Source organism: Dyadobacter sp. 22481 (assembly GCF_052044875.1).
Taxonomy (GTDB): domain Bacteria; phylum Bacteroidota; class Bacteroidia; order Cytophagales; family Spirosomataceae; genus Dyadobacter; species Dyadobacter endophyticus.
Genome location: NZ_JBQENV010000003.1, coordinates 1 through 230,686 on the forward strand (window position 1 = coordinate 1; position 230,686 = coordinate 230,686).

The 230,686-nt window shown below is 50.2% G+C and carries 194 protein-coding genes, 1 tRNA gene and 1 riboswitch (1 of these 196 cut by a window edge); of the genes, 74 read left to right on the top strand and 121 right to left on the bottom strand.

What is annotated here, in order from left to right:
• Positions 1–644 (top strand): T9SS type A sorting domain-containing protein (locus ACTJJJ_RS18970; RefSeq protein WP_440702656.1); only part of this gene is annotated, 644 nt, incomplete at its 5' end.
• 191 nt (positions 645–835) lie between these two features.
• On the opposite strand, the gene ACTJJJ_RS18975 is transcribed toward ACTJJJ_RS18970, so the two are convergent.
• Positions 836–1,450 carry a response regulator transcription factor gene (locus tag ACTJJJ_RS18975; protein ID WP_440702657.1) on the bottom strand — a complete coding sequence of 205 codons (615 nt, stop codon included), beginning with the start codon at positions 1,448–1,450 and terminating at the stop codon, positions 836–838.
• Between the two features lie 277 nt (positions 1,451–1,727).
• Between ACTJJJ_RS18975 and ACTJJJ_RS18980 the strand changes: the two genes are divergently transcribed.
• The gene (locus tag ACTJJJ_RS18980) at positions 1,728–2,414 is read left to right on the top strand and encodes a response regulator (protein WP_440702658.1); all 687 of its coding nucleotides are present in this window, start codon (positions 1,728–1,730) and stop codon (positions 2,412–2,414) included.
• A gap of 75 nt (positions 2,415–2,489) precedes the next feature.
• On the opposite strand, the gene ACTJJJ_RS18985 is transcribed toward ACTJJJ_RS18980, so the two are convergent.
• The gene (locus ACTJJJ_RS18985) at positions 2,490–3,047 is read right to left on the bottom strand and encodes a hypothetical protein (RefSeq protein WP_440702659.1); all 558 of its coding nucleotides are present in this window, start codon (positions 3,045–3,047) and stop codon (positions 2,490–2,492) included.
• A 197-nt stretch (positions 3,048–3,244) separates the two neighbouring features.
• Between ACTJJJ_RS18985 and ACTJJJ_RS18990 the strand changes: the two genes are divergently transcribed.
• Together ACTJJJ_RS18990 and ACTJJJ_RS18995 are read left to right on the top strand one after the other, a co-directional pair.
• Positions 3,245–3,520, top strand: coding sequence for a hypothetical protein (locus tag ACTJJJ_RS18990; protein ID WP_440702660.1), 276 nt, complete (start codon positions 3,245–3,247; stop codon positions 3,518–3,520).
• A 112-nt stretch (positions 3,521–3,632) separates the two neighbouring features.
• A complete protein-coding gene (locus ACTJJJ_RS18995; RefSeq protein WP_440702661.1) occupies positions 3,633–6,818 on the top strand; it encodes a sensor histidine kinase in 3,186 nt (1,061 codons plus the stop codon).
• 63 nt (positions 6,819–6,881) lie between these two features.
• Here ACTJJJ_RS18995 and ACTJJJ_RS19000 read toward each other — a convergent pair whose 3' ends face one another.
• Positions 6,882–8,303: a sialate O-acetylesterase gene (locus ACTJJJ_RS19000; protein ID WP_188938328.1), complete on the bottom strand. Its 1,422-nt coding sequence runs from the start codon at positions 8,301–8,303 to the stop codon at positions 6,882–6,884.
• Between the two features lie 260 nt (positions 8,304–8,563).
• Here ACTJJJ_RS19000 and ACTJJJ_RS19005 point away from each other — a divergent pair, with 260 nt between their 5' ends.
• Together ACTJJJ_RS19005 and ACTJJJ_RS19010 are read left to right on the top strand one after the other, a co-directional pair.
• Positions 8,564–8,689 (top strand): hypothetical protein, encoded by a 126-nt coding sequence (locus tag ACTJJJ_RS19005; RefSeq protein ID WP_342089377.1) that lies wholly within the window; start codon positions 8,564–8,566, stop codon positions 8,687–8,689.
• 246 nt (positions 8,690–8,935) lie between these two features.
• Positions 8,936–9,322 (top strand): AAA family ATPase, encoded by a 387-nt coding sequence (locus tag ACTJJJ_RS19010; protein WP_440702662.1) that lies wholly within the window; start codon positions 8,936–8,938, stop codon positions 9,320–9,322.
• Between the two features lie 826 nt (positions 9,323–10,148).
• Here the strand turns inward: ACTJJJ_RS19010 and ACTJJJ_RS19015 are convergent.
• From ACTJJJ_RS19015 to ACTJJJ_RS19025, 3 genes are all read right to left on the bottom strand, one after another.
• Positions 10,149–10,733: a LuxR C-terminal-related transcriptional regulator gene (locus tag ACTJJJ_RS19015; RefSeq protein ID WP_440702663.1), complete on the bottom strand. Its 585-nt coding sequence runs from the start codon at positions 10,731–10,733 to the stop codon at positions 10,149–10,151.
• A 61-nt stretch (positions 10,734–10,794) separates the two neighbouring features.
• A complete protein-coding gene (locus ACTJJJ_RS19020) occupies positions 10,795–14,946 on the bottom strand; it encodes a two-component regulator propeller domain-containing protein (RefSeq protein ID WP_440702664.1) in 4,152 nt (1,383 codons plus the stop codon).
• 469 nt (positions 14,947–15,415) lie between these two features.
• On the bottom strand, positions 15,416–16,162 hold the full coding sequence (locus tag ACTJJJ_RS19025) for an NUDIX hydrolase (protein WP_188938309.1): 747 nt from the start codon (positions 16,160–16,162) through the stop codon (positions 15,416–15,418).
• Between the two features lie 140 nt (positions 16,163–16,302).
• Here ACTJJJ_RS19025 and ACTJJJ_RS19030 point away from each other — a divergent pair, with 140 nt between their 5' ends.
• Positions 16,303–17,940: a carboxylesterase/lipase family protein gene (locus ACTJJJ_RS19030; protein WP_440702665.1), complete on the top strand. Its 1,638-nt coding sequence runs from the start codon at positions 16,303–16,305 to the stop codon at positions 17,938–17,940.
• A gap of 127 nt (positions 17,941–18,067) precedes the next feature.
• Positions 18,068–18,376 carry a hypothetical protein gene (locus ACTJJJ_RS19035; protein WP_440702666.1) on the top strand — a complete coding sequence of 103 codons (309 nt, stop codon included), beginning with the start codon at positions 18,068–18,070 and terminating at the stop codon, positions 18,374–18,376.
• 8 nt (positions 18,377–18,384) lie between these two features.
• Here the strand turns inward: ACTJJJ_RS19035 and ACTJJJ_RS19040 are convergent, their stop codons facing one another.
• From ACTJJJ_RS19040 to ACTJJJ_RS19065, 6 genes are all read right to left on the bottom strand, one after another.
• On the bottom strand, positions 18,385–19,764 hold the full coding sequence (locus tag ACTJJJ_RS19040; RefSeq protein ID WP_440702667.1) for a serine hydrolase domain-containing protein: 1,380 nt from the start codon (positions 19,762–19,764) through the stop codon (positions 18,385–18,387).
• A gap of 590 nt (positions 19,765–20,354) precedes the next feature.
• A tRNA-Arg gene (locus tag ACTJJJ_RS19045) sits at positions 20,355–20,426 on the bottom strand.
• Between the two features lie 97 nt (positions 20,427–20,523).
• Positions 20,524–21,195, bottom strand: a complete 672-nt coding sequence (locus ACTJJJ_RS19050; RefSeq protein WP_188938302.1) for an NUDIX hydrolase — start codon at positions 21,193–21,195, stop codon at positions 20,524–20,526.
• Positions 21,196–21,215: 20 nt separating this feature from the next.
• A complete protein-coding gene (locus tag ACTJJJ_RS19055) occupies positions 21,216–21,830 on the bottom strand; it encodes a hypothetical protein (protein ID WP_440702668.1) in 615 nt (204 codons plus the stop codon).
• Between the two features lie 198 nt (positions 21,831–22,028).
• The gene (glgB, locus tag ACTJJJ_RS19060) at positions 22,029–24,035 is read right to left on the bottom strand and encodes a 1,4-alpha-glucan branching protein GlgB (protein ID WP_188938300.1); all 2,007 of its coding nucleotides are present in this window, start codon (positions 24,033–24,035) and stop codon (positions 22,029–22,031) included.
• Positions 24,036–24,174: 139 nt separating this feature from the next.
• Complete coding sequence (locus ACTJJJ_RS19065; protein ID WP_188938297.1) at positions 24,175–25,383, bottom strand: dipeptidase; 1,209 nt, start codon at positions 25,381–25,383, stop codon at positions 24,175–24,177.
• Between the two features lie 214 nt (positions 25,384–25,597).
• Between ACTJJJ_RS19065 and budA the strand changes: the two genes are divergently transcribed.
• The 8 genes from budA to ACTJJJ_RS19105 all read left to right on the top strand — a co-directional run bounded on the left by budA (position 25,598) and on the right by ACTJJJ_RS19105 (position 34,108).
• Entirely contained in the window at positions 25,598–26,425 is an 828-nt protein-coding gene (gene budA / locus ACTJJJ_RS19070; protein ID WP_440702669.1) for an acetolactate decarboxylase, read from the top strand.
• A 92-nt stretch (positions 26,426–26,517) separates the two neighbouring features.
• The gene (locus ACTJJJ_RS19075; protein WP_426295370.1) at positions 26,518–27,525 is read left to right on the top strand and encodes an alpha/beta hydrolase; all 1,008 of its coding nucleotides are present in this window, start codon (positions 26,518–26,520) and stop codon (positions 27,523–27,525) included.
• 65 nt (positions 27,526–27,590) lie between these two features.
• A complete protein-coding gene (locus ACTJJJ_RS19080; RefSeq protein ID WP_188938288.1) occupies positions 27,591–28,268 on the top strand; it encodes a response regulator transcription factor in 678 nt (225 codons plus the stop codon).
• On the top strand, positions 28,265–29,518 hold the full coding sequence (locus tag ACTJJJ_RS19085; protein WP_440702670.1) for a sensor histidine kinase: 1,254 nt from the start codon (positions 28,265–28,267) through the stop codon (positions 29,516–29,518). The genes ACTJJJ_RS19080 and ACTJJJ_RS19085 overlap by 4 nt, the downstream gene beginning before the upstream one ends.
• A 168-nt stretch (positions 29,519–29,686) precedes the next feature.
• Positions 29,687–31,210 (top strand): Do family serine endopeptidase, encoded by a 1,524-nt coding sequence (locus ACTJJJ_RS19090; protein ID WP_440702671.1) that lies wholly within the window; start codon positions 29,687–29,689, stop codon positions 31,208–31,210.
• Positions 31,211–31,266: 56 nt separating this feature from the next.
• Complete coding sequence (locus ACTJJJ_RS19095) at positions 31,267–31,845, top strand: DUF4136 domain-containing protein (protein ID WP_426295372.1); 579 nt, start codon at positions 31,267–31,269, stop codon at positions 31,843–31,845.
• 103 nt (positions 31,846–31,948) lie between these two features.
• On the top strand, positions 31,949–33,277 hold the full coding sequence (locus ACTJJJ_RS19100; RefSeq protein WP_440702672.1) for a hypothetical protein: 1,329 nt from the start codon (positions 31,949–31,951) through the stop codon (positions 33,275–33,277).
• Positions 33,278–33,466: 189 nt separating this feature from the next.
• Positions 33,467–34,108 carry an HAD family hydrolase gene (locus ACTJJJ_RS19105; RefSeq protein WP_440702673.1) on the top strand — a complete coding sequence of 214 codons (642 nt, stop codon included), beginning with the start codon at positions 33,467–33,469 and terminating at the stop codon, positions 34,106–34,108.
• Here ACTJJJ_RS19105 and ACTJJJ_RS19110 read toward each other — a convergent pair whose 3' ends face one another.
• Both ACTJJJ_RS19110 and ACTJJJ_RS19115 read right to left on the bottom strand, forming a co-directional pair.
• Positions 34,109–34,609: a DinB family protein gene (locus tag ACTJJJ_RS19110; protein ID WP_440702674.1), complete on the bottom strand. Its 501-nt coding sequence runs from the start codon at positions 34,607–34,609 to the stop codon at positions 34,109–34,111.
• Positions 34,610–34,733: 124 nt separating this feature from the next.
• Complete coding sequence (locus tag ACTJJJ_RS19115; RefSeq protein WP_426295374.1) at positions 34,734–35,528, bottom strand: class I SAM-dependent methyltransferase; 795 nt, start codon at positions 35,526–35,528, stop codon at positions 34,734–34,736.
• 199 nt (positions 35,529–35,727) lie between these two features.
• On the opposite strand from ACTJJJ_RS19115, the gene ACTJJJ_RS19120 reads away from it, so the two are divergent.
• The 4 genes from ACTJJJ_RS19120 to map all read left to right on the top strand — a co-directional run bounded on the left by ACTJJJ_RS19120 (position 35,728) and on the right by map (position 38,807).
• Complete coding sequence (locus tag ACTJJJ_RS19120) at positions 35,728–36,543, top strand: AraC family transcriptional regulator (protein ID WP_440702675.1); 816 nt, start codon at positions 35,728–35,730, stop codon at positions 36,541–36,543.
• Positions 36,544–36,713: 170 nt separating this feature from the next.
• Positions 36,714–37,097, top strand: a complete 384-nt coding sequence (locus ACTJJJ_RS19125) for a VOC family protein (RefSeq protein ID WP_440702676.1) — start codon at positions 36,714–36,716, stop codon at positions 37,095–37,097.
• A 144-nt stretch (positions 37,098–37,241) separates the two neighbouring features.
• Entirely contained in the window at positions 37,242–38,021 is a 780-nt protein-coding gene (locus ACTJJJ_RS19130) for a DUF3050 domain-containing protein (RefSeq protein ID WP_188938259.1), read from the top strand.
• A 21-nt stretch (positions 38,022–38,042) separates the two neighbouring features.
• Positions 38,043–38,807 carry a type I methionyl aminopeptidase gene (gene map, locus ACTJJJ_RS19135; protein ID WP_440702677.1) on the top strand — a complete coding sequence of 255 codons (765 nt, stop codon included), beginning with the start codon at positions 38,043–38,045 and terminating at the stop codon, positions 38,805–38,807.
• Here map and ACTJJJ_RS19140 read toward each other — a convergent pair whose 3' ends face one another.
• From ACTJJJ_RS19140 to ACTJJJ_RS19150, 3 genes are all read right to left on the bottom strand, one after another.
• On the bottom strand, positions 38,808–39,497 hold the full coding sequence (locus tag ACTJJJ_RS19140) for a hypothetical protein (RefSeq protein WP_426295378.1): 690 nt from the start codon (positions 39,495–39,497) through the stop codon (positions 38,808–38,810).
• A gap of 135 nt (positions 39,498–39,632) precedes the next feature.
• Positions 39,633–40,481 (bottom strand): helix-turn-helix domain-containing protein, encoded by an 849-nt coding sequence (locus ACTJJJ_RS19145; protein WP_426295379.1) that lies wholly within the window; start codon positions 40,479–40,481, stop codon positions 39,633–39,635.
• Entirely contained in the window at positions 40,441–42,975 is a 2,535-nt protein-coding gene (locus ACTJJJ_RS19150) for a M1 family metallopeptidase (protein WP_440702678.1), read from the bottom strand. Before ACTJJJ_RS19150 ends, ACTJJJ_RS19145 begins: the two co-directional genes overlap by 41 nt.
• A gap of 159 nt (positions 42,976–43,134) precedes the next feature.
• On the opposite strand from ACTJJJ_RS19150, the gene ACTJJJ_RS19155 reads away from it, so the two are divergent.
• From ACTJJJ_RS19155 to ACTJJJ_RS19170, 4 genes are read left to right on the top strand one after another with little or no spacing between them, the layout of a single operon-like run.
• Positions 43,135–43,437: a hypothetical protein gene (locus tag ACTJJJ_RS19155; RefSeq protein ID WP_188938247.1), complete on the top strand. Its 303-nt coding sequence runs from the start codon at positions 43,135–43,137 to the stop codon at positions 43,435–43,437.
• A gap of 27 nt (positions 43,438–43,464) precedes the next feature.
• Positions 43,465–45,831 (top strand): prolyl oligopeptidase family serine peptidase, encoded by a 2,367-nt coding sequence (locus tag ACTJJJ_RS19160; protein ID WP_440702679.1) that lies wholly within the window; start codon positions 43,465–43,467, stop codon positions 45,829–45,831.
• Positions 45,832–45,890: 59 nt separating this feature from the next.
• Positions 45,891–46,673 (top strand): 3-keto-disaccharide hydrolase, encoded by a 783-nt coding sequence (locus ACTJJJ_RS19165; RefSeq protein WP_188938243.1) that lies wholly within the window; start codon positions 45,891–45,893, stop codon positions 46,671–46,673.
• Between the two features lie 18 nt (positions 46,674–46,691).
• Positions 46,692–47,576: a cyclase family protein gene (locus ACTJJJ_RS19170; RefSeq protein ID WP_440702680.1), complete on the top strand. Its 885-nt coding sequence runs from the start codon at positions 46,692–46,694 to the stop codon at positions 47,574–47,576.
• Positions 47,577–47,675: 99 nt separating this feature from the next.
• On the opposite strand, the gene ACTJJJ_RS19175 is transcribed toward ACTJJJ_RS19170, so the two are convergent.
• Positions 47,676–48,953 (bottom strand): PQQ-dependent sugar dehydrogenase, encoded by a 1,278-nt coding sequence (locus ACTJJJ_RS19175; protein WP_440702681.1) that lies wholly within the window; start codon positions 48,951–48,953, stop codon positions 47,676–47,678.
• 122 nt (positions 48,954–49,075) lie between these two features.
• Here ACTJJJ_RS19175 and ACTJJJ_RS19180 point away from each other — a divergent pair, with 122 nt between their 5' ends.
• From ACTJJJ_RS19180 to ACTJJJ_RS19195, 4 genes are all read left to right on the top strand, one after another.
• Positions 49,076–49,402, top strand: a complete 327-nt coding sequence (locus tag ACTJJJ_RS19180) for a hypothetical protein (RefSeq protein WP_188938237.1) — start codon at positions 49,076–49,078, stop codon at positions 49,400–49,402.
• Positions 49,403–49,493: 91 nt separating this feature from the next.
• Entirely contained in the window at positions 49,494–49,733 is a 240-nt protein-coding gene (locus ACTJJJ_RS19185; RefSeq protein ID WP_426295385.1) for a hypothetical protein, read from the top strand.
• Positions 49,733–50,164 carry a type II toxin-antitoxin system VapC family toxin gene (locus tag ACTJJJ_RS19190; protein WP_426295386.1) on the top strand — a complete coding sequence of 144 codons (432 nt, stop codon included), beginning with the start codon at positions 49,733–49,735 and terminating at the stop codon, positions 50,162–50,164. Before ACTJJJ_RS19185 ends, ACTJJJ_RS19190 begins: the two co-directional genes overlap by 1 nt.
• Before the next feature lie 20 nt (positions 50,165–50,184).
• Positions 50,185–51,408, top strand: coding sequence for an AGE family epimerase/isomerase (locus tag ACTJJJ_RS19195; protein WP_440702682.1), 1,224 nt, complete (start codon positions 50,185–50,187; stop codon positions 51,406–51,408).
• Here the strand turns inward: ACTJJJ_RS19195 and ACTJJJ_RS19200 are convergent, their stop codons facing one another.
• The 3 genes from ACTJJJ_RS19200 to ACTJJJ_RS19210 are packed head-to-tail and all read right to left on the bottom strand — an operon-like array spanning position 51,409 to position 57,439.
• Positions 51,409–53,583: a c-type cytochrome domain-containing protein gene (locus ACTJJJ_RS19200; protein ID WP_440702683.1), complete on the bottom strand. Its 2,175-nt coding sequence runs from the start codon at positions 53,581–53,583 to the stop codon at positions 51,409–51,411.
• A gap of 47 nt (positions 53,584–53,630) precedes the next feature.
• The gene (locus tag ACTJJJ_RS19205; RefSeq protein ID WP_188938235.1) at positions 53,631–55,085 is read right to left on the bottom strand and encodes a DUF1501 domain-containing protein; all 1,455 of its coding nucleotides are present in this window, start codon (positions 55,083–55,085) and stop codon (positions 53,631–53,633) included.
• A gap of 32 nt (positions 55,086–55,117) precedes the next feature.
• The gene (locus tag ACTJJJ_RS19210; RefSeq protein WP_188938234.1) at positions 55,118–57,439 is read right to left on the bottom strand and encodes a PSD1 and planctomycete cytochrome C domain-containing protein; all 2,322 of its coding nucleotides are present in this window, start codon (positions 57,437–57,439) and stop codon (positions 55,118–55,120) included.
• A gap of 142 nt (positions 57,440–57,581) precedes the next feature.
• On the opposite strand from ACTJJJ_RS19210, the gene ACTJJJ_RS19215 reads away from it, so the two are divergent.
• Positions 57,582–58,229 carry a hypothetical protein gene (locus ACTJJJ_RS19215; RefSeq protein ID WP_440702684.1) on the top strand — a complete coding sequence of 216 codons (648 nt, stop codon included), beginning with the start codon at positions 57,582–57,584 and terminating at the stop codon, positions 58,227–58,229.
• A gap of 51 nt (positions 58,230–58,280) precedes the next feature.
• On the opposite strand, the gene ACTJJJ_RS19220 is transcribed toward ACTJJJ_RS19215, so the two are convergent.
• Positions 58,281–60,059, bottom strand: coding sequence for a DUF885 domain-containing protein (locus ACTJJJ_RS19220; protein WP_440702685.1), 1,779 nt, complete (start codon positions 60,057–60,059; stop codon positions 58,281–58,283).
• Between the two features lie 168 nt (positions 60,060–60,227).
• Here ACTJJJ_RS19220 and rbsK point away from each other — a divergent pair, with 168 nt between their 5' ends.
• Together rbsK and ACTJJJ_RS19230 are read left to right on the top strand one after the other, a co-directional pair.
• Complete coding sequence (rbsK, locus tag ACTJJJ_RS19225; protein WP_440702686.1) at positions 60,228–61,130, top strand: ribokinase; 903 nt, start codon at positions 60,228–60,230, stop codon at positions 61,128–61,130.
• Between the two features lie 4 nt (positions 61,131–61,134).
• Complete coding sequence (locus ACTJJJ_RS19230; protein WP_440702687.1) at positions 61,135–62,076, top strand: nucleoside hydrolase; 942 nt, start codon at positions 61,135–61,137, stop codon at positions 62,074–62,076.
• Here the strand turns inward: ACTJJJ_RS19230 and ACTJJJ_RS19235 are convergent.
• The gene (locus tag ACTJJJ_RS19235; RefSeq protein WP_426295394.1) at positions 62,073–63,305 is read right to left on the bottom strand and encodes a multidrug effflux MFS transporter; all 1,233 of its coding nucleotides are present in this window, start codon (positions 63,303–63,305) and stop codon (positions 62,073–62,075) included. The genes ACTJJJ_RS19230 and ACTJJJ_RS19235 overlap by 4 nt on opposite strands.
• Positions 63,306–63,489: 184 nt before the next feature.
• Here ACTJJJ_RS19235 and ACTJJJ_RS19240 point away from each other — a divergent pair, with 184 nt between their 5' ends.
• Positions 63,490–64,338: a dienelactone hydrolase family protein gene (locus tag ACTJJJ_RS19240; protein WP_440702688.1), complete on the top strand. Its 849-nt coding sequence runs from the start codon at positions 63,490–63,492 to the stop codon at positions 64,336–64,338.
• Positions 64,339–64,388: 50 nt separating this feature from the next.
• Here ACTJJJ_RS19240 and ACTJJJ_RS19245 read toward each other — a convergent pair whose 3' ends face one another.
• From ACTJJJ_RS19245 to ACTJJJ_RS19325, 17 genes are all read right to left on the bottom strand, one after another.
• Positions 64,389–66,623: a sodium-translocating pyrophosphatase gene (locus ACTJJJ_RS19245; RefSeq protein WP_440702689.1), complete on the bottom strand. Its 2,235-nt coding sequence runs from the start codon at positions 66,621–66,623 to the stop codon at positions 64,389–64,391.
• A 282-nt stretch (positions 66,624–66,905) separates the two neighbouring features.
• On the bottom strand, positions 66,906–68,066 hold the full coding sequence (locus ACTJJJ_RS19250) for a DUF2062 domain-containing protein (protein ID WP_188938212.1): 1,161 nt from the start codon (positions 68,064–68,066) through the stop codon (positions 66,906–66,908).
• 21 nt (positions 68,067–68,087) lie between these two features.
• The gene (locus tag ACTJJJ_RS19255) at positions 68,088–68,453 is read right to left on the bottom strand and encodes a 3-hydroxyacyl-ACP dehydratase (RefSeq protein WP_440702690.1); all 366 of its coding nucleotides are present in this window, start codon (positions 68,451–68,453) and stop codon (positions 68,088–68,090) included.
• A 5-nt stretch (positions 68,454–68,458) separates the two neighbouring features.
• A complete protein-coding gene (locus ACTJJJ_RS19260) occupies positions 68,459–69,091 on the bottom strand; it encodes a LolA family protein (RefSeq protein ID WP_440702691.1) in 633 nt (210 codons plus the stop codon).
• A complete protein-coding gene (locus tag ACTJJJ_RS19265; protein WP_188938205.1) occupies positions 69,078–69,848 on the bottom strand; it encodes a polysaccharide deacetylase family protein in 771 nt (256 codons plus the stop codon). The genes ACTJJJ_RS19260 and ACTJJJ_RS19265 overlap by 14 nt, the downstream gene beginning before the upstream one ends.
• Positions 69,838–70,773 (bottom strand): beta-ketoacyl synthase chain length factor, encoded by a 936-nt coding sequence (locus tag ACTJJJ_RS19270; protein ID WP_440702692.1) that lies wholly within the window; start codon positions 70,771–70,773, stop codon positions 69,838–69,840. Before ACTJJJ_RS19270 ends, ACTJJJ_RS19265 begins: the two co-directional genes overlap by 11 nt.
• Entirely contained in the window at positions 70,766–71,950 is a 1,185-nt protein-coding gene (locus ACTJJJ_RS19275) for a beta-ketoacyl-[acyl-carrier-protein] synthase family protein (protein ID WP_440702693.1), read from the bottom strand. Before ACTJJJ_RS19275 ends, ACTJJJ_RS19270 begins: the two co-directional genes overlap by 8 nt.
• 12 nt (positions 71,951–71,962) lie before the next feature.
• Positions 71,963–72,223: a phosphopantetheine-binding protein gene (locus ACTJJJ_RS19280; protein WP_188938199.1), complete on the bottom strand. Its 261-nt coding sequence runs from the start codon at positions 72,221–72,223 to the stop codon at positions 71,963–71,965.
• 23 nt (positions 72,224–72,246) lie between these two features.
• Entirely contained in the window at positions 72,247–72,873 is a 627-nt protein-coding gene (locus ACTJJJ_RS19285) for a hypothetical protein (RefSeq protein ID WP_440702694.1), read from the bottom strand.
• Entirely contained in the window at positions 72,870–73,952 is a 1,083-nt protein-coding gene (locus ACTJJJ_RS19290) for a beta-ketoacyl synthase N-terminal-like domain-containing protein (protein WP_440702695.1), read from the bottom strand. The genes ACTJJJ_RS19285 and ACTJJJ_RS19290 overlap by 4 nt, the downstream gene beginning before the upstream one ends.
• Complete coding sequence (locus ACTJJJ_RS19295) at positions 73,949–74,362, bottom strand: acyl-CoA thioesterase (protein WP_188938196.1); 414 nt, start codon at positions 74,360–74,362, stop codon at positions 73,949–73,951. The genes ACTJJJ_RS19290 and ACTJJJ_RS19295 overlap by 4 nt, the downstream gene beginning before the upstream one ends.
• An 18-nt stretch (positions 74,363–74,380) precedes the next feature.
• Complete coding sequence (locus ACTJJJ_RS19300; RefSeq protein ID WP_426295403.1) at positions 74,381–74,800, bottom strand: hypothetical protein; 420 nt, start codon at positions 74,798–74,800, stop codon at positions 74,381–74,383.
• A complete protein-coding gene (locus tag ACTJJJ_RS19305) occupies positions 74,800–75,666 on the bottom strand; it encodes an LpxL/LpxP family acyltransferase (RefSeq protein WP_440702696.1) in 867 nt (288 codons plus the stop codon). Before ACTJJJ_RS19305 ends, ACTJJJ_RS19300 begins: the two co-directional genes overlap by 1 nt.
• A gap of 2 nt (positions 75,667–75,668) precedes the next feature.
• Positions 75,669–75,935, bottom strand: a complete 267-nt coding sequence (locus ACTJJJ_RS19310) for a phosphopantetheine-binding protein (protein WP_015811471.1) — start codon at positions 75,933–75,935, stop codon at positions 75,669–75,671.
• A gap of 248 nt (positions 75,936–76,183) precedes the next feature.
• Entirely contained in the window at positions 76,184–77,401 is a 1,218-nt protein-coding gene (locus tag ACTJJJ_RS19315; protein WP_188938191.1) for a beta-ketoacyl-[acyl-carrier-protein] synthase family protein, read from the bottom strand.
• Positions 77,402–77,404: 3 nt separating this feature from the next.
• Entirely contained in the window at positions 77,405–78,136 is a 732-nt protein-coding gene (gene fabG / locus ACTJJJ_RS19320) for a 3-oxoacyl-ACP reductase FabG (protein ID WP_440702697.1), read from the bottom strand.
• Complete coding sequence (locus ACTJJJ_RS19325; protein WP_188938187.1) at positions 78,133–79,662, bottom strand: HAL/PAL/TAL family ammonia-lyase; 1,530 nt, start codon at positions 79,660–79,662, stop codon at positions 78,133–78,135. Before ACTJJJ_RS19325 ends, fabG begins: the two co-directional genes overlap by 4 nt.
• Before the next feature lie 146 nt (positions 79,663–79,808).
• On the opposite strand from ACTJJJ_RS19325, the gene ACTJJJ_RS19330 reads away from it, so the two are divergent.
• From ACTJJJ_RS19330 to ACTJJJ_RS19340, 3 genes are read left to right on the top strand one after another with little or no spacing between them, the layout of a single operon-like run.
• Positions 79,809–83,678, top strand: a complete 3,870-nt coding sequence (locus ACTJJJ_RS19330) for a 1-acyl-sn-glycerol-3-phosphate acyltransferase (protein WP_440702698.1) — start codon at positions 79,809–79,811, stop codon at positions 83,676–83,678.
• A 22-nt stretch (positions 83,679–83,700) separates the two neighbouring features.
• Positions 83,701–85,233, top strand: a complete 1,533-nt coding sequence (locus ACTJJJ_RS19335; RefSeq protein WP_440702699.1) for a phytoene desaturase family protein — start codon at positions 83,701–83,703, stop codon at positions 85,231–85,233.
• 2 nt (positions 85,234–85,235) lie between these two features.
• Complete coding sequence (locus ACTJJJ_RS19340) at positions 85,236–86,480, top strand: NAD(P)/FAD-dependent oxidoreductase (protein ID WP_440702700.1); 1,245 nt, start codon at positions 85,236–85,238, stop codon at positions 86,478–86,480.
• Between the two features lie 6 nt (positions 86,481–86,486).
• Here ACTJJJ_RS19340 and ACTJJJ_RS19345 read toward each other — a convergent pair whose 3' ends face one another.
• Together ACTJJJ_RS19345 and ACTJJJ_RS19350 are read right to left on the bottom strand one after the other, a co-directional pair.
• A complete protein-coding gene (locus ACTJJJ_RS19345; RefSeq protein ID WP_440702701.1) occupies positions 86,487–87,530 on the bottom strand; it encodes a beta-ketoacyl synthase chain length factor in 1,044 nt (347 codons plus the stop codon).
• 57 nt (positions 87,531–87,587) lie between these two features.
• Positions 87,588–89,219: a glycerol-3-phosphate dehydrogenase/oxidase gene (locus ACTJJJ_RS19350; RefSeq protein WP_440702702.1), complete on the bottom strand. Its 1,632-nt coding sequence runs from the start codon at positions 89,217–89,219 to the stop codon at positions 87,588–87,590.
• Positions 89,220–89,418: 199 nt separating this feature from the next.
• Here ACTJJJ_RS19350 and lysM point away from each other — a divergent pair, with 199 nt between their 5' ends.
• Positions 89,419–89,886, top strand: a complete 468-nt coding sequence (gene lysM, locus ACTJJJ_RS19355; protein WP_188938163.1) for a peptidoglycan-binding protein LysM — start codon at positions 89,419–89,421, stop codon at positions 89,884–89,886.
• A gap of 100 nt (positions 89,887–89,986) precedes the next feature.
• Here the strand turns inward: lysM and rplI are convergent, their stop codons facing one another.
• The 4 genes from rplI to ACTJJJ_RS19375 form a co-directional block, all read right to left on the bottom strand.
• The gene (rplI, locus tag ACTJJJ_RS19360) at positions 89,987–90,433 is read right to left on the bottom strand and encodes a 50S ribosomal protein L9 (RefSeq protein ID WP_188938160.1); all 447 of its coding nucleotides are present in this window, start codon (positions 90,431–90,433) and stop codon (positions 89,987–89,989) included.
• A gap of 20 nt (positions 90,434–90,453) precedes the next feature.
• Complete coding sequence (gene rpsR, locus ACTJJJ_RS19365; RefSeq protein ID WP_015811483.1) at positions 90,454–90,705, bottom strand: 30S ribosomal protein S18; 252 nt, start codon at positions 90,703–90,705, stop codon at positions 90,454–90,456.
• Positions 90,706–90,708: 3 nt separating this feature from the next.
• On the bottom strand, positions 90,709–91,089 hold the full coding sequence (gene rpsF / locus ACTJJJ_RS19370; protein WP_188938157.1) for a 30S ribosomal protein S6: 381 nt from the start codon (positions 91,087–91,089) through the stop codon (positions 90,709–90,711).
• A gap of 131 nt (positions 91,090–91,220) precedes the next feature.
• Positions 91,221–92,162: a hypothetical protein gene (locus ACTJJJ_RS19375; RefSeq protein ID WP_188938154.1), complete on the bottom strand. Its 942-nt coding sequence runs from the start codon at positions 92,160–92,162 to the stop codon at positions 91,221–91,223.
• Between the two features lie 140 nt (positions 92,163–92,302).
• On the opposite strand from ACTJJJ_RS19375, the gene ACTJJJ_RS19380 reads away from it, so the two are divergent.
• Positions 92,303–92,965, top strand: coding sequence for a YggS family pyridoxal phosphate-dependent enzyme (locus ACTJJJ_RS19380; RefSeq protein WP_440702703.1), 663 nt, complete (start codon positions 92,303–92,305; stop codon positions 92,963–92,965).
• Here ACTJJJ_RS19380 and ACTJJJ_RS19385 read toward each other — a convergent pair.
• Entirely contained in the window at positions 92,957–94,072 is a 1,116-nt protein-coding gene (locus tag ACTJJJ_RS19385) for a glycosyltransferase family 9 protein (protein WP_440702704.1), read from the bottom strand. The two genes, ACTJJJ_RS19380 and ACTJJJ_RS19385, sit on opposite strands and share 9 nt — an antisense overlap.
• A gap of 149 nt (positions 94,073–94,221) precedes the next feature.
• Here ACTJJJ_RS19385 and ACTJJJ_RS19390 point away from each other — a divergent pair, with 149 nt between their 5' ends.
• Positions 94,222–94,599 carry a DUF423 domain-containing protein gene (locus ACTJJJ_RS19390; RefSeq protein WP_440702705.1) on the top strand — a complete coding sequence of 126 codons (378 nt, stop codon included), beginning with the start codon at positions 94,222–94,224 and terminating at the stop codon, positions 94,597–94,599.
• A gap of 53 nt (positions 94,600–94,652) precedes the next feature.
• Here the strand turns inward: ACTJJJ_RS19390 and rodA are convergent, their stop codons facing one another.
• The 3 genes from rodA to ACTJJJ_RS19405 all read right to left on the bottom strand — a co-directional run bounded on the left by rodA (position 94,653) and on the right by ACTJJJ_RS19405 (position 99,645).
• On the bottom strand, positions 94,653–95,936 hold the full coding sequence (rodA, locus tag ACTJJJ_RS19395) for a rod shape-determining protein RodA (RefSeq protein WP_188938135.1): 1,284 nt from the start codon (positions 95,934–95,936) through the stop codon (positions 94,653–94,655).
• A 22-nt stretch (positions 95,937–95,958) separates the two neighbouring features.
• Complete coding sequence (locus ACTJJJ_RS19400; protein WP_188938133.1) at positions 95,959–97,956, bottom strand: penicillin-binding transpeptidase domain-containing protein; 1,998 nt, start codon at positions 97,954–97,956, stop codon at positions 95,959–95,961.
• A gap of 120 nt (positions 97,957–98,076) precedes the next feature.
• Positions 98,077–99,645, bottom strand: a complete 1,569-nt coding sequence (locus ACTJJJ_RS19405; protein ID WP_440702706.1) for an NFACT RNA binding domain-containing protein — start codon at positions 99,643–99,645, stop codon at positions 98,077–98,079.
• 220 nt (positions 99,646–99,865) lie between these two features.
• On the opposite strand from ACTJJJ_RS19405, the gene ACTJJJ_RS19410 reads away from it, so the two are divergent.
• Together ACTJJJ_RS19410 and ACTJJJ_RS19415 are read left to right on the top strand one after the other, a co-directional pair.
• Positions 99,866–100,045: a hypothetical protein gene (locus ACTJJJ_RS19410; protein WP_188938129.1), complete on the top strand. Its 180-nt coding sequence runs from the start codon at positions 99,866–99,868 to the stop codon at positions 100,043–100,045.
• Positions 100,046–100,093: 48 nt separating this feature from the next.
• Complete coding sequence (locus tag ACTJJJ_RS19415; protein ID WP_440703470.1) at positions 100,094–100,348, top strand: PIN domain-containing protein; 255 nt, start codon at positions 100,094–100,096, stop codon at positions 100,346–100,348.
• A 310-nt stretch (positions 100,349–100,658) separates the two neighbouring features.
• Here ACTJJJ_RS19415 and ACTJJJ_RS19420 read toward each other — a convergent pair whose 3' ends face one another.
• From ACTJJJ_RS19420 to ruvC, 5 genes are all read right to left on the bottom strand, one after another.
• Positions 100,659–102,233: a DHA2 family efflux MFS transporter permease subunit gene (locus ACTJJJ_RS19420; RefSeq protein WP_188938126.1), complete on the bottom strand. Its 1,575-nt coding sequence runs from the start codon at positions 102,231–102,233 to the stop codon at positions 100,659–100,661.
• 41 nt (positions 102,234–102,274) lie between these two features.
• A complete protein-coding gene (locus ACTJJJ_RS19425; protein ID WP_188938124.1) occupies positions 102,275–103,375 on the bottom strand; it encodes an HlyD family secretion protein in 1,101 nt (366 codons plus the stop codon).
• Positions 103,376–103,498: 123 nt separating this feature from the next.
• Complete coding sequence (locus ACTJJJ_RS19430) at positions 103,499–104,839, bottom strand: TolC family protein (RefSeq protein WP_229223191.1); 1,341 nt, start codon at positions 104,837–104,839, stop codon at positions 103,499–103,501.
• A complete protein-coding gene (locus tag ACTJJJ_RS19435; RefSeq protein ID WP_188938122.1) occupies positions 104,817–105,461 on the bottom strand; it encodes a TetR/AcrR family transcriptional regulator in 645 nt (214 codons plus the stop codon). The genes ACTJJJ_RS19430 and ACTJJJ_RS19435 overlap by 23 nt, the downstream gene beginning before the upstream one ends.
• Before the next feature lie 272 nt (positions 105,462–105,733).
• A complete protein-coding gene (gene ruvC, locus ACTJJJ_RS19440) occupies positions 105,734–106,327 on the bottom strand; it encodes a crossover junction endodeoxyribonuclease RuvC (RefSeq protein WP_188938120.1) in 594 nt (197 codons plus the stop codon).
• On the opposite strand from ruvC, the gene ACTJJJ_RS19445 reads away from it, so the two are divergent.
• Together ACTJJJ_RS19445 and ACTJJJ_RS19450 are read left to right on the top strand one after the other, a co-directional pair.
• Positions 106,326–107,327 (top strand): lysylphosphatidylglycerol synthase transmembrane domain-containing protein, encoded by a 1,002-nt coding sequence (locus ACTJJJ_RS19445; RefSeq protein WP_440702707.1) that lies wholly within the window; start codon positions 106,326–106,328, stop codon positions 107,325–107,327. The genes ruvC and ACTJJJ_RS19445 overlap by 2 nt on opposite strands.
• On the top strand, positions 107,324–108,478 hold the full coding sequence (locus ACTJJJ_RS19450; RefSeq protein WP_440703471.1) for a glycosyltransferase: 1,155 nt from the start codon (positions 107,324–107,326) through the stop codon (positions 108,476–108,478). The genes ACTJJJ_RS19445 and ACTJJJ_RS19450 overlap by 4 nt, the downstream gene beginning before the upstream one ends.
• Positions 108,479–108,553: 75 nt before the next feature.
• On the opposite strand, the gene ACTJJJ_RS19455 is transcribed toward ACTJJJ_RS19450, so the two are convergent.
• Together ACTJJJ_RS19455 and ACTJJJ_RS19460 are read right to left on the bottom strand one after the other, a co-directional pair.
• On the bottom strand, positions 108,554–110,638 hold the full coding sequence (locus ACTJJJ_RS19455; protein ID WP_440702708.1) for a choice-of-anchor A family protein: 2,085 nt from the start codon (positions 110,636–110,638) through the stop codon (positions 108,554–108,556).
• Positions 110,639–111,050: 412 nt separating this feature from the next.
• Entirely contained in the window at positions 111,051–111,872 is an 822-nt protein-coding gene (locus tag ACTJJJ_RS19460; protein ID WP_188938112.1) for an XRE family transcriptional regulator, read from the bottom strand.
• Between the two features lie 130 nt (positions 111,873–112,002).
• Here ACTJJJ_RS19460 and ACTJJJ_RS19465 point away from each other — a divergent pair, with 130 nt between their 5' ends.
• The 6 genes from ACTJJJ_RS19465 to ACTJJJ_RS19490 are packed head-to-tail and all read left to right on the top strand — an operon-like array spanning position 112,003 to position 117,022.
• A complete protein-coding gene (locus ACTJJJ_RS19465) occupies positions 112,003–112,902 on the top strand; it encodes a MerR family transcriptional regulator (RefSeq protein WP_426295419.1) in 900 nt (299 codons plus the stop codon).
• Positions 112,880–114,385 (top strand): phytoene desaturase family protein, encoded by a 1,506-nt coding sequence (locus ACTJJJ_RS19470; RefSeq protein ID WP_440702709.1) that lies wholly within the window; start codon positions 112,880–112,882, stop codon positions 114,383–114,385. Before ACTJJJ_RS19465 ends, ACTJJJ_RS19470 begins: the two co-directional genes overlap by 23 nt.
• A gap of 3 nt (positions 114,386–114,388) precedes the next feature.
• The gene (locus tag ACTJJJ_RS19475) at positions 114,389–115,225 is read left to right on the top strand and encodes a phytoene/squalene synthase family protein (RefSeq protein WP_188938105.1); all 837 of its coding nucleotides are present in this window, start codon (positions 114,389–114,391) and stop codon (positions 115,223–115,225) included.
• 60 nt (positions 115,226–115,285) lie between these two features.
• On the top strand, positions 115,286–115,801 hold the full coding sequence (gene idi, locus ACTJJJ_RS19480; protein ID WP_440702710.1) for an isopentenyl-diphosphate Delta-isomerase: 516 nt from the start codon (positions 115,286–115,288) through the stop codon (positions 115,799–115,801).
• Between the two features lie 28 nt (positions 115,802–115,829).
• Positions 115,830–116,303 (top strand): sterol desaturase family protein, encoded by a 474-nt coding sequence (locus tag ACTJJJ_RS19485; RefSeq protein WP_188938099.1) that lies wholly within the window; start codon positions 115,830–115,832, stop codon positions 116,301–116,303.
• A complete protein-coding gene (locus ACTJJJ_RS19490; protein WP_440702711.1) occupies positions 116,300–117,022 on the top strand; it encodes a lycopene cyclase domain-containing protein in 723 nt (240 codons plus the stop codon). The genes ACTJJJ_RS19485 and ACTJJJ_RS19490 overlap by 4 nt, the downstream gene beginning before the upstream one ends.
• On the opposite strand, the gene ACTJJJ_RS19495 is transcribed toward ACTJJJ_RS19490, so the two are convergent.
• Genes ACTJJJ_RS19495 through ACTJJJ_RS19520 form a run of 6 tightly spaced genes read right to left on the bottom strand, consistent with a single transcriptional unit; the run spans position 116,996 to position 124,434 of the window.
• Positions 116,996–118,135: an NAD(P)/FAD-dependent oxidoreductase gene (locus ACTJJJ_RS19495; protein WP_440702712.1), complete on the bottom strand. Its 1,140-nt coding sequence runs from the start codon at positions 118,133–118,135 to the stop codon at positions 116,996–116,998. The genes ACTJJJ_RS19490 and ACTJJJ_RS19495 overlap by 27 nt on opposite strands.
• A complete protein-coding gene (locus ACTJJJ_RS19500) occupies positions 118,119–118,814 on the bottom strand; it encodes a methyltransferase domain-containing protein (RefSeq protein WP_440702713.1) in 696 nt (231 codons plus the stop codon). The genes ACTJJJ_RS19495 and ACTJJJ_RS19500 overlap by 17 nt, the downstream gene beginning before the upstream one ends.
• Complete coding sequence (locus tag ACTJJJ_RS19505; RefSeq protein ID WP_440702714.1) at positions 118,801–120,765, bottom strand: UbiA family prenyltransferase; 1,965 nt, start codon at positions 120,763–120,765, stop codon at positions 118,801–118,803. Before ACTJJJ_RS19505 ends, ACTJJJ_RS19500 begins: the two co-directional genes overlap by 14 nt.
• 38 nt (positions 120,766–120,803) lie before the next feature.
• Entirely contained in the window at positions 120,804–121,604 is an 801-nt protein-coding gene (locus tag ACTJJJ_RS19510; protein ID WP_426295425.1) for a serine O-acetyltransferase, read from the bottom strand.
• Between the two features lie 15 nt (positions 121,605–121,619).
• The gene (locus ACTJJJ_RS19515; protein ID WP_440702715.1) at positions 121,620–123,530 is read right to left on the bottom strand and encodes a family 2A encapsulin nanocompartment cargo protein cysteine desulfurase; all 1,911 of its coding nucleotides are present in this window, start codon (positions 123,528–123,530) and stop codon (positions 121,620–121,622) included.
• Positions 123,514–124,434: a family 2A encapsulin nanocompartment shell protein gene (locus ACTJJJ_RS19520; protein WP_188938078.1), complete on the bottom strand. Its 921-nt coding sequence runs from the start codon at positions 124,432–124,434 to the stop codon at positions 123,514–123,516. The genes ACTJJJ_RS19515 and ACTJJJ_RS19520 overlap by 17 nt, the downstream gene beginning before the upstream one ends.
• Positions 124,435–124,834: 400 nt before the next feature.
• Here ACTJJJ_RS19520 and ACTJJJ_RS19525 point away from each other — a divergent pair, with 400 nt between their 5' ends.
• Positions 124,835–125,284, top strand: coding sequence for a transposase (locus ACTJJJ_RS19525; protein WP_426295427.1), 450 nt, complete (start codon positions 124,835–124,837; stop codon positions 125,282–125,284).
• A 6-nt stretch (positions 125,285–125,290) separates the two neighbouring features.
• Here ACTJJJ_RS19525 and ACTJJJ_RS19530 read toward each other — a convergent pair whose 3' ends face one another.
• From ACTJJJ_RS19530 to ACTJJJ_RS19540, 3 genes are all read right to left on the bottom strand, one after another.
• Positions 125,291–125,725 carry a hypothetical protein gene (locus ACTJJJ_RS19530; RefSeq protein WP_440702716.1) on the bottom strand — a complete coding sequence of 145 codons (435 nt, stop codon included), beginning with the start codon at positions 125,723–125,725 and terminating at the stop codon, positions 125,291–125,293.
• Between the two features lie 112 nt (positions 125,726–125,837).
• Positions 125,838–126,290 (bottom strand): hypothetical protein, encoded by a 453-nt coding sequence (locus ACTJJJ_RS19535; protein WP_440702717.1) that lies wholly within the window; start codon positions 126,288–126,290, stop codon positions 125,838–125,840.
• Positions 126,291–126,399: 109 nt separating this feature from the next.
• Positions 126,400–127,509: a glycoside hydrolase family 26 protein gene (locus ACTJJJ_RS19540; protein ID WP_440702718.1), complete on the bottom strand. Its 1,110-nt coding sequence runs from the start codon at positions 127,507–127,509 to the stop codon at positions 126,400–126,402.
• 205 nt (positions 127,510–127,714) lie between these two features.
• On the opposite strand from ACTJJJ_RS19540, the gene ACTJJJ_RS19545 reads away from it, so the two are divergent.
• The 4 genes from ACTJJJ_RS19545 (at position 127,715) to ACTJJJ_RS19560 (ending at position 130,627) form a co-directional block, all read left to right on the top strand.
• Positions 127,715–128,191 carry an Lrp/AsnC family transcriptional regulator gene (locus tag ACTJJJ_RS19545; RefSeq protein WP_188938071.1) on the top strand — a complete coding sequence of 159 codons (477 nt, stop codon included), beginning with the start codon at positions 127,715–127,717 and terminating at the stop codon, positions 128,189–128,191.
• A 7-nt stretch (positions 128,192–128,198) separates the two neighbouring features.
• The gene (locus ACTJJJ_RS19550; RefSeq protein ID WP_188938068.1) at positions 128,199–129,146 is read left to right on the top strand and encodes an EamA family transporter; all 948 of its coding nucleotides are present in this window, start codon (positions 128,199–128,201) and stop codon (positions 129,144–129,146) included.
• Between the two features lies 1 nt (position 129,147).
• On the top strand, positions 129,148–130,011 hold the full coding sequence (locus ACTJJJ_RS19555) for a chromate resistance protein ChrB domain-containing protein (RefSeq protein ID WP_440702719.1): 864 nt from the start codon (positions 129,148–129,150) through the stop codon (positions 130,009–130,011).
• A gap of 76 nt (positions 130,012–130,087) precedes the next feature.
• On the top strand, positions 130,088–130,627 hold the full coding sequence (locus ACTJJJ_RS19560; protein ID WP_440702720.1) for a hypothetical protein: 540 nt from the start codon (positions 130,088–130,090) through the stop codon (positions 130,625–130,627).
• Positions 130,628–130,633: 6 nt separating this feature from the next.
• Here ACTJJJ_RS19560 and ACTJJJ_RS19565 read toward each other — a convergent pair whose 3' ends face one another.
• The 21 genes from ACTJJJ_RS19565 to nirB all read right to left on the bottom strand — a co-directional run bounded on the left by ACTJJJ_RS19565 (position 130,634) and on the right by nirB (position 159,541).
• Entirely contained in the window at positions 130,634–130,888 is a 255-nt protein-coding gene (locus tag ACTJJJ_RS19565; RefSeq protein WP_426295432.1) for a hypothetical protein, read from the bottom strand.
• A 129-nt stretch (positions 130,889–131,017) separates the two neighbouring features.
• On the bottom strand, positions 131,018–132,463 hold the full coding sequence (locus ACTJJJ_RS19570) for a SusD/RagB family nutrient-binding outer membrane lipoprotein (RefSeq protein WP_188938058.1): 1,446 nt from the start codon (positions 132,461–132,463) through the stop codon (positions 131,018–131,020).
• Positions 132,464–132,477: 14 nt separating this feature from the next.
• Positions 132,478–135,672, bottom strand: coding sequence for a SusC/RagA family TonB-linked outer membrane protein (locus tag ACTJJJ_RS19575; protein ID WP_426295434.1), 3,195 nt, complete (start codon positions 135,670–135,672; stop codon positions 132,478–132,480).
• A 100-nt stretch (positions 135,673–135,772) separates the two neighbouring features.
• A complete protein-coding gene (locus ACTJJJ_RS19580) occupies positions 135,773–136,951 on the bottom strand; it encodes a cysteine desulfurase family protein (protein WP_440702721.1) in 1,179 nt (392 codons plus the stop codon).
• 116 nt (positions 136,952–137,067) lie between these two features.
• Positions 137,068–137,161: riboswitch (SAM riboswitch) on the bottom strand.
• Positions 137,162–137,273: 112 nt separating this feature from the next.
• On the bottom strand, positions 137,274–138,641 hold the full coding sequence (locus ACTJJJ_RS19585; protein ID WP_440702722.1) for a sulfatase family protein: 1,368 nt from the start codon (positions 138,639–138,641) through the stop codon (positions 137,274–137,276).
• 54 nt (positions 138,642–138,695) lie between these two features.
• A complete protein-coding gene (locus ACTJJJ_RS19590) occupies positions 138,696–140,126 on the bottom strand; it encodes a sulfatase (RefSeq protein ID WP_440702723.1) in 1,431 nt (476 codons plus the stop codon).
• Positions 140,127–140,141: 15 nt separating this feature from the next.
• A complete protein-coding gene (locus tag ACTJJJ_RS19595; RefSeq protein ID WP_440702724.1) occupies positions 140,142–141,521 on the bottom strand; it encodes a sulfatase in 1,380 nt (459 codons plus the stop codon).
• Between the two features lie 19 nt (positions 141,522–141,540).
• Positions 141,541–142,899 (bottom strand): sulfatase-like hydrolase/transferase, encoded by a 1,359-nt coding sequence (locus ACTJJJ_RS19600; protein WP_440702725.1) that lies wholly within the window; start codon positions 142,897–142,899, stop codon positions 141,541–141,543.
• Positions 142,896–144,506 carry an arylsulfatase gene (locus ACTJJJ_RS19605; RefSeq protein WP_440702726.1) on the bottom strand — a complete coding sequence of 537 codons (1,611 nt, stop codon included), beginning with the start codon at positions 144,504–144,506 and terminating at the stop codon, positions 142,896–142,898. Before ACTJJJ_RS19605 ends, ACTJJJ_RS19600 begins: the two co-directional genes overlap by 4 nt.
• A 24-nt stretch (positions 144,507–144,530) precedes the next feature.
• Positions 144,531–144,695: a hypothetical protein gene (locus ACTJJJ_RS19610; RefSeq protein WP_426295441.1), complete on the bottom strand. Its 165-nt coding sequence runs from the start codon at positions 144,693–144,695 to the stop codon at positions 144,531–144,533.
• Positions 144,696–144,720: 25 nt separating this feature from the next.
• Entirely contained in the window at positions 144,721–146,223 is a 1,503-nt protein-coding gene (locus tag ACTJJJ_RS19615) for a sulfatase (RefSeq protein WP_440702727.1), read from the bottom strand.
• Between the two features lie 280 nt (positions 146,224–146,503).
• Positions 146,504–147,184, bottom strand: coding sequence for a hypothetical protein (locus tag ACTJJJ_RS19620; protein ID WP_188938036.1), 681 nt, complete (start codon positions 147,182–147,184; stop codon positions 146,504–146,506).
• Positions 147,185–147,242: 58 nt separating this feature from the next.
• The gene (locus tag ACTJJJ_RS19625) at positions 147,243–148,634 is read right to left on the bottom strand and encodes a sulfatase family protein (protein WP_440702728.1); all 1,392 of its coding nucleotides are present in this window, start codon (positions 148,632–148,634) and stop codon (positions 147,243–147,245) included.
• Positions 148,635–148,651: 17 nt separating this feature from the next.
• Entirely contained in the window at positions 148,652–150,976 is a 2,325-nt protein-coding gene (locus ACTJJJ_RS19630) for an arylsulfatase (protein ID WP_440702729.1), read from the bottom strand.
• Between the two features lie 72 nt (positions 150,977–151,048).
• The gene (locus tag ACTJJJ_RS19635; RefSeq protein ID WP_440702730.1) at positions 151,049–151,981 is read right to left on the bottom strand and encodes a hypothetical protein; all 933 of its coding nucleotides are present in this window, start codon (positions 151,979–151,981) and stop codon (positions 151,049–151,051) included.
• 424 nt (positions 151,982–152,405) lie between these two features.
• Positions 152,406–153,200: a hypothetical protein gene (locus tag ACTJJJ_RS19640; protein WP_440702731.1), complete on the bottom strand. Its 795-nt coding sequence runs from the start codon at positions 153,198–153,200 to the stop codon at positions 152,406–152,408.
• Positions 153,201–153,332: 132 nt separating this feature from the next.
• The gene (locus ACTJJJ_RS19645) at positions 153,333–154,247 is read right to left on the bottom strand and encodes a ThuA domain-containing protein (protein ID WP_440702732.1); all 915 of its coding nucleotides are present in this window, start codon (positions 154,245–154,247) and stop codon (positions 153,333–153,335) included.
• A gap of 98 nt (positions 154,248–154,345) precedes the next feature.
• The gene (locus tag ACTJJJ_RS19650) at positions 154,346–155,008 is read right to left on the bottom strand and encodes a response regulator (protein ID WP_188938024.1); all 663 of its coding nucleotides are present in this window, start codon (positions 155,006–155,008) and stop codon (positions 154,346–154,348) included.
• A 28-nt stretch (positions 155,009–155,036) separates the two neighbouring features.
• Positions 155,037–156,464: an ATP-binding protein gene (locus tag ACTJJJ_RS19655; protein ID WP_188938022.1), complete on the bottom strand. Its 1,428-nt coding sequence runs from the start codon at positions 156,462–156,464 to the stop codon at positions 155,037–155,039.
• Positions 156,465–156,556: 92 nt separating this feature from the next.
• Positions 156,557–156,910 (bottom strand): nitrite reductase small subunit NirD, encoded by a 354-nt coding sequence (gene nirD, locus ACTJJJ_RS19660; RefSeq protein ID WP_188938020.1) that lies wholly within the window; start codon positions 156,908–156,910, stop codon positions 156,557–156,559.
• A gap of 114 nt (positions 156,911–157,024) precedes the next feature.
• A complete protein-coding gene (gene nirB / locus ACTJJJ_RS19665; RefSeq protein ID WP_440702733.1) occupies positions 157,025–159,541 on the bottom strand; it encodes a nitrite reductase large subunit NirB in 2,517 nt (838 codons plus the stop codon).
• Between the two features lie 275 nt (positions 159,542–159,816).
• Between nirB and cobA the strand changes: the two genes are divergently transcribed.
• The 6 genes from cobA (at position 159,817) to ACTJJJ_RS19695 (ending at position 168,966) form a co-directional block, all read left to right on the top strand.
• A complete protein-coding gene (gene cobA, locus ACTJJJ_RS19670) occupies positions 159,817–160,575 on the top strand; it encodes a uroporphyrinogen-III C-methyltransferase (RefSeq protein ID WP_440702734.1) in 759 nt (252 codons plus the stop codon).
• A 38-nt stretch (positions 160,576–160,613) separates the two neighbouring features.
• On the top strand, positions 160,614–161,972 hold the full coding sequence (locus ACTJJJ_RS19675; protein ID WP_440702735.1) for an alginate export family protein: 1,359 nt from the start codon (positions 160,614–160,616) through the stop codon (positions 161,970–161,972).
• Between the two features lie 38 nt (positions 161,973–162,010).
• The gene (locus tag ACTJJJ_RS19680) at positions 162,011–163,321 is read left to right on the top strand and encodes a NarK family nitrate/nitrite MFS transporter (RefSeq protein ID WP_188938011.1); all 1,311 of its coding nucleotides are present in this window, start codon (positions 162,011–162,013) and stop codon (positions 163,319–163,321) included.
• Positions 163,322–163,430: 109 nt separating this feature from the next.
• The gene (locus ACTJJJ_RS19685; RefSeq protein WP_440702736.1) at positions 163,431–166,973 is read left to right on the top strand and encodes a molybdopterin-dependent oxidoreductase; all 3,543 of its coding nucleotides are present in this window, start codon (positions 163,431–163,433) and stop codon (positions 166,971–166,973) included.
• 14 nt (positions 166,974–166,987) lie between these two features.
• Positions 166,988–168,484, top strand: coding sequence for a rubredoxin (locus ACTJJJ_RS19690; protein ID WP_440702737.1), 1,497 nt, complete (start codon positions 166,988–166,990; stop codon positions 168,482–168,484).
• Positions 168,485–168,486: 2 nt separating this feature from the next.
• Positions 168,487–168,966, top strand: coding sequence for a nitrate reductase associated protein (locus tag ACTJJJ_RS19695; protein WP_440702738.1), 480 nt, complete (start codon positions 168,487–168,489; stop codon positions 168,964–168,966).
• Between the two features lie 21 nt (positions 168,967–168,987).
• Here the strand turns inward: ACTJJJ_RS19695 and ACTJJJ_RS19700 are convergent, their stop codons facing one another.
• The 4 genes from ACTJJJ_RS19700 to ACTJJJ_RS19715 form a co-directional block, all read right to left on the bottom strand.
• Complete coding sequence (locus ACTJJJ_RS19700) at positions 168,988–170,295, bottom strand: TlpA family protein disulfide reductase (protein WP_440702739.1); 1,308 nt, start codon at positions 170,293–170,295, stop codon at positions 168,988–168,990.
• Positions 170,296–170,534: 239 nt separating this feature from the next.
• Positions 170,535–172,589 (bottom strand): metallophosphoesterase, encoded by a 2,055-nt coding sequence (locus tag ACTJJJ_RS19705; protein ID WP_440702740.1) that lies wholly within the window; start codon positions 172,587–172,589, stop codon positions 170,535–170,537.
• 31 nt (positions 172,590–172,620) lie between these two features.
• Positions 172,621–174,843, bottom strand: a complete 2,223-nt coding sequence (locus ACTJJJ_RS19710) for a M1 family aminopeptidase (RefSeq protein WP_440702741.1) — start codon at positions 174,841–174,843, stop codon at positions 172,621–172,623.
• 105 nt (positions 174,844–174,948) lie between these two features.
• Positions 174,949–175,662: a hypothetical protein gene (locus ACTJJJ_RS19715; protein ID WP_440702742.1), complete on the bottom strand. Its 714-nt coding sequence runs from the start codon at positions 175,660–175,662 to the stop codon at positions 174,949–174,951.
• 326 nt (positions 175,663–175,988) lie between these two features.
• Between ACTJJJ_RS19715 and ACTJJJ_RS19720 the strand changes: the two genes are divergently transcribed.
• Complete coding sequence (locus tag ACTJJJ_RS19720) at positions 175,989–176,366, top strand: hypothetical protein (RefSeq protein WP_440702743.1); 378 nt, start codon at positions 175,989–175,991, stop codon at positions 176,364–176,366.
• Between the two features lie 10 nt (positions 176,367–176,376).
• Here the strand turns inward: ACTJJJ_RS19720 and ACTJJJ_RS19725 are convergent, their stop codons facing one another.
• Both ACTJJJ_RS19725 and ACTJJJ_RS19730 read right to left on the bottom strand, forming a co-directional pair.
• A complete protein-coding gene (locus ACTJJJ_RS19725; RefSeq protein ID WP_426295459.1) occupies positions 176,377–176,571 on the bottom strand; it encodes a hypothetical protein in 195 nt (64 codons plus the stop codon).
• A gap of 108 nt (positions 176,572–176,679) precedes the next feature.
• Entirely contained in the window at positions 176,680–177,249 is a 570-nt protein-coding gene (locus ACTJJJ_RS19730) for a hypothetical protein (protein WP_440702744.1), read from the bottom strand.
• A gap of 251 nt (positions 177,250–177,500) precedes the next feature.
• Between ACTJJJ_RS19730 and ACTJJJ_RS19735 the strand changes: the two genes are divergently transcribed.
• From ACTJJJ_RS19735 to ACTJJJ_RS19745, 3 genes are all read left to right on the top strand, one after another.
• Positions 177,501–178,277, top strand: a complete 777-nt coding sequence (locus ACTJJJ_RS19735) for a DUF899 domain-containing protein (protein WP_188937977.1) — start codon at positions 177,501–177,503, stop codon at positions 178,275–178,277.
• 189 nt (positions 178,278–178,466) lie between these two features.
• The gene (locus ACTJJJ_RS19740; RefSeq protein WP_440702745.1) at positions 178,467–180,644 is read left to right on the top strand and encodes an outer membrane protein assembly factor BamB family protein; all 2,178 of its coding nucleotides are present in this window, start codon (positions 178,467–178,469) and stop codon (positions 180,642–180,644) included.
• 214 nt (positions 180,645–180,858) lie between these two features.
• The gene (locus ACTJJJ_RS19745) at positions 180,859–181,269 is read left to right on the top strand and encodes a winged helix-turn-helix transcriptional regulator (RefSeq protein ID WP_440702746.1); all 411 of its coding nucleotides are present in this window, start codon (positions 180,859–180,861) and stop codon (positions 181,267–181,269) included.
• On the opposite strand, the gene ACTJJJ_RS19750 is transcribed toward ACTJJJ_RS19745, so the two are convergent.
• From ACTJJJ_RS19750 to ACTJJJ_RS19805, 12 genes are all read right to left on the bottom strand, one after another.
• Positions 181,244–182,188: a hypothetical protein gene (locus tag ACTJJJ_RS19750; protein WP_440702747.1), complete on the bottom strand. Its 945-nt coding sequence runs from the start codon at positions 182,186–182,188 to the stop codon at positions 181,244–181,246. The genes ACTJJJ_RS19745 and ACTJJJ_RS19750 overlap by 26 nt on opposite strands.
• A gap of 286 nt (positions 182,189–182,474) precedes the next feature.
• Positions 182,475–183,731: an ankyrin repeat domain-containing protein gene (locus ACTJJJ_RS19755; RefSeq protein WP_440702748.1), complete on the bottom strand. Its 1,257-nt coding sequence runs from the start codon at positions 183,729–183,731 to the stop codon at positions 182,475–182,477.
• Between the two features lie 407 nt (positions 183,732–184,138).
• Positions 184,139–186,112 carry a CotH kinase family protein gene (locus ACTJJJ_RS19760; RefSeq protein ID WP_440702749.1) on the bottom strand — a complete coding sequence of 658 codons (1,974 nt, stop codon included), beginning with the start codon at positions 186,110–186,112 and terminating at the stop codon, positions 184,139–184,141.
• Between the two features lie 114 nt (positions 186,113–186,226).
• Positions 186,227–186,406: a hypothetical protein gene (locus ACTJJJ_RS19765; RefSeq protein WP_188937957.1), complete on the bottom strand. Its 180-nt coding sequence runs from the start codon at positions 186,404–186,406 to the stop codon at positions 186,227–186,229.
• A 56-nt stretch (positions 186,407–186,462) separates the two neighbouring features.
• Positions 186,463–189,432, bottom strand: a complete 2,970-nt coding sequence (locus ACTJJJ_RS19770; RefSeq protein ID WP_440702750.1) for a glycosyltransferase family 117 protein — start codon at positions 189,430–189,432, stop codon at positions 186,463–186,465.
• Positions 189,433–189,897: 465 nt separating this feature from the next.
• Positions 189,898–190,548, bottom strand: coding sequence for a response regulator (locus ACTJJJ_RS19775; protein ID WP_188937954.1), 651 nt, complete (start codon positions 190,546–190,548; stop codon positions 189,898–189,900).
• A gap of 83 nt (positions 190,549–190,631) precedes the next feature.
• Positions 190,632–191,945, bottom strand: a complete 1,314-nt coding sequence (locus tag ACTJJJ_RS19780; protein ID WP_188937952.1) for a sensor histidine kinase — start codon at positions 191,943–191,945, stop codon at positions 190,632–190,634.
• Between the two features lie 376 nt (positions 191,946–192,321).
• Positions 192,322–192,528: a hypothetical protein gene (locus ACTJJJ_RS19785; RefSeq protein WP_188937949.1), complete on the bottom strand. Its 207-nt coding sequence runs from the start codon at positions 192,526–192,528 to the stop codon at positions 192,322–192,324.
• Between the two features lie 418 nt (positions 192,529–192,946).
• Positions 192,947–193,645 (bottom strand): hypothetical protein, encoded by a 699-nt coding sequence (locus tag ACTJJJ_RS19790; RefSeq protein WP_426295469.1) that lies wholly within the window; start codon positions 193,643–193,645, stop codon positions 192,947–192,949.
• A 23-nt stretch (positions 193,646–193,668) separates the two neighbouring features.
• A complete protein-coding gene (locus tag ACTJJJ_RS19795) occupies positions 193,669–194,457 on the bottom strand; it encodes a DUF4097 family beta strand repeat-containing protein (protein ID WP_188937945.1) in 789 nt (262 codons plus the stop codon).
• A 90-nt stretch (positions 194,458–194,547) separates the two neighbouring features.
• On the bottom strand, positions 194,548–195,324 hold the full coding sequence (locus ACTJJJ_RS19800; protein WP_440702751.1) for a HEAT repeat domain-containing protein: 777 nt from the start codon (positions 195,322–195,324) through the stop codon (positions 194,548–194,550).
• The gene (locus ACTJJJ_RS19805; protein WP_188937941.1) at positions 195,308–195,826 is read right to left on the bottom strand and encodes an RNA polymerase sigma factor; all 519 of its coding nucleotides are present in this window, start codon (positions 195,824–195,826) and stop codon (positions 195,308–195,310) included. Before ACTJJJ_RS19805 ends, ACTJJJ_RS19800 begins: the two co-directional genes overlap by 17 nt.
• A gap of 203 nt (positions 195,827–196,029) precedes the next feature.
• On the opposite strand from ACTJJJ_RS19805, the gene ACTJJJ_RS19810 reads away from it, so the two are divergent.
• The 4 genes from ACTJJJ_RS19810 to ACTJJJ_RS19825 are packed head-to-tail and all read left to right on the top strand — an operon-like array spanning position 196,030 to position 202,528.
• Positions 196,030–196,374, top strand: a complete 345-nt coding sequence (locus ACTJJJ_RS19810) for a PadR family transcriptional regulator (RefSeq protein ID WP_188937938.1) — start codon at positions 196,030–196,032, stop codon at positions 196,372–196,374.
• Between the two features lies 1 nt (position 196,375).
• Positions 196,376–199,009: an ABC transporter permease gene (locus tag ACTJJJ_RS19815; protein ID WP_440702752.1), complete on the top strand. Its 2,634-nt coding sequence runs from the start codon at positions 196,376–196,378 to the stop codon at positions 199,007–199,009.
• A gap of 48 nt (positions 199,010–199,057) precedes the next feature.
• Entirely contained in the window at positions 199,058–201,688 is a 2,631-nt protein-coding gene (locus tag ACTJJJ_RS19820) for an FtsX-like permease family protein (RefSeq protein WP_440702753.1), read from the top strand.
• Between the two features lie 30 nt (positions 201,689–201,718).
• Positions 201,719–202,528, top strand: coding sequence for a tetratricopeptide repeat protein (locus ACTJJJ_RS19825; protein ID WP_440702754.1), 810 nt, complete (start codon positions 201,719–201,721; stop codon positions 202,526–202,528).
• A gap of 2 nt (positions 202,529–202,530) precedes the next feature.
• Here the strand turns inward: ACTJJJ_RS19825 and ACTJJJ_RS19830 are convergent, their stop codons facing one another.
• From ACTJJJ_RS19830 to ACTJJJ_RS19895, 14 genes are all read right to left on the bottom strand, one after another.
• The gene (locus ACTJJJ_RS19830; RefSeq protein WP_440702755.1) at positions 202,531–204,165 is read right to left on the bottom strand and encodes a hypothetical protein; all 1,635 of its coding nucleotides are present in this window, start codon (positions 204,163–204,165) and stop codon (positions 202,531–202,533) included.
• A 37-nt stretch (positions 204,166–204,202) separates the two neighbouring features.
• The gene (locus ACTJJJ_RS19835; protein WP_440702756.1) at positions 204,203–206,428 is read right to left on the bottom strand and encodes a hypothetical protein; all 2,226 of its coding nucleotides are present in this window, start codon (positions 206,426–206,428) and stop codon (positions 204,203–204,205) included.
• Positions 206,421–207,545: a BatA domain-containing protein gene (locus ACTJJJ_RS19840; protein ID WP_440702757.1), complete on the bottom strand. Its 1,125-nt coding sequence runs from the start codon at positions 207,543–207,545 to the stop codon at positions 206,421–206,423. The genes ACTJJJ_RS19835 and ACTJJJ_RS19840 overlap by 8 nt, the downstream gene beginning before the upstream one ends.
• Positions 207,545–208,438: a DUF58 domain-containing protein gene (locus ACTJJJ_RS19845; protein ID WP_188937927.1), complete on the bottom strand. Its 894-nt coding sequence runs from the start codon at positions 208,436–208,438 to the stop codon at positions 207,545–207,547. Before ACTJJJ_RS19845 ends, ACTJJJ_RS19840 begins: the two co-directional genes overlap by 1 nt.
• 71 nt (positions 208,439–208,509) lie before the next feature.
• A complete protein-coding gene (locus tag ACTJJJ_RS19850; protein WP_440702758.1) occupies positions 208,510–209,493 on the bottom strand; it encodes an AAA family ATPase in 984 nt (327 codons plus the stop codon).
• Positions 209,494–209,628: 135 nt separating this feature from the next.
• The gene (locus tag ACTJJJ_RS19855) at positions 209,629–210,246 is read right to left on the bottom strand and encodes a DUF4159 domain-containing protein (protein ID WP_188937922.1); all 618 of its coding nucleotides are present in this window, start codon (positions 210,244–210,246) and stop codon (positions 209,629–209,631) included.
• 2 nt (positions 210,247–210,248) lie between these two features.
• The gene (locus ACTJJJ_RS19860; protein ID WP_440702759.1) at positions 210,249–211,586 is read right to left on the bottom strand and encodes a TldD/PmbA family protein; all 1,338 of its coding nucleotides are present in this window, start codon (positions 211,584–211,586) and stop codon (positions 210,249–210,251) included.
• A gap of 124 nt (positions 211,587–211,710) precedes the next feature.
• Positions 211,711–213,348, bottom strand: coding sequence for a TldD/PmbA family protein (locus ACTJJJ_RS19865; protein WP_440702760.1), 1,638 nt, complete (start codon positions 213,346–213,348; stop codon positions 211,711–211,713).
• A gap of 136 nt (positions 213,349–213,484) precedes the next feature.
• Positions 213,485–214,801, bottom strand: coding sequence for a TldD/PmbA family protein (locus tag ACTJJJ_RS19870; protein ID WP_188937915.1), 1,317 nt, complete (start codon positions 214,799–214,801; stop codon positions 213,485–213,487).
• Positions 214,802–214,924: 123 nt separating this feature from the next.
• Positions 214,925–216,568 (bottom strand): TldD/PmbA family protein, encoded by a 1,644-nt coding sequence (locus ACTJJJ_RS19875; protein WP_188937913.1) that lies wholly within the window; start codon positions 216,566–216,568, stop codon positions 214,925–214,927.
• Positions 216,569–216,794: 226 nt separating this feature from the next.
• Positions 216,795–217,148: a response regulator gene (locus tag ACTJJJ_RS19880; protein WP_188937911.1), complete on the bottom strand. Its 354-nt coding sequence runs from the start codon at positions 217,146–217,148 to the stop codon at positions 216,795–216,797.
• A 238-nt stretch (positions 217,149–217,386) separates the two neighbouring features.
• Complete coding sequence (locus ACTJJJ_RS19885; protein WP_440702761.1) at positions 217,387–218,199, bottom strand: sugar phosphate isomerase/epimerase family protein; 813 nt, start codon at positions 218,197–218,199, stop codon at positions 217,387–217,389.
• An 11-nt stretch (positions 218,200–218,210) separates the two neighbouring features.
• Complete coding sequence (locus ACTJJJ_RS19890; protein WP_440702762.1) at positions 218,211–219,599, bottom strand: sugar porter family MFS transporter; 1,389 nt, start codon at positions 219,597–219,599, stop codon at positions 218,211–218,213.
• Between the two features lie 10 nt (positions 219,600–219,609).
• Positions 219,610–220,461: a phytanoyl-CoA dioxygenase family protein gene (locus tag ACTJJJ_RS19895; protein WP_440702763.1), complete on the bottom strand. Its 852-nt coding sequence runs from the start codon at positions 220,459–220,461 to the stop codon at positions 219,610–219,612.
• Positions 220,462–220,598: 137 nt separating this feature from the next.
• Between ACTJJJ_RS19895 and ACTJJJ_RS19900 the strand changes: the two genes are divergently transcribed.
• The gene (locus ACTJJJ_RS19900) at positions 220,599–221,495 is read left to right on the top strand and encodes an AraC family transcriptional regulator (RefSeq protein WP_188937902.1); all 897 of its coding nucleotides are present in this window, start codon (positions 220,599–220,601) and stop codon (positions 221,493–221,495) included.
• A gap of 58 nt (positions 221,496–221,553) precedes the next feature.
• Positions 221,554–222,066, top strand: coding sequence for a heme-binding domain-containing protein (locus ACTJJJ_RS19905; protein ID WP_440702764.1), 513 nt, complete (start codon positions 221,554–221,556; stop codon positions 222,064–222,066).
• Positions 222,067–222,119: 53 nt separating this feature from the next.
• Here the strand turns inward: ACTJJJ_RS19905 and ACTJJJ_RS19910 are convergent, their stop codons facing one another.
• Complete coding sequence (locus ACTJJJ_RS19910; protein ID WP_440702765.1) at positions 222,120–224,531, bottom strand: glycoside hydrolase family 9 protein; 2,412 nt, start codon at positions 224,529–224,531, stop codon at positions 222,120–222,122.
• A 293-nt stretch (positions 224,532–224,824) separates the two neighbouring features.
• Between ACTJJJ_RS19910 and ACTJJJ_RS19915 the strand changes: the two genes are divergently transcribed.
• From ACTJJJ_RS19915 to ACTJJJ_RS19935, 5 genes are all read left to right on the top strand, one after another.
• Positions 224,825–225,985 carry a homogentisate 1,2-dioxygenase gene (locus ACTJJJ_RS19915; protein WP_440702766.1) on the top strand — a complete coding sequence of 387 codons (1,161 nt, stop codon included), beginning with the start codon at positions 224,825–224,827 and terminating at the stop codon, positions 225,983–225,985.
• A 100-nt stretch (positions 225,986–226,085) separates the two neighbouring features.
• Positions 226,086–227,213: a 4-hydroxyphenylpyruvate dioxygenase gene (hppD, locus tag ACTJJJ_RS19920; protein WP_440702767.1), complete on the top strand. Its 1,128-nt coding sequence runs from the start codon at positions 226,086–226,088 to the stop codon at positions 227,211–227,213.
• A gap of 18 nt (positions 227,214–227,231) precedes the next feature.
• The gene (locus tag ACTJJJ_RS19925) at positions 227,232–227,960 is read left to right on the top strand and encodes a phenylalanine 4-monooxygenase (protein WP_440702768.1); all 729 of its coding nucleotides are present in this window, start codon (positions 227,232–227,234) and stop codon (positions 227,958–227,960) included.
• A gap of 15 nt (positions 227,961–227,975) precedes the next feature.
• Complete coding sequence (gene fahA / locus ACTJJJ_RS19930; RefSeq protein ID WP_440702769.1) at positions 227,976–229,211, top strand: fumarylacetoacetase; 1,236 nt, start codon at positions 227,976–227,978, stop codon at positions 229,209–229,211.
• Positions 229,212–229,294: 83 nt separating this feature from the next.
• On the top strand, positions 229,295–229,897 hold the full coding sequence (locus tag ACTJJJ_RS19935) for a TetR/AcrR family transcriptional regulator (RefSeq protein ID WP_188937890.1): 603 nt from the start codon (positions 229,295–229,297) through the stop codon (positions 229,895–229,897).
• Between the two features lie 19 nt (positions 229,898–229,916).
• Here ACTJJJ_RS19935 and ACTJJJ_RS19940 read toward each other — a convergent pair whose 3' ends face one another.
• Positions 229,917–230,686: the 3' portion of an efflux RND transporter periplasmic adaptor subunit gene (locus tag ACTJJJ_RS19940; RefSeq protein WP_440702770.1), read on the bottom strand. 388 nt of this gene lie beyond the right edge of the window; only the last 770 of its 1,158 coding nucleotides appear in the window; the start codon falls outside the window, past its right edge; it ends in the stop codon at positions 229,917–229,919.

The window sequence follows — 230,686 nt, forward strand, 5'->3', positions numbered from 1 at the left end:
GGTCTGATCCTGCCGCATCGGTCGGCACCCAGGTGTTTAACATCGGAGGAGACTGGACAGATGACGGACTATTCAATACAACAGTATCTTCTGTCAATGTCACTGACATCAACCTGCCCGTCACACTGATCTCATTCTCGGCAGCAAAAGAGGGCAAAACCGCACTGCTTTCCTGGTCGACCAGTGAAGAAATCAACAGCGACCGATTCGAGATAGAACGCAGTCCCAATGGCAAACAGTGGAATAAAATAGGATCGGTAGAGTCCGGTAAGGAAAGCACAACAATCAGAAAGTACTCCTTCACCGACGAGAGCCCTCTGACAGGAAGAAGTCTTTACCGCTTGAAGATGGTGGACCAGGATAACACGTTCGCGTATAGCGTCATCCGTCGGGTCAACACGGAGGGCAGGGGAATTGCCCTTTACCCCAACCCGGCAGCGGATTTTGTCAAACTCGACGGCATTGCACCAGCTTCGGTCAAAAACGTCGAAATCCTTAGTCACAACGGGATCTCTGTTTATCAATCCGCCGCTGTTTCTACCGAGGGTATCGATGTCAAAAAGCTGGCACCAGGTGCTTATCTTTTGAAAATCACCGACCTGAACGGGGCACTAAACACACAAAAGCTGCTTATTGCAAGATAAGTTTTAGTTGATAATCAATGCCTTTTCTAGTATTACAAAAACCGACAGCCCGGCAGATTCCTGCCGGACTGTTTTGTGCTGATGGCTCGAATAACCAATAGTTGGCGAAGCTCAAATAAAAAAGTCGCCCGCGAAGATTTTCGCGGGCGTGCCTGAATTCACATCACTAAGTAAACTATCCTCTCAATTATTCAATCGACGCTAACCTTCTTGGCCAGGTCCAAAACGTTGTTAACTCGCATCTTGCGAAATATGTTTGCTTTATAAGTGCTCACTGTATTGCCCTGGATCTGCAATATCCCGGCAATTTCCTTGGTTAATTTACCTTGAAGTATCAACTGCATCACTTCTCTTTCACGGTCTGAGAGTCGGGGTTCACGCACATTGTAGATAGGGCGCCCATTAAGCAGTAGCTTGTGTACATTATTGCTCACGTAGTGTCTGCCATTTAATACAGCGGACATCGCCCCGACCACCTCTTCCCGTTTCGCCGACTTTTGAATAAAGCCCTTGGCTCCCACGAGCACATAGCGTTCGGCGTGCACATGTTCGTGCGCCGAGGTGAATATGATGACGCTGGTCAATATAGAGATGCGACTAACAAACTCTATCATTCTTATACCCGTGTGATTTTCGATCTCGATATCCAGTATAACCAAGTCAAAAATCTCCGCTCTGAGCAGCTCTAACGCTGAGCCGATACTTTCTGCCTCGACGATTTCACAATCCGTGTACAGCTCTCTGAGGACCGTTTGCAAGCTAAGTCGGAACAAATACTGCCCATCGATGATTAGAATTCTTTTCATATCTGGAAATTCATCTCTTATGGTGTAAAAAAGAATAATCGACCCGGTCTTTCGCCAGCCGAACGATAAACAGTATACGCTAATATTAAGCGCTCCTGTTCAAGCAAGATATTTCCTCATTTATAACAAAAGTAACTGGTTGCCAGCATACTGGTGCCGCTCGAATGCCAAGCGAAGAGATAAATGAATTCTATCGAAATCTCGAATTATTGCCAGCATGGTTTTTCATCAAGTATTTTTATTTTTGTAGCTACTTCGCCACAAAAATATCCTTATCATGCAGGAAGACGAGCAGACAAAAATTCTGTTGATCGATGACCACGAAATTGTTTTGTGGGCCCTCACAGCTATTGTTAGAGAAAGCATCCCCGAGGCCTCGCTATTTTCGGCTTCATCATTTGACCAGGGGCTCGGTATAGTTGCTAAAAGCCCGATAGACTTAGTTGTATTGGACATCGACGTTCCGGGAGGGAATAGCCCCAAGATGATTGAAAGCCTAAGAAATGTCTACGCCCCTGTTCGAATTCTAGTGCATAGCGCAATGAACGAAGAAGATTTTTCTGTCAAATACTTAAGCGCGGGTGCTGACGGCTTTCTTTCAAAGTCAGCCCCCTTCACCGCGATCGCAAGAGCAATGCGGATGGTTTTGAACGGAGAAAAGTACATGAGCTCACAAACGCAAAGCTACCTGGCGCATAACTACCTCAAGTCTATCAGTAACCCTAACAAACACAAGGAGGCGGCGGTGATTACACCACGGGAGGCTGAAATCATAAGATTACTTCTGCAAGGCAAGTGGACAAAAGAAATAGCGGGGCACCTGGGCATCAAATGGAGCACAGTCAGCACACATAAACTTAGCATATTCGAGAAGTTTGGTGTGACCAACGTGATCCAGCTCTACAAGAAAATCGAAAAAGAAAATCCCGAACTACTCAATATTGAAGCTCCAAAAAAAGCATAAACAACTCATAGAACATAAATTTTTACAGCCCGGTGCAAGTTTGTGCCGGGCTGTTTTCATATACCAATGCAAAACTCAATAGATACTCATCTGCTTTCTGACTGTCAGCATCGCGCCAAACGTCTGAGGAAACAACTTCCCGGTATCCAGACCAAAACTGGCCCCGATATCTGTCGGACCGGCAATGCTGACACGCGTCTGCAAGTTCAGGACCGCTGAAAATTGCCTCACAGAAGACTTGAAAGGCGCATTGTAAGTTCCCCAATTACTCGAATACGAACATTTGCCTGCCCATTCCACTCTTCGAAAGAGCTTCCCTCGCACTCCCAGGTGATAGACCGACACCCGGTTATTGCTCGTAAAGAAATCCGCATACTGAGGCTGTGCCCAAATGGTTTCTGTGGTTGGCGTCCCCAAATGATTTCCAACCCGATTTCCATCATCGAACGAATTAGGTGTGCTACTAGCATCCCCGGGCTTCCCTGAAACAATCCTGAAATAGTTCTTTATCCCATTGGGCATTCTGCCGTCTATTGTCTCATGGGAACTTCTGCCTCCCCACTGTACCTGATGATTGAAGCCTGCCAGCAGTTTAACCCTGGAATGATCCCGGCCGATCCGGAAGTAGGCCATTTTTTGATGGAGTTTAAGCCGGCACATTATTAATTACAAGTAGTCCGGACCACGAAAAAGGGCTTTATCAAACCAGGAACTGTGAACTGTATCTGTATCGGGGACGCTACAATGATCTTCGAAGAGCTTACAACCTTTGCATCGGCTCACAGTACACCACCCCGGAGCAAAAATTTCTTGCTACACTATACTACTTTATGGGACTGGTTATAACCAATAAAAACGCCACCGAAAAGCTCGTCGATCTCAATGAAGCATCGCAACACTGTGGATTTTCACACCCTTGTTCTGCACTTGGGCAACTGGCCGATTGGATTACCAAAAAAGAAATTCAGCTCGAAAAGCGGGAGCGTATTCTGGCGGCGATCAACCTTACTTCCGATAGTCAGATCGTCGTTTCATCAGCAAAGACCGAGAAGGGTAATATTCCTGAAAATCACCCTTCTGCAACGGTCGTCGGTTTTGATCACTAAAAATCTGACCCAGGACACATCCAACGCCGGTTTTACCGCTGCCCGTCCGGCATATTCAATTTCAAATGGTTTCATCAGTTAAATTTGCCGGCTGATACCAAAACACCACCCCATGATTAAACATTACTTTTTAAGGTTGATAAAACCCGGTTACTGGCTGCCCATTTTCGTTTCACTTGCGGTGGTGATGCAGGTCGGGCCCGCTCACGCACAGGTCGCCTTGAGAGTCAACCACTACACCTCAGAAAACGGCCTGCCTCAAAACAGTATCAAAAGCATCGCTGCCGACAAAGAAGGTTATGTATGGCTTGCAACAGAAGCGGGTTTGGTCCGTTTCGATGGACGAAACTTTGTCTCACTGAGTGGGAAGCTGAATACGAGCGTAGACGGGATTGTTGGTATACAGCCTGTGTATCAAAACAACGGCATTTTAGCCAATGGTCGCGCGTCGAAAATGTATGCAGAGACGAATGCCGGCGACCTGATTCAGATCAAGGATGGGAACGCTGAAAAGGACGATAACGCATACAATTATAAACAAGCTCTGACCTCGGCCCAGCTTCAATCGATGAAAGGAGTAAACTGGATCAAAGGGATACCGAATATATCTGGTTTTCCCGATGATGAGCGTCCTCATGGATTACCCGCGGCCAGCCGAGACGGGAATTACTATGTTTTCAACAAAAACAGCGTGATATACTACCGAGGCTGGAAAAAAAACTATGAAATTTCAGTTAATAACCTGGTCGTTTCAAAAGCTTTTGTCTGGGACGGAAACCTGTGCTGGGTGAAAGATCGTAATACCGTCTCCCAGGTTGTCAATGGTCGGGTACAGGATCTTCGAATAATTGGCGATATTATTAATGATCCTTCCTACAACGACCTGACGGCAGAGATGAAACTGCTGTGGAACCCCAACTCGGAGCAGGCTTTTTTGCATCAGGATAATGCGACATACGTGCTCGAACGGTATGGTAATGGCATGGTTTACGCCAGGCTTCTGGCGAAAGATTTTGATTTTCACGCCAACGGCATAACGGTAGCATACTACGATGCAATTAACGGAAAACTACTCGCAGGAGGTCTGGCAAAGGGCCTTTTTGTTATCCATGTACCTCAGTTTGAGGTTGTAAAAACCGGGGGCAACGAGATCTCGAATGTGTTTTACGCACAAGTTGCTTTTGGGGAAAACACGGTATTGACTCCAACGGGAAACATACTCGGAAAAGACGCCCGCTCCGGCCAGATAATAGATCAAAACTTTTCTATGCTGGCTGAGCTAAACCCTGCGGACAAGTGGGTGATATTTAGGAGCAAAGATGGGAAGCTCTGGATCAGAAGCTGGGAAAAACTGCTTCTGTTTTCAAAGGGCGCAGAAACGCTTGAAAAGACGTGGGAATTTGAAAAACATATTTCTTCTGTCTGCCAGGACAAGAGTGGGAAAATTTGGGTAGGAGTCTCCAAAGATATTTTCCTGCTGGACCCTAAACAGCCCGAAATTGCTCCTAAACAGCTTAAATTCAAACTTCCCGCGAATATCACTTGCATGGAAACCGCTCGGGACGGCTCGCTATTGGTCGGCACGGAGGCCGGCCTTTATAAGGTAGGCACCACTTCCGGAAGCGGCACGATACTGCCAGGCACAGACAGTACCAACATCAAAAGCATCCGCCGGTCAGGCCAGAATCGCTTGTGGCTTACAGCCAGGGGCAAGGGGCTAATGCTTTTGGTCAACGAAAGTAAACTTGCTACCTTCCCGTTAGACAAAAACCAGTTCCTGGCATCGGCGCACTGCGCTGTCGATGACGAAGCTGGCTCTTTGTGGATACCTACCAACAGAGGGCTTTTTCAAGTATCCGAGAAAGAATTGCTCGACTACGCCAATGTAATATCGACCTCACCCCAAACTACCCCAAAGCCACCATTCTTTATCCATCATGCACTTGATGAGGGTTTTGCCAACAACGAGTTCAATGGAAGTTGCCAGCCGTGCGGCCTGAAACTCGGCAATGGGTATGTTTCACTCCCATCGATGGAGGGCTTTGTCTGGTTTAGGCCGGAACAAATACGCAAGTACAACGACCAATCCGCTATTAAGCTTGATCAGGTATTGGTAAACCAAATCCCACTTGAACAGACCGATGGGGGATATTCGTTACCCATCAACCCGCAGAATGTCGAGTTTCATTTTTCAACCCCATTTTTTGGAAACGTCAGCAACCTGGATGTTTCTTATGCGCTGGTTGAAAAAGGAAACAATCAGACAAGCCCAAACTGGAATGAAATCGGCAATGAAATGGTGATCCATTATTCGAGCATCCATGCAGGTGAATACGACCTCGTCGTTCGCAAGCGCAGCAGCCTGTCCGCGGATGGCTATGTTTATAAACGAGCCCATTTTTTCGTGCCCCAGGTTTGGTATTTGACGAATTGGGTTCTCATAATATTTGCAACTGCAATCTCGGCTCTTTTGGTCGTCGCCGGACTGATGCTCAACCGGTTCAAGCTGAGGGCAATCCAAGCAGAAAACACTCAACTAGAGACTATTGTTGCTACCCGAACAAACTCACTTCGAAATACGATGACCGAGCTGGAAGCGTCGAAAACAGAACTTACCGGCCAGGTTCATCTGATGTCTCGTCTTCTGGCGTCGATCACACATGACATTCAGACACCTTTGAATTATGCCACCTATGTGTCCGCAGACATTGTTGACCTTTGCAAAGATGGCAGGTATGATCAGGTTCAGAAAGCGGCAACGATCGTATCTTCCATATCGGAGCGGACCGCAACGTTGCTTCGCGACTTGCTTAATTATGTCAAAATGCAGATGTATGGTAAACAAATTCAAATTAAGCCCCTAAATATTCATGCGCTGATTCAGGAAAAGATTGCGCTTTTTGAAAAAGTAGCACTCGCCAAGAACAACACAATTATCAATGACGTCGCCGAGGGCATTTTTGTCGATTCCGACGAGCAACTTTTAGCGATCATCGTTCATAACCTGCTTGACAATGCGTCTAAGTACACCTACCAGGGCACGATTAGTTTCAGTTTTCACGATGACGTGGATAGAAAGGAACTAATCATTTCTAACACGGGAACTGGTCTGCCGCAAGAAAAAGTGGATTTCATCAACGATCGGGAAGTAGTAATCAGTACGGATCCGATGGGTCCAAAAGGAAGGGTCGATGAGCTCGGACTATTGATTGTTAAGGAGGTTGCGGCTATGATCCAGGTGCAGGTGAGCGTCTCCCAAACTGATATGGTAAACTTTCGGCTCAGATTCAAGGCCTGACCTTACCAGCACAGATGAGGCCTTCGAACTAGGCCTCATCTGTGCCACCTAGGTTTAGCAATATCACTCTTTTATGGCATACAGCCTGATATGCGTAACCGAGTTCTGCCCGTCATCTTTAATGGGCAAATGGCTCTGAAAGTGTTGGATTGCCCCCACAGAAAGCCACCAGCTTGCATTGCGGTATCGGATGTCCCCGTGAAAAAGTGTGGTCGTTGGGCCACCGGATCTGGTCGAATAATATACCAATGAGGCAAATCCCTGCGAGTTGATAGTTGTATCTATACCCAGGGTATTACCAAGAATCTTCTTATCCGCCCTTTCTTCTACAAAAGCATCGCTCATTGCAAATGGGCTGTACCGCTGCTTCCACTCAAAATATGTGTTAGTGAGGCTTCCTCCCGCGACCACCACCAATTTGAAATGGTAGTAGCCATCGCTGTTTTTGAACTTCCATATCTCGCCCAGTCTTGAATGAACATTATGAGACGGATTATCGTCGTTTTGACCTATCGCGTCCAGCACATTAGTGAACAAGCCGCCAGCCACGTTGTGGTTAAGCAACAGGCTCTGACCACTTGGTGGCACCATATAACCGGAAGGGCTGGAATTATTCTGGGCTGACAAAAAACCATCGTAATAGCGTTTCCCCAGCTCATACTGAGCCGCAGCCGAAAAATGTATCAGGTCCCCATAGTTAGAGCTCAGGTTGTTTGCCGGCACTGTATAGGTATAGGGCACCTGGTTAGGAATACCATTAATGACGGATTGGTATCCAGCTCTGGCGGGATCCTCCGCCACCCAGGCAGGCATCATCTGTCCCAGCACGAAAGGCAAAGCAGGATTACCTACGTGCTCGCGCATGGATTGTATGAAGTTGCACAAGATCTGGTGGTAATAGTGGGTACCCGCGGCTGCGTCCGCTTCTCCCTGATGCCATAAAAAACCATCAATCTGATACCCGGCATTTTTTGCCCATTTGATACGGGTAACCACATCCCTGAAATAGTTAGTATCTGTTCTCCATGAATTGTACGGATACTGCGAGTCACTCCAACCCGAACCGCCAGCCCCAGCAGGAATAAGGAGCAATTGAATATCCGCCCCAGGATTTTGGCTTTTTAAAAGGTCATAATAATAATAACAGAACATGGACGCAAATGAGGCGCGGTCCGTATACGTTGTAATGTGATGAACGCCATAAAATGTAAGTGGGATCTCATTGAAGTTTTCATTACTCCGCCCTAGCTGGGACATTCTCCTTTGGGCAAAATCAGGGGGGAGTATCACATCCCCGGCCCCCGAGCAAGTGTTACTTTGCCCAGCGACTATAATCGCTCGTTTTATCAAGGGAGCCGCCTTTTTCTTCGCCGCAGGGGCTGCCTTGCTGGTTTGACTTCCCTTGGGATATACTTTTGCCTGCGCCGGGTTATACGAGGAAAAACATATTCCCAGCAGTAATAGCAATACTGAATAACACTTCATATGATTTGAAGATACAGGTTCAATGGCAATGCCCAAATCCACGAAGATTTGGGCAAACGCCTATGGTTACACGGATGTATCAAATGTAGATAGGGAATGAGAAAAAAATAATAGCCGGTGTTCGAGCAGATACTAGAATAAATTCCGTTCAGGGCAGTTTGGGGTTATGCGGAGCGAACATTCCATGGGAATTTTCCAATTCTAACCAGGCATGCAGGGTCCATAAATTAAACTCGGTGGTATCCGGTAACTTCGTGGTCATGACCCGCAGTAATTGCCTTTTTCAAATCCCGGTATACGATTACCGATTGGCGCACTCGATCCAGTTCCTGCTCGACCACATCCGGCAGTTGCTGTTTGTGGTCTTCTTCGTTGCAGGAAACTAGGATAAAGCCCATCATACAGGCGAGCGAGCAATGAAGGATATTTTTGAATAGACGTTCGCAGTTGTTGAAATTCCCGGTAATTCGCATGGATTTATTTTTTAGGATGAATTAATTTTTACCAGAGCAAAACAAGCCAGAAGGCAGCATGCCTATATCGGAGTTTCTACCTATTTTACATTATTCATCCCCTATTTTCTTTTCGTAGTCAACCGCTTAACCACAAGAACACCATTTATTTTGACCGCCATGGAATTAGTAGAAAGGTCGGATTTTTTATCAGCGTTAAATCATCAGTTTGAAGAATCCGTTAGTGGCGATGGGCATTGCATGCTCATCAGCGGCGAAGCCGGGATTGGAAAGAGCTCGCTGGTGAAAGCCTTCTGCGACAACCACAGAAAAGGCAGCAATATATTTAAAGGTACTTGCGATGCGCTGTTTACGCCCAGGCCGCTTGCGCCTTTATACGATGTTCTGTGGGAGTGGCACAACGGCGATCTGTTAGCGCTGGCGGCTGCCGGCCATCGAAACGAGCTTTTCATCCGTTTTCTTAGCGAACTGAAAAAACTGGCATGGCCGACCATTCTGGTTTTTGAAGACATCCATTGGGCAGATTGGAAAATTCGGAGTCATTGACCATCAGATTCCGCGGCAGATTGACCATCGATAGGTTATTGCTTTGTACGAGTGAAGGAACTATCAGTCATTTACTTACACTGGCCAGTTTTTCCCGAAATAGACTGTCCTTTATTTCCGAATTGGGGTGATCAGCGGCTCCGAATTCTCCACCAAGGAAGTGCCTCCCATATCACAGGGAAAGCATTTCGCTCAACAGGCCCAAACTGGCGCATTTTACAAAATCACCCAATTGACACAATTTTCATCGATTATTCTTATTTAACAGAAAATTAAATCAAAAATACCCAGACGATACTCGAACCGATACCAATCTCACAATCAACACCTTAATCAATAAATGGTTTTTAGCATGAGATTAGTTCGAACCAATAAAAAACTCAACCTAAACTACACAACAAGCTAAAAATCAACCATTTAAAACACGAAAAAGAGCGATCAATATGTGAAAATTGATCGCTCTTTTTCGTATCGTGCTCCCGACGGTACAAAAGTCGAACCTTTTGCTGGACGATTTGAGGAGGTTGGCGGCGTTATTCGAGAACTCTGAAGGGTTTACTAAGCGATTTTCTTAACTCTAAACTGTCTGTATTTTCGGGACACTACGAACCTCCCAGACTGATCTCTTCTGACTATACGCTAACCAACGCTGGGCCATAAATGGGCCATTATAGTTTTCTATATTACCAGTGAATTCCAATTTAAGAAGGCAGATCAAAGGTGAGCAGAAATATTACCCGTCGCGCCATCGAAATAGCGAAATCGCTTGTTTATCTGCGGTCGCAGTGACTTTTCATTCCGTCATGACAGAATCAGGATCGGAATCCTACATTCTGGCCCTTAGCTGAAAAATGTCATTTACACGGAGCTTCTTGAATATACTGGCCTTAATCTTGCTGACCGTAGATGCCTTACGGCTTAGCTCAGTAGCAATCCAGGACGTTTTCTTACCTTCAACGAGATATCTCGCGATCTTATATTCGTGGGTTGTAAGGACGGCCTTCCCATGAACTCGGCCTCTATACAAATCAAGTAAGGTCCACAATACTTCTTGACTAATATATTTTTTCCCCTCCCGAACTTCTTCAATACACTTTGCTAATTCTTCCGGTTCGACCTCACTGGAAAGATAGCCGCTAATGCCTGCCTTCAGGTAACCTATCACCGTCTTGGATTCGGACCTATCTCCAAAGACGACAATCCTTGCGGTAGGATACAGTACACTGGCTCTAAGGATACCGTCGATTTCACTGGATTCCAGGGCAAGATCTACGCTTGTAACAATCAAATCTACGGTTTTGCCCGGATTGTCACCACGATAAGAAGTGATACTTTCCGACTCAATTATGCTGATGGAGGGCCAGGAGTCTGGGGTACACAAAAAGTCACCAATTCGGGTGATATGTGGCATCTTATTATTTCTTTACCCGAGCAATGAGACATTCTTTTTGTTATATGTCAATTTCACCGTACTAGCTTTGTATTTTTTGTGACAATTCTTCCAGCATTTCCATTAGTTCTTCCAGGTTTACCGGCTTGCTGATATAATCATCCATTCCTGCGGCAAGGCATCGCTCCCTATCTTCCCGCAGAGCATTAGCCGTCATAGCGATGATATAGGGCGTGGTTGGGTTAGTTGCCCTGATCTTTTTAGTCGCTTCAAGACCATCCATACCAGGCATTTGTACATCCATTAATATTAAATCAAATACTTTTTGCATTGCCCTTTTCACGGCTTCCAGGCCATCGGTAACCATCTCAACCTGGTAACCGAGCTTGCCCAGCACATTCAGGATCACAATTTGATTCACTTTGTTATCCTCTGCAACCAATATCTCCAATGGATACTTTATGGAAAAATTTGAATACAGTACCTTACCGGCAAGCTCAGCTTGCTGCACTGCCGGCGCCATGTCCCCCTGTTTAAACTGATCGTAGATACTATTGAAAAAAGTCTTTTTACAGACCGGTTTTTTCAATAAAGCATAAAAAAGGTCTTTCTGATCTTTCGGCAGCTCATTGCCCCTGGGACTCATAAGTACGACGGGAAGTTGAGGGTAATTGTCTTTTATAAGCCTTCCAAGCTGTATCCCGTCCATAGAAGGCATATACAAATCGGTAATGACCATCTTTATACTTTTATTTTGAGCCAGTATTTCAAGTGCATCGGTACCGCTGCTTGCACATAATGGCGCCAGCCCCCACTCTTTCAGCTGGTCCGCAATGATTTCCCGACTATTCCGGTTATCGTCCGTCACCAGGATTTCGATTCCCCCAAAATCGTGGCGATAGTCCGGAAGCGTTTGATCTGGCGAAATTTGCCTTCCTGCAAGGATCGAAAAATAAAAGGTGCTGCCCTCGCCTGCATTGCTGGTTACACCAATAGTTCCACCCATCAGGTTTACCAGCTTTTGACAGATGGCAAGACCCAGGCCTGTGCCGCCGTATTGTCGGCTTGTAGAAGAGTCTACCTGTGAAAATGCCTTAAACAGGCGGTCCCTCTTGCTTTCGGAAATACCAATCCCACTGTCCCTGACTTCGAAGTACAGTCCGACCTGGTTGTCATCAGACCTGCCATACAGGCTGACAGTCAAGACCACCTCGCCGTCCTTGGTAAACTTAATGGCATTTCCTATCAGGTTGACTAAGATTTGACGAAGCCTTTGCCCGTCGCCAACCAGCTGCTCGGGCACATCGAGACTGATTTTATACAACAAATCCAGCCTCAATTCGACCATTTTTGGCATAAAAACATCCACTACATCTTCGATGCAGTTCCTAAGATTGAATGCCCTTTCTTCCAGTTCCATATTACCGGACTCTATTTTGGAAAAATCAAGAATATCATTGATCACAGTCAGCAAGCTGCTACCGCTCAACTGTATATTTTTTGTGTAACTGAGTTGTTCTTCGTCCAGGTCGGTTTCCGCCAACAGCGAAGCCATACCAATCACCCCATTCATAGGAGTTCTGATCTCATGACTCATGACAGCCAAGAAGGAGCTTTTTGCGTGGCTGGCCAGCTCTGCCTGCTGCTTCGCTTTTTTCTCTTCCTCAATCGCTATTTCCGCGAGGCGTTTCGCTTTTCTTTCTTCCTCGATCGCCACTTCGAGTTGCATGGTGCGCTGTTTGACTTTTGTTATAAGCCGTTTCTTCTGCCTGCGGATGGAATACGTGCGGAGCCTGTGAATAAGGATCAACAGACCGGTAAAGCCGATCAGTGAAATCAGCCTGAACCACAAGGTAAGCCAGAATGGCGGGGTGATGGTAATTTTTACAAAGTTGCCTTTATTGTTCCATACGCCGTCATTGTTGGATGCCTTGACCCTGAAAGTATAAGTCCCGGGATCAAGATTCGTGTAAGTTGCCGTTCGCTTGTCCCCTACATAGCTCCAATGCGGATCAAATCCTTCCAATTTGTATGCATACTGGTTTTTCTCAGGGATTGTATAACTGAGCGAAGCAAATTCTAGCGTAAATACGGACTGTTTATAGGAAAGGGTAATGGACTTCGTATCATTGATATCGCTTTTCAGAATGGCGGATTTATCGCCTACTGAAACCGTTTTGTTAAAAATCTGGAAGCTGGTAAGATAAACCGGAGGAATGAAAACATTGTACTTGATACTGTCGGGAAAGAAAGTGCTGAAACCGTTCACCCCACCAAAAAACATTTGCCCGGCTTCGGTAACAAAGCACGAGTTATCCCTGAACTCATTGCTTTGCAGCCCGTCCTTCACCCCAAAATTCCGGAAGGTTTTATTTGCGATATTGAGCCGTGAGATTCCTTTGTTTGTACTCAGCCACAGGTTTTTATGATGATCTTCCAGCATTGCAAAAACAACGTTGCTGGCGAGGCCGTCTTTTTCGGTAAAGGCTTTAAATGTTTGTTTATGGGTATCAAAGTAATTGAGGCCGCCCCCCACAGTACCTATCCACAAATTGCCTCCCTCCGCTTCCCGAATGCACTGGACCTTATTATGCGACAGGCCAGAGATATTGTTCGGGTTACGCTGATATCGGGTAAAATGCCTACCGCTGCTGTCCAGTTTGTTCAGCCCGTTATAAGTCCCTACCCAAATTACCCGATTCTTATCCTGGAAAACAGTTGTCACAATGTCCGAGCTAATGCTGGTGCTGTCAGCGGGATCGGTGCGATAATGTTTGAATTTCTTGCTTTTGATGTTGTAATAATTCAATCCACCTCCCCAGGTCCCAATCCATAAATTGCCGTCAATATCCGTAAAAAGGTTGTTGACATCCGCAATGGACAGACTGTTGGGATCCTTGGCATTTGGCAAATGATGTTTTGCAATGCCCGTTTTGGTATTAAAAAGATCGAAGCCGCCTTCGTGGTATCCCAATGCCAGTATATCGGCAGAAACCCGTACGATAGAAATCACATAGTCATTACTGATTGAATTTGCATTTCGAGGATCGTACCGGTAACTGGTAAAAGTGTTGTTACCATAGTTAAATACGTTCAGGCCGCCGCCATCTGTGCCAATCCATATTTTATTACCTGAACTGTCCCCACATAATGAAAGCACCACATTGTCGGTCAAGCTGCCCGGGTCTCCCTGTATGTGCCTGTAAGAAAGAAATTTCTCCCCAAACTTCGGCAGGAGATCGACGCCGCCTGCATAGGTTCCCACCCAAATATTTTCAGCATCATCCTGATAGATCGTATATACAGAATTATTGCTTAGCGCGGCAGGCTCGTTGGACTGGTGTTTGTAATTCATAAACTGCCCTTTTCGCTTGTCATAAACGCTGATACCCCCATTTTCAGTCCCTATCCAAAGCTTGCCGTCTTTGGCTGCGAGAATAGAAAGAATGTCGTTGTGAGCAATCGAATTCGGATCCGTTGTTTCGTGAAGAAAGTTGCGGAAAGACCGGTCCCTGAGATTGTAAAGAAACAAGCCTCCGCCCTTCGTACCCATCCACAAATCCCCATGATGGTCCATACGCAAAGCTCTGATGACCGGTGCCGGAGAACAGTTTCCGCAGTTTACATCAATACGTCGGCTGGTGTATCTGTCATTGTTGATCGTGACCTGGTAAAGCCCATTTTCGGTTCCCAGCCACAGCGAGCCGTCGTTATTCTCTTCAATGCGGTAGATAGGATTTTTAGTTTTGCTACCCTGGGTTTGCCCGGCTTGCAGAAACAGTCTGAACGTCTTGCTCTGCCGGTTAAACAGAAACAGCCCTTCCTGAGTAGCCAGCCAGATCCTGTTTTTACTATCCTCAAAAAGATCGCTGATATCCTGGGTTATGTAGTGTACAAAACTATTTTTGTTTCTGTCAAATCTATCCAGTCCATTAGAAGTCGCAACCCACAAATCGCCCTGCTTATCTTCCAGTAGATCCTGTATATAACTATCTGAAATGCTGCTTTTATCGTAAGCATCATGTTTGTAGTGTGTAAAAACGTAACCGTCATATTTATTCAAACCATCTTCACATCCAAACCACATGAATCCCTTTTTGTCTTTCAGTATCGCCGAGACGTGGCTTTGGGCCAATCCTTCATTTGTGGTAAGGTGATTGAATTTTACACTTTGCGCTTGCACGAGGCTATGCAGCGCCCACCAAATAAACGCGATAGCTACTGCGTGTTTCATTTTATTCGGACGTGAGCGTCTGATCTGGTGTACAAAACATTTATTGATCCAATCAATTGCTCCACTGTTGGAAAATGAAGCCGGTCATTAATAACTCATACAATATAAAAAAATAATTCTACAGGAGGAACCCTTTCGAGTAATTCGGTGCCCTAGACCACCCAATTCCCTGGTCAGCCCGAAGCGGAATTGGGTGGTCAATTTTTTTGATCCTTTTGGAGTGAGAAAGGACTCATACTGCTGCTTTTCGGATCAATTTTCCCCTTTGAAGGGCTCTTTGACAAGCTTTCGTTTCTGATCAAATTCATCGGACTGACCTAAGACAACAATTCCGTTTATCTTATCATACTCCACAATACGTACCCATGTATACGTAATACGGAATCCCCAATACTAAATCGGTTACTGAATAAGGAAGGCTTTCCCTAGCTCTTCCGACTCATCAGTATGCAAAATGCTGACAACTAACTTATTTATCCATGATAAACTGATATAAATACGGGGCTTTATGGGCGCCGCCACTATATTGTTTTTCAAGTCTTTCCAAGATATCAAGACTAAGCATCTTGCGCTGAAAACTCGACCGGCGCAGCTGCTGTCCAAGAATCGTCTCATATAATTTTTGAAGTTCTCCCATCGTGAAAGCTTTGGGCAACAATGGGGCCGCCCAGCTGTCGTAGCCACCTAGCTTCCGGTCAAGATCCGCTCTTAACGTCTCCAAAGCCTTTTGCGCAATTGCTTTATGGTCCAGCATGAGCTCCGGTAGATTTTCCAGCGTATACCAAATGCAATTATCCGAAAGCGGGTCCGGTGTAGGGGCTGCCTTTCGAAAATCAATCAGCGCATAATAACCCACGGAAACAAAACGTCGGAGAAGCCAGTGATCGTCGGTCGGATTCAATCCTTTGGCCTGCATGATCGTGCGAAGCGGCGCCTGATCATAGCGGGCCAAATCTCCAAACGTGTAAAATTGGTCAAGGTAAATATCCGAAAGTCCGGTACGCTCACTGAGCACGCGCCGGGCCGCATCATTCATATTCTCATTCTCTCTCACAAACCCGCCGGGTAATGCAAACAGGTTGGTATTGCGATATTCCAGCAGCAGGATTTTTAGCTGGTATTGATCAAAACCAAAAATCACGAAGTCCATGGCCAGTCCGGGCAGGTAACCAATTCCTTCTGGATTTTGCTCTAATGGGGTCAATTTCTCACTCATTATATTAAAATTCAATGCACAAATTAGAAAAAAGAAAGATTGTCAAAGTAATTTTCTATTATTGTTCCATAATGAGACAATATGGGATTTATTCGTCAGATTGTCTTTCCTGCTATTATGGACTTCTATATTAATTGAAAATGAAAACAATCTTTATTACCATGCTGCTCGCTCTGCAAATGATGCATGTGGCGACTGCGCAGTCTAAAAAAACGAATTTGGCTCCCCAGGCCAAAACAGCGAACGGAACTGTCGAAGGTGTTGTCGAAACCTCAGGGGTCAGGGCATATAAGGGAATTCCTTTTGCCGCTCCCCCGGTCGGCGAATTCCGCTGGCGTGAACCACAACCAGTTAAAAACTGGAATGGTGTTCGGAAAACCGATAAGTTCGGTCCCCGAGCGATGCAAAATCCTGTTTTTGGGGACATGGGTTTTCGTTCCGACGGCATGAGTGAAGATTGTCTGTACCTGAATGTGTGGACGCCAGCAAAGTCTGCCAGCGAGAAACTTCCGGTACTTGTCTATTTCTATGGAGGCGGTTTTGTGGCCGGAGACGGTTCTGAGGGACGTTATGATGGCGAAAGTATGGCTACAAAAGGTATCGTGAGCCTGACTGTAAACTATCGTCTGGGCGTGTTCGGTTTTTATGCCTCAGAGGACCTTACGAAAGAATCTCCACACCACGCTTCGGGTAACTACGGGTATCTGGATCAGGCGGCAGCACTTGCGTGGGTTAAGCAAAATATTGCAGCCTTCGGAGGCGATCCTGGCAGGGTTACCATTGCCGGAGAGTCGGCTGGATCGCTTTCAGTGAGCGCATTAATGGCTTCACCGCTTTCCAAGGATTTGTTCTCTGCTGCTATTGGTGAGAGCGGGTCCGTTTTGGGCACACTTCCTCCAGTCCCTCTGGCACAAGCCGAGCAGGCAGGCGCCAAATTCAATGAGCAGGTAGGCAAAAAAACATTGGGAGAAATGCGTGCGATATCTGCTGAGGAGTTGCTAAAAGCGACAGTTAGTTCGGGTGTTTCCAGGTTTCTTTCCGCGATTGATGGCTATTTCTTTCCTGAGGCGCCTTTGAAAATATTCAAGGCAGGGAAACAATCACAGGTACCGTTGTTGGCTGGATGGAATTCTGAGGAAATGAATTACCGTATGATTTTGGGCAAGGAAACGCCGACGCTTGATAATTATACAAAGGCAGTCCGGAAGTTGTACGGAGCAGATGCGGATAAAGTTCTAAAAGAATATTCAGCTTCCTCTGATGCAGAGGTCGAGCAAGTCGCAACTGACCTGGCAGGCGACCGCTTCATTGGTTTTGGTACTTGGAAATGGATTGACATTCAAAGTAAAACCGGTGGTGGAAAGCCCGTTTACCGCTACTTATACGGTCGTCCACGCCCCGCAATGAATGCTGAAATGGGAAATGTGTCTGCGAACCTTGCCGGTGGAGTTTCCAAAACCACAGAGCCTGTTGCGAAAGCCCCATTACCCAAAGGAGCAGTGCATTCGGCCGAAATTGAATATGCTATGGGCAACCTCTCGCTGAATAAAGTGTACGCCTGGACGCCTGAAGACCATAAAGTGTCAGCAACGATGCAGGAGTATTTTGCCAATTTTGTTAAAACAGCAAACCCTAATGGCAAAGGTTTACCGGAATGGTTACCTGTGAAAGGCGACGGTGATGCGCACTACATGTACCTCGATGTCAACAGCCGCCTGGAGACTGAAAAGCACAAAGGTCGATACGTTCTGATGGATGCTATGGCTGCGAATGATTAATGAAAAAATCTCACTGATAATGCAGTGAAAGCACTCAAAAATGTTCCGTGTGCGCATATTGACAACGAACCGCGCGGCCGCCAGAGTTTCTGGCTGAAAATAATTAGGCAAGACCTATCTAGAAGACGTGTTAAATGCCTATTTGTTTGAATCGCTTGAAGAAGCGGCCGCCGCTGCGGTTCGTATTTTATCCGTTGAGTGGATGGATAACCATAATCGCCTACACAAATATCAAGACCTAGCGGAAATGCTCGTGCCCAATTTCCAAGACCAGCGTTTAGCCCTAGCCAACCAGTTTTCAGGGATGAGTGCCGAAGAAAGGATTTCCTTCTCAGTTTTAAAAATACAGAACCCGACTCGTCAATTTACGATTTTGAGAAATTTCCTTCAATTCAATGAGGCGGGCGGAATCTGTGGAAAATTGAAATCTGCCTGATAGGTAAGTTATCGGATTTTCCTGACCATAGCGCGCATATCCTCAATTTGTATCTCAAAGCCGTCCACTTTTCCGGAGGTGTCTTTGGTGAATACATGCTTGTTCGGAAATACTTCGTAACAAATAAACTGATCAGGAGAAGTGAAATGCATCTGCCACGCATCAGACATCCTGCTGTCTTTAAAGTATAGTTTGCCATCCTTTTTATAAATTTCAATTTTTGCCGGAGGGCCATCTTCGGGGAAACCATACTGACCAACATATTGGCCCATTTTATGGTCGCTGATCGCTGTGTCCTTCACATTTGCCTTTTGGGCGGCCAGGCTGGCGGCTAAAAGCGAGGGGGTCATAGTGTTCTTGTTAGACCCATTGCTCAGCATGGTTACATACACATCTTCGGTCGGCAGGTATATCTCAAAAGATGAAAAACCGTTGATACTTCCGCTATGCTGCCATGTCGGACCACCCGCAAGCGGCTGTAATCCAAAGCCAAAACCGTAATTTGTTTTTTCGCCATTGCTTAATGTAAAAGGTGTAACTGCCTGTTTGAAAGTTTCAGGTTTCAATATTTTGTTTTCAGTCAATCCCTTTTGCCATTTAAAAAGATCATCCACCGTCATCATCAGAGCACCGGCCGAATAAGCTGCTGACGCATTCAGGTAATCAGCATTGTTTATAGCCGTATCGGACATTCCGGAATAGCCTTTTACCCTGTTTTTTACGATTGTTGAGGGGTAGTCGAAAAATCCGTGGTCCATTCCAAGAGGTTTGAAAACATTTTCCGTAAGGTATTCAGCGTAAGAATTTCCGCTTATTTTTTCAATTATAAAACCAAGTAAAATGTATCCCGAGTTGCTATAGTGATATCCGGTGCCGGGAGGAAAATCGAATGGTTGATTTTTGAAAATCGCTATGATATCAGCCGGTTTATTGTCCTTTTTACCCAGGTCCACATCAGGGTTTTGAATCTCCGTATAGTTTTTAATTCCGGAGGTATGCGACAGCAGATTTGCAACTGTGACTGTCTGGCCATTTGTGGGGTAATCGGGAATATACTTTTTGATGTCATCGTTCAGATCAAGAAGCCCTTTTTCGGCCAATTGTAAAATGGCCACGGCGGTAAATTGTTTGGTCAGCGACGCAATGCGAAACACGTGGGCTGTCGTCATGGGCACATTCAGTTCCAGGTCAGCCATGCCAAATGCTTTTTTGTAAATAACCTGCCCTTTTTTGGACACCAACATTGCACATCCAATGCCGTTGGGTTTAAACTTTGCAGCCAACAAGTGATCCAGCGTTTGCCTAAGCTGCTTATCTTCTGGGGATGATTGTGCGCTTGCCCAAAAGGCAATGCACATGAACAGCAGGAAGTTTGGTATAAATTTCATGGACGTCGCGTTTAGTTAGTAAGCCAGTTAACGGCCAATGAAATACATGCCAAGCACAAAGAGCGCTGATTAACAATATATTACGAGTTCACATTTCAAAAAAAACGTCCGTTAATGTACTGCATGTGTCCGCTTAAAGCTGGACTTTCTTTACCTGAATTCCTGCGGAAGGAACAATCTCCGTCTGCACATCCTACCGTAACCTGCGTTCTAGTATTGACGACCCACGCCTTGACGTCGCGTTGTTGCATATAGATGGGTAATTCACCGCTCGAATAATTGGCTCTTCGTTTTAGATAGAATAACAATGTGAATGTTTTAACTAGCATAGTAAACCATTTTTTTGTGAACGAAATAGGTTTAAAGCTTCGAAAAAATCAAGATGCTTATCTCTCGAACAGGTTGATAATGAATAACTTGCAGGCGACCTGGTGAGCACTTTGAAAACTTGCCTAAAAAAGGCGGTTTGCTCTCGATTTGCTCACCAGAATATTGAGAAAATTTGCACGTTTTTACTATATACGCACAAAAAGAAAACCCTGCAAATGGCTGATTTGCAGGGTTTTGCTGAATTTTGTTGTATTATATAGTGCTCCCGAAGGGATTCGAACCCCTATCGATGGTACCGGAAACCATTATTCTATCCATTGAACTACGGGAGCGTAGTGGACTTTCGTCTCTAATGGGGTGCAAATATAGCTCGTATTTTGAATTTTGAGCAAATCACGCCCGATTTGTTTTCAGATTTCTGACCGGAAATCATAACTTTTTTAGCAACTCCCAGTCGCCCACGCTTTTCAGATAAAGATAATCCAGCAACACCCCGTTCACATTCGTAATGAGTTTGTGCCCCTCTTCGAATGGAACCACGAAGGTCTTGATGTATTCGTGGTCGGAGAGCAGGCCCTGAACGGTATTGTGGTACGATTGGATTGCCTCCGAGGTAAGTTCCAGTTCACAGTAGAACATGTACATTGCCTCGTCACTGGTGCCGGTGGACGGGTAAAAAGGCTCGCTGTTGACACTGATCAATTGCGATTTGTCGACGGCAATGCCGGTTTCTTCGAACACTTCGCGTGCAGCTACGGACGCGGCGTCACTTTCGCTGTCAAGCATGCCGGCGGGGTGTTCGTAGGTCATGGAGCCGTCGCAAATGCGGCGTTGCTGCACCAGAAGCAGGTATTTTTCTCTTGTAACAACATCAATAAAGCAAACAAGCACGCTTACCACCTCGCCTTTCAGGAAGCAGATCGGCGGTATTTTATTGCCTTCCGGCGTGGTAGCATCCGTGTACAGGAGCGAAAACAGTACTTCGCCATGACCATTACGGCGGGTGTAAAGTTCATCTACACGATGGATATCCAGGCCGTTCGAAACCAGCCGGTTTTTCCAAAGATTAAATTTGTGCGAATCCGTCAGATTCTCTGCCATGAGCTAGTGTGTCGGTTAAATCAATTATACAACGGGAAGGACAATGCTATATAGGGAACACCGTAGGTTGTCGAATACCGCGTCTGGCCGTTGATCAGCTTTTCAGGCGCAGCATATGTTACGCGGCCGTGCACGTAGGCGACTTTCAGGCCGATCTGATCGGTGATCCAAAACCGGATGTAGGCTTCGGATTGCCCGTTTTGTTTGTCCATAAAAAGAGGCAGCGCATTCAGCGTGGCAGGAGCACTTTTCAGATAGGCGTTGTAATGCGCACCGCCTTCTCCGTAAAGTTTGCCGCCTGCGTACAACGCATTACGTTTCAGACCGAATGCAAGGCCAAAAAGGTCGGTATTAGCACCGATATCGAATTTCCATAGCCTGACATTGGCTCCAACCAGGAAGCTGACACCATTCGCGGAGAGTTTTCCAAATTTTAGTGTATCGGCATTGAGGGCGCTGGTCTTCGGAAGCATGTCGGTACGCCCTGCATAATAACCCCAGGTACGTACGCCCCACCCTACTCTGAACCACGGAAAGTTGGTGAGACTCAGCTCCTGGTGATAGGTGGCGGATGGCACCCAAACTTTGTCCTGATAGCCCAGACCAAGGTCGATACCGGAAGTAACGCGGGACAAATCCTGAGAAAAAGCTTGTACTGAAACTAAAAAAACAAAAAGTACTATTAATCGAATGCGCTTCATCTGATTCGTGATGTTTTGATCGGCAAAGGTAAAAAAATAAGGCAGAGACCCCAGCCTCTGCCTCAAGATCGTCTATGAATTAAGTAAACGGTAGACACGCTTTAGTTGCTCCACCGTTGCCTCTGTTTACAATCATTTTCGTTTAGCAACCACTTTTTTGAGAACTACAGCACCCAACGGAGGCAGATCGAGCATCAGCGAATGCGCTTTCCCGTGCCACTGGTGGTTCTCGGCCGTTACAGCATCATAATTGATGATTCCGCTGCCACCAAATTGCGCCGCATCCGAGTTGAATATCTCCTGCCAGCTTCCTTCCGAGATAACTCCGACCCGGTAGCTTTTTCGGGGAACGGGCGTCAGGTTAAGGGCGATAATGAGGTTGCGGGCCGGATCGATCGATTTGCGCGCGTAAACGAGCACGGAATTCTCCCGGTCCTGTGTATCGATCCATTCGAAACCGTCGTGGGAAAAAGAGAAATCGAACAATGCCGCTTCTTCCTTGTACAGTTTGTTCAGCGCGATCACACATTCACGGATGCCTTTGTGAGCCGGTTGTTCCAGCAAGTGCCAGTCGAGACTCTGCTGGAAGTTCCATTCCGAAGTCTGGCCGAATTCCCCGCCCATGAACATGAGCTTCGTGCCCGGGTGCGTGAACATGTACGTGAACATCAGTCGCAGGTTCGCAGATTTCTGCCATTCGTCGCCCGGCATTTTATTAATGAGTGACTTTTTCCCGTAAACGACCTCGTCGTGCGAGAACGGAAGCATGAAGTTTTCGGAAAATGCATATACGAGACTGAAAGTAAGCTGGTCCTGATGCCATTTGCGGAACGCGGAGTCTTTTTCGAAATACTTCAGCGTATCGTTCATCCAGCCCATCATCCATTTCATGCCAAAGCCCAACCCACCTACAAAAACAGGGCGCGAAACGCCCGGGAATGCCGTCGACTCTTCGGCGATGGTCTGAACGTCCGGGAACTCGGTATAAACAGCCACATTCATTTCCCGCAGCAAAGAGATCGCTTCCAGGTTCTCGCGGCCGCCGAATTCATTCGGTATCCATTCGCCGTGTTTACGCGAATAATCGAGGTATAGCATCGACGCCACCGCATCCACGCGCAAGCCGTCCGTGTGATAACGGTCGAGCCAAAAAATAGCGTTGCTGATCAGAAACGATCTTACTTCATTTCTTCCATAATTGAAAATATAGCTCTTCCAATCGGGATGGTAACCTTTCCGCGGATCTTCATGCTCGTAAAGCGAGGTACCGTCGAAGCGGAACAGGCCGTGAGCATCACCAGGAAAATGCGAAGGGACCCAGTCCATATACACGCCAATGCCCGCCTGGTGCAGCTGGTCGATGAGGTACATCAGTTCCTGCGGCGTACCCATACGCGATGAACACGAAAAGTAGCCGGTGATCTGGTACCCCCACGACGGCGCGTACGGATGTTCCATAATCGGCATCAGTTCCACATGCGTGAAACCCATTTCCTTCACATAAGGTACCAGGCTTTCGGCGATTTCCTTGTAGGTAAGATGTCGCTCAGGATCGGAAGGATCGCGTTGCCAGGAGCCCAAATGTACTTCGTACACCGAGATCGGCGCATTCAGCTTGTTTTTCTCCTTCCGTATTTTCATCCAATCCGCATCATTCCACTCATACCAGGTATCCCATACGATGGATGCCGTGCGCGGCGCTACCTCGCACCAGAGTGCAAACGGGTCCGACTTTTCGAGGTGCTGCCCGTTTTGGGAAATAATGTAGTATTTATAAACCTCTCCCACCCCGATGTTTGGCACCCAACCTTCCCAGATCCCGGAGCTGTCCCAGCGGGGTGCCAATGCGTGGGCACCGTGGTTCCAGCCATTAAAATTCCCGATCACCGACAGATAGGTCGCATTGGGAGCCCATACGGCGAAATACGTTCCTACCACTCCATTGACTTCCATCACGTGCGAACCCAGCTTTTCATAAAGCTTGTAGTGCTTGCCCTGACGGAACAAGTGTATGTCGAAGTCTGTAAAACGGCTAATGGTTTCCACCGCATTCACCGGCTGGGCCGCCACAGGGGTGCCGGCATCCTCGGCAGGATCAATGGTTGCGTTTGTTTTTTTCTTTCCGGTTGACTTAGCCATTTGTAATTCTTCAATTAATGTGTAATCTGTTCGAGGACGTAAGATTTACAATTTTATTAAACTATTTATTAAAATGTATATATTTTTTAGTCCTCCTATATCGCTTCGGGTTCCATCCGGGGCGCCACTTGAAGGCAAATCAGATGTTGCCTGCGGCCTTTTCTACCTGATCCAGAACGCGCATGATGTTGCCGCCCCAGATCTTTTCGATATCGTTCGCAGAATAGCCTCTTTTGACCAACTCTTCGGTAATTGCGCCGATCTGGCTCACGTCCTGCAAGCCAACGACCTCCCCGCCCCCATCCATATCCATGCCAATGCCCACGTGTTCGACACTCGTGAGCTTGATCACGTGCTCGATGTGGTCTACTGCCTCCTGCACAGTGGGTTTATCAGCTTTGTATTTCTCGTCGATCGCCTTCATTTCATCGCGCAAAGCTTTCTTATCGGCATCTGAAAGGTCAGTCTGGCGAATTTTAAGGCGCAATGCTTTCAACGACATTTCGTGCGGCTCAGAAGGCTTTTTCACAAATCCGGGCACAAAATTGATCTGAATCACGCCCCCATTTTTAGCCAGCGTTTTGATCATATCGTCGGTCATGTTGCGTGGCACATCGCACAACGCCCGGCACGACGAATGTGAGGCGATTACAGGCGCCTTGGTGAGCTTGATCACATCGTAAAAAGTGGAATCGGACACGTGCGAAATGTCGACCATAATGCCCAGCCGGTTCATTTCCTTCACCACTTCTTCCCCAAATGCGCTCAGTCCATTGTATTCAGGGCCGTCTCCGTCGGTGGAAGAATCGCAAATATCGTTGTTCAGCGAATGCGAAAGGGTAATGTAGCGCAGGCCGAGGTCATAATACAGTTTCAGGTTGGTCAGATCCTTCCCTACCGGCCAGCCATTTTCCATACCAATGAAAACAGCGCGTTTCCCCTCTTTTTGAAGGCGATAGGCATCTTTGGAAGTGATTGCCAGGCCGGCGGTTTGCGGATTGGCTTTTACGGCTTCGTGGATTTTGTCAAAAATCGCCAATGCCTTTTTCTTTGCCTCGGCATTCGCAGCTTCCGTGCGCTTGCCCTGCCCGAGGTAAACGGCAAAAAACATCCCGTCCATTCCGCCCCGGATCATCCGCGGAAAATCGATCTGTGAGCGTTCCTTTTCAAAATCGTGCTCCACGGCCACATCAAAACCGGGTTTCATCATATTAATAGGTACATCGGCATGGGTGTCGATGGTCAATGCCGCCGCGTGAATCTTTTTGGCCTTGTCCGACATCACGGGCGGTGCGAGTTGCGCATGCGTAAGCGCAGGAACGAGTAACAGGAGTAAAAACCTTTTCATTTTCAGGAGTAATTGGTGATTGGTAAAGGAATATAAGCTGTTTTTAATTTGGCCTTTTTTTCGCGGATTGCCAACTAACACGATGCATTCCCTCCTATTCTCCAAAATATCCCATGCCAGGTGCTATAATCCTTTGAATAGAATGTCACCGCGCGCTTTGCAAAGAACCGGCCATATGCCGTCTTTTGTAACCATTCCAAAACCCTTTCCACGCATGGTTCGTCTTTCCGCTTCCAACAAAAGAACATTCAGCAGCCTCCTGGCAATCTTTCTCCTCGCCTTTTCAGCAAGCTGCGCGATAGCCCAATCAGCCGAAAAACGGCCCAAAACGGCACCGGAGAACGATTTCATGTACCAGTATTCGATCATCGATGCGCTCATGGCAGGCGTTTTTGACGGTGACCTGACGATCGGGCAGTTGAAAAAGAAAGGCGATTTCGGCGTAGGCACATTCAACAGGGTCGATGGTGAACTGCTGATTGACAAGGGGCGCGTTTACAAGATCGCCTACGATGGCTCGGTTAGGGAAGTCTCCGATTCCGACAGTACTTCCGCTGCATTCGTCAAATTCTTCAAAGCCGACACCGTGATTCATTTAAACGGCCCGGGCCTGACCTACGAAAAGGTACAGGAGCAAATCAAGCATGTATTGAACCCGAACGGCATTTACGCGCTGAGGATTTCGGCCACGTTCCCCACCATGACTACGAGGGCCGAAAAACCGGCCAGCAAGCCCTACACCTCGCTACCCGAGCATTTGAAGCACAATCAGGTCGTTTTTGAATTGAAAAACACGAAAGGCATTTGCGCCGGCTTCCTGCTTCCGCCCTATCTGGCGCGCACCAATGTGCCGGGGTTTCATTTGCATTATCTGGCGGACGATCACAAATCAGGCGGGCACATCTTCAACTTCACGGCCGACGCGCTTACTATTGAAATAGATAGGACCAAAGGCTTCACCATCGAAAACAATACCAATGCCGAATTCAGCAAAGTAAACCTTCAACCCGACCGCGGCGCCGAATTGAAAAAGATCGAGTAGCCCCGAGGGACTTGCCACAAGGGACTTGCCGCAAGGGACTTGCCGCAAGGGGTTACAGCATTTATATTTACGCCTGATTAGTACCTATTTCCATGAAACACAGCCTCCTGCTCACGCTCCTCCTTACACTTTCCGCCGCCGCCAACGCGCAGGTTACCTATTTTGCGGATTTAATGGGCAAAGGCTTCAGACAGGCGACGATCGTTCAGCCTTCCGATTATGAAGGCAGCGTTACCTGTACCCTGGTACGAAAAACGGCAACTGAGAAAAGCACCAAAGCGGTGCTGTACGTCCACGGTTTCAACGATTATTTTTTTCAGGAGGAAATGGCCGAGCGTTACATCAAAGAAGGCTTCAACTTCTACGCGATCGATCTGCGGAAATACGGGCGGTCGTGGCTCAGTCATCAGAAGTTCAATAATGTGCGGGACCTGGCCGAGTATTACCCCGATATCGACACCGCGCTGGCGGTTATCAAAGGCGAGGGTAATGAAAAAGTCCTTTTAAGCGGACATTCACTGGGGGGATTGGTGATTTCGCTTTATGCCAGCGAGCGGGCGGGCAGGGAAAAGTTCGATGCACTATTGCTCAACAGCCCGCTTTTTGCTTTGAATATCAAATCAGGTCTAAAGAAAACGGCATTACCGCTGCTGTTGAAAAGGGCCGAAAAACATCCGGAATCGAATTTTGACCTGGGCCTGAACCCATTATATGGAGAGAGCCTGCACATTACCGCGCATGGCGAATGGTCGTACAGCCTGGGTTTGAAGCCATTGATCGCCCCGCCGGTCAATGTGGGGTGGGTAAGGGCGGTAGTGAACGGCCAGGAACGGCTCGCGCAGGGCCTTCAGATTAACAAGCCGGTACTGGTACTGCATTCGGCCAAATCCATCGACGAAAAGAAATGGAGCGACATTTTCTTTACCGGCGACGCGGTGCTAAACGTCGACGAAGTTGCGCGCCAGGCCCAGAATATTGTCGGCCAATATAGCATACAGGCTGTTCAGGGCGGGATGCATGACCTTGTTCTCTCTAAACAGCCCGTTCGTGACGAAGTATATTCCACCATTTTCAACTGGGCCAAACGGACAGTTAGGTAAGCCGCATAGGGCGACTTCAGATTTCCTCCAAAATTTGTAGTTTCATTTGCACAAACAACAATGCTATGAAACTGCTGCTCATTGAAGACGAAAAAGCGCTGGCCACCAGCATTCAAACCTATTTTCAGCGCGAAAACTTCATTTGCGAATGGGCGGCAAACTACCGGACAGCGGTGGAGAAGATCAATATTTACCGCTACGATTGCGTACTGGTTGACCTGATGCTACCCGATGGTGACGGTCTCGAAGCCGTTCGGGAGCTGAAACGGAGCTTTCCGGAGACGGGTATCATCATTATTTCCGCCAAAAACTCGCTCGACGACCGCATTACCGGCCTCAACCTGGGCTCGGACGATTACCTTACCAAGCCTTTTCACCTCTCTGAGCTCAACGCGCGCGTGCAGGCGGTCATACGCAGGCGAAGCTTCCAGGGCAGCCAGCAAATCCGTTTCGGCAAAATCCAGATCGACCCCCAGGAGCATCTTGCGCTGGTGGATCAGCAGGAAATCGTCCTTACCCGCAAGGAATATGACCTGCTTGTGTACCTGATCGCCAACAAAAACCGTGTGCTCACCAAGGAATCCATCGCCGAGCACCTCTGGGGCGACGATGCGGATTTAATGGACAATTTTGACTTTATATACACACATATTAAAAACCTGCGGAAGAAGCTCATGGACAAAGGCTGCCCGGATTACCTGAAATCCATTTACGGCGTGGGCTATAAATTCAGCGAGCAATGAAACTGCTGGAACGCATCCTCAAATACCAGATTATCACGTCGCTGTGCGTGCTTACGTTGGGTGCCGTATTGTTTTATTTTTCAGTTAATTATCTTATTAATCAAGAAGTTAACAAAGAACTAATGCGCAGCAAGGCGAAGGTAAGCTGGCAGCTGCGGCATATCGACGAACTGCCGGTGTACATCCTGCAACTGGGCGACAGCCTGCAACTCGACCCCGTGCGTTATCCCGGACAGATGGCGCTCGTAGAGCGGAAGTTGTTCAATGATATTGAAAACGAGTGCCAGCCCTACCGGCAACTGGTCTTTTATGAGCGTGTCGAGGGAGCGTGGTACCGGGTGACAATCAGCAAGTTGCTGGCTCAACGGCAGCAGTTGCTAGAAGCGGTGGTGATGACCGTGACATTCATCGTGGCCCTGCTGCTGATATCGCTGCTCCTGCTGAACAGCTGGCTTTCTCGCCGCCTCTGGCAGCCCTTTTACAAGACGTTGCGCGCATTGGATTCGTACCAGGTCGAAAAACATGAGGTACTTACGTTTTCCAAGCAACATACCGTCGAATTTGAGCAATTGAACCAGTCGGTCACCCAATTTACGGACCGCCTCGCGGCAACTTATCAGAACCTGAAAGAGTTTACCGAGAATGCCTCGCACGAAATACAGACGCCGCTGGCGGTGATTTTGTCCAAAATTGAAAGCTTGTTCCAGGATGAGAGTCTAAGAGAGTCGCAGGTCCTGGCACTTTCGGAGATCAGCGAAGCGGCTAACCGGCTTGCGAAACTGAATCAGGCACTATTATTGCTTACCAAAATCGAAAACCGGCAGTTTCTGGCAGGTACCGAGCCTATTAACCTCGTTCCGATCATCAACCGGAAGCTCCGCGACCTGGAAGATCTGATCGAGCAGCGCGAGATCACCGTCAAGACTGCTATTGAGCCGACGGGGCCGGTGATGCACCCGGCATTAGCCGAAGTACTGGTCAATAATTTACTGACCAATGCAATACGCTACAATATGAATGGCGGAACGATTGATATTACGCTTCATGCTGCCAGGCTGGTGGTCCGCAACACAGGAGCGCCTATCCATATCGACCCGGAGCTGATGTTCGAGCGGTTCAGGAAAGAGGGCACGCATTCGGCCTCGCTTGGGTTGGGGCTTGCACTGGTCAAAACGATCTGCCAGGTGAACGGGCAGACGCTCACTTACGAAACCGACGGTCCCTGGCACATTCTCACCGTCACCTGGTAGCGATATTCAACATTTTCATGGCTAGTAGTGAATAAAGGGAGGGTTTCTGATCCTCCTTTTTTTATGTATTCCAAAAAAGTGTTCAACTACAAAATGTCTTCAGAATCCATACAGAATTGCAACAGGATCGCTATTGAAATTTGAATACACTTAATCAATTTAATAGCGATGACAACAACCCGTAATTTCAGAAAAATAACCGCAGTAGCCCTCGCATCCGCATTGCTGGGCGGAACCTCCTACGCTACGTACGAACATTTCGGCAAACCCGATACGATCTCGACCTGGGTCAGCAATGCGACCCCGTTCATGAAAGCCAGGCTGGACGGCAAACCGGGCGGTTCTACGGCCGACGCGCCCGCCACGATGATCCCTGCTGATTTTTCATTTGCCTCCAAAAAAGCAACCGCTGCTGTGGTACACATCAAATCGACCTTGAAACCGGAACGTACCGTGAGCCAGATGCAAATACCGGAGGAATTTCGGGATCTCTTCGGCGGCCGCAATCCATTCGGCCAGCAGTCACCGGAAGGAAAAATGGAGAAACCACAGGCCACAGGTTCCGGTGTGATTATCAATCCCGACGGTTATATCGTAACCAACAACCACGTGATCCAGGGGGCCGAAACGCTCGAAGTAACGCTGGCCGACAAGCATACCTACAAAGCCAAAGTAATCGGCAGCGACCCCAATACCGACATTGCATTGATCAAGATCGACGCGAAGAATCTCCCGGCATTGTCTTTCGGAAACTCTGAGAACGTGGAGGTAGGGCAATGGGTACTCGCGGTAGGTAACCCCTACAACCTGACATCGACCGTTACAGCAGGCATTGTGAGTGCCAAAGGGCGCAGCATCAATATCCTCGGCGAGAATGCCAAGGCACCGATCGAGTCGTTCATTCAAACCGATGCCGCTGTAAACCCGGGTAACTCCGGCGGTGCATTGGTGGATCTAAATGGTAACCTGATCGGCATCAACACCGCCATTGCCAGCCAGACGGGCTCCTTTGCGGGGTATTCATTCGCGGTACCTTCGAGCATCGCGCACAAAGTGGTAGAGGACATTTCCAAATTCGGTTCCGTGCAGCGTGGCTACCTGGGAGTGGGCATAAGCGAAGTGGATGCGGCAAAAGTCAAATCGTTTGACTTGAAAGTGGATGAGGGCGTACGCGTCGAGAATTTTGCGGATGAAAGTGCCGCGAAAGAGGCAGGCATCAAGATCGGCGACGTTATCACCAAAATCGACGGCCATGCCATTACCAGCGTGCCGCAATTGCAGGAAGCCATTGCCCAGCACAAACCATCCGATAAAGTGACCGTGACTGTGAACCGCGACGGAGCCGAAAAAGTAATTTCCGTGTCGTTGAAGGGCATTTCCGAACCTTCCGTCGCCGACCGTTCCTCGTCGGCCGTGATGGAGCAACTGGGTATTGAACTCAAAGACCTCACGAACCAGCAGAAAAAAGAATACAGCATCGGTTCCGGCGCGCAGGTGACGGGGATCAACGCAGGCAAAATCCGCCAGAATACCGATATGGAAGAAGGTTTTGTAATTACAAAAATTGATAAAACACCGGTTGCCAACGCCCGCGAAGCCGTGAAAATGCTTCAAGGCAAAAAAGGCGGGGTAATGATTGAAGGGCTTTATCCCGGCAACGACGAAACCCAGTACTTCGCAATTGGTTTATAAAGTAACCCGGGGCTTTCCGGGTGCAAGCCCGGAGGCCCTCCAAATGATTTATTCAAATGAAAAAGAACCTGCTTTTGTTGGGAATGCTGACTGCGCTGGGCAGTGTAGTGCTCGCAAAAAGTCCCCAACAGCCGGTAAGTACTACCGGCAAGGCATTGACCTATAATTGGATCGTTCCCGACATGAAAACCAACCAGAACCCGATGTACGCCAGTTCGTTTTCCCGTCATCGCATTCAAACCGCATTCGATAAAGCATTGGAAAGCAAGGGCCTTACCCGTAACGCCCAGCATCCCGACCTGCTCCTGCAATTTCACACGTACACGCAACGCGTGCGCAAGAACTACTACGGCGGCGGGGCTTATCCATTCGGTGCTTATCCGATGATGGGCTGGGGCCGTTTTGGCTGGGGATACCCTTACTATGGCGGCTTCGGCGGCTACGGGTACGGAGGTTACCCGTATTCGAGCACCGGCACCGACGGCACGCTGATCCTCGATGTGGTGGATGCCAAAACCGGGGACATTATCTGGCAAAAAGCTATTTCCGGCGATGTGAGCAACCCGAACCGGCTTGAAAAACAGATTAACAAGGGCGTTAAAAAGCTTATGAAAAGCTTTCCGGTGCAGGGATAATATTTTCGAAACCTGCCCGAATCTTCAATATTTCGACAGAATCGCAGGATACCTTGGTACCATAATAAGTCAAGAAGCTATTCAATTTTAACAGTTCAAGACCATGAAACCGCTTCATCTGTTTGCCACTATTCTGCTCTCCGCCGCTAGCCTCACCAGCTACGGCCAGGATGATCAAATGGTTAGTAACGCGCAACAAAATATTGTCACTGACCAAAGCCTGCTTAAAGCCATTGCACCCTACGACGACGGCGTCCGCAATGATATTCTCGTAGCTACCCAATATCCCGATGTGCTGGCCAAACTCGCGCAAATCCGGGAGAAAAGCAGCGCAGGATTCCAGCAAATCATTCAAAATTATGCCCAAAAGAAACAGGGGTGGTTTTATGAAGTAAGCCGCTATCCGGATTTGATGCATAAACTGGCTACCCTTCCGCGTAAAACTTCCCGGGAAACGATCGACGGTATGCTGGCGAATGTGAACCCGTCACCCGAGCTGAAAGAGGCTGCCTGGAAGTTGTACAACAACCATCACAGTGACCTGCTGAAAGTGGACAACCTGAACGAAGAAGCCGGTGCATCATTCCAAAGCATGATCGCCCTTCTGAACCCCGATGCCCAGCAGGCGTTCAGAACACTGGAAGAAATGCCGGATGTACTGTCGCTCCTGAACGATCACTCCGACCTTGTAACACGGCTCGGCGAGCGTTTCAAAGACAACCCGGCGGACGTACGCAATGACCTTGCGAACATCCACGACCAGATTGAAGCACAAAACAAGGACGAACTCGCTACCTATCAGGACGAGTTGAAACAAAATCCACAGGCGATGCAGGAACTTAGCCAGGCCTCGCAGGAATATGCGTCTCAGGGCGGTTACAGCTACCCCGCACCAACCGGCGACAAGGTAGTCAACTACGGCAGCCCTTATTCATACTGGTTTGGCTATCCCTATTGGTATGGTTCGCCGATGTGGTACCCTGGTTTGTACGGCTATGGTTCCGGCTTCTATTTAGGCCTGGGCGGTTATCCGATGGTGTATGCAATGCCTTCTCTGGGCTTTTCGAGATGGTTTTTCGGCGGCGCCTACCGATATTATCCGCACCTGTACCGTCAATACGGGAACTATTACCGCACCATCGCCCCACGACATTATGCCTATTCACCACGAACCGCTTTCATCGGCTCCGCTGCTAGACATTTCAATCCGTCGGTCGGCTCGCGTTCCTATCTGTTCGACAGAGGCCAATCGTTCCGCACAGCGCCGCGTGCAGCAAATGCGCAAGGTTACCGTTCAATGCCACGCAGCAATTCGTTTAGTGCTCCTTCCCGGTCATATGGATCTTTTGGAGGCAGGACTTTTAATGGCGGTGGCGGTGGATTCAGCCGCGGCGGGTTTAGTGGTGGTGGCTTCCGTGGGGGAAGACGGTAGTAGCTCGAACGGTTTGAAGGTCTTCCTTCAAACAAACTATTCGCAGGCCTCCGGCTGATCGGTACATCGCACATTACTGATCGGCCGGAGGCCTGCGAATAGCCAGTCTGAACGTGCACGTTCGAACTATTTGTGCGATAATAACTAACTTAGCGGCCATCGTTTTTACCAACATACAAAACAATTACCATGCAGATCAGCGATCTCAAAATACTCTTTTTCGACATTGGCGGCGTCCTTTTGAGTAATGGATGGGGACACGAATCCCGCACCCTGGCGGCGGAAAAATTCGGCCTCAATTACAAGGAAATGGACCAGCTACATAATTTCATTTTTAATGTCTACGAAATCGGGAGCGTCAATCTCGATCAGTATCTCGACACGGTGATCTTCAATCACCCGCGCGATTTCGTCCGGGAGGATTTCAAGGAGTTTATGTATTCGCAGTCGGTTGAGCTGCCTGGCATGCTGGCCTGGCTCAAAGAGTGGAAAAAAGACTGCGGTTTCCGGATCATTTCAATCAACAATGAGGGAAAAGAATTGAACGATTACCGGATACAAAAATTCAAATTGCACACCTGTTTCGACGCATTCATTTCTTCCTGCGAAGTCAAGATGCGCAAGCCCGACCCGCGTATTTTCGAACTGGCGATGGGCATCGCGCAGGCAACACCCAGCCAATGCGTGTATTTCGACGACCGCATTATGTTTGCCAATATGGCCAAAACGCTCGGGCTTAGGGCATATCAGCATACCAGTTTCGAATCGACGAAGGAAATCCTCGAAGAGTTAAAAAAAGAACAGTTCGACCGCTTTGGCCCTCCTCGTTGATCAGAACGTGGGGTCGTCGGCCGAAGGCCCGTAAATCGATGGAACGGCAATTCCGTTTAGTCGCATATACACGGTAAGCTGGCCACGGTGGTGTATCCAGTGGTTAATCGTCGAACCGACGCCCTCCCGCCTGGGTTGGGTAAATAGCACCTGGCCCTGGCGTTTCAGGTAGAAAGGAGCGTCGAGGTCGTCGTCGGTAATGCCGGCCAGCGATTTTTTGGCGCCATTAAAAACTTCCTCAAAATGGTCAAGCAATTCCTCGCTGGTGGTGAACTCGAAGCGTTTGTAGGTAGCAAAGTCAACTTCGCCTTGCTCGACCATGAAAGTGATCCAAAGAGGTATTTCGGCCACCAACAGCATGAGATAGCCCAACTCCATCGAGGTGGGATGCGGTTTGTATTTAAGTAAGGTAACCGGAATGCGTTCCAAGCATTTGCGGGTCGAAGTATACTCCGCTTCCAGTTCTTTGATGTAGGCATCGACTAAGGTTCTGTTGCTCATAGTATTATCCGTTTTTAGGAATACCCCTAAAAAACAATGCCGCGGTATGGCCATGGAGCCCCCACAACGACCGATAAGCCATATACGTCAATATACCAGGAGTTACTTTGCTTTTCTTACAACATCAAAGGGCGAGAATTGCAATGCTCGTACCGCCCACGTGCCGGATACCCTTAAACCGCGCATCCTTCTCGTAAAGCTCGTTCAGCGCCGTCCAGACGCCCGGCCAGTTGGTGTAGTCGTGCCAGATGATCAGGCCGCCCTTCCGCATGACGGTGAACACTTTTTCGCTGTCGTTCAACACGTATTCATAGGCGTGCGACCCGTCGATGAATGCTACATCGACCGAATCAGCATAAGTTTTAAAATCAAACGAAGCCGAATCTCCAAATACCTGCCGGATTTTCGACGCTGCCGGATGACCGATAAACCGCTCGCCGGAAACTTCCTTTTTAACATACCGCACCTCCCCTTCCTCGATTTCCATCTTCGTCGAAGCCAGTTCGTCCGCGGGCAAGTCTAATGTAACGATCTCGGTATCAACACCGCTGTTCAATGCCATATTCAGCGTGGTGCGCCCCTGAAATGTGCCGATCTCAAAGATCCGCCGGGGATTCCATTTTTTGACAAGGTTACTGATGACTTTGAGTTCAAACTCCGTGGTGTGCCCGAAGCCACATTCATAAACACCCTCATAAGTGGCATTGTCATTGCCGAAAAGCTCGAAAACGTCGGTTTTAGGAATGATAAATGGATCGACCGGCGTGCTATCTCCGGGTTGTTGATGGCCATTGTAGCTGTTATACAATTTCAGCAGCTCGTCCCGCGAACCGGGAGCCAGCATACCTGCCGTGAGGGTGTACCCAACCCTTTTTACAACACCTGCATACAAGCGGAGATTATCCAGTGTTTTGCTCATAGATATGTTAAATTGAACGGTTCGGGGTGTACTACAAAATTTGCACAAGCTCAAAAAACGAGGCTGCGCCCACAAAAGATTGCAGTTCAAGATGAAAGAACATTGATTTACAAATACGTATATATTTGACAAATTTCAAAACCCGTGCGATATAAGCGAGTTAACGTATATTGGCGGATTTTTAAACGGTCGAAACTGAATGGATAAAACGCCGGACATTCGCGGGCTCTATGTGCCTGTCCAACCAACGGTGAAACAATCGGCTGAGCGGGTGACCTATCAGGAATTCCTGCCCGATACGGCCTTGCAGGGCATCATATACTGTTATTGGAGGCTTCGGACCTCGCTTCCGCTCGACGAGCCTTTCGTATACCGCGTCGTCGCCGATGGCTGTATCGACATTTTTTTCGAACTGAAAACCCCCTCGGAAAATTTCGTGATGGGCTTCTGTAAAAAATATACCGAGTTCCCGCTCGAAAACAGTTTTGACTACGTCGGCGTACGGTTTTTACCCACGATGTTCCCACAGCTATTTAAAATCAGTGCGGCGGAGCTGAGCAACCGTTTTGAAAATCTGGAAGTTGTACTGCCCGGCACCGCGCAATTCATCGCCTCGGGCTTCGGCGAGGGCTTGTCTGTCGCGGAAATAAAGCGGCGGTTCGACGAATACTTCCTGCATTTCGCAGCAGGGGTTGATTTCAATCACGACCCCCGGTTTTACAATGCATTGTCCATTATTCTCCAAAACTTCGGCGTGCTGAATGTCGAAAAAGACCTCGACACCGGCCTAAGTGCCCGGCAACTCCGCAGGCTGTTCGAATACTATGTAGGCGACTCGGCCAAAACTTTCAGCCAGGTCGTGCGTTTTCAGAATATCCTCCGTGCCAAACCCTCCCAGCAAAGCCTCCGCGAGAACAAGCTTTTCTATGACAACGGCTATTACGACCAGGCACATTTTATCAAAGAATTCAAAAACCTCTACGGCGTAACGCCCGGCAGAGCGTTCGGAAGGTGATTTTGTCCGTTTTTTACAATGCTATCCGATGAGGTGAACCGACATTTGCAACATCAGATTCACCAAAAACGAACAGTAACATGAAACGGCTCACCACATTACTTGCATTGGCGTGCGTCTGTGTCAAAGCATTTTCCCAAACCAGTCCATCAACTCAAACCAAACAAAAAATGAAACTGAACGCAGGCATCGTCACTTCTAAACTCGCTGAAACCAAAGCATTTTACACCGAAACGCTAGGGTTCGGCGTGACATTCGAAAACGAATTCTATCTCCTGTTGCATACACCGGGCGGCGGCTCAGAGATCAGTTTTCTGCTCCCCGATCACCCCTCGCAGCAACCGCTGTTTCAAAAGCCGTTTCCAGGCCAGGGAATGTACCTGACCATTGAAGTCGACGACGTTGATAAACTTTATAGTGACTTGAAAAAGAAGGGTACCGAGATCAAAATAGCGCTCCGCGACGAACCCTGGGGCGACAGGCATTTCGCTATCTCCGATCCCAACGGGATAGGCATCGATCTCGTGAAATATTCGCCGAAACAAAGTAAGTAGCTGCTGCATTGAGCGATAGGCCGTTCCTTCGCCCACCTAATGCGTTCAGTAAACCGTTACGGCAATGACCTTGCGAGGCTTTTTATTTGCGAACGCTGAACAAACCTTCTCTGACATGGGTTTACCCAAAGAACAACGCAAATCATGAACGATCACATTACCAGAATCCAGCACAACATCGAGCCACTACGGCAACAGATCATCCGGCACAAAGTTTATTCCGTTATCAAAGACATCGACGATCTCAAAGTATTCATGAAATACCATGTATACGCAGTCTGGGATTTTATGTCGTTGCTAAAATCACTTCAAAACGGGCTAACCTGCACTTCTGTTCCCTGGTTCCCCACCGGTGACAGCGAAACCCGGCATCTCATTAACGAAATCGTGGCCGGTGAAGAGTCTGACGTCGATATGGACGGAAATTTCAAAAGCCATTTTGAGCTCTACCTCGATGCTATGGCACAATGCGGTGCCGATACCACCGAAATTGAGAGGTTTATTGCCGTACTACGCGAAACGGGTGACCTTGAAAGAGCATTCAATACAGCGGGAACCCCTGAGAAAGCCCGTGAATTTGTCCGTTTCACATTCGAAACCATTGGTACCCGCAAAGATTACCTGCAGGCCGCCACATTCACTTTCGGTCGGGAGGACCTTATACCAGGTATGTTCATGTCGATCATCGAAGATATACACCGAAATTTCCCTGATAGCATTTCCCTATTTAAATATTACCTTGAACGACATATCGAAGTCGACGGCGACCACCACAGTCACCTTGCCCTTCGGATGACGGCTAACCTCTGCGGCGATAACGAAGCATCCTGGCAAGAAGCTGAAAATGCAACTATCGCCTCGCTTGAACGGCGCATTGCGCTTTGGGACGGCGTTTACGAGGAGATAGCTTCCGTAAATGCCTGACAATAAAAATAATACTCAACCATGTCTATTTCAAAAGAATCCGAACTGACCGGAATGCAGGAGGCCAGCCGCGCAGTGGCCACCACTTTACGCGCGATGCGCGAGCATGCAAAGCCGGGTATGACGGCCAAAGAGCTCGACGATTTCGGCGGTGAAATGCTGAATAGCCTCGGGGCGAAGTCGGCACCTAAACTTACCTACGGCTTCCCCGGTTGGACCTGCATCAGCATCAATAACGAAGTCGCGCACGGGATACCCACCGAGTCGAAGGTTTTGCAAGAAGGCGACCTGGTGAACATCGACGTTTCTGCCGAATTGAATGGTTTTTGGTCCGACAATGGGGGTTCTTTCGTGTTAGGCGAAGACATTCACGGGCACAACAAACTGGTGAATGCCTCCAAGCGGATACTGAGCAAAGCACTCGGCCAAATCAAAGGCGGTGTGAGGATTGCCGATATCGGGCGGCTAATTGAAACGGAAGCCAAAAAGTCGGGTTATAAGGTAATTAAAAACCTCGCCGGCCACGGTGTTGGCCGCGCTTTGCACGAGGAACCGCACGAAATTGCAAATTACTATGACCGTTACAATACGACGCGCTTTCGCAAAAACAGCGTGGTTGCAATCGAAACATTCATTTCAACAGCCTCCACAAGCACGGCAACCGAACGCGACGGGTGGACGCTCGTAGGCTCGCGCGGCGGGTATGTGGCGCAGCACGAGCATACGATCATCGTTACGGACGGCAAACCCGTGATCCTGACGGCCATGAACGGGATCTTCGATTAACTACGACCAGAACCCCTGCACCTGAATCCCGAGCGGAGAATCGTCGCGCCTTTTGAGTTCCTTACGCAAACGGATACAAGTCGGGATATGCCCCGAAATATAGATGTTCGAATTGGCCAGCTGTCTATCGCTGGTCCATTTGAGCATCGAATGCAACCCGCCGTCGTCGTTCTTTTTCACCGGCTGAATATTCCAATTGAAATATTCTTTGAACTCTTCCCGGTGATTTTCGTGGGCGATGGTAATGGCGCCGCTGATTTTACGCGTCCCGGCCAGTTGCTGCAATGCCAGGTAATGCCCGATGCTGCTCATGTCGCCCAAAACAACCATTTCTCCCGCATATGTGGGCCTGTGCATGGTCGCGCCCACGCCTACATACGTAATGCGGTCGCCCGCGCGCAGGGAACGTATCCATTGCGCACCGGGGCCGTCCTGTTCGGCATTGATGTACAATGTGCAGGTTCGGATGTCCTCGTCCCAGCCGGCAGGCGTGTAGTCACGGTAAATACCCTCGCCTACCCGCACTTTAATGTGCTGGACGCGTTTCCAGCCGCTCATATCCATATCGGGGAAATGGACGTCAACTTCAAAAAAAGTAGCAGGTTCCCAGGCCCGGATAGCCAGCACGGTTCCGGTCTTTCCAAAGGCATTTTCAAGCAAGTGTAGCGCTTTCTGTTTGATGATGTTCATTTTACTGCGATCGGTGTTGTTTCAGGGCTGACGATCCAGCCGATTTTTTACTTTACAAAACAACACGCACATATGCATAGAATAAAGGCAGGAAGAAGGGTAATGATTGGACTAATCGCGGTTTCCCCACAACTTCTATTTGCGGTATTCGTCCCGGAACTGCCCCGCCGACCTCCCCGTCACTTTTCGGAATAGCCGGGAGAAATAGCCGTGATCTTCGTAGCCCAGCCCGAATGCAATCTCCTTAATACTCAAATCAGTGTAATACAAAAGCCTTTTGGCTTCCATAATCACTTCGTTCTGTATCCAGTGACTCACCGGCCGCCCGGATGTTTCCTTGACGGCCTCATTCAGATAGGATGAAGTGATACTTAACATTCCGGCATATTCGGAAGGACTTTTCACAGTTTTAAAATGCTGCGACAAAAGTTTACGGAATTGTGAGGTAATGGCCGACGAGCGCGTCTGCCCGGTTCGCTGTAAAACTTCTTTTTCAAAAAGCGACGTAAAAATACCCAGACACGTTTTCAGCATCGACCGTACGACAGGCTGCCCATATTGCGATGGCGTCTGATAAAATTCCAGCAGCAAATGGAGACTCCGCATGAGCAGATCGGTCTGCGACGGATCCAGACTAACCGGAAAGCCATGCAACGCATATTCATCCACCACTGCCCGGTGGTGCTCGTCGAGCAAGCTCATGTCCACAGCGAGAAACCAGCCATAGGACCCCGACGATTCCAGGGGATAGTGCACCTGGCCCGGCATAATACAAAACACACCGCTGCCTTTTAGCTCAATCTCCCGAAAATCGACCATCAACCGTGCATGGCCGTCCTCCTGAAAGAAGAAATTCCCATGATCGTCGCGGTGTGCGTCCATATGCGGCGCATTCATCTGGTTCATCCGGTCGATGCGGTGCAGGGAAATCCCCAATCCCGACTCATTGCTGAGATAATGCAGGGGAATACTCTTTTTGGGCATAGGTATCAGCTAGTTTCACGGAGCGGTCGAGCAGGTCGGTCGCTTGCAATATTTTGTTTTTCAAGAAGTAGGGATAATCCGGGTGCTCTTTCAAAAAAGTTTTGGCAATTGCGGCCGCTTCCGGTGATGAATGCCCTGCGAAGGTATTGTGCAGCCAGCGGGTCGGGAAAAAAATATCGCCGGTAAGCTGTATCTCCTGCAAGAGGTCGAGCGATGGGCGCAGGTATCTCAGTGCGCTTTGTGACCGCAATGGATGATGCAGATAGGTCAATGCGTCCAGCACCCAAGCTTCCTTCCCGCGGTTTTCCTCTTTTTTTAATGTTTCAAAAAACGCGTCGCGCTCCGCTTCGCTGGCGCTCAATGCAGGTATCACAAACTGCATTCTCGCCTTCCTGTCGGGATTTTTGGTTGCGCCGAGCTGCTCGTTCAAAACAGCCTTCCCATCGCCCTTCCCCTTCAATGCCAGCTCGTAAGCGAGCGAAATCTTGTCTTCTTCCGATAGTACGAGGCCCTCTACTTTGAGTTTTCCTGTCCAGAGCCCGTGCATTTTCTGCCATCCGTCGTCCGTCAGCGCGAGCGATTTGAAAGCCCGGAAATAGGATGTCTGAATGCCTTTGTCCTTCGTCGTATTTAAAAGCTGCCAAATCAGCTGTTCCGCCTGCATCTGGTACAAGGCACGCTGGTTAGCATTTAAAAACACCCACCAGCTGCTTTGCACGTTGCCAAGCAGATAATCTACCAAAAGAGGATTTCGTTCTTTCGGTAGTACATTCAATGTATAGCGTACCAACTTCTCCGGCGCGGGGCCGTCGCCGCGTAGCAATCCTTCCCAGATATTCACCAGCATTGCCCCCTTGAAAACCGGATCGGACCAAACCGCATTCGTACTGCCATAGTTTTCGAAAAACCAGGCTTTCGCGACCGTATCCATTTTAAAATAACCATAACCAGTCCCGTCACTATTCGGGAAAATCAGGTTTCGCGCGCCGCTTGGCATGGCTTTCAACACTAGCGGCTGCTCCCAGGTACGTCCCGATACGGAATCCTTCTCCTGCACCAGCTTGCCCGACTCGACTCGATACCCCGGCATTCCGGGCGTTTTCACCCACACATTGCTCCAAGCTGCAATATCCTGCGGCGTCCGCTTGTCGATAATGCCGATCAGATCGTCCCATCGGGCATTCCCGAACGAATAGGTTTTCAGGTACTCACGCAGGCTTTCCTGCATCATCTCCTCCCCGATCCTTCGCTCCAACTGCCACATCACGATCGGCGCCTTCATATAAATAATCGCTCCGTACAGCGTCCCGGCATTCTTCAGGTTGCCCAACTGCTGCAAAACCGGGTTCGTTCCAGCCGTCCTGTCCACCTCGTAGGCATTAGGGTAATGCGCCAAAAGAAACCTCAGCTCATGGTTAATCTCCGGAAAACTAGGATGGACGATCTTAGCGGCCATAAAATTCGCGAATACCTCTTTGAGCCACACATCGTTGAACCAATCCATTGTCACCAGATCGCCGAACCACATATGCGCCGACTCGTGCGCGATCACGCTCGCGCGGGCCATTTTGCGGTTCACCGAAGCATTCTCATCCAGAAACAACGCCGGTTCGTTATAAAAAACAGCACCGGGGTGCTCCATACCACCATATTGGAACGACGGCAGCAGCACAAAATCGAATTTCCCGAAAGGATAATCGATGGCCGTATACTGTTCGAGCCAGGCAAGGGATTTGGCATGCAATTGAAAAACCTCGTCGCGGTTACGGTTCACTTTCACCGTATCCGTTTCCCGGTAGTACATGGTCATCTCCCGGCCGTCTAAAACTTTTGTCTCTTTGAAAAATTTGCCGGCGGCAAATGCGAACAGGTAGGAACTGATGGGTTTTGTCTCACCAAACTTGTAAACGCTCCTGCCCTTTTCGACAGTTCTGGCGCTCAGCTTCCCATTCGAAACCGCTTCCCAGTCCGCAGGCGCTTTTAAAGTCAGTTGGTAGGAAGCTTTGAGGTTCGGTTGGTCGAAGAGCGGGAAACACGTCGAAGCACGATCGGGCACGAAAAGCGTGTACAGATAATCCTCGCTCCGGTTCAGCGACTGGTCGCCGGCAACAAAATCGATACCGACTTCATTTTTGCCCTTACTCAAATGCTTTGCATCTAAAACAATATGCTCATTGATAAACTGATACTCCACTTTTTCACCCCCTACACGCACTTCCTGCAAATGGCTGGCATCCGCATTGAAATCCAGCACAAGCGCTGAATCGAGCGCATCTATATAAAATGAGATCGTCTCCCGTCCCGAAATCTTCGCCGTTTTCCCAGCCGGAATATCCAGCTCGATCGTATAGCGGATGCTATCGATATGTTGTTTACGGTATTGATTCAGCGCAAATGAAACACCTTTTTCAGGGATGGGGCCTTGTGGACGGGTGCAGGCGAGGGAGGCCAAAAGTATGGCGGCTGTAAAAATCAGGGAGCGTAGTGAAGTCATCGGATTAAGGATACGCTCAAAAATAGCATATTCGAGTTCAATAGAAATCAAATCTCTTCGCCGATTCCGTTACGAAGCGTAACATTTTTGTATATTGGAACAAAAAAAGCACACTATGAACGTAATGGAGGTCCGGATTCGGATCGCTGCGCTACCAGTATGAAAACGATCACTGAAACAAGGCCTGAACAGCTCAACGAACTGCTTCAAGCCGCAAGGGAAACTCTGGCAACGGCCCAAAACTACCTTTCGAAAGACGGTAAGATATACGAGCTGCACGACTGGGTCACAGTCGCCGAATATTGCAGACGGTTCAACATCCCCAATACGCAAACTGTCAGCAACTGGATCAAGCGGGGCGTTATTCCGGCAGAGGATACGGTTGTAATTGAAGAGTATAACAATATTCGCCTGATCAAAGCTGTCCCCTACCAGGACAAAAAGGTTGCCCACGGCAACTAATTATATTGCATTTCCTAACCTTAAAACATGAAGCATCTTTACAAATTCGCATTTCTTACCTCCATTTTTTTTGCAAACAACCTCCACGCCCAATCCCTCGCCCCGCTCACCGTCGAGAAAATTATGCGGGACCCGAAGACGTGGTTCGGGACGTCTCCAAGCGATATTACCTGGGCCGATGATTCCAAAACGGTGTATTTCAATTGGAATCCGGATAAAAACCCTTCCGATTCGCTCTATGCTTATTCACTGGCAAGCAAAAAGATCAGCAAAGTTGCCCCTGCCGACCGGCGACGGATGACCGGTAAAAACGGCATTTACAACCGCTCCCATTCCATGCGGCTTTATGAAAAGAATGGCGATCTTTTCATTGTGAACTATAAGGATTTCGCGATCCGGCAACTCACGAATACGACCGAAAGGGAGACCAATCCTGCATTTAGCCTGAACGAAAGCGCTGTCATTTTCGAGCGCGGCAACAACCTTTTCAGCATTACATTGGCTTCCGGGCTTATCAGCCAGTTTACCGATTTTAAAACAGGGACAAAAAAGCAGGATGGCAAACCCAGCGAGCAGGAAAAATTCCTGAAAGCGGATCAGCTCTCGATGTTTCAGGTACTGAAAGAAAGGAAAAACAAAAAGGATGACGGCAAAAAGATAACCGACGCAGACAAACCTGCCAGGCCGAAGGAGATTTACCTCGGCGAAAAGAATGTTTCAAACCAGCAGCTCAGTCCCGACGGCCACTATGTTACTTACCGGATTACCCAAGCGGACAAAAGTGCCAAATCGACCATTGTGCCTAACTATGTGACGGAAAGCGGTTTTACCGAAGACATCCCGGCCCGTACAAAAGTAGGCGCACCGGAGTCGGAAAGCGAACTTTGGGTATACGACGTCCGAAAAGATACCGCGAGAAAAGTGGCGACAGAAACGATACCGGGCATTTACGACAAACCCGATTACCTCAAAGATTATCCTAAACAAGATTCGGCAGGAAAGAAAAAGGAGCGCAAAGTCATTTTTCACGGCCCATTCTGGTCGGATAACGGGCAAAATGCCGTGGTTGTGATTCGTTCACTGGATAGCAAGGACCGCTGGATCATGTCTTTCGATCCCGCGACGCTTTCGTTGAGGCTCCTCGACCGCCAGCGCGACGAAGCATGGATCGGCGGGCCGGGCGTGGGCGGCTACCCGCAGAGCTCCGGGGAAACAGGCTGGCTCGACGACCAGACGATCTATTTCCAAAGCGAGGCGACAGGGTACTCGCATTTGTACGCCTTCATCATTACGTCCGGCAAGAAAACAGCATTGACTTCCGGCCGGTTCGAAGTACAAAACGTCGTCCTCACGAAGGATAAAAAGAATTTCTATCTCATTACCAACGAAGTACACCCGGGCGAGCAGCATGTCTACCGCATGCCCGTGACAGGTGGCATACGTACGCGCCTCACGCACACGCCCGGCGCGCATGAGATGACGCTCTCGCCCGACGAGAAAAATATCGCCATCCGCTTTTCTAAAAGCAATGCGCCCTGGGAGCTCTATCTGCTCGACAATGCGTCCGTGAAAAATACGCAACCGGTTCAGCTCACGCGCTCCGTTTCACCGGAATTCCTTTCCTATCCCTGGCGCGAGGCGAAGGTTGTGACGATCAAAGCCACGGACGGCCAGCCTATTTATGCTCGGGTTTATGAACCGAAACAGTCGAATGGGAAGGCAGTGATATTTGTCCATGGTGCAGGTTACCTGCAAAATGCCCATAAGTGGTGGAGCCAGTATTTCAGGGAATATATGTTCCATAACCTGCTCACCGACAAAGGCTACACCGTGCTCGATATGGATTACCGAGCCAGCTCGGGTTATGGCCGCGACTGGCGCACGGGCATTTACCGCTTCATGGGCGGGAAAGACCTCACCGACCACACCGACGGTGCACAGTGGCTCGTGAAAACCTACGGCGTTGACCCTAAAAAAATCGGCATTTACGGCGGCTCCTATGGCGGCTTCATCACATTGATGGCGCTGTTCACGACACCGGACGTATTTACAGCCGGCGCCGCACTGCGCCCTATTACCGACTGGGCCGCCTATAACCAGTCGTACACGGCCAATATCCTCAACGAACCACAGGCCGATAGTCTCGCCTACCGTAAAAGCTCACCCATTTACCACGCAGCCGGCTTGAAAAACAACCTGCTGATCTGCCACGGAATGGTGGATGTAAATGTGCATTATCAGGATGTTGTCCGCCTGGCGCAGCGGCTTATCGAGCTGGGTAAAAACAATTGGGAGCTGGCCTCCTACCCCATGGAGGACCATGGATTTGTGGAAGCATCGTCGTGGACGGACGAGTACAAGCGTATTTTGAAACTCTTTGAAGAGAAGTTATAACACGGTGGTGAGTAAATAATAATTTCCAACCCTTATATCCAGGTATAAAAAACAACAATATGAACCGAAATTTCTCGAAGCTGAAAAGCATTTTCCTCGGCCAGGCGCTCGCCATCGCATGCACGGGCCTCGCGCACGCACAGGTGGGCGTAGGAGTAAAAGCCCCCAAAGGCGCAGAAGTGTATCTCGACGGCAGCCGCAAAATGCTTGACGAAAAATGGATCTACTGGGAGGGCCCGCGGTTTGCGGCAAAGCCGCCGATCAAATGGACGGTCGTGAATGACCCCGTCGATAAAGGTACCGTGATCAACTGCAACGATCCGGCGTCGGCGGGCGGGTTGTACGGCTCAGCGGATATTGTTACCAAAAAACAGTTTAAGGATTTTCGCGCGCATGTGGAGTTCCTGATTACCAAACCGGGGGGAAACAGCGGTGTTTACCTCCAAAACCGGTACGAGATCCAGGTGCTCGACGGCGATACTACCTCGCACGGAATGGCAGCGGTGATCAATGAATCCAAATCGCCGTATTATGCCTATAATGGCATCGGCAAATGGAATTCATATGATATTCTTTTCCGCGCAGCGCGGTTCAAGGACGGGAAACTCGTGGAGCAGCCAATGGTAACGCTGTATTTCAATGGCAAGAAAGTGCATACCAACCAGAAGATCAGTCAGGTTTGGGGGGGTAAAAACTCGGGTATCGATGGTGGAAACGACGGCGGGAAAGGAATTACCGACACACCCGGCGGACTGAAATTGCAGTCGGAAGGCCACGATGTGTATTACCGCAACATCTGGATCAAGGAAACGGAACTGGACAAGGCGGACACCAATTTTTGAAATACATGACAATAACCTATGGATCACAGGGTAGTTTTTGATTTTGATATTGAATTTACAAACGGCGGAGGCATTCAGGGGCAGGATTTCCGGCTCGACATTACCGGCGAAACGATCACCGATGAAGAACTGGCCGATTACATCATCGCAGACCTCCGACTGCTAATGGTCGGACAGGTTAAGATCCTCAACAAGTTTTACATTCAGGAAAAACATAAACGCCAGCCGGTTGATCAGCCGTCGCCGGAACTTCTGGTGGATTTGAGCCATACCATTTTTGATGGCCTGATCACCTACAAAGGCCTTCCAGCGCCGTTAATTTGCGATTATCTTAGTCGTGAAGATTCCAGAGGCCGATACGAAGAAGGTACCGAATTCCAGATCGGCAAAATCGAAATGGTCAGTAACACGGGCACCTATATTGACTGTCCGTTTCACCGGTACGGGCATGGGAAAGACCTTTCGGAGGTCCAATTGGAATCATTTGCAAACCTCGAAGCGGTCACGATCGACGCAACGGGGGCTTTGGAGGTGGGCGTTGATTTTTTCAAAAATCTCGAAATCCGAAACAAAGCCGTCATAGTTCGCACCGATTGGTCGAAAAACTGGAATACCGAGGCCTATTTCGAAAACCATCCATTCCTGACGGGTGAGGCGGCCGGATATCTGCGCGATTGCGGCGTGAAACTGGTGGGGATCGACAGCCACAACATCGACGACACCCGTGGTAACAGCCGGCCGGTGCACACCATTCTGCTGGGCGCCGAAATTCTGATCGTCGAGCATCTATGTAATCTGGAAAAACTGCCTGCGTCCGGCTATTTGTTTAGCGCGGTACCGCCGAAGTTCAAAGGCGTAGGCACATTTCCGGTGAGGGCCTTCGCCACATTGCCGAAGGTGTAACTGTTACGCTGCTTATAAATATAAAGAGGTCGAATCAAAAGAGTGAAAACACATTCCGTTAATCACATTTAATTCGACCTCTTTTATTCAATCCTCAGGCTATTTCTTTTTATAGGCAATTTTAAAAATAGTGCCGTTCAGGTCGTCGGTCACGTAAAGCGCACCGTCGGGCCCCTGCGCGAGACCGCACGGGCGGTGCTGAATGGGACCGGTCGGTTTAGCGAGATCCGTACCTGCGAAATTATCGGCGAAAATCTCCCATTTACCCGGTTTTCCATTCACAAACGGTACGAACGCTACCAGATAGCCCTTTTTCAATTCAGATGATTGGCTATGGAAAGCGATGAACGCGCCATTCCGGTAACGTGCCGGGAACATATTGCCCGTATAGAACATCAATGCATTGGGCCCTAAATGCGCCGGAAAAGCTACCAACGGATCGATTGCTTTTTCTCCGCCTGTCTTCTTGCCATCGCCGCCGTATTCGGGTGCAAGCATTTTTTTGTTCTGAAAATGATCGTAATAAATGTACGGCCAGCCCGCATCGTCACCCTCTTTGAGGCGATAAAGCGTTTCGGCAGGAAGCTCGGCGCTATTCTTGGGCGTATAATATTGCGGATACATGTCGTCGAATTTGCCGCGGCCGTGCGTGGTAGCATATAACGCATTGGTTTTGTTATCCCAATCGATGCCCACCGCATTTTTCACGCCCGTGGCGAAACGCGTGCCGTCGGAGAACTGCTGGTTCAGCTGGCCCGCCTTGAAACGCCAGATCCCGCCTGCCGAATCGAGGATGGTGCAAGGCGACATCCCCTTGGCTGAGCCCGTCGCACGGCAGTTGTCGTTGTATGAACCTACCGTCACGTAGATATTCCCTTTGTTATCCAGCGCAAGGGGCTTTGCATTGTCCCTACCGTGGTCGGTAAGCCCGCTAATGATATTTTCGGGTTTGTCGAAATCGATGATTTCGTCTTTCGCATTCAGTTTATACCTGAAAACGCCTTTGTTGGAAGAACTGTAAAGAAAGCCATCCTTGATCGCGATGCCCGTGCCGGGATAATCCCCGAAAAGTTTCTGCTCATCGATGGCGCCGTCGCCATTCGTGTCGCGCAGCAGATAGATACCCTTACCATCTTTGAGTTTGGAAAGCTTTACATACATGTCGCCATTTTTACCCACCACCATATGCCGGGTGGCGCCGAGGTCGGTAGCAAGCACGGTAGCCGAAAAGCCTGCCGGCAATTTCAGTTCTTTTGCGTCAACGGGCGTGTAGAGGGGGGATTTAAAGGGGGGCTGGTTGCGGTAACCGAACAGCGCTGTGGCGGCTGCTGCCAGCACGACCAGGGCGCCGGTTGACCGGATTAATTTTCTTTGCATGCAATCGAAAAATTGGGTGAAAACATTTATTTTAGATAAAAGCGTCCGGGAATGCTTTTTTAACCAATACCCGGAAAACAGAAAACCGACTATCTGATTCAGTACACTTAACCATTACAACTATGGGCCCAAACGATCAAGACGATGAACTATATGATGAAGACCTTCCCGGCAATTATCCCGCGGAAGAAGACATTTTCCGCCAGGGCCTGATCGATCCGGATATCGACCCCGAAGATACTTCCCGCATCAAGCGCGAACTGGAAATAGATTCGGATGACTGGAATGAAAAGTCGTTTGAAGACGACCTGACCGGCGAAGATCTCGACGTCCCGGGCTCGGAATACGACGACGACGATGAGGCGATCGGTCGTGAAGATGAAGAAAACAATTATTACAGCCTCGGCGGCGACAACCACGAGAGCCAGGAAGAAAACCAGGGCGATTGACGTGCCGTTAAATCCTAAGCAAAAAGCCTGATGCATTGTGCATTAGGCTTTTTTATGGTAACTTTACCTTTAACATACACCATATACCGCTATGCTTGAAATTAAAGGAACTTATCAAAATGGGAGAATCCGTCTGGATTCAAATCCCGGCATCGACCTCCCATTAAAAGTAGTCGTTACATTTCCTGAAATTGATGTTGCACCTCCGGCTGAAACCAGTCAGAAAGTGCTTCAATGGAGCGACTTCTCTTTCGACAGGAGTCGGCAACTATTGAAAAACCTTAAAAGCTCGCTCTCCGAAGCGGTAGTTTCCGAAAGACTAAGTTCATAGTGCGTCTTTTTCTGGATACTTCTTCACTGATAAAACTTTATCATGAAGAAAAGGATAGCGAGTCCTTCAAAAACATCTTTATCCAAAACTCCATTTCCTCGATTTTCCTTTCCGAACTGACCCGGGTCGAGTTCTTGTCGGCCCTTTGGAAAAAGCGAAGACAAGGCGAACTGTCCGTAGAAATCATCGAACAAATGGCTGTTTTGTTTGAAGAAGATGCAGCGCAGTTCACGTTCATTCCTTTGAACGATCATATTATGGATAGTGCCTGCGGCTTACTGAATAAATATGGACAAAATGGCCTCCGGTCATTAGATAGCATTCAACTTGCAACAGCCATTGCATTGCGGGATAAGGCTGATCTTTTTGTAACATCCGACAAACTGCTCGGATCATTACTCGAAAAAGAGCAGTTACCGACAGAACCTTAGCAAGAAATCTCACAGCAAGTATGAAGTTACGCCCGGTTGCTTTTTTTACAAAAAAGACCAGAACCATGGCCGCATTCACGCCCGAAGCATTTAAGAAAGAGTTTATAGCTATCCTTGATTATTGGGGAAAATATGGGCCTGATCCTGAAAAGGGTGGATTTTACGGGCGGGTAAGCTATGAAAATCAGCCGGTGAAAGACTCGCCCCGCTCGGTTGTACTCACTGGGCGGCTTTTATGGACGTTCTCGCTCGCACACCGGTTGTTGAAGGAGGCGAAATACCTGACGCTGGCGGACCGCGCGTATCAGCAGCTGGTTAAAAACTTCATCGATTCCGAACATGGCGGCGTGTATTGGTCCGTGAATGCGGATGGCTCGCCATTGGAAACAAAAAAGCAGATCTACGGTAATGCATTCGCGATGTACGGACTGGCGGAATATTATCGTGTGACGCATTTTAAACCTGCGTTAGAAAAGGCGCAGTCGCTTTTTGAGGTGATTGAAAAACATGCTTTCGACCCCGTCAACGGCGGTTACCGCGAGGCATTTGCCCGAGACTGGTCACCTACGGATGATTACATTCTCAGCAAAAGCCCGTGGAACAAAAGCATGAACACGCACTTGCATTTGGTGGAAGCCTATACGAACCTGTACAGCGTGTGGCCGGATGCAAAGCTCAAAAAACAGACTGCCGGAATGCTCGATGCCATCATCACGCACATCGTCAACCCGAAAACCGAAACCATGCAGCTGTTTTTCGATGAAAAATGGAAAGCGAAAGACCATATCGTTTCGTTCGGGCATGACATAGAAGCATCCTGGCTGCTCTTCGAAACGGCGGAAATATTGCACGACGAGAAGCTGATCGCCCGTATGAAAAAGAAGTCTATTGCGATGGCGATCGCGGCTTCCAAAGGCCTCGGGCCGGATGGTGCATTAAACTATGAATACGACCCCGAAACAAAACATACCCAAACAGACCGCAGCTGGTGGGTTGCTGCCGAGCAGCTCGTGGGTTTTTATAATGCCTACCAGCTCACGAAAGATGCTCAGTTTAAAACAAAAGCCGAAAAAAGCTGGGATTACATCGTCAACGAGTTCGTCGACCACGAAAGGGGCGAATGGTTTGGCACCGTGAAAGAGGATGGTACGCCCGTGAAAGGCGACAAAATCAACTTTTGGAAATGCCCCTACCACAATGCGCGCGCCTGCGCGGAAATGTGGCGCAGGCTCGGCAAAGCGTAATTAATTCAGGAACATTTCATCCACGAGCAGCAAGGCACGTTTGTCTTTGTTACGGTGCCACACGGGTATTTTGCTGAGTGGTTTGGCTATGATTTTAATGTAAGAAACCTGCTGCGGTTTGAACGACCCCGCCACACTCTGTAATGATGGCCTCTCCCCTTTCACAGGCATCGGTGCCTTGAACTTCGTGAGCACCTTCATATTGTCGCGCGTGGTACCACCCCATATTTCGACCAGCTCGGGAGGAAAAATGCCGGTATCTTCTTCCACCATGTAGCGCACGCCCAGCGACGACAGCGTCACCGGCTTCTTAAATTCCGAGACGAAAGCCATGTCGTTGTCCCTAACCCCCGCCCAGTTGTTGGCCCAGGCGGGATTGTTGGCTCCGATAACCCCCAGTTTATGATCAAAGAATGTCTTCACGCCTTCGGCCTGGTGCACGCGGTTCAGTGGAGCGAGCAATGTGCCGCTGTCGGGTTGGTAGGCACTTTTGTAGTAATCGAAAACGATCATGTCGCTGCCATACCAGCCATTTTTGTAGGCTTTGGCGCGGATGGTGGTATTGCTATGGATTACCGTTTTGTGATCGAGCAATGGCGACCTGATACTGTCGGGCTCGGAGCCGTCCATGCTGAAACGCACATCCACCCCTTTGATCGGATGCTGAATATCGACAACCAATGTCTGCGCAAAAATCGGCGACGCATTCCGCATTTGCGGAGGATTGAGTTTGAGTGGGTTTTTGCCATCGTCTTTGAAACCTCCGATGATAGTCATGCCCTTGTTCGCCTGTTGCAATTGCAGCACATCTGCGGCAGATAGCTTCGTATCCCAAACGGCCACGGTCTTGACACTCTTCAATTGAGGTAACAGCCCTTTCAAATCGTTCAGATTCAGTTTTGTACCGGACAATGTGAGGTTTTGCAGATATTTCAAACCTGCCAATTCTTTTAAACCCGCCGCGCTGACGTCCGTAAAGTTGAGATCGAGCTTGCGGAGGTTTTCAAACTTCGCAATGCTTTTCACATCGGCGTCTTTGACAGGCATTTTGTTTAAATTCAATGAAATAACCTGTTTACGGATATCTGCCAGTTCGTCCAATTGCTTCACATGATAGGCCGAAGCATTGTAAATATTCACTGCCAGCGCCGGCGATTCACGCGCCAGGGGCAGGATCGTGCGGTAGTCGGTATTCAGAGATTTGACTTTGTCTTCGTCGGCAGCAGGAAAATCGTATGCTTCTTGCTGGCTGTGCGGTTGAAGGAATGCCGCAGCCATCACCCGCAGCGAGTCGGATACGGGCAAATCGGTCAGTTTTTTATTAAAATCCGCTTTTTGCTTCACCCATAATGTAAGTAAGGAGATCTCCTGCAAGGTAAGCTGCGTTTTTCCCGACGGCGGCATGTGCTTTTTTTCTTCCATCGGCAAATGCACCCTTTGCAGAAGCAGGCTCATTTGGGGGTTACCTGGAACGATCAGCTTGCCTGATTTCCCCCCTTTCATGATCGACTTTGGGTCTGTCAGGATGAGCTCGCCTTTCAGTTTGTCGGGATTATGACAGCTTGTACATTTTTGTTCAAGAATGGGCCGGATCACATGGGCATACACCATGGCCTGATCCAAAGGAACTTCCGCGACTTCTCTTTTACTGGAAATTGGCTCCCAAATGAAATTGCTGCCATGTGTAAGCGCGGCGCCGAAATGCCCGGTCAGTACCAGCGCCACCACCGTCAGCAGGGCGCCGGCCTTAGCCGTAACTGACTTGTACCATCCGGCATTCCTCACCCAGTAGATAATGGATGCAAAAAAGAAGATGCCCGCGCCCGTCCATTTGTGGTAATTCAGCGTAGCGCCCTCGTAGCCTTCCTCGCGGGATAGAAACAGGCCCATTATCACCGTCACAGCCGCAAAGAGCGTTCCTATGAGCAACAGGCCCTGTAAAAAGTTACGGTAAAATGCATTTTCAGCGTATTCCGGTTTGAAACGGAAGAATTCCAGCAGCATCGCCAGCAGCAGAATCACGATCGGGAAGTGCAGGATAAGCGGGTGCATCCGGCCGATAGTTTGCAGCCACGCCGGAATGACGAGTTTGCTTTCGAAGAGCAGTAAAAACAGTATGAAAATATTGGAAGCAACTAATAACTGTTCCGCGAAAACCCTGAGTCTCAAATGCATTTAAAATTCCACCAAAAAATTGATCAATGATAACAACTCTCAAAAAATCAGCTGATAATGTCCCGTACCACCTTGCCCGAAACGTCGGTGAGCCGGTAACGGCGGCCGAGGTGCTTGAATATAAGCTTCTCGTGGTTCAACCCGAGTTGATGCAGTATCGTAGCCTGAAAATCGTGCACATGCACCGGGTCTTTGGCAATGTTGTAGCCAAGTTCGTCGGTTTCGCCATACACCATTCCGGGTTTGATGCCGCCGCCGGCCATCCATACCGTGAAGCAACGCGGATGGTGGTCGCGTCCATAGTTTTCGGGGGTAAGCTTGCCCTGCGTGTAGCTGGTGCGCCCAAACTCTCCGCCCCAGATCACGAGCGTTTCATCCAGTAATCCTCTCTGTTTCAAATCGGTTACCAATGCCGCAGAAGCCTGATCGACGTCCATTGCCTGTTTGGTTATTTCAAATGGCAGATTACCGTGCTGGTCCCAGCCCTGGTGATAAAGCTGTACAAACCGCACGCCGTTTTCGGATAGCTTGCGCGCAAGCAGGCAGTTGGCCGCGTACGTACCCGGAACGAGGCATTCGGGGCCGTACAGTTTGATAATATCATCCGATTCTTTGGACAAATCCATCACCTCCGGCACCGCTGTTTGCATACGGTAGGCCATTTCATACTGCTTGATCTTGGCGGCAATCTCCGGATCGCCGAATTCCTGGTACGACAGATCATTCAGTTCGGAAAGCTTGTCGAGCATATCGCGACGCTCTTTCCGGTCCATTCCGTCGGGGTCGCGCAGGTAAAGCACCGGATCTTCGCCTTTGCTGAACTGCACGCCCTGATGCACAGAGTCGAGGAAGCCGTTAGACCACAATTTGGAATACACTCCCTGTCCGTTACCCACACCGCGTGACAGCAAAACCGTAAAATTCGGCAGGTTTTTATTCTCATTACCAAGCCCGTAGCTCAGCCAGGAGCCCATACTCGGCCGGTTACCCTGTTGCGAGCCGGTTTGAAGGAATGTCAAAGCGGGATCGTGGTTGATCGCCTCGGTATACATCGAGCGGACAAAACACAGGTCATCCACGATTTTGGAAGTATAGGGCATGAGGTTACTCACCCACGCCCGCGACTGGCCATATTGTTTGAAATCTACGAACGACCCCACGAGCGGAAACGATGCCTGATTGGCCGTCATGCCTGTAAGCCGCTGTGTTCCCCGCACGGAAGGCGGGATTTCCTGCCCGAACATTTCGCGAAGCTTCGGTTTGTAATCAAAAAGCTCCTGCTGCGAAGGTGCACCGTTTTGAAATAAATAAATCACCCGCTTCGCCTTGGGCGCAAAATGCGGGATACCCGGTGCAAGGCCTTCCTCTTCCAATCCTCCCCCTTTCAACAGGTCGGGCATGAGCAGCGAGCCCAGCGCGACGCTTCCGATCCCCAGGCTCATGGTAGACAGAAAACGCCTTCTGTTGAAACTAAATCCGTGTTCAATGATTTCCTTTTCCATTGTCGTCCGTCGCCGTTAATGCCGGCTTTGGTTTATGATTTTGTGATGGTTTCTTCCAGATTGTAGATCGTCGAAATGACGCGCATAAGCGATGCCAGCGCCTTTTTGTCGATGTTTTTGGTGAGCGGATACTCGCCTACCGAGACCATCTTTTCAGCCTTTTGGAGTTGAATTTCCTTCAATTCCTTCTCATAATAGCCGGTCAGGACTTCCAGTTCTTTCTGGCTCGGCGTGCGGCAAACGATCTGCCTGAATGCCTTCGTGATCTTCTCACCGGTGCTGGTTTTTTCCTGCAATAGCTTGGCAGCCAGCACCCGCGACGCTTCCAGCACCGTAGGGTCGTTCATCATTACCAGCGCCTGCAAGGGGGTATTGGTTTTCAGGCGCCTCACCTCGCACAAATCGCGGTTGCTGGCGTCGAAAATGGCCATGGTAGGCGGCGGAACGGTGCGTTTAATGAGTGTGTACATGCCGCGGCGGTAAAGGCTCGCCCCATGGTCCTGGTTATAGACCGACAGCAGTCCACGCCCAGAAGTAGCGCCTTCCCACAAGCCCGAAGGCTGGTAGGGCTTCACACTCGGCCCTCCGATGGAGCGGTTGAGCAGCCCGCTGCTCGCGAGTACGAGGTCTTTCACAAACTCCGCGTGGATACGGTAGCGCGCCCCGCGCGCTAGGTACACATTATCGGGGTCGTGCGCGAGGGCTTCTTTCGTTACCACTGCCGATTGGCGGTAAGTAGCCGACATCACCATTTTTTTGACAAACCGTTTAACATCCCAATTATGCTCCATGAAATCCACTGCCAGCCAGTCGAGCAATGCGGGATGGGTCGGCAGCTCGCCTTGCATTCCGAAATCGCCAGAGGTTTTCACAATGCCTTTGCCGAAGAACTCTTGCCACAAAATGTTGACATACACCCGTGCCGTCAGCGGATTGCGTTTGTCGAACAGCCATTGCGAGAGCCCCAGCCTGTTTTTAGGGTATTTCTTATCGAATGGCAAAATGGCCGTCGGTGTACCGGCCTGCACTTCTTCACCGGGTGCGTCATAGGCACCGCGTTTGAGTACGTGGGTTTTCCGCAGTGTGTCCAGATCCCCCATCACCGACACGATCAGCCGGTTGGTATCAGGCTTGTTAATGAACGTCAGGATATTCTTGACTTCGTCGTTGCTGATCTCCATCAACGGTTTCTTGGCATAAGTCTCCGGCCCGCCAATCACTGATTCGATGCCCACTTCGTTCACATTGTTGAAGAATGCAAACATCTGGTAGTATTCCTTTTGAGAGAACGGATCATACTTATGGTCGTGGCAATGTGCGCATTCGAGCGTAACACCCAGCAAACCCTTACCAAAGAGGTCGTTGCGGTCTGTAACGTACATAATGCGGTATTCTTCCGGTATGACCCCACCTTCTTCGGTAATCTTGTGGTTCCGGTTAAAGCCCGTCGCCAGGAGCTGCTCCTTCGTGGAGTTTGGGAGCAGGTCGCCGGCGAGTTGCCACGTTACAAAATCATTATAATGCATGTTTTTGTTAAAGGCGTGGATCACCCAGTCGCGCCAGGGCCATTGCGTACGGTAGCCGTCGTCCTGGTAGCCGTGCGAGTCGGCGTAGCGGGCGAGGTCAAGCCAGTGGATCGCCATTTTTTCCCCGTAAGTAGGGTTAGCGAGCAGCTTGTCGACCACTTTCTCGTAGGCATTCGGGCTGTTGTCGGCCAGGAACTCGTCCATCAGTTGCAGGCTCGGCGGCAATCCGTTCAGATCGAGGCTCAGGCGTTTCAGCAATCGTTCCTTGTCGGCCTCTGCACTAGGTTCGAGGCCTTTTTGCTCCTGCTTTTCGAGAATGAAATAGTCTATTTCGTTTTTGGCCCAATCCTTATGATCAACCTCAGGCAACTTTGGCTTTTTGGGCGCCACAAATGCCCAATGCTTTTCATATTTCGCCCCTTGTTTGATCCACTTACCGATCAGGTCAATTTCCCGTTGAGATAGTTTGAGATTGGACGCGGGCGGCGGCATCCGGAGGGTCGTATCCTCGGTGGTAATGCGCAGGTAAACCGCCGAATGGTCGGGTTTGCCTGCCACAAGGGCATGCGCTTTGGGATTGTCCTTCAATGCTGCGAAAGCACTTACGGGATCGTCGAGGCGCAAGCCTGCTTCCCGTTTGTTCGCATCGGGACCGTGGCAGGCGAGGCATTTGTCGGAAAGAATGGGCCTGATATCGAAATTATAGCTCACCTGCTCCGGCAATTTCTCCCCGGCAGCGCCTCCCGGCTTGTTATCGCACGACTGGAAGCCCAAAGCGGCTACAACTGCTCCGGTCAGCAGCAAAATGTTATTCCTTAAATAGATCATCTTGGGTTCAGGTTCATCATCCACACTTTTTTGTTAGTATATATACTTAACTAAAAAAATGTACATTTATTGAAGCAATAATGCCAATTAAGAACTAGCAACTATCCTGTTCTATACTGCTCCTAAGACATATATTACCCCTATGCAGCAAAGATTTTTTTTAGCTATTCTACTGACAACTATTGTGTTGGCAAGCTTCGTACCGCCCACAATCGGCCTTTTTGAAGCAGGAAAGGACATCGGTAGCCCAAAATTGGTGGGTTATTCGGCTTACGACCCCTCCACAAAAACTTACACGATGAAAGGTGGCGGTTATAACATATGGTTTGAGCGCGACGAGTTCCAGTATTTGTTCCGTGAAATGGAAGGGGATTTTACAGTCTCCGCCGATTTTGAATTTGTCGGAAAAGGCCACGATGCGCACCGGAAAGTGGGATGGATGGTGAGGGAATCGACCGATGACAATGCCTCGCACCTAAGCGGCGTCATTCACGGCGACGGGCTCACCGTGCTGCAATGGCGGGTGAAGAAAGGAGATAAAATGCGCGATCCGGAAGACGAGATTTTCAGCAAAGAGAAGGCTATTCAAACGATCGAGGTAAGGCGCGAAGGTAATACCTACACGATGCGCGGGGCAGCAAAGGGCAAGCCCCTTCAACTGATCGGCACCCACGAAATGCCCAATTTCGGGACCAAGGTGCTGGTAGGGCTATTTGTATGTTCGCACAATCCCGACGTACTCGAAGAATCGCGGGTGACAAACGTAGTCGTTCGAAAATGGAAAAAGTGACGTTTTATTCGAAGAGCAAAATCACACTTCGCTTAGGGTGACAGTTTATCATTATTTACCTGCTTTGATCCAGGCGTTTGCTTTTTCTTCCAGCAGTTTGAGCGGCACGCAACCCGACTCGAGCACCAGCTTGTGAAATGCACGGATATCAAACTTCGTACCCATTTCCTTTTCAGCCTTCGAACGCAATTCGCGGATTTTCAGCTGGCCAATCTTGTAGGACAATGCCTGCCCGGCACCTGCCATATAACGTTCCACTTCTGCGGTGATGCTTTCCTCCGACTCCGCTTCATGATCCAGTGAATATTGAATAGCCTGGTTGCGCGTCCAGCCCTTCGAATGCAGGCCGGTGTCCACCACGAGGCGGATAGCGCGATGCATTTCAGCGCTTAGCATGCCGAAATACTGGTAAGGGTCGGTATAAAGGCCCAGCTCCTTGCCCAGTGACTCGGTGTACAATGCCCAGCCTTCGCCATAGGCACTATACCACAAATTCTTCCGGAACTCTGGCAACGCGGTATTCTCCTGTTGCAACGAAATCTGGTAATGGTGGCCCGGAATGGCCTCATGAAGGAAAAGACTTTCGTCTGAAACGATATTGTATTCGGTCGCATCCGGCACCGGCACGTAAAATATGCCTGGTCGTGAGCCGTCGGGAAGCCCCGGATTATACTCGGCAGATGCAGAAGCTTCCCTGAACGCCTCGGTGCGCCGGACTTCGAACGGCGTTTTAGGCGTCAATTCGAAAAGCTTGGTAAGGTTCGGCTTCATACGCTCATGGATTTCATTGAAATGCGCGATCACTTGTCCGGCTTTGGTGAAGGGCATCAGCTTCTTGTTGGTTCTCACTGCATTGAAAAAGGATTTCAGGTCGCCCTTATAGCCTACCTGCGCTTTCACTTTCTCCATTTCCGAAGAAATGCGGGCCACTTCTTTCAATCCGATCTCATGGATCTCATCGGAAGTCAGCTCGGTCGTTGTGAAATACTTGATATAGTAATTATACAACGCCTTGCCATTTGGAAGCGCCGCGAAACCATCGGTATTACGACCTGCGGGCTGGTACTCTTTCTCCAGGAAAGTATGCATCTTTTGGAACGTCGGAATGATTTTCGACTCCACCATCGTTGCATATTCCTTTTCAAGCCGTGCTTTGTCTTCGTCGGAAAAATCTTTGGGGAAATTTTTCACCGGCGTATAAAAAAGATGGTCTTTCACGGGACCGTGGTCCATGTCAGCGAATTGAGGGATCACCTTTTTGATGAGTGGTGCAGGTAAAACATAGCCGAGCTTGATTCCCTTGCGCATATTCACCACCGCCGTATCGCACCAAACCACGAAGCCATCTACCCTTTTTAGCCAGTTGTCGTAATCCTTCACGGTTTTGAACGGCTGCAAACTACTTCCGCTAGCCATCTGCCCGATCATCAGGTGCGTCGAGAAGATCTGATTGATCGGCATCAGTTCCACCGGATATTTCAAACCTTCCAAATTAATGCTGCATTCCCATTCAATGAGGTCCCAGCTTACCTTTTCCTCGTCCGTGAGCTTCCCGCGGTCGTATTTGGCAAGTTCGTCCTGGTACTTCCTGTAAAAGGCGGTCATCTGTGATTTTCCGGCCTGGGAGAGGTCGTCGGACATCTTGTCGTTGAAACGGTTATCCCCGTTCATCGTCGCTTCCAGCGGATAAAGCGGAAGTCTTTCTTCATAATACCGGGCAAATACTTCACTAATCGGCGGCATAGTACCTTCTGCTTTTTCTGATTTTTTCTGACAGGCCTGAATGAGCAGGAGCGTCGCGGCGAATGCGTAATAAACCAGTTTTTTCATGAATGATCGTGTTTTGAGCATGGAAAAATAAACAAAAAGTAGAGCGCCGGAAATATTCGGGTGCTTTTATTTGATTCCGCCCTATGAATACAGGTGTGGGCACATTAATTTGCGCGAACAGCACGGCGTCAGAATTCTTGCCGACAAAAAATCAATCGCGAAACAGAAATGAAGCAGAAAGTGCTGATTGTTGGTAGCTCCAACACCGACATGGTGGTCAAAACGGAATATTTCCCTAAACCTGGCGAAACAGTGCTGGGAGGCACATTTCTGATGAACCCGGGTGGTAAGGGGGCCAACCAGGCCGTGGCAGCCGCCAGGCTTGGCGCGGATGTACGCTTTGTGGCCAAAACGGGCGACGATGTTTTCGGAAAACAGGCTCGTGACGGTTTGTCAAAGGAAGGAATCGATACCCGTTTCATGTCCGAATCGCCAACCCTCGCCTCGGGCGTTGCACTTATCACGGTCAATAAACAAGGACAGAATGAAATCGTAGTAGCTTCGGGCGCCAACATGGACTTGCATCCGGCCGATATCCCCGATAGTGCATTTGAAGATGTGAAGCTAGCCCTGCTTCAACTGGAAATTCCGGCCGGAACAGTCCGGTGGACATTAGCGAAATGTGCGGAAAAACAAATCCGGACCATCCTTAACCCTGCACCCGCCATGCGGCTCGGCCCCGAATTGCTCAGCGGCCTTTACCTGATCACCCCCAACGAAATCGAAACCGAGCTCATTACCGGCATTCCGATAGATGGCGAAGAGTCGCTTCAAAAGGCGGCGGCGTACTTTTTTGAGCAGGGTGTCCAGCATGTCATTATTACCCTCGGCAGCAAGGGCATTTACCTGGCCAGCGAAAATTTCACTGGAATTATCCCCGCTCCTGTGGTGGAAGCAGTGGACTCGACAGCCGCCGGGGATGTATTTAACGGGGCATTGCTGAAAGCCCTCGATCATGGCGAAACCCTTGAAGACGCCAGCCGCTTCGCTTGTCTTGCAGCCGCAATTTCCGTTACGCGCTTGGGCGCGCAAAGCTCCGCTCCTTACCAACATGAATTAGCTTCTCATTGATACGATGGATAAAATACCGGTAATTATAGATTGTGACCCCGGCAGTGACGATGCATTGATGCTCATGCTCGCCCACGGCAGCGGCCGGTTCAATATCCGGGCCGTGACGGTATCCGCCGGTAACCAAACCCAGGCGAAAACTTTACAGAATGCATTAACGGTGCTGACCCTCATAGGCGCGACGGACATTCCCGTGTACTCAGGCGCCGAGAAACCGCTTTTTCACAAGCTTGCAGTCTCAGATTCCGTCCATGGCGATACTGGCCTTAACGGCCCTACGCTGCCCGTGCCCGCTATGCAGGCACAACCTATCAGCGCGGTAGAGGGCATTGCCTCGGTCCTTTCCGCCTCTGAAAATCCGGTTAACATCGTCCCTACCGGCCCGTTGACGAACATTGCGACCTTTCTACTGGCCTATCCGCATTTGAAAAGTAAAATCGGGCGGATTTCGCTGATGGGCGGCGGGATTTTCCGCGGCAATATGACACCCCTCGCCGAATTCAATATCTACGCCGATCCGGAGGCCGCCGCGATCGTTTTCAGGTCCGGCGTCCCGATCACAATGTGCGGGCTCGACGTCACGCACAAAGCGCTCGTGTTCGCAAAAGATATCAACCTATTAAGGGCGTTAGGCAACGAGAGCGGCAAAGCAGCCGCGGACCTGATGGATTTCTATTCCAACTTTTACCGGGAAAACCGCGTGGAACTGAATGGCGGGGCCGCATTACACGATCCATGTGCAATTGCCTGGCTGATGAATCCGGGAATTTTTACCACGAGATCCTGCTATGTGGATGTGGAAACAAAGGGCGAGCTTACCCGCGGCGCAACAGTCGTGGATTTCTACAATACGCTCCAAAAGGAGCCGAATGCCACAGTAGCTTACGATATCGACCGCGACGCATTCATGGATATGCTTTTCAACGCCATTAAGGCATTGCCTTAGAGAAGCACCGAAACCTCATCCTCCACATCGCGCCGGGCAGCACGGTGACGTACTACCACATTGCCTGCCTGAAGAATAACCAGGCCGCCGAAAGCACAGAAAGCCATCATGCCTACCATCGGCATGGCGGTGTTGTTATGCAGGAAGCTCACAATAGCGGAGATAACGGCTCCCGCACCCATACGCCAGCTACCCATGAGCGCAGAAGCGCTACCTGTATGCTTGCGGAAAGGCGCCAGCGAAAGCGCAGAGGCGTTGGGCCCGGTAAGACCCTGGCCGGTGAGAAAGACGAACATCGTCCCGATAAGCGAAAAAAGCCCGAACCAGTTGTTGTACACGCCGACAATCAGGAACAGACCGACGATGCTCTGGTAAATGAGCGTGACGCGAATGATTTGTTCACTGGTGTATTTTTTTAGCAGGAAGTGGTTCAGTTGGGTAGAACCGATCATGGCAACAGCCAGGAACGCGAAAATCCAGCCATATTGCTGTTCGGAAACTTTATAAATGTTCATAAACACATCCGAAGAGCCCGAAATGTAGGCAAATGGCGCGGCTGTTGCCAAACCGCCAGCCAGTGTGTAAATCAGGAACTGGGGCTGCGAAACCACTGTAATGTATCCACCCAATACCGCCTCGGGACGAAGCGAAACGGTAGTATCGGCGCTCCGGCCTGTCGGCAGGAAGAAATAGATAGCCAGAATAATAAGGCTGACAATGCCGGCCAGAATCACAAAAATCCAGTACCAGGCTATGGAGGCCGTCACGTAACCACCCACCGTAGGAGCGATCATCGGCGAGACGGCAATGACCAACGTAATGAGCGAAAACACTTCCGCACGCTTATCGGCCGGGAAAAGGTCGCTTACGAGCGCTTGCGACGCTACCAACCCCACGCAACCGCCCATTGCCTGGAAAAACCGCATGGCGATCAACGCATCCACAGACGACGTCATGGCACAGCCAAACGACGCGATTACATAGAGTATCAGACCCACATACAACGGTTTCTTGCGGCCAAACCGGTCGAGCAGCGGGCCGTAGAGTACCTGTCCGATACAGATACCAATCAGATAGCTGGTCAGCGAAAGTTGTACTTTGTCGATAGTGGTTTTCAGATCCGACGCGATCCGAGGAAAACCCGGCAGGTACATGTCAATGGAGAAAGGACTGACGGTCGCCAGCGATCCGAGGATCAGGATAATAAAGAAGTATTGCTTACGGCTCATGGACTTACATTCACTCAATGCAAAGTTAACGGGTATGCAAGCACATTAAGTTCCTGTATTTTAATAAGTACAATATTTTCATTAATCTGCAATAAAACGGCCTGCGCAACCGGTGTTACCGTTCACCCGTATTTTGTATATATTTAATATCACAATCCTAACTGTTCACTTCTGATCTGTACTTATGAAAGCTATTTTTTTCCTGGTAACCATCTTTCTTTTGAAGATGAGCCTGACCGCTCCGGACGCTCCTCCAACTAACATTCCGCTCTGTCACACACCTGCGAATGCGATGTCGGAACTAGCCGCAAATGCTGATTTTCAGATGCTGCACGAAACGCCGCTCCCATTCACTTATCAGGGCGCCGGCGAAACGGTCACTTTCCAGGCCGCGGATGGCAAAACGGCATCCGGTTTTCTGCTCAAATCCCCGAAAAAGTCCGACAAATGGCTCTTTGTATATCAGGAATGGTGGGGATTAAACGATTATGTGAAACAGGAAGCAGCCAAACTGCATAAAGACCTGGGCGACGTCAATGTGCTCGCATTGGATATGTATGACGGCAAAGTCGGGACCACCCGTGAAGAGGCTGGGAAGCTGGTGCAAAGCACACCCGCCGAGCGCCTGGCGGCTATTACCAAGGGCGGCATCCAGTATGCAGGCGCCAATGCCAAGATCGCCAGTATCGGCTGGTGCTTCGGCGGCATGCTTTCATTGCAGAATGCGATCGCAGGAGGCAGCCAGGTTGTTGGCTGTGTGATGTATTACGGTCGTCCTGAAAGCGACATTGAAAAACTGAAAAAGCTCAACACCGACGTCCTGGGCATATTTGGCAGCCAGGATCAGGGTATCCCTCCGGCCACTGTCGCTAAATTCGAAGAAGACATGAAAGCCGCGGGCAAGAAAGTGACCATCAAAATGTACGACGCCGTCCACGCATTCGCCAACCCCAGTAACCCGAAATACGACGCCAATGCGGCCGCGGATGCGTACAAGTTGTCGTTAGAGTATTTGAAAAAGAAGTTGGGCTAAAAACAAAGCCCGGCGACGAGCCGGGCTTTGTTATAGGTTATTATGAAAAGCTATTCCCCTTTCTTCCCGAGACGCAACACCGGCGCTGCGGTTTCGGCATTGTCATCGTCCGGTGCATTAGCAACTGTCACGACCTGAACCTTGTCATCAGCCTTGACACTTCCAGTTTCATGTAAGCCGGTCCCGATATGCGGGGCGATCACGAGCGAGACAATCGACATCAGTTTAATGAGGATGTTCATCGAAGGCCCTGAGGTATCTTTGAACGGGTCGCCAACGGTGTCGCCGGTCACAGCGGCTTTGTGCGGTTCCGACTTTTTGTAAAAGGTCTCGCCGTTGATGACCGCACCTTTTTCAAAAGATTTTTTAGCATTATCCCAGGCACCACCTGCGTTGTTTTGGAAAATCCCCATCAGAACGCCGGAAACGGTAACACCAGCTAGTGTCCCGCCGAGTACTTCCGGACCAAACAAGAAACCGACGATAACCGGAACGAGCAATGCGATGAGGCCCGGGGCTATCATTTCTTTAATGGAGGCCTGCGTTGAGATGGCGACACATTTGTCGTATTCAGGCTTGGTAGTGCCCTCCATAATGCCAGGCAGCTCGCGGAACTGGCGGCGTACTTCTTCTACCATTTTCATGGCTGCACGTCCTACCGCGGCGATCGCGAGTGATGAGAAGATAAACGGTATCATCGCACCCACGAACAAGCCGGAAAGCACGTTGGCTTTATAAATATCAATAGAGTTGATCCCCGCCACACCGCAGAATGCCGCGAACAACGCAAGGGATGTCAATGCAGCGGAAGCGATCGCGAAACCCTTTCCGGTAGCCGCGGTAGTGTTGCCTACTGCATCCAGAATGTCGGTACGGCCGCGTACTTCTTCCGGCAAATGGGCCATTTCCGCAATGCCGCCCGCATTATCAGCAATAGGGCCGAATGCGTCGATGGCCAACTGCATAGCCGTAGTCGCCATCATACCCGCCGCGGCAATCGCCACACCGTACAAACCGGCTACTTCGTAACTAATGAAAATACCTGCTGCCAAAACAAGTGTTGGAATAACGGTGGACTCCATTCCCACCGAGAGTCCGCCAATAATGTTGGTAGCATGGCCTGTGGATGACTGATTGACAATAGATTGAACCGGACGTTTGCCCATGGCGGTATAATATTCCGTAACCATAGACATGATCGCACCTACGACAGAACCGAGCAGGATCGCCCAAAACACGTCCATCCTGGTAAAATCAACACCACGGATATTGAGATTACCCTCCGGCAACATCCACATCGTAAGCGGATAACTCGCAATCAGCACCAATATGATCGATCCCCAGTTACCGCGGTTCAAAGCAGCTTGTACATCTCCATGATCGTCGCTGACGCGCACCAGGAACATACTAAGGATCGAGGAGATAAGCCCTACGCCCGCAATCACCATTGGCAGGAGGATCGGTGCGATGCCTCCGAAGTTATCGGTACCCTGTGCCACAATTTCACGGCCGAGCACCATTGTAGCAAGAATTGTCGCAACATAAGAACCAAAAAGGTCGGCCCCCATACCGGCTACGTCGCCGACGTTATCACCTACGTTGTCGGCAATGGTGGCAGGGTTACGCGGATCGTCTTCCGGGATACCGGCTTCAACTTTCCCTACAAGGTCAGCACCAACGTCGGCTGCTTTGGTATAAATACCGCCGCCCACCCGTGCGAAAAGGGCAATTGATTCCGCACCTAGCGAGAAACCTGCAAGGACTTCCAGCACGCGCTCCATTGGAAGACCATTTACGTCCGTACTGTCGCCGATAAAAACGGAATACAAGATAATGAACAGGCCGCCCAGCCCGAGCACGGCCAAACTAGCTACGCCGATACCCATCACGGAACCACCTGTAAAAGACACTTCCAGCGCCTTGGTAAGGCTCGTACGCGCCGCCTGCGTGGTGCGCACATTCGATTTGGTAGCGATATTCATGCCGATATATCCTGCAAATGCAGAAATAAAGGCGCCAATCAGAAACGAAACGCCAATCAATGCGCTCGAATTTTCAACCAGCGTACCTGAATATCCCAGTATCACACTCACAATCAAACCAAAAACAATGAGTACACGCCATTCGGCTTTCAGGAAGGCCAGGGCACCATCTGCAATTGCGTCCGCTATGGTTTTCATTTCAGGACTTCCCCCGTCCTGCCGGACAACCCAGCCTCTTTTGAAGAACATAACCAGCAAGCCAACAAGGCCTAACGCCGGCACTAAATAGGTAATGTTACTCATGCTATGATCAACGATTTGGTTAAATGGTTTTATAATTCTCGTAAATATAGATAAAGGCACCTCATAACAAAATCGCAAAACCCTTATTTTTGATCAATTCGTATAGATTTTATAAACTTTCGGAGAGATTTTGAGTCATTTCCAAAGCTATATTTTGATAACAAACTGGCTCTCAAGAAATAACAAGAATCATCGCTCAAGGTGGCAGACCTCTGATTTTCTAGTATTATAAAATGATTAATTTGGGATAATCGACGAAATCCAACCATCCAAGCGGATGTTTCAGCGCTTCGGGCGAAGCAATGTCAACAACAGGAAACTGACTATAAAACCAACTGCTCCCACCGCCGCAGCAAGGAGCGTGCCACCCAAAAAATATTGTACAAAGTTGACATGAATGGATTGCAACGTCAGGTTTTCAAGGGAGGTGATCTGCACGCCGTTGCGGTAAAACAGTCCGCCGAATTGGTAACTCGCGTAGATGATGAAAGGAATGGCCGGAGGGATGCTGATGTGCGCCGCGGTAAGGAATAGCACCTTGTTCATCCGGAAAACGATCGATAACGGGATGCCTACCATCAGCTGAAAGCCCCAGATCGGCACAATTCCCATGAAAAAGCCGAAGCCGACGGACTTGGCCTTACTGAAATTGGTCTCGTCGGGCTTTACCGCCTCGTCACGAATGATTTTCCAGAGGCCTTTTTTTTGAATGTAGCGAAACAGCCGCTTCGGGAGGTAATAAACCAGGGTGAGCGTCACCAACCAGGTATTGAGGATGCTGATTCGCGTGAAATCGCGGAACGGCCTGAAATGCGTCACACGCTCGTTCTTATCGTAGATCACCTGGATGTTGATAGGCACGATCGGCACATCTTTCCAGGCCATTTTCACGATCACTTCGATCTCTGTCTCGAATTTGGTCGTAAAAAGCGACATGCTTTTAAGCGGCCCAAGCGGGTATAGACGAAAGCCCGTCTGCGTGTCGGGTAACGTAAGACCCGTCTCCACTTTGAACCAGAAATTCGAAAACTTGTTCCCGAACGAGCTCTTTCCCGGCACGCCCTCCTGCTCCATATTCCGCGAGCCCATGAACAATGCGCCGGGGTTTTGGATCGCAGCTTCGATAAAAAGCGGGATGTCGGAAGGCAAATGCTGGCCATCGGAATCAATGGTAATAGCATTTTCAAAACCCAAACGTATCGCCTCGGCAAATGCCTTTCGGAGCGAGAACCCCTTCCCTTTGTTCACAATATTATCCAAGACGCGGATTCTCGCGCCATAACCGGCGAGGATCGCCATCGTGTCGTCAGTCGAACCGTCATTCACAACGATAATTTCCTGCACGGTCGCATATTGCAAAACACCGTCGATCACCCGCCGCAATGTGTTGCGGTTGTTGTAAGTGGGAATGATCACGCAGCATTGAATATCCGAGAGGGTCATTGTTAGTTTTGAATGTTGCGTTTAAATGATCAAACGGAAACTGGCTCTCACTTTGAAACAGGTCTTTTCACCCATTTTCCCTGAGGCATTTACGTCCAGCAACTCGTCGCCCTTGTATTGAATATGGATCGTCAGTTCCGGTGTTTCGGCCGGGTTAATTACTTCCAGGAATTTGCAGGTGCTCATTTCCTTTAATGCCAGTTCCTTTCCAAATGTTTTTGACAGGATTGCCTTCACCATTTCCAATTGAACAACACCGGGAAGCACGGGCGAGCCGGGAAAGTGTCCTTCGAATACGGGATGCGCGGCATCGATCTGTACGGTGCCCGTAATCTGGCCCGGGGCCTGGTCCAGGGTTGTAATCGTATAAAGATTGCTCAGAGGCATGATAATTAAAGATCTTTGAAAAGATTTTCCGAGATCGGCTGGTTGAATTTTTCCTGCTGAAACTTCATGAGGCTTTTATCGCCGCCTTTCTCGAAAAACGAGAGTTCTTTCAAACGCAGCGAGCTTTTGGCGAAGTTCATCGTTATTTTGGAATAAATATTTTTCAAACGGCGGTTCACTGGCGTCAGCACGATCTGGTAGTGTTCTCCGTCTTCGAGTACGGCCGATGAAAACCCCTTATTCTGCTGAAAATCGCCATTCACGAGCCCAATCATCAGCTCCTTGATCTGCGCCGCCATACGTCCCGCCTGGCCGATATTTTTCTCCTTGCCTCCCTCCTGGATACGCAATTTATCACCGTTGATCAGGATGATGTATTTCAAAGGCGTCCGCTGCTCCCAGCGCATTTTGTCCTTTTGCTGGTAGTAGAACAGGCCCGACGACTTTTCCGGCTCTTTCAGCACGGCAAGGTACTTTTCCTCGGTAAACGATGCCTGAATGGACGTAGTAGCCTGCGACGTCTTCCGCAGCTCCGCCAGTACCCTTTCCGGGTTAGCCGCCGGTTTAAATGACTGAGCCTGTGCAAAGTTGGCAGCCATTAGCGCGGCCACCATCATGAGTATTCTAATGTGTTTCATAGGCCTCCTTTCCGATCAGACGCGGGAGCGGTTCTATTTTGATGCCCATTGCACGGCAATGCCCGATAACGTCCGGCAATGTCTCGGCCGTGAGCGGCAGATGGTCATGAAGCAGAACGATGTCTTTGGGCTTTAATTTTGAAATAATGGTGTTAATGAGCTGGTACTTGTTCTTCGCACGCGTATCCATGCTCCGGAGCGACCAACCGATCGATTGCATTTGTAAATCTTTTAATACCGCGGCATAGCGTGGGTTAGTAACGCCAAACGGCGGCCTGAAAAACACCGGTATGCGGCCGGTAATATCGCGTATCGCCTCGTTACACCGCTGAATGTCCGTACGAAGTTTTTGGGTAGAAAACAGGGCTATCAGGTAATGGTGGCTGTACGAATGGTTTCCTATGGTATGGCCTTCGTCCACGATCCGGCGCAACAGGTCGGGATGGTTGACAGCCTTTTTTCCGATCACGAAAAAGGTTGCCTTCAAGTCGTTTTCAAGCAATATATCAAGAATGCGCGGTGTGGAATCCGGGTCGGGCCCGTCGTCAAATGTGAGCGCAACTGCTTTCGAGCGACCCTTATTAATCGATTTAACAAAATAATTGGCCTGGATCTGGGCGGAGCCGTAAGCCGTCACGCCCATAAAAAGCAATGCGATACCCGCCAGTACCAACCACAGGTAATCCGTCTCCCAAAAGATGATGGAGCTGAGCGCCGCCGCGGTAATGCAGAAAAATATGAGAAGATTATGCTTCAACGGCTTTCAGAAGGGTTAATCCGAGATTGCTTTTTCTTAATGCATTACAAATCAACACATTCCTGACATCTCGATTTGCGCCAAGCACATCCACCGCATAATGTAATGCAAATGCAGAAGCCGTTGGATAAACGCCAATAAGCGACAGGTAATCCAAATTACGTACCGCGCCCTGTACGGGAGCGCCCGCATACAAGGCCAGATCGATATCACCAGCCTGTAATCCATTCCGATCCAGAAATGCGTCGATTTCTTCCTGCCTGTTTTCCGTTCCGCCGACGGTATAAATGTCGGTCAGTTCAGCAGTCGCGTTGCCTCCGTTTTCACTGGAAAGTACAAAAAACGATGCGCCAGAGGTAAGCGGAGCCGCTGCTTTAAATTCCAGCCGAGCCGCTATATCTTCCAGCATATCAATATGCTCGTCCGCCGCGCCCACAAGCACGTGGCGGTCGCCCTCGCGCAGGAGCATGGAGGCATCGAACAATGCGTGTTCGAATGAAAGCGTATTCTGCGTGTGCGTCATATTATAGCCGTGGTTACCGATGCTCAGCGAGATCTGCCCGGCCATCGTATTGTGCGTCGACTGGATAAACGAAGTCGGCGGAAGGAGTCCCTCCACCGTGAGTGACGTATTCAGGAATTTTTCGGTGTCCTGCAAACAGCCCAAACCAGTTCCTACGACGATCGCATCCGGCTGTTCGATACCGGCCCGGGCAATGCAATCTTTGGCACAAGCGACCGACATCCGAAGGATCTTGCTCATCCGGCGCAGCAGCCCGGCGTCGATATACGCCTTATAATCAGGACTGATCAATACGGAAGGGGTTTCAACTGGCCCTAGCGCAGCGGAAAAGCCCGGATTGCCGAAGGTAGGCTGGTGCGAAATCGTAGACGACGCCGATAGGTACAATGCCGGTTTATTCATATTTCGTCAAAACCAATGATGAGTTATTCCCTCCGAAACCAAATGAATTGGAAAGTACTGCGTTCACTTCCAGGTCCGTACCCAGCTGGGTTGCCGGTACAAGGCCTGTTCCCACGATTGGCGTATTGTAATTAAGGTTTGGGAAAATCAGGTTATTTTGGATGGCCAACACCGAAAATACCGCCTCGATCGCCCCCGCGGCTGCCAGTGTGTGGCCAGTAAATGCCTTGGTAGAACTGAATGGCGGAATGCGGTCGCCGAAAACATTTTGCAAAGCCACCGATTCCGAATGGTCGTTGTTCTTTGTACCGGTACCGTGCGCATTCACATACGAGATTTGGTTCAGCCCTATTCCTGCACGCCGGATCGCGTTTTCGATTGCCAGCGTGGCACCCTTGCCATCCGGCGACGACGCCGTTTGATGGTATGCGTCGGCTGCATTCGCCCAGCCGCTTACGTTGCAAATGGGTGTGTTGCCTGTCAATTCTAGGCTCTTTTCTCCTTCCAACAATAGAAAACCTGCACCCTCGCCCAGGTTTAACCCAGCCCGCGATTCATCGAATGGGCGGCACCACTGGTCGTCGTAGATCATCAGCGACCGGAAACCATCGATGGTAAAGCCGCTCAATGCATCGGAACCGCCCACGAGCACGCGGTCGAGCGTGCCTTGCAGGATCAGTCGCGCACCCAGCATTATTGCATTGACGCCCGACGAACAGGCCGTCGAAAGTGTATTGATATAACCCGTGATACCCAGCTCCTTCGCAATGCGTTCGGTAGTACTGCCGCTGTCGTGCGTGGTCAGCAGCTTGTAGTCGGGGTTGTTTTGAGCTAAATAATCTTTGTAAAAAACTTCACTGCGGTCCATCCCCCCCACGGACGTTGCCGAGATAATACCGGTACGGATTACGCCGGAGCGCTTGTTATCACCCCATGCTTCGCGCGCGGCCTGCAAACCAAGCAGGGAAGTCCGCGAAACATATTCCGTTCCCACATTCAATGCCTTGCGCAGGTCGTCGTTGGACGCCTTCACTTCTCCGGCCAGCGAAGCCTTCGTTCCCTGCAAATAGCGCAGTGGCCCGATGCCCGTCCTGCCCTCGCACAAGGCATTCAGGTTCTCCTCCACCGACATGCCAATGGCCGACACGACGCCAATACCCGTAATGCAAACGCCCATTCGATGTGATGGTTAAGCTGCCTTTCTTTTATTGATGTACGCCGCCATTGTGTCGATCGACTTGAAGGCTTCCTTACCCTCTTCCGGGTTGGTGAGCTGGATACCGTGGTATTTTTCAAGTAGCACGATCAGTTCGAGCGCGTCGATCGAATCCAGGCCGAGGCCCTGGTCGTTGAAAAGCAGCGCGTCGTCCGCGATGTCCGCCACCGTTAAATCTTCCAGGTTGAGCTGTTCGATAATCTGTTTTTTAAGGTCTTCTTTTAAACTATCCATACTTCTGATTAATTGAGCGTCTATTAATATGCCGCAACCAAACCGGTTTGCGACAGGCGAAGGAGGTTTCCGTTGTTAAATTCCGTTCCATTCTCCCTCTCTTCCACCATAAAAAGGAATACATCCGTGCTGCCGACCGTCACTTCGAGCCATCCGCCAAGCAGCGCACAGCTGTCCGAGGCTAGTAGTATTTCGCTGTAATTCAGGTAAAAACCGGGCGTGAATTTAGGCAAAACCGCAAACATATTTTCACCGTACCATTTGTTCGCAATGGCGATTTCCCCCAGTACGATGTTGGGCAATGTATATACGAAAAGCGACGGGCTCGGCGATCCGCCGGTTTCGTAGCTTTGCATAAAACGGCGGTCCGTCTCCGCGCTGGACGATGCATTCGCGAACACGAGCGCGATCTCATCATCCGCATAGGCGGCCGTAATATCCGGATTAGCCTTTTTGATGAGCTCCATGGCCAGGTAACCCGCCTGTGACAGCACATCCATTTTGTAAAATTTGGGATATCCCAGTTCCAGCTGCCGGTAAATCTGCTTGAACCAGGAATCTTCCGAACCTGCATCGCGCCGCGCGACCACTTCGCCGTTCACAAGGCATTCGTCGGCCCGCAGGTTGCAATATGCCGTAATCATTTTCATAAATCCCTGATCATCAATGAAGCATTACCCCCGCCGAAGCCCGAGGCCGTTTTGAGGATCGTCCGCAGTTTTTTCGGTTCGTTTTCTAGAATGATATTCAAAGGTTGGGACGTGCCCGCATCGCGGTAGCCCGCACTTTTGATTAGCATACTATTCCGCATCATTTGCATGCAAACGGCCGTTTCGATCACCCCCGCGGCTCCGAGTGTATGCCCATAGTAACCTTTCAGACTATTTAGTGGAATATGCGAAAGATTCAGACTACTGAATGCTATGGACTCCATTTCGTCATTAAATATGGTTCCCGTTCCATGAGCTGAAATGAAATCGATTTCGTCTCCCAGCACGTCATTATATCTCAACGTCTTCAATATGCTCCTTACCAGCCCCTCGCCTGTGCGTGACGGCCCGGAAATATGGTTCGCGTCGTTCGCGCTCGTGCCTGTGAGCAGCTGCAATGGCGCATTTTTGAAAGCCGATTTTGCGGCTGAAACCAATGCAGCTCCACAACCTTCTCCTAATGTAATGCCCTTCCGCGCCGCGTCGAACGGTGCGCAAGGCTTGTCGCTTACGGCAAAAAGAGATTGGAAACCATACAACACGAAATCGGAGGCCACGTCGCAGCCGATCACGATAACATGCTCATACTGATCGGCTTCAATCATTTTACCCGCCACATTCAAGGTCAGTACGCCTGAAATACACGCATTGGAAATCACCATCGGTAAATGCGCCAGGCCGAACTGCTGCATTACCGCAGTGCAGGTTTCGCTGAACTGATCGTGCAGGTTGTCGTCCAGCGCGCCTTTGGTGGAGCTGATCAATACGATTGTGCGGTCGGAAGTTAAGATGGGAGCATCTATTCGCGCTTCAAGCGCAGATAATGCTTTGATTACCAGTTGCTGAAAGCGCAACGGACCATTCAGTCCCGCTATTTTGGCTAAATGAATATCTTCCTGATTGAGTCCTGCCGAGGGTACCAGTGCAATACCACTGCGGTTTTCAACAAGCGCCTGCCAGTTATCCTCCGCATTGTCGCCCAGCGGGCTCACGATGACCTCGGCACCAATGTAAATCATAGGTCGTACTGCGCTTTCCATTCCTTGTAAAAATCCGGCGAAATCAGTTCCAGCTCGCGTGACTCGCGGTCGAGGAATACCTGCATCGTTTTGCCCGTAGCGCAAAGCTGCCCGGTGGTGAGGTTGATCACCTCGTATTCAAACTGGATCTTGGCCGATTTGGCAGGGATATACCTGGTAATGACTTTGATGGCCTGTCCGTAATAAACAGGCGCTTTATGATCGATCTCCGATTTGACGATCGGCGTCACAAATCCCTTTTCATGAATTTGCAAATATTCCAGTCCGTATTTTCTCCCAAAAGCCTCCCTGCCGTCTTCAAAAAATTTCAGATAGTTGCCGTGCCAAACCACGCCCATGGCATCGGTTTCGCTGAATCGGATATCTATATCTATCTCGGAAGAAATCATGCAATCAGTCATTAGGGGTTACTCGCTTACTACGATTTTTAGTTCACATCCCAGCAATATACGGCCATCCAATGAACTTTCGCCCTTCACAAGGTAAATATTTCCCAACTGGTGCAAGGGTGTCACAACCGTGTGGATGGTCGCACCAACGGGAGGTAACTCAGTCACAAGCACTTTGCTGACGGCACCGATAAAACCGATTTTCGGTGCTCCCCCCTCTTCCTTGTCAAGGTAGCCGAACGAAGCCGCGCAAGTCTGAGCCATATGCTCGATCAGCCCTGTTTCCTGAAAAAATCCATCGCGAACCAACACATTGTCGCCTGCGATTTCAAAATCCGACTCGAACCGCTCACGCGTAGCGCTAACCAGGTTACCGACCATCACAAATGGGGCGCGGTGCGGGATATAGTCGGTGATAGCCTCTTTGGCGACAAGCATTATTGAAAGAAATTAAAATAATTAAACCATTGCTCCGGGAATGCCTTCACTTTCCGTTCCAGCTCGTCCACGTACAGGCGCGCGATTTCCTCCGGTTTCATTTTCTGCTCAATGGGCTTCGTTGCGCTTAAATGGTAGCTGAACTTGCCATCCTTCGCCGCGAAGACGAACGTAACCGGCGCATTGAACTTGGAAGCAATTACGAAGGGACCGTAAGGAAATTTGGCTTTGCGTCCCAGGAAGTCCATCTCGATGTATTTGGCGCCTTCCAGGTAACGGTCTGCATGAATGGCAACGAATTCGTTGTTGACCAACGCGTTGCGGATCGATATGATGTGTGAAAGATCGTCCTTGATCGCAATCACCCTGAACCGCGAGCCACCGGTGGACAAGTCCATGTATTTTTTGATGTTTTCCACCTCGGCATCCAGCATGACGATGTTGATCGTCGGGGTAATGCGGCCTTTCAGCAGGTTACCGGCGGTTTCCCAGTTGCCTACATGTGCGCTGAGCAAAATGCCACCTTTTCCTGCGTTGCGGATGTCGATCAGGTATTGTTCGTTTTCAAAAATGTGGGAGAATTCCCGGTCCTTCCCCAGCAGGAACGCGGCCCGGTCGACGAGCGTTTGCCCGAAAATATAGAAATTCCGGCGTGCCATTTTTCTGGCATCGGAAGATGTAATATGAAGGGTATTCTGGTAAAAATCCAGCAATGCCCTCCTGGGCTTTGCTGCAAACAGATAATAGTAATAAGTAACCGCCCGCAGGAGCCCGTAGGCAAACCCCAGCCCCAGGGTATTGATAAAAAACAGGAAAATTTTGTAACCCGTTAACGATCCTTTGGTCTTACCGTCCCAACGGCTCATTCTTACAATGCGAGTTTCTTGCGGACAAGCTGATAGAAATCACCGAACGTCACAATCTCTTTGAAATCTTCACCAGTGAGCTTGATATTGAGGTTTTCGTCGATGAGCACAACCAGGTCTACGTAGTCGAGACTGTCCAGATCCAGCGTGTCTTTCAAACTGTTTTCAGGAAGAATCAAATCCCGGTCCACCTCAAATTCCTCAGATAAAAAATCTCTGGTCTCTTCAATAACTTCTTCCCAACTCATTTTAACATCGTTAGCATACATAGCTGCAAAATTAGTTTATTCTTCCTGATAGTTTAAAAATATTCCCAAATTTTCAAATAAAAGTCACCCTTTACACAATAAATTCCATTGGAAATCATTTCGGTTGACGGATGGAATATTGGAGGTTAACAAAAATACAAAATTTCGCATGGCGGCGCACCGCCGTTCACGAAGTTGTAGTAGTAATGTGACCCAGTCGGAGACTCATTGGAGACCCTGTTGGAAACCTGAATGCTACTTACCCGCGGTCAGATCTTCTTCACGATCAGCGTTGAATTGGTCCCGCCGAAACCGAACGAATTGGAAAGAAAACAGTTGATTTGTTGCTCCCTGGTTTCGGGAATGATATTGATTTTGGCAGAATCCTCGTCCGGGTTTTCGAAGTTGATATTGGGCGCTATGAACGAGTTCTGCATCATGAGCAGGGAATAAACGATCTCGCTCGCCCCCGCCATCCAGCATTCATGGCCGGTCATCGACTTGGTGGAACTTACGGGGACATCGCCGCCGAATACCTCGTAAATCGCCCGCGCTTCACTGCCGTCACCGACAGGCGTGGATGTGGCGTGTGCGTTGATGTAGTCGACCTCGCCGGTGGTAATACCTGCCTGTTTCAACGCCATTTGTAGCGAACGCGTCTGGCCGTCGATACTCGGATTGGAAATATGGTCGCCATTGGAAGAGAAGCCGTAACCGATGAGTTCGGCTAATATGGGCGCACCGCGTTTTACGGCAGCCTCGTAGGATTCGAGAATCACCGTGGCCGCACCACCGCTCGGGATCAGCCCGTCGCGGTCGCGGTCGAAGGGGCGGGATGCTTTCTCAGGCTCCGATTCGCGGACCGAGAATGTACCCAATCCATCAAAACTGGCCATAGCCGATGAATTGATCTCCTGCGCTCCCCCGCATATTACGCGCTCCTGCAAGCCCTGGCTGATCATCAGGTAACCCATTCCGATCGAATGCGAACCCGATGCGCAAGCTGCGCTCAGTGTAAAATTGATCCCTTTCAGCTTGAAAATCGTCGAAAGGTTCATGTTCACGGTGCTGTTCATGTTCTGAAAAATGGCACCGCTGCCGATTAGCGTCGTATCATGCTTTTCACGGACTTTGTCTACTGCCTCGACCACCGATGCCGCAGTGCTGTCGTTGCCGTAAATAATGCCGGTTTCCGTCGTTTCGAGGAAATCGATGTCGAGGCCCGACAATGCGAGCGCTTCGTGCGTAGCCATATACGCATACAACGCGGGCTGGTGCATACCTACGCGCTGACGGCGTGAGAGATAGTTTTTCAGGTCGGGCTCCTGCACCATGCCGGTGAGCGCAGAGCGGAAACCAAAGTCTTTCCGGACCTGATCGAACACGATACCACTTTTACCGGCATACAACGACTGCGTAACCTCACCCAGGTTTTTGCCCAGGCAGGAATAAATGCCGATACCAGTGATAACAACCCTTTGGCTCATGGACTATGAATAAATTCCTCCGTTGATATTAATTACCTCGCCCGTAATGTAAGCGGCCTTGTCGGAAACCAGGAAACTCACCAGGTGCGCCACTTCCTCTGCTTTGCCAAAACGGTTCATCGGTATCATTTGTTTCAGCTCGTCCTCATTGAGATCTTTCGTCATGTCGCTCGTGATAAAACCCGGCGCCACGGCATTCACGGTGATTTTCCGCTTGGCAACCTCCTGGGCCAACGATTTCGTAGCAGCAATGATGGCACCTTTGGCAGCCGAATAATTAACCTGCCCGGCTACGCCTTTCATGCCCGACACCGAAGCGATGTTCACAATGCGGCCTGCACGTTTACGCAGCATTTGCTGGATCGCGTTCTGGGTTACGTTATAAAGACCTTTGGTCGAGATATCCAAAACATCGTCCCAATCTTTTTCCGGCATCCACATAAAGAGCCCGTCGCGGGTAATGCCGGCATTGTTCACTAAAACACCGATGAACTTGTCTTCGTTCTTTTCCCGCCAGCTGTTCAACGCCGCATCCACTTCCGCCTTGTGCTGCACATTGAAATGCAGAAGCTCGCCGGCACCGCCGTTCGCCTGGATCTCAGCCAGCGTCTCTTCCGCGGCGGCCTGATTGGACGCATAATTAATCAATATATATAAACCGTGGTCCTTGGCCAGCTGGACCACGATGGCCCTGCCAAGTCCCCGGGATGCACCAGTTACCAATGCGCAATTCATAAGTGAAATGGGGTTTCTTTAATATATTCAAAAACAGCAGCAATGCTCTCCGACTGCGGGACGTCGTCCGTTACAAATTGCGCGTGCCGGCGAATCTGTCCGTAAACCGATTTCGCATTTGGCGAAAGTTTTTCCTTCTCCTCGGGATGCAGCAGATCGATCGCCTGGCAGATCGCCATCACGTGGATCGCCATTACCTGGAACGAGTTTTCAAGCACCTGCTTCGCGATTACCGCCGAATTAGTACCCATGCTTACGATATCCTGGTTGTCGTTATTGTTCGGAATGCTGTGAACATAAACGGACGTAGACAATGCCTGGCTTTCTGCGGTTGTGGAAGTAGCGGTAAACTGTACGCCCTGGAAACCGAAGTTTAACCCCCAGGTCCCTGCATTGAGGAATGGCGGGAATTTACCATTCAACTTACTGTTCATCAAAAAGTTGAGCTGGCGTTCCATCAGCATTGTCAGCTTTGTAAGCACCAGTTTTACCTTATCCATTTCCAGCGAAATATAATCGCCGTGGAAGTTGCCGCCGTGGAAAACGTTATTGTCTTCCGGCCGCACGATGGGGTTATCGTTGGTTGAATTTAACTCATTTTCAACCACTTCCTGCGCATATTGGATCGTATCCAGCACCGGGCCGAGGATTTGCGGCACGCAGCGGATCGAATAATATTCCTGTATTTTTCTTTCAAATTCGGTTTTCAGCATGGCTGTATCATCACGGAACAGCTCTTCGCGGCTGCGGATCAGCCCGCTGCCAGCCACGAAATCGCGCATATGCTGCGCTACCACCTGCTGACCTTTGTGGTGTTTTACGGCATTGAGCTGCTTCGAGAAAGAGTCATCAAACGATTCAATAGCCTCATTGATCATCGATGAAGCGGTAATAGCCCATTGCACCAACCTTTTTGCATAAATAAGATTGATGGCCGCCATCCCGGTCATACAGGAGGTGCCGTTGATTAGCCCGAGGCCGTCGCGGAGCTCCATTTTGAGTGGTTTAATTCCTTTTTCGGCCAGCACCTCGGCGGTTTTGCGGCGCACACCATTGTCGTACACATGCCCTTCGCCAATCAGGTTTAAACCTAAATGCGAAAGCTGAACCAGGTCGCCGCTTGCGCCCACACTGCCGTGTTCGAAAATTTCGGGCACAACACCATTATTCAAAAATGTGACCAGCTGCTTGATAACCGCCGTACTAACGCCTGAATTTGCCTGCAAAAAAGAATTCAGACGCGCGAGCATCACGCTGCGCGCATATATCTCGTTCAGCGGCTTCCCTACCCCGCTCGAATGGCTGCGGATCAGGTTGTATTGCAGATTATTGAGCTGGTCGGTTTCAATACGGTATTGCGCCATCGGGCCAAAACCGGTATTGATACCATATATGATTTTGTCTTTGGAGAAATTCGTTAAAAAGGCAAACGATTGGGATACTTGATGGAGGGCGTCTTCGGCTAAGATAAATTCCTTCTTTTCAAAAGCATACTGCTCGATCTGAGCTAATGAAATACGATTCATTTAGTGCTGGCATAATTAAATATGGTGTAAAATAAATCTTTTTTCGCCGTTTTGGCAAACACGAACCGGTAAGCGGCAACGGGCACGGAAGTTGCCCGAGTGATACAATTCACTAAATTTGTCGCACATTCACGTTTCCCCTGTCAATGCTAGGAGATTTACTATTAAGGCTAAACAAATTCCTGTCGAGTCACAAATCCGCGTTTTTTGTTAGCCTGCTCGTCATTGTCAGTATTCTCCTGGCCGGCATTGCGCGGCTAAAAGTAACCGAAAGTATTTTCGCGACCTTGCCGAAAGGCAAAAGCTTCGAGGAGTTCAACCGGTTGGTGGAAAGTAAAAACATCATCAACCAAATTGTGTTTTCAATCGAAGTGTCCCCGGAAACCGATGCCGACGCCGCACGGGAGATGGCCGGAAATTTCACCGATTCGCTGGGCCGATATACCAACGGCTACGTCCGCAATATCCAGGCCGAGCGCCCCAATGTCCAGGAAGATGTGTACCAATATGTTTACGGTCACTTTCCGGTACTCGTCGAACCGTCCTATTATCAGCACATTCAATCACGCATCGCACCCGACTCGATCCGCGCGTCGGTGGCAGCTACCTATAATCAGCTGCTTACACCCGGAGGCTCATTCCTGAAACAATTTGTGCTGAACGACCCGCTCGGCATTACCGGAAAGTATTTCAAAGAGCTCAATGCCGCCAACAATTCCAGCGCAATGGTAATGGACGACGGCATTATGTTCACCGCCGACCGCAAAAGCGTGCTCATTTTCGCCTCCACCAGCTTCGATTCGGGCAGTTCGGACAAGAATGTGGCGCTTTTCGAGCTCATGGAAGCATTCAAATCCAAATGGAACCGTCAGCACCGGTATAACAAATTCTCCTATTTCGGCACCTTCGAAATCGCGGCACGGAATGCGATACAGGTGAAACAGGATTCTTATTTCACGTCATTTCTCGCATTGGCAGGCATTCTTGCCCTCCTGATCGCCTATTATCGTAAGCTGCTTATACCTATTTATATTACGATGCCCGGGATTTTCGGCGCATTGTTCGCATTGGGCGTTATCGGCTATATCCGACCGGAGATTTCCGGCATTTCCCTCGCTACGGGCGCGGTGATTTTCGGCATCCTGCTCGATTACGCATTCCACTTTTTCACACACCTTCGCCATACCCATTCCATTCCCGTCGCCATCAAGGAAGTAAGCGGCCCGCTGCTGACAGGCAGTTTTACGACGGTAATGGCTTTCAGCGCGTTGCATTTCGCCAATTCTACGGTCTTACAGGATTTCGGACTATTTGCGTCGCTGGCGCTTTTCGGCGCGGCGCTTTTCACGCTCACCGCATTACCGGTAATCCTCTCTTCTACCCGTTTCGACATTCAAAAAATCCCCGGGGAACACGGCTCGTTCCGCATTCCGACCATTCCCGATAAATGGCGTGGTGCTACATTGGCCGGGGTCGCGGTCCTGACAGTGGTTTTCCTCTACTTTTCGACCGGTACTGAATTCGACGCTAGTTTTGAAAACCTCAGCATTCAGGATCCCGAACTGAGCGGCCGTGAAGAAGCACTTACGGGCATTAATCCCCGCAAACAGAAACGGATCTACGTTTTCGCCTCCGATCCGCGCCGTGCCGTGGCGGAACAGGTAAACCACGACGCCTATCAAAAACTAGCCGCATTGCGCAGTGAAGGCCGCATCAGCAGCTTTGGCTCTTCGGGCTCTCTGCTCATTCCGCAGGAGCTCAAACGCGAGCGCATGCGCCGCTGGCAGGAATACTGGACGCCCGGCCGGACCGACTCTACCTTTCGCGTCCTAAACCAGGCCGCGGCAAAAAACGGTTTCAATGCCTATGCATTCAATGATTTCAAAGGCTGGATCGCCGGGCGGGGCACTTCCAATGTCTCGCTGGATACGCTTTTCAACGAGTTGGGCGTCGATAACCTGATCGATATCAAATCCTCGGGGACCACTTTCATTTCCACCGTGGTAGTGGACCAGGCCAAACTGACGGACGTTAAGAAAGAACTGCGGGCCATTCAAGGCGTCGAGCTGTTCGATCGCGGCGAACTCGCGGGAGAGTTGCTAACGATGGTGAAGGACGATTTCAACTACCTGTTATTGATTTCCGCCTCCATCGTTTTCTTCACATTACTGATCGTTTACGGGCGCATCGAGCTTACATTGCTGTCGTTCCTGCCGATGGTGATCAGCTGGATCTGGATCCTGGGCATTGCGGCCATTCTTGGCATTAAATTCAACTTCGTGAATGTGATCGTGACCACATTCATATTCGGCCTGGGCGACGATTTCAGCATTTTCGTCACCGACGGCCTTTTGAGTAAATACAAATCCGGCAAGGACACGCTCCGCTCCTACCAGGCCGCTATTGCATTATCAGCGACGACGACATTAATAGGTACCGGTGTATTGATTTTTGCCAAACACCCGGCCATCCATTCGATTTCGCTCATCAGTGTGCTGGGGATTGTCTGTATCCTGTTCATATCGTTCGTATTTCAGCCGGTCCTCTTCGATTTTTTTGTACAAAAACGCATTGCCAAAAAGAAAGCGCCGGTCACGATGTTACCTTTTCTGATCAGTCTTTCGAGCTTTACCTATTTCCTTTCGGGCTGCCTGTTTTTGCATTCCAAATTGGTAACCATTCTTTTGCTACCGATGTCGAAGAAGAAAAAGAAGGCGGCGATCAACAACTCGCTTTCTTTTTATGCCAAAACGGTGATCTACTCAGGCCCGCACGTGAAGAAGAATATCTCCGGCCGCGAAAACCTTGATATGAACAAGCCGGTGATCTTTATCGCCAACCATACCTCGTTCCTCGACATCCTGCTTGGCATTATGCTTCACCCGAAAATCGTGTTGATGGTGAAAGGATGGGTGTACAAATCACCGTTTTTCGGTCCAATAATCCGTTATGCGGGTTATGTGTACAGCGAAGACGGCCCGGAAGAAAATATCGAGAAAGTGAGGGCATTGGTAGCCGAGGGTTATTCCATCCTCATTTTCCCGGAAGGCACACGATCGGAAGACGGTACCATCGCGCGTTTCCACAAGGGGGCATTCCACCTCGCCGAGCAACTAAACCTCGACATTCAGCCCATATTGCTTCACGGTGCACACGATGTGCTGCCCAAAAACGACTTCCTCATACGCCCGGGCGCGCTCAACGTGCGCGTCCTCCCGCGCATTACGTACGCAGATGCGCAATGGGGCGCGACGCTGCGCGACAAAACGAAGCAAATCGCTGCATTCTTCAAACAGGAATTCGCCGCCTTCAAAAATGAAATGGAGGACACCACTTATTTGAAACACAAGATCTTCACCAATTATGTGTTCAAAGGGCCCGTCCTGGAATGGTATTTTAAAATAAAATGGCGATTAGAAAGCAAGAACTTCACCTACTACAATCAGCTGATCGGCGGTCGGAAACGTATTCTCGACATCGGTTGCGGGTATGGTTACCTTTCGTTTTTCCTGTATTACAAAAATGAAGAGAGGCTCATCTCCGGCATCGATTACGACGAAGAAAAGATTGAAATCGCAGAAAACAGCTATAACAAAACCGGTAATCTGCGGTTTGTAGCCCAGGATATTATGGCGGCGGACCTTGGCACACAAGACGTGATCTTTTTAAATGACGTCCTACATTATTTATCCAGGGAAAAACAGCTTATTTTGCTCGATCGGTGCGCCGCGGCCCTCGCGCCGGGCGGGTTGCTTTTTATCCGCGACGGCATTACCGACCTGACCGCCAAACACCAGAATACCCAAAAAACAGAAGCATTGTCGACAGGCCTGTTCGCATTCAACCGGAAAACCGACGAGTTCCATTTCTTTTCATCCCAGGACATCCGCGACTTCTCGGATCGGTATGGTTTTGGTTATGAAATGCAGGAGCACTCGGCAAATACGTCCAATGTTCTTTTTGTGCTGCGCAAACCTTGCATGCCGCCAGCACTTACTACGCCGATTACTAACTAGCATTTCTCCATTAACTATTTAAATGCAAACTTCCGCCGTGCAAAAGGAATACGATTTTGTGATTGTTGGAAGCGGACTCGGTGGTCTGGCTTGTGCCAACATTCTTGCGATGGAAGGTTACAGTGTGGTAGTGCTGGAAAAAAACCACCAGATTGGCGGGCATTTGCAGGTTTACAGCCGTGACAAAAGCATTTTCGACACGGGCGTCCATTATGTGGGCAGCCTGGACGAGGGCGAAAACCTTTATCAGTTCTTCAAATATTTCGGGATTCTCGACAAGCTGAAACTAAAACGGCTCGACGAAGATCAGTTCGACCTTATCCGCTTCGACGACGGCTGCGAGTACGCCTATGCTCAGGGGCTGGATGCTTTTGAACGAAAAATGGTCTCCTATTTCCCCGATGAAAAGAAGGCTATCCGGGCCTATTGCGAAAAGGTGGTCGAAGTTTGTTCCAAATTCCCGCTTTATAACCTTGAAACATCCGGTGAAAGCTATCTGGCGGACGAAAACATATTGAGCCTCAATGCACACGACTATATTGCATCGCTTACGGACAACGTCAGGCTGCAAAATGTGCTGGCGGGCAACAACCTTTTATATGCAGGTGTAAAACAAAAAACACCGTTCTACGTACACGCGCTGATCGTGAAAAGCTACCTGACGGGTGCCTACAAGTTCGTGGACGGCGGTTCGCAGATCGCCATTCAGTTCAGCCGGGCGTTACGACAGCATGGCGGGGAGATTTTTAAACACAAAAAGGTGACAGCAGCCAATTATGACGAAAAGGGACGCATCACCGAGGTAGTCTGCGAAAACGGCGAAACTTTCCGCGGTAAGGAATTTATTTCCAACGTCCACCCGGCTGTTACGATCGACATTTTCGGCCAGGAGCGCTTTTTGGGTGTTTATAAAAACCGTGTACAGGCCCTGGAAAACAGCATTTCCACTTTCCTGGTACATATTTCATTCCAGGAAAACAGCTTTAAATACCTTAATTACAACATATATCAGCACCACAGCGACGATGTTTGGGAGGGTATCGAGTACGACAAAACCACCTGGCCGCAAACCTACTTCATTTGCACGCCGTACATTTCAAAAAAAGGGGAATATGCCGATTCGATGTCGATCATGTGCTATATGGATGCCTCCGAAACGGCTGAATGGGCTGGAACGTGCAGCACCGTAGCCGAACCCGGTAAGCGCGACGCGGAATACGCGCAGTTCAAAAAAGACAAGGAAGCCAAAGTGATTGCAAGGCTGGAAACCGTTTTCCCGGGCATTTCGGCCAAAATAAAAGCGGTACACAGCGCTTCGCCGCTCACATTCCGGGACTATATCGGCAATGGAAACGGAACGATGTACGGCATCATCAAAGATTCCACTTCGCCGATGAAGACGCGGATCAACACCCGCACCAAAATTCCTAACCTGCATTTGACCGGCCAGAATGTGTCCTTGCACGGAATTTTAGGGGTGACCGTCAGCGCATTTGTAACATGCTTCTCATTTGTAGATAAAGAAAAACTCATTCAAAAAGTAAAAAACGCCTGAATATGCAAACTGTCGATGTGCTGGTTATTGGGGCCGGCCCTGCCGGAACTGTCGCGGCTTCTTACCTGAAAAAGCAGGGTTACGACGTCACGATCCTGGAAAAAGAAAAATTCCCCCGGTTTCAAATCGGAGAAAGCCTCCTGCCGTGCTGTATGGAGCATCTCACAGAAGCCGGCCTGCGCGAAGCCATTGAGCCATTAAATTTCCAGAAAAAAACGGGGGCGGCTTTTATGCGTGGCGAAAAACGCTGCGAGTTCCTCTTTGAAGACCAGTTTACCAAAGGCTGGACCTGGACTTGGCAGGTAAAACGGGCCGATTTTGACAACAGGCTAGCCGAGGCAACGCGCGACAAGGGTGTGGATGTAAACTTCGAATGCGAGGTTATCGCGGTACAATGCGGCCCCGAAAAACAAATCGTAGACTATAAGGATGCCGAAGGCAATCAGCACCGCATCGAGGCTAAATTCATCATCGATTCGAGCGGTTACGGGCGTGTGTTGCCAAGGCTTTTTGATTTGAGCAAACCTTCATCATTTACCCCCCGCGGCGCTGTATTCTCGCATTTGGAAGATAAGAACCGTACTGAAACGGCAAGCAACAACATATTTGTGCATTCGTTCGACAACAACAAGTCGTGGATCTGGGCGATTCCGTTCTCGGATGGCTCGACGTCCGTCGGCATTGTGGGCGACAGGGAAAAAATCGAAGGGTTGGCTGAAAACGATGGTGAGAAATATAAAGAATTTGTCCGCAATTTCGAGGACCTTAACGGCCGCTTCGCCGATTCTCAGTTTAAATTCGAGCCGCGGGCAATTTTAGGTTATTCGATCGGCGTGACGAAAATGGCGGGGGAAGGTTTTGTGCTTTCGGGCAACAGTACCGAGTTCCTCGACCCGATTTTTTCTTCCGGCGTGACATTCGCAACCGCCTCCGGCCTGCTTTCCGCAAAAATGACGCACAAGCATTTGCAAGGCGAGGCCGTCGACTGGAAGAAGGACTATGAAGACGTGATTCAGAAAGGTATCGACGTATTCCGCAGCTATGTGAGTGGCTGGTATACCGGCGATTTTCAGACCATTGTATTTGCAAAACACATCGACGAAGACATTAAGCGGCAAATTTGTTCGGTACTTGCGGGCTACGTCTGGGACCAGACCAACCCGTTTGTAAAAAAGCACGACACCATCCTGCCCACACTCGCAAAGGTGATTAAAATGAAAGAAAAAGCCGAAGAGGCAGGCTCCTGACGCCTATCAGGAACCGAGCAATATAAACCCGTGCTGCGAAGCTTTGTAATGATTGTAAATCAGGATATGCTTCGGAGTGCGGGTATTTTTTTGCGCCCACACACATGCGTCGGGTACACACTTTCCCGCGATCGCCTGCACGCCCATCCATGTCGCGAAGGCGGAGCCCGTAGGATAATCGCCCACCATATTTTTGTAGGTGTAGCAATTACTTTCTTCGAACAATGCTTTTTGAAGATTGAAATACCAGTGATCGGAGCGGTTGTCGCCGCTGATTCCCAGGATTACCGCATCGATATCCGCCGGCTGCAGGTTGTTGCGTTGCAAAAAGGCACTTACTATCGGGGCAAGTTCCTTTTCGGTGAGGTTATTGCTTTGAAATACGTCTTTTATCTGCGCCTGGCTGACTTCCGAACGTTCCGCATTAACCAGGAACATCGCTGCGCCCTCACCATTGGCTGAGCCAGGGGAATCGAGCGTAAGCAAGTTTTCTGAGGTGAAATGGCCGGTTTTGAAAGAGCCCGCCAGCAAGTCGATATGATGGTTATAATCTGAAATCTCTTCAATACTGCCTATTAGGAACGTATTACCACGCTTTTCTTCCAACAGCAGCATGGTATCCAGCAATGCGGCTTCAAACGCAAGGCCTTTATGCACGTGCGTCGTATTGTAGCCGGTCGTTTTGCTCATCAATGCGAGGTTACCTGCTACGGCATTCGGCGTACTTTGTACAAAGTTGGTTGGAGTAAGCGTGCCCTCGTTATAGTCGACGATCTGGTTCAGGAATTTCAGACAATCTTCGAGACCACCGTTCGCAGTGCCGAGGACAATTCCTTCAACCTGTGCATGCTGAATGAGCGGGAGGCCGGCTCCTACTCCCATTCTTACAGCCTTACCCATTCTACGGAGCAGGCCCGCGGGAATGAGTTGACCGTAGGCAGGTTCAACGGCAATGTACCTGTCGCCTTCATGCACCTTAATATCGCCTTGGAAAAAAGCATTGTCAAACGTGCGCTGGGGCGATATGCAGGCTGAATCGGTAATATACATTCTTAAAGTTAAGTCCTGGGTGGTTGCGGCAAACGATTTGCGGCAAACGATTTGCGGCTATCGGGCATCGGAGATAAACTTCCCGATCTCAGTGGCGTACGCACCAGCGTACCCTGCTTTTTCCTCCTCTGTCCAGTTCAGCTCGCGTGCCATTAGATCGACAACAACGGGCAAGGAGTTTAAGGTTTCATCCCAATTGGTAATTTCCAGGCGGATACGGCGTGCCAGGAAGTCGCGCGGTGTGACAACCATTTCATTTCGAACCGTATACACCACTTCGGCACGAATATAGGGATATTCCGGGCTGAGTCTTTCTTTCAGTTGCGCATCTTCCCGCGCGAGCGACGCTACCAGGTGGGCGCGCGAGCCGTACTTGCGCACGAGGTGTTGCGAAATGTCTTCGGGCAACGCATACTGCCGCTGAATATCCTGCCAGCTTCCCGCTTTGTAATTTTCGCCGCCAGCCAATATGTAATCAGCTGTTTTACACGCGTGAGCGTCGCCCAGGATTTTGTCGACCTCGTCGATCGTGTCTTTGGCCATCAGACGGTAGGTCGTCCATTTGCCGCCGAGCAGGCTGATCAAACCCGAAGTTTCATCGACCTCCACCTCATGATCGCGCACGAGACTTTTGGTCGATTTGGACGGATCGGCTGCCAGCAAGGGCCGCAATCCACCGAAACCGGCCCTGAGTTGGTTGGGGTCAATCGGTTTGGCCAGATAGGGGTTCAATGTGGCGGCCAGGTATTCCCTTTCCTTCCGGTTAAGTGTCGGTTCGGTATCGATTTCGTCACATTCCGTATCCGTAGTCCCGATCATCGTCGAGCCTTCGAACGGAATCGCGAACACGACGCGTCCGTCGGAGGTTTTAGGGATCAGCATCGCATATTCGCTGTTCAGCGTGTTGTGGGGTAATGCTAGGTGCACGCCCTTGCTCGGGCGGATACGTTCGCTCAACGCTGCGTTGGCCATCAGCCTGATATGGTCTGAAAACGGGCCGGTGCAATTGATTACCAGCTTCGCGCGGATCGTCAATCCATTCCCGCTCAGCGCGTCAGTAGTTTGTACGGCGTTCAGCTTACCATTTCCGTCTTTTTCAAACCCATTCACTTCCAGATAATTGGCAACCGCGGCGCCGTTCTCCGAAGCCGACTGCGCCAGCGCGAGGCAATACCGCGCGTCGTCGAGCTGGCCGTCGTAGTAGAGTACTCCGCTATGGAGTTTTTTCCGGTCGAGCGTCGGGATTTTTTCCAGTACTTCCTTTTTATTGAGCCATTTGCTTTTGGGCAATGTATCATTAGTAGCAAACGTGTCATAAAGCGACAGTCCTATCTTAAAATACAAACCTTCAAACCACGAGTTGACCGGCGTCATCAGCGCGAGCGGGCGCGCAAGGTGCGGCGCATTTTTCAACACAGTGTGTCGTTCTTCCAGACCATGGCGGACCTGTTTGAGCTGGGCGAAGTCGAGTTTCTTAAATGCCTGTTCCAAATAGCGGACGCCGCCGTGGATGAGCTTTGTGGAGCGGGAGGATGTTTCGGAAGCGAAGTCCTTTTTGTCGATCAGGGCTACCGTATATCCCCTCAGAACCGCATCCAGGGCGCATCCCGCCCCGCTGGCACCTCCGCCGATGATACAGATATCGAACAATTCATTTTGTAACCTGGCAAGCGATGTGGTGCGGTTCATTGATACTTAATGCAGATTCAGCGTAGTTGAGACCAATTGCAAAAGTACAAAGTTGCGCCGGGAAAAACCCATATTATCAAATCAATATCCATTGGCTATTTTGGTATAATAATTGCATCTTACCGGTAGGAAAGTTAACATTACCGGTATCTTTCATGTACAAACTCAAAATCTATTCATTCATTAAAATCTCACAAACATGGGCTTAATTTCTTTTATTAAAGGTGTTGGAGAAAAAGTATTTGGTGGTAAGGATGCTCCCGCAGCCGCTCCTACCCCGGAAGCGGAACCGCTGCGTGCCAGCGCATTGCTCGCGCACGTGAAAGCGCTAGGGCTTGCCTACAACAACCTGAGCGTCAAAACATCGGGCGACACCGTTACCCTCGAAGGCGAAGTGGCTAAACAGGCTGACGCCGAGAAAATCGCATTGGCAGTAGGTAATGTCGAAGGTGTAGGCGTTGTTGACAACCGCCTTAGTGTAGCCACCCCGGAGCCGGAAGCGACTTATCATACCGTCGTAAAAGGCGATACCCTATCCAAAATCGCCCAAACCGTTTACGGCGACATGATGAAGTACCCGGTCATCTTCGAAGCCAACAAGCCTATGCTGAAAGATCCCGATCTGATTTATCCGGGACAGGTGCTGCGCATTCCGGCGTTGAAGTGATAATGACCGCCGACTGCCGATATGAGATCGGCGGTCAGCGGCGGTCAAAAAAAAGGACGGCCCTCACAGGTCGTCCTTTTTTCATGCATTTTCGAAACGCTTAGTCTTCCGCTGCAACTACGTTCAGGGTAACTTTATGTTTCACTTCTTTGTGAAGGTCGATCAACGCGGAGTAAGAACCGATTGATTTCACGTCATCAACCGTAATTTTCTTACGATCGATTTCGAAGCCCTTCGCTTTCAGGATGTCTGATACCTGTGTGTTGGTAACACGTCCGAAGATACGGCCGCTTTCGCCTACCACAGTTTTGATATCGATTGTCAGGTCGCCGATTGCAGTTGCGATGTCCTCTGCGTCTTTTTTCAGCTTCTCAGCTTTGTGCGCAGCCTGACGTACGTTTTCAGTAACGATTTTGCGGTTGGAGGCATTTGCCAGCAACGCAAAACCCTGAGGGATCAGGTAGTTACGACCGTAACCTGCTTTCACAGTCACGATATCGTTCTTGTAACCTACCCCTGCTATATCTGTTAAAAGTATGATTTCCATTTTTGTAGCTCTTTACTGTATTATTTCAATTGGTCAGCAACAAACGGCAACAGTGCCAGGTGACGTGCTCTTTTGATTGCCTGCGACACTTTGCGCTGATATTTCAGGCTTGTACCTGTAAGGCGGCGCGGAAGGATCTTACCTTGCTCGTTTACAAGTTTCAAAAGGAAATCAGGATTCTTGTAATCGATGTATTTGATGCCTGCTTTTTTGAAACGGCAGTATTTTTTGCGGTTAATGTTTTTTTCAACCGGCTCGTTTACGAGTGACATAGCTTATGCGTTTTCGGTTTTTGATTCAGTTGCTTCTTCTTTCTTTCTGCCTACCAGACCCTTACGTTTCTTCTCGTTGTAAGCAATTGAATGCTTATCCAGGGCGATAGTCATAAAACGCAAAACGCGCTCGTCACGACGGAACTCGGTTTCCAAAACATCCACCACGTTTCCTTCGCTCGCAGTATATTCTACTACGTGATAGAAACCAGAGTTTTTCTTTTGGATAGGGTAGGCCAGCTTGCGCAATCCCCAGTTTTCTTCATGTACAATCTTCGCACCGTTTGAGGTGATGATTGTCGTGAATTTTTCAACGGCGTCCTTTGCCTGGGCCTCAGACAAAATGGGAGTTAGAATGAACACCGTTTCATATTGCTTAGACATACGGTAATTGGTTATTGTATGATAAATTAAAAACCCCATTCTGACGGAATCATCAAAATGAGGGTGCAAAAATAGGGCTTGAAATTTAAAATTCCAAGCCCTTCAATGACTTAACCTAAACTTGCCGCCGATTATTTCACCGTGAAATCGCCCTGACCGATCTTGAAGCCTTCGCTGTAAAGCTCGATCGCGTATTTGCCGTCTTTCATAGGAATACCACCGCGGCCGTAGAAAATGTCGACCGACTGACCTGTATTCGTAAAGCTCACGGTTTGTTTAGAGCTGTAAATCAATTCCCTGCCATTGAAAATAAATGAACCCGAACCCGTTGCCATATCCGACAGCACAGCGCCGTCCGGATCGAGCACACGCAGGTAAATCTCTTTCTCATTCTGTTTTGCAACCGCATTCTCGGCCAGTTTGAAGTTCACTCTCAGCTTATCGATACGCTTGGCCTTGTATTTGCCGCCCTCGCGCTCTTTGCCTTTTGCAGAAACCGCATTGACGTTCACATTTTCAGCATGGAGTGCAGAAGCCAGCGTTACTTTTTCGGCAAGCTCCTTGTTCTGAGCGGAATAAGTCGTTACAGAGTCTGCCAGCACTTGCTTTTCCGTTTCCAAACCGGTCACTTTCTGGTTCAGCTCTTCATTTTTTGTGGTAGCAATACCTAACTCTTGTTTCAAACGGGCAATTTCACCGTCTTTTTCAGACAATACCGATTCGTAGTTCTTGATCTTCTGGTTGTAATTCGCAGCAGAGTACGTATTAGCGTTCTTAAGTTCCTTCTTATCCTTTTCAAGTTGTGCTTTCAACGCCACAAGCGAATCCACGCTTCCGCCCAGTTTCTGGATTTCAGCAATTTTAATATCAAGCTCTGTGGAAATGGAGTCCAGTTTGGTTTTTATCGAAAGAACCTCCTCGGTTTTGGCGGTAATGATCTCGTCCTTTGCGAGGTTTTCTTGCTTTTCGTGGTATATAAAGTACACAAGCACCAAATTAAGCAACAGCAAAACGGCCAATGCAGCCCATAGGAGAGTTTTTCTGTCTTGCTTTTGTTCCTGGTTGTAGTCCATACAGAAGGTTAAATTTTGAATTTCGTTGGTAAAAGAAGTATGTTTTTTTCAATTTTGAAATACGCAAACCGCGATTTATAGCGTCCGGTCAATAAATTCTTGAATTAACGACCTAATTATCAATTTTTTAGTCACCCCTCATGCCTTCCATAGCCGACAATCTGGCCCAGATAGAACAAGAATTACTTAAAGACACACGTCTGGTCGCGGTTACAAAAACCAAACCAACCAGCTTGCTGACCGAAGCCTACGCGGCCGGCGCAAGACTGTTTGGCGAGAATAAAGTGCAGGAAATGGTGGCAAAATACGAAGAGCTGCCCAAGGACATCGAATGGCACATGATCGGGCATTTACAGACCAACAAGGTCAAATACATGGCCCCGTTTGTAAGCCTGGTGCATTCGGTCGATAGTTTTAAACTGCTCAAAGAAATCAATAAGGAAGCCAAAAAGAACGACCGGGTAATCGACTGCCTTTTGCAAATCTACATCGCCCGGGAAGAAACCAAGTTCGGCCTTTCGGAAGAAGAAGCATTGGAAATCATCACTTCCGCCGAACTCGCAGCATTAACCAATATCAGGGTCGTCGGACTAATGGGTATGGCCTCCAACACGGATGACCTAAATGTGGTAAGGCTTGAATTCCGCGGGTTAAAAAACACCTTTGAATCGTTCAAAAGCCACGAAAACGGGCAGGTCAGCATGCGAGAGCTCTCGATGGGCATGAGTGGCGATTACCTCATCGCACAGGAGGAGGGCAGCACGCTTGTACGCGTCGGAAGCGCTATTTTCGGCTCACGATAGCACCTTAGGCGCATTATCCGCGCTCTTTTCCAGCACCGATTTCACCTGTTCGCGTACAAATTCGAACGGAAGCTGCGCGCAGGGCAGCCCTGCCTGCCTTACCAGCAACGCATTCTCCTGCCGGCCATATCTGCCCGAATAGGGATTGTAATTCTGGAAGTTATTGAGGGCTCCCATCAATATAATCCCGAACGTCCCGGTAGCATTGCCCAAATGCGACGGCCCGCTGTCGAGCCCGATGAAGAACGAAGCACGACGGATCACCTCGGCCGTTTCGAGAATGCTCAATTGGCCGCACAAGTTACGGTATGCCGGTGTTTTGATAGTCAGGTTACTTTCCAGACCGATTTCAACCAACTGATAATTATATTGTTCCGCTATCCAGTGCACGAGCTGGCTCCAACGATCTGCCGGCCAGTCTTTGGGCTCGTAATTCGAGCGGCAATGCATTACAATGTATTTTTCGGGCAAACCGAGGCTGTCGGCTTTTGCTTTGTGGGCAGGTTGCAAATATAGCCTTGGCGCATCATCGGCCGGAAAGGCTGCTTTTGGCGCGATCAGACCGCCGGTCTGGGCGAACACCTCAAGCAGGTTTCCGTAATCAAAATAATTGAAAACATTAATGTCCCGCTTCAATGCGACAGGGTTTTCAGTAAACACCTGGCATGTAGGGCAATGGTTATTGTTCCTGAATTGGAGCTCAAAAACATGATCGAACACATTGGCTTCCATCAATACACGCCGCTCCGTCACACAGAATTCTTTAAAAACCTCATCCACATTGGGATTATGGCTGACAAGCTCCGCAAAACCGGGTTTTACAAACCAGACAATGTGTGCGCCGGGATGTTGCTCCCGCACATAGCGCGAGATCGGCTCGGCAGCCACAATATCCCCGAAATGTTCTGTACGAATGATGGCGATCAGTTCCTGACCTTTTTTCAGCCTCCGTTTCACGCCCCGGAAATGCGCCCTGGCCTGGCGGCCTTTTAAATGCGCCTTTACAATGTGTGTGTATTTATGATAGCGGTGCGTCCACAGCTGAATGAAGCGTTCTATGGTCATTGTCGAGTCTTTTCCACGATGAGCGGCATTCCAAAATGCCATTCCAAAGCGCGCAAGTTAATAAAATTGCCATAAAGAGTTGGTCGCGCCTGCGCCCGCCACTAACTTTACCACGCTGATTTGCCTGGATTCTATTGAACGGTAAATGGCATTCCCTACAATTTAACCAATACTTAATACCGGTTTACGATATGAAATTCATGATACAGGCAGGCGGCATACTCGGCGCGCTGGCGGTCGCCCTCGGGGCATTCGGCGCACATGCATTGAAAGGAATGCTGGAAGCCTCCGGCCGCACCGAAACGTTTGAAACCGCTGTGAAATATCAGTTTTATCACGCGCTCGCGATGGTGCTCGTGGGCATACTCATACAACGCGCGGGCGAGGACGCGGCGAGAATACTCGGCTGGTCGGGCAACGCATTTGCGGTGGGCGTGATCATCTTTTCCGGATCGCTGTATGCGATCTGCTTCACAGGCATCACCAAATTCGGTGCTACGGCCCCTATCGGCGGGCTAGCGCTGATCGTAGGTTGGGTATTGCTGATCGTGGCGGCAGGTAAATTTTGAATGACTGAATGATTGAATGACTGAATAAAAAACTATTCGGTCATTCAATCATTTTAACCCCTCGATAACGTAAACGGACGTTGTGCGTCGATTTTCAGGAAAATAAAAAGAAGTACCGAAAACGACCACAACGACGACCCGCCATAGCTGAAAAACGGCAATGGAATACCGATAACAGGCATCAGTCCGATGGTCATCCCTACGTTGACCAAAAAATGGAAGAAAATAATACCCGCCACACAATACCCGTACACTCGGGCAAAGCGGCTACGCTGTCGTTCAGCAAGCACTACAAGCCTGGATATCAATGCAATAAAAAGAAACACCACCACAGCGGTACCTAAAAAACCATGCTCCTCTCCCACTGTACAGAAAATAAAGTCGGTACTCTGCTCGGGTACAAAGTCGAATTTGGTTTGAGTTCCCTGTAAAAAGCCTTTTCCGGTAATGCCGCCGGAACCGATCGCGATCTTGGACTGGATTACGTTCCAGCCAATGCCGCGCGGGTCGGAATCCGGGTCGAGAAGTACCATAATGCGGCCTCTCTGGTGTTTTTGAAGCACATTATTCATAAAGAAATCTACCCCGAATACAATCCCTATCATCGCAAAAGCAACGATGATCGTGGCCCATAGCCCTCCGCGACGGCGCGTCATGACCGGCATCAGCCAGATCACCAGCCCGGCGATCACGATGATCGCCCCGGCAATGTACCATTTTACAAAAAGTAGGGTAATGATCAGCAAAGCCGCGCCGATGATCCCGATCGCGGGAATGAAACCAGGCATTCCTTCGCGGTATAGCACGATCGCGAATGAGGCAAACACCAGCATGGAACCCGTCTCATTCGACAACAGAATGAGGAATGCGGGCAATGCAAGAATCCCCATGATCGGGTAGTAATCCTTCAATTTCCGGTTAAGGCTGATCGCCGGATCGCTCAGGTATTTGGAAATCGCCAGGCTCACCGCCAACTTCGAAAACTCGGCCGGTTGCAATGAAATGCCACCCAATTTGATCCAGGAGCGCGACCCATTGATGTTTGAACCCGCAAATAGCACCACCACCAGCAGGAATATGACCACGGCGTATATGACAAAAGAAAACGTCTCGTAAAACTTGTAGTCGATCACGAGGATACAAATGATCAGCAATGCCGCCGTTCCGATCCACATCAGCTGCTTTCCGGCATTGTTCGACAGGTCGAACATGCTGGTTTGCGTTTCGGGGTTGTAGACGGCGGCATAGATATTCAACCAGCCAATCATCAGGCAAGCGATATATATCAGCACCACCATCCAGTCTACATTCTTGGTAATCGGCTTGCTTTCAGCCATTTCAATATCGATTTTTAAATTCTTAAAGTGCTTTTTGCTGGCTTTGCTTCGGCAGGATTGCCGTCACCGGTTTCCGCATGGCGGCCGGGTTAGCCGGGTGCGGTGCGCCTGGCAGGCGATTGGCAGGATCGTTCGGGTCGCCGGTCGGTTTCTTTACCTCCTCGGCCTTCTTCTTCGTTTCGGTTTCGCCCGGCTTCTTCGTAGTCGGCAACACCACCTTGCTCATCAGGTCGAGTTTCATCATCCGCTCTTCCAGCGCTTTATTAGTCACCTTGCGCGACAGGTATTTTTCAATGATCAAGTTGGCAATAGGCGCCGCCGCCGAACCACCCGCGCCTGCATTCTCCACAAACACGGCGATCGCGATCTTCGGATCGTCCACCGGTGCAAATGCGATAAAAATCGAGTGGTCGTCCCCGCGCTTGTTCTGCGAAGTACCCGTTTTGCCCGCAATTGAAATGCCTTCCACGCGAGAGCGGCGTGCGGTACCGGCTTCTACGGCCCCGATCATCCCTTCGATCACCGGCTCGAAATTGTGTGGTTCCACGCCGGTTTCATGCTTTTCAAGAAATTCCGGCTTCACGCTCTTCTTGTCACCCACACCGTGGATCACGTGCGGAGTGTAGAAATACCCACGGTTCGCGATAATAGCGGCCACATTGGCCATTTTCAAAGGCGTGATGAGCAATTCCCCTTCGCCGATGCTGAGCGAGTAAATATTCGAGAACTTCCAGCGGTACTCTCCGTAAAAGCGGTCGTAGTATTTTTTATCAGGTAAATTCCCCTTGTACTCGCTCGGCAAATCGATCCCGAGCCGCTGCCCGATCCCGAATTTCGCGATGTCGTCGTGCCAGGCGTCCAAGCCCACAGCCGAAGCTTTGAAGGTGTTTTTGATATTGTTTTTATAGATCAACCTTCTGAATACATTGTAAAAATAGGGATTACAGGAATGCGTCACCCCGAGCGCCACTGTACTCGTCGCAGGGTGGTTATGGCATCCTACCGGGCAGTTTGCATGGGTAAAACCGCTTCCGGGTGTAATCACCCCCTCCTGCAAACCAATCAGCGCCTGGATCAGTTTGAATGTAGAACCCGGACGATAACTCGCCATAACCGGCCGGTTGAACAGCGGTTTGTACGGGTTACGGGCCAGTGCGGCAAAGTTTTTGGAAAAATAGCGGCTCGCCAGGCTGTTCGGATCGTACGTCGGGGCAGAAACCATGGAAATGATCTGGCCCGTTTTCGGCTCTATCGCCACCACGCTCCCTACTTTGTTGAGCATAAGACTGTCTGCATATTGTTGCACTTCCAGGTCCAGACCGGTATAGAGGTTCTCCCCCGCCACAGCCATCGTATCGAGTTCTCCGTTTTTCCAGGGGCCCTTGTACACGCCGGCTACGTTTTGCATGACAAACTTCGTCCCTCTTTTCCCCCTCAGCTCGTTTTCATAAATGCGCTCCACGCCGCTTTGGCCGATATAATCACCCTGGCGGTAATAGGGTTCTTCCTGCTTGTCGAGCTGACCTTTCGTGATCTCGCTCACATACCCGAGCGTATTCGCAAGCGTGGGCGCAGTATACGTGCGCAACGAGCTTTTGGCAAACTCAAAACCGGAATAGTCGACCATAATGTCCTGGATCGACGCAAAATCCTCTTTGGAAAGTTGCCGCAGGAACAGCGACGGTTTCACGCGGCTGTATGCACTGGCCGCGGACATGAGACTGTCGAAATCGCGTCGTTGGATGCCCAAAACCTGGCAAAAACGTAACGTATCGTCCATTCTCACCTTGTAAGGCGTCACAAGAAGGTCATAAACGGGAGTATTGTATACGATCAGCTTCCCGTAGCGATCGTAGATCTGCCCGCGGAAAGGAATTTCGGTAACACGTTTGATGGAATTGCTGGAAGACTCAATGGAATAGCTCTCATCAAGCACCTGGAGGTAGAAAAGTCGTAATAAGTATATAACACCTACTAATGCAATAAATCCAATGATAACAAATCGACGACTTTCGAGCATTCTGCACTAAAATTCCGGTTCTCAAATTTCTCACGAAGTTCGCAATAGCAAAAGATTATTCAAAGGGAGATTTCGGTTAATAAATAATAAAAACTTCATTTTTAGGACACTTATCCTCGGCTACTCCCCTTTTGCCACGACCATCACAACATCCTCCTTGTCGATCAGCACCAGGCCGTCGGGCAGGCCTTTCGGCTTGCGGACGAATTTTTTCGGCGTCACGATCACCGGGCACAGCGAATCGTTCTTGCGTTTTGAGAAAAAAGCAGCCAGTTCCGCCGCCCGTTCTATCACCGGTGACGGGAATTTCTTCCCGGGTTGGTTCTTCACCACCACGTGCGAGCCGGTCACGTCCTTAGCGTGCAGCCAAAGATCTTCCTTATGCGCCTGCTTGGTCAACAAATCGCTGTTCTTCGCATTGCGTCCGATCAGGATCGTGTAGCCCATAAAATCGAGGCGCTTGAAAATTTCGTCGATGGCCGGTCCTGCATTACCCTGTTCCAGTTTGTTGGCTTTGATATAAGCGCGCAGGTCGCGCAGGAATTCGATACTTTCGATGTGTTCGAGATGCTCCTGCAACTGTTTCCGGTCCATTTCCCGTGCGGCAAGGCTGTCGTTGAGCCGGTCTATTTCAATCTTTTCATTCTTGGCCTTGCGGTAATACCCTTCCGCATTTCGCTGCGCGGAAAGATCCTTTTTCAATTTAATGGTAATGGGCTGATCGCGGTAGAAATCATAAAGTTCCACTTTCTCCGCCCGCTCGGGAATGATGTGCAGATTGGCCATGATAATATTGGCCAGCTCGTCATTTTTCGTCGCAGTTTCCAGATCGACCAGTTTCTGGAAGGTATTTTCGAGGTAATTGTCTGTTTGCTGAATGCGTTTTCTCAACAATCTCACAATATCCGCCTTTTCCTTATCCAGTCCGCTCAACCGAATGTAAGCCAGGTAGTAGGCATTCAACGCTTCGATCGGATCGTGCAGAACCTGTGTAATTTCTCCAGTTTCAAAAAGCGTCAGCGCCGGGATATTTTCAATTCTGGTAATATAGAAAACCGATGATTCAAATTCCTGCAATACCTCCTGCACAATCGCCCAGCGCTCCGCAAGATCGTCCTTCCCCTCCAACTTACCGGAAAGGTATTTATTCGCCACCTTCCCAAACGTCGGGAAAAGCGCTTCAAAACGCCCCCCATTTGCTACAAACGCCTCCCACGACTGATCGATATCACGGTTCAGCGACGCTACCGTCAGGCTGCGGTCCGTGGCAAGTTTGTTGTTGAAAAGCTGGGTCACCTCACCGTCCTCATTCAATGCAACAAAATTGGAGCGATTCCCGAAGAGTTTGAATATCAAATCCCTGCCGCTTTCGAAATGCAGTTGAATAGCCCTTTCGTTTTTACAGACCTTCACAAAAACCACTTTATCCTCCGCAAAATCAGCGAAAAGATTCACGCTGTTCCTCCGCGCCCGGTCAAAGCGCTCGGGGAAGCTGAGGCAGGAGAAATTATTTGTTAAAGTGGCCTTAATGAAGAAGGGTTTCACCAGCTCTTCGCCTTGTGTTTCCTCCGCAAAGACAATGATCAGCTCGTCCTTCTGCTGGCTGAATGCCTCCACGAAGCGCTTCCCAGCCAGTTCGGCATCCAGGCGCGGGGCTAGTTGTTTGAGGAAATGGTAATTCTGGTGCACTGGTTAATCTGGATTGTATTTTGGGCAAATGTAGCGAGGAATGGAGCAAGGAGGAAAGTTCCCGGCGCTTATTCCGAGTCACTTGGTCATTAATGCCTGCCGATGGAGAGTTTTTGAGGGGGTGTGAACAATGTATCGCTAAAACATTGTTAAGTTGTAACAACATTACTGAGCAAAGAATATGGAACCGACTACTAAACTTAATTCCATGCAGTTGTTTATGATCAAACTATTTGAAAAACAACTGAATCCTAACCAGGAGGAGGAAATCAAAGAGTTGCTTACAGATTATTTTGCGAAGCAGATAGATCAGGAAATGGAGCAGATTTGGGAGAAAAAAGGGCTCTCACAGCAAGATTTGAACCGAGCCCTCGAAGAGCATAAGCGCACACATTATTAACATCATGAATGATATTAGTCATCGACACCAACTGCCTACTGGTCAGTTATCCCAAAACACTCCGAGACACGCTGGTTGTTTGATGCATTGCGTGAAGGCAAGTTTCAGTTTGCCATTACCACTGAAATTCTGGGAGAATACGAGGAAGTGTTCGGAGAGTTTTATACTCCTACCCTTGCAGCCAATGTTGTTGACTTGCTGGCCACTGCCCGTAACAGCATTTGGGTAACCCCTCATTACCGCTGGAACCTCATTCCAGATCAGGACGATAACAAATTCGTTGATTGCGCAATCAGTTGCTAGGCAGATTATGTCATTACCCACGACCGGCATTTTAATGTACTTTCAGAGATTCCGTTTCCAAAAGTCAATGTTTTGAGGATGCATGAATTGAAGGCTATTCTTGGCCTCTGACTTTGGAAACGAAGTACCACCCGCCCGGCCGGAGGCCTGCGAATAGGTATTCGAAGTAAGAGCCTCGAACAAGTCTCTCTCCCTCCTCCCCTTCCTCCTTCCTCCCTTTCCTCCTTCCTCCCTTTCCTCCTTTCATAAAACAAGAGAAGCCCCCCGATTCCGGGAAGCTTCTTCTGCAATACTACTACACTTAAAAACACTAGTGCACGGACGAAGCGTCGACTTTCGTTTTACCGCTCCGGGTCCACAACACAAAGGGAACACAAATCAAAAACATCACGCCCAGGTAAAGGAACACGTCCATGTACGACATTACCTGCGCTTGTTTGGACACGGTGTAGTCCAGCATTTTGTAGCCGCTGTTCAGCGCCACGTCCGGCGCCATTCCTTTGGCCATAAAGCTATGCTGCAAGCCCTCAACGCGTTGCTGCACAACGGGGTTATTAACATCGAGCTTACTCACAAGGTCGTTTCGGTGCGACATGTTCTGCCGGGCGATAAATGTAGTGATCACCGCGACACCAAACGAGCCGCCCAATTGTCGCATCATACCGGTAAACGCAGCTCCTTCCCCAATTTCACGACCTTTGAGCGTCGACAATGCGAGGGTGGTGATGGGCACAAACAATAGGCCCAAACCAATACCACGCACAATGAGCATATTGAAAAATGCTTCCTTACCGGTATCCGGCGTCAATATCAGGTATCCCCAGTAGCTATACACGAAGAAGAATATCATCCCGATCGCCACCAGATACTGCTGTTTCACACCCCGTTGCAGGAGTTGTCCCACGACGGGCATCATCATCGCCGTCACGATCGCGGCGGGCACCATGAGCATACCCGATTGCGTGGCCGTCCAGCCCAATGTGGCCTGGGTATAAAGCGGAATAATGAATGTAGAACCGTACAGACCGAACCCTAAGATAAACGATAGTATTGTTCCGACTCTCAAGTTTCCATTCGCCAGTACGCGCAAGTTCACGATCGGGTTTTTGTAGGTCCATTCCCTCCAAATGAAGAAGAAGAATGAGAACACACTGGTTACCGAAAGGATTGTGATGATCTCGTCATTGAACCAGTCCTCTTCCTGGCCTTTTTCCAACACATATTGCAAAGAGCCTACCGCCACGGCCAGGAGGATAATACCCCACCAGTCAATCTCGTTGGCTGCTTTTTTGTTGGCAAACTTCGGACTTCTCACAAATTCCATCGTGAGCATCGCTGCGATGATACCGAGCGGAATGTTGATATAAAAAATGTAGGGCCAGCTGTAATTATCTACAATATATCCTCCCAGCGGCGGCCCTAATGTGGGGCCTACGATCACACCCAAACCATAAATGGCCTGTGCGATACCGCGTTTTTCGGGTGGGTAGCTTTCGGTAATGAGCGTTTGCGCAGTCACGAGCAATGCACCACCACCAAAACCCTGGATCAGTCTGAAAAACACCAGCTCCCAGATATTATCGGCATTACCGCAAAGGAATGAGGCTACCGTAAATATGATGATCGAAGCGGCGAAGTAGTTGCGGCGGCCGAACTGTGCCGAGAGCCAGCTGGTCATCGGCACGATGATCACGTTACCGATCGCATAGGCGGTAATCACCCAGCTTACCTCCGACAATGTGCCGCCCAGGTTTCCGCGCATGTCGTTGAGCGCCACGTTCACGATCGTCGTATCCACGATTTCCAGCAGCGCACACAATACGGCAGTGATGGTAATAATTACCCTGCGGTAGCCGTATTCGACGAGTGATTCCTGTAATTCCATTAGTTATTTGGTTTTTAGAATCAAAATTCGGTTCAAAGACCTTAGTTCAGCTCTACGTCTACGAACACGTTCATGCCCGGGCGCAGTTGCGCGATCTTTTCGTCGTCGGCTTTCGTAAACTCAATGCGAACCGGCAGGCGTTGTACCACTTTCACGAAGTTCCCACTTGCATTATCGGGCGGCAGCAGTGCAAAGCGGGCACCGGTAGCGGGTGAGAACGAAGCCACTTGCGCTTCGAATTCATGCTCAGGATATGCATCCACGTGGATTTTCACTTTCTGCCCCAGCTTCATCTTAGTCAGCTGCGTTTCCTTGAAGTTAGCAGTAACCCAGGGTTTATGGGTTGATATGATGCTGAAAAGCGATTGCCCCGCTTGCAGATACTGGCCCAGTTGTGCGTTCACTTTTGACACACGGCCATCGGTAGGCGCGGTGATCACGGTGTACGATAGGTTGAGTTCCGCATTCGCGATCTCGGCCTGCCGCACCTTGATGTTCGCATTGGCTACGGTCGACTGTATCGACGTAGCTTTGGTTTGCCGACCAGCCGCTTTTACCTGACGTTCGGCAGCGCTTTTCTGCGCTTCCAATACCGCCAATGCGCGTTCCGCTTTTTGTTTGGTAGCCTGTGCTTGCTCAAACTCCTGCTGGGTAATCGAATGGTCTTTGATCAGGTTTTCGTAACGTGCGTAGTCCTGGTTAGCTCTCCAAACATTAACCTTCGCCTCTTCGATCTGAGCCGCTACCACGGCGATATTCGCTTCGTAAGTAATGCCGCTGGCTGCCGATGCACTAGTCGTTTCATGTGCAGCAGTCAGGCTGCCTTCCGAGCCTAAAAGGCCTGCTTTGGCTTGTTCCAGCTTAATAGTCTGGTCACGGTTGTCGAGCACGATCAGCGTATCGCCTTTTTTCACGGTCTGGTTATCCTTTACGCGAATCTCTGTCACATAACCTGATATTCTGGGAATTACCGGGCTGATGTCCGAATCGATCTGCGCGTCGTCGGTTTCTTCGTGGTGCAACCCGTGGTTATATTTTGTAAAACCCCAGGTACCGCCGCCGATGATCAGCGCGGCAAGAATGATGAGGAAGCGGGAATTTTTCTTTTTAGGCGCTTCTTCGGTGGTGTTTTTAGTTTCCATTTTAATGACTGAATGAATGAGTGAATAATTTGGGAGGAAGGAGGAGGGAGAAAAGGAAGAATGGGGGCGTCTGTTTGAAATAATAAAAAACCTTCCTCCCCTTCCTCCTTCCTCCCTTTCCTCCTAATTAATAACTCCGGCTGTTTGTTCTAATTTTTTATAAGCTACTACCGCATCGGCCTTTGCTGCTTCGTAATCAATGCGGGATTGCACTTGCGCCACGTCGGCATCGAGGAGTTCGGTGGTGGTTACGAGACTGTTATCGTATTTATTTTTAGTAATGCGGTAGTTTTCGTTGGCTTGTTCCACGGCTTTGGCATACACATCGATCTTCCTTTTGCTCAGCACGTAGTTGTAATAGGCCGTGTTTACTTCGAGATGGATTTTATCGAGAATGATCTGCTCATTGGTTTTAAGCTGGTAAGCCTTTGTGCGGGCCTGTGCTATCTTCGCGCCTGATTTCCAGAGCGATGCCACGTCATATTTAAAACCGATACCTGCGTTTACCGCATTGGGAACAGTAACGACACCCGGGATATTCAATGCCACATAACCGGCCGAAAGTGCCACGCTTGGGTACAAATCCGCTTTGGCTACTTTGATATCGCTATCGGCGGCTTTCTGACGGATGCCGTTGGCCGCAAAATCTTTGCGGTGTGTCAGGGCTGCCTGCTCCCATTCGGCAGCAATACCTTCCGCTTTAAGCGAGGCAAAGCTGTTGGAATCGGCCTCGATCACAGTTTCCTCGGGCAAACCGAGCAGTAGGTTCATATTAATAGTGGTGATTTTCAAATCGTTCTGTGCGTTCAGCAACGCCAGCTCCACGTTTGATTCCTGTAATTTGGCCTTCATCAGGTCGTTGCGGGCCAGTATCCCGTTCTTTTCGCGGTTGGTAAACTCCTGCACACGTTCGCGTTCACCTGCGAGATTTTCGGTTACCAGGTCAACCGCCTTCCTGGCTTTATACAGGTTACCGTAAGCGGCTACGGTGTTCTGGATCACGGCCTCGCGATCGTTATCTGCGTCGAGCTTCGCGGCTTGCTCCACATACTTGGCCGATTCGAGGCCGTATTTGAAACGAAAACCGGAAAATAGTGGCAGCGATGCACTGGCCATGCCGTACATGGCCTGGTGTACATTAGGCGTTCCGCCCGAGCTACCTGTGCTGTCGTTGCCTTCCTGTTTAATTTTCAGATTCACATTAGGCGAATTCACCCGCAGGTATGAGCCCGAAACGCTCAGGCTTGGCAGCTGGTTTTCCTTCACCTGACGAATGCCCAGCCCCGCGAGGTCGATATTGCTCTGGCTCAGTTTCAATTGCTTGCTGTTTTGCAGGCTCATGGTAATAGCCTCTTCCAGCTTGATCGTGCGTGCGCTTTGGGCGTACGAATGGCCGGACACAGCAATCCAGACGATCCCGGCTGCCAGACTAACCATTCTTTTAACTCTGGATGTGGTGTTCATTGGTTATTGTTGATTTAAATAGGTTCTTAAGATGCTGGCTCAGCTCACCGCGCAGGTGCTGCTGAAATTCTTCGTCGCTCAGGTGGTCCAGCTCATTTAATTTCTTGTAAAAATCCTTGGAAGCGATGGCGTAGTTGACCGTCCCGTAAAGCGTCGTCGTCATCAGGCTCACGTTAATATCCTTGCGGAACTCGCCTGCCTCCTGTCCTTCGTGGATCATCCTTTTGATCAATTCCAGGTTTCGCATTTTCAATCCACGGATGTATTCGGTGATGATCGGCGTCCGTTCCGACGACAGCTGCTCGCGCAACATGATATTGTGAAAGCATTGGTTGCCCATCAGGCGGTCGATCACGCTATCGATAAAAACATTGAACTTCTGAAGGGCGGACAGTTCGCTGGTCATCACCAGCGTTTCGAGCCGGGAGCTCGATTCTGTCATACGTAGCTGGAAAAGCGCCTCGATCAGCTTTTCCTTCGAACCGAAATAGTAGGATATCATCGAGACGTTCACATCTGCTTCCTGAGCGATATCCCTCACCGAAGTACCGGCAAAACCTTTCTGTGAAAACAGCCGCTCTGCCACTTCTATTATCTGCAATTGTTTCGCGTTGTATTCCATTTAAGTAGCTCACCAGCAGGGTTTACTTTCTCCTTTTTGCTAATGATGGTACAAAGATAACCGGCATTAAAATAAAATTCAAACGATCGTTTGAATTTATTAAACAAACGTTTGATTAATGGAAGTGAATATTGGATTAATACCATTAAAGTTTTTTAATATTCACATTAAAAAACCATTAATACAGCAAATAGCCACATAGAGGCGCAAACCTCCCGCGCGGCCGTTCTGGGCCGATTGGAATAGTACTACGCGAAAAATAGGATGAATGTTTATTTGATCCGTTCCGGATTCTCGCTGACAAACGCGCCCCAACCGCCTTTTTTAGCTTTTTTGGAACCGCTGCCAGCCGCCGAAGCCGGAGAATTGGCATGATACTGGTGGCAGATTGCGATGGCGATGCCGTCGGTCGCATCCATAAATTCCCGGCTAAGTTCCATTTTCAGGATCTTTTCGAGCATGTATGCAACCTGCTCTTTCGAAGCATTACCGCTGCCGGTAACCGACTGTTTTACCTTTTTAGGAGAATACTCTACGATAGGAATGTTACGGGCCAGCGCTGCGGCCATTGCCACGCCCTGCGCACGCCCAAGTTTGAGCATGGACTGTGCATTCTTGCCATAGAAAGGATCTTCAATGGCCATTTCATCGGGCAGGTAATCTTCGATCAGCTGGGTAAGGCGCTCAAAGATTTTCTTCAACTTCAACTCGTGCGTACTATATTTGCTCAAATGAATCACCCCGTATTGAACCAGCGAAATTTGCTGTCCTTTAACCGATATGACCCCGTAACCCATCACCTGCGTGCCGGGATCGACCCCAATAATGACCTTTTCCGAAACCTCCGTTTGCTGCGTTTTTAACATGGTGCAAGATAAGGAACTCTCTCCTCCAAAGCCAAAAAGCAATCAGGCAAACCTGCTCTGGGTAGTCAAGCTCGTGGTGACAGCCCTGGTACTGAGCTATATTTACCGCACATTCCGGAATGAGCAAAAAGGCATTGGTGATATCGGCAGCGTATTCGGGGCGATATGGTCTTTGCAGAATGCCCCGGTACTGATACTTATGCTTGCGCTCGTGCCCGTCAACTGGGCGTTGGAAAGCCTCAAATGGCAGAAACTCATTTCCCGCATCATACCGATTACATTCCGCGACGCCATGCGCGGCACATTGACGGGCCTGGCCGTGGGCGTAGCCGTACCCGCACAGCTGGGCGATACGCTCGGGCGCGTAGCCGCGTTACGATCCGACCGCCGGCTGGAAGCAATCGGCGCGGCGCTGATTTCAAATGGTATCCAGTTTTATGTTTCCGTACTCGCCGGCTCGTTTGGCTGGATGTATCTAAAAGACCAGCTGACGATTCCCGACACCGCCCGGCTAACAGTGAACTGCATCTTGCTTGCTATTATTCTCCTGGGACCGGCTTTGCTTTCGTTCAGAACGCAGATCGACAATTGGAAGCCGACACGCCGGATTTTTGTAAAAATGAAAGAGTATTTAAATGTGATAGGCCGCTACAAGCCCACCGAACTGGCAACAGGTACTGGTTATGGCCTGCTGCGTTACCTTGTTTTCCTGTCCCAATTTATACTCGCGTTGTCGCTGTTCCACTTCCCGGTGGGCATCTGGCAGCTGGCAGCCTGTGTTACGTTGATTTTTTTAGCTAAAACACTTATCCCGGCAATAAATGTACTGGGCGACCTCGGTTTGCGTGAATTTACGGCTCTCGTGGTGTTCGCCCCATTCAAATTGCCTCCCGAGCAGATCATAGCCGCCACTTTTCTGATCTGGATATTAAACGTCCTTGGCCCGATCGTAGTGGGAATATTCCTGATCTGGAAATACAAGTGGAAGAAATCCAGATGAGCAACTTCGCATTCACTTCCTGGGTTACGCAGGCAATCTGGATATTGCTGGTCAGCTACGCGGCCTTCACGCTGGCCCTGGCTTTCCTGTGGTCAAGAATCCGTAAGCTTGCCATACCCGCACATATTCCCGACGACCTTTTTATCACAGTCATCATACCCGTCCGCAACGAAGCTGAAAACATTGTCTTCCTGCTCGAAGACCTCGACCGGCAAACCCTACCGGCCGCCCAGTTCGAGGTCCTGGTCATGGACGACGGCTCCACCGACAATACAGCCGCTATCGTGCGCACATTTGCAGCACATTCAAAGGCCCGGATCAAACTCATTCCACTGCCTGACGTGCGCACTTCGGCTCCCAAAAAACGTGCGATCGAGACGGCCGTCGCACATGCCCAGGGTAGGCTGATCGTTACTACCGATGGTGACTGCCGCGCACAGGCGGGTTGGTTGCGCTCGATCGCGGCATGCTACATACGTACGGGCGCAAAGCTGATCAGCTCGCCGGTCACATTCACCGACGAGACCAGCCTCACCGACCATTTACAAACAGTGGAATTCGCAAGCCTGATCGGCAGCGGTGCCGCATCGATGTCGGCCGGGTACCCGTCCATGTGCAACGGTGCGAACCTTGCCTACGAAAAAGATAGCTTTTTAGAGGCTGGCGGGTACGACGGCGTCCGCCATATCGCCTCGGGCGACGACGAATTCCTGATGCACAAGATTGCGGCGCGCCATCCCGGCTCGGTACATTTCCTCCGGCACCGCGACGCCATCATCCGCACGGCGCCGCATCGCAACTGGGCCAGCTTTTACCGCCAACGGAAGCGCTGGGCCAGCAAATGGAAGCATTATCAAAGCAAAACACCTCTTGTGCTCGCCGTTTACATATTTGCAAGCAATTTTGCCTTCTTGCTTGCGGGAGGGTTTGCACTGGCCGGATTAATTTCCGGACCCGCTTTCCTCGGTATGCTGGTTTTAAAATGCGCTCCCGAGTGGGTCTTTCTGGGTTCGGTGTTAAGTTTCCTGCAAAAACCGAGATCACTCGCATTTATCCCGGTAACGCAAATATTCTACCCGCTATACGTTTGCTTTTTTGGGCTCGCCGCACAGCAGGGCCAATACGAGTGGAAAGGAAGGAAACTTTCGTAGCAGCCACAAAAAAAGCTGCCGGCAAGTTGCCGGCAGCTTTAAGTTTCACATAACGCTATATAAGATCAATTCATTCTACTTTTTGAGCACTTTCGAGGAATACTTTCCTTCTCCATTTACCACATTCACAATATACATTCCCTGCGTAAAAGCCTGAACATTAACTTTGATTTCTGTTTGAGCGGTTACCGGCATCGCCTTGTAAACCTGCTTTCCTTCCAGTGTGAATATTTCGATTTTTTTCACCGGTGAGAAACTTCTGACATTCATTTCGTCCTGGGTCGGGTTCGGGAAAAAATCCACTGCCAACCGGGCATCGCAGCTTCCGGCTTGTACGTTACGGATCGCGCTGTATTCGAATGTCTCGTCATTGTCTACCTGCTTAAGACGATAATAATAGCTCTTTACAGGTACAGACTCCGATGAAAATGGTGTGTCGTTGAAACTATATGTGGCCTTTTTGGCATCGTAATCGATCCGGGCAACAACATTGTAAGTCTTAGCGTCTGATGAGCGTTCGACTTCAAAATGTGAGAAATTTTTGGATTCGGTTACCTTCCATTTCAGTTCCGCATTGCAATTTACATTTTGTGCGGTAAAATATGCTAATGTTACCGGTAAAGCTGTTGAAGGAGGTGGAGTTGTGAAACAAGTTGTGGTGGATGCCGGGAAGGTAATGTTCACAACAGTCGACGGGGTAACGGTCACCCGGATGGTCGCACCGTCCTCGCGCAATGAGCCGTAACGGTCGCTCGGATCCTCCACCCATTTGCTGTTTTCCAGCTTGTACCCCGGCCATGAAATACCGTTTCCATTGATATCCACGGCAACTCCGGGGAACAGAAGGCTGCCTGTCAACGGCAAGTCGTTATCTTCCTGGATTACTTTTCCCTCCGAATTGATCCATTCGATCTTCGCTGTCTGGCCGGCAGCATCGTAGTTCGGAGTTACCGCATAGTCGAGCCAGGACGCATTTTTCAGACATTTCGAAGATGCTGTTGCATCAATTTTCTTATCAACCGGTTCGGGGATCGATGGCAGGAACGGCCAGAAGTGCACCTCGTCGCTTTTGTGTACAAAACTTTTAGCAATGATCTGCCCGTTGATATTTCCGTTGTTCTCTTTCACTACGTCAGCCTGCGGCGCAAAAATGGTACCGCTGATCTGTGCATTACCACCCAATGTAATTCCTTTGGTTGCATCCGGAAAATTGTAAATCACGTAGCTTCCTTGTGGGTCCGACAAGCCGCCGAAGCCGGGGAAGTTGATCTTGTTGCTGCCGGACAAGCCACAAAAAGTAGGAAAATCCACAATGTTAATAATCAAACCAAAGTTGGTGTTAGGAGGCGTGGTCTGTCCCAACTGAGGACCTTGTGGAATACCTTCGATATTAGCATTTCCAATTTTGTTCCAGACAGCGGCCGAAACGGTCAGCACGTTGATCTTGTTCGGGTCAACTATAATTTTGGGGTTATTGCCTATCGCATTGGGGTCAAGATACGGGCCCATGGGAGCAGATGCCATGATGTTGCCATTCTGATCGCGGATGGGCAGGTTGTCCGCCATTTCTTTCAGTTGGTTCGATCTTTTGATGAAGCCTGTAAAAGCGCCCTCGATGTCGATCTGGTTCGCACCGGTCCCAAAAACGTTCTCGCAGACCGGATTAACAGTTTCGCTGACGCTCGGAGACCAGGTATTGATGTTCGCATTGATCGTGATATTGGGAGTTTCCCAGTATTGCTTGCTGGTTTCAGTAATGCGGATGGTCGACGCTGCATTGTTGTTGTCCTTATACCAAACTTTCAAACTGGTGCCTGAGGCATCGGAAGGGCTACAATTTCCGATTTTAACATAGTTGTCGCCGTTCACCGTCAGGCTTCCGTTGTTGAGCTTTACTGCCCCGCGGATAGCAAGACCGATCGACGCGCCGTTCACGAACAGCGCACCGTGTTGCTTGTCGAAGCTGATCTGATATTGGTTGGTAGTTACATTTCCACCTACGGCAATAGGGCCTTCGGTTTCATTGGATTGCAGTGTGGCGTCGCCTTTGACAAAGATGTTGAACCGCTGTGCCGCGGAAGTAGGGCTCTGGGCAAACGATGGATTTCCGTTGGATAAGAGGAGCGCTAGAAAAATAGTAGATAGAAGTTTGACTGGCATGAAGTTGAGTGATTTTGATTTCCTTTCTCAACGAAATTAGACCGCCCACTCCGATCGCTAATTCTTTTTGTGTTCACAGCGGAGTTGTTTGGGGTAATGCCAGCGTTTTTAGGGGTGATAACTTTCACTAAAATTGTACTAATCGAAGATAATGCACAAACTAAAACAAAGTAGTATTAACCGGTTGACAACATTCTTAACCCCTATGTATTCATATTTATTCTACAATAAGATATCAAATATGACCAGTATTTCTAGAATTTTATCATAAAACAACGGTAAAATGTTCGATTACTCCTCTTTAACCCCATTTTAATAACTATAATATTTCCAAGACAACACTTATCCTCCTACGCAAAAAAGCCGGGTATTAATCCCGGCTGTCTAATTATTTAGAGGGCAAGTCACGCCACTATTTATAGCTCGACCGCTTTTTCAGTTCTTTTAACTCATTCTGCATTTCCTGCAACATCCGCATGAGCTGCTGCATATCCGTTTGTGGTTCCGGAAGCGCCTTGCTGTGGAAGCTATAATACTCCCAGAGCTCAATCACCTCGCCGATCGGGACCGTATAGGCGAAATATTGCTTGTTGAACGATTGCAGCAACATCGTACCGCTGGATTGATTGATGGTAACCTGCTTAAACACGAAATCCTGGTCACCCTTTAAAATAACGATACAAGGCGTTTCGGGTTTGACGGTCGTCCAGTCCTGAACATACCTGGTGATAATATCCGCACCTTCTGGTACAGGCAGCATCGAATCGCCGACCGTTGGGAACATGCGGAAGGTGCCGTTTTTGGGCACGGTGGGCAAGTTGAAACGCGGCAAGGTGGCAAGAAATTCCGGATCGGCATAGCCCGAGCGGTAACCCGCGCGCGCCTGCACCGGCACGTATTCGATATTCTCCTTATCCTCTTTATCAACCGTAATGGCCAGGACGCGGATCTGGCTGCCTTTCATGAACAGCTCACTCCCCTCTTCCAGGTCTTTCAATTTCTGATCCGAGAGCTTACTCAATTCCATTTTCAGGAGGCTGTCGATGCTCATCCGGAAATATTCCGAAAAATTGATCAGGTCGTCGACCGTCGGATTGGCCGTCCGGCCACTTTCGATCGCATTCAGCTTCACCCTGCTGATCCCTAGCTTTTCCGCCAGCGCTTCCTGGCTAAGTTTCTGACGCAAACGGAGGAACTTGATATTGACAGACCAGAAAATTTCCTGCGCACCCATGAGTTGATATTTTTAAAATCAGACATAAGATATTATCAATATCAAAAGTAGCAGCATTTTTTATTTTTCCTACAAAAAAGTAAACAAATAAATTTTGTTTAACTATTTTTGAAAAACATTAAACAAAAATATGTCTACCTATTCCATTCGGGACCTCGAACGCATTGCCAGCACCAGGGCGCACACAATCCGCATCTGGGAGCAACGGTACGGCCTCCTCGAACCCGAACGTACGGACACTAATATCCGGTTTTACAATGACGAACACGTCAAAAAACTCCTGAACGTGTGCACGTTACTAAACAGGGGCATGAAGATTTCACATATCAGCCAGCTCAGCAATGCACAGATACACAGTGAGATCGACCGGATTATTTCCGAATTGCAGCAGACAGACGAGCATATTGAAGCGTGGATCAATCAGGCGGTGATCGCTATTGCCGCCTACGACGCGCAGACCTTTCACAAACTCTTCTCCGATGCCGTCCATCGGCTGGGACTGATCGCTGTCTATGAAAAGATCCTTTACCCGCTGCTCGTCAGAACGGGCCTGATGTGGACGAAGGATGCACTTTTGCCGGCTCAGGAACATTTCTTGTCGAACCTGATCCGCCAGAAGTTGTTCAGTGCAATCGATGCATTGCCGCTAGCTGAAACCAGCGACCAGAAATGGCTGCTCTTTCTGCATGAGGGCGAAGAGCATGAAATCGGGCTTCTCTTCGCCTATTACCTGCTCCTGCGCACGGGCAAGCGTGCCGTGTACCTGGGCGCCCGCGTCCCTTACCCCGATCTCCAGGCCGTGGCCCACGACACTGCACCGACGCACATTTACACTTTTTTCGTAAGCAATCAACCTCAAAATCAGGCACCGGAACTACTCGGCCAGCTTGCAGAAGATTTTCCCAATTGCCGGATCTGTTTTTCCGGCGGCGTCGAAAGCCCGCCGAATGAACCCAGGATCAGTCAAATCGAATCCATAGAACAACTGTTTGAAACCATCGGAACGGATGCAGCACACACGACCCCATAATCCGACGCGCAAGAAGTCCGTCGGCGTCATTGGTGCGGGCTTTGCGGGCATGGCTGCCGGTGCCATTCTGGCCGAAAGTGGCCACGACGTCACGATTTTCGAAAAGAATGACACCATTGGCGGCAGGGCGCGCACGTTTTCAGAACAGGGTTTCACGTTTGACATGGGGCCTAGTTGGTACTGGATGCCCGATGTGTACGAGCGCTTTTTCGAACGGTTCGGTTATGGCGTTCCCGATTTGTACCAGCTAAAACAGCTCGACCCGGGATTTGCGGTCGCATTTCCCGACGACGAATCGATAGACGTTCCGGCCGATTTCGACCAGCTATGCGAGCTATTCGAAAAAATAGAAACAGGCGCGGCCGACCAACTGCGAAAATTCATCGCCGACGGAGAGTTCAAATACCGCGTCGGAATGGATGATATGGTTTATAAACCTGGCCATTCCATCACCGAGTTTATGAGCCCTCGTCTCTTAGGCCAGGCATTGCAATTACAGCTTTTCAGTTCGTTCAGCAAGCATGCGCGGCGGTTTTTCAAAGATCCAAGATTGCTCGCGCTGATGGAGTTTCCAGTCCTGTTCCTGGGGGCAATGCCTAAGAACACACCTGCATTATACAGTCTGATGAATTATTCAGGGCTGAAACAAGGCACTTTTTATCCGATGGGCGGTTTCGGGAAAGTGGCGGATAGCTTTCAGGATGTTGCCCTGCGAGCGGGCGTGCAGTTCCGCACCTCCGAGGCGGTAGAAAAATTGGAAACATCGAACGGTCGCTTGCGATACATACACTCGACCTCCCATTCAACGGCGGCAGACGTAGTCGTTGGCAGCGCCGATTACCAGCATATCGAGCATGCATTACTTTCCCCGCAAGACCGGCATTACAAGGATAGCTATTGGGCAGAGCGGACATTTGCCCCGTCCTGCCTGCTGTTTTACCTGGGGGTCGACAAGCGCATTACCCGATTGCGGCATCATAATTTGTTCTTCGACCAGGATTTCGGGCTGCACGCTACGGAGATTTATGAGGAAAAGAAATGGCCGACTGCACCGCTGTTCTACGTCTGCTGCCCGTCGGTCACCGACCCATCGGTAGCGCCGGAAGGCCATGAAAACCTTTTCGTTCTGATGCCCATCGCCACCGGTCTGCCCGATCCGGAGCCGATCCGAGAGCACTATTATCAGTTGCTGATGGACCGCCTCGAAAAGTTTGCCGGCGAAACAATCCGTGACCGGGTGGTTTTGAAAAGAAGTTATTGTGTTTCCGATTTCAAGAACGACTACAATGCCTACCAGGGCAATGCCTACGGACTGGCTAATACACTTCGGCAAACGGCGATCTTCAAACCTAAAATGAGAAGCCCGAGCGTCGGCAACCTGTTTTTCGCCGGGCAGCTCACCGTTCCGGGTCCTGGCGTGCCCCCCGCGATCATATCCGGCACGATTGCCGCCCAGGAAGTTCTCAAATACCTAAACAGCTAAGTTATGAAGAGCCTTTTCGATGAGTTATCGGCATCGTGCAGCAAGAAAACCACGCAATTGTACAGCACCTCGTTTTCACTGGGCATCTATTTTCTGAAACCGGCATTGCATAGGGCCATTTACGGGATTTACGGATTTGTACGGCTCGCAGACGAGATCGTGGACAGCTTTCACGGGTACGACCAGCAGGTAATGATGGCGCGAATCCGCAAGGAAACGCGGGACGCCATTCGCGAGCGGATCAGCATTAACCCCATATTGAACAGCTTCCAGCATGTGGTGCATACCTACCGGATCGAATGGGAGCTTATAGACACGTTTTTGAAGAGCATGGAAATGGATTTGCTCAAAAAGGAACACACGCAGGACTCCTATCAGGAATATGTGCTCGGCTCGGCAGAGGTGGTGGGCCTGATGTGCCTGCGTGTTTTTACGGAAAATGATACTGCATTGTACGATTCATTAAAACCATATGCCATGAAACTCGGCGCCGCTTTTCAGAAAGTAAACTTCCTGCGCGACCTGAGAGCCGATTATCAGACGCTCGGCCGGACTTATTTCCCGGGTGTAAACTTCAATCATTTTTCCTATGCCGACAAGGTGAAGATCCAGCAGGAGATCGAGGCGGATTTCGAAGACGCACTCACGGGCATCCGCCGCCTGCCCGCGAGCTCGCGGAGAGGGGTGTACCTGGCCTATTATTATTACAAAAAATTGTTTTTAAGAATCAAAGAGACGCCTCCGGAAAAAGTGATGGATGCGCGAATACGAATTCCGGATATCGATAAGTTCGGGCTGATGTTTAGGTCGTTGCTGAGGCACCAGTTTGACCTTTTATGACGTTTTTGTGTTGTAGGGGAAGAATCCACCCACCATGCAAAACCTGAAACCCACCATCCTATGAACGACCAAGTTGTGCTTGTAACGGAAAACGACGAAGCCATTGGCCTGATGCCCAAGCTGGAAGCCCATGAGAAAGGCGTGCTACACCGCGCATTTTCGGTATTTATTTTTAATTCAAAAGACGAAATGCTGCTGCAAAGGCGGGCATTCGGCAAGTATCACTCGGAGGGCTTGTGGTCCAATACCTGTTGCAGCCACCCGCTACCGGACGAACCCGTGCACGACGGCGCTGTGCGACGCCTGCGCGAGGAAATGGGCATCGTAACGGACCTTGAATTTTTGTACACCTTTCAATACCGCGCCGATCTGGAAAACGGACTGACAGAGAACGAGCTCGACCATGTGTTTTACGGCGTTACGGATGACGTACCTAACATAAACACGGCCGAAGCCAGCGAGTTTAAATACCTGACAATACCCGAAATACAAGCCGATATAGCGCAAAACCCGCATGCCTATACCGAATGGTTCAAGATCTGCATGCCGGTGATCGTGCACAGAATCGAAAGCTGACCGAACGGAACATTTCAACAACAGCAGGATGCTACATTGGATACCCGACGTTCTGATTACCCTGGCTGCATTCGTGGCCATGGAATGCGTGGCCTGGCTGGCGCATAAATACCTGATGCACGGACTATTATGGTCGTTGCACCACGACCACCACCAGCGCGACGACAGTGACTTTTTTGAGAAGAATGATTACTTCTTCGTGATCTTCGCCACGCCCGGCATTACTTGCCTCTGGCTCGGGCTGGACGCGGGTTTCAATTACCTCTTCTGGATCGGGCTGGGCATTACCATTTACGGATTCACCTATTTTCTCGTCCACGATGTGTTCATCCACCAGCGGTTCAAGATTTTCAGGAACAGCGAGTCGATTTACCTGAAAGCCATCCGCCGGGCGCATAAAATGCACCATAAACACCTCGGTAAGCACGGCGGCGAATGCTTCGGGATGCTGTGGGTACCGCTCAGATATTTCCGCGAAGCCCAAAAAGCGACCGCCAAATGAAACTGCTTTACCTTTTGGTCGACCTGGGTGCTATTTCCGTGCCGCTCCTCGCCTCTTTCCACCCCAAAATCCGGCTGTACAAACATTGGAAGGCATTGTGGCCGGCCATATTGATTTCGTCGGTCCCGTTTATCGTTTGGGACAGCTATTTTACCAGGATCGGCGTCTGGGGCTTTACGCCAGAATATATCACCGGCGTCGGGCTGTTCGGTTTGCCGATTGAGGAGCTGTTGTTTTTCATTTGCATTCCGTATGCCTGCATGTTTACCTACTACTGTTTCAGGCTGTGGAAGGGGCATTTGCATTTAAAAGCGGAGCAAATTGTTACCTGGATTTTTATTGGTCTTTGCCTGATTCTCGGCCTTGCAGGCGCCGGCCGCTACTATACCTCGTCCGCAATGAGCTGGCTGGCCATTTTTCTGATCTATTTAAAATGGCAAGCCAAACCGAAATGGCTCGGGTTGTTCTATTATTCGCACCAGTTCCTGCTTATTCCGTTCGTGATTGTCAATGGTATCCTTACCGGCACGGGCCCGGAAAAGCCGGTTGTATGGTATAATAATGCGGAAAATCTTGGCGTCCGCTTCCTCACTATTCCCATTGAAGATGTTTTCTACGGAATGCTGCTATTGCTCCTGAATGCATTTCTCTTCGAGGTTTTCCTCCAAAAATCGGAGGCCCGGCAGTCGGCCTCAGAAAATCTCCCCGTGCGTAAGTGAAACCAGCTTTGAAGTAAGCCAGGGGGATTTATCAAGGAATTTTAATGCAAAATCGGTCGTGCGGCTTTTACCAAAAAGCTTTTGCAGATGATAACCGGCTTTGATTCGCGTTCCGAATGCGGCATTCCACACGCGCTGATAGTTCTGCAAAGCCGATTCATGCGTTTGTTTTGCATTAAATAGCAAAATCAGCTGCCCGGCAAGCAGCTTGGAAGCCCTCATTCCCATGCTCATGCCATTACCACAAAGCGGCGTAATGGAGCCAGCCGCATCGCCTAGGAGGAAAATGCCATTTGAATCGGTTTGTTTTTTGCTGAACTGCACATTACTGATCACCAGTGGCTGCGCATTTACAAAGTCGGAATTTTTAAAGTAGTGTTTCAAAAATGGGTTTTGAAATAAAACTGCTTCCTCCATTTGCTTTACGTCCTTACCATTTTCAATCAGATTCCGGGCGGTGGTGAGATAGCAGAGACAATACCAGTCACGATCCACCTTGGAAATACCGCAGTAGCCGTCGTTAAAATTGTGCAGTTCAATTCGGTTGGCCGGAAAATCGGTTTTGATATGGTATTTAACACCAATATAATTCCGGCTAACAGCATCTGGCGCATTGCTTTCGTCAAGATGGATAAATTGCGGAGCGTATTTGCCGTAGCTTCCACAAACTATTTTTGAAGTAAAATCGCCCCGGGATGTACGGATTTGGAAAACGTCCCCGGCATTCCTCTGCACATCCGTAACGCGGCATTCCTGCACGACGCGCACGCCCTTGCGCGAGGCTATTTCAAAAAGGTGATGATCGAGACTGTACCGGCTGATCCCAAAGCCACCCATTCCGAGATGATGATTTAACATAAAACCGCGATCGGAACTAATGCCCAGGCTATCTATTCTAGGCAATGCGAGTTTACCCGGCGACAGCCCCAGACTTTCCAAAAACGGCCAGCTTTCCATCGAAATGTACTCCCCGCAGACTTTATGGAAAGGGTATTTACCTTTTTCAAACACCACCACCGAAATATCCTTGTCCGCCAACTGAATGGCCAGGCAAAGCCCCGCCAGCCCGCCGCCGACGATCGCGCATTCAAAATGTTCAGTCCGCGTTTCCATAAACGATTACCTCATGCCTGAACGCCCATTTGTTACGCACGGAAAACCGAGTGGCTCCCGACTGTTTCAATATATCGATCCATTCTTTCTTCTTAAAACTTCTTAAAACTGAAAGCGGCGCGTCGTTTTTTACGAGGTATGATTTTGAAAAAAGACCTGTCAAAATTTTGATCGAATAGTGCGCCACTGCATTTCGTTCCAGGTCGTTGATAACCAGAACCGCCCTGTTGCTCAAAGCAAATTGCACCAGTTCTTTGAGATCGTCATGGGTAAGGTGGTGGCAAAAGAGGCAGGCATGGATAATATCGACTTGGGGTAAATGCCGGTAGGTATTCCGGTAATCGTCGCAAATGAGGCTTACGCCGCTGCTTTCAAGATTTTCTTCGGCATAGGCAATGCAATCGGGTTTCAGGTCGACGCCGTACAGGTCGAGGTCGAAGCCTGCCTTTTTGTTCCAGGTCGCAATGCGTTTGAGGGTATCCCCGCCTCCACAGCCAATATCGACAAGTACATATCGCCTGCCTTTTTGCAGCACGCGCTTTAAAGCTGCGAACGAAATAGCGTAGCCGCCCAGCCAGTGGTTGATAAAATCGAGTTCGCGAAGGTTTTGAAAAAGATCCGCCGAAGGAATGTCGTCCTTGTCGAGCAGCTCCTTTTGCAGGCTCCTATGCCTGAACATAACGCAACTGCATGGTTTCGATGCTTAGCCCCGGACCGAATGCGGCCGTAAAAATGCGGTTGTCGAGGTGTTCGGGCTTGGCTTTTTCGAGCACCTCTTTCAGGACAAACAGCACAGTAGGCGACGACATATTTCCATAATTTTTGAGCACATCATAAGTAGGGCCCAGCAGACATTTGTCCAGTTCCAATGCCGCCGCGAAGTCGTCCACAATCCGCTTCCCGCCGGGATGTACCGCCCAATGCTTGTAATCTTCCGGTTTCAGGCCCACCGCTTTCAGCATCGGCCCGATGTTCTCCCGGATCAGATCGGGCACATACGACGATAAGTTCATGATAAAACCCGTCTCCGAAAGCTGCCAGGCCATATCGGAATAGCCATTATGCAACACCATCGAATTGAAACCGTCGATCTTCACGGCATGTAAATAGCGGTCGTCGGGCCGGGAGGATACCAGCAAAGCAGCCGCGCCATCGCCGAAAAGCATATTGGAAAGCAGGTAATCGTCATTGTACCGCTTCTGGAAATGGATCGAGCAGAGTTCCGTACAAACGACCAGTACCTTTGCGTTCGCATGGCTCTTACAGATCGCGTCGGCATTTTTCAATGCTAAAATCGCCGCATTGCAACCCATAAAATTGACACTGCTTCGCTCGATGGCCGGATTTAGCTTCAACTCACGCATAAGCTCCACATCCAGCCCGGGCGCGAACAGTCCCGTGCAGGTGACGGTGATCAAATGCGTAATGTGATTCTTACTAGTTTCAAAACCGGGAATTTGTTCGATCGCCTTCCTCGAAAGGGCCGTTGCGTGCTTTTGATAAAGCCGCATCCGCTCAGAAAGCGTTGGTTCGGGCATTAATGCGGCATTCCGGTTGAAAAACTCAAATTCCTCGGGGTTTTTATCAAAATCGGAGATTACAGAGTAGCGTTTGTCGATGCCTGTTTTGCTGGCGACGATCCGGATCTTGCGGCGGGTATTCAGGTCGTCCGTCGACCGCAGGTAGAAATCGGTGAGCGTTTCCTGTGCATAACCATATTCGGGAACGGCTGTTTCAATAGAGGATAGATAACTCAATGGAATTCTGTTGATAATAATTAAAATGATGAAACAACTATTCATGCAAATCGCCGCTACCCAGTTCATCCGCATCGTATTCCGGAAATTGGCCTGCCGGTGATCTTTCCAAACGAGCGAAAACCATATTCCGAACCAGGCCACGATGGGGATAAAGAACACCTGGATGATGTAAAAAATCATTCCCAGCTCCCTGGTCGTAAAGTACAAATAATAAAACACATTGCAGAGCACAAACATGGCCGCCGTGAAGGCAAATGTGCCAATATAGCCCAATTTGTAGCTCAAAGTAACGACGCCGTCGCGCAGGTCCTGCTCGTGCTGGTACACCTGCGTGAGCGGATATGCCCCCGCGATCTGGAAAGAGCAGCCTAGTAAAACGAAGATATTCGCCGTATCGAGCCGTAACGCGCCGCCCGAAATTCCTGCTATCGACATATAATAGGTAAACGCCCCCTGAAAAATCACAACGGTTAGAAAACCCATGACCGGATACTTTTTCAGCCTGATCTGCCGTGAACTATACGCGCGCGACGCTCCGATATAAAGTACGAGGCAAAACGCGAACAACGTATTTACGAAAACCAGCGCCAGAACGGTTGCGGCGACATCCAAAAAAATTGTAAGGTAAAAGAGGCTCCTGGTGGGAAGCGGCGGTTTTTCCAGCCCGCCTATGCTACCCTCATCGCGGTCGACATAGCTATTGTAGCCATTACTGGCAGGGTAAACGAGGAAATGGATGATCAGAAAGCTCCATAAAGCCTGCCTATGCACCACCGTCTCGGCCTGGCTGTACGCAAACAGGAACAGCGGCGCAAGGAGAAATGAGAATGGGATTCTCAGGAGTTTGATGGTATTGCGGTCGATGGGCATGGAGCAATTTATGCAAAAAAGCAATATGACCGCTGACGTCACCCGTCCTCCCGGGTCGTAATCCGCAGCTGATGCGTATTAAACACCTGGGAATTGGGCGCTACGCTTTTGGTGAGGAAAACACTGCCTCCTATGACGCTGTTTTCGCCAATGACGGTGTCGCCTCCCAGGATGGTTGTCCGTGCGTAAATAATGACGTTATCGCCTACTGTCGGGTGACGTTTTGTATTGTAAAGCTCTTTGGCTACCTGCAATGCACCGAGAGTCACGCCCTGGTAAATGCTCACATTCCTTCCGATCACCGACGTAGCGCCTATCACAATGCCGGTCCCGTGGTCGATCATGAATGGCACGCCGATGGTCGCTTCGGGATGAATATCGACGCCCGTTTTTCCGTGTGCATATTCCGTGAGAATGCGCGGCAGCACCGGAATTTGCAGCACGCTCAGGTAGTTAGCAATGCGGTAAACGGCAATCGCGTAAAACCCGGGGTACGAAACAATCACTTCATTGACACTGGTAGCTGCCGGATCGTATTCATGGATTTTGCTGGCATCGAGCCGCAGGTTTTTGTAAATCGTTTCCAGCTCGTCGTAAAAGGAGGCCACTTTTTGCTCGATCGCTATCTTTTTGGGATCCAGGTAACTCAGCAGGATATTTTCAAGATCAATCTGCGTTTTCTTCAAAATACCCTCATAAGAGGTCTTTTTGGGCAAATTATTGCTGGGAAAAAGAAAGTGGATCAGGTCGTCGAGCCAGGCTGTGGCATCATGCCAGGAGGGAGTCGCCTCCCACTCGGCGTGATGTGTTTTTTTAAGAAGATCTATGAGTGATGACATGCGTTATTGCGAAAACTATGCTCTGCGGCCCCTGCCGCTTACCGCGAGCCGGTGCAGCGTAGCTACCAGCACGTCCACCTCCTCACAGGTATTATAAAATGCGAGGGAAGGCCGCACGGTCGTTTCGAGACCGAACCTTCTCAGGATGGGTTGTGCGCAGTGGTGGCCCGAGCGTACGGCGATTCCTTCTTTATTGAGCGCGGCACCTACTTCTTCGGTTTTATAACCATCCAGAACAAATGATAATACAGACGCTTTTTCCTTGGCAGTACCAATCAGCCTCAGTCCCGGAACATTCTTCATGAGGCCGGTTGCGTATTCCAGCAGGAAATGCTCGTACATATGAATGTTTTCGATACCCAGCTGGTTCACATAATCCAATGCCGCACCCAAGCCGACCGCATCTGCAATATTTCCGGTACCCGCTTCGAACCGAGAGGGCGCATTATGGTATTGAATATGCTCGAATGTCACATCGACGATCATATTGCCTCCGCCCTGCCAGGGCTGCGTTGCATTCAGAATATCCTCTTTACCATATAATGCACCAATACCCGTCGGGCCAAACACCTTGTGGCCGGAGAATACAAACCAGTCGCAATTGAGCGCCGTAACATCGGTGCGCAAATGCGAAACGGATTGTGCGCCGTCGAGCAGCACCTTGGCCCCGGCGGCATGCGCCATTTCAATGATTTGCTTCGCGGGCGTTACGGTACCCAATGCATTCGAAACCTGCGTAAAGGAAACGAGTTTGGTTTTCGGGTTCAATAATCCTGCATAGGCATCGAGCAGGATCTGGCCATCGTCGTCTACGGGGATCACCCGCAGTACCAGTCCTTTTTTGTCTGCTAATTGCTTCCAGGGGACGATATTAGCATGGTGTTCGAGGTGGCTTAGGATGATTTCATCGCCTGCGTTCAGATTCTGGTCGCCCCAGGTCTTGGCAACGAGGTTGATCGCTTCCGTTGTCCCGCGCACAAAAATGATTTCGTTTACCGATCCTGCGTTCAAAAACCCCCGCACCTTCTCACGTGCGCCTTCGTAGGCATCCGTAGCGCGGGCAGCAAGTTCGTGCGCGGCGCGATGGATGTTGGAATTTTCGTGTTCGTAGAAATAGCTGATCCGGTCGATTACCTGCCTCGGCTTCTGGGTTGTGGCCGCATTATCGAACCAGATAAGCGGCTTGCCATTCACGCGTTCCTTCAATACGGGAAAATCGTTGCGGACACGGTTTACATCGAATGGTATCCTGCCAGCCGGGCTTTGCAGAACCTGGCCAAGCTGGTCGCGATCCTTACCTACATGGATATTATCGAGCGAAAAAGGTGAAAAGCTGTGCGGTATAAAATTCGAAACGCCCGGGATATGCGGCTTTTCAGTTAAATTTTCATTGAGAAAATAAAATGACGGCAGCGACGGCGAAGCCCCGGAAAAAGGCGGTTGCGCAGGGCTTCCGAAATTGGGTAGCCTGGTGAGTACATCCGACAGGTCGTGTTGCGTATCGAACTGATAGGGCAACGTAGGATTGGTTTGCCCTGGGGCTTGCGTATTTCCTGGCGATATGCCTACTCCGGCAGCCGACGGCGGCACGTGGCCGTCGGTAAAATGCGGGTCGGGCAAACTCGTTTGCGGCTCGTTCAGATCGAAATCCTGATGCGAGCGCGAATGCCCGGGTTGGGTCCCGGGGAAGAACCCGCGGTCAAATCCGGGAGCGAGCTCCTGGTGGATGATACCAAGCATCTTTTGTGCCCTCGGGTGGTCTTCGAGGTTCGGGGAGAATACGGGAGACGGCATTTCGCCCGGCAATGCCTTGAAAAGCTCGTTGGCGAGCCGCTCCAAAGCGCCGGCATCAGGCAAACGGCCCGAAGAACCGTCTGGGAAACCGTTTGGAATGCCATCTGGCAATCCGTCAATATTTGTACTCATGGTAGTTACCGATTTCTACATTCTCCAACACCGCAATCGCATCATCCACCAACACGGCCAATGAGCAGTAAAGCGACACCAGGTACGAGGCGATCGCCTTGTCGTTGATGCCCATAAAGCGGACAGAAAGCCCCGGAGACTGCTCACCCGGCAGGCCCGGCTGGTACAACCCTACAACCCCCTGGCGGCTTTCGCCTGTCCGGAGCAAGAGAATTTTGGTTTTGCCGTCTTCAATGGGCACTTTATCGGAGGGAATCAGTGGAATGCCCCGCCATGTAATGAATTGAGAACCGAAGAGCGAGATCGTCGGAGGTGGAACGCCTTTGCGCGTACATTCGCGCCCGAATGCGGCGATGGCTTTCGGGTGCAACAGGAAGAACCCCGGCTCTTTCCATACTTTGGTCAGAAGCTCGTCGAGGTCGTCCGGCGTCGGCGGACCGAGGCGGGTTGAAATCTTCTGTTTATCGGCAATGCTTGAAAGCAGGCCATATTCGCCGTTATTGATCAGCTCGCTTTCCTGGCGTTCTTTAATGCTCTCGATGGTCAGGCGCAGCTGCTCGCTGATCTGGTTGTAAGGCTTGCTGTACAAATCCGATACGCGGGTGTGCACATCGAGCACGGTATTGACGGCCGTCAGGTTGTACTCGCGTGGGTTTTCGACGTAGTCTATAAAGGTATGCGGCAGTTCGCGTTCATCGCGGCGGGAACAATCTACTTCTGCGGTGCTTCCTTCTTTTACCTTGTTCAGACGATACACGCCGGATTCTACCGGGATCCAGTTCAGCAAATGTGTGAGCCAGCGCGGAGTAATCGCCTCGAACTGAGGGACCGTACGGGTTGCGATCGCCAACTGCCGTGCTGCCACGTCACCCAGGGCAGTTTGATTTTGGTTTAACTTGGCCATTCTGTATTTGATTATTAATGAGAAACGAGCTGCATTGCGCTGCCAGGCATTGCCGGGCAGCGGCCGGATTAACGATCACAAACATACGTGAACTATAAATCAGGCATTTAAAGAACCACAGAACCTGCCACCAGCCCTTTGCAAGCCCATTTCTCAAACCGGCCGGCACCCGTAGATTGTACCAATATAGTGTTTTCATTTATCAAATACCAGAAATAAAATTCGTCGATAAAGCACCTATGCCGATTAAAATTTGGCATATTTCCCTATCGTTTTAATAGAATTCGTGGATTGATCGATTTGGTAGCGTACCACTAAAAATATTCTATATAAATTCGATAGACTATATATTATATTATCTTTTTTCTTAGCTTTGGACATCTCAATCTATCATTTCAATATGCAAGCGGGCAATCTGATCGATATTTACAAAAACGAAACCATCGCAACGGAGGCATTCAAGGATTTCAGGTTAAGGCGTGGGATCATTTGCAAAAAATGCGGCGGCACACATCATTACTGGCTCGCCCCGAAGCAGCAGTTCCAATGCAAGCAATGCCGGTTCCGCACTACTTTGCAAAGCGGCACCGTACTCGAAGGCAGTAAGCTTCCGATCTCCTACTTTTTTATTGCGGTATATATGATCCTGAAAAAGGGCAATGCATTCACGATCCAGGATTTTCAGGAGGAAACCGGGCACAAATACTACGAGCCGCTTTACGATTTTGTCCGGAAGGTACGTACCTACCTAAACGCCAATGATCCGAACACGGTGCTGATTGATCTGGTGGAGTTGTTCAACTACCATTTGGTCAGCAGGAAATTTCAGGGACGCGTGGTGCAGGAGTGAAAGGGCTTAGAAAATCATCTTTTGGCCTTTTTCCGCATACTGGACGGTACCGTCTTTGAATTTTGCATAGGCTCGGCAGGAAATACAAGTTGTACCAACAGGATAGCCAATCTTTACTTCTTGCCTTACTCCGCCAACTTTTGCGGGTTCAGTAAACACGACCTTTTTATCCGTGATAAGCGGATCTTTGGCGATTTCGATACTGTCAATGACGTAGACAATGCCATACTCTTCAATGGGTTTGCTACCCAAGTCATCGATAACTATTCCAAAACTTTCTATCACACCACCCAATGGCAAAAACACCACCGGCCCTGTTTCGAACGCGAGCGGTTTCGGGTCAGCCTTGTCGGCTTCGCATGAGGTTATGCCGACAAGCAGCAGGACAGCCCCAAGGGTGGCGAGCAGGTTCTTTTTGAATGTGTTGCTTGTTGTTTTCATAATTGCCTTTGTTTTCGGCAATTATAAGAAGGCGAACAAACCCATTTCAAAGAATCCACCAAGCGGCAATCGCGGAATGATCCAACGGCTCCCGGAGTGGGGTTACCCAAGATTAGTAAGTTTTATTAATCCGGTTAGGTGCGTAGCGCACCTCGCCGCCAACCACTTTCGCGTAGGCGCGATAGGATAATGCATGCATACCGGTGGGAAGACTGATGTTGAAAGTTTCTGTATTGGCTCCTATCCTTGGGGCATTCTTGAACTTTGCCGTAGGATATGAACTGCCGATAACAAGGTTCACTGCGGTAGTATCGGGCAAAAATGCATACACAATGCCGTACTCCTCGATCGGCACATTTCCCAGGCTTTTGTAATTGAGGTAGAAATTTTCTACCACCCCGCCTGACGCGCTAAAAGTGGCCGTACCAGTCTGTATTTCAGGAAGCAACCTGTCCGGCGCTGGCGTGGGGTTGTACTTCGGAGCGCAGGACGCAACGAACATCATAAGCGCGCCGATCAATGGTAAAAGGTTTCTGCGGCGGGTAAGTTTGTGGATGAAAGTCATAAATCTTTTTCAGCAATTTTATATAAATCTAAATTCCAAAGCTACACTGTGACCGCAAGATAACAGATCAGCTCTCAGCCGGCACCCGCTTATTTATCGAACAACGCATTTATTTATACACTTCCTTCAAATCCTTCTCAAACAGAGTATATGGATCATGGTAAAACTTCACGAAATCGGCTTCGCTGACCTGGCCGCGGAAGGGGGCGTAGTAATGCGTCGGACTTTTAGTATCATTGCGCCATACAAGCACGTAGGCCAGTTGCAATTTCCGGGCTTTTAACGTTTTGAGCAAAGTTTCTGTCCACCACGTCGGATTAGGAATGCTTTCGAGGCCGGTTTCGGTGAATGCCGCCAGCTTTCCGGCCTTTTGTGCGTATTCTGAAACAATTTCCAGCTTTTTCAAACCGGCTTCGAGGTTGTATTTGCCATCGCGGCCGAAGTCGCCGTAATTGTCCATCCCTACCATATCCACCCATTCGTTGCCGGGGTAGCGTTCGAGGAATTCATATTCCGAACTGAATTTATTGTCTGGTGAGAAGGCGTAAATAAAGTTATGCACGCCGAGCTGATCGCGGAGATAGGAAACGGTGAAGCGCCACACCGCGATAAAATCCTCACGCGAAGTATGCCCTTTCCCCCACCAGAACCAGTCGCCATCGAACTCGTGGAATGGCCGAAAGATCATCGGCGCGAGCGTACCGTCCTTCCCTTTCACCGAATGCGCAAAATCGGCTATCGTTTTGAGTATCAGTTTATATTGTTCGTGATGCGAACCGCCTGGTTTGATGAGTGCCATCGCAGGCTTTGAAACCCCGTCTTTCCAGTAAAAACCACCTTCCGAAGCCGGATTGGAGAAATGCCAGGCCACGGTGGTAATGCCTCCCCGGTTGTAAGTATCCACCACATTTTTCCGCAGCAAGGCTACCGTTTTCGCAATTTCCGCCTCCGGCTGTCCCGATAATCCCATGAAATCAATGCCTATGACCGCGGGGTGCGAGCCGGTCACCGTTTTCACATCCGACCGCTCGTGATCGCCCGACCAGCCATGCCCGTACTCCGTCGCATGCTGATGACCGAACAGAATGTATTGCTCGGAAAGGTTTTTCAGGTTGCGGTAGAGCGCGGCAGTCTCCGGCGTTGCTTTCGGATCGATTTGCGCGATAGTCCCGACGGTACAAAACAGTACACTTAACAGGCTCATTACAAGTCTTTTCATCGGTGTATTTGTTCAGGATTTGAGATAATGCAAAGATCAACAATAATCGTATTCCGCACGATCACCATTTATTTTTCGATTATTTCGAATAAAATTCGAAATTTTTAACATTAAGACGAACTTTAATAATGTTTGAATTGTAACTTGTGAACAATATTCAAAATATACCTCATATTCTTGAATATAATTCTAACCTCACTGAATCATGAACGGAACAGACATTGTCCTTGACAAGACCGACCTGAGCATTCTCCGCCTCATGCAAGAGAATGCACGCATGACCAATGCCGACCTCGCACGTGAGCTGGAAATGGCTCCCTCGGCAGTGCTGGAAAGGGTCAAGAAGCTGGAACAAAAACAGGTCATCGTCAAATACACGACACGCATCAATCCGGTGGCGCTGGGTCAAACGCTGCTGGCTTTCATTGCCATGAAATCGTCGGAGGGAATGGGCAGCAACAATACGGCCAAGGAGCTTGCCAAAATACCGGAAGTGCAGGAAGTACACCATATCGCAGGGGAAGATTGCTACATGGTGAAGGTCCGCACGGCCGATTCCGCCTCGCTCATGGATCTGATGCGCAACAAGTTCAGCAAAATACAGAATATCACGTCCACACGCACTACGATCGTGCTTGAAACGGTCAAGGAAGAGCAACAATTAGTCATACCCGTTAAATGAAATCATCATGCAAACATCTGCAAAAGCTCCGTCAACATTAATGGTGGTACTGGCATTCGCCACGGTTTACATCGTTTGGGGATCCACTTATTTCTTTATCCAGAGGGCTTTGGAAGGATTTCCGCCGTTTTTCCTCGGAGCATTTCGTTTTATTATCGCCGGCTTGCTGATGCTGGCGTGGAGCCTTATGCAGGGCGAAAAAGTATTTTCCTGGAAAATAATGAAACCCGCCCTGATTACGGGCTTGTTGCTGCTGTTCGTCGGCAATGGGGTGGTCATCTGGGTTGAGCAATTTCTGCCGAGCGCCATGGTGGCCATTATGATATCGTCATCACCGATTTGGTTTGTACTTTTGGATAAGCCCAAATGGTCGGAAAATTTAAGCAACAAATCCACGATTCTGGGGCTGGTGGTTGGTTTCGCAGGAGTAATACTGCTGTTTTACGAAAAAATAATGGCTACCATGTCGTCGCTGAACAGCGGCCGCGATCTCTTTGCAATGGTATTGGTCGTGGGCGGTTCGATGGCCTGGGCGGGCGGCTCCTTGTATTCCAAATACAACTCTGTTTCCAACTCCGCCACGGTCAACTCGACGTGGCAAATGCTGGCCGCTGGCATCGCGTTTGTTCCCGGCGCATTTTTTTCGGGCGAATTTGCGTCTGTCGATCTCGCCGCCATCCCGCTGAATGCCTGGCTTTCGACCATTTACCTGATCATGTTCGGCTCGATTGCCGCTTTCAGCGCCTATGTGTGGCTGTTGAAAGTGCAGCCCGCTACTAAGGTGAGTACGTATGCCTACGTGAACCCCGTCGTAGCCGTGATGTTAGGCATTTTCTTCGCCCATGAAACCATCACGCCATTACAGATTTCCGGGCTGATCGTGATTTTGGGAAGTGTTCTTTTGATTAATTTGCACAAATACAAAAAGCCTAAGCAGGTGGCCACCACCTACTAATATGAAATGGATCACCCGCGAACGCCCGAAAATCGACCGCCTCGCTTGCCCGTGGCTTATTCGGCGATTTATTGACGCCCATGCGGAAATCATTTATGTACCTGAAAACGAGGTACTGAACCAGGCCGAAAAACTCGACGCCACGCCATTCGACATTCCGGGCGTCGAGTTCACACATTATGACGATCAATGCACGTTCGACTATTTTATCAGGAAGTACGAGCTGAAAGATCCCGCGCTGCTCATCCTCGCACCCATCGTGCGCGGGGCTGATACCGACGACCACGCCATCGCATTGCAGTCCTCGGGGCTCTGGGCCATTTCGGCCGGACTGGCTTACAATACCCAAAATGATCAGGAATTGCTGGAAAAGGGAATGCTGATTTACGACGCGCTATATAGCTGGGCAATGCATTTGAGGAAAGAAAAGCACACGCAGAGCCCAACCGAACATTTGCTTTTACAGATCTATAAAACCTACATCAGCAACAAAGAAGAAAAGAAAACGAAGGTGCCCGCCTGGACGAAAGACCTCAAAAACATGATCCAGGACCACATTGATACCAATCTAAACCTGAACCTCAAAATCGCGTCCGAAGAACTGGACGTGAACCCGGCCTATTTGTCGCGGGAGTTCTCGCGGTATTTCGATAACCTTTCGTTCGGCGAGTACATTCGCAAGCAGCGAATCGAAAAAGCCATTCAATTGCTCGAATTCTCGGAGGATACTTTGGCCGAAATCGCTTACCTGACCGGATTTTCAGATCAAAGCCATTTTAACCGCGTTTTCAAGGCACATACAGGTCAAACGCCTTCGGAATACAGAAAAGCTTTCCGAAAAGGTAAAGGAAATACAAAACGTTAAAATCGTTCTATCCTGCCCGGCAATTGGTTTATAGAATTGCATTGCGGTTTCCGCTTTCATTCTAAAACTAATGGTTATGCTCCGTCATTTTACCGGAAAACTCCTTTTTACGCTCTGTACATTCATTTCACTCCCATTCAGCGCTGCACGTGCACAACAGCAAGTGCAGCCTGCTGCCGCGCCCGTATACCCGCGTGTGGCGGGCTACGTAGGCATTCTGCACCCCATCGTCACGTTCAGCAATGAGGGTACAACCACCAATTTCGACAGCTACTATGTTGTGGGCCTGCCTACTGGCATTAATATCTGGAAAAGCTCGAAAATAGGATTTTCGGCGGAGTTTGTCCCGTTAATCAGGGCTGAGAAAGGGACCAGCAAGATGGCCAATTTCCTGTTCCATCCGGGCATTCTTGTGACATTAGCACCCGGGCTGACCTTCGCAGGCCGTGCCGCATTCGAGACGGCCGGGAGGTACGGCTTTACGCCGGTTTTGAATAAAATCGTGAAGAAAAATAAGAACAGCGGCTATTTTGTGGCAGTTCCGGTGCCGTTCCGCTTCGGGAACGGACACCCGGCGTCCGTCACAGTAGGGTTTCAGTTTGGGATCACATTCTGATCACGATCAACAACACAAAGAGCTATCCATGATCCGTTCAACTTCTGAAATGTCGCGATTACGGCGGATCAGTGTCATGATTTTTTCGAAGTCGATCAGCTGGGAGGCCTCGAACGCGATTACGCCCACGAAGCTTTTGCCTTTGCTGATAAAATTCAAATGCCTGATCTTCACGCCTTTTACAGACTCCACACTGGAAGTTATTTTGTGCAGGTTGGCGGCATTCCGGTAAATGACCCGGAGAAAAAACGTTTTGCTCATTGGTGTTGATGTTTATGTGGTTTGTTGAGAATATCAGTACGGACCGCTGACCGCGGTCGGCGGTCCATACTACCTTTACGCCCCAAGCGGCGATTTGGTGCCAGTTGGGCACATTAAATTTTGTTAAAATTAGAATGCATCGAACCAAAGCCTGGTCGTCAGGCGGTCTTCTCCCTGGGCGGCTACGGCTGCTTTGTAATTGGCCGCATTCAATGCCTGCTCGCCGGTGGGGTATGTGAGGCGCAGCGGCAATTTGCCGTTCAAAACGCCTGCATAGGCCGGTTTCAGCTGCGGGTAATCCAGCCGGCGCCATTCTGCGAAGGCTTCCAGGCCCTGGCTGAACAATGCAATCCACTTCTGCTCCCCGATTGATTTTTTAAAGGTTGCCGCATTGTAAGCTACCGATGGCTGGGCCAAATAGGCTGTAATGTCCGCATTACCTACTTTGAACTGCTGCAACGAAGCTGTCACTGCCGCTTTGTACAGATCAGGCGCACTCTCGGAAATAAAACCGCGCTGTGCAGCTTCCGCGAGGTTAAACAACACCTCCGCGTAGCTTACAAAAACCGCCGGCGAAGCAGCAGCCGTGAAATAGTCGCCCAGTTTAGAGGTTTTGGTAAAACCCAGTTTCGCCGCCGAATCGGCAGGAAGGCCGTTTGTTACACCAATGTAGCCGGTAGGCGTCGCATCCACGGTTTTGTTCGCGAAAACAGCAAGACGCGGGTCTTTCAGCTCCTGCAACTTATCGATGATCGATTTGCTGACGCGGTAATCGTCGCGGGTTTCACGGTCGCGGGAAACGGGATTCTGATTGGGCGAGGCGAGGTAAATCAACTGCGCGATCTCGTCATTGGACGCAATGAGCGCCGTTTTGTCTTTGGCCAGTTCCGTAACGACCGCTTTGGCGGTTTCAGGTTCCTTGTCGGCAATGCGCAAGGCAATACGCAGACGCAGGGAATTGGCAAATTTCTTCCATTTGGTGAGGTTGCCATTGTAAACGAGGTCGCCGCCAATCGGTGCGCCGGTGGTATTGATCAGTTCGGTTGCCTTTTTGAGGTCATTCAAAAGACCGAGGTAGACATCCTTTTGTGAATCATACTTGGGCGTCAGTGTCTCTTCCAGTTTCAGTGCCTGGCTGTAAGGAATGTCGCCGTACAAGTCGGTCAGTAATTGAAATGACCACGATTTCAGGATCAGGCCTACCGCCTGGTAGTTGGTATTCCCACTCTCCTCCCCGAGTTTGATGATCGTTGCGAAGTCGGTCAACCCCTGCGAATAGAGGTTCGTCCAGACGTTCTGCACATTGGCAATACTCACGGTGTACTTATCGGGGTCCGTATATTGGATTTTGGCCCAATGCTGGATGAACAACGTGGTCGTTTCCATCGATGCATCCGAGCCGAGCGTCAGGTCCGCATTCGATTTGATCGCGTTCGCCAGCAAATATTCCGGCTGTGCCTTGATCGCCTCGTTCGGGTTGGTATTGGTTTCTTCCAGTTGATCCTGGCAAGCCGTCAATAACAGGCTGGCGGCAGCGATCACAAATCCTTTGGTAATAATATGATTGGTACGCATGAATTCGGGTTAATTTAGAAGCCTAATGAAATGTTGAATCCGTAAGAAGCGGTCGTCGGCAGCTGCAACGATTCGAGTCCCTGTCCGGTATTGCCGGTATTGAATGCCGTTTCAGGATCGATATTGTCCGCTTTCTTTTGCAGGAACGCCAGGTTACGGCCGTACAGCGAGAACACGAGGCTTTGCAGTTTGAATTTGGAAATGAATGTCTGCGGAACCGTGTAACCCAATTTCACCTCGCGCAATTTGATGAACGATGCATCGAACACGCTCGCTTCGTTGATACCGGCGCTGTTGCTGTATACGCCTTTGTAATAGCGCTCCGCCGGCACGATCACCGTGTTAGGCTTACCATCTGTCGCTACGCCTTTGGCAATAATACCATCGTCGTACACGACCGCACCTGTCGGGGCGGCGGCGGCATTGGCCACCTGCACGGCCACCCCGGCTTTGTTGTTGCCTGGGTAATAGTAGGTCAATCCGCCATGATCGGCATCGCGGCCCGCCAAAGTCGATTTCAGTACGCCCGTGTAGCGGCCGGTAGCATTGGTAGCCGAGTAAATGGAGCCGCCTTGCTTGGTATCGATGAGTACGCTCAAATTAAATCCTTTGAAAGAGAATGAGTTGTTGATGCCCCCCATCCATTTGGGCGTATAGTGCCCCAGTACCTGCAAGCTCGGGTTCTTCGTAGGTAATCCATTCGCACCGATAACCTGCTCGCCTGCCTCGTTCCGTGCAAATGCAGAGCCAAAAATAGCGCCATAGCCAAGCCCTTTGCTCGCATAAACGGTTACGCCGTTGGTACCCAGTTTGTAATCGTTCAGGAAGCCCTCGTCGTCGAGTTCCACCACTTTGCTGCGGTTTCTCGAAAAATTAATCCCGATATCCCATCTGAAACCCGATTCCGTTTCTATAGGCTTCACATTCAGCATGGCCTCGACACCCCGGTTGTTGATGTGCCCTGCGTTCAGAAGTTTCTGTTTATAACCCGTAGAAGGGCTTACATCCGCACGCAATATCTGGTTATAGCTATCTGTATTATAATAACTTACGTCCAACCGAACCCGATTACGGAACAATGCCACATCGGCCCCTATTTCTGTCGACTGGGTAATTTCAGGTTTCAGATTCGAGCTTAATAACACGTCCGAAACCGTCAGCAAAGGCGCGCTGCCGAAGGGCTGGTTGAATGGATAAGTGTTCACCAGTTGATAAGGATCCGTGTCCTTACCCACCTCGGCCCAGCCGCCGCGGAGTTTGGCATAGGTAAGCACGTTGGACTTGATATTGAATGCGTCAGTCAACACCAAACTCGCATTCACCGACGGGTAGAAGTACGAATTATTACCGGTAGGCAAGGTCGACGACCAGTCGTTACGGGCAGTCAGGTTCAGGAACGCGTAGTTACGAAAACCCAGTTGCGCCGAACTGAATGCACTGTAAACCTTTTGCTTGCGTAGCACATTATAAGACACAAGCGGGTCGCGGGAGTTATTCAGCGTGTACAAATCGGCCACTGCCAGGCGAGGTGCTTGCTGGTAGTTCTGCTCGTTAAAGTTGCTGCGAATGTTCCCGCCCACGAGCCAGTCGAGTTCAAAATCCGGACTTACGTTTTTGTGAAAGTTGAAATTGAAATCGGTATTGTTCTCGTTTACGACGTAACTATCCTCGGTGTAGGAGCCGTATGGTGTCCCGTTGGTGCCGTAAGCGACCTTAAACTTGCGTTTGTCGTTATAATAGTCGTTACCGGTACGCACATTGGCAGTGAGCCAGTCGGTGATTTTATAGGACAAATTCACATTGCCGAAAAAGCGGTCGCGACGCTGCTGGGCGGTGTTTTCATATTGCAGCAGGTAAGGATTGCTGTAATAGCTGTGGTTCCAGTTGTAATCAAAACCGCCTTTGTTGTAATCCTTCAATAATTCGGTATCCACCTGGCGACCAAACCACAGGAATTGGAGCATTACGCTGCTTCCGCGGCCAGAAGTACCGGGCAGGTTGTCCGAGGCGCTCCGGGCAAAATTCGCACTCGTCGACAGCGTCAGCTTGTCGTTCAACCGGTAAGTCGTATTCACCCCGAATGAATTTTTGGAAATATCCGTATTCGGGATCACCCCTGTTTGTTTGCTGTTGTTGAATGAAAAACGGTAATCCAGCTTGTCGTTCGAGCCGGCAACCGACACGCCGGTTGTGCGCGTGTGGCCTGTTTCAAAGAAATTCTTCACATTGTCGGGATGTGCAACAAACGGGGCCGCCTCGCCATTCGAGAAGAACTGCGGGATGAGCCGCCCGTCCATTCTTGGCCCCCAGCTTTCGTCGGTCGCGTCGTTGATACCGCCGCCTTTTCCGTTGACATAGGAAAATGCACCGCCGGTTCCCTGGCCAAAAACGTTCTGATATTCAGGCAATACCAGTAGTTTTTCGGAAGAATAACCAAAATTCAGATTCACGCCGAGGCCGCGTTGCGCACCTTTCCCTGATTTGGTTTTAATCAAAATCACCCCGTTGGAAGCGCGTGAACCGTACAATGCAGCCGCATTGGGTCCTTTCAAAACGCTGATTGACTCGATGTCGTTCGGGTTAATGTCGGCGATCGCATTCGCAAAGTCACGCGAGCCGTTGGCTCCTGCGCCCAGCTGCGAGTTATCAACCGGGATACCGTCCACGACAAAAAGCGGCTGGTTATTACCTGCAATGGACGTTTCGCCCCGGATCACGATCCGCGACGAGCCCATCCCGCCCTGGGTATTGGTGATGTTCACACCGGCGATCTTGCCCGACAATGCGTTCACCAGGTTACCCTCACGCGCCTCGGCCACGTCTTTGGTCTGCAACTCCTGCACCGCATAACCGAGCGACTTCTTCTCTTTGGCAATGCCGAGCGCAGTAACCACTACCTCCTGCAAGATTGTCTCGTCGCTTTCGAGCTGCACGTCGAGCCTGCCGTCGCGCGGGACGGGTAACTCAATGGATTTCAAACCGATAAACGAAAATTTCAATATCGAACCGGCGTCGGCCTCGATGGCGTAATTGCCGTCGCCGTTGGTGGATGTGCCTTTGGAAGTGCCTTTGATGAGGACAGTCACGCCGGGCAGCGTTTCGCCCTTGGTGGAAGTCACCTTACCGGCAACCTGGATCGTTTGTGCCTGCACCGGTTGCAGCCAGGCGACACTGAACAGGAGGAAAATCAACACTAGATTTCTTTTCATGATGTGAATTGAAAGTTTACTCTACTTATTTTATAGATTTAATATACAAATGTAATACAACAAAAGACATTACCATACCCGGGCGCCTGTTTTGCACAAATTATGCCCAGCTGGCGGTCCTTTTCCAGCCTGTATGCGCGGACAAAGCCGGATCGGATTCGTAAATCCGCGTGATGGCATTGACCACAAGGTCCAGCTCTTCGAAAGTATTGAATTTGGAAAATGAGAAGCGGACGTTCTCTTTATCGGCCTCGCACGCCAGCGCCTGTATCACATGCGACGCGCCCCCGCCCTGGCAGGCGCTCCCTCCCGAAACCGCGATTCCGATCTGATCCAGTTTCGCCACCACGCTTCCTGTGCTCAAACAGGGAAATGACACGTTCAGCACGTTAGGAACGCTGTTTTCGATGGATTTACTCTCGCCATTATAACAAATACCCTCGATACCGCTGATCGCCAGCTTCGAAATAAGGTATTGTTTCAGTTTACAGACCTTGCTCCGACTTGCGTCCAAATTGCGATAAGAAACTTCGAGTGCCTTAGCCAGCCCCACTATCCCGACGACATTCTCCGTCCCTCCACGTTGGCCGCGCTCCTGTCCGCCGCCGTAAATCAGCGGTTTCAGGTGGTGTTTTTTATGAATGTAAATAAATCCAACACCTTTCGGGCCGTGGAACTTATGGGCCGATCCTACAAGAAAATCGATATCCGTTTCCGCCAGATCGAATTGCACTTTGCCCATCGTTTGCGTTGTGTCGGTAAAAAACACGGCATTATACCGCCTGGCCAGCAAACCGATCGCCTGAATATCCGTCACATTGCCGATCTCGTTGTTCCCGTGCATAAGTGCGATGAGCGTGCGCGGGTTCGCCCGAAGGAGGTTTTCGAGATGGTACAGATCCACGTTGCCGCGCTCATCGAGTTTCACGAAACTGGTTTCGATATCGCCTTCTTTTTCGTGGCGTTTCAGCGTTTGTAAAACCGCCTTGTGTTCGATGCGGCTGGTGATGACGTGGCTGAGATCGTAAGCCTGGATCGCACCGGACAATGCGAGGTTGATTCCCTCCGTCGCGCCGGCGGTGAAATAAATCTCTTCCGGAGAAGCTCCCAGCAGATGCGCTACTGTACGGCGCGCATTATCTACTGCTTCTTTCACTCTTCTTCCCGCACTGTGCGCAGAAGAAGGATTGGCGTAATGTGTGGTCAAAAATGGCAGGATCGCCTCAATCACTTCCGGGTCCAGCGCTGTCGTGGCCGCATTATCCAGATAAATTTCCATGTGCCTTTGTTTGTTGTTGATCAAAGTTTGCCAGCGGTAGTGCACACGTACCCTACGGCTTGCAACAGCCTGGATTACTACGCAATACCAGATTCACTACTGTGGTTGGATTTTCAGATTTATCAATAGAATTAGGTTGGGGCACCTTGACGAGTCACAGGTTGCCAGAAGATCACAGAGCCTAACCTCTCCCTTCGTTCTCGATAAATCTACAAATTCGATAGACAAAGATTGATAAAAGATTTTAAGAATGCAAAATAACGAGGGCGTTTTTTTGAAATTTCCGCCCTTGTTTTCGAAACGCAGGTAACAAACGCCCTCGTTATTTCACTTCTCTTTTCAACTCTTCATACCGCTTTCTAAGCTTTGCCAAGTGCGTTTTCTCCGAAGAACGCTTCGCAAGGTTCACCGTCTCATGCGGATCTTTGGCATTATCGTAAAGCTCCTCATACCCATGCTCTGTGTAAAGCATGTATTTCAAATCCTCAGTCACAACACCTTCCACTTTCGGCAAGCGGGGGCTTCCCAGGTAGGTATGTTCGTAGAAAAAATCCTTGCGGGCCGGCAACTTCTTTTGCTCGACTGCGAGGAGATTGTAGCCCTGAACAGCGGATGGTGCTCGTAGGCCTGCGGCAGAAAGAATAGTCGGCGCAATATCGATATTCAATGCAAGTTGATTGGAGGACCGGCCTTGCAGGCTTTTCGGCAACGCGCCACCGGAGATGATCAGCGGCACACGAATGGATTCTTCAAAACCAAACCACTTACCTTCCAAACCATGCTCGCCAAGCGAAAAGCCATTATCACCCATGAAGATAATGAGGGTATTCTGATCGATTTTCAGGTCTTTGAGCTGCGCTACCATATTGCCCACTACTTCGTCGACGCCGGTAATGAGGCGGTAGTAATCGCGGGTGGTTTGCCGGCGCAGTTCGGGCGTCGATAGCAATGGTTTCCACCGGTCGCGGCCGATGTTCTGGTCGGTGCGAAAGAATGCCGGGAGGCTGTCCCAATACTGCGGCGCGGCAGTGAGCGGGTCGGGGATTTTTACGTTTTCGTATAAGGGTTTGAAACGCTTCTGAACGGGATATTGCGGCGGGTTACCGTCGAGCTCATGCGGTGCTTTGAAGCTTACCGAAAGGCAGAAAGGGGCTTCCTTACCCGCAAAACGTTCTAGAAATTGCGTAATATCCTTGCCGACACTATCGGTGTGGTGAATGAGATGACCGCTTTGATTGACCAGCTCATATGGTGGCTGGCCTTCCTTTTTCGCAGCCCAGTAATCAAACAGCGTATCCGGCTGATTCTTCACCCCGATCCCGAATTTACCTATGAAACCAATCTTGTAACCCGCCTTTTTCAGCAATGCCGGATAGGTGTCGGCCAGGGCAGCGGGTTTGAAATCCACATTAAAATCGTTGATCCCGTGCCTGGACATGTATTGACCACTCAACAAACTTGCGCGGCTCACCATGCATATGGCCGTGGTTACATGCGCATTCCGGAACAAAATTCCCCGTTTCGCCAACGCGTCGAGGTGCGGGGTTTGGATAATATTGTTTCCCATCGCACCCAGCGCATCCCAGCGGTGATCGTCGGTAAGAAGGAAAATGATATTGGGCCTTTTTGCCTGCTGTCCAATTGCCCCCTGTGCAAACAACAGCAGGGCGATAATCATAGTCTTTTGCATTATCGTACAAAGCCAAATAACCTTCGAATCTTTGACATGACCCTATATTTTTCCCTATTTCGCTGCCGCTTGCTCCGCTTCGGGATAGCCCTTCTTCAACAACACAGCCAGCTCGTTGACCGTAATCACGAAATTATTGTCCTTCGCCAGATTGGTAAATTCGCCCGGGTCTTTTTGGTGATCATACAGTTCCACACCAGCCTTGCCCCCATCCCATTCGGTATAGCGGAAACGTTCCGTACGTACACTGCGCCCGAAAATCTGGCCTCTCCGAACCTGTGTATAGGCAGGTTTATTCCAAACGGCAGACGGGTTTTTGAGCAGCGGCGTGAGGCTTTTGCCCTGCAAATTCTGCTTAGGATCGAGCCCGCATAGCTCGGCCAGTGTCGGGTAAATATCGACGAGCTCCACCGTCCGACCGGATGCTTTTCCCTTCGTACCGCCCGGAACGGAGATGATCAGCGGCACGCGCGCGGAGTTTTCGAAAAGGCTTTGTTTCATCCACTGCCCGTGCTGACCAACATTATAACCATGATCGCTCCAAAGCACGATAATGGTTTTTTCGGCGAGTTTCAGTTTGTCAACGGCATCAATAAGTTTCCCCACCTGCGCATCCATGAAAGTGATAGTTGCATAATAGGCCCGCAATGCCTCACGACGTTTCACTTCATCGAGCCCCCAGTGCGGCGGTTTGGTAAACAATGCAGCCTCGGGAACGTCGTCGAGGTCATTGGGGATCTCTTTGGGAAGCGGCACCTTGTCTACCGGGTACATATCAAAGTATTTCTGGGGTGCCACGTAAGGCGTATGCGGCCTGAAAAAGCCGACGGCAAGGAAAAACGGCTCATTCTTTTTCTCGGTCATAATTTTGATTGCCTCACTGGCGATTAGCCCGTCGGTCTGCTCCTCGTCGGTGCCTTCGGTGGCCCGCCATGCCAGCGCGCTGCCGAGACCGCGGTCGGGTGTGAGGTTTTTGATCAACGCCTCCTCAGCCTTGTCCCGGCCCTTGGGATTCACACGCTGGTTCCACGAATCCGGGTCGTCGAGTCCGTCGGTACCGATCTGGCCCGGTACGCCGTAATGGTAGATCTTTCCAACCCGCGCACTGTAATAGTCGTTGTTTTTGAAAAGCTGCGGCAGCGTGACTATATCTGGCAGGTTTTTGCGAAAATGAGTCTGCAACTCGTAAATCTTCGTCACATCGGGCCGCTGGCCGGTGAGCAACGACGAACGGCTCGGGCTGCAAAGCGGAAATTGTGTGTAAGCCTTATCGAACCGGACGCCGCGTTTGGCAAGCCGGTCAATATTCGGGGATTTGACGAATGTATTGCCGTAAGTACCGAGGTCGTTGTTCAGGTCGTCGACCGCGATAAACAGGACATTGTACTTCGGTTTGGCCTTATCGTCGCCGTCGGCGGCAACCGACGCCGCAAAAGGGGTGAGTGACAGCGCCGCCAGCGCCAGTAATGCATATTTTTTCATCATAGATTATAGTTTGATTTACTCCTTACCCTCTTTCACGGTGGGCGCATCCTTTGCATTGTTTTTTGGCAAAGACTTTGCCAGCTCCGCCTTCACCGACGCATATTTCACGTTATTAGCCAGGTTTTTCCATTCCTGCGGATCGGCATCATGGTCGTAAAGCTCCTCTGAGCCGTCATTGTAGCGGATATAGCGGTATTGCTCAGACCGCACCGCATGATTGCCGAAACCATGCGTGGTAATCGAAGGATGGTTCCACGCAGCTGCCGGGTTTTTCAGCAGGGCCACAATACTATTCCCCTCCACACCCTTTTTAGCAGGTAATTTACACAATTCGGTGAGGGTCGGGTAAATATCCATCAGGTTCACTGTGCGTTCCGAAACACCACTGGCTTTGGACAAACCGGGTGCATAGACGATAAACGGCACCCGCGAAGCCTCTTCCCACAAGGCAAACTTCCGCCAATGTTCCTTTTCGCCCAGGTGCCAACCATGGTCGCCAAAGAAGACAATTACCGTATTTTTGGCATACTCGCTGTTCTCCAACGCATCGAGCAAGCGGCCGATCTGCCCGTCGGCAAACGTAATGCTGGCCAGGTACCCTTGTACCGCTTTTTCCCATTGCTTATGCTCGACGATAAACTTATGATCGCCCTTCGGCTTGGCGATTTTCACACCGGCATCCGGCACATCCTGCAAGTCGTTGGCAATGGTTTTGGGTAGTTTAATGGAAGAGAGCGGATATTGGTCAAAATACTTTTGAGGGACGTACCAGGGCAAATGCGGCCTCGTGAAACCCACAGCCAGAAAGAATGGCTTTTCATGTTTATCCTTTAAAAAACCAATCCCTTCATTCACTACCTTATAATCACCCATATCCTCATCCTGCACATTCACAGGGCTCCAATCGAAATGCGCGAAACCATTTACCGGGCCTTTGGGAGGCTCGGGCGATTTGGGCACATCGAAATAGGAAGGCCAGGAAGCCTTGTCGTTGAATGCATTATGGAAAATCTTGCCCGCTCCCTTCACTTCATAGCCATTGGCCGTGAAATACTGAGGGATGGTCACCGCATCCTTCAACGCAGGGCGCCAGGGCTGGTTGTTATGGTAAACGCCCGAGCTCGACGGCCTCACGCCCGTAAGCAAGCTTGCCCTCGAGGGATTACACGCGGGTGCAGAGCAATATGCTCTCGTGAAAATCACCCCCTTCTTCGCCAGCTTGTCGATATTCGGCGTTTTGATACCCGGATACCCGCCAAAAGGCCCTATCCAATCGTTCATGTCATCGACAGCGACGAATAGGACGTTGTATTTGGTATCTTGGGCAAATGCATCCAGGGCTGGTAACGCCGCCAATGTCAGCAGCAATGCTGTCCTTTTGAATCTTCTGATCATCGTATCCATTTTAAATGCGTTATTCCCCTTTATCCGCAAATGCCGGATCGGGCTCTAACCCCGGCAATATCACTTTCGCTACACCCGGATCGCCGAATTTCCAGGCCGGCAGCTTATCCATTTCGGTCTGAAATACCTTTCTGATCTTCTCTCCTTCTACACCTGCCTTACCTAATGCAATCGGACTTTTCTCTTCAATATCCTTTTGCAAATCATAAAACCGGCCATCTGAGTAAAGCTTGTAATGGTGGTCCCTGAAAAACCGGGCCGATTGCTTGTTGGCACCTTCGGAATGAATAGGCTGGTAATGCGAGAAAATCCATTTACGGGGTGTGCCTTTTTCCCCTTTGATCTGCGGCAAAATGCTGGCACCGTCGGTATTCCAGCCTGTGGGCACATTCACATTCGCGGCTTGCGCGATGGTCGGAAGAATGTCCGTGAAATCCACGAGGTCATTCGTTTCGTGGGTTTTGTAGCGACCCGAGCCCCAGTTCACGATCAGCGGCACATGATGCCCCCGATCGATCGTCAGTCCTTTACCGCCTTGCAGCTTGCTGCCGTCTTTCAGCTGCGTCACGATCGGCCTTCCGGTGCCGTTGTCGCCGGTAAAAATAATGATGGTATTCTCATACAGCCCGAGGTCTTTCAGCTTCTGCACGATCTTTCCTACATTTTTATCCAGATAAGAAACCATATCCCTGAAATTGGCCGTGTCCTTTTTGAAACGGCCTTCCACGTCTGGCTTCCAGCTTTTACTATCGGGAGTAGGCAGAAAAGGATCGTGGACGAGCGCCATAGGAAAATAGGCCAGAAACTTGCGATCCTTGTTCTTTTCGATAAAGTTGAGCAGATAGTCGGTAAAAATATCCGGCCCGTAATCATCCGCATCCGTTTTCAGTATCTCCCCATCACGATCGATAAGCGGTTTGGCATAGCGCTCCCCATCGCGGCGGGGCTTGCTAAGCTGCCATAGACAATACTGATCAAAACCAAAATGCTTAGGTAATTTCTGGTTGGCCCCGAGCTGCCATTTACCGGCAATGGCGGTGGTGTAACCCGCTTCCTTTGCCAGATGCGCAAACGTTTTCTGGTCCTGGTTCAGAAAACCGAATTCGGAGTAGTTTTTGTAATTATACTTCCCCGTCATAATCTGCACGCGCGACGGCGTGCAAAGCGGTTGCGAGAAGCCGTAATTGAACTTCAAACCCTCTTTCGCGAGCTTATCGATATTCGGGGTCTGGTAGGTGCTTCCGTATGCGCCAATGCATTCCCTACCCATATCGTCGGCGAGGATCAGTACGATGTTGGGCGTTTGCTTTTGGGCGCGGGCCGGTGCGAGCGCGAAGAGCGTCAGAAGCAGGGTCAGGTGTTTTTTCATTTGGATTGCTGTTTGGCTTTATCGTAATCATAAAACCATTTGAAGGTCTTGTCATAATCTTCGGCGCCTACGCGTTTGTACCATGCTTCATATTTGGCCACGAGCTTTTTTGCGATTTCAGGCTGCTTTTCGAACTGGTCGTTCAGCTCCGTGCGGTCTTTTTCTACGTCGTACAGTTGCCATTTCTCCATCTTTTCCGCGACCAGTTTCCATTTGCCGTCTCGAACAGCGCGGTTGCCTTCGTGTTCCCAGAAGATCGGGTTTTTGCGGTTTATAGGCTTGCCTGTGAATGCAGGCTTCAAACTGGCCCCTTCCAGCGGCTGAATGGTATTGCCGGCATAGGTCGTCGGATATTTGGCATTACCCAAATCCGCCACCGTAGCCATAATATCGATAATATGCGCCGGTTGCCGTTCGAACTTGCCAATGCGCGCCGCTGGAATACCCGCCGGCCAAGAGATAATGCCCGGTGAAGAGATCCCCCCTTCGTGGGTATGATGCTTGTAACCCCAAAATGGCGTACAAGCCGCTTCCGCCCAGCCCTGGCCCAGGAAAACGGTCGACTTCGCCGTGCCCGGCCGATCGCCTTCATAGCGGCCCTCAATGCCCGGCTCGGCATTACCGCCGTTGTCCGACACGAAAAGAATGACGGTATTTTCAAAAACACCACGTTTTTTCAGGCCGGCTACCAGGTCACCGATGCTTTTATCGAGCCGGTAGATCACCGCCGCGTAAATCGCCATCATATCGTCGTAGCGCTTTTTCTCGGCATCGGTCAGGCTGTCCCACTTCTTCACATTCGGATTAATGGGGGGCAGTTTCCACGACGGGTCCACCAACCCGAGTTTGACCTGCTTTTCATACCGCTCCTGGCGCAGCTTTTCCCAGCCTTTCAAATATTTGCCGCGGAATTTGGCAATATCCTCTTCGGGTGCCTGCAAGGGGAAATGCGGTGCATTGTGTGCGAGGTAAAGCAAAAACGGCTTTTTCTCAGCCGCGGCCTCATCGATGAACCGCAGCCCGTAATCCGTCCAAAGGTCGGTGGAGTACCAGTCCTTGGGGAGCTTGTCGGAGTCGTTCGCAATCTCCTCTCCATTCAAAAACAGCTTCGCATTATTGCCATTTCCATAATAAAAACCTCCCGCAGGCGCGTGCAGCGAGCGCTCGAAGCCGCGGTTGGACGGGTATACGCCATGCTGGTGCCCTACGTGCCATTTACCGGTCATAGCCGTAAAATAGCCCGCGCTTTTCATCACTTCGGCGATGGTCACGCTGTTATGGTTCAATTGACCACGATAGGCCGGATGGTCGGCACCTTTATCGTCCATCATATGCCCGATACCCGCCTGGTGGCTGTACACGCCCGTGAGCAGGGCCGCGCGCGTGGGGCAACAACGTGCCGTATTGTAAAAATTGGTAAGGCGCACCCCGTTTTGAGCCAGTTTGTCAAGATTCGGCGTCGGGATTTCGCTGCCGTAACAACCCAGGTCGGCATAGCCGAGGTCGTCGGCCAGGATCACGATCACATTGGGTTTCTTTTGCGCGAAAACGGTCTGCGCGGCGAAGGTAACAGCCAGCAGGAGCCAGCTGATTTGTTTTTTATACATATATATGAATAATTATTTCAAAACTTACTGATACCGGATTGTCACCTTCTTCAACTTGCCTGTAAATGCAAACAGCGTCTGGTACTGATCCGACACCGCGAATTTCTGGTCGCGGTCCACGTCGGCACCATCGATCTGCCACGGCCCATGCGCCTGCATGGCCGCACTGATTCTGAAGAGCTTTTTCATTTTATTTTGGTATAATAAAAAATGACTATTCCTCTGTTGCTACCGTCGGGGCGCCATTGGGCTTTGGTTGGGTGCCCGGTGCATATTCCGGATTCAGTTGCGTTGGTATTGGCGCATTCGTCTTTTGTTTCCAGGCTTCGAGCTTGTCTTTCAGCTCTTTGGTTTTGACCGGATTGTATTTCGACAGATCTTTCGTTTCGCCAATGTCCGCGCGGATATTGTAAAGCTCGACGCGCCCGTCTTCATAAAACTGGTGCAGTTTGAAATCGCCTGAGCGGATGGTACTCACCGGCCGCGTGCGAAAAGCGTCTTTGTTCCGCTTATCGCCTTTGTAGGCTTCGAGGTAAGCCGGAAAATGCCAGAAAATGTCGCGCTGCGGGGCCGGTTTACCTGAAAGAAGGGGCACGAAGCTATCTCCGTCCACATCGGTATTCAACGGCTTTTGAATATTAGCCACTTCCAGCAATGTCGGGTAGAAGTCCACACCGATCACCGGCGAATCAGTTTGCGAACCGGCTTTGGTCTTGCCCGGCCATTTCACGATCAATGGCACGCGTACGCCGCCTTCGTAGAGCATTCCTTTGGAACCGCGCAACGGGTGCTGTGCCGTTACTGCTCCCATTCCGCCATTATCCGAGAAGAAAACGACCAGCGTATTTTCAGCGAGGTTCAATGCATCGAGTTGTTTCAAAACGCGGCCGATACCTTCATCGGCGCTTTGGATCATGGCTGCATATACAGGATTGTAGTGATTGCTGTCACCTTTCTTCGATTTGTATTTTGAGATAATATCCGCCTTGGCCTCGATCGGCGTATGCACGGCGAAATACGACAGGTAGAGAAAAAACGGCTTCTGCTTATTGCCGTCAAGGAATTTCAATGCCTCGTCGGTGAGCCGGTCGGTGAGGTATTCCCCTTCGTCCCCGGCGGTAATGCCTTCGTGCGGGGATGCTTTCCCATCTTTATTATAGGGATAAAAATAGGCGCTGGTACCGCCGGTACCGCCAATGACATGGTCGAAACCCTGGGCATGCGCGTCGGCGCCTTTGCCCTTGCCGCCCAACTGCCATTTACCGATCAGACCGGTGCTGTAACCGGCATTTTTCAGTTCCTCGGCAATCGTTACAAACGAAGGGTTCAGCACGGTATTATTCTCGATCGGGATCAGTTTCCGATCCACGGAGTTGCCGCGATCAGCATTACCGACGGTGTAAATGCCATGGCGCGGCGTGTATTTGCCCGTCATGAGCGAAGCGCGGCTGGGCGCACAGTTCGGCCCGACAGAATAGGCCTGCGAAAACCACATGCCTTCTTTCCGCAACCGGTCGATATTCGGCGTTTCGTAATACTTACTCCCCGCCGAACTTAGATCCGTCCATCCCCAGTCGTCGACGAGGATGAAGAGGATGTTGGGCTGGTCGCTCGTCTGCCCAGAGGCATCTTTCACCACACCATTGACCGTTTCCCGGGCATAAGAGTGACTCAAAAAGCCTGTGAGGAACAGGACCAAGTAGAGATACTTTCTCATTATCAGCATTAAGCGGGTTTAGTAAAAATCAAGGAAAATGTAACGTCATATCGTATACGCACCGATGCGCATGCATGAAACCCCGCCCCTGTTTTTAAAGCATTACAGGCATTTGTAAATGTACCGTCTGGAAATGGTGGTTATTTCCGGTCGACAGGAATTCCAATAAAATACTTACCCTATAAATTTAATCGACAAAATAAGGTTATCAAATCCAATAATGCAAGGAGCACCCTGCATTATTGGATTTTTTTAACGTGTAGTATTGAGTAGGGAACGATTAGTCCAGTTTGGTTACTTTCAAATCGGTAAAGTGCCCGAGCGTGCCCGGCCCGATCCACAGGCCGACGCTTCCGCGAAGGTCTTTTCCCTGTTTGAGGTCGTTGACAATCAATGTAGGCTGGGAAGCGCCATTCACATAAAACTTCGCAGTTTCGTCCTTCACCTCGATCTTCACCTTGGTCCATTCAGCCGGCAGCATGTCCGCATAGGCTTCGTATTTTTCGGGAGTTTCCTTCCGCAACTTCTCCCACGGGAACCCGGGCATCGAAACATATTGCGTGGAGTGGTTCCTGCGCATCTGGTCGTTGGCGCGGCCATTCGTCGGACGGATGTAAAACAGCTCCATTTTGGAAGTATCCGCAGCAACCCTGAATGCAATGCCAACAAACCCGCGTGCCCCTTCGCCGGAATTCGCCCTCGGCTGGCCCGAAATGGTGGCTTCGATCGTACCGTTATGAAAATCAATGCCTTTCAATACGGCTACTGTCTTTTCATTATTGGGCATTCCGGGCATTTCAAGGGCAATAGCTTGCTTTCCTTTAAAGTCAGTTGCTGTGACGGCCACCTGATAGGCTGTAAGCGAAGCGGGTTTGAGGACGATGTCCTGCGCTTTGGCAGAAGTAAACAAAAAGGACAGGGCGAATGAAAGCCCGACGGCGGTGGTGGTGATCTTTTTCATGGCTCGTTTTCAAGTTAAAATGGAATGGTTATCAAATACATAACCATTCCAAAACTACTTACTTGCCAGTAGTTTTCCCAGCTGCCCGATCCGCTCTTTTCTTGATATGGCTGTCGTCGGAGGGCATGCGCTGCACGAGCGGCAACGGAGTATCGCCTATTTTCTTTTTATAGGTTTCCAGCGAGGCCAGCAGTTCTTTCGCTTTCGCCGGGTTGGATTTCAAAAGGTTATTTTGCTCACCAATATCGGTTTTGAGGTTAAAAAGCAATGTATCCGCCGCCGGCACGATCGTCACATTGCCCATCTTCACATCCTTTTGCGGTAGCCTGATCTTCCAGTCGCCCTTGCGGTAGGCTTCAATAATACCGTTAGAGTAATAGGCAAACTCGTCACCTTTCCGTTTGCCGGTTCCGAACAGTATCGGGCTGATGTCTTCTCCGTCGAGCGGTTTTTTAGTTTGGGTTTTCTGGCTGCCTGTAAGGCTGATAATCGTCGGGTAAAAGTCCAGGTGCGATGCCAGATCGTCATAAACCGTCCCCGGCTTGATCTTACCCGGCCAATAAGCCACGGTCGGCACGCGCTGCCCGCCCTCGAAAGTGGTCCCCTTACCCTGCCGCAACGGCCCGGCCGAGCCACCTTCCACGTCGAAGATCAGCCAGGGGCCATTATCACTCGTGAATACTACGAGTGTATTTTCTTCCAGCCCATTCTTTTTCAATGCTTTTACAACCTCACCCACGCTCCAATCAAGTTCTTCAATCACATCGCCATACAAACCTCTTTGGGACTTACCCTCGAATTTCGGCGAAGCGTAGATCGGTACGTGCGGCATGTTATGGGTAATGTACAGGAAAAACGGCTTGTCCTTGTTTTGGTTGATAAACCGTACCGCTTCCTTCGTGTACGTCTGCGTAATGTATTTCTGGTTGACCTTCATACTGTCCACGTCGTTGCCGCGCAAGTAGGCTACGCCCATCATATCATTGCTGTACGGAATACCGTAATATTCATCGAAACCATTTTGTAACGGCAAAAACTGCCTGTGATGGCCCAAATGCCATTTGCCGAAGATCGCGGTGCGGTAACCATTGCCTTTCAAAGCCTCGGCGATGGTCACTTCTTCGGCAGGAATGCCCGTGAAGCTTTCAGGGAAAAACACATGATCGATTCCCAGCCTGCGCGGATAGCGCCCGGTAATAAGGGCTGCACGCGTGGGACTGCATACGGGTGAGGTGGAATAGAAGGAAGTCAGCTTGATACCATTCGTAGCCAGTCCGTCGATATTCGGCGTGCGAATATCTGTCGCGCCGAATGTACCAATGTCGCCATAGCCAAGGTCGTCGGCTAGGATGATCACGATATTAGGCTTGCGGGGTGTTTGGGCCTGCACTGTCAAGGCGGTCATCCAGGCGCCCAACAGCATTGCCGCACCTGTTAAAAGTGTTCTCATTGAATGCATTTTAAGTATTAATTACCCTTTTTTAACAACCCTACTTTCCCCTGATTCTGCTCGCGCTGCTCGATCACCAGCTGCCTGACGGCACCGGTAAAAGCAAAGGTACCCGGGTAATCCCTGGTCACAGGCGAATTCAGGTCTTTCCCGACGCTGAACCCGTCGGAAGAGGCCGATGCAAGGTATTTCGTAGCATTAATATCAGCCTGTTCAGCTACTTGCTCGCCATTAGCTAACAAGGTAACCTTTTTATCAGCCGAAAACTGCAAGCGGATGATGTTCCTGCCTTCTTTTAATGCCTTGGAAGACTTTAATAAAACCTGCTTAACACCGTCGTTAAGCAGGTAATGCAGTTGGTTTTGTTTGATATAAAGACTGCTCCCACCCAGCAGCCCCCCGTTCGCGAAAATCACGCCTTCCGCATTTTTACCCGTCTCGACTTCGGCTGTAATATCTATCGGCCCTTTTCCGATGTAAACCCGCGTTTTGATCGTAGTACCTTCGTAAATCACCGTCTTCGGACGGATAGGCGGTGGCGTGAGCCCGGCACGAAAGTTTTTCAGCGGGTATACATTGTATTTCTCCGCTTCTTCATCAAACAGTTTTTTCAATACTTCCAGCTTTTCGGGGTGCTCGGCAGCGAGGTCATTGATCTCGTTCCAGTCTTCATTGATATTGTAAAGCTCCCATTTGTCACGCTTGAAATCCGCAATAAAATTGATATCCGTCGTCTCCTCGCCAAAAGTATTCCGCGGATGATAGACGCTTGCTTTCCAGCCATCTTTGTAAATGGCACGGCCGCCGTGCAGCTCATAATATTGTTGGGTATGCCGCGCCGCAGCTTGCGCGTCATTGAGCGAATAGACCAGCGACGTACCGTGGAAGGGCCATTGTTTATAGCCATTGATTTCCGCGGGCACCTTCACACCGGTCAGTTCGATGGTCGTTGGCAGAATGTCGGTCACATGCGCATATTGCGTCCGAAGCCCGCCTTTATCGGTAATGCCTTTGGGATAATGCACAATCAGGGTTGTATGCGATGCACCTTCAGCGTTCACATCGCTTTTCCAATAACGGAATGGCGTGTTGGTAGCCTGCGACCAGCCCAGCGGATAGTTGGGATAGCTGTATTCGGTACCCAGCTTATCGTATTGGGATAAAAGAAATTTGACATCATCTCCGGACGACTTTTCTGCTGTTCCGGCCGTGCCGGTGTAAGTTCCTTCTTTACTCCCGCCATTATCCCCGACGACGAGGAAAATCGCCGTATTATCTAACTGACCGATCTGTTGCAAGTAATCCACTACCCTGCCCACCTCGTAGTCGGTATAGGAAAGAAAGCCTGCATATACCTCCATAAACCGGGCGTAAATTTTCTTCTCATCGGCCGAGAGCGAGTTCCAGGGTTTGATACCGGTTTGTCGCGGGGGCAGTTGCGTGCCTTTCGGCGCGAGGCCGCCGGCCAGTTGTCGTTGGAAAACCTTTTCACGGTATTCGTCCCAGCCGCCGTCGAACTTACCTTTATACTTATCGCTCCACTCGCGGGCTACATGATGCGGCGCGTGCGCAGCGCCGGTTGCGAGATAGAGAAAAAATGGCTTTTCAGGATCGGCTGATTTTTGATTGGCAATGTAGGAAATGGCTTTGTCAGACAGCAGCCGGTTCAAATGCTTTGTGTTGGGCTCAATATCGATCGGTGTGGTTTCCTCTACCAACTGCGGGTGCCACTGATCGGTAGCGCCACCCAGGAAACCATAGAAATGCTCAAAACCCCTGCCTGTCGGGTAGCGGTTGTAGGGTCCGGCGATAGTGAGGTCGCGCGGCTGGTTACCATGCCACTTACCTAACGCAAATGTGTTGTAGCCATTTTCTTTAAAGATTTCGGCCACTGTTCCCGCCTCGAAGGGGATATTACCGTTGTAACCCGGTGCTCCGATGCCCAGCTCGGCGTGGTGCCCCATGGCTACGGCATGCGGGTTCCTGCCCGTGAGCAGGGATGCGCGCGTAGGGCTGCAGATGCCTGTTGTGTGGAAGTTTGTATAACGCAGGCCGCCTTTGGCCAGCTTTTCAAAATTAGGGGTATCAATTAAACCGCCAAATGCGGAAGTTGCACCGAAACCCACGTCGTCGAGCAGGATCCATACCACATTAGGTGCGCCTTTGGGAGCCTTGGGTTGCTCCTGCCACCACTGTTCAGTCTCTTCGATCGTCTTCCCGATCTTGCCGCGGAACGGCTGAACGGGGTCATGCTGGGCGGATGCGTGGCCAAAAACGGCAGTGCTGAGCACAAAAAGGCTCAGCCGCTGCCTGGTCAGGGCGGATAGTAGTCGTTTTTTCATGAAGGTTTTGGAATTGAAGGTAGAAGAAAGCAGCGGGCACCACACAACGTCGTGCCCGCGGGCGTGCAAACCTTACTTTACAGCCTGAAATCTTTCGAGTTTCTCTTTCTCGTCAGCCAGCCTTTTGGCGTCGGCTTTCAGATAACCGAATTGGTGAAGGTCTTTCTCGGCATTCGCCGCTACCCAGAGCAGGAATTTCTTCGCTTCCTGGTTCGAGTTATTTTTTGCGATTGAAAAATGGATGTTTTCAACCGGCACATTTTTTACTTTTTCTGCTTCCAGCGTTGCAATTACCTGATCGAGGTTTTCCAACGCTTTTTCTTCTTTCGAAACGCGTCCATTGCCATCCAGGTCCACAGGAATGATCGTCAGGCCTTCCAGCGGCTTGCGGCTTGCCAGATCATAGGCGAGACCGGGCGTGGTGTAGGTAATGCCCGTTTCATCTTTCAGCAGGGCCTTGATCAAATGCTCATCGGCACCTGCGATGGCCTTGCCTTTGATGTTTTGTTGCTCATAACCGAAGTACCGGGCGAAGGTGAGCGGCGCGCCTGCTTTTTGCAGACGGGTGTAAATCGTGTATTGCATCGTCAGCGACTTGTCTTTTTCCGCATAAATATCGTGGAAGAAAATCTGCTTGTAGGTTTTCTCGTTCAGCCCTTTATCGGCATATTCTTTCGCAAACGCCGATTTTGCATTCGCTACCGGCAGCAAAGCATAGCGACCGATCGAGATATACTCGCGGGTATCCTTCACTTCTTTTTCCTGGTCATACGCCTCGATGAGCAGGTCATATTTTGCCGGATCGGTGATGGTACGCGTCTCGATCACGATCTGCGCCTTGGGATTAGCGGCGGTATATTCCTTGATCCATTTATCGACCAGCGGATAGGCGAAGCGTACGCCCGTGATGATCACTTTATTTTCGTTGGATTCCTGTGCAAATGCATTGGGGAAAGCGGCCAGCGCAAGACCTGCTGCCAGAATGATTGTTCTAAAATTTTTCATGATGTAAAATGGTTGGAAGCGTGGGCCAGTCAACCCACAGCATAATTAATGATATGTAACAGGGTGAAAATCAGCATGCGGCGACACGTGCCGTCGTCAGAAACAGCTCAACAACAGCAACAGGGTGCAAGTGCGTAGGAATAACCGGAGGAGCCCACCATAGGCATAACAATACTGCGCGAAGAATAACGATCCATCGATTTCATGTTTGAAAAAGATTGTGGTATTGATCTTGTCTGCTGGTGGTTAACAGATAAAATCTACTAATTTGATAGACAAAGTAAGTTTAAAGAAATTAGAAACGCAAGGGCTTAGGTTGAAATTCGTTGAAAATTGGGAGTAATGGGAGATTACCCAAAAACTCAGTGCACTGACAACGATTTCATTGCTTTTATTTCAACACACCTGCCAACGAGATCACCGCTTAATGTCCAACCGGCGCCGATGCATTATCAAACGTTTGCGACTTCCCTTTCCTTTTGCTCCATTTCTTGAAATCCTTCCAGATGGCCTCAGGATACAAGTTGACTCCGTAACTATAATAAAACCCGCTGAACCGTTCGCGGAACTCGCCGGAGGAGAGTGCATTGCGGTAGCCGATCTGGGAATTGATACCGGCCCAGCGGAATGCGCGGTACTCGGCGTAGACACCTACCTGCAGGGGAATGAAGTAATCCTTTCGCGAGCCGGAGGCGACGCCGTCGAAAAGGTCGCGGAAGCGGGTGCTTTCGTTACCGATCCCTATTTCCAATGGTGTGGATAATACCCAGCGCTTGTTGCGGATCGCTGTGTGCCAGTAGGCAAAATTGGCAAAGCGAACGTCGGTAGCAGTGTAATAAGAGAGGTTCAGGGGGTTGGGGAGTATTTTACGCCAGTTGACGAGCCGCCGGGCGGCGTTGTAGCCCAGCCAATAATAACCTGCCGTAAGGCGATTGCGCTTTTCGCCAAAGGTTATTCCCGCATTGACTCCGAAAACATTGATATGCTTATGCTGAATGAATGTGCCCCGCGCATCAAAATTAAAGAACAGCTTGGCTTTGTTTTGCGCAGCGGCATTGCTTTGTAACGCGGTGGTGTCTTTTACAACAGTAGCTTTTTGTATAGCAGCAGTGGAATCTGTTTGGGCATAAGCCAACCGTTGCCCTGCAAAAAACAGGATTAATAGTAAAATGTTGATCTTGTTAGGGCGCTTACGCGGTTCCTGAAAACCGTATTTCATCTGGACTTCAAAACAAACGGCAACGGGCCTGCTTCGTCTTTTGTCTTTGTCAGGACCACCGGGGATGTTGCAATCATTAACGCAAAACCGGTGAAAGAAATTTACGGATTAAAAAAATTTAATCCGCACGCCTCAGTTTACACGCTTGGTAAGGGCATTCAACTCATTTTCAGTAGGAGTCGCGGAAGGTACACCTTCGGCAGGGATATCGATTTTTGCTGCCCAAACGACGGCATTCAGCACGAGTTTGCGAAAATTGTCGTCCCCCCAGTTCTTGTGCATGTGCCCGCCCGTAAAGCCGAATCCCCGACCTCCGTCGGGCCGCTCGAAGGCCCAGGCGAGTGTTTGCATTTCCTTTCTGGTGATAACTGCCTCGCGCACGGCGGGATTGTTGGAATGCGTCCCGTCTGGCTGTTTCAGCGTCGCATCCGGTGGTAATGCCTGCAAAATAGGCGTTACGCCCTTCATGTCAGCCGGGAAACGCATATGATAATACCACTCGTCGAGAATCGAGAAAGGCTTTACACCGCGTGCGACGGGATGATCGGGAAACCGTGCGAAACTTGCTTCCCAGACAGGATTTACAGACCAATTAGTCTCAAAATATCCCCCTATCCATTTCAAAAAACGTTCGCCGCCAGCGTCTGCGGATACTTCAAGGGAAAAATGCAGATTTACAATACCGGTGCCGCTGGCTACGAGTTTTTCCATTTTCGCAGCGTGAACCAACTCCAGGTGATCGCTACCGCCGCCGTCGAGATAGAAAACGATGGCAGCGGCATTGTCTAGTACCGATTCATCCTGTGGCCAGCCATTACGCACCACCACGGCTTCTACACCCGGCATGCTGTCGTTCAGGGCTTTGGCCAGTAAAGTACAGCCGCCGTTGTGCTCATGCTCACCTTTGCCATGGCTGTCGGGGCCCGCAATGAAGACAATCTTCCTTCGCGCCTGCGTATTTTTTCCGCCCGGTTTTCCCGAATTCTGAGCAAAAACAGCCGTGCAAAATAGCAACAGGGCCAAAATGAAAGTGTATTTCCTGTCCATCGCGTCGTCGAGTTAAGTACCGGCTCGCGCAAGCCCGTGACCGGGCAGCGAAGCTTATCAAACTTTTGATGGACATTGTAAAAAATCAGGCCATTGGGTTACTTCATCGCAAGACTAATAAGCTCGGCGGTGTTTTTCACATTGGCCTTTTTCATAATACTGGCGCGTTGATTAGCAACCGTATTGGAGCTGATATCAAACTTTTCAGCTATATCCTTGCTGCTCATGCCCTCGGTAAGGCATCTGAGAATCTGCTGTTCGCGTGGGGTAATAATTTTCCAGATTGATTTCTCCTGAATCTCTTCCCGCACGGGTCGGGCATCGGACACACGCGAGAGCTGTTTGAGGAGGCTTTTGATGATCACCGACGACGCATACGGAGGAAAATAGAGCTCTCCCTTGGCAATGGCACGGATCGCCCTAAGCATTTCGTCGCGGCCGGTGTCTTTTTCCAGATAGCCGGATGCACCGTTCAGCGCGGACGAAAGCATGTAATCGGTATTGTTATGCATGCTGAATACGAGGATTTTCGCAGACGGAAATACCGGCACGATCTGCCTGATCACGTCCAGGCCCGACATACGGGGCATCGTCAGATCGAGCAGGATCACATCGGGCTTCACTTTTTCGATCATATCCCATACCTCGTCACCGTCCGAGGCTTCGCCGGCGATGATCAGGTCTTCCTCATCTTCAAGCAGGGTAATAATGCCCTGCCTCACTACCGAATGATCGTCTACAACTAAAATCCGAATAGGCATACGTGGTCAGCAAATCAGTAGTAAGTCATTATAAATCAACACGAACGACCAGTTTCGTTCCGCTATCCACCTTTGAAATGATTTCTATTTCACCATTCAGAAGCTGGGTACGTGTACGGATATTTTCCATCCCATTACGGGTCAGGAACTGTCCTTCTGACTTTAAATTACTAATTAAAAATCCTTTTCCGTCATCGGCGATTTCCAAAACAATGCGATTCTTATTTTGTTCCAATTTAATCTTGATCTGATCCGCATTCGCATGTTTCACCGCATTATTCAACGCTTCCTGGGCAATGCGGTACAGTCCGATCTCCATTGGGCGACTCATCAGGATCCGCTCACCCGTTTCGCCTTCGAACAAAACCTTGATTCCTGACAAATCGGCGGTCTGCTGGCAGAGCAATTTCAATGCCGATGCCAACCCGAAATCACTGAGCACAGAAGGCATGAGATTGAATGATACCTGCCTGGTTGTCTGGATGATGTCCTGGATAAGCGTTACCAGCTGTTCAACGCGTTTCTGGTGTTTTTCGTCGTGAAATTGCATGGCCTTCAACTTCTCCGCATGCAGTTTCAATCCTGTAAGCATCTGGCCTATTCCGTCGTGCAGCTCCAATGCGAAACGTTTTCGCTCCTCCTCCTGCCCTTCAATCAGCGCCCCTGCCCTGACGCGGTCTTCGGCCAGTTGCAATTCATATTTCTCCTCTTCGAGACGTAACAGTTCTTTCTGTGTTTCGACAAGCTGGATATTAGCCTCCTTTAATCTTTGATTGGAAAGCTGCAATGCATCTTCCGACTCTGTGAGCATCCGCACGACGCGCCGGGTGGTATTCACTACCGGCCTGAAAATTAGTAACCCCTCCGCTACGAGCACCAGGATCGTCATCAGATCGAGGATCCATTCGATACGTTCCAGGTTTTCAAGCCTTTCAAAACTCTCCTTGTCGAATTGAAATACAATGCGATCCATCTGCGCCAGGAACCGCGGCTCATTTGTGAGGACTTCGGCCAACGCCCGTTGCTTTCCGGCCAGGCCGGCGCTGTCGCTGCTGATGATGCGCAGATTTTGATAGATATGGTCAAAAACGGGAGCCAGCTCGCGGAACATCGTGTCCAGCGGCTGGCTCTTCCAGGTAACAAAACCCTTTTCAAGGGGAAGTTTTCTCGACACCAGATCCTCGTGACTGTCTTTCCACAATGCGAGTAACGAATTGAAACTCACCGTGTCGCGGTGCTCGAAGCTATTGATCTTCAATACGGCGAGCTTGGTAAGCCGCTGACTTAGCATCCGCTGACGCCCGGCCACATTCACGACGCGACTGTCGTGGTTGAGGTTCCTGATCGTGCGCCTGATCAGAAACAGGCCGCTCATGGTAAGCAAAGCCACCACACACAACGCCACTACATAGAAACGCGTCAGGCTACCCGCTACGCGCTTGTCAAGTCTCTCCATATGGTACCAGCCCAGGGGTGAAACCCTGGGTTAATGATCGGTCTGTGACCGGACGGCGCTGCCGTCTATGGCCCTTTAACGGGCCGGGACGACTACAAGCCGATGTAGACGCGGTTCTCTTTGACCATCACCGGGAAAGTGTTGATCCGGTATTCGTCGTCGTTCAGGCACTGTCCGGTTTGCAATGAAAAGGTTTTTTTATGAAAAGGACAAGCTACTTTCGGTTCTTCTCCCTGACTGCCGATCATTCCCCGCGAAATTGCCATCTGCTGGCGGTGCGGGCATTGGTTGTCGGTAGCATACCACTCGCCCCTTCTCGAAAAGTTAAATATTGCGATTTGTTTACCACTGATGAACGCGCAGCCTCCGCCATCTTCCGGGATGTCGTCGACATAGCACGCCATGTGCCAGGTTACTGCATTGATTGTGTCGGTGATCGTTTCCATCTGTCTGTAAGGTTGATCGTTGTGCCTCCCCAGGCTGAAGCCCGGAGTTGAAATAATAGTAGTTATATACCCCAGGGTTTCAACCCTGGGGTGGTACTGAAACGCAATACGGCCTTACGCCCACTCCGTCGCCTTTTTCTGCTCGCGCATCTCTGCGAATGTGATACTTGGGTCTTTGATCGGCGTGTTCACGAAATGGGTGAATCGCTTGCGCAGTTCAGGACGTTCGACCACTTCGCGCCACTCGCATTTGTATACGTCGATGAGGTTTTGCATGTCGCGTTCGAGTTCTTCGGCGATGCCGAGCACATCGTCCACAACCACGGCTTTCAGGTAGTTCATCCCCCCCTCCATTTTGTTCAGCCAGGTAGCAGTACGTGTCAGAGGATCAGCCGTTTTAATGTAAAACATCAGAAAACGGTCGATCAGGCGGAGGCAAGTTTCTTTGTCTACATCGCTCGCCAGAAGTTGGGCATGCTGCGGTTTGGCGCCGCCATTGCCGCACACAAACAGGTTCCAGCCTTTGTCGGTGGCGATAATGCCGAAGTCTTTGCTTTGCGCCTCCGCACATTCGCGCACGCAGCCGGATACCGCCGATTTCAATTTATGAGGAGAGCGCAGCCCTTTGTAGCGGTCTTCGACTTCAATCGCAAAAGACACCGAGTCCTGCACCCCAAATCGACACCAGGTAGAACCCACGCAGCTTTTCACCGTTCTCAACGATTTGCCGTAAGCGTGGCCGCTTTCAAAACCCGCGTCGATCAGCTCTTCCCAGATATCCGGCAAGTCGCCCAGGTGGGCGCCGAACAAGTCGATGCGCTGGCCGCCGGTGATTTTAGTGTATAATCCATATTTTTGAGCCACCTGACCGATCACGATCAGCTTTTCGGGCGTGATTTCTCCGCCCGGAATCCGCGGAACCACCGAATAGGTACCGCCCTTCTGGATGTTGGCCAGGTAACGGTCATTCGAATCCTGCACTACCGCACGGTCTTTTTCAAGAATATTTTCATTCCAAAGGCTGGCCAGTACCGAGGCTACCACCGGCTTGCAGACTTCGCAACCATCGCCTTTGCCATGATGATCGAGCACGGCGCCGTAGGTTTTCAGCCCATTCATTTTAACAAGATCCATCAGTTCCTGGCGCGAATAGTCGAAATGCTCGCAGACAACGTTCCGCACATAAACGCCTTTTTCCTTTAACACGCCCGCGATAAGGTCCTTCACCATCGGGATACAACCGCCACAGCCGGTACCGGCTTTACAGCATTTCTTCAATGCATCCACAGTCTGATGGCCGTTTTCGCCTACTTCATGGCAGATCATCCCCTTGGTAACGGCCTCGCATGAGCATATGAGCGCGTCGTCGGGCAGGCTCATCACGCCCGCACCCGCTTCCTCGCCCCCGCGGGAGCCCAGGATCAGATCTTCGGAGTCGGGCGGCAGAATGGTTTTATTTTTGCAGGTTTGGAGGAGCATATTGTACTGCTCTGCTTCTCCCACCAGTATTCCACCGAGCAACGTTTTACCGTCGGTGCTTACGTTAATGCGTTTGTAAATGCCTTTGGCTTTGTTTTCGTAACGGATCGTCCTGCAAGCCGGCTCTTCCACAAACGGATCGCCGAAGCTCGCGACGTCGGTCCCGATCAGTTTCAGTTTGGTCGACATGTCGTAAGGAAGAAACTCCTTTTCGGCACCCGTCAGCATGGTAGCCACCACGTCGGCCATTTCATAGCCCGGCGCTATCAACCCGTAGATCATATGGTGGGCCAATGCACATTCACCAATCGCGAAAATGAAAGGATCGGAGGTCTGCAACTGATTATTAACTACGATACCACCGCGCGGGTGTGTTTCGAGGCCGGCGATTTTCGCAACTTCGTCACGCGGGCGGATACCCGCGGAGATCACCAGCATATCTACTTCAAGGAAGGTATTATCTGCGAACTGCATTCCTTCAATGCAATCGTCGCCTTTGATTTCCTGTGTGCTTTTTGAAAGGTGTATATGTAAACCGAGCGATTCGAGCTGGCTTTGCAGCATGCGCGAACCGGCATCGTCGATCTGCCTTGGCATGAGCCTTGGAGCGAATTCAACGACATGTGCCTCTTCCAAACCTAAGTCCAGCAGTGCCTTTGCCGCTTCAAGACCCAGCAAACCACCACCGATCACCGCACCTCTTCTCGCCTTTTTGGCATACGACTGGATCAGTTCCAGGTCCTCGATCGTACGGTATACAAATACTCCGTCCTTTTCAACACCCGGGATCGACGGAACAAAGGCTCCGGAACCGGTTGCCATGACAAGGTAGTCATAATACACTATATGTCCATGATGTGAACGCACCAGTTTCTCCTCCCGGTCAATGTCCACCACCGGATCGGACAAAAACAACCGTATCCCGTTCTCGGCATACCAGTCGATGCCGGCCATAGAAAGGTCATCTGCCGTCTTACCTGCAAAAAACTCGCTCAAATGTACTCTATCGTAGGCAGCACGAGGCTCTTCGCCAAATACAGTGATGGTAAAATCCTGTCCATCTTTTTTTTTCGAGAGGAGCTTTTCACAGAATTTGTAGCCCACCATACCATTGCCAACTACGACGATCCGGGTGTTTGAAACAGCTTTCATAGTAATTAATAACTATTGATTTGTGAAAACATAATTATTTTGTTGCACTATTTTAATATTATGCGCGTATCATTACTTTTTCGATAAGTCAAAAGTAAATCGTGTTTTTTGGATTTCCTAACTTTTTATTCGCAACTATGGTTAAAAACAAACATAAATTTTGGCAAAATGATTGTTTTATAAAATTTGACTAGTAAATTTGAACCAGTAATCGATATAGTTACAAAATACTATATATAGTACATTTCCAATATTCACTCTATTATATATAAGAGATGGAAGCGAAACTGACATTGGTAGGAGCCGGCCCCGGAGATAGCGAACTGATCACACTGAAAGGAATGCGTGCATTGCAGACTGCGGACGTGGTACTCTACGACGAACTCGCCAATGCGGCGTTCCTGGATTTTGCGCCAGCCCACGCATTGAAGATGTATGTAGGCAAGAAAATGGGCAACCCTTCCTTCTCACAGGACGAGATCAACGGCCTGATCGTCCGCCTCGCCCGCAAGCGCGGCCATGTTGTAAGGCTCAAAGGCGGCGACCCGTTCGTGTTCGGCCGCGGGCATGAGGAGATCGAATATGCACAGGACCACGACATCCCTTGCGTAATAGTACCGGGTATTTCCAGCAGCATCTCAGTGCCCGCTTCACTTGGCGTACCTGTTACGCGCCGCGGTGTCAGTGAGAGTTTCTGGGTGATCACGGGCACAACGCAGAACGGCGAGCTTTCGGACGACCTCCGGCTGGCGGCGCAGTCACGGGCTACGGTGATCGTGTTGATGGGCTTGAATAAACTGGAAGAGATTTGCGCATTATACAAACACTTCGGACGCGGCCATTTGCCAATGGCGGTGATCCAGAACGGCACCCGGCCGGATGAGAAGAGTGTGGTGGGACAAGTTTGGGAGATGCCCCGGCTCGTACGTGAGAACGGGATCGGCACTCCGGCTATTATGGTAATGGGCGAAGTTGTGGCCCTTAGCCCCGCCTACGCATTAGAATACCTGCAAAACATGCAGATGGCATTTTAACCTGCTTTGCTTTCACTCCAACCTAAACATGAATAACAATGAGAAAAGCTGTTTACCTCCTTTTGCTGGGTATTACGGGAACCGGCTTGCTGGCCCCGACACGAACGATGGCGCAGTTTAACCTTTCGGGGCAATTGCGAACCCGGACGGAATTGCTTGACGGACAAGGCACAATGCTTTCCAAAGGCGAAAAGCCTGCCTTTTTCACTTCCCAGCGTACCCGCCTGAATGCGGGCTACAAGGGTTACCGGACACAGTTTTTCGTAGCCGTGCAGGATGTGCGCGTTTGGGGGCAGGACGCCTCAACCAACAACCGCATTACCAACTCGGCACAGAACGGTCTGATGCTGCACGAAGCCTGGGGGGAAATCAGCTTGCTCGATACCAATCAGACCAAGCTCGGTAAGGAGTTTGCATTGAAGATCGGACGGCAGGAATTTCTCTACGACGACAGCCGCGTACTTGGCAACCTCGACTGGCTGCAACAAGCCCGGCGCCACGATGCGGCTTTGATCAAATACGGTTTCAATGGTTTCACGGCACATTTAGGTGTTGCGTATAACCAAAACCGTGAGCTCAAAACCGGTACTTTGTATGACGGTGTGCCCGTAGGGTATGCAGCTGGAACGAACGGGATCGGGACGATGTATAAGTCACTGCAATTTCTCTATTTAGGTAAAAAATTGAAGCAGGGAAATGCCTCGTTTCTCGTTGTGAAGGATGATTTTCAGAAATATACGTTAGATACGGCGGGCGTTAAAAAGCTGGCCAACGGCGTGCGGAGCCGCGTGACCATCGGTCCTTACCTGCAAACAAAAATCGGCAAGAGCTGGACGCTGACTGCCAATGCTTTCTATCAAACCGGAAAAGACAAAGACGGTGCTTCGCTGAGCGCTTATATGTATTCTGTCCGGGGGTTGTATGCGATGAGCCGTGCATTTTCCATTGGTCCCGGCTTTGACTACACCTCCGGTACAGCTACCGGATCGGCCAAGAACCACACATTCGACCCGCTCTACGGCACGCCGCACAAGTTTTGGGGGCAAATGGATTACTTCTACGCGGCAAATGGCTTCGGCAAGGGCGGACTTTCGGACCTTTATATTAATACGACCATCAAGGCTTCCGAAAAACTTTCAATCAATACCGACCTGCATCATTTCGCAAGCGCAGCGGCAGTACGTGTGGCTGATAACCAGAAACTTTCGTCCAGCTTCGGCGAAGAACTCGACATCATCGCCAACTATAACCTGACGAAAACGATCAGCTTCCAGGGCGGCTATTGCACTTTTTTCTCCACCAACAGCCTCGCACAGGTGAAGGGCGTGAAAAACCCGCAGAAAATGTCCAACTGGGCTTACCTGATGATCAATATCAAACCTGAATTTCTGAAATAAGCTTCTGTCACAACCATCACTTTCAAACTCTTATTACTATGGAAACGACCAATAAGCCGCTTGAAAAACTTAACATTTTCAGCTTCAAGGGTGTACAAATGCGTACCTTCCATCTGACCTGGATGGCGTTCTTCCTTTGTTTTTTCGGATGGTTCGGACTGGCCCCGCTGATGACGGTTATTAAAACCGACCTGGGTTTGACCAAACCACAGATCGGCAACATCATCATCGCTTCCGTGGCCGCGACGGTCATCGCTCGTATCGCGATCGGGAAACTTTGCGACACCTGGGGTCCGCGTAAAACTTACACTGCATTGCTCGGCCTTGGCTCGATTCCGGTAATGACAGTCGGCCTGGTGGATTCCTACGAAGGCTTCCTGTTGTTCCGCCTCGCTATCGGCGTGATCGGCGCGTCATTCGTCGTGACACAATACCACACATCGGTGATGTTCGACAAGAAAATCGTCGGAACGGCCAACGCGGTGGCTGGCGGCTGGGGTAACCTTGGCGGAGGGATCACCAACATGGTGATGCCATTGATCTTCGCCGCATTCGTTGGCGCAGGCTACCTGCCCGAATCGGCCTGGAGAATTGCAATGGTAATCCCGGGAGCTGCGCTGCTGATCTTCGCATTCGTATATTACTTCTTCACCAAAGATACCCCGGCAGGCAACTTCGAAGACCTGGCCGTGTCCAATTCGAAAGCCGCCAAAGCGAAAGGCACATTAGGCATCGCGATGCGTGATCCACGCACCTGGGCGCTGTTCCTGGCTTATGGCGCATGTTTTGGAATAGAAATCACTTTCGACAACGTCGCTGCATTGTATTTCTTTGAAAACTTCGATACCTCACTGGCAACCGCGGGGATCCTGGCAGGCACGTTCGGCTTTATGAACATTTTCGCCCGTGCGGTTGGGGGTATCGTGGCTGATAAAGTAGGTAACAAATGGGGAATGTTGGGCAAAGGTCGCCTGCTGGCATTGCTGCTCGTGCTGGAAGGCATCGGCATTGCATTGTTCGCGCAAAGTGGCAGCATTGTAGGCGCGGTGATCACCATGCTCTGCTTTGCAATGTTCCTGAAAATGGCGAATGGCGCTACTTACGCTATTGTTCCTTTCATTAATCAAAAGGCGATCGGTTCGGTAAGCGGTATCGTGGGTGCGGGAGGTAATGTAGGCGCGGTACTCGCGGGCTTTCTGTTCAAATCGACCACTATTACCTACTCGCAGGCATTCATGTACATCGGCGTAGCCATTGCATGCATCGCTGCAATTGTTGCATTGATCAATTTTGAAAAAACACAAGCCATTACAGCAGAGACCGGCCAATTGGAAGCCGTCGAGGCATAATGGCATCTTCCGGGCCGTTTCCGTTAGTTGAAACCAACGGAAATGGATTGCAGAATCATCCCCATAACCCCAGGTTTTAACCTGGGGATCCACCCAAAAAAGACCAACCATGAAACCGACCCCCAATTCCTACAAATCGACCTGCTGTTACTGCGGCGTAGGCTGCGGGGTCGTGGTGACGAAAGAGAGCAACGGCCAGCTAAGCCTTGAAGGGGATAAGGAACATCCTTCGAATAAGGGAATGCTGTGCTCGAAGGGCATGAACCTGCATTACACGGTGATGGATCAGTCGGACAGGCTGCTTTACCCGCAGGTGCGCCTCAACCGCTCGATGCCTTTGCAGCGCGCGACCTGGGACGAGGCTTTGGAACGTACAGCCGCCGTTTTTAACACATTAATCAAAAAATTTGGACCCGATTCGGTAGCGTTCTATGTCTCCGGCCAATGCCTCACGGAAGAGTACTACCTTGTAAACAAGTTGATCAAAGGTTTCATCGGGTCCAACAATATCGACACCAACTCCCGCTTGTGCATGAGCTCGGCGGTGGTGGGTTACAAGTTGTCACTGGGCGAGGATAGCGTTCCTGTTTGCTACGACGACATCGAGGCGGCCGATGTCATGTACGTAACCGGCGCTAACCCGGCCTGGTGCCATCCCATTATCTGGCGACGCGTGGAAGCGCACAAAACGGCGAACCCGGGTGTAAAAATCATCTGCGTGGACCCACGAGTGACCGACACTGCCCGCTCGGCCGACCTGCATTTGCAGATCCGCCCGGGCACCGACATCGTTCTTAACAATGCGATCGGCCGTTTGCTGATCGAAAATGATTATCTCGATGAGCGGTTTATTGCTGACCACACCGATGGTTTTGATTTATTCCGGCTACAAGTAATGCAGCGCACCTTGGCGGAAGCGGCCGACATTTGCGGTATCCCTTCCGCCAACATTGCCTTAGCCGCCGAATGGATCGGCCGTTCGAAAGGCTTTCTTTCCTTTTGGACAATGGGATTGAACCAATCGGTAATTGGGGTAAATAAAAACCTTTCGCTCATCAACCTGCATTTAATTACCGGCAAAATAGGGAGACCTGGCAACGGGCCATTCTCGCTTACCGGCCAGCCGAATGCCATGGGCGGCCGTGAAACAGGTGGCCTTGCCAATATCCTGCCGGGACATCGCGAAGTAGTAAATGCCGAACACCGCGAAGAAATAGAGAAATTCTGGAACACGCCCGTCCGCATCGCCGACAAGCCCGGACTTACCGCCACAGAAATGTTCGAGGCACTGGCCGACGATAAACTGAAAGCGATATGGATCATCAATACCAACCCGTTGGTAAGCATGCCCGACATGAACGCCGTGGAAAGCGCGCTGAAAAAGTCGCGTTTTGTCGTCGTTCAGGATGTTTCTAACCGCGCCGACACCGTGCATTTCGCCGATGTGGTACTACCCGCGGCGGCCTGGCTGGAAAAAGACGGCAGCATGACGAATGCCGAACGCCGCATTACCTATCTCCCCAAAGTGCTCGACGCGCCGGGCGAAGCATTGCCCGATTCCGAGATCCTCTGGCGTTTTGCACAGAAAATGGGTTTTGAAAAAGCATTTAATTATAAAACCACTTCCGAAGTTTACGATGAATATGTGAAGGTGACCGCCGGAACGACGATCGACGTGACCGGTGTGAGCCACAAATTGCTGAAAGAAAAACGCAGCGTACAATGGCCCCTGTCCTCGCTGGACGGTGCGCGATCCACTGACGTTCGCCAGCCGGGCACCAAGCGCCTTTTTACCGACCACCAATTCTACACACCCAACAAAAGAGCGAAAATCCACGGCGTACCCGACGAAAACACCTCCGAGCCCACCGACCATCAATTCCCGTTGGTTTTAACAAGTGGAAGGATCCGTGACCAGTGGCACACAATGACTAAAACCGGTCGCGTCGCAAAGCTAAACAAACATATCCCCCAACCGTTCCTGCAAATACATCCGGAAGACGCACGCGAGCGGGGCATTCTGGAAGGAAATCTGGTAACGGTAAGTAGCCGTCGCGGGGAAGTGCGCGTAAAAGCGCAGATTTCTGAGGACGTGCGCAAGGGCCTTTGCTTCCTGCCGATGCATTGGGGCAAAATATTGGGTAGTAATCTGGTCCGGGCAAACAACCTGACCAGCTCGTTAGTTGATCCCAAATCCAAGGAACCCGATTTCAAGTTCTCCGCGATACAAGTAAGTTTATACGAAAAACCGGCCGAAAAAATCATCATCATCGGAGCCGGATCGGCCGGGCTGGGTTTTATCAATTCCTACCGCCAGCTGAATGCGGACGATGATATCCATGTTTTTTCCAAAGAAATATATCCGTTCTATAACCGGGTAATGCTGCCCGACTATATCAGCGGCTCGCAAACCTGGGAGCAGCTTGTGAAGTTGCGCGAGGATCAATTTGCGGAAAACCGCATTACCGTGCACAAAGGCGTGAGTATCGAGCATATCGACCGCAAACACAAAACTGTGATCGATAGCAACGGGACGGAACACCATTACGACAAGCTGATCCTCGGCATGGGCAGCAAGGCATTTATGCCCAAAGGAGTTCCTGACCTGCCCGGCATATTCAACATGCGCTCGCGCCTGGACGCGGATTCGCTTCTGCCGTTCCTGAAACAACCAGAGCCGCACGCGGTGATCGTCGGCGGCGGTATCCTTGGCCTGGAACTCGCGGCTTCGTTTCGCGAAATGGACGTAAAAGTGACGGTTATCCAGCGCAGCGGCCGGTTTATGGAGCGTCAGCTCGATCCGCTTGCCAGCGAATTGCTCTACCAGGAGCTGCTCGACAGAGGCATCGAATGCTATTTCAATGATGAGGTTGCCACCTTCTCGGGTTCGGATACCGTGGAAGGGATCAGGCTAAGATCGGGACGGAAGATTGATTGTCAGGTGGTTGTACTGGCGATCGGCACCGTTCCGACCATTGAACTTGCCCAAACGGCCGGCTTGGATTGTAAGCGCGGCGTAGTAGTGAACGATTATATGCAGACCTCCGACCCGGATATTTACTCGGCCGGTGAAATCGCCGAATGGAACGGGCAAATGTGGGGTATAACCCTCGCCGCCGAGCAACAGGCGGAGGTGATCGCCAATTACCTCGCGGGCGATATTTCGCAACCTTACAGAGGCAGCACGTCGATGAACATCCTCAAAATGGAAGGTTTACAGCTTTGCAGCATCGGTATGACAGACGCCCCAGCCAACGACCCAGCTTACGAGCAGATCGTATTTATCGATAAATCGAAGCGTTATTACAAAAAATGCATCGTGCACCGCGACAAGCTCGTGGGCGCGATACTGATTGGTGACAAAAACGAATTCCTCGAATTCCGCGATTTGATCGCCAACGGAGTCGAGCTTTCCGAAAAGCGCCTGCAACTCCTACGCGCAAGCCAGCAAGTCGATCCTATGATTGGCAAACTCGTATGCTCGTGCAACAATGTGGGCCAGGGAAATCTCGAAAAAGCCATTACCGGTGGTTGCAGCGACTTCCAAAACCTTTGCCAGACCACCGGTGCCGGAACCGGCTGCGGCTCCTGCCGGCCCGAGGTGCGGTCGATACTTGAAAAGGCGTTGGAAGCAAATTTAGTAGCGAGTTGAAATGATCTAACACCATGCGCGACTATTACTATATAAAAATCAACCTGCCGGGCGGGATTGCATCGCCGGGATACCTGAAAGACATACTTTCGGCGTCATGGAATGCGAATGTCCGTAAGGTCCGGTTCGGATCGCGGCAGCAGTTGCTGATGACCGTGCATTACGAGGACATGCGTTTTTTGGAAAGCGATTTTAAAAAACTGGGGATTTTTTACGAGGTTAATACCGACCGCCAGCCTAATATTGTGAGTTCTTACTGCGGTGAAGACGTTTTCCGGACCGGGCAATGGCTCAATGCGAGCGAGTACCATTCCGTTCTCGATAGTTTTGACTTCGAACAGGGCTTTCTGCCGGGTCTCCGGCCGGGTTTGAAAGTCAATATCTCCGATTCTAATCAGAGTTTCACTCCTTTTTTCACAGGTAATCTCAATTTTATCTCCTCGCCTGAGCCGCATTTCTGGTACTTATATGTGCGCTTGAAGCAATCCAACACGGTTTTCAAATGGGACAAATTAATTTATACCAATGAAATCGGGCGCCTTGCGAAGGTGGTGGAAGAATGCATGCTCGACGAAGGCATTAATGAAGAAAATGCACTGAAGGCCGCAGTGAGCGAGCGCATTCACTATGTGTCCCAACAATCGACGCAAGAGCTGGAATTACCCTCTTTTTCCCTGCCCTATTACGAGGGTTTCAACCGATACGAATCGCGCACATGGCTTGGGCTTTACCGTCGCGACGAGGAATTTTCAATTGAATTCCTGCTCGACGTGTGCGAACTATGCCTTAAAACACGTGTCGGGGAGATTTGCGCAACACCCTGGAAATCACTGGTAATTAAAGGCATTGAAGACCAATATCGCGAAGCTTGGAGCAATATTCTGGGAAAACACAATATCAATGTGCGCCATGCGGCCAATGAGCTCGCCTGGCAAACCGAGGACCACAACGGCGATGGCGCGGAACTCAAAAACGACCTGATCCGGTATTTTTCCAAAAACGACACGCGCACTTTCGGGCTATGCTTCGGTATTCAGACCCGTCCGAAATCCGAAGTATTCGGTTCTATCCTGATCCGGAAGCGGCCATTGCTGCGCATAGGACAACTGCCGCTATTCAGTGTTTACGATCTTTACTATACCGAGAATTTCAACCCCAACAGCCGTGCGCAAGTGCTGTTTGAAAAGGGTTTGTTCAAAATACATTTGCCTGCCCAGTTGGAACGTCTTTGCAGGCGGTTTAATAATCAGCGATCCAGGGATACTCTGAAAACTATGCTGTCCGAGCCTGATGAAGCCAAAACGGCTGTCAAAGCGGCAAAGACGGTGCACCAATGCCCTGATTGCCTGACTGTTTATGATCCCGAGTTTGGCGACATTCTCGGCGATATCCCATCGGGAACCGCCTTTGAAGACCTTCCGGCCGGCTACTGCTGCCCTACCTGCGACAGTGGCAAAGCTATTTTCCTGCCCATCGAATTAACCCGGTCATCACACCTTGAACCAGCCTGATCATGACATCCGAGCCTGCCATCGAAACCCGTTTTTTTGCATTTGAAAGCGATTTTGTCGACAGTCTGCGCTGCATTCCGATGATCGTTCGCTACAAACTCGACACCTGCCGGGTGAAGCTCCAACTCGCCGATTGGGCCAAATTCAATTACCAGGAAAAAGACGACCTTGCCGAACATCCCTGCCATTCGGCCGCGGAGATCGAGGCATATGCTGCTTACGTGAATGAGTTGGTCTGGAAATACACCAATACCGTTCCGAGCCTGCTCAAAAGCCTCGACCCTGCGTGGGTGTACACCTACGTACCCGCGGAAGTGCGCGAGAAGGCGCAGGAATGGAATTGCCCGGTCATTTCCGCCAATCAATGGATACAGCTCGATGTGCTGGAACGCTTTGCATTGGTAAAGCTCAGTCGTTCAGGGCATGAAGGAAGGAATTTCCCGAGAGCAATGGTGGAGTTTGGGTTGGCGGTGGCTTGTTAAGTCCACCGATTAGAAAATTCGCTATTTTTGAGCTAACTGATCACGAGCTAACAGTTTGCGAAGCTCTTTCGAGACTTTACCAGAAGACGGCCGGTCCGCATGCGTCGCTACCATTCGCCCCTGCGCATCAATCAACAAATATCTCGGCACTCCCCACACGTAGTAGAGGTTCCAAACGGAATTGGGAGAATCTGAACTATTAATGATGTGAATGCCATTCGGGACTTTTCCGCTGGCTACCATTTTCTTCCATGCCAATGTATCGCGATCTACCGAAACGTACAGAAATGCGACCTGATCATTGCCTCTGAAATCTGCCTGTACTTTTTTGGAATTCGGGAACTCCTCAACGCACGGCCCGCACCAGGTCGCCCAAATGTCGACGTACACCACTTTGCCATGCAAACCTGACAACGAAATTTTCTTTCCATCAGGTGTAGTTCCTGCAAAATCCGGGGCGGGTTTCCCAGGACCCAGTTTTTCCCAGCGGGCAATGTCTTCGCGGATTACTTTTCTGAAATCATCTGATGCTATCTCCCTTTCCAGCGTGTTTGCGAGCTTGATAACGGACGGCGTAAGTCCATACATGCTAATCTGATAGTCAGCACTTTTCGCACGAAGAAATTCTTCGATTACTTTCGGATATTTAGAGGATTTAATTTTTTCTTCTACGAGAAATGGAAAAATCAGGTCAAGTGAATCGCCATCCATTTCTTCATTCTCTCCATAAATTCCATTACTAATTTTATGCTGATAATAAAAAGATCCGATCAAAGCGAAATCAAATATCCCGGTTTTCAATGCAATGGAATCGACAGGCATTTCGCTGGTTGCTTCCCATACGGATGCCGGTATATCGATTGAATCTCTCCCGATTGCATAATTGTATTGGTAGAATAGAACACTCATCTTGATTTGCCGTGTTAGAAGATCATGTATTTCCCCTGATATATTCGGATTTGATTTTAATTTGGTCAACAATTGGTCGTAACCTCTTTCTAAAGAATCTCTCGCATTTAAAAACTCCTCCTTGTCAAGACGGATCGCAAGATTACCTTTCCATCGCTCCATTCCCTGTCTGAACCGCACCGCTTCGTTAAGGAACTCCTGTACAACAGCGCCGTCGCCTTCGAAACCCAGCATATGTTTCGAACCTGGCCTCGATGGCACAATGGAAATTTCATCTCCCGGCGAAACAAGAAGGCCTGCCGCCAACTGCCCGGCACTGACACCCGCGAAAACCGGCGCATCGAGTGTAAATTCTACAATCCCCTTTCCGGCACTATCCAGCACTACTCTACCCATGCCGATACTATCCAGGCTAACCATGTTCGTACGGGCTATCAAAACGGTATCCCCGGCCGCCTTGGGATAGTTAAAGGAAATTCTAACCAGATTATTTTTCTTCTGGCCACAGCCAATCAATTGAAAAATAATACCAATAAAAAACAGAGAAAGATAGCCCGGATAGCGCATTTGATTTAAAATTTGATTGAAGAGTATTTGTTCAAATCTAATTACGCTTTATCGTCATATTCTGTGGAGCATATTTGTCTTGCAATAGAATTTTATTGAACGATAAACTTTTTAAAAACACGATCACTTCCTATAATCACAGTAACAATGTAAGTTCCGGTTTTCAATGTTCCCAATGGAATTGTGCGGGCATTGTTGCCTGAAATCAGTTTTCGCTTTTCAAGAATATGTCCGCTTATATCTGTCAGAACTAATTCCAACTCGCCCAAGCCCCCGGCAATTTCCACTTTCACATCTCTTTCGTTCGAAGGATTAGGTTGAACGCGGATCAGACCGTCATTCGGAACAGCCACTTGTACCGCGATGATCCGGGACGTCTGCTGCCGGCCGTCTAAATCCACCTCAATCAGACGATAATAGACCTTCCCCAACCTGCCCGCAATCTGCGGATCCTGGTAGTCGTACCGCCTCGTCACCGACGATTCGCCCGCAGCTGCGACCTTGCCAACTGCTTCGAAATGACGTCCATCCTGCGAACGCTCGACGACAAAATGACTTGCATTGGTTTCCTCGCTGGTCTGCCATTGCAACTTAACCCCTTCGTTTCCCCAAAATCCCGAAAAACTGGTTAGTCGTACCGGTAACGGGTCGGTAACGACCACCGTCATCGTATCGGCAAGACAAGTTTGTTGGTCATGCACTGTGTATTCTGTGGTTAGGGAAGGGCTTACTTCCACTTCGCGGGTCGTCTGAGCCGTGTTCCACACATACCCGCCTACATAGGAAGCGCTGAGCGTCACAGTGTTGCCTTTTGATATCTCGTACTTTTTTTTCGTGTTAACATCCTTCATGATGGTAAACCGGTCGCGAACAATCCCGTCGGAAGCGATCCATTGACCACCCAGCCGGTTTTCCTCTACTTGCAGCAGCAACGCGCCCCCGTGCTGGGCATCGGCTACGGGCAGCGCATCGTGGGGGTAACCAGCCTTCGTGGCACCCAGTTGTCCCGCCGAGCCTGCTACCACATACACAGTCCCTTCATTTTCCGGCGACTGCTTAATGTACGGACAGGATTCCGGTGTCCCGTCGTACTTGCCCGACGATTGACTAAGATTATACACATCCGGCACAAATGTATTTTCAGCTTCATAATGCCCTTTCAAGAGCTTCGAACGTTCATAGTCGTGGCTATGCCCGCACAGGATGAGGTCGACCCCATTCCTTTCCAGAATTCTGATGAAATTCTTCCGAATCTTCACCAGGTCAGCCTCGGTGTCCGAATCATGCGAACCTTTGGTATAGGGGGGATGATGCCAGTAAGCGATCACCCATCCCTTGTTCGAGTTGGCAGCCAGGTCCGCTTTGACCCACTGCACCTGCTTGCCAAGCGTGTCGTATAACCGCGTGGAATTATCCTCCTTTCCATAAGAGTCGAGTGACAGGAAATGGATATTTCCGTAGTCAAAAGAATAGAACGACTTCGACCCCGACGCAACTCCACCAGCCTCTCCCGCTGTGGGAATGGTGAAAATGCTGTAATAAGGAACCGCGTGGTCGTCCTGGCGCACTGGGTTGTTGGCGTAGTCGTGGTTTCCCGGACACGGATAGAGCGGGGATTGTTTTAAAAACCGGCCTTTGTACATATTAAAAAAACCGCTTTGATATTCCGGGTCAGTTCCGTTGAGGTAGGCGTTATCCCCGAGCAGAAGCCATGCATTCATGTAATCCTGGCCAAGGTAATCAGTTAGCCGGTCACGCACGGCCAGTTGATTCGGCGAGTTATTGCCGCAATCCCCAAACACCCCGATCCGGTATTTTCCAGCCTGGCCGGGCGGCGGAGCGGTTAGAAAAAAGTTATCGGCATCGCCCTGCAACACGGCCTGCGATGAGCCGATCGAATAGTAGTATTTTGTTCCGGGTTGAAGGCTGGACAGCTTTACCTCGTGCTCGGTTACGAGGGAGGCGCTATCTACCGTTTGAAGGAGCGAGCCGGGAGAACTGCCAAAACTCACGCGGCTGTCGGTGCCCACATCGGTACGCCAGCGGATGACGACGCTGGTCGATGTGACGGATTGAAGATACGGACCCCTCAGAAGTCCGGGCACCATGTGCGATAACAGGAGAAAAGTTAAAATAGATGGTTGCATAAATAGTGTGTTTACAAATCATATCATTCCCCTAATCTTTGATGATCTTCAATCCTCCGTACCCAACGCCGGGCGACAATACATACAGGCCGGGCTTTAAATGTCGAATACTGAAATTTCGAGTATTGCCGGGAGCAGAAAGCGATTTCAACACCACACGGCTTCCCTGCATGTCATAAAGGAAAAGCGCATCAGCAACCGGCTTACCGAAAGAATTACTAAGGGTAAAAATATCGCGTACCGGGTTGGGATAAACCTTCCATACTCCATTCTCCGGCCCGCAAACGGCCGTTACAATGCGCGTTTCCTGCGTCTTTCCATCCGTATCATATTCCTTAATGCGGTAATAACCCCGATCTAATGTCGCCTCAATGTTAAAGAGGTATTCGTTGGTTTCATTGGAATTACCTGTGGCCTTTACGGTCCCCATCGCCTCCCAATGCCGGGCATCCTTACTTCCCAGTATTTCGAAATAATCCGCATTCACTTCTTCGGTCGTTTGCCAGGTCAGCCGCGCGTTCGTACCGCGGCATTCAACATTAAACATGCTGAATACCACCGGCAACGGCCCTGAGGTTTTGGTGAGGGTATTGTTGCGCGTGATCAGCCAGACGTCCGGGTCGAAAATCACCTCAGTGGCCTCAAAACCGAGGTTATCTGTAAAAAGTTGGTCGTTTTCCGTGTTGCTGAGCACCACAAGCTTCTCCTGGTTGGTATTGGCATTGCGAAAAAGCAGCGGAACGGGCAACTGGAAGAAACTCACCGATGCGTCGGACTGCGTCTGGTGCATTTTTACCTGGACCGAATTGCCCATCGGGTGCCATTCGATCTGGTAAGATGGATAGCCCTGGCCTGTAAACCACTGATTGAAGAAGTAGGTCAGGTCTTTCCCGCTTGCCGCTTCCAGATGGAGCCTCAGGTTGGTTGTGGTCGCGTAGCCATAGGCCAGCACCGGATCGTTGAGATAGTTGTTAACTCCCGCAAAAAAAGTGGCATCGCTCAGTATCCAGCGCAGCATATAGAGTAAATGCGAGCCTTTGAGATAGCTCAGCCGATTGCTGAAAATGCGGTTTACGTCATTTACATTATCGACCCACACTGAACCGCCGGACAGCGATGTAATACTGTTAATTTCATTGGTACGGCTGGTTTTGGTACTGGCCGGATATTTCGCCTCCGCATAAATGCTCGCAAGGTGCGTGGCAAAGCCTTCGTTCAGCCAGATATCCTGCCAGGTTGCACAAGTCACTTTGTCACCAAACCACTGATGCGCCAGTTCATGCGCAATGAGTGTTTCGCCCATATTCACCATAAATGAGCAGGTCTGATGCTCCATTCCTCCTCCCCAACCAAATTGGACGTGACCATATTTTTCGTTCTTGAAGGGATAATCGCCGAAAAGATTGCTGAACTGGACCATCGCATTAAGCGCATTCTGCACGCCATTCTGAAAATTAAACTGGCTTTCGGGATAGCAGTAGGTTTTGAAAGGCACATTGGTCCCTCCGATCATTACGCTGTTGTCCAGCACATTATAGTTGGTCACCGCGATAGCCACCAGATAGCTCGCGATCGCATACCGGTGCTTCCAGTGCGTACGTGTTTTGGAACCTGCAACAGCTGTTTCGCTTTTCAGGAGGCCATTCGAAGCCGCCTTGTAAGCTGCGGGATGCGTAATGTAAATATCCAGCGAATCGGCCTTGTCGTCGAGGCCATTTTTGCATGGCCACCAGTCGCGGCTGCCATAAGGTTCACTTAAAGTCCAGAGAACAGGCGTAGCGGGCTGCCCATGCGTGGTAACCACAAAAGCGGCATTGGTGGCCGGCGGAGTTCCCTCGTAACTGATCGTCACAGAATCTTTTGTTCCCTGGGTAAGCGGATTTTGCAAGGTGATTGTCAATGCGTCACCCGCATGCACAAAAGCGACATTGCTACCCCGCTGCTGGACGGTCGAAACGGTCAAGGCGCTTGATAAGTCGAGAGTAATGCTGTTTCCCGCGGCATTCATCACAAAATGGGACGTCACATTGCCTTTAATGTTGTTCACCGTAGGATCAACCTCCCATTCGCAGCGGTAATACTTCACGTCGAAATTGTTGGAAGCCATCACGCGCAGGCCCGAAGCATTGATCCGCAACCCGGCGCTCCGGCTTTCGAGCGCCGCAATGTCGGAAGTGCTGTAATCCGGCCCGGATTCCTGTGCAAGCACCTGCCCGGCAAAAAGGGGGAAAAGAAATAGGAAAAGTAATCTCATAGCGTGCCGTTTTCTGTAAATACATCACTATCAATACGCTAACTTAACCAATTGCGGGCAATTCTTCTCCTATTCCTTTTTGAATGTTCAAACGGCAGGTTCGAGTTAAAGGGCGGTAAGATCATTACAAAAGCCGAGCAGCTTTTGCAGATCGTCCGCATTGCCGAAGTCGATACGATTCCCACGCAGGTAGTGCGTAAGCTGGCGTCTGTTACGCGCGTACACGGCCATGAATGCACGCCGCGTCGCGGGATGTGCAACCCTGTTCTGGTCGATCAGAAAATAACTGGTTTTCACCTTCCAGCGGTGACCGGATGCATTGTTTTCCCACTGAAAATTGCCTCCCTGGTTGCTGACCATTAATGCATGCGCAGCGTTACCTTCCAGCGCGGAAAAATGCTGTCCCGAATGACTGAGCTTGTTCCCAGCCGGTTCCGGCTGTACCCGAGCTGCCAGGATAACGCGGCCCGCCGTCCCAATCACCTCCATATCCGAGTGTTCGTCGGTGAGCACGAACCGGCGTTCTTCTACTTCAATGTAATCGATCAGATATTTGCCCGTGAAGAGCAACGTATCTGCCTGCGGGTTCAGAAACTGCATCTGACCTCCCAGGCGATGGTAATTCAGGAGGGCCGTGCGCTTCGTACCGTTCCGGAAATGAACTATTCCCTTCACAAAACCGGGAAACAGGTAGGCATTCTCGCGTGCTCCCTGCGTATTTTCAATGTTAGCGGTAGCCAGGTCGCGCGCGACGTTTAAGGAAGCGTTCGCATGAATGGTTGGGAGAAGGACAAGTGAAGCAAGCAGTAATGTTTTCATAGCATCTCAGGAAAGCCGTTTGTGTTACACAACCCTCACTAAAGATGTTTAAAGCGCATCCTCATACCCTTATATTTTTCTTGAATTTCTACAATTATTTATCAAAATAAGCTCGGGCTGAAACATTTTGACGAGTTTTTCTACAATATCCTTTCCAAAATCCGACGAAAATCAAAATAATTCGTCATATTACTACTACAATTTAAGTCCAAAACGTATATATTGCCGTTCAAGCGGTTCACTAAAACCGAACAACGTTGTTTATTTGTAAAAAGGGCACATCGGCATGGTTTTGGTGCCCACTAAGTCCTACATCAAAGCAAATCATGATGGAAATCGGAACAATTAAAGCGGTACATATATATACCCACCGACGACTTTATGTTGCGGCCGAGCTGGAACTAAACGTGAAAGGAGTTAGATATACTTTTGGCGGACATGAAGAATTTTTGTCCGGCATAAACGGGGGCGAGCCTGCCGATCCGCCCTTTCTGGGCAGGTTCCTGTTCAGATGCATGCAGGTTTGCCGCGTCGATAACTGGGACGAACTGAAAAGCTCGAAAGTCCTTGTAGAAATACACCACGGCAAGGTAGTGGCGATCGCCGACGTCTCCGGTAACAACTGGTTCCACCTGGCGAAAGAGTTTGCGGCAATGAGCCTCGAAAAAGAACAGATCGAGACAGGGACCAAAGAAAAACCCTAGCATCCTCTGCTTATCCCAGCCGGATTTCATAGGTATCATTCTCACCTTTTTCGGGCACGGCCAAGGCCAGATATTCCTTCCCGTTGGACCGCAAGTAATTTTCGGTCGCCAGCACGGCATCATTCTCCGACTCCGCTCCCGACACCGTCAGAACCACTCCCGGTTCCAATCGGCCTGTCTCATCACGATTTATTATACTCGGCATATTGTATGGTGTTTTTGGTTGAGAAAATCTGAATAAAGCCGGACACCTACATGCCCGGCTTTATCCTATTTAACTTACAAAACTATCATTCACACGCTCACTAGCCCCTCACGGTTTAACTGGCGTAGTAGTACTGCCAGGCACGGTCGATGACGGAATGGTTGTGCTTTGAGGAACCTGCGATGGCTGTGTGGTAGCGCCGGGAATCGTGGTTCTTGGTACGTTGCTGTTCGGATTTGTTCCCTGCTGCAAGTTGCCCGGAACAGTTGTACGCTCAACTGCGTTCGGGTCGCCCGGGATTGCGGGTACTGTCGAAGGTCGGCTGGTGGAGCTCGGCGAGGTTGTCGTTCCCGGTGTGGTTGCGCTGCCAGGAACGGTGCTCGATGGCACGGTGGATGGCTGCGTGGTGCTACCGGGCACGGTCGACGGCTGCGTGGTGTTGCCGGGCCTCACTGCTCCGGGCAGATCGGACGGCTGCACGGTAGCACCAGGGACCGTTTTCGGTTGCGGTGTACTGCCGGGCACGGTCGACGGCTGTGTCGTGCCGGGAACCGTCGTTGGCTGCGTGCTCGATGGCGTAGTTGCCGGGGTGGTCGTCTGCGCAAAAGTTGCGCCGGTGCCCAAAGCAGCGCCGCCCAACATAGTTAATGCGATGATATTCAACTTCAAAGCTCTCATGACGATTTATATTTAGTTGATGAAAAATTTTAGTGATGAGGTCTGGGAGGATAAAGAATCATACCAGAAGCAGGTCGCCTGAATTAAAATCAACACTTAGTCGTGCAAATCCCTGATCTGCAAAAAGTGCACAAGGAGTTAGCGGTCGCTAAACCATTTTGTCTCAAACACCCCCTTAAATAGACGTTTTTACACGCGCTGTTTACCTGATTTATTCGTGAGTTTTGTATTAAACTAAATCCCGCAAACCAATGGAAAAGCAATTGGACACCATGGCAGAGCGCCTGGAAGACGCCCTCGCAGCGCACCGGATCGTATCCCGCGAAGAATGGACCAAGGCACGAAAGGATCTTCTGAAAAAAGAGAAAGAGCTCACGCGGCTCAACGACGAACTCAGCCGCCAACGCCGGGCCCTGCCCTGGGTAAAGGTCGATAAGGCCTATATTTTCGAAGGCACGGAGGGGAAACTATGGTTTTCGGATCTCTTCTACGGCAAAAGCCAGCTCGTCATCTACCATTTCATGTTTGCCCCGGAATGGGAAGAAGGTTGCCCGGGCTGCTCGTTCATGGCCGATCATATCGACGGCGCCAACCTTCATTTGCAGCACCACGATGTGTCGGTGGTCGTCGTTTCCCGCGCTCCGTTGGAAAAACTGCTCGCTTTCAAAAAGCGGATGGGTTGGAAGTTCAACTGGGTGTCTTCCAATGGCAGCGATTTCAATTATGATTATCACGTGTCTTTCACCAGCGAACAACTAAAGAACGGCACCATTTACTATAACTTTGAATATTCCAAACACGACGAAGGCACCGAATCGCCGGGAACGAGTGTGTTCTACAAAGACCGGGCAGGTAACATTTTCCACACTTATTCCAGCTATTCCCGTGGCGGCGACATCCTCATCGGAGCGCACAACTACCTCGACCTCACTCCGAAAGGAAGAAATGAGGACGGTATCATGGACTGGATGCGCCATCACGACAAATATGAAGATTTCAAAGGCGATTCGGGGTGTTGCAGCCATTAGCAGCAGCCTCCCCCTTATATTCCGATACGTCATAGTCAGAATCTTCGAAGCGCTCCTGAAGTAACCAGGAGCGCTTTCCTCCTTTCCTGCCCTCATAATAGTAAAACGACCGTTTAAACGCCTTTAAAGCGTGAGTATCAACGATATTCGCTTTCCCTAAACCTTACGATCAAGCATCGCTTTCCTTTTATGTTTGGAATTAACCAATTTCAAAAGCCGCCTTTTAGAAAAAGTCTTCTCGCGCTTTCCGCTATCGCCGCATTTGCCGGACTGGTAGCCTATCAACACAGGCTGCAAACCGACCGTTCGTGGAGCATTTACAAGGCCGACGCGGAAAGTACGAGCTATTCCGCACTCGACCAGATCAACACCTCGAATGCTGACCGGTTGCAACTCGCCTGGACGCATGCCTATCAGGACATGAAGGAAGGCAGCCGCGCAGGCAGCAGCGAATGCAACCCGATTATTGTCGACGGCGTCATGTACACGACGTCCGCGAAGCATTGGGCCTATGCCATCAACGCAGAAACCGGAGAACAGATTTGGTCATTCGATCCGTTTGAGGGCGCGGAAGGCGGTGGCGTAAGCCGCGGAGTCACCTACTGGGAGGGTGGCGACGGGGAGCCGGACAAACGTATCTTCTTCACCGGCGGCGATAACCTTTTTGCACTCGACGCGCGCACAGGAAAGCCCGTCCCGGGTTTTGGCGACAATGGCCATGTGAGCATGAACGTCGGCCTTCGCGATGCCCCTTCGACCATTTCGGTTATTCCGACTTCGCCAGGCATTGTCTATAAAGATTTACTGATCATGGGAGCCGAAGTTTCCGAATTGTACGGCGCGCAGCCCGGCTATATCCGTGCTTACAATTGCAGGACCGGCAAACTTGAATGGACATTCCACACCATCCCGTTGCCGGGCGAGCCCGGTTACGAAACCTGGCCGAAAGATGCTTATAAATACGCAGGTGGTGTGAACGACTGGGCAGGAATGAGTCTCGATATTCGTCGGGGTATCGTCTTTCTGGCATTGGGATCCCCGTCCTATGACTTTTATGGAGCCGACCGGAAAGGCAATAACCTTTATGGAAACAGCGTGGTGGCACTGGATGCCGCCACAGGCAAGTACATATGGCATTATCAGTTAGTCCACCATGATCTTTGGGACTACGACTTGCCCGCACCGCCCAACCTGGTCACCGTAAGGCGTGGGGGAAAGGAAATCGACGCGGTGGCGCAGGTTACCAAACATGGGTTCGTTTTTGTTTTTAATCGCGAGACCGGCGAACCGCTGTTTCCGATCGAGGAACGGAAAGTACCGGCATCGAATATCCCTGGCGAATACGCGTCACCCACACAGCCGTTTCCGCTGAAACCGAAGCCATTCGCACGGCAATGGATGACCGAAGCGGATCTGACCCATTATTCCGACGCGGGGCACGATTCGATCGTCCGGAAATTCCACTCGATGCGGTATGAAGGCCTCTTCACTCCTCCCGACCTCAAAGGCACGCTGATGCTCCCCGGTACACGCGGGGGAGCGGAATGGGGCGGCGCTGCTTACGATCCGACCTCCACGGTGCTTTTTGTAAAATCCAATGATTCGCCTGAAATCCAGTCGATGAAAAAGGTCGACCTGGAACAGGAAGCGAAAGACCAGACGGTCTTCGATCAGGGAAAAACACTCTATATGACCTACTGTGTGGCATGCCATGGCAAGGACAAAAATGGCGACGAGCCCAATTATCCGTCACTCATTGGCCTGCGCAACCGCATGACGCGCGAAGCAGCGCTCGATAAGATCAAAAAAGGCGGCGGAAAAATGCCTGCATTCGCTTCGGCGATCAAAGGAAAAGAAAAGGGCATCATCGCATTCCTTTTCGACCGGCCGCAGCATTCCGAGAAAGTAACCAAGCAAGAAACCGGCCAAACCGGGAAGGGAGCTGATAAATACCTCAATCTGACCGCTTATGGCCATTTCCGTGACCCCCAGGGCAATCCCGCATTGCGTCCGCCCTGGGGAACGCTCAATGCGATCAACCTCAGCACCGGCGAATATGAATGGCAGGTAACGCTCGGCAATGATGAAAAGCGACAGGAAAAAGGCACTACCGAAACCGGCCAGGAAGGCTCCGCGGGGCCAATTGTTACTGCCGGCGGCCTCATTTTCATTAGTGGTACCCAGGACCGCAAGCTGCGTGCATTCGATAAAAAAACCGGCAAGCTAGTCTGGCAAACTACGCTTCCGGGCATCGCGAACGCAACCGCCTGCACGTACATGAGTGGCGGCAAGCAATATGTGGCGCTGTCCGTCGGCGGAACCAGGGAAAACCCATCGGGGTCTGTTATGGCATTCAGATTGCCTTGAAAAGCGTAACGCCCGGGAGTCGATGCTGGGCGCGCAATAGTCCACGCAAACGCTTCCACTGATTATTCCAAAGCCGCAAATGCCCAAACTGCCTATTTAAATTACCAATCGCTGTTTTTCGTTTTGATTTTGCCAAAAAACAGCTACATTTACTATACAAATGATAGTAATACACAAAAGGTTAGCAATAATCTTTTGGTTAGCAAACATCAAAATGGCATTTACCCATCACAACGGTTCCAGACCCAGCCCGGCGCAATGCTACAACAAGCTGAATGCCGCGGGAGATGCATTGTATGTAATCGGGGGCAAATGGAGGCTGCGGATCATCATCGCACTTTCCGACGGACACAAAAGGTTCAACGACATTCAGAGAGCTATTCGGGGCATATCGGCGAGAGTTCTTTCCAACGAACTGAAAGAACTGGAAATCAACGGATTTGTCACACGAAATGTCTTCACCGACTTTCCGGTTTCGATCGAATATGAACTGACGCCTTACAGCGATACCTTGTCCCCGGTTATTGAGTCGCTTATTACCTGGGGTGAAATGCACCGCCAACGGATCATGCATTCGGAAAAAGCAGAGCAAAAAGAGGCTACTGCTCTGGCAGAGATACTGTAATGTGCCACATATCGCCCGAGTTGCTGACCTTCTCGGTTCCCCACACACCCGGGCCGCCGTCGGGCCTCAGGTAAACATTGAAGACCAGCGTGGTGATCTGCGAACCTTTGACAAGCACACTTCCGCAGGCGGCACCGCTGCCGCAGTTGCCGGTAATTGGTGTTTTGGAATGCAGTACCTTCTTTTTGTTCATGTCGATCTGCATTTCTTCACTGCCCGAAAGCTTCGTCAAAGCGACCGACGGTGTTTGCAATTCGAGCTCAGTGGCGAAACCGAGGCGCTTATTACCAAAATTGGTCGTCGCGCCAAGGCCGATAAACGAAATCACCGGGTCGCGGACCGGCTTGTTAAATTGCAGCCGTAACTTCCCGTAATAATACCGGCTTGTATCGGTCTTGGGCGCATCGGCTGCAAGTAATGGCTTTGCGGAAAGAAATACCTGTAAACCCGCATTCATCAACAGATTAACACCCTTTCCCGCAGGCCCCTGGGGATGCGCTGTAAAGATTGTGCGGGCCGTGTCTTCAAAATAATAGTTGGTATTGACCACCGGCACAGACCGCACGTGCGTGCTGCTGGCGCCTGATGCCGCGCCAAAAGTCATCCCCGTTACATGTTGGGGGACATTATTATACGGCTGATCGTCAAAACTGAAAGTCACAGACAGCTCCGATTTCAGCTTCTCGAAATAAATGCCCTCGTCGGTACTTCCGTTCTTATTGAAGAAGAAAGTCATTGTCTGAGGAATGGAGGTAGGGCCCTTGGGTACCGGCAGTTGGCGGCTATTGTTGACACCGTCCTGAACCAGTTCGTAGGTGTTCAGAAGATTCGCGCTTTGAGCCAGGGAGTTGCTGACCGAGACGACAACGAAAATACACGCAAATGCCGCTCTTAGCGGTGATAATGAGAATGTTAGCATGTGTAAAATAATGAATCGTTGAGATAACTACCGGCAATATAAACTTTATGGTTGAAGGTATCCAGTGATCCGTGCTTGTCGTTGTCATTTTAGCAGGATAATTCAAGTTAATCCCCGCATCCTACTATCCGGGAGCCGGAGATTACTTCTACCCAAACTAAATACGTGATTATTAACTAAATGTAACGCTATGATTATTTTTCTCTCCCTTGGGAAAGTTAAAGGCAGGTATTGCTTTTTTTACGGCAGGTCGGATACGTCGTTGTTTCCGGAATTTCACATTCCATTATACTTTCTCCTGCAAAATGTTCGCAACACTTTCCTGTAAAGGAGGATGCAGGTCGCTGAGTAGCCACCAGGTGTGAATTTTAGCCCCGGCATCTACGAGCTTCCGGACTATTTCAAGATGATTTTCGCGCACGCCTTCGTGCGCGGTACCCCAGAGCGTCTGATCGAGTACGGTACCACCAAACTCGTTTCGTGCTTCCAGCGGCGCCTTGCGGGCGAGCAGCAGGTCTACAATTTCAGGATAGGCGAAATACCCAGCCCAATGCAGGGCCGTCCAGTCGCGGTGATCTTTCGAAGCAGGACTTACGCCTTTTTCGAGCAGGAACCGAACGGTTTCCTCCCGGTTTAGCATGGCAGCCCAAACGAATGCAAGTGCAAGGTTAGCTTCGGGTGTTGCAGGTACTTTCAGCCATTCTACGTTCACCAGAGGCGCACCAGCTTTCAGCTTGCCTGTATCATCGAGGTACCCGGCCAGTTGCGTGGTCTTGCCCATGGCACTCGCCGTGACTACGTTATCCACTCTGGCGCCTCTTTCTACAAGCGTTTCAGCACTTTTCGGATAGTGAAAATAAATCGCCGTTACCAGCGGTGCACAATCATCCCTGACGCCGTTAACAGCCGCACCATAATCCAGCAGCTTTTCCGCCAGGGCCGTTTGCAGGCCCGCCTGCGAGGGATGCGAGCTCGATACCAGCAATTCCAGCGTAGTCCCCCATTTGGTGCCGTAAGTATAGGCCAGGGCGTCGGGCTCGGCACCGGCGGCAAGTAAGGTTTCCGCAATGTCCAATGCATTCGGTGGGGTAACCTGCCGGAAGTTTTCCGTCCCGTTGGCAGCGATGTAGTGCAACAGCGTAGCCCCGTGCCCGCGAGCCGAACGCTCACGCACGAGGGCCGGATTATCCCGCAGCAACGCCTGCAATACCTGCAGGTCGCCTTTCACGACTGCGTCCACTGCCCGTTCGAATTTCGCTACAGACGAACCGGGTTCTTTCAAATCGGCGATGAATTGCAAAAATGCGGACCAGTCGGGGAAGCCATGCTCTCTGGCCACCACAAGCCGCGCGTCGTCAGTACCAAAATTAGTATCAGGATGATTAAGCCGCGTAAGTCTATCGGGTTCAGGATGGTACACCCGCATGTATTTAATGGAATCTTGATGGATCGACCGGCATGTGTCCACCAGGGCGGCGGCTTTTATTTCGTAGTATTCGGGGGTCGGGTCGGAGATTAAGGCAATGATATCGGTAGTGTTCATAGGTTCGGTTTAGTAGCGGCTGAAACATAAGACAATTAGTGTGTTTTTAGATAGAATACAAAATCCGGTTAGTGATCGTAACCGGACTATACTTGTCAGCTATCTAGCCCGTCCTGAACCACGGGTAACCGTACGCCAAAAAACCATAATCCGGTTGATCTCCGCGGGAACCATGGCGCGAATCCACGCCGTAAAATCACTGATATCATTGACACGATTCGGTGTAGGCTGGCACCTTTCCAGCCTACACCGAATCGTGTCCAATCCTAATGCGTGCAAGTAGTCGAGACTGTAAATGACGGCATTCTTATACCAAAGTTCTTCCAGCATATTCCCCAGGTTGATAACGGCTTTTTTGTATAAAAAGCAATGCCAACGGGGCGTTCAGCCGGGGCCGGTAACCAAAGCTACCGGTCCACCGTCAGGTGTTTTTGTATTTCGATCTTCCCGTCGGGAGCAGTGACCGTGAGTACATAGTTACCGGGCAGCAGCGTTCCCGTCGCCACTTCAACCTGCCTGCCTGCCGCCGTCGAGCGCTTGACGATGCGCCCGCTCGTATCGCGTATTAGAACGACCGCTCCTGCACTTACGTTTTTAAGCACAACCTGCTCCTGCGCCGGATTGGGAAACAAAATAGCCGCCTCGTCTCCCGCCCTCACAATCGGTTTCATCGCCGAAAAGCTGACGGTGCCGTCGGTATCTGCCTGACGGATCCGATAGTAGGACGTTCCCGGCAATGGCGTGTTGTCTAGAAAATCGTAATGCTGCTCAACAGACGTGTCACCTTTCCCTTTCACTTTGCCCAGCGACTGAAAACGGCGCGCATCGGCACTCCGCTCGACCTCGAAATAATCATTCCGTACCTCCTCCGAAGTAGACCAGCTCACGCGCACCGCGGATTGCTCGACTTCCTTCACTTCAACTTCTTTGAATGTAACGGGCAGCGGGCCGCAATTTTCCGACGAGATAGACGCAATATTAGCATCCATCCAGGCCAAATGACCGAGCAGCCAGGTTTTCAGGTATTGTACCTCTTTCGCGTAAGTATTACCGGGTAACGTGTAATGTTCGTTGAACATCACGGCCGTTTCCAGGATGTTCCACTTGGCAAAATTGCGTTGCATGGCACTTTGCGCGGTCAATTCTGTTTGTCTCTGATCGATAAAGGCAGCAATGGAGGCATCGCTCCATTGCGTCTGCCTGAGTTGCGCATAGCGTACGATCAGTTTGTTTTTAAAGTAGCAGTCAGTAAGCAGGCGTGCCGGCCAGAAAACGGTCATAGGCGGGCGGTCGGGGCAGAATATATTGAATTGCCAGGCCCACGACCCCGTCGGCAGCACCGACAGCTCATAGCACCATTGCTGGTTACCCATCGATTTGTCGAAGTCCCATGGCGCGCCCATTACGATCTGTCCGCCTTCGTCGTTCCGTTGTTTATAAAAAAAAGTACTCGCCCGCCAGTTATCCGAGTTCTTGGTGATTTCCTGCAACAACAGGTAGTCGATCATCGCGTCTTCATCTAGAAGCGGCCGGTAGCCCGTTGCGGCGTCTTTGTAATTTGGCCCGGCTAGTACCTGTTCAAAGTTATCGATGTAGTTTTTGATGTAATTAAACTGCAAATCCCGGTTTGGAATGTTGGTGTAATTATGCAGCTTGGGATATTCTACATGGAAAAAGGGGTTGGGCTGCCCAGGCGCATTGTTTCCCGGGTATGCCGATGTCCATTTCATATCTTCATCCTCCGCTACCTGCAACAAATACCCACCGGTGATCTTCGCCGGATCGGAGTCCGTATCGGCAAGTTTTTTGATATTGATCCGGTTTGAATTCCGCTTCACCTTCTCCATCAGGATGTACACCCCGTGGTAAGACATTCCGCCGATTTCATTTTTAAACACCTCCACGTAGCGGGTACGGGGCGAATAGCGGCCCGTACGCGTATACATTTCATGTGCGAACACGTCGCGAATGAACGATTTATCACCATAGCATGCATTCAAAACCCAATCCGATTCAGCTGGCATCCCCAGCAGCGAAGCATCCACACTATTCCCGCCGACATCCCTGATCTCGACGCTGTAAGATTTTTTATCCCAGAAAATAGACGTGTTCCCGCGGATCTCGATCCCGATATTACTTTCAAATTGGAACACATTCGAACCCGAGTTTATATCGAACGAATGCATTCCGCCGCCGTTCGGCGCGGTGATCTTGAATGTCGCCGGAATTTTGTTATCATTCTCGATCACCCCACCATTCGTATTAATGACAACGATGGGTAAATTAGACGTAATAGAGGTTTGGGCGTAGGCGGTAATGCAGCAAAGCCACAGGAAAAGGCCGACTGGTCCTTTCCTGAGTAAGTGTAAAATTCGAGCCATAAACGAAGTCTTGATTAACTTTCATAATATTTTAAAAGATAAATATAAAAAGTTAACAATTTCTTCATATTCAGGTAATGCATGTTTCTAGTAAGTGGTCATGCCGACCGGTGCTCAAACCTCCAAAACCTCCCATTTCCGAATATCCGTCCAGTTGTGCGTGGTCAGTTCCGTTGAATAAATTTCGATGAACATTTTGTTCTCCGAGTCATATTCGCCATCGCGCCACTCCTCTTCATCTATCCGCATGAACCGCACCAGCGAGCCGTTTTCGGGCAAAGTTTTTTCCTCCATAAAGCCTGTTTGAAAAGTACAGCATGACGGATTAAAAAACCTTGCCCGGAGAATCCTTATCCGCCGTATATATGGAAGGCAAGCAGGTGTTTTTTGAAGATCGCTTCAAAGCGGTCCGCATCCTTGTCCTGCTTTGCTCGCCGGCATTCGCGAACGATGCTTTGCAGGATAAAAAGGTCTGTATTGACGTCGCGGCTGCGGCTGCCTTCTTTCTCCTTGATCCATGAGAGGTTTTCATCTGAACGGACGGCCATAGCACGGGCAGAATCCAGCGCCTTTTGATTTTCACCCACATCGAACAACGCTCCGATAAACCCCGCAGATACCTGGTCGTACGGGATGGTGTCGTCGGGCATTACGCCCATTGCCTTGTCGACGACCTTCCGCGCTTTATCGATCTTGTTCTCTGCGATCAGCTGCTGTGCCAGCCGCAGGAACGATAGCCTCGCCGTAACCACCGGCGAGCCCCGGTAAGTATCGTCGTAGTATACTTTGGGGTTGTTCATTTCGCGCCAATACATCTTGTTCATCATGTTGTCGTACATAATATCCGTGTTGACATAGCCGTCCGAGGCCCCCGGCACCCGCACGGGCAGCAGGCGATAAGCATAACCTTCGAGTTGCAGATATTCCTGTAAGCCCAGATTGTGCGACGAGCCCATTGTCGACGAGAAATACACCGGTCTTTTCCAGTTATTGCTCGAAATGATGTCCAGCATGACCAGATCACCTTTCAAAAGGTCGGTTTCACCAATTTTCCAGCTCATCGAATCGGCCAGGTAAGGCAGCAAGTCGCTTTTCACAATATTCATCTTACCCACCTCGCGGGTATCGACCGGCAGGAACAACGTCGACGACGGCAATATCGAGGTCATATCGCCGCTCGTAAGCGGAACCTGGATGGCCTTGTTATCCTGCCGGATCAGTTCCAGATACTCTTTCAGGTTAATGCCCCCTTTTACGGAAGCAATTTCATAAAACGGCAGGTATTCGTTTTTACCCAACTGATAATTACCCGAATCCAGCGACAGCGGCAGCGCGTCCGATTGGTTAATCTTCCGTTTGAGTTGACTGATATACCAATCCGCGCCAAGGAAGGTCTGCACGCACACGCGTACGTCGGTGCGGAAGCCTTCCACTTCCTGCACATACCAGAGCGGAAAAGTGTCGTTATCGCCACCAGTGAAAAGAATCGCGTTGGGGGCGCAGGAATTGAGGATGTTACGGGCAAAATCCACCGATTGGTAACGGTCTGCCCTGTCGTGGTTATCCCAACCTTTCGCGACCATGACCGCAGGCACCGAAAAACAGGCCAGTCCCGCCATTCCAGCCCGCAATGCAGGTTTATGAATGACCTTTTCCAGAAACTTCGCTGTCGCCATGACGCCGAAGCCGATCCACACACAAAAAATGTAGAACGATCCCACGTAAATATAATCGCGCTCGCGTGGTTCCGATGGCGGCGAATTGAGGTATATCACCAGGGCCACGCCCGTCAGGACAAAGAGGAAACCCAGTACAAGGAGGTCTTTCCGCCGGTGATAGTACATATATACAATCCCCGCAATACCAAGCAGGAAAGGCAGCATCAGGAAGTTGTTGTGCCCGCGGTTCAGGCCAATGCTCTTGGGAAAAGACTGACTGGTCTGCCATGGCAGTAGGGTACCGGCCCCTTCCCTGTCGCTCTCCCGTCCTACAAAATTCCACAGAAAATAACGCCAGTACATATGCCCCAGCTGATGTGAAAACAAATAGGACAGGTTGTGTCGCATGGTGGGCTTTTGACCCTCGGCCACACCGGTCATTTGCTGGTACAGCTGAGGATGCCCCGGCTGGGAACTGTACATCCTCGGCAACAGCATATTGCTGCCAGGCTCATATTCATATACCGGCTTGTAGTCGATCAGCACGTATTTCCCATCTTTCTTGGCATACACCGGCGCTCCGCGCTTCTGACTCACCGGCCTTGAAACAAACGACGGACCATAAAGGAGCGGGCGGCTTTCGTATTGTTCCCTTTTCAGATAATAGACAAACCGGAGTACGTCGCTGGGGTTGTTCTCATTGATGGGCGTATTGTAGCCCGACCGCACCAGCACCAGCGCGAACGAAGCATAACCTATTAGGATAAACGCAAGAGAAAGCAGGCCTGTATTCAGTAAGGCACGGCCCGTCCGATGCGAGTACCGGATTCCCTGGACGAGTCCGCCCAAAAAGAGGATCGTGAAGAATGCGATGCCCGTATTGTAAGGCAGCCCCAGCGAGTTCACGAAGAATATTTCGAATTTCCCGGCAAGCTCGGGCAAGCCAGGTATGATCCCTGCATTGATAATACCCAGGATCAAAAGTCCCGCCAGAAATGCAATCGAAGCGCCGAAGAAACCGGGTTTCGGATACTTTTTGAAATAATACACCAATGCCAACGCGGGGATTGTTACGAGGTTGAGCAAATGAACGCCGATAGAAAGGCCCACCAGATAGGCCGTCAGTATCAGCCAGCGGTTGCCGGCAGCCGGGTCCTCGATGGCCTCCCATTTAAAAACCGCCCAGATCACGATAGCGGTAAAAAAAGACGACAGACCATAAACTTCCGCTTCTACGGCCGAGAACCAAAACGAGTCCGACCACGCGTACGCGAGCGCTCCCACAACGGCAGCACCGCTGACCAGCCATACATCGGCGACGTTACCTTCCCCCGGCTTCTTCCCAATCAGCTTCCATGCGAGCAAACTGATCGTTTTAAACAGAAAAAAGATGGTAAATGCGCTGCTTAGCACGGACACCATGTTGACCCAATAGGCGACTTTCATCACGTCGCCAAGGGCCAGCAAGGCAAACAGCCGTCCTATCAGCAGAAAAAGCGGCGCACCGGGCGGGTGCGGCACCTGCAATTTGAAGGCGCAGGCGATGAATTCCCCGCAATCCCAGAAGCTGGCGGTCTGCTCCATGGTGACGACGTAGGTGATCAGGCTGATGGCAAATACCGCCCACGCAGCCAGATCGTTCCATTTCTTTAAGGATATCATGTTTGAAGGTGTTTTGGATGAAATTCCAAAACTATTCAACACGAGATCATCGCACGGCACCGGCGATCTTAAAAAAAGTTAACAAAATCCGCTGATAATGAGGCTTTAACTTTATTTAACACCCACATACGCACCGTGCCAAACGGAGCATAATGATCAGAAAAGCAGGGAAATGCAATATATGAGAGAACTCCAAAGCACGGCACCCGCCGTCACTGTAATAAATACACCACCCAGAAACGGCAATTCTGCTGCTTTTGAAAGTTTTACCGATGTTTCCATTCTTACAACACTTTTACGATAGAGGTATTAAGACCGCGACTTGGTTGTCACAGTTCTATCAGCAAAAATAAATGTTAGAATTGAAATATGAAGTAGCCCGAATTAATTTGTAGTTTCCTAATATATCGATGAAGAATCGTAGCAATTCTACAAAAATATAGTACAACTTCAATTGGCTTCACGTTAGTTAAACCCAGTCTTCCTCCGCTTGTAAATTTCGACCTTCTTGAACAGCTCGAGAATGTTGGTCACTTCCAGCTTTTCGAATATACGTGCCTTGTATGTCGACACAGTGCTTTCCTTAATGTTAAGATCGAGGGCGATATCTTTCGTCCACTTTCCCGTTAGCAGCATGTCCATGATTTCAAGTTCGCGGTTGGAGAGGATTTCCAGTGGGCTTTCCTTGCTTTCCCGTTCGAGCAGGGTATTGTTGACAAGCTGGTCCTGAATCACATTGCTGATGTAGGTGCCGCCTGCCATAACGGAAGTGATCGCCTTTTCCAGCTCTTCATTGGAGGTATCCTTAGGCAAATAGCCGTTCGCGCCCGCCTTAACGTAGTGAATGGCATACAATTCTTCATCTTGCGAAGAAAAAATCAGGATTTTCACCTTGTTCTGAACGTCGCGGATCTTGCTGATCATATTGAACGTCTCGCCCCCCGGAATTTTGATATCCAGAATAACAAGATCAAAAAACCTGGATTGGAGAAGTTTGAGAGTTTCACTAAAAGTAGCAGCCTCGATGACCGTTACCGAGGGTAAAAAATCTTCAATTAATAATTTCACGCCCATTCTCACAATGGAATGGTCTTCTACCAGCAAAACTGTTTTCATTCAATGATACCGTTACTTCAAATCAGTTTTAAAAGTAGTTTAATATAAATAAAATTTTATGTAGAAAATTGACTACATCTGAATTATTTTAAAAAAATAATATGAACCGAAGTCCCAATCGGCTGATTGGGCTGCGCGAGTAGCCGGGCGCGTATAAGCGTACTGACCTCCTTCACGATCAATAGCCCCATTCCGAAGTTTTGTGACGCGTTTTCATTTGCCGGAAGCTGCATGGACTCGCTGTTGATCCACTCGCTCACAGCGCTTTCCATCCCAGGCCCGGTGTCGTTGACGATCAGGTGAACTTCCTCGCGGAAATCCTGGTGAGTAACGCTGATTGTGCCGCCGTTGGTTGCCTTGTTCGCGTTATCGATGAGGTTATGTAGAATGATGCTCACCAGCTGCGGGTTGTTTTTGATGATCACGCCGGGCGATACCTCATTCACAAACCGGTTGGCATTCACCTCCGCATCCTGCGCAAAAATCGCAAACTTTTGCTCTACCATTTCGTTCAGATCGAGGTAGGTAAACTGGACATTGGAATTCTTGTAACGGAATTCGGTGTATTCCAGCAAGTTTTTCATAAAATGATACAGCCGGTAGCTCGACTGACTGATCGCCCGCACCGTCGCCATGTCCGGATGGTTACGCGCGAGGCGCCCGGTGGTTGTCATCAGAAAACGCAGCGGGCTTTTAATATCGTGAGAAATGCTGGCGATCAGGTGCTTCTGGTGGACATACTCTGTTTCCAGCTTTCGCTGCGACTCTTCCAGGCTTTCGAGGCTGGCACGCAGTTCGTCCCTACGTGCATCGAGGTCACTGATCGTCTCATAGAACGAACTGAAAAAGAAGTAGTTGATCAGCATAATGAGCGTGAAATTCTGAAACAGGAGGATCGCGATCGTGATTCGCCCCGATCCGTGCGGCCCCCAGGTAATGTAACCTCCAAGATGACGCCCCAGCAGCACAAATACTATGAACGGTGCTATTGCGAGCATCGAATAAAAAATTCCCCAGCGATTGCCGAGCCCGTAAAAAGCAGCAATGCTGACTACGATAATGTATTGCAGCGTGACCACGTCGAACCCTTTCTGAAAGACATACAGGTTGGACCAGATGATGACCATAAAGATCAGCATCGCCGCATGAGCAGCCTTTCGCCATTGAAAGCCACTCGAAACTGCGATATAATAGACGATCACGATAGTGAGCAGAACGGCCGCTCTAACCGCCTGCACCCGATAATTCTCCAACTGGTAAAAAATCAGGAGGAGCGTGGTTGTTAGAATTTTGAGGTTAAGCGCGTAAGATAGTACTTTGATACGAGCCCGATTGAGGATATTCGTTTCTCCTCCTAACTGTTTTCGGACAGGCCATTCCAGGATCGATCGAATCATGTATTCACGTTTTCAAAATCGCTCTTCGCCGCGGGGTCCGACGATGCGGTGAGAGCCAAATCTACCTAAAAAACGCAATAGATAATGTAGAGAAATTGCCACAAGCAAAACTATGGTAAACTACAATAGCTTTTTGGGGCTGATGTTAAATTTGTAAAATCCTGCAACTGAACGACTGGAGAGATGAATGCGGGAATCCCGATTTGAACGTATGAAGTACGTTAATACACGTTGAGTATAACTTACACCTTCCGGTACTACCGAGAAGGTGTTTCGTTTTAAATGCTGGTGGATGTCCGGCTGGCCGCTGGGCTGAGTCGTGATGAAGAAGAGGAACGTGGTAAATAACGATTCGAGACAGTGTGCGTACCCGGAATTACTTCGCCGGTTTGTCCTGTGCTTGCTTTTTTGCTTTCTTCACTTCACCGGGCGTGAAATCCCCGTTGATCCACCTGACAAAGTTTTTTGATTGTACCTGATAAACCTGGGCTGAAAGAGGTTTCAAGTCGGATTTTTCGATTTCCAGAAGATAATCAGCCAGAAGCCTGTTGATCTCTTCCAAATATTTGCTTTGCGTCTTCATGAGAGGATTTTGTGTTTTTACAAAGAAAGAACTATTCTGATACTCAATCAAGTGTGCGATTTGAGTACCACTATGCAAGTATAGTTCTTTCCGGCGGACCGGTTCCTGGTTTTGGGGTGAGAACGCTGAATTTGAGGGTGTAGCAGGCCCTCTATGGGGAGAGAAAATAGGGCTATCAAATCCCTTCAGTGGCCATTTAATTTTTACTACAAAGCACTACCAAAAGCACGCTACCTATTGATTCTCAGATATATGATGGACTATCAAGAATGCTTCTACCACGATACGTAACAACCCATCTGCCGGGCCAAAGGCAAGTAGTTGTACCTCATATGTTGTGTTCGGGGGTACATATACGAAAAGCGGGGACACGGCCAGATCCTGACCGTGTCCCCAGACCATAACCATTCCAGATTGACTAATCCTTTTTCCGCAGATATACATTGTTACTGATCGACTCCAGTTTCACATCCGGCCCACCGCCATTGATCTTTCCCTCGAGCAGGTAGCCGACGATCGGGTTCTTCTCCTTTTTGTTACCGAAATCGATGTCGAGGTCGGAGTAAACCTCGCCGGTGATGGTCTTCACGGCCACGTTGGCTCCCTTGGATTTCGGCCACGTCATATCCACATAGCCGCTAATTGTTTTCGCAGCCACACCGGCAGTAGCGCCCTGAATATCGATATTCCCGTTGATGGTTTCGAGTTTCAGTTTGGCTTGGCGGGGCAGGGTGACGTGGTAGTTGATCTCGCTGCATACGTAATATCTGTTCTTGCCGTCGTCGGTGCTCCACGTGCTTTTTTGCCCCGGGCAGTCCTCCCCTTTCCCCTCCTTTATTTTTTCCTTGTCAATATCGGTTTTCAGGATGATTTCTTCGGAAGTAGTGCTCGTAGTGACCAGAAACGCATCATTCAGTTTGTTCTGATTGATTTTGACGGATATATGAACAGACACTTCCGGCTTGTCCCAGTACCGGACCTGAATACTATCGCCGAAGCGCAGGTTAAGATTCACAGTCTTGCCTGATTCGTATGGCAGCTTTTTATCGATGATCTTTTGGGCAAACGATGGCCCGAATACGGCGCAGATGATGGCCGATAATAATATTTTTTTCATGGCAATAGATGCAGGTTTGGGAGTTATTTCTGCTTACGGATATAGATATTACTGCTGATCGTGTTGAGGGTCATCTCGACGCCCCCGCCGTTGATCGCCCCGTCGACATTGGCCATACCGCCCACTTTCGACATGCCGTCCTTGGTACTTTTCGTCCCCAGGTCAAAATCCGTGTACATTTCCCCGTTGATCGACCGCAGTTTAAGGTTCGATTTTGCCGTCGCTGGCAGGGTAATGTCGACATCCCCGCTGATGGATGAGATCGCCGTCGGCTTGCCTTGCGCCAGATTCGAGAAGGTGGCGGTTACCTCGCCGCTGGTGGTATTGGCTACCACAGGCCCGGTGATGTTGTTGAGAACGATGTTCGTGTTGTTCGTCTTAATTTCCAGGTCGCCGTCCATATTGGAGATCGAAAGCCCGGAGCCACCCTGCCAGTTGGTTTCTACAAATTTTACAGCCACCTGCCGCGGCAGTTTGATCGTGTATTTGATCGACTTGCGGGTCGCCTTCTCGATCCTCAGCCCGGAGGCATCGGGCGTTACGGACAAGCCGATACCAGAATTGTCTACCGCCGTATAATACAATGGTTTCAGCCCCTTCGCGCGATCCGGCGGCGCCTCGAATCCCGATGACGCCTGAATGATCACTTCGTCGCCATTATACCCTTCAATTTTGACCGTACTGGCAGAAAGCTCGAATACCACTTTTTTATCTTTCGAATTGGCCAGTTTGGTCTTGTATTCGGGAGTTTGGGCGCACGCAATGCTTAGGCCCCAAAGGAGACCCGCACTAATCAACAGTACTTTTTTCATGGTTTTATTATTAGGATTTATTTGCTTGGTTTGGTCCAAAGGTTGAAACCTTTGGTTGTAATATATCGAGGCCAGCGGCGCTCCAACTTTTCAGACGTCGGCATTTAGTCTATTCAGGCCTTCGGTCGCTTTCAGGCGTACTACGTCGAGTACTTCCTGGTTGCGGGCGAGTTGTTGAAACTGGTCTACCGCCCGCTTTTCCTTGATCGCCACCAATGCTTCGATGAGTGATATCTGGATATTAGGATCCGTCTGGATCGCCAGCGACTGGATAAGTGCTTCCTTCACCTCGGCTTCACCGGCAAAGTGCGCCAATGCCTGGCAGGCCGCCAGCCGTACATTCACGTTCGGATCGAAATTGAGGGTGTTGATCAACAGCTGCGTAATGTCGCGGTCGGCATCGGGAATCTCATAACTATGGTTCACCGCCTGGATGCGCTCACTCGCCGAGGTATTGTTCATTTGCTCAAATGCGAGCACCTTTTTCATTTCCGCAATTTCCCCTGTCTTTTCTCCGCTCAAAGCCGCCAATGCAGCACCTTTTTCAGATTTAGATTGAAACAACCACCCCGCACCGAAACCGATGATCAGCAATGCGAGCCCGGCTGCAATGCGCAGCAGCCAAGTGCCCAGCCTCCGCACCGGTCCCTGCCTCGGTGGGTCGAGCATTAATGCCAATTCATGGTTAAAACTCAATGAAGGCTGCTCCTTCCGCGCATTGGCGAAATAGCCGAACTGTGCCGCATGGCTCTGCAAATGCTCCGGCACCTGGCCACCTTGGAAAAACTGCTTCAATGCACGCTCCTCTTCCAGCGACGTTTCACCGTCGTAATATTTTTCTAACAACTTTTTAATATCCAGTGCCATAATTCTCTGCTTTTAAATAATTCTCGCGCAACTTCTGTCTTGCCCGCGAGAGGATCGTGCGGATATTCGCATTGCTCAACCCTGTCACTTCTTCGATCTCTTCCAAAGTGTACTCCTCCACGTCGCGCAGGTGCAGTACCAGCTTTTGCTGCTCGGGCAGTTCGCCGATAAGCCGGTGCATAAGGCCCGCGCTGTCGCTGTTCTCAACCTGCCGGTAAGGCGATACGTCCGCTGCCTGCAAGGCTATCATATCCGTTTCGTGACTCGTTTTCTGTTTATGATGGGATTTAAGCCTGTCCAGGCAAAGATTTTTGGTCATCTGAACTGCGAGCGCCTCCACACTCTGGTAACTTTCCAGCTGTTGCCGGTTGGTCCAAAGCCTCAGGAACACGTCCTGAATGGCATCCTCAGCCTCCTCGCGGTTGCGAAGAAACATTTGCGCCAGTCGGAACAGGCGCCCCTGAACGGGAAGAATGCGTTTGTTGAAGGCTTGTAAATCCATATTCAATGACATAGACGACCGGCTGCCGGAAACGTTACAGGATTTACAAAAAAATTTTCATCCGCGTCCAGCCCCGAACAAAACTGTTCGGTTTCGAACAGATATGCCTGATCGAAAAATGGTCCATCGGGCTGCAAACAGCATTTTCGCATTTTGGCAAACTATTTGTTTTGCATTATTATAACTAATGAGTTATCCGGATTATGAAAAGAACTTTTCTGGGAGAATTTGAAGAAATCGTCCTGCTGGTAGTGGCCGGTTGCACGGAAGAAGCCTACGGTGTAACAATCTGGGAGCGGGTACAGGAAAATACGGGCCGTACCATTTCGCTGAGCGCCGTGCACGCTACTTTATACCGGCTCGAAGAAAAAGGATTTCTCAACTCTGAAATGGGTGGCGCCACAGCCGAGCGCGGTGGGCGGCGGAAGCGGTTTTTCAGCATTACCAACTACGGCAATCGCGCCTTGCAGGAGATCAATGAGATCCGCCAACAACTGTGGCAGGCCATTCCGGCCGAAAAGTTGCAACCTAAACTCAGCTTTTCGTGATATGGAAAAAGTGCCCAACCATGGCAGCCCGCCCCGCTGGGTCGACCGGCTGCTAACAATCATCATCGCGCCGCATTTCCTGGAAGACATTCTCGGCGACCTGCACGAGGTATATGCGCAGCAGGCGCGGCAAGGGAGCGCACGGATGGCGCGCTTGCGCTACCTGCTCGCCTCTGTACGCTACATACGACCGTATTTTATAAAACGCAAACCCCGCACCTATTCTCCCACCTATATTTTCAGTCCTGCCATGCTCAGAAACTATCTCAAAATCTCGCTCCGGACGCTGGCCAAGAATAAGGCTTATAGCTTCATCAACATCACCGGCCTGGCCATGGGCATGGCCGTCGCCATGCTGATCGGCCTCTGGATTTACGACGAGCTATCGTTCGACAGGTATTTCGAGAATCACGACCGTATCGCCCAGGTGTGGCAGCACCAGACGTTCAACGGGCAGGTCGGCACGCAAACTTCGCTGCCGTTCCCAATCGGGGACGAGATCAGGCGAAACTATGGTGCTGACTTCAAATATGTCGTCATGGCTTCCTGGAACAACTGGCATATCCTGGCCAATGGCGACAAGAAGTTCAACAAAAGCGGGGCATACATTGAGGCGGACGCACCTGAAATGTTCAGCCTGCGTATGCTACGCGGCACACGCTCGGGTTTGAAAGACCCCTACTCCATTATGCTTTCGGAATCCATCGCCAAGGCCTTTTTTGGCGACGCCGATCCCATCGACAAAACCATGAAGATCGATAACAACCTCAACGTGAAGGTTACAGGGGTTTATGAAGATTTCCCTAACAATACCTCCTTTCGCGAAATGTTGTTCATGATGCCCTGGCAATTGATGGTTATTAGCAATCCCTGGCTCAAAACCATGGAAGACCCGTGGCGTCCGAATGCCTACCAGACGTTCGTGCAGCTGATCGATCACGCTGATATCGACCTGGCCACCGCGCGTATTAAGGACATTAAGAAAAGAAATATCAATAAGGAGCAACTGAAATATAAACCCGACGTGTTCCTGAACCCGATGAGCGAATGGCACCTCTACTCGGAATTCAAAGAAGGGCACCGCGTGGGCGGCCGCATCGAATTCGTGTGGCTCTTTGGTACCATCGGCGTGTTCGTGCTGCTCCTGGCCTGTATCAATTTCATGAACCTTAGCACAGCGCGTTCCGAAAAGCGGGCCAGGGAAGTAGGTATCCGCAAGGCCGTCGGATCGGTGCGCAACCAGCTGATCACACAATTCTTCTCCGAATCATTTCTGGTCGTCGGCTTCGCATTCGTGCTTGCGATCTTGCTCGTGTTGCTATGCCTGCCGGTTTTCAATGAAGTAGCCGATAAGAAGATCGTCATGCCTTGGGACAGGCCCGAGTTCTGGCTTGCAGGGGCTGGTTTCAGCATTATCACGGCAGTTATTGCGGGCAGCTATCCCGCATTGTACCTTTCTTCATTCCAACCTGTGAAGGTACTGAAAGGCACTTTCCGAGCAGGCCGTTTTGCCGCGATTCCGCGAAAAGTGCTGGTAGTCGTGCAGTTTTCGGTTTCTATCGTCCTGATCATCGGAACAGCCGTAGTATTCCGGCAGATCCAATTCGCTAAAAACCGTCCGGTAGGTTACAGCCGTGACGGACTCATTTCCATTTTCGCAAATACCGGAGATATTCACAAACATTTCGAAGCCGTACGTCAGGACCTGAAAAGCAATGGCGCAATTGTGGAAATGGCAGAGTCGGGCAGTCCTACTACCGAAACATGGTCGTCTACGAGCGGTTTTGAATGGAAAGGCAAAGACCCGGAGCAATCGGTCGATTTCTCGTTCGACGAGGTCTCTTATGATTACGGTAAAACTGTTGGCTGGCAGTTCGTGCAGGGCCGCGACTTCTCGCGGGATTTCGCGACGGATTCGGTGGCACTCATCGTGAATGAAACCGCAGTAAAATTTATGGGCTTGCAAGCCCCCATCGACGCCCCGCTGACCTGGTTTAAAAAGCCCTACAAGATCGTCGGTGTGATCAGGGACATCGTCGTGAACTCGCCATACGCCCCCGCAAGGCCGCAATTCTTCTGTATTTCGGCGGGACAGGGCAATGTGATCAACATCCGTCTCAATCCGGCCGCGGGCTCGTCCGCTTCCCTTGAAAAGATCAAAACGGTTTTTGAAAAATATAACCCGGGCTCCCCGTTCGAATACGAATTCATCGATGAAAGATATGCCCGGAAGTTCTTTGACGAAGTACGCATCGGTAAACTGACCACTTTCTTTTCCCTACTGGCCGTGCTGATCAGCTGTCTTGGCCTTTTCGGTGTGGCGTCATTTATAGCCGAGCAGCGGACCAAGGAGATTGGTGTCAGAAAAGTACTTGGCGCGACGGTTATGAACGTTTGGGGCCTGCTATCTCGTGATTTTGTGATGTTGGTTTGCATTGCATTCCTCATCGCAACGCCCGGCGCATACTATTTCCTGAATGCTTGGCTGCAAAAATATGATTATCACACCACCATTTCGTGGTGGATATTCGCCCTAACCGGCCTCGGCACGCTGCTGATCACGGTGCTCACGGTGAGCTTCCACGCAATTAAAGCGGCTACGATGAACCCGATCCGCAGCCTGAGGTCGGAATAATGCCGTATGCTGCCGCCGACCATTAGATCATTTCAAAAACACTTAGAGATGCCTGAACACCGTCCGCCCCGTTGGGCAGATTACCTGCTCGAAAAGTTTGTGAACCCACGTTTTCTGGAAGACATCCAGGGAAATCTGGAAGAGATTTTCCTGCGGCGCGTACAAGAGGCGGGTCCCGCGCAGGCACGACGCGAATATGCGTGGGCTGCCATGCGGCACCTTACCCCCTATTTCACAAAGAAAAGTCCAAGACCATATCCAACCGTCTCCAACCTGAGCCCTGCAATGCTGCATCATTACTTCACCTACGCCTGGCGGCATTTTGCCAAAAACCGGCAGTTTACATTTCTGAATGCCGTTGGACTTACTACCGGCCTCATCTGCACGCTGCTTATCTACCTTTGGATAACTGACGAACGGACTTTCGATAAGTTTCACGACAAAGATGCCCGTCTCTACCAGGTGATGGTCCACGAGAAAGGCGGCGACAGGCTGGTTACCTCGGAAGGTACCGGCGGCATTTTAAGGGTATTTCTTCCCCGGGATATGCCCGAAGTCGAAATGGCGGTTTGTACGACGCCGCCTGTCTGGTTTCAGAAATTCAGTCTTTCACTCGGCGGGCGGGCCCGCGGCGGGCGGACGGTAAGCGCGGCGGGAAACTTCGTCAGCAGCGATTATTTCAAAGCATTCTCTTTTCCCTTAATACAAGGCAATGCGCAGTCGGTACTCACCGACAAAAACACGGTTGTGATTTCGGAGCGAATGGCTAGCAGGCTCTTTGGATCACCCGAAAAAGCGATGAATCAGCTGGTAGAATGGAAATGGCAGGCATTCTCCCGCCAAAGTCAGGTAACCGGTGTGTTCCGGGATCAGCCCCGCAATTCGAGTGAGCAGTCGGAACTGCTGATACCATTGAGCGCCTGGGACGACATATTACCCCAGGGAAGTATGCCCAATACAGCTACCGGCCCGTTCCATAACTACCTCGTGCTGAGGCCTGGTGCCGACGCACATTTATTGGAAGCAAAACTGGCGGGCTACGCAAAAAAACATTTCAACGACCCTAATGCGACCTTATTCATCCGAAAATACTCCGATAAATACCTCTATGGCACCTATGAAAACGGCGTGCAATCGGGCGGGCGGATCGAATATGTGAAGCTGTTCGGCGCTATTGCGGTCTTTATCCTTCTCATTGCCTGCATCAATTTCATGAATCTCTCGACGGCCAAGGCATCGGTAAGGGTCAAAGAAGTGGGTGTCAAGAAAGCATTGGGTGCCGGAAGGCTGACGCTCGTCTTTCAGTTCCTCGGGGAATCGATCCTGATGAGTTTCGTGACGCTGCTTATCGCACTGGGCGTCGTCTGGCTTATATTACCTTATTTTAATACACTCACAAACAAGCAGCTGACCTTGCATTTCGGAGGACAGTTCATAGCGGCACTGGCCGTGATCCTGCTGTTGACGGGCCTGCTCTCGGGTAGCTATCCCGCATTGTACCTTTCCCGGTTTAACCCCGCCCTCACCCTAAAAGGCAAACTATTACACGGAATGGGCGAACTCTGGGTGCGAAAAGGGCTCGTAGTGTTCCAGTTCGCCGTTTCTGTGATCTTCATCATTTCGGTAGTCGTGGTTTACAAACAAATCGATTATGTGCAAGCTAAAAACCCGGGGTACGAAAAGGATAATATTGTGTATTTCGAAATGGAGGGTCGTGCCGCGACACAGACGGAGGCATTTCTGGCAGGGCTGAAAACGGTACCCGGTGTCGTAAACGCGTCCAGCATTCAGCAAAAAATCGTCTTGCCCGCATTCATGCCGTCGGCAGGCGTGCGTTGGGACGGCAAAAACGAGAAAGACGAGATCCGTTTCTATAAAATGCCGGTCAATTATGGCCTTACCGAAACACTGGGCATTCCGATGGTCGCAGGGAGGAGCTTTTCAAAAGATTTCGGATCGGACTCGACCGCGGTAATATTGAACGAGACAGCTATCCGCCAAATGGGCATTACCGACCCAATCGGCAAGCAGATCATGGTCGACGGCCGGAAGACCCGTATCGTCGGCGTGGCGCGGGATTTTCATTTTAATTCACTCCACGAAATCATCAAACCGTTCATTTTCAAACTATCGCCTCAGGAAACCATGCTGGCGACGGTCAAAATACAGGCCGGCGAGGTGCCCGCTACTGTTGCCCGGATACAGGCATTTTATGCTAGCTTCAATCCTGGCTATGCATTCGACTACGACTTCCTCGACCGTGACTACCAGATTCAGTACGCCTCGGAAAAGCTTGTGGCACAGCTGGCCAGGTATTTTGCCGTTTTGGCGATATTGATATCCTGCCTCGGTCTTTTTGGCCTGGCTGCATTCACGGCCGAGCGTCGCCGGAAGGAAATCGGTGTGCGGAAGGTCCTGGGCGCCACCACTGGCAGTGTGGTTGCGATGTTGTCTCGGGAATTTCTCGTGCTCGTGGCCGTCGCCATTGCCATTGGCTGTCCGCTGGCGTGGTGGCTCACGCACCGCTGGCTGGATCATTTTGCCTATCGCGCGACGATCGGAGCCGGTATATTCGCCGGCGCTGGGTTGGTTACGATTGTCATCACGCTGGCAACCATCAGTTTCCAATCCGTTCGCGCGGCATTGACCAACCCGACGCAATCGCTGAAATCGGAGTAATTTAAGGTATATTTGATTGTTATCTGGCCTATGCAACGTATCGTCCTGCTTCCGGTTTTGCTGTTCTCCACGCTTACCGCAGCGTGGGCGCAACCTGACTGTTCGTCACGCCGGGTCCAGGACAGCCTCTTTCATGCATATGTCCAAAAGGCGCACTCAATCGGCGTGGATAGTCCTGACTGGGACGCAACTTTTGATACGCTCATCTCTATTTGCCCCAACATTTCGGAAGCATATCAGGAAAAAGGCATCCGGCAGATGTTCCTGGGCAACTTTGGAAGAATGATCGCCTATAACGACACCGCCGTGACGCTCGATCCCAAGCGCTGGCTGGCATACCGTGGGTACTTGCATTGTTTGATAACCCAGGATTATCCAAAGGCCATTACCGATCTCCTGGCGGCGGAACAGCTCACACCCAATGCATTCACGATGGATCACACCTTTTCGTTTTTCATCGCATTAAGCCACATGGAATCAGGGAATTACAAGGAGGCAGAAAAGTATTTCATCAAAGACATTGCCCAGCAAAAACGCGGCGAGGGACAGAACGATCTTCATTTCAATTCCCTGCTCTATTTTGGCATTTTGTATTACCTGATGAACGAATTCGATCAGGCCGAGCGGAAATTCAGCGAATGTCTGCAACTGTACGAAATGCACCCGATGGCTAACTATTACCTGGCCATGACGATGAAAGTAACTGGCAATCAGCACCATAATATTTACTTCGAAAAGGCAAGGCAGGCGATACAGGACGGTTATGCATTAAACGAGCCCAATCTGCGCTACGCAAAGTTTCCCCGGCAGATTACCCTGGAAGACATTGACAAACGCTGAAATCACAACTTCGGCTCGATCCAGAGCGCAGCCAGGCAGAGCATTAGCCAGGTAAACCATGCCCAGCCGGGAAGCTTTTTGGTAGCAAACGAATCGTCCCTTCCACCAGCTGCTACTTTTAGTTTTTGTGTTGATTGAATAAAATGCTGCATGCGCGATGCATACCGCAACGAGGAGTAATCCTGCACGTAAAGTTCGGTATTGAGCGAATCGTGGAGAGATACCCACCCATTTTGAACCGCCAAAAAAGCAACAGTGGCCGAACGATCATTCACTGCCGAAGTAATCGTAGGCACAGTGTCTTGCCCCACCGTCAGAAACGGCGGAATGGGCTGAAAATTGTTTAAATGCATTGTCACAGGTACATTTTGAAAAACCGGGGCGTCGCATTCCATCACCGACGCCTGCGCAGGACGCGCATATGCGAGGATTTCACTCCAAACCTTTCCATAAGCAGTGCTATCGCCCGACAGTTGCATCGGAAAGGTTTCGTTCAGCAAGCTGACCGCGATGATGCCGGTCGTCTTTTCGGTCATCACCGGGTAATGCGACGCCCTCGTCTGGAAACGCTGCGGCTCGAAGCGGAAAGGCTGGGCTGTTAACGAAGTCGACACCGGTACCGACTCTTCATTAGAAATTTTCGCCGCCTGAAAGCGCGTGCCCAACGCCGCATTAATAGCCCGGAGCTCGGCGGCAGGGTCTCCCAGTTGCAGAAAAAGTACACTTTTACCGGCATTAACCGCCTTCCTGATCACCGCGTCAGCAGCATTCGCAGCGGTGGTTATGATCAGATCAGGCTCAGCGGCACGGTTGATATTCAGCTTGCTCCGGATATCGGTGGATAATGTGGCTTCATAGAGTGCGGCATGGCCCTGTTTCCCGAGCCAGGTAGCCAGATTTCTTGTTTCAAAATCGGGTGCATCGAGGAGAAACCGGATCGTCAGTTTCTCCCCGGGCAGTGTAAAAAAGCGTACCGTATCGATGGTCTGCCCGTTGAGATCGAGGGTCGTGGTGGTTCGGCCTTCGCTGAATGCGGGAAATGCAAGCCGGAAATTGTTGGTACCCACGTTGAGCATGACGCTATCGAGCGTCTGGCCGGCGTAGCGCACATGCAAGGTTTTTTTTTCCGTCGCTTGAATACTTCCTACAATCCGCTGCATTCCGCCTTTTCGCAATATGCCCTTCCAATGCAAATCGCTCAGCTCTTCCCGTGCAAAATAGGGCTCCCAATGCAAATCGGGCGCATTTTTCAGTTGCCTTACCGACGCAAAAACCGTATTGGGGAACTCCTGACCGACTATTGCCAGCGTATCTACCAGCCCGGTACCGATTGCATCCTGACGGATCACCTCCGCCCCCGCCAAGCGATCACGGATGTCCCCCACAACCTCCGAAGGGACATTTTCGGCAATCAACAGTCCGATTTTCGACCTGCTACTTGATTTAAAATATGGGTCCAGTATCCATACAACGGCACTCAGCCATAATATTACATTCAAAATCAACCTGATACCCACCCTTCCCGAATGGCGGTGCCGCGTGTACAACAATCCGCACTGCACCGCGAGCAATGCCGTTGCCGCGAGCAGCAATGTTAAATCGACGGGTTCTGTCCAGTTAAAATCGGTATGAATCATTCGGTGAGTAATTCTTGCTAAATTCATTTAAAACGGGTTAACGTAGCGCTTTGCGGAATGCAGCCTCCAACTTTTTCTCGCCCGACCATGAAGCGCGACTTTGCAATGTGACATCCGTGCGTTTGTACAAATCCCGTTTCAAACTAGCCATTTCAGCATCCTTCAATGCCCTGCCCGCCGCCAGTTTTTGCAGAGCCGCAATCATGTTCCAGTTCTGCAAACCTCCGTTGAACGGTCCGCTGTCGGACAGCCGCTGAACCATTTCAAAGCTTAATGCTGCCAGTTTCGGCCGCTCAACTTTGCTTAAATCACCCTTTTCCAGGTAGCCAAGCAAAGTAGTCGCCAGCGCAGTAGTTTGTTTTTGGTTAAACTCCTTTTCAAACTCCCATTTTGTCGTGAGATCTTTCATCTCGCCGGTCAGCCGCTTCTCCTTTTCCTTGATCGGCGGCGGGTCGTAACCACTTTTCTTCACGTAGGTCCTCGCCTTCTGCTGGGCAGTTTTAAGGTACTCCAAAGCCTTGTGCTCGAATGGAAGCGCTTTTTCAGGCTCATAAGTGCGCAAATGCAGCTCCGATTGCCACATTTGCTCCAAAGCCATTTTCAAAAGGCTGCGCGTCGATTGCTCGTAAAAGGTGTTCGTCTCGGCATCGTCGTGCGAGTGCGTATATTGTTCCATTAGCGCCGCAAGCGGGTCTTTCTCGCCCGCAGGCTCATTATGCTGATGTGTGTGCTCGTTCGTGTGCGTGGGTTCGCCCGTGTGAGGGTCGCCACCGCCAGGCTCGCCCGTACGCGATTCGGCGCCTTCGCCCTGCCCGTCGGAATGGTGGGTAAATGCATCGACGATATTGCCATTATCGGACGCAGGATCGCCGCCGATGCTGGTTTCGAATTCTTCACCCAGATATTGCCCATAGCGCAGCCGGAGCACTTTTTGGTCAAAGCCGATTTCGTTGGAAGTGGAATTAAATTCAGTCTTTTTGAGCTTTTTCCGTCTGGCAATGAGCTTCTCCGTGTCGATAATAATCTGCCTCTGGCTTCGGAAATATTCGGGCATCACATTCACAGCCATGGTTGCCAACTCCGCCTCTTCCACATTCGCGGTGTCCTTGTACACCATGAAATAGGTGTCCGACTTGCTAAAATTCGCTTCGGGCCGGCGGTTGTCGATCGCCGCCCAATAATAGTAGAGCTCGTCGCCCGGAGTAAAATTCAATGCATTGAGGTCGATGGTTTTCTGAATGTTGGCTTCCCGGAAATCGGCTGGGGCAAGTGGGAGCCGAATTTCCCGGAATTTCACATTTTCGCCCGAACCGCGGGCTACGGTAGCGACGATAAATGCCTGCCTGACTTTGAAATCGTCCGATATTTTGGCAGTGACGCGGATGGTTTTCGGATCTTTCAAAAAATGATATTGATATAATTCCTTCGAGGCAGGTTCGATGCGCGGGGCAAGGTCGGGCAATGCTTCGAGTTTGTAGAAATCGGACTGATAAACGAGCGAATCCTTCCAATAACCTTTTATGGAATACAAACCTGAACCGGTAAGGCGGTCCTGATAGACGAATATGCCATTGATTTCACGCAAACTAACTTCTTCGCCCCGGCTGTTGGCAATCCGGACTGATAGCTGCTCTGGCCGATCGAACCAGACAGACCATTCTATCCGCGATCCGACGATCCCGCTGATATTCAAGTCGCCGGATTTACGTTCCGGCAAGCCGGTATAGTCGGGCGGCACTATTTTCACTGCGGAAGACGCAAATCTTGGAATAACCGGCTCAGAAGCGCTTTTACCTGCGGTCGCAGCCGATATCGGCTTCCCGCGCGAGGCATTTCGGTCGCGGATTGTCGTCCAACTGTGGAAAATGCAGGTAGCCAGGACCACCGCCGCGAAATACTTCCAGATACCGCGGTACAATATGCGGCGCGGAAAGGTGATATTCCGTCCGCCGATCCGTTCGAGCTGCATTTGCTCGGCCACATTCAGATCGTTCCTGTCGAGCAAGTCGAGGCTGTATTCTGCATCGAGGTTATGGCTATGTATCAAAGAAATAGCGGCACTCCGCTTATCAGTAAATGCCCTGGTAATCCATATCCCAATCAACCAGCCGATAAAACGCGCACTGGAACTCAGCCACGGACTGTCGGGTAAAAATGCATTGGCCAGCATGTGGGCGGCTAAACCCAGCAAAAAACATTTGAGAATGGCAAGCCATTGCAAATGGATATTCACCGAATTGACGAGTTTTCTTATATCAGCCATGGCTCCTACCCGTTTTGCGTAGCGCCAACCAGCGTTCCGCGGCCATCAACAATATCAGTATCAGCAGCAACCAGGGCCGCAATACCGCCTCTTCCTGCGCACCCGAAGCGGCAACTTTTTTAAACAATGCTTTCAACTGACCTCTGCTCAAAGGCGGGTTGGTTGTTCTGAAATCCAAATGTTCCACCAGCAAGTCGCCCAGCCACTCGGGCAACCGGCCGCTTTCGACCAGCTCCGAATCCGCCATCCGCAAGGTGTCGCGCAGCTGAATGACATTTGCCGGAGCATTCCATCGGGGCGCATTGCCTGATACGACATAGGTTGTTCCTGGTTGCGGATCTGGCCATTGTCTATCGGTAAAAACCCAATCGTAGTGGTCAACAGAGCCTTTTTTTTCTTCAATTTCAAAAGAAAAACCATAAACCTCACTCAATGCCGAAAGCGCAGCACGGACTGTGTGCCTTTCCGCCGCGTCGCGGTAGTCCAGCAGCACATGAAGGGTTCCGTTATGTGGTGGCCTGTTTTTCAAAATATCGACCTGCTTCTTTTGTGATGAATCAACTGCCGGAAAAAGCTGGTATTCACCGGGAACATATACTGGCGGGAACCCCTCCAATCCGCGGTCGTTTCGGAAATACAATCTAAAATCCTTCGCATTGCCCCCCGCCAATGCATTGATATTCTGCTGTAAAAATCCTGACCACGAAGTACCGACAGGGGTTACCGCGAGGTCGTTAACCTTCTCCGGCCTAGCTCCGAGCCAATAAATATGCTCGCCATTACGCTGCGCTTTTTCGAGCTCAAAACGATAGGTATCGGTAACAAGCCGGTCGGCCTGTACCAGATGAATCACTTCCGGTCTGCCTGTATTTTTGAACCAGTCGGCGGCCGGTTTGCTCAATATCAAAGCCAGCAGCAAAACCACCAAACATCGCAAGATCATCAGCCACACTTCATTCAACCGAATGCCTCGCTGTTGCGGCGTAGTTTGCTCGCCCAGCCAGCGCATTGCCGCCCATTCGATCGTTTTACCTTTTTTCTGGTACCAAAAATGAATTGCGACCGGTACCGCTACGGCCAGCATTCCCCAAAGCATATATGGTTGCAAGAATGCCATCAGCCTTTTCTTCTGGTTAAAAAAGCCTTCAAAACCATTCCGACAGGCTCGCTCATACGCACACGAACAAGGCGCACATGAGGGATTTGCAATGCCGTTTTCAAATCGGCCAGGTAGGCTTGGATCGACATTCTGAATGCGGTGCCTGCCGACTCTGCGTCCAGCTCCATCTCCCGTCCGCTTTCCAGGTCCTTGAACCGGTAAAATCCCTTTAAATTAAATTCCTCCTCCTGGTCGCCCAATATCTGGAAGATCACTATTTCTCTCTGAGGCCCGGCCAGAGAGCGTATCCAAGATAACCACTCGTCGCCGGTTTGCAGCAGATCACTCACAAAGATGAGTTGCTCCTTCTTTCTCAACTGAAATTCTGCGTGCCTCGGCCCGGACATTCCCCAGGACCCAGCCGCGGTGGCTTTTTCCAACCCTACCAGTATTTTTTGAAATGCCTGCCTGGCCGATGACGCCGAGCCTGTCCCGGCGATCGTTTCGACCTGCCCTTCCTTCAATCCATACAAACTCATCTGGTCGTTCTGGATGTAGCACAGGTAGGCAAGTGATGCCAGCAGGATTTGCGCATATTGTAGTCGGCTTACGCCATTTTCTGCATAATTCATCGATCCCGACAAGTCCAGTACAAACCGTATCTGCCGGTCGCTTTCCGTGGAGGATTCGCGGACGAGGTGTTTGTTGGTTCGCGCAAACAATTTCCAGTCAATGCGTTTCGGATCGTCGCCGGGTTCGTAATGGCGATATTGCTCAAATTCAATACCGATCCCCGATCGCTTACTGGAATGAATGCCCAGCATCAGCTCCTCACTCACCAGTTTCCCGGTCAGTTGCAGGTTTTTGAGCTTAATAAGGCTGGACGCCAGTAATCCGGTAGTTTTTTGCATGGTGGCATTATTTGTCGGTTTCCGACGTCATTTCATCATCGTCTGTCGTTGCATGGTCCCATACCTGAATATTACAACCCGGTCAATAACTCCATAATGGCATGATCGCTGGTAATACCCTCCGCCTCCGCGCGGAAATTCATGGCAATGCGATGCCGCAGCACCGGGTATGCCAATGAGCGGATATCCTCGGGCACCACCGAAAACCGTTCGTGCAACACCGCACGCGCCTTCGCACATAACACGAGTGCCTGCCCCGCGCGAGGGCCCGCGCCCCAGTCGCACCATTCCCGCACGAACTCCGACTGGGTCGTTTCAGGCCGTGACGAACGCACCAGATTGTTAATGCGCACCAACAATTCATCGGCTATATGTACCTGCCGTGTCAGCTTTTGCAGATCGGCTATTTCCGAATCGGACAAAATCCGGCCAATTTCAGGCTTTGAAATGCCGGTAGTTGTCCGTAATACGTCCAATTCCTCCTCTTCACTTGGATAACCCAGTTTGATATACAATAAAAAGCGGTCGAGTTGCGCCTCGGGAAGTGGATAAGTACCCGCTTGCTCGATAGGGTTTTGCGTGGCGATGATCAGGAATGGGTTAGGCAATGCATAATTTTCACCACCGTATGTCACGCTTTTTTCCTGCATTGCTTCGAGCAGTGCCGCCTGTGTTTTGGGCGGCGTCCGGTTGATCTCGTCGGCCAGAACCACATTGGCAAATAGCGGCCCCCTGTTGAATTTGAAGAATTTTTTACCTGTCTCATGATCCTCTTCCAAAATCTCCGTACCGACAATATCGCCGGGCATCAGATCGGGCGTAAACTGGATCCGGCGGAAGCTCATATGCAATGCTTCGGACATTGTCTTGACCATCAATGTCTTGGCCAACCCCGGAACGCCCTCCAACAGGCAATGCCCGGAAGCGAGCAGTGCGATTAATATCTCGTCAATAGCCTCCTGTTGCCCAACAATTACCTTAGCGATTTCGGCTTTGAGTAACGGCAGCTTTGCTACTAATGTCCGGTAGTGTGACGTTGTCGTTGAGGTTTCCAAGTTTTGAGTGTTGTTTTGACCGCCGACGGCCGACCGCCGGGCATACATAAATATTTTTTACTACCAATTGTTTCACATTGACGACCAACCCGAACGGAACCAAAACTCGCATCGGCGGTCGCACCGCAGGCGCCCCTACCCCGTCAACGCATACACCACAATATTTACCCCGAACCGCGTATTGTCAACGGCCAGGAAACGTTTGTTCCTGAAATCATAATCCCATTCGCAGCCGTAGTCCTTATTGCTGTACAGGACGCCAATCTTTCCATTGATGGTGATGGCTTTGAGGTAATCGTGCACGAGGTCGTCGCCCCAGCCATTCAGCTCGAAGGAGGTGGTCGGTGGGCCGTCGTCGAATTTGAAAAAACTGTGGTATACCGGATGGTCGTTCGGAATCTTTTGCAAGGCTTTCGGGCCGAATGTCCGGGCCATTTCCTGCTCGAAAGATTTCGCAAAAAGCCCGTCGATGTCGTGGTTGCAGTCGTCGACGAACACAAATCCGCCGTTTTGCACATACCGTTTGAAATGGTCGCGCTCCTGGGCTGAAAACTCCACCAGTTTGTGCCCGCTCAGATAACAGAACGGGCTTTTGAATATTTCATTACTGCTCAGCTGAACTACTTTTTCCTTCTCGTCGACCGGTATTGTGGTGTACTCAACCAGCGAATGCAGCAAATTGGACGGCATTCGCTGGTCGGTATCCCAGTTACCGGAAGTGTATTGTATTCTGGTGAAGAAAAAAGGTTTCAATACTAAACTGCGTCAGATAACGATGAAAATGTGAACTCGCGGATTTTCATCGGCGGGATCAGGTAGTTACTATTGCTTTCGGTGCTCACCACGCGTTCGGGTTTGCCGAGCGTTTCGAGGTTGTTGAGCATGATCACCGGACTTTCGTTAAAACGGAAGTTTTTAATCGGATGTTTGATCACGCCATTCTCAATATAGAAAGTACCGTCGCGCGTGAGGCCCGTGAGCAAGAGCGTTTGCGGGTCGACTTCCCGGATATACCACAATTTGGTAACCAAAATTCCGCGCTGCGTGGATTTGATCATTTCATCCATACTGGCCGTGCCGCCTGCCATGATCACGTTCGTAGGGAATGGTACCGGCTTTACATTGTTCTTTTGAGCCCAATAACGCGAATAGACGAGATTTTTAACTACTCCGTTCTCGATCCAGTTGATCTTGTTCGCTGCCTGTCCGTCGCCGGACCAGGGTGATGAAGGCAAATCCGGATGAGTCGGGTCCGAATAGATATGGACACGCTCGTCGACGATCTTCTCGTTCAACTTACTTTTCCCGCCTGCTTTGCTCAGGAATGACCGGCCTTCGTCGGCGCTTCTCGCATCGAAATTGAAGAATATGTTTTCCAAAAGCACGACGGCTGCCGTGGGTTCGAGGATCACCGTGTATTTACCCGGTTCCAATGCCTTCGCATCCACCGATCCTTTGGATTTCTGAATGGCGATTTTGGTGGCCGCTGCTGTATCCAGCTTATTTACATCGCTGTATCCTTTGGCAACATAGCCCGAGCCCTTCCCATCCGGCGTGCGCACGGTGAGCGAAAAATTGACACTCGTGCTGGGGTAATAGGCAAAAAGCCCCTTGGAATTCATCATGGCAGAGTAGCCTTTCTGATTTTCCAGGAAACCGGCCGCCGTCATATTCTGTGTGCGGGTCAGTTCGAGGCTTTTCGCGACTGCGTCGGCACGGTACGCGGGGTTAACGCCTGCGGTGGATTCGAAGAACCCATTGGATTTCAAATAGGTCTGCGGTTCGAGTACGCCTACGTGCTCAGGGTTTTCGGGCGCCAGCCTCGCCAGCTCCTCCGATCTCCTGACTACTTTTTCAATCGACTCGTCGCTGAATTCGTCGATAGTAGCGACACCTACCTTCTTCCCGAATGCGGATTGCACCTGCAAATTCTGGTTGATCAGCGATCCGCTCGTCGACACTTCGTTGCGGGCATAGCGCAGGTTCCCCCGTTCCTCACCCAGGATATTCACCTCGCATTCATCGGCTTTGGAATAGCTCAGCACTTTTTGGCACAGCGCCTTAGCTTCTGCTTCTGTTAATATGATGGCCATTTGCGTAATGCTTTTTTGATGGTCTATTGATTTTTGGGAGAATGGAATTCTATTTTCTGTTTGTTACTCCTTCCTCCCCTTCCTCCTTCTTCCCCTCCCTCCTTTTCTTCCCTTTCTTCCCTTCCTATATCTTCCTCGCGGTATTGATCACGTTAACTCCGTTAAACCGGGCCGTCGAACTGCCGTGCGATACGGCGCTGGATTGCATGGGCTGACCTTTACCGTCGAAAAACGAACCACCCAAACGGTAGTCGCGCTCATCGCAAACCTGCACGCAAGAGTTCCAGAATTCCTGCGTATTCGACTGGTAAGCCACGTCTTTCAGCATTCCGGCGATTTTACCGTCTTTGATCTCATAGTATAGCTGCCCCCCAAACTGGAAGTTATAGCGCTGCTGATCGATCGAGAACGACCCGTCGCCGATGATGTAAATGCCTTTCTTGACATCCTTAATCATGTCATCCACCGATAATGGCGTTTTGCCCGCCGCCAGCGACACATTGGGCATGCGCTGGAATTGAACAGAACTCCAACTATCCGCATAGCAGCATCCGTGCGATTCTTTGGCACCGATAATGTGCGCCTGGTCGCGGATCGCCTGGTAGTTCACCAGCACACCGTCCTTCACCAGGTCCCATTGCTTGGTATTAACCCCTTCGTCGTCCCAGCCCACAGCGCCCAGCGAGCCTACCTGCAACTTATCCGCCACCAGGTTCACCTGCTTGCTGCCGTATTGGAAATTTTTGGATTGCCATTTATCCAGCGTCGCAAACGAAGTTCCGGCAAAGTTCGCCTCGTATCCAAGCACGCGGTCGAGTTCCAGCGGGTGGCCTACCGACTCGTGGATCGTAAGCCACAAATGCGAAGGATCGAGGATCAGGTCATATTTGCCCGCCTCCACCGACTTGGCTGTCAGCTTTTCCTTGGCCTGTTTGGCCGCCGCGGTCGCGTCTTCAAGCATGTCGTAACCTTTGTTGTAGCGGGTCGTGACGCCGGTAACCTTGTCTGCCGGGTTCGATTGCAAGTAATCATAACCCATTCCCATGGGCGCACTCAGCGATCTGCGGGTTTCAAATTTCCCAGATTTGGGATCAATGGTAGTCACATTGAAAAGCGGCCAGATGCGATGAATATCCTGGTCGATGTAGGAACCGTCGGTAGACGCGAAATATTTCTGTTCATTCACCTGAAACAGTATCGAATTCACATAGTTAGCACCGTTTTTCAAAGCGGCGTCGTTCACTGAGAGCAGTAAATCTACCTTTTCTTTAATAGGTACTTCAAAGGCATTCTTTTTAATAGGTGCCTTCCAGCTCACTTCTCCGAAACCTTTTTGCGGGGCGAGTTGAACCGGCTCTTTCATGAGTTTCGCATTGGCCTTTGCGATTGCCACGGCCTCTTCCGCCGCTTTTGCCATCTGCGTTTCATTTTTGACATCCACTACCGCGGCAAAACCCCAGCAGCCATTGGCAATGACCCTCACGCCAACACCGTAAGATTCGGTATTGACGATATTCTCGACCTTGTCCTCACGGGTGGTCACATACTGGTTGAGGTAGCGCCCAATACGCACATCGGCATAAGAAGCTCCCTTGGATTTGGCGGCGTTCAGCGCAGCGTCGGCGAGCCGCTTTTTGACGGCCACGTCTTCACCCGGCATCAGCAATGCCTCTGGCGACACCGCGCGGCCCATTGCAAGGCCCGGCAACATGAACGCTCCCGTTCCGAGCCCGGCCATTTGAATAAAATCTCGTCGTTTCAAAGTGTAGATGTTTAGCTAATAGAATTGATTGGGTGAGTTAAAAAAGTGCAATCCATAAGTTAATGAACGGCTGCGCTTGTTTCAACTCACCTGTTATGGATGGCGTGACGCCGGGTTAAATGGATTGCCGTATGTGCTATACAGCGTCCGAAAGGCTCGTAAATGTAAAATCACGGATTTTAAGCGGGGGAATAAGGCTCCCGTTAATACGCACCGATTTCCCGATCGCTTCCACATTATTGAGCATGATCACCGGACTTTCGTTGAACCGGAAATTCTTCACGGGATATTTGATCTGACCATTTTCAATATAGAAAGTTCCGTCGCGCGTGAGGCCTGTATAGAGTAACGTCTGCGGGTCGACGGTACGGATGTACCAGAAACGCGTAACCAGGATACCTTTCTCGGTGCCCTTGATGAGATCGGCCAGTGACTTGTCGCCACCCGGAAAAATGATACCATCCGGCGATGGGATCGCCTTTACACCCTTTTTTTCCGCCCAAAACCGCGAGTAGTACATGTTTTTCACTACCCCATTTTCAAACCAGGTTACTTTCTCTTGCGGCCTGCCGTCGCTGGCAAATGGCGACCCCGGTATTTCGGTATTTGTGGGGTCGGAATAGATCGTCACGCGTTCATCGAGCAGCTTTTCACCCAATCGGGTCTGGCCGCCTTTTTTGCCCAGAAAGCTTCTGCCTTCATCGGCGCTGCGTCCATCCATATTCCGCATCATGTTCAGAATGAGATCATGGGCGGCGGTCGGTTCGAGGATAACGGTATATTTGCCTGGTTCCAATGCCTTGGCATTCACAGATGCCATTGCCTTTTGCATCGCAATTTCCGTGGCCGTCTGGGCATTCAGTTTGGCCGCATCGTTGTAATCGCGCTGCACGAAGCCCGAGCCGGTGCCATCCGCAGTCCTCACCGTAACCGAAAAATCTACGGACGTCGATTTGTTATAACCAAACAGCCCCTTGTTGTTCCCCAGCGCCGTAAACCCGCTCGTGTCTTGCATGAAACCGGCTGCGGTCAGATTCTTTTTGGAACAAGGTTCAATGCTGCCAAAAGCCGCCTTGGCGCGGAACTCTGGGCCGATTTCCGCCGTGCTATCCGCGAAAGCATTAGTGTTCACATATTGCTGTGACCCGAGCATAGGCATATATTCTGGATTGTCAGGCGCAAGCTTCGCGATTTCCTCCGCGCGCCGCACGGTCTTTTCCAGAGACGCGTCGTCAAATTCATTGATCGTAGCCGTCCCCGATTTTTTGCCATAAACAGCTGTAACGGAGAGCGACAAATCAGTGGTCTCACCGCTCGTCGACACCGAATTGCGTGCATAACGGATATTGCCCGTCCGGTTGCCCGAAAGCGACGCGCTGATCTCGTCAGCCTTCGAAAACGCCAGGACTTTATCTATGATTTTTTTTGCTTGTTCTTTTGTAAGGATTGCCATTTTGCGTGATGCTTTTTGATGGTCGTTTGCAAGGGAAGAAAGGGAGGAAGGAGAAAAGGGAGGGAGGGAGATGTGAATGCATTCCTTCCTCCCCTTATTCCTTTTCCTCCCCTTCCTCCTCTCTTAAATTTTTCGTCCTGTATTAATAACATTCACCCCGTTAAACCTCGTCGTCGAACTTCCGTGCGAGACGGCGCTGATCTGAGCGGGTTGACCTTTGCCGTCGAAAAACGATCCGAAGGTGCGGTAATCGTCCTTGTCGCAAAGCTGTACGCACGAGTTCCAGAATTCCTGGGTGTTGGATTGATATGCAACATCTTCGAGCATTCCCGTGATTTCGCCGTTTTTGATTTCGTAAAAAACCTGTCCTCCGAACTGGAAGTTATAGCGCTGCTGATCAATTGAGTAGGAACCTCTTCCGACGATGTAAATGCCCTTTTCCACACCTTTGATCATATCGAGCACGCTGCGTTTCTCACTACCCGGTTTAAGACTGATATTCGGCATGCGCTGGAATTGAACCGAGCTCCAATCATCAGCATAGCAGCAGCCGTGCGACTCTTTTTCGCCCAGTATTTGTACCTGGTCGCGGATCGCCTGGTAGTTGACAAGTATCCCGTCCTTGATAATGTCCCATTCTTTACAGGGAACGCCCTCGTCGTCGTACCCCACCGCACCCAGCGTATGTGCCTGCGTCTTATCGGCGACGATATTGACGAGTTTGCTGCCGTAATTAAAGTTCTTTGTCTTCCATTTGTCCAGCGTCGCGAAGCTCGTACCGGCGTAATTGGCTTCATAACCCAGCACCCGGTCGAGCTCCGTAGGGTGCCCTACCGACTCGTGAATGGTGAGTCCGAGGTGGTTGGGATCTAAGACAAGGTCATACTTGCCCGGTATCACGGATTTCGCCGTTACTTTCTCCTTAGCCTGCTTCGCCGCCATGATCGCATCCTCGACCATGTCATAAGCGTTGCGATAGCCCACCAGACCGTTCGGGCCGGCGATTTTTTCACTTGCCAGGGCGTCAAGATACTCGTAACCCATACCCATAGGCGAGCTGATCGCGTCACGGGTTTTGAACTTGCCCGAAGCTTTATCGGTCACGGTCACGGTGAATGTAGGCCAGATCCTGTGAACATCCTGATCGATGAAAGAACCGTCGGTTGAGGCAAAATATTTCTGCTCGTTGATAAAAAACAGGTTGGACGTCACAAAGTTGGCACCATTGTCCATGGCAGCACCGTTGACGTTCATCAGCAGGTCTATCTTTTCCCTAACCGGAATTTCGAATGCATTTTTGGTGAGCGGCGTCTTCCATACCTGATCGCCAACGCCTTTCTGCACGGCTAGTACGACGGGTTCTTTCTGAAACTTCGAATTCGCTTTGGCGATGGCAACTGCGGTAGCGGCGCATTTAGCGATACCGTCGGGCGTCACGTCGCTCGTAGCCGAAAAACCCCAGGTACCGTTAGCGATCACACGGACACCGATGCCGTAAGACTCGCCATTCACGATATTCTGAACCTGCTTTTCACGGGTAAACAGGTATTGCTGCAAATAGCGGCCGATACGGACGTCCGTGTACGTGGCACCCTTGTCGCGGGCGGCATTCAACGCTATTTCGGCAAGCTTTTTCTTGGTTGTGGAATCGAGCCAGGGGTTGAGCAGCTGCTCTTCGGCCACGGGATTCCCGATGACGGGGACCTCGGAGAGCATCATAGCGCCCAAGCCAAAGCCTGACATCTGCATGAAGTGTCTTCTTTTCATTGGTTAAGGTTTAGCCTTCCGGCAATAGATGAAGAATGTCGGATGTTGACTCTCCAATGTAATCAATATATCCTCAACAAATATTCGTGTGGCAATTTTTTTTACGGCAAACAGTTTGCGGCAAACGATTTGCGGCAAACGGTTTGCGGCAAACGGTTTGCGCCAAACAAAAAAGCGCCGGAAACCACATGGGCTCCGGCGCTCTCCGCATTCGGATAATCAATACCTAATATAAACGTGAGATCATCAACGTCCGGAGCTGCTGTTCATCCCATGGCTTGTTAACATAGCTATGAAAATACCCCTTTCCGGCCGCCCAACGAAATTCTTCCGTGTACGCATTGCCCGTAAGCAGTACCCGCATGCTGGAAGGATATTGATCGGAAGCCAGTTTGAGAAATTCAAGCCCTGTCATTTCAGGCATCTGATGGTCTGCAAAAATGACGTCTATCTTGTGTTCATCGAGAATTTTCAACCCTTCTTCGGTTGAATTGGCCAGATAAATTTGGGCATCTCTTCGGAAAGTCGCCTTAAAGGAATTCAGATTATTGATTTCATGGTCAACATAAAGGATGCTCATAGTTATTAGATCGATCGGGGGGTTACTACAAAGCAAATTTATGAATTAACTCATTAACCAGAACAAAATCCGGGGTTGTACCAAACAACCGAAAGCCTTGTGTAAATTCCCAAAGGTATCACATTTTGCACCTGTGTAGCTAAAAAACGACTCACACTCAGCATCTTATTGACAAGTATTTTATTTAACGGTAAAATCTTTGTCAATTAAAATGTTGAAAAATAATTAGATCGATCGCCTAAATATGCTGATACCGGTCTTTCAACAGGTGCATCATATGCACATTCACGTCCCACTGGCTCACGAGAGGCATTTGCGTGTAGGGCATAGCCGGCATGTAAGGTGCAGGTCCAAACTCGGTGGTGATCGTGAGCGTAGTTCCGTTCTGAGCATGAAGCGATGCGATACGGTCCCACCAGCTAAGGTGTGCTTGGAGCACATCTTCCCATTCTGGTGCGCGGGGGTCGTTCACTTGCGGGCCTTCCGGGTGACCTACGCGGCTGTGGATATGGACGGTGCGGGAAATGGCGAGGGCTACCTCGTCGGACAGATCCGCCAAAAGTGATTCGTGGACGCTGCACCAATGCGAAATATCCAGCGCAATGCGGAGCCCGGGGTCGGATTGGAGGTAACCCATCGTGATATGGGCCGCGAAAAGGCTTTTGCCCCGATGTGTTTCGTGGATAATTGGTATTCCGGAATCGGCGGAAAGTTTTGCAGCCAGCGCAAAAAGTCTTTCATTTTGGGCTGCATTGAAATAATCCTTGCCCGTCTGACAATTGATGAGCACCGGTCGGGCTTCGATCAGATTGCGGAGGTATTTCTCGTAGTTTGCCGCGTGCTCGTCGATATCTTTCTCGAACGACTGCCAGTACTGCCCGATTAGCAGGAGATCATGGGCTGCCAGCGTGTCGAGGATGGTTCGCTTTTCAGCCGGATCGAAAGGCAGTGCCATTTCTACACCGTCGTAACCGGCGGTTTTAACATTTTTACAGAAAGTATCAAACGGAAGGGTATTCCCCCACTCCGGAGCATAAAATTGAATGGTCATTCGGTTGGCAATCAGCTTTTTTGCAATAGTTTTTCAATTTCTTCCAAAGAGCGGCCTTTGGTTTCGGGAATGCTGGTCCGGATGAAAAAGAAGTAGACCAGGCATATCGCTCCATGGATCAAAAAGGTGACCGGGATGCCGAAATACTGATTCATGATCGGAAACAGCGCCGTGGTGAAGAAATTGGCGATCCATAATGCGAGTGTCGCCACCGCCATCGCATTCCCACGGATGCGGTTCGGGAAGATTTCTGAGAGTACCACCCAGGTAACCGGTCCGAGCGTGGCCGAGTAAACGCCGATAAATGCCAGCACAAAGATTAGTATCCACCCCCCCGACCATTGCAGGTAAAATGCGGCCGACAGCGCAATTGCGTCGGCGAACAACAGAAAGGAACCGTATTGAAGCAGTTTCTTACGGCCGGCCTTGTCAATTGTTCCTATGGCTATGAAAGTAAAAACGAAATTGGTGACCCCAATGATAACCGATTGTAAAAAAGCCGAATTCTGCGCCATACCGGCCTTTTTGAAGAGCTCCGGAGCATACGAAAAGATAGAATTCTGCCCGACAATCTGCGAAAATATGGCGATCATAATGCCGATAAATACAATATGCCAAACGTCTTTGTTGAACAGTTCAGAAACTTTGGAGTCAGGTTTGTTGGCAAAACTCTGCTCAATCTGCTCCTGTTCGGCCAATGCATAATCCAGCCCACCGACTCTTTCCAGCACAATATGCGCCTCGAATTCCCTGCCCGTGCGAATCAGCCACCGGGGGCTTTCAGAAGCCATAAAAAGACTGAAATAGAACAGCAGTGCCGGAATCGACTGGGACGAAAACATCCACCTCCAGTTATCCTCGATATCCAGCAAAAGGTAATTGGAAAGATAGGCGAGCAATATGCCCACCACAATAGAAAGCTGGTAAAACGACACCGTGGTGCCTCGCATAGGTGCGGGCGAAATTTCGGCCAGGTAAATCGGGCAAACGAGCGCCGCAGCCCCAACGGCCACACCACTTAGCATACGGAAGCCGATAAACATCGGAAAGTTCTCCGCCCAGCCGGTACCGCCGCCCGTCACCGCAAAAAGTATGGCACAGATCATTAGGAGCTTCTTGCGTCCAAGCCGTTCGCAAAGCAAGCCGCCCATGATGGCGCCAATTGCAGCCCCCAGGTTGATGCAACCGACAGCCCAGCCCGTTTCCAGTTCATTCAACCCGAAATGTGCCTGGAAAAACCCGACCGTCCCGGAAATGATGACCAGGTCGAACCCAAATAATATCCCGCCCAGCGCCGCGATGGCACTGAGCAAATAAACATACCCTTTGTTGATCCGGACAGGCCCCGTCCCATCCAGTCCGGGCTCGGAACCCGAAAACGTCCCGGCGAGGTGCGCCATAGTGTGTACTTTATTTAAGTGATACGTCTGCTTCTTTGCTCAGAAAATCAGCCTCCGACTCGGTCAGGCCCGCCGTGTCCCAGGTAAGCAGCGCTTCGTCAGGAACGATTTCAATGGGCGTTATGCTCGCCGCCGACGATGACGATTCATTATGTCCGACATTGGTAGAACGGTTGTAGCACGAAATCAGCGACCAGCGCGGACGGTCCGAGACGTTGGCCTCCGAACGGTGCAGTATATTGCTGTGAAAGAACAGCGCGTCGCCCGCGTTCAGCTCTACGAAAACGTGTTCCATCGTTTTTAGCGCGAGGTCAACATAACGCTGCGACGCGCCCACCTGCTCGCCCGAGAAGCCGTGCTCTACCCGGCCCATCTTATGAGAGCCTTTAATGACTTGCAGGCAGCCGTTTTCCACATTGGCGTCCGTCACTGCGATCATCACCGACATCATCTGTTCGGGATAGAGAAATTCATTTTTATACCAATAACCGTAATCCTGGTGCCATTCCCAGGCCCCGCCTACGCGCGGCTCTTTTTGCATGAGTTTGGAATGGTAATGGCAAACCGAATGCCCCTCGTCGCCAGGCTGACGTTCGAGAAGCTGATCCACAGCCCCCACTAACGTGTTGCCCCTGGTCAGCAGGCCGTACACATCATCGCCGGGTTTGTACCACAGGGAAAGCTTGCTCCGCTTACCGGTGCTGTCGTTGACATTGATGGCATGCTTGCTGATCGAGGCATCGTCTATCGCAATATGATAGAGCCTTGAAACTTCCTCTTGGTCGTAAAATCCGCGGACGATCAGGTAACCATCCTTATTGTATTGCTGAATCTGAGCGTGTGTCAAAAGTTGCTTTGCCATGGAAGTGGGATTAGGAATAGTACTTTAACATCCCAAAATTCAGCTATTCCAGGAAATAAACGAATGAACGATTTTGTCTAAAACATGGATTATTTTATCTTTACCTAGTTCAATACCTCCTCATTAAAACACACATTATGCGCAAAAGCAGAGGCTTCGAAGGTGAGCTGATCATTGATATACCCAAAGTGGCAACTTCCCATTGCGAGCAGTTACCGCTGATCAGCCAGCTGTTCATCGCAAGGATGGGTTATTATCCCAAAGCATTACACCATTATTATCAGCGACCAAACGGCATTTCACAAGCTATCCTGCTGTATTGCAGCGCCGGTCAGGGTTGGATTGAACTAGGCGGGAATGTCGCTCAGATACACGCGGGCGAAGTCGTTGTCCTGCCGACCGACGTACCTCATTCGTACGGTGCCAACCAGATCAATCCGTGGAGCATTTACTGGCTTCACCTTGCAGGCGGCCATAGCAATGCAGCCGCAGCAGCGGTCATGGAACGGGACGGCGAACCTGCAAAGGCGGTCCAGGTAGGGTTTTCCGACGAGCGCAACGCACTTTTCACGCACATCGCCAGAACTTTGCTGAAAGGATACAGCGCCTCTAATCTGATCCATGCCAATCTGGCCTTACCGCATTACCTTTCGTCATTCATCGCGCCCGAGCATTTTAGCTCGCAGAAGTTGTCAGAATCCTTTGCAAGCCCTACCGAAAAGGCAATCCTGTACATGCAGGAAAATCTTTCCAGTTCCCTTACACTGGATAATATTGCCCGTTCGGTAAATTTATCGGTTTCATTTTTTTCCAGAAAATTCAAAAAAGATACCGGCTATGCGCCGATTGAGTATTTCAATTATCTCCGCATTCAGAAGGCTTGCCAGCTGCTTCATTTCAATACCTGGCGGATAAATGAAGTGGCTTCCGCCATCGGAATCGACGATCCGTTCTATTTTTCGAGGCTGTTCAAACAGCAAATGGGCCTGTCGCCTGCGCACTATCGAAAAAATAAGGGGATAGAACGGCAGTAAAAAAGACAGGTGCCGGAATTATTAAGCATATTAAGACCTAATCTAATCACCATAGGACATGTTAAGAAAAATCCTGCTCGCCCTTCTGGCCGCTTTCATTATCATTCAGTTTATCCGTCCCGAAAAAAACCTCTCCGACGACCAGTCGATGAACATCGCGACTAAATATGACGTCCCGGCCGACGTGAAGAACATCCTGGAAGTGGCCTGCAACGATTGCCACAGTAACAAAACCGTCTATCCATGGTACTACAATATCCAGCCTGTGGCATGGTGGATGAACAACCACATCGTAGACGGCAAGCGGCACCTCAACTTCTCGGCATTCACCGGCATGTCCATTGCACGGCAGAACCACAAGCTGGAAGAAACAGTCGAAATGGTGGAAGACAATGCCATGCCGCTTGAATCGTATACTGCATTGGGTATGCATGGCGACGCAAAGCTCACCACTGCGCAGCGCGAGCGCCTCATCCAGTGGGCAAAAGCACAAATGGACACGCTGAAAGCAAAATATCCGGCCGACAGCCTGATCATGCCTAAAAGAACCCCCGCGCCCGGACAGCACTAGGCCGGTGATATAACGGGCAGCGATGCATTCGTTTGTTGCTGCCCGTTACCATGTCAGTTTTTAAAAATCCTTTGCGTGAATAGCTTTTCATTTCCCTTCTCCACACTCAGGAGATAAATTCCTTTGGCCACATTGGGAATTAATATACGGCCGCTGCCATCCATTTTGCGGCGCATTACTTCCACGCCGGCCATACTGGTGAGTTTCACGGTAACGATACCGGTGTACGGAGGCATTTGCAAGTCCGCGTAGTCGCTCAGCGGATTCGGTCCGATGCGGAATGACACATCGCCCTTGCGATACAGGGCGATGATTCTGGAATAGTCAAATTGTCCGTCAAAATCTACCTGTTTCAGCCGGTAATAGGTAGTGACAGCCGGCGTTTCGGTGTCGGTGAAAGTATAATGGTGGGCCACGGAGGTGGTGTTGTGTCCCTTTAATTCCCCTATCATACGAAAATCAACGGCGTCGGTCGAGCGCTCGATTTCGAAACGGTCGTTATCGGTTTCCGAAACCGTTTTCCAGTACAATTGCGCCTGTCTGTTATCCAGCTCCTTTAAATAAAAACCAGCCAGCTCCACAGGTAACGGGTCCTCGATCGGCAATGTCGAATGCGCGAGCAAGCGAACGTAAGCAGCCTGATAATAAATCGCCGGCTCTGTGATCTCCCAGCTGTTGGTAGGCCAGCCGGTGTTAAAATCGAGGTAGCTTTTCTGGCGCGGCTGACCGAATGGGGGCGATTGGCCGCCGATCGTGTAGTCGGCATTGGGCCCGCCCACAACGTAACCCGGCGCCGGGCCGTTCGGCGACGTAAGGGCATTGTCGTAAATGGTGCCGTCGTTGAACCACGTATGATAAATCTCGTTGGCGCAACGGTCCCCGCCCACCGCGTACATATTCGACAAATACACCACTCCCTGCGGATTAACCCCATGAAAATAATGGATCTGCTCCGCGGCCTTGCGTTGCAGGCTTGCCGCACTGCCAAGACCGGCTTTAAGCATCGTACGGTTTACATTGGCATAATCGGCTTTGGGCATGTTGCTGCCCCAGTGATACGACCAATCGGGCATAAAAGCGCGGTAAAGATCGGCCGTCGTCCAGCCGAAGAAGTCGTTCCAGTTACCGTTCACGGCCGTTCCTGCCGAGTTCAGGATCGCCGCCGCGACCGTCGGATTGGCGCCCGGAAGCTTGGCGTAGCGCAGCAATGCATCCTGCAATTCGGTAGCATCGACGCCCCAGTAACCCGAGCTCATCACGTCGGTACCCGCGTAATTGTTGGCCACAAACTGGTTATAAACTGCATTGCCGGTCCGCTCGAAAAGGTAAATCGCAGCGATCACCATCATATTCCGCTGCGGCCCGACGCCCACATCGGCATCGCCAGAAACAATGCTGCCATCGTCGCAATTGGTTTGCAGGGTATTTGAATTATAAAATGGCAACACATAATTGAAGCAGCTCACAGCTTTTGCTTCCAGCTGTCCCGCGTACGCACTCAGCGCGGGTACACCCGCATACACAAGGGCCGCATGCGAGAACACCGATGCGATGGTTGCCGACGCCGAAGTGCAGACAGGGCCATAGTAGCGGCCATCCACATTCACGCTCGGAGGCGAGGAAACATTTTCGCTGTAATTCCGGCTCCCCATTTTGTTGTGCGTACTGCCGTCGGCGTTCGTCATTTTGAAGAGCCAGTCGAGCTCCCATTTCACCTCGTCGAGCAGGTCGGAAATGCCGTTTTTGCTTTCGGGGATATTGAAATTATCTGTAAAAACAGCTGGATTTTCCTCGTAGGCATACAACAGGTCGTGCAGCGGACTGTGCGTGAAGGATACATACTTATTGTAATCCCCGGCATCGAACCAGCCGCCCGTCAGGTTCTTTTCCAGGGCTGCGTTCGTCTGGTCATACACGTACCGGCATTGCTGATCCTGCAATGCATGCATAAAATTGTTTCCGTCGGTCCATTTGCTTTGTGCGTACGGGGCTGTTTTTGCCATATTGCAGCGGTTGTAATAAAACATTTTCATGGCTGCCAGCATCACGTTGCCGTAAGGATTAGTCGTAATTTCAAAAACCGCCGATCGCTGGTTGCCCACCGGATCGAATACATAGTAAGTACCCGCGGTCGTCAACGCAGAGAAATCGAACCACCAGCCCTGATCGCCAGAGGTGCTCTGGGTATTGCCGTTATCCCAAACGGTAACCGGACCTGTGAACACTACTGCATTGGTGGCACTATTACGCACCTCCATGGTCGAAGGTGGCGTGTAGCTCAACGCGGCGTTGTATCCCACGACCGGGTTACTCAGTACCGCGACCTTTTCGGCCGTCGGCGCATAACCGAACTGATCGACGTGAATGAACTGGCTGATCTGTGCGAGGCCCGGCACGGACAGCACCAGGCATAACAAAAGTGTAAGAATACCCTTCCCGGGCAAGCGGAGGTAATGCTTCCTCATGGCTACATAGTTTGAGTTGAATAAAAATCCTGTTCAAGAATCAACAACAGAGCCGGCCAATGCCCTTTTCAGCTAGGATGGGAATCGTTTCAGGTTGTTCCGAAAGGCTCGGCCTGAAATACATTCAAATTTATTCTTAATATTTTACAGAACAAATAGACAAGTATCGTAGAATTTATTAACCGGAAGCATTTTCTTGTCTTTAAAAATAATGCAAAAATTTATTTAAATATTGATTTGTTTTTCTTATAATTGCATAGACAACTATTGGCTAACTTACAATCACGAAGTGCATGCCGATCTATCAACAACTAGGAACCATCCCGCCCAAGCGGCACACGCAGTTTCGTAAAACCGACGGCGGGCTTTACTATGAAGAACTCTTCGGAACAATCGGTTTCGAAGGCATGTCTTCCCTCCTCTATCATACCTGGCGACCGACGCAGGTCAAATCGCTGGGCGAGCCTTACGACGTGGCGCCACGCATTGCGGTGGCGAACAATATGACCATGCGGAAGCTGATCGGCTTCGATGTAAAACCCGCCGCGGATTACCTTGAGAGCCGCATCCCCCTGCTCATAAACCGCGACCTCATTCTGGGCCTGGCAGCCCCTACCGGCACGCCGATGTCCTATTTTTATAAAAATGCGGATGCCGACGAACTGCTATTTATCCATCGGGGATCGGGCAGGCTGCGCACGCCGTTCGGGCAGGTGCCGTTTACTTATGGTGATTACGTATTAATTCCCAGAGGCACTATTTACCAGATCGAATTCGACGGGCCCGACAACCGTCTGCTCTACCTCGAATCACACTCGCCCATTTACACGCCCAAACGGTACCGCAACCATTTCGGGCAGCTTACCGAGCATTCGCCGTATTGCGAGCGCGATTACGTTCTCCCGCGCGACCTCGAAACCTACGACGAGCACGGCGAGTTCGTGGTCAGGATCAAGAAACAAGGCCATATCCACCCCGTCACCTACGAAACACATCCGTTTGATGTTATCGGTTGGGACGGGTACAATTATCCCTGGGCTTTCTCGATCCACAATTTCGAACCCATTACCGGCCGCATCCATCAGCCACCGCCTGTGCACCAGACATTTCAGACCGACGCATTCGTGGTATGCTCTTTTTGTCCAAGGCTTTACGACTACCACCCGCTAGCCATTCCAGCACCATACAACCACAGTAATATCGATTCCGACGAAGTGCTCTACTACGTCGACGGCGATTTTATGAGCCGCAACGACATCGCGCAGGGACACATTACGTTGCACCCGGGCGGTATCCCGCACGGCCCACACCCGGGCGCGTACGAGCGCAGTATCGGCAAAAAAGAAACGCAGGAACTGGCCGTCATGGTCGACACATTCCGCCCCCTGATGCTCACTGAACAGGCGATTGCGATTGACGATGGGCGGTATTGGCGCAGTTGGGGGGAGGGGTAATTTTAAATGAGTGAATGGGCGATCCGGTCAGTCATTCACTCATCGCTCCGGCGACCCAGTCAATCATTCAATCATTCAGTCATTCAATCATTCAAAATTCATGTCCACACTAACAGCACCTCCCGCCCCAACCGTATCGACCGACTTCCTACCCATCAACGGCACGGATTATGTTGAGCTCTACGTCGGCAATGCATTGCAATCGGCGCATTATTTCCGGAACGCATTTGGTTTTCAGCCGTTGGCGATGGCCGGGCTTGAAACGGGACTTGGCGATCGTGAATCATACGTGGTGGTGCAGGACAAGATCCGCCTGGTATTTACTTCTCCATTGCACGGCGGCACGGCCATCGGTGCGCATATTGATCGCCATGGCGATGGCGTGAAGGCCATTGCATTATGGGTCGATGACGCTAAAACAGCTTACCGGGAGACTGTCAGCCGGGGTGCGCGGCCATTTTTAGAACCCGTTACCGAGAAGGACCACCATGGCGAGACGGTGCGGTCGGGCATATGTACTTATGGAGATACCGTGCACGTTTTCGTAGAAAGGAAACATTATGATGGTGTTTTCCTCCCGGGCTTTGTCGCGTGGCAGCCGGAGCATTCGCCGGAGCCTGTCGGACTACGCTATATCGACCATATGGTGGGTAATGTAGGCTGGAACGAGATGAACCGGTGGGTGAAGTTCTACGAGGATGTAATGGGATTTAAAATGATGGTTTCTTTTGATGATAAGGACATTTCAACGGAATATTCGGCGCTGATGAGCAAGGTCATGAGCAATGGCAACGGGCGGATAAAGTTTCCGATCAACGAACCGGCTGAGGGCAAAAAGAGATCTCAGATCGAAGAATATCTCGACTTTTACGGCGGCCCGGGCGTACAGCATATTGCCGTGGCGACGGACCATATTGTAGATACCGTGCGTGCATTGCGCGACCGGGGTGTGGAATTCCTGCGGGTGCCCACCGCCTACTACGACGACCTGCTCCACCGCGTAGGGCATATCGATGAAGACATTGCCAGCCTGCGCGAGCTCGGTATCCTCGTCGACCGGGACTATGAAGGTTACCTGTTGCAGATCTTCACCAAGCCAGTCATGCCACGTCCTACGTTGTTTTTTGAAATTATCCAGCGAAAAGGTGCCCAATCTTTTGGAAAAGGCAATTTCAGAGCGTTGTTCGAAGCGATAGAACGTGAGCAGATGCTGCGCGGCACACTTTAATGCCAACCCTTTTCAACCATGAACCAGGATTATGCACAATATACCGAAGCTGACCACCGGATGTGGAAACAGCTTTTCGAACGGCAAATGGAACAGCTTCCGCGCATTGCCAGCCAGGTCTATCTCGATGGTATCGGCAAAGTAGGGTTCGTCCCCGGCCATATCCCTGAATTTGAACGCGAAACCAATCCCGCGCTTCGTGCTTTGACCGGCTGGGAAGTGTTTGTAGTGCCCGGGCTGATCCCCCACCGCGAATTCTATACACATTTGTATAACAGGCAGTTTCCGGCGTCGAGCTGGCTGCGCAAGCCCGAACAGATCGATTACCTCGAAGAACCCGACATGTTCCATGATACATTCGGGCATGTGCCGCTGCTTAGTAACCAGCCTTTCTGCGATTTTATGGCGCATTTGAGCGAAGTCGCATTGAAGCACATCGACCAGGAGGAAGTTCTGCAACGCATTTCGCGGTTGTACTGGTACACGGTCGAGTTCGGGCTGATCCGAGAAAAAGGGGAGCTGAAAATTTACGGCGGCGGCATCATTTCTTCCTCCGGGGAAAGCCGGTACTGTCTGAAAAATGATGTGCAGAAAATCGATTTCGATCTGGCCCTCGTGCTCGATACGCCTTACCATATCGACCGCTACCAGGACCATTATTTTGTGATCAATTCCTACGACCAGCTTTACGAATCGGTAACAGGCATTGAGCCGTTGCTGGAAGCTTATCTGGCGCAACAAGCTTAAAAACCCATAAGCACCATGTTACAACCCTGGCTTCCGGTCGCACCAGATTCTGATTTTTCCATCCATAACCTGCCTTTCGGGATATTCAGTGACGACCGGCCTGCGCGTGCGGGAGTAGCCATCGGCAACTGGGTCGTGGATCTGGCAACGGCCTATGGATTAAACATGTTTCCGCATTATCCCGAAGCAGGGAGCGCGTTCAGGAAGCCGGTATTGAATGAGCTGGTTGCACTCGGCCGGAGCTTTTCCGATTATGTACGCAAAATTATCCAGACAGCTTTGTGCGACCGTGAGTCGGTTTTGCACCAATATTCCGACCACCTGCTGATCCCACAAAAGAAAGTTCAAATGCATATGCCTCTAAAAGTCGGCAACTACACGGATTTCTATTCGAGCGAGGAACATGCATTCAGCGTCGGGCAGATCTTCCGGCCCGAAAACCCGCTTTTCCCCAACTGGAAACACCTGCCTGTCGCCTATCATGGCCGGGCGTCCTCCATCGTCGTTTCCGGCACGCCGATACCACGGCCCCGGGGGCAAATCGGGCAAGCAGATGGCACTCCGGCCTTCAAACCGACCCATGCGCTGGACTATGAGCTGGAACTTGCATGGGTTATCGGCAAGGATTCGGCTGTCGGCCAGTCTGTTCCCGTTGCCGAAGCAGAAGACTACATTTTCGGGCTGCTGCTTTTTAACGACTGGTCGGCGCGCGACATTCAGCGGTGGGAATACCAGCCGCTGGGGCCTTTCACGAGCAAGAACTTCGCTTCGGGCGTTTCACCCTGGATCGTAACCTGGGAAGCCTTGCAGCCTTTCCGCGTACCCGCGCCACTGCAGCAGCCCCAACCGCTCCCCTATCTGGCACATCACCCGCGCCAGAATTTCGACCTTTCGCTTTCCGTCGGCGTCAGGCCCGGCCACGGAGAGGAATTTTTAGTATGCCAAACCAATGCACGCGATATTTACTGGACCGCCGCGCAGCAGATTGCCCATCACACAGTCACGGGCTGTAACATGCAAATCGGCGACCTGCTCGCCACCGGGACCATCAGCGGCAAAAACATCACCCAAAAGGGCTGCCTCCTCGAAGCTACGCTGAATGGAACTCAACCCGTAAAGCTGGGCGAAGATATCGAGAGGCGCTTTCTGGAAGATGATGACGAAGTGATCATGCGTGGTTTCGGGCAAAATGCAAATGTCCGGGTCGGCTTCGGCGAACTGCGCGGAAAAGTTCTTCCCGCGCTGCCGTGATTTCTATACCGTGCTACTTATTTTGAAATAAACATCCCATTCAAGCATTTGTAATAATAAATACCAATTGGTATATTTGTATTATGAATTTAGGAACGACCAAAGCCGAGCGCACCAGAAATTTCATCATCGAGAAAACCGCGGAGATTTTCAACCGGAAAGGATACGCGGGCACCTCCATGGCGGACATCACCGAGGCTACCGGCCTCACGAAGGGCAGCATTTATGGAAATTTCCAAAACAAGGAAGAAGTAGCCCTCGCGGTATTCGAATACAACCGCTCCCTTGTGTTCAACCGCGTGCAGGCCGAGCTGGAAAAGGCAGGGTCGTATTTTGAAAAACTGATGGTGTACGGCCGTATCTACAAAGATGTGATCGCGAGCGTGAGCAACCGCGGCGGCTGTCCTATCCTTAATACAGCCGTAGAGGCGGACGATACCAATATCCCACTGCGACTGAGCGCGGCCAAGGCGCTGTTCAGCTGGAAAAAAAACCTGGTCGGTATCATCGAAAAGGGGACCGGGGCCGGTGAATTCCGGAAGGGGATCAATGCGGAGGAAATGGCTGTTTCCATTATCGCATTGATCGAGGGCGGTGTCATGTTTTCGCAAGTGACCAACGATTATACCAACATGGATCACGTGCTCGCGACGGTGCAACTGCTCGTGAAAGGTATCAGGGCCTAACCAGTAAGCTTTCAGAGCCCTACTCTTCCTCTTCATCCGTGTTTTTCATTTTGGATAACAGCGCATAGGCTCCCTTTAAAACAAACCTGGGACTTCCGGGACTTCCGGCCGGCATTTTCACTGCTGTAAAACCATTTTCAGAAACGCCTTTCGTTATTTCCACCATTTCAAAGCTTCTGGCGTTCGTGGGATCCTGCACAAAAACATAGGATTTGCCTTCAAAATCGAGCACTGCTTCATCAGGCAATGCATTCACCGGGTTTGCACCTGTTTCGATAATGGCTTTTACAAAATTCTGCGGAAGCAGGCTGTGGTCCTCATTTTCAAGATGGCAATGCACCCGCACAGTGCGGTCGTCGTTGATCTTTTGATTGATAAGGTAAACTTTGGCAAGATCTTCCTCGGCCGGGTTGTTGCTCACCCGGAACCGTACCAGCTGTCCCAGCTTTACTTTTGGAATATCCTGCTCAAATACAGACAGTTCCACATGTAAATGATCCGTATCCACGATCTCGAACATCACGTCGGTAGGGTTGACGTATTTGCCCAGGTTCACGTTCACGACCGTTACCGAACCGGCAATAGGCGAGCGAATGGATGCAGTACTGGTGATATTGCCCTTTTCCAACCCTGCAAAATCTACACCCGCCGTGCGCACGCGCTCTTTCAAACCCGCCAGCCTGGCATGCAGCATTTTCAGTTCCGACGCCGATTGTTGTAAGGCCTTTTGCGCATTGACATTTTCTTTGCTGAGGTCGCTTTGGCGCTGAAATTCCTGCTCGGCATATT

Bases quoted from the DNA above. Each gene is read 5' to 3' on its own strand.
- ACTJJJ_RS19575 (WP_426295434.1), bottom strand. From the start codon at position 135,672: ATGAAAAGAAATCTAGTGTTGATTTTCCTCCTGTTCAGTGTCGCCTGG.
- ACTJJJ_RS19845 (WP_188937927.1), bottom strand. From the start codon at position 208,438: ATGCAAAAAACTACCGGATTACTGGCGTCCAGCCTTATTAAGCTCAAA.
- ACTJJJ_RS19295 (WP_188938196.1), bottom strand. From the start codon at position 74,362: ATGATTTCTTCCGAGATAGATATAGATATCCGATTCAGCGAAACCGAT.
- ACTJJJ_RS19290 (WP_440702695.1), bottom strand. From the start codon at position 73,952: ATGATTTACATTGGTGCCGAGGTCATCGTGAGCCCGCTGGGCGACAAT.
- ACTJJJ_RS19620 (WP_188938036.1), bottom strand. From the start codon at position 147,184: ATGAAAAAGATCACCACCACCGCCGTCGGGCTTTCATTCGCCCTGTCC.
- ACTJJJ_RS19685 (WP_440702736.1), top strand. From the start codon at position 163,431: ATGAAACCGACCCCCAATTCCTACAAATCGACCTGCTGTTACTGCGGC.
- ACTJJJ_RS19025 (WP_188938309.1), bottom strand. From the start codon at position 16,162: ATGAGTGAGAAATTGACCCCATTAGAGCAAAATCCAGAAGGAATTGGT.
- ACTJJJ_RS19205 (WP_188938235.1), bottom strand. From the start codon at position 55,085: ATGGAAAAGGAAATCATTGAACACGGATTTAGTTTCAACAGAAGGCGT.
- ACTJJJ_RS19005 (WP_342089377.1), top strand. From the start codon at position 8,564: ATGACCCGCAGTAATTGCCTTTTTCAAATCCCGGTATACGATTACCGA.
- ACTJJJ_RS19695 (WP_440702738.1), top strand. From the start codon at position 168,487: ATGACATCCGAGCCTGCCATCGAAACCCGTTTTTTTGCATTTGAAAGC.
- ACTJJJ_RS19510 (WP_426295425.1), bottom strand. From the start codon at position 121,604: ATGTCATCACTCATAGATCTTCTTAAAAAAACACATCACGCCGAGTGG.
- ACTJJJ_RS19905 (WP_440702764.1), top strand. From the start codon at position 221,554: ATGTTAAGAAAAATCCTGCTCGCCCTTCTGGCCGCTTTCATTATCATT.
- ACTJJJ_RS19305 (WP_440702696.1), bottom strand. From the start codon at position 75,666: ATGAGCCGTTGGGACGGTAAGACCAAAGGATCGTTAACGGGTTACAAA.
- ACTJJJ_RS19650 (WP_188938024.1), bottom strand. From the start codon at position 155,008: ATGCCTATTCGGATTTTAGTTGTAGACGATCATTCGGTAGTGAGGCAG.
- ACTJJJ_RS19475 (WP_188938105.1), top strand. From the start codon at position 114,389: ATGAAGAGCCTTTTCGATGAGTTATCGGCATCGTGCAGCAAGAAAACC.
- ACTJJJ_RS19790 (WP_426295469.1), bottom strand. From the start codon at position 193,645: ATGAAAAAAATATTATTATCGGCCATCATCTGCGCCGTATTCGGGCCA.
- ACTJJJ_RS19425 (WP_188938124.1), bottom strand. From the start codon at position 103,375: ATGGAAACTAAAAACACCACCGAAGAAGCGCCTAAAAAGAAAAATTCC.
- ACTJJJ_RS18990 (WP_440702660.1), top strand. From the start codon at position 3,245: ATGGGACTGGTTATAACCAATAAAAACGCCACCGAAAAGCTCGTCGAT.
- ACTJJJ_RS19800 (WP_440702751.1), bottom strand. From the start codon at position 195,324: ATGGCACTGGATATTAAAAAGTTGTTAGAAAAATATTACGACGGTGAA.
- ACTJJJ_RS19740 (WP_440702745.1), top strand. From the start codon at position 178,467: ATGTTTGGAATTAACCAATTTCAAAAGCCGCCTTTTAGAAAAAGTCTT.
- ACTJJJ_RS19255 (WP_440702690.1), bottom strand. From the start codon at position 68,453: ATGCCTCTGAGCAATCTTTATACGATTACAACCCTGGACCAGGCCCCG.
- ACTJJJ_RS19690 (WP_440702737.1), top strand. From the start codon at position 166,988: ATGCGCGACTATTACTATATAAAAATCAACCTGCCGGGCGGGATTGCA.
- ACTJJJ_RS19430 (WP_229223191.1), bottom strand. From the start codon at position 104,839: ATGAACACCACATCCAGAGTTAAAAGAATGGTTAGTCTGGCAGCCGGG.
- ACTJJJ_RS19125 (WP_440702676.1), top strand. From the start codon at position 36,714: ATGAAACTGAACGCAGGCATCGTCACTTCTAAACTCGCTGAAACCAAA.
- ACTJJJ_RS19450 (WP_440703471.1), top strand. From the start codon at position 107,324: ATGAGCAACTTCGCATTCACTTCCTGGGTTACGCAGGCAATCTGGATA.
- ACTJJJ_RS19550 (WP_188938068.1), top strand. From the start codon at position 128,199: ATGCAAACATCTGCAAAAGCTCCGTCAACATTAATGGTGGTACTGGCA.
- lysM (WP_188938163.1), top strand. From the start codon at position 89,419: ATGGGCTTAATTTCTTTTATTAAAGGTGTTGGAGAAAAAGTATTTGGT.
- ACTJJJ_RS19210 (WP_188938234.1), bottom strand. From the start codon at position 57,439: ATGATCTATTTAAGGAATAACATTTTGCTGCTGACCGGAGCAGTTGTA.
- ACTJJJ_RS19220 (WP_440702685.1), bottom strand. From the start codon at position 60,059: ATGAAAAAACTGGTTTATTACGCATTCGCCGCGACGCTCCTGCTCATT.
- ACTJJJ_RS19495 (WP_440702712.1), bottom strand. From the start codon at position 118,135: ATGGAAACGCGGACTGAACATTTTGAATGCGCGATCGTCGGCGGCGGG.
- ACTJJJ_RS19275 (WP_440702693.1), bottom strand. From the start codon at position 71,950: ATGGGCGTTTGCATTACGGGTATTGGCGTCGTGTCGGCCATTGGCATG.
- ACTJJJ_RS19145 (WP_426295379.1), bottom strand. From the start codon at position 40,481: ATGCCCAAAAAGAGTATTCCCCTGCATTATCTCAGCAATGAGTCGGGA.
- ACTJJJ_RS19825 (WP_440702754.1), top strand. From the start codon at position 201,719: ATGCAACGTATCGTCCTGCTTCCGGTTTTGCTGTTCTCCACGCTTACC.
- ACTJJJ_RS19335 (WP_440702699.1), top strand. From the start codon at position 83,701: ATGCAAACTTCCGCCGTGCAAAAGGAATACGATTTTGTGATTGTTGGA.
- ACTJJJ_RS19675 (WP_440702735.1), top strand. From the start codon at position 160,614: ATGAGAAAAGCTGTTTACCTCCTTTTGCTGGGTATTACGGGAACCGGC.
- ACTJJJ_RS19830 (WP_440702755.1), bottom strand. From the start codon at position 204,165: ATGATTCATACCGATTTTAACTGGACAGAACCCGTCGATTTAACATTG.
- ACTJJJ_RS19890 (WP_440702762.1), bottom strand. From the start codon at position 219,599: ATGGCGCACCTCGCCGGGACGTTTTCGGGTTCCGAGCCCGGACTGGAT.
- ACTJJJ_RS19525 (WP_426295427.1), top strand. From the start codon at position 124,835: ATGCAAGCGGGCAATCTGATCGATATTTACAAAAACGAAACCATCGCA.
- ACTJJJ_RS19420 (WP_188938126.1), bottom strand. From the start codon at position 102,233: ATGGAATTACAGGAATCACTCGTCGAATACGGCTACCGCAGGGTAATT.
- ACTJJJ_RS19735 (WP_188937977.1), top strand. From the start codon at position 177,501: ATGGAAAAGCAATTGGACACCATGGCAGAGCGCCTGGAAGACGCCCTC.
- ACTJJJ_RS19615 (WP_440702727.1), bottom strand. From the start codon at position 146,223: ATGAGAAAGTATCTCTACTTGGTCCTGTTCCTCACAGGCTTTTTGAGT.
- ACTJJJ_RS19080 (WP_188938288.1), top strand. From the start codon at position 27,591: ATGAAACTGCTGCTCATTGAAGACGAAAAAGCGCTGGCCACCAGCATT.
- ACTJJJ_RS19815 (WP_440702752.1), top strand. From the start codon at position 196,376: ATGGAAAAAGTGCCCAACCATGGCAGCCCGCCCCGCTGGGTCGACCGG.
- ACTJJJ_RS19680 (WP_188938011.1), top strand. From the start codon at position 162,011: ATGGAAACGACCAATAAGCCGCTTGAAAAACTTAACATTTTCAGCTTC.
- ACTJJJ_RS19520 (WP_188938078.1), bottom strand. From the start codon at position 124,434: ATGGCCAAGTTAAACCAAAATCAAACTGCCCTGGGTGACGTGGCAGCA.
- ACTJJJ_RS19655 (WP_188938022.1), bottom strand. From the start codon at position 156,464: ATGGAGAGACTTGACAAGCGCGTAGCGGGTAGCCTGACGCGTTTCTAT.
- ACTJJJ_RS19270 (WP_440702692.1), bottom strand. From the start codon at position 70,773: ATGAATAAACCGGCATTGTACCTATCGGCGTCGTCTACGATTTCGCAC.
- ACTJJJ_RS19635 (WP_440702730.1), bottom strand. From the start codon at position 151,981: ATGAAAAATTTTAGAACAATCATTCTGGCAGCAGGTCTTGCGCTGGCC.
- ACTJJJ_RS19185 (WP_426295385.1), top strand. From the start codon at position 49,494: ATGCTTGAAATTAAAGGAACTTATCAAAATGGGAGAATCCGTCTGGAT.
- ACTJJJ_RS19500 (WP_440702713.1), bottom strand. From the start codon at position 118,814: ATGTTCAGGCATAGGAGCCTGCAAAAGGAGCTGCTCGACAAGGACGAC.
- ACTJJJ_RS19555 (WP_440702719.1), top strand. From the start codon at position 129,148: ATGAAATGGATCACCCGCGAACGCCCGAAAATCGACCGCCTCGCTTGC.
- ACTJJJ_RS18980 (WP_440702658.1), top strand. From the start codon at position 1,728: ATGCAGGAAGACGAGCAGACAAAAATTCTGTTGATCGATGACCACGAA.
- budA (WP_440702669.1), top strand. From the start codon at position 25,598: ATGGTTCGTCTTTCCGCTTCCAACAAAAGAACATTCAGCAGCCTCCTG.
- ACTJJJ_RS19380 (WP_440702703.1), top strand. From the start codon at position 92,303: ATGCCTTCCATAGCCGACAATCTGGCCCAGATAGAACAAGAATTACTT.
- ACTJJJ_RS19765 (WP_188937957.1), bottom strand. From the start codon at position 186,406: ATGGAGGAAAAAACTTTGCCCGAAAACGGCTCGCTGGTGCGGTTCATG.
- rplI (WP_188938160.1), bottom strand. From the start codon at position 90,433: ATGGAAATCATACTTTTAACAGATATAGCAGGGGTAGGTTACAAGAAC.
- ACTJJJ_RS19010 (WP_440702662.1), top strand. From the start codon at position 8,936: ATGGAATTAGTAGAAAGGTCGGATTTTTTATCAGCGTTAAATCATCAG.
- cobA (WP_440702734.1), top strand. From the start codon at position 159,817: ATGGAAGCGAAACTGACATTGGTAGGAGCCGGCCCCGGAGATAGCGAA.
- ACTJJJ_RS19745 (WP_440702746.1), top strand. From the start codon at position 180,859: ATGGCATTTACCCATCACAACGGTTCCAGACCCAGCCCGGCGCAATGC.
- ACTJJJ_RS19645 (WP_440702732.1), bottom strand. From the start codon at position 154,247: ATGGACAGGAAATACACTTTCATTTTGGCCCTGTTGCTATTTTGCACG.
- ACTJJJ_RS19030 (WP_440702665.1), top strand. From the start codon at position 16,303: ATGAAAACAATCTTTATTACCATGCTGCTCGCTCTGCAAATGATGCAT.
- ACTJJJ_RS19600 (WP_440702725.1), bottom strand. From the start codon at position 142,899: ATGAAAAAACACCTGACCCTGCTTCTGACGCTCTTCGCGCTCGCACCG.
- ACTJJJ_RS19435 (WP_188938122.1), bottom strand. From the start codon at position 105,461: ATGGAATACAACGCGAAACAATTGCAGATAATAGAAGTGGCAGAGCGG.
- ACTJJJ_RS19725 (WP_426295459.1), bottom strand. From the start codon at position 176,571: ATGCCGAGTATAATAAATCGTGATGAGACAGGCCGATTGGAACCGGGA.
- fabG (WP_440702697.1), bottom strand. From the start codon at position 78,136: ATGAATTGCGCATTGGTAACTGGTGCATCCCGGGGACTTGGCAGGGCC.
- ACTJJJ_RS19840 (WP_440702757.1), bottom strand. From the start codon at position 207,545: ATGGCATTCTTGCAACCATATATGCTTTGGGGAATGCTGGCCGTAGCG.
- ACTJJJ_RS19750 (WP_440702747.1), bottom strand. From the start codon at position 182,188: ATGCTAACATTCTCATTATCACCGCTAAGAGCGGCATTTGCGTGTATT.
- ACTJJJ_RS19595 (WP_440702724.1), bottom strand. From the start codon at position 141,521: ATGATCAGAAGATTCAAAAGGACAGCATTGCTGCTGACATTGGCGGCG.
- ACTJJJ_RS19915 (WP_440702766.1), top strand. From the start codon at position 224,825: ATGCCGATCTATCAACAACTAGGAACCATCCCGCCCAAGCGGCACACG.
- ACTJJJ_RS19705 (WP_440702740.1), bottom strand. From the start codon at position 172,589: ATGCAACCATCTATTTTAACTTTTCTCCTGTTATCGCACATGGTGCCC.
- ACTJJJ_RS19785 (WP_188937949.1), bottom strand. From the start codon at position 192,528: ATGAAGACGCAAAGCAAATATTTGGAAGAGATCAACAGGCTTCTGGCT.
- ACTJJJ_RS19760 (WP_440702749.1), bottom strand. From the start codon at position 186,112: ATGGCTCGAATTTTACACTTACTCAGGAAAGGACCAGTCGGCCTTTTC.
- ACTJJJ_RS19570 (WP_188938058.1), bottom strand. From the start codon at position 132,463: ATGCGTACCAATCATATTATTACCAAAGGATTTGTGATCGCTGCCGCC.
- ACTJJJ_RS19090 (WP_440702671.1), top strand. From the start codon at position 29,687: ATGACAACAACCCGTAATTTCAGAAAAATAACCGCAGTAGCCCTCGCA.
- ACTJJJ_RS19040 (WP_440702667.1), bottom strand. From the start codon at position 19,764: ATGAAATTTATACCAAACTTCCTGCTGTTCATGTGCATTGCCTTTTGG.
- ACTJJJ_RS19490 (WP_440702711.1), top strand. From the start codon at position 116,300: ATGAAACTGCTTTACCTTTTGGTCGACCTGGGTGCTATTTCCGTGCCG.
- ACTJJJ_RS19240 (WP_440702688.1), top strand. From the start codon at position 63,490: ATGAAAGCTATTTTTTTCCTGGTAACCATCTTTCTTTTGAAGATGAGC.
- ACTJJJ_RS19610 (WP_426295441.1), bottom strand. From the start codon at position 144,695: ATGAAAAAGCTCTTCAGAATCAGTGCGGCCATGCAGGCGCATGGGCCG.
- nirD (WP_188938020.1), bottom strand. From the start codon at position 156,910: ATGGAAACGATCACCGACACAATCAATGCAGTAACCTGGCACATGGCG.
- ACTJJJ_RS18975 (WP_440702657.1), bottom strand. From the start codon at position 1,450: ATGAAAAGAATTCTAATCATCGATGGGCAGTATTTGTTCCGACTTAGC.
- ACTJJJ_RS19530 (WP_440702716.1), bottom strand. From the start codon at position 125,725: ATGAAAACAACAAGCAACACATTCAAAAAGAACCTGCTCGCCACCCTT.
- ACTJJJ_RS19285 (WP_440702694.1), bottom strand. From the start codon at position 72,873: ATGAAAATGATTACGGCATATTGCAACCTGCGGGCCGACGAATGCCTT.
- ACTJJJ_RS19230 (WP_440702687.1), top strand. From the start codon at position 61,135: ATGGATAAAATACCGGTAATTATAGATTGTGACCCCGGCAGTGACGAT.
- glgB (WP_188938300.1), bottom strand. From the start codon at position 24,035: ATGGCTAAGTCAACCGGAAAGAAAAAAACAAACGCAACCATTGATCCT.
- ACTJJJ_RS19130 (WP_188938259.1), top strand. From the start codon at position 37,242: ATGAACGATCACATTACCAGAATCCAGCACAACATCGAGCCACTACGG.
- ACTJJJ_RS19910 (WP_440702765.1), bottom strand. From the start codon at position 224,531: ATGAGGAAGCATTACCTCCGCTTGCCCGGGAAGGGTATTCTTACACTT.
- ACTJJJ_RS19775 (WP_188937954.1), bottom strand. From the start codon at position 190,548: ATGAAAACAGTTTTGCTGGTAGAAGACCATTCCATTGTGAGAATGGGC.
- ACTJJJ_RS19540 (WP_440702718.1), bottom strand. From the start codon at position 127,509: ATGAAAAGACTTGTAATGAGCCTGTTAAGTGTACTGTTTTGTACCGTC.
- ACTJJJ_RS19315 (WP_188938191.1), bottom strand. From the start codon at position 77,401: ATGAGCCAAAGGGTTGTTATCACTGGTATCGGCATTTATTCCTGCCTG.
- ACTJJJ_RS19935 (WP_188937890.1), top strand. From the start codon at position 229,295: ATGAATTTAGGAACGACCAAAGCCGAGCGCACCAGAAATTTCATCATC.
- ACTJJJ_RS19870 (WP_188937915.1), bottom strand. From the start codon at position 214,801: ATGGCAATCCTTACAAAAGAACAAGCAAAAAAAATCATAGATAAAGTC.
- ACTJJJ_RS19465 (WP_426295419.1), top strand. From the start codon at position 112,003: ATGTCTACCTATTCCATTCGGGACCTCGAACGCATTGCCAGCACCAGG.
- rbsK (WP_440702686.1), top strand. From the start codon at position 60,228: ATGAAGCAGAAAGTGCTGATTGTTGGTAGCTCCAACACCGACATGGTG.
- hppD (WP_440702767.1), top strand. From the start codon at position 226,086: ATGTCCACACTAACAGCACCTCCCGCCCCAACCGTATCGACCGACTTC.
- ACTJJJ_RS19535 (WP_440702717.1), bottom strand. From the start codon at position 126,290: ATGACTTTCATCCACAAACTTACCCGCCGCAGAAACCTTTTACCATTG.
- ACTJJJ_RS19150 (WP_440702678.1), bottom strand. From the start codon at position 42,975: ATGACTTCACTACGCTCCCTGATTTTTACAGCCGCCATACTTTTGGCC.
- nirB (WP_440702733.1), bottom strand. From the start codon at position 159,541: ATGAAAGCTGTTTCAAACACCCGGATCGTCGTAGTTGGCAATGGTATG.
- ACTJJJ_RS19590 (WP_440702723.1), bottom strand. From the start codon at position 140,126: ATGATGAAAAAATATGCATTACTGGCGCTGGCGGCGCTGTCACTCACC.
- ACTJJJ_RS19375 (WP_188938154.1), bottom strand. From the start codon at position 92,162: ATGGACTACAACCAGGAACAAAAGCAAGACAGAAAAACTCTCCTATGG.
- idi (WP_440702710.1), top strand. From the start codon at position 115,286: ATGAACGACCAAGTTGTGCTTGTAACGGAAAACGACGAAGCCATTGGC.
- ACTJJJ_RS19310 (WP_015811471.1), bottom strand. From the start codon at position 75,935: ATGTATGCTAACGATGTTAAAATGAGTTGGGAAGAAGTTATTGAAGAG.
- ACTJJJ_RS19180 (WP_188938237.1), top strand. From the start codon at position 49,076: ATGGGCCCAAACGATCAAGACGATGAACTATATGATGAAGACCTTCCC.
- ACTJJJ_RS19340 (WP_440702700.1), top strand. From the start codon at position 85,236: ATGCAAACTGTCGATGTGCTGGTTATTGGGGCCGGCCCTGCCGGAACT.
- ACTJJJ_RS19300 (WP_426295403.1), bottom strand. From the start codon at position 74,800: ATGCTTGTCGCCAAAGAGGCTATCACCGACTATATCCCGCACCGCGCC.
- ACTJJJ_RS19560 (WP_440702720.1), top strand. From the start codon at position 130,088: ATGCTCCGTCATTTTACCGGAAAACTCCTTTTTACGCTCTGTACATTC.
- ACTJJJ_RS19580 (WP_440702721.1), bottom strand. From the start codon at position 136,951: ATGGAAATTTATCTGGATAATGCGGCCACGACAGCGCTGGACCCGGAA.
- ACTJJJ_RS19245 (WP_440702689.1), bottom strand. From the start codon at position 66,623: ATGAGTAACATTACCTATTTAGTGCCGGCGTTAGGCCTTGTTGGCTTG.
- ACTJJJ_RS19880 (WP_188937911.1), bottom strand. From the start codon at position 217,148: ATGAGCATCCTTTATGTTGACCATGAAATCAATAATCTGAATTCCTTT.
- ACTJJJ_RS19260 (WP_440702691.1), bottom strand. From the start codon at position 69,091: ATGAAACACATTAGAATACTCATGATGGTGGCCGCGCTAATGGCTGCC.
- ACTJJJ_RS19820 (WP_440702753.1), top strand. From the start codon at position 199,058: ATGCCTGAACACCGTCCGCCCCGTTGGGCAGATTACCTGCTCGAAAAG.
- ACTJJJ_RS19455 (WP_440702708.1), bottom strand. From the start codon at position 110,638: ATGCCAGTCAAACTTCTATCTACTATTTTTCTAGCGCTCCTCTTATCC.
- ACTJJJ_RS19075 (WP_426295370.1), top strand. From the start codon at position 26,518: ATGAAACACAGCCTCCTGCTCACGCTCCTCCTTACACTTTCCGCCGCC.
- ruvC (WP_188938120.1), bottom strand. From the start codon at position 106,327: ATGTTAAAAACGCAGCAAACGGAGGTTTCGGAAAAGGTCATTATTGGG.
- ACTJJJ_RS19115 (WP_426295374.1), bottom strand. From the start codon at position 35,528: ATGAGCAAAACACTGGATAATCTCCGCTTGTATGCAGGTGTTGTAAAA.
- ACTJJJ_RS19020 (WP_440702664.1), bottom strand. From the start codon at position 14,946: ATGAAACACGCAGTAGCTATCGCGTTTATTTGGTGGGCGCTGCATAGC.
- ACTJJJ_RS19160 (WP_440702679.1), top strand. From the start codon at position 43,465: ATGAAGCATCTTTACAAATTCGCATTTCTTACCTCCATTTTTTTTGCA.
- ACTJJJ_RS18995 (WP_440702661.1), top strand. From the start codon at position 3,633: ATGATTAAACATTACTTTTTAAGGTTGATAAAACCCGGTTACTGGCTG.
- ACTJJJ_RS19470 (WP_440702709.1), top strand. From the start codon at position 112,880: ATGCAGCACACACGACCCCATAATCCGACGCGCAAGAAGTCCGTCGGC.
- rpsF (WP_188938157.1), bottom strand. From the start codon at position 91,089: ATGTCTAAGCAATATGAAACGGTGTTCATTCTAACTCCCATTTTGTCT.
- ACTJJJ_RS19400 (WP_188938133.1), bottom strand. From the start codon at position 97,956: ATGCTCGAAAGTCGTCGATTTGTTATCATTGGATTTATTGCATTAGTA.
- ACTJJJ_RS19700 (WP_440702739.1), bottom strand. From the start codon at position 170,295: ATGGTTAGCCTGGATAGTATCGGCATGGGTAGAGTAGTGCTGGATAGT.
- ACTJJJ_RS19605 (WP_440702726.1), bottom strand. From the start codon at position 144,506: ATGTATAAAAAACAAATCAGCTGGCTCCTGCTGGCTGTTACCTTCGCC.
- ACTJJJ_RS19720 (WP_440702743.1), top strand. From the start codon at position 175,989: ATGATGGAAATCGGAACAATTAAAGCGGTACATATATATACCCACCGA.
- ACTJJJ_RS19000 (WP_188938328.1), bottom strand. From the start codon at position 8,303: ATGAAGTGTTATTCAGTATTGCTATTACTGCTGGGAATATGTTTTTCC.
- ACTJJJ_RS19065 (WP_188938297.1), bottom strand. From the start codon at position 25,383: ATGAAAAGGTTTTTACTCCTGTTACTCGTTCCTGCGCTTACGCATGCG.
- ACTJJJ_RS19200 (WP_440702683.1), bottom strand. From the start codon at position 53,583: ATGCATTTGAGACTCAGGGTTTTCGCGGAACAGTTATTAGTTGCTTCC.
- ACTJJJ_RS19875 (WP_188937913.1), bottom strand. From the start codon at position 216,568: ATGAAAAGAAGACACTTCATGCAGATGTCAGGCTTTGGCTTGGGCGCT.
- ACTJJJ_RS19895 (WP_440702763.1), bottom strand. From the start codon at position 220,461: ATGGCAAAGCAACTTTTGACACACGCTCAGATTCAGCAATACAATAAG.
- ACTJJJ_RS19460 (WP_188938112.1), bottom strand. From the start codon at position 111,872: ATGGGTGCGCAGGAAATTTTCTGGTCTGTCAATATCAAGTTCCTCCGT.
- ACTJJJ_RS19410 (WP_188938129.1), top strand. From the start codon at position 99,866: ATGATCAAACTATTTGAAAAACAACTGAATCCTAACCAGGAGGAGGAA.
- fahA (WP_440702769.1), top strand. From the start codon at position 227,976: ATGTTACAACCCTGGCTTCCGGTCGCACCAGATTCTGATTTTTCCATC.
- ACTJJJ_RS19165 (WP_188938243.1), top strand. From the start codon at position 45,891: ATGAACCGAAATTTCTCGAAGCTGAAAAGCATTTTCCTCGGCCAGGCG.
- ACTJJJ_RS19860 (WP_440702759.1), bottom strand. From the start codon at position 211,586: ATGGCCATCATATTAACAGAAGCAGAAGCTAAGGCGCTGTGCCAAAAA.
- ACTJJJ_RS19095 (WP_426295372.1), top strand. From the start codon at position 31,267: ATGAAAAAGAACCTGCTTTTGTTGGGAATGCTGACTGCGCTGGGCAGT.
- ACTJJJ_RS19755 (WP_440702748.1), bottom strand. From the start codon at position 183,731: ATGAACACTACCGATATCATTGCCTTAATCTCCGACCCGACCCCCGAA.
- ACTJJJ_RS19385 (WP_440702704.1), bottom strand. From the start codon at position 94,072: ATGGCATTTTGGAATGCCGCTCATCGTGGAAAAGACTCGACAATGACC.
- ACTJJJ_RS19515 (WP_440702715.1), bottom strand. From the start codon at position 123,530: ATGAGTACAAATATTGACGGATTGCCAGATGGCATTCCAAACGGTTTC.
- ACTJJJ_RS19105 (WP_440702673.1), top strand. From the start codon at position 33,467: ATGCAGATCAGCGATCTCAAAATACTCTTTTTCGACATTGGCGGCGTC.
- ACTJJJ_RS18985 (WP_440702659.1), bottom strand. From the start codon at position 3,047: ATGGCCTACTTCCGGATCGGCCGGGATCATTCCAGGGTTAAACTGCTG.
- map (WP_440702677.1), top strand. From the start codon at position 38,043: ATGTCTATTTCAAAAGAATCCGAACTGACCGGAATGCAGGAGGCCAGC.
- ACTJJJ_RS19885 (WP_440702761.1), bottom strand. From the start codon at position 218,199: ATGACCATTCAATTTTATGCTCCGGAGTGGGGGAATACCCTTCCGTTT.
- ACTJJJ_RS19710 (WP_440702741.1), bottom strand. From the start codon at position 174,843: ATGAGATTACTTTTCCTATTTCTTTTCCCCCTTTTTGCCGGGCAGGTG.
- ACTJJJ_RS19485 (WP_188938099.1), top strand. From the start codon at position 115,830: ATGCTACATTGGATACCCGACGTTCTGATTACCCTGGCTGCATTCGTG.
- ACTJJJ_RS19110 (WP_440702674.1), bottom strand. From the start codon at position 34,609: ATGAGCAACAGAACCTTAGTCGATGCCTACATCAAAGAACTGGAAGCG.
- ACTJJJ_RS19235 (WP_426295394.1), bottom strand. From the start codon at position 63,305: ATGAGCCGTAAGCAATACTTCTTTATTATCCTGATCCTCGGATCGCTG.
- ACTJJJ_RS19350 (WP_440702702.1), bottom strand. From the start codon at position 89,219: ATGAACCGCACCACATCGCTTGCCAGGTTACAAAATGAATTGTTCGAT.
- ACTJJJ_RS19175 (WP_440702681.1), bottom strand. From the start codon at position 48,953: ATGCAAAGAAAATTAATCCGGTCAACCGGCGCCCTGGTCGTGCTGGCA.
- ACTJJJ_RS19155 (WP_188938247.1), top strand. From the start codon at position 43,135: ATGAAAACGATCACTGAAACAAGGCCTGAACAGCTCAACGAACTGCTT.
- ACTJJJ_RS19925 (WP_440702768.1), top strand. From the start codon at position 227,232: ATGAACCAGGATTATGCACAATATACCGAAGCTGACCACCGGATGTGG.
- ACTJJJ_RS19630 (WP_440702729.1), bottom strand. From the start codon at position 150,976: ATGAAAAAACGACTACTATCCGCCCTGACCAGGCAGCGGCTGAGCCTT.
- ACTJJJ_RS19505 (WP_440702714.1), bottom strand. From the start codon at position 120,765: ATGCCCATCGACCGCAATACCATCAAACTCCTGAGAATCCCATTCTCA.
- ACTJJJ_RS19805 (WP_188937941.1), bottom strand. From the start codon at position 195,826: ATGGATTTACAAGCCTTCAACAAACGCATTCTTCCCGTTCAGGGGCGC.
- rpsR (WP_015811483.1), bottom strand. From the start codon at position 90,705: ATGTCACTCGTAAACGAGCCGGTTGAAAAAAACATTAACCGCAAAAAA.
- ACTJJJ_RS19810 (WP_188937938.1), top strand. From the start codon at position 196,030: ATGAAAAGAACTTTTCTGGGAGAATTTGAAGAAATCGTCCTGCTGGTA.
- ACTJJJ_RS19835 (WP_440702756.1), bottom strand. From the start codon at position 206,428: ATGGCTGATATAAGAAAACTCGTCAATTCGGTGAATATCCATTTGCAA.
- ACTJJJ_RS19015 (WP_440702663.1), bottom strand. From the start codon at position 10,733: ATGCCACATATCACCCGAATTGGTGACTTTTTGTGTACCCCAGACTCC.
- ACTJJJ_RS19545 (WP_188938071.1), top strand. From the start codon at position 127,715: ATGAACGGAACAGACATTGTCCTTGACAAGACCGACCTGAGCATTCTC.
- ACTJJJ_RS19120 (WP_440702675.1), top strand. From the start codon at position 35,728: ATGGATAAAACGCCGGACATTCGCGGGCTCTATGTGCCTGTCCAACCA.
- ACTJJJ_RS19715 (WP_440702742.1), bottom strand. From the start codon at position 175,662: ATGAAAACATTACTGCTTGCTTCACTTGTCCTTCTCCCAACCATTCAT.
- ACTJJJ_RS19780 (WP_188937952.1), bottom strand. From the start codon at position 191,945: ATGATTCGATCGATCCTGGAATGGCCTGTCCGAAAACAGTTAGGAGGA.
- ACTJJJ_RS19445 (WP_440702707.1), top strand. From the start codon at position 106,326: ATGGTGCAAGATAAGGAACTCTCTCCTCCAAAGCCAAAAAGCAATCAG.
- ACTJJJ_RS19100 (WP_440702672.1), top strand. From the start codon at position 31,949: ATGAAACCGCTTCATCTGTTTGCCACTATTCTGCTCTCCGCCGCTAGC.
- ACTJJJ_RS19050 (WP_188938302.1), bottom strand. From the start codon at position 21,195: ATGGCAGAGAATCTGACGGATTCGCACAAATTTAATCTTTGGAAAAAC.
- ACTJJJ_RS19170 (WP_440702680.1), top strand. From the start codon at position 46,692: ATGGATCACAGGGTAGTTTTTGATTTTGATATTGAATTTACAAACGGC.
- ACTJJJ_RS19625 (WP_440702728.1), bottom strand. From the start codon at position 148,634: ATGAGAACACTTTTAACAGGTGCGGCAATGCTGTTGGGCGCCTGGATG.
- ACTJJJ_RS19900 (WP_188937902.1), top strand. From the start codon at position 220,599: ATGCGCAAAAGCAGAGGCTTCGAAGGTGAGCTGATCATTGATATACCC.
- ACTJJJ_RS19280 (WP_188938199.1), bottom strand. From the start codon at position 72,223: ATGGATAGTTTAAAAGAAGACCTTAAAAAACAGATTATCGAACAGCTC.
- ACTJJJ_RS19585 (WP_440702722.1), bottom strand. From the start codon at position 138,641: ATGCAAAAGACTATGATTATCGCCCTGCTGTTGTTTGCACAGGGGGCA.
- rodA (WP_188938135.1), bottom strand. From the start codon at position 95,936: ATGGCTGAAAGCAAGCCGATTACCAAGAATGTAGACTGGATGGTGGTG.
- ACTJJJ_RS19390 (WP_440702705.1), top strand. From the start codon at position 94,222: ATGAAATTCATGATACAGGCAGGCGGCATACTCGGCGCGCTGGCGGTC.
- ACTJJJ_RS19795 (WP_188937945.1), bottom strand. From the start codon at position 194,457: ATGAAAAAAGTACTGTTGATTAGTGCGGGTCTCCTTTGGGGCCTAAGC.
- ACTJJJ_RS19770 (WP_440702750.1), bottom strand. From the start codon at position 189,432: ATGATATCCTTAAAGAAATGGAACGATCTGGCTGCGTGGGCGGTATTT.
- ACTJJJ_RS19140 (WP_426295378.1), bottom strand. From the start codon at position 39,497: ATGAACATCATCAAACAGAAAGCGCTACACTTGCTTGAAAATGCCTTT.
- ACTJJJ_RS19195 (WP_440702682.1), top strand. From the start codon at position 50,185: ATGAAGTTACGCCCGGTTGCTTTTTTTACAAAAAAGACCAGAACCATG.
- ACTJJJ_RS19345 (WP_440702701.1), bottom strand. From the start codon at position 87,530: ATGTATATTACCGATTCAGCCTGCATATCGCCCCAGCGCACGTTTGAC.
- ACTJJJ_RS19215 (WP_440702684.1), top strand. From the start codon at position 57,582: ATGCAGCAAAGATTTTTTTTAGCTATTCTACTGACAACTATTGTGTTG.
- ACTJJJ_RS19325 (WP_188938187.1), bottom strand. From the start codon at position 79,662: ATGAATCGTATTTCATTAGCTCAGATCGAGCAGTATGCTTTTGAAAAG.
- ACTJJJ_RS19730 (WP_440702744.1), bottom strand. From the start codon at position 177,249: ATGAGAGCTTTGAAGTTGAATATCATCGCATTAACTATGTTGGGCGGC.
- ACTJJJ_RS19640 (WP_440702731.1), bottom strand. From the start codon at position 153,200: ATGAAATACGGTTTTCAGGAACCGCGTAAGCGCCCTAACAAGATCAAC.
- ACTJJJ_RS19085 (WP_440702670.1), top strand. From the start codon at position 28,265: ATGAAACTGCTGGAACGCATCCTCAAATACCAGATTATCACGTCGCTG.
- ACTJJJ_RS19330 (WP_440702698.1), top strand. From the start codon at position 79,809: ATGCTAGGAGATTTACTATTAAGGCTAAACAAATTCCTGTCGAGTCAC.
- ACTJJJ_RS19250 (WP_188938212.1), bottom strand. From the start codon at position 68,066: ATGACCCTCTCGGATATTCAATGCTGCGTGATCATTCCCACTTACAAC.
- ACTJJJ_RS19565 (WP_426295432.1), bottom strand. From the start codon at position 130,888: ATGAGCAAAACGTTTTTTCTCCGGGTCATTTACCGGAATGCCGCCAAC.